The 225355-nt window shown below is 62.7% G+C and carries 223 protein-coding genes, 4 tRNA genes and 1 pseudogene (1 of these 228 running past the window's edge); 118 read left to right on the forward strand and 110 right to left on the reverse strand.

Annotated features, from left to right (window positions below):
* Both gap and G8E03_RS11130 read left to right on the forward strand, forming a co-directional pair.
* Positions 1 to 448, forward strand: the 3' end of a protein-coding gene (gene gap / locus G8E03_RS11125; protein WP_166191738.1) for a type I glyceraldehyde-3-phosphate dehydrogenase. It extends 548 nt beyond the left edge of the window; only the last 448 of its 996 coding nucleotides appear in the window; the start codon falls outside the window, past its left edge; the stop codon is at positions 446 to 448.
* Between the two features lie 354 nt (positions 449 to 802).
* Positions 803 to 1537, forward strand: a complete 735-nt coding sequence (locus G8E03_RS11130; RefSeq protein WP_166191741.1) for a helix-turn-helix transcriptional regulator — start codon at positions 803 to 805, stop codon at positions 1535 to 1537.
* Between the two features lie 174 nt (positions 1538 to 1711).
* On the opposite strand, the gene G8E03_RS11135 is transcribed toward G8E03_RS11130, so the two are convergent.
* Positions 1712 to 2815, reverse strand: a complete 1104-nt coding sequence (locus G8E03_RS11135) for an NAD(P)/FAD-dependent oxidoreductase (protein WP_166191744.1) — start codon at positions 2813 to 2815, stop codon at positions 1712 to 1714.
* A gap of 45 nt (positions 2816 to 2860) precedes the next feature.
* Between G8E03_RS11135 and mnmC2 the strand changes: the two genes are divergently transcribed.
* Both mnmC2 and G8E03_RS11145 read left to right on the forward strand, forming a co-directional pair.
* Positions 2861 to 3553 (forward strand): tRNA (5-methylaminomethyl-2-thiouridine)(34)-methyltransferase MnmC2, encoded by a 693-nt coding sequence (gene mnmC2 / locus G8E03_RS11140; protein ID WP_166191747.1) that lies wholly within the window; start codon positions 2861 to 2863, stop codon positions 3551 to 3553.
* 41 nt (positions 3554 to 3594) lie between these two features.
* Entirely contained in the window at positions 3595 to 4059 is a 465-nt protein-coding gene (locus G8E03_RS11145; protein WP_166191750.1) for a hypothetical protein, read from the forward strand.
* Between the two features lie 26 nt (positions 4060 to 4085).
* Here the strand turns inward: G8E03_RS11145 and fdhF are convergent, their stop codons facing one another.
* From fdhF to G8E03_RS11160, 3 genes are all read right to left on the reverse strand, one after another.
* Complete coding sequence (fdhF, locus tag G8E03_RS11150; RefSeq protein ID WP_166191753.1) at positions 4086 to 6845, reverse strand: formate dehydrogenase subunit alpha; 2760 nt, start codon at positions 6843 to 6845, stop codon at positions 4086 to 4088.
* Positions 6846 to 7022: 177 nt separating this feature from the next.
* Complete coding sequence (locus G8E03_RS11155; protein WP_166191757.1) at positions 7023 to 7631, reverse strand: glutathione S-transferase; 609 nt, start codon at positions 7629 to 7631, stop codon at positions 7023 to 7025.
* Between the two features lie 116 nt (positions 7632 to 7747).
* Entirely contained in the window at positions 7748 to 8359 is a 612-nt protein-coding gene (locus G8E03_RS11160; RefSeq protein ID WP_205793073.1) for a TetR/AcrR family transcriptional regulator, read from the reverse strand.
* Positions 8360 to 8540: 181 nt separating this feature from the next.
* Between G8E03_RS11160 and G8E03_RS11165 the strand changes: the two genes are divergently transcribed.
* The 3 genes from G8E03_RS11165 (at position 8541) to G8E03_RS11175 (ending at position 12382) form a co-directional block, all read left to right on the forward strand.
* Positions 8541 to 8990, forward strand: coding sequence for a (2Fe-2S)-binding protein (locus G8E03_RS11165; protein ID WP_166191763.1), 450 nt, complete (start codon positions 8541 to 8543; stop codon positions 8988 to 8990).
* A gap of 2 nt (positions 8991 to 8992) precedes the next feature.
* Positions 8993 to 11284, forward strand: a complete 2292-nt coding sequence (locus G8E03_RS11170) for a xanthine dehydrogenase family protein molybdopterin-binding subunit (protein ID WP_166191766.1) — start codon at positions 8993 to 8995, stop codon at positions 11282 to 11284.
* 126 nt (positions 11285 to 11410) lie between these two features.
* Complete coding sequence (locus G8E03_RS11175) at positions 11411 to 12382, forward strand: HWE histidine kinase domain-containing protein (protein ID WP_205793080.1); 972 nt, start codon at positions 11411 to 11413, stop codon at positions 12380 to 12382.
* A 22-nt stretch (positions 12383 to 12404) separates the two neighbouring features.
* Here G8E03_RS11175 and mtaB read toward each other — a convergent pair whose 3' ends face one another.
* Entirely contained in the window at positions 12405 to 13664 is a 1260-nt protein-coding gene (gene mtaB, locus G8E03_RS11180) for a tRNA (N(6)-L-threonylcarbamoyladenosine(37)-C(2))-methylthiotransferase MtaB (protein WP_166191772.1), read from the reverse strand.
* Positions 13661 to 14473 (reverse strand): diaminopimelate epimerase, encoded by an 813-nt coding sequence (gene dapF / locus G8E03_RS11185; RefSeq protein WP_166194144.1) that lies wholly within the window; start codon positions 14471 to 14473, stop codon positions 13661 to 13663. The genes mtaB and dapF overlap by 4 nt, the downstream gene beginning before the upstream one ends.
* 154 nt (positions 14474 to 14627) lie before the next feature.
* Between dapF and G8E03_RS11190 the strand changes: the two genes are divergently transcribed.
* The 11 genes from G8E03_RS11190 (at position 14628) to G8E03_RS11240 (ending at position 23382) form a co-directional block, all read left to right on the forward strand.
* A tRNA-Lys gene (locus G8E03_RS11190) sits at positions 14628 to 14703 on the forward strand.
* A 211-nt stretch (positions 14704 to 14914) separates the two neighbouring features.
* Positions 14915 to 15070 (forward strand): hypothetical protein, encoded by a 156-nt coding sequence (locus tag G8E03_RS11195; RefSeq protein ID WP_166191775.1) that lies wholly within the window; start codon positions 14915 to 14917, stop codon positions 15068 to 15070.
* Between the two features lie 133 nt (positions 15071 to 15203).
* The gene (locus G8E03_RS11200) at positions 15204 to 16190 is read left to right on the forward strand and encodes a peptidoglycan-binding domain-containing protein (protein ID WP_166191778.1); all 987 of its coding nucleotides are present in this window, start codon (positions 15204 to 15206) and stop codon (positions 16188 to 16190) included.
* 7 nt (positions 16191 to 16197) lie between these two features.
* The gene (locus G8E03_RS11205; protein WP_166191781.1) at positions 16198 to 17058 is read left to right on the forward strand and encodes a DMT family transporter; all 861 of its coding nucleotides are present in this window, start codon (positions 16198 to 16200) and stop codon (positions 17056 to 17058) included.
* Positions 17059 to 17121: 63 nt separating this feature from the next.
* The gene (gene ppa, locus G8E03_RS11210; RefSeq protein WP_166191784.1) at positions 17122 to 17658 is read left to right on the forward strand and encodes an inorganic diphosphatase; all 537 of its coding nucleotides are present in this window, start codon (positions 17122 to 17124) and stop codon (positions 17656 to 17658) included.
* Between the two features lie 266 nt (positions 17659 to 17924).
* Positions 17925 to 18947, forward strand: a complete 1023-nt coding sequence (locus G8E03_RS11215; RefSeq protein WP_240910334.1) for an OmpP1/FadL family transporter — start codon at positions 17925 to 17927, stop codon at positions 18945 to 18947.
* A 122-nt stretch (positions 18948 to 19069) separates the two neighbouring features.
* The gene (locus G8E03_RS11220; RefSeq protein WP_347340498.1) at positions 19070 to 19960 is read left to right on the forward strand and encodes a DMT family transporter; all 891 of its coding nucleotides are present in this window, start codon (positions 19070 to 19072) and stop codon (positions 19958 to 19960) included.
* A gap of 32 nt (positions 19961 to 19992) precedes the next feature.
* On the forward strand, positions 19993 to 20877 hold the full coding sequence (locus tag G8E03_RS11225; protein ID WP_166191793.1) for an ATPase: 885 nt from the start codon (positions 19993 to 19995) through the stop codon (positions 20875 to 20877).
* 30 nt (positions 20878 to 20907) lie between these two features.
* A complete protein-coding gene (gene metA, locus G8E03_RS11230; RefSeq protein ID WP_166191796.1) occupies positions 20908 to 21828 on the forward strand; it encodes a homoserine O-acetyltransferase MetA in 921 nt (306 codons plus the stop codon).
* Positions 21829 to 21899: 71 nt separating this feature from the next.
* A complete protein-coding gene (gene ppk2 / locus G8E03_RS11235; RefSeq protein ID WP_166191799.1) occupies positions 21900 to 22772 on the forward strand; it encodes a polyphosphate kinase 2 in 873 nt (290 codons plus the stop codon).
* The gene (locus G8E03_RS11240) at positions 22765 to 23382 is read left to right on the forward strand and encodes a TetR/AcrR family transcriptional regulator (RefSeq protein WP_166191802.1); all 618 of its coding nucleotides are present in this window, start codon (positions 22765 to 22767) and stop codon (positions 23380 to 23382) included. The genes ppk2 and G8E03_RS11240 overlap by 8 nt, the downstream gene beginning before the upstream one ends.
* On the opposite strand, the gene G8E03_RS11245 is transcribed toward G8E03_RS11240, so the two are convergent.
* The gene (locus G8E03_RS11245) at positions 23366 to 25138 is read right to left on the reverse strand and encodes a sensor domain-containing protein (protein WP_166191805.1); all 1773 of its coding nucleotides are present in this window, start codon (positions 25136 to 25138) and stop codon (positions 23366 to 23368) included. The two genes, G8E03_RS11240 and G8E03_RS11245, sit on opposite strands and share 17 nt — an antisense overlap.
* Before the next feature lie 154 nt (positions 25139 to 25292).
* Here G8E03_RS11245 and G8E03_RS11250 point away from each other — a divergent pair, with 154 nt between their 5' ends.
* The 4 genes from G8E03_RS11250 (at position 25293) to G8E03_RS11265 (ending at position 28035) form a co-directional block, all read left to right on the forward strand.
* Complete coding sequence (locus G8E03_RS11250) at positions 25293 to 25706, forward strand: DUF2852 domain-containing protein (RefSeq protein WP_166191808.1); 414 nt, start codon at positions 25293 to 25295, stop codon at positions 25704 to 25706.
* 85 nt (positions 25707 to 25791) lie between these two features.
* The gene (locus G8E03_RS11255; RefSeq protein WP_166191811.1) at positions 25792 to 26265 is read left to right on the forward strand and encodes an RDD family protein; all 474 of its coding nucleotides are present in this window, start codon (positions 25792 to 25794) and stop codon (positions 26263 to 26265) included.
* 96 nt (positions 26266 to 26361) lie between these two features.
* Positions 26362 to 27171 carry an arginyltransferase gene (locus tag G8E03_RS11260; RefSeq protein WP_166194147.1) on the forward strand — a complete coding sequence of 270 codons (810 nt, stop codon included), beginning with the start codon at positions 26362 to 26364 and terminating at the stop codon, positions 27169 to 27171.
* 240 nt (positions 27172 to 27411) lie between these two features.
* On the forward strand, positions 27412 to 28035 hold the full coding sequence (locus tag G8E03_RS11265; protein WP_205793082.1) for a hypothetical protein: 624 nt from the start codon (positions 27412 to 27414) through the stop codon (positions 28033 to 28035).
* Between the two features lie 80 nt (positions 28036 to 28115).
* On the opposite strand, the gene G8E03_RS11270 is transcribed toward G8E03_RS11265, so the two are convergent.
* From G8E03_RS11270 to G8E03_RS11280, 3 genes are all read right to left on the reverse strand, one after another.
* Complete coding sequence (locus G8E03_RS11270; protein ID WP_166191817.1) at positions 28116 to 30479, reverse strand: TRAP transporter large permease; 2364 nt, start codon at positions 30477 to 30479, stop codon at positions 28116 to 28118.
* 30 nt (positions 30480 to 30509) lie between these two features.
* On the reverse strand, positions 30510 to 31409 hold the full coding sequence (locus G8E03_RS11275) for a TRAP transporter small permease subunit (protein ID WP_166191820.1): 900 nt from the start codon (positions 31407 to 31409) through the stop codon (positions 30510 to 30512).
* A 92-nt stretch (positions 31410 to 31501) separates the two neighbouring features.
* Positions 31502 to 32584 (reverse strand): TRAP transporter substrate-binding protein, encoded by a 1083-nt coding sequence (locus G8E03_RS11280; RefSeq protein ID WP_166191823.1) that lies wholly within the window; start codon positions 32582 to 32584, stop codon positions 31502 to 31504.
* 207 nt (positions 32585 to 32791) lie between these two features.
* Here G8E03_RS11280 and G8E03_RS11285 point away from each other — a divergent pair, with 207 nt between their 5' ends.
* The 5 genes from G8E03_RS11285 (at position 32792) to G8E03_RS11305 (ending at position 38130) form a co-directional block, all read left to right on the forward strand.
* A complete protein-coding gene (locus G8E03_RS11285) occupies positions 32792 to 34204 on the forward strand; it encodes a cache domain-containing protein (protein ID WP_205793091.1) in 1413 nt (470 codons plus the stop codon).
* Complete coding sequence (locus tag G8E03_RS11290) at positions 34201 to 34833, forward strand: response regulator (RefSeq protein WP_185803315.1); 633 nt, start codon at positions 34201 to 34203, stop codon at positions 34831 to 34833. The genes G8E03_RS11285 and G8E03_RS11290 overlap by 4 nt, the downstream gene beginning before the upstream one ends.
* A gap of 335 nt (positions 34834 to 35168) precedes the next feature.
* The gene (locus tag G8E03_RS11295; protein WP_166191826.1) at positions 35169 to 36920 is read left to right on the forward strand and encodes an acetolactate synthase 3 large subunit; all 1752 of its coding nucleotides are present in this window, start codon (positions 35169 to 35171) and stop codon (positions 36918 to 36920) included.
* A 167-nt stretch (positions 36921 to 37087) separates the two neighbouring features.
* Entirely contained in the window at positions 37088 to 37651 is a 564-nt protein-coding gene (gene ilvN, locus G8E03_RS11300; RefSeq protein WP_166191829.1) for an acetolactate synthase small subunit, read from the forward strand.
* A 233-nt stretch (positions 37652 to 37884) separates the two neighbouring features.
* Complete coding sequence (locus G8E03_RS11305; protein ID WP_166191832.1) at positions 37885 to 38130, forward strand: GlsB/YeaQ/YmgE family stress response membrane protein; 246 nt, start codon at positions 37885 to 37887, stop codon at positions 38128 to 38130.
* Positions 38131 to 38271: 141 nt separating this feature from the next.
* Here the strand turns inward: G8E03_RS11305 and G8E03_RS17590 are convergent, their stop codons facing one another.
* The 3 genes from G8E03_RS17590 to G8E03_RS11315 are packed head-to-tail and all read right to left on the reverse strand — an operon-like array spanning position 38272 to position 39273.
* Entirely contained in the window at positions 38272 to 38394 is a 123-nt protein-coding gene (locus G8E03_RS17590) for a hypothetical protein (RefSeq protein WP_283811442.1), read from the reverse strand.
* Positions 38384 to 38821, reverse strand: a complete 438-nt coding sequence (locus tag G8E03_RS11310) for an Lrp/AsnC family transcriptional regulator (protein WP_166191834.1) — start codon at positions 38819 to 38821, stop codon at positions 38384 to 38386. Before G8E03_RS11310 ends, G8E03_RS17590 begins: the two co-directional genes overlap by 11 nt.
* Positions 38818 to 39273: an Lrp/AsnC family transcriptional regulator gene (locus tag G8E03_RS11315; protein WP_166191837.1), complete on the reverse strand. Its 456-nt coding sequence runs from the start codon at positions 39271 to 39273 to the stop codon at positions 38818 to 38820. The genes G8E03_RS11310 and G8E03_RS11315 overlap by 4 nt, the downstream gene beginning before the upstream one ends.
* A 134-nt stretch (positions 39274 to 39407) precedes the next feature.
* On the opposite strand from G8E03_RS11315, the gene ilvC reads away from it, so the two are divergent.
* The 6 genes from ilvC to G8E03_RS11345 all read left to right on the forward strand — a co-directional run bounded on the left by ilvC (position 39408) and on the right by G8E03_RS11345 (position 44324).
* Positions 39408 to 40430, forward strand: coding sequence for a ketol-acid reductoisomerase (gene ilvC / locus G8E03_RS11320; protein ID WP_166191840.1), 1023 nt, complete (start codon positions 39408 to 39410; stop codon positions 40428 to 40430).
* Positions 40431 to 40508: 78 nt separating this feature from the next.
* Complete coding sequence (locus G8E03_RS11325; protein WP_166191843.1) at positions 40509 to 40721, forward strand: DUF4760 domain-containing protein; 213 nt, start codon at positions 40509 to 40511, stop codon at positions 40719 to 40721.
* Positions 40722 to 40765: 44 nt separating this feature from the next.
* A complete protein-coding gene (locus G8E03_RS11330; RefSeq protein ID WP_166191846.1) occupies positions 40766 to 41332 on the forward strand; it encodes a hemerythrin domain-containing protein in 567 nt (188 codons plus the stop codon).
* A 108-nt stretch (positions 41333 to 41440) separates the two neighbouring features.
* Complete coding sequence (secG, locus tag G8E03_RS11335) at positions 41441 to 41806, forward strand: preprotein translocase subunit SecG (protein WP_166191849.1); 366 nt, start codon at positions 41441 to 41443, stop codon at positions 41804 to 41806.
* 161 nt (positions 41807 to 41967) lie between these two features.
* Entirely contained in the window at positions 41968 to 43611 is a 1644-nt protein-coding gene (gene pyrG / locus G8E03_RS11340) for a CTP synthase (RefSeq protein WP_166191852.1), read from the forward strand.
* Positions 43612 to 43646: 35 nt separating this feature from the next.
* Positions 43647 to 44324, forward strand: coding sequence for a fumarylacetoacetate hydrolase family protein (locus tag G8E03_RS11345; RefSeq protein WP_166191855.1), 678 nt, complete (start codon positions 43647 to 43649; stop codon positions 44322 to 44324).
* Between the two features lie 6 nt (positions 44325 to 44330).
* On the opposite strand, the gene G8E03_RS11350 is transcribed toward G8E03_RS11345, so the two are convergent.
* On the reverse strand, positions 44331 to 47744 hold the full coding sequence (locus G8E03_RS11350; protein WP_166191858.1) for an indolepyruvate ferredoxin oxidoreductase family protein: 3414 nt from the start codon (positions 47742 to 47744) through the stop codon (positions 44331 to 44333).
* Between the two features lie 565 nt (positions 47745 to 48309).
* Here G8E03_RS11350 and G8E03_RS11355 point away from each other — a divergent pair.
* Positions 48310 to 49221, forward strand: coding sequence for a LysR family transcriptional regulator (locus tag G8E03_RS11355; RefSeq protein ID WP_166191861.1), 912 nt, complete (start codon positions 48310 to 48312; stop codon positions 49219 to 49221).
* 233 nt (positions 49222 to 49454) lie between these two features.
* Here G8E03_RS11355 and G8E03_RS11360 read toward each other — a convergent pair whose 3' ends face one another.
* A complete protein-coding gene (locus G8E03_RS11360) occupies positions 49455 to 50327 on the reverse strand; it encodes a LysR family transcriptional regulator (RefSeq protein ID WP_166191864.1) in 873 nt (290 codons plus the stop codon).
* A gap of 279 nt (positions 50328 to 50606) precedes the next feature.
* Between G8E03_RS11360 and purL the strand changes: the two genes are divergently transcribed.
* The 4 genes from purL (at position 50607) to grxD (ending at position 53756) form a co-directional block, all read left to right on the forward strand.
* Entirely contained in the window at positions 50607 to 52784 is a 2178-nt protein-coding gene (gene purL / locus G8E03_RS11365; protein WP_166191867.1) for a phosphoribosylformylglycinamidine synthase subunit PurL, read from the forward strand.
* Between the two features lie 95 nt (positions 52785 to 52879).
* Positions 52880 to 53122 (forward strand): BolA/IbaG family iron-sulfur metabolism protein, encoded by a 243-nt coding sequence (locus G8E03_RS11370; RefSeq protein ID WP_166191870.1) that lies wholly within the window; start codon positions 52880 to 52882, stop codon positions 53120 to 53122.
* Between the two features lie 17 nt (positions 53123 to 53139).
* Complete coding sequence (locus tag G8E03_RS11375) at positions 53140 to 53388, forward strand: hypothetical protein (RefSeq protein ID WP_166191873.1); 249 nt, start codon at positions 53140 to 53142, stop codon at positions 53386 to 53388.
* Positions 53385 to 53756 carry a Grx4 family monothiol glutaredoxin gene (grxD, locus tag G8E03_RS11380; protein ID WP_166191876.1) on the forward strand — a complete coding sequence of 124 codons (372 nt, stop codon included), beginning with the start codon at positions 53385 to 53387 and terminating at the stop codon, positions 53754 to 53756. Before G8E03_RS11375 ends, grxD begins: the two co-directional genes overlap by 4 nt.
* A 118-nt stretch (positions 53757 to 53874) precedes the next feature.
* Here the strand turns inward: grxD and G8E03_RS11385 are convergent, their stop codons facing one another.
* From G8E03_RS11385 to G8E03_RS11400, 4 genes are read right to left on the reverse strand one after another with little or no spacing between them, the layout of a single operon-like run.
* A complete protein-coding gene (locus tag G8E03_RS11385; RefSeq protein ID WP_166191879.1) occupies positions 53875 to 54708 on the reverse strand; it encodes a patatin-like phospholipase family protein in 834 nt (277 codons plus the stop codon).
* Positions 54695 to 55045, reverse strand: coding sequence for an ArsC/Spx/MgsR family protein (locus G8E03_RS11390; RefSeq protein ID WP_166191882.1), 351 nt, complete (start codon positions 55043 to 55045; stop codon positions 54695 to 54697). Before G8E03_RS11390 ends, G8E03_RS11385 begins: the two co-directional genes overlap by 14 nt.
* Entirely contained in the window at positions 55042 to 55434 is a 393-nt protein-coding gene (locus G8E03_RS11395; RefSeq protein WP_166191885.1) for a cell division protein ZapA, read from the reverse strand. Before G8E03_RS11395 ends, G8E03_RS11390 begins: the two co-directional genes overlap by 4 nt.
* A complete protein-coding gene (locus G8E03_RS11400) occupies positions 55427 to 55681 on the reverse strand; it encodes a hypothetical protein (protein WP_166191888.1) in 255 nt (84 codons plus the stop codon). The genes G8E03_RS11395 and G8E03_RS11400 overlap by 8 nt, the downstream gene beginning before the upstream one ends.
* Before the next feature lie 257 nt (positions 55682 to 55938).
* On the opposite strand from G8E03_RS11400, the gene tkt reads away from it, so the two are divergent.
* From tkt to G8E03_RS11440, 8 genes are all read left to right on the forward strand, one after another.
* The gene (gene tkt, locus G8E03_RS11405; RefSeq protein ID WP_166191891.1) at positions 55939 to 57951 is read left to right on the forward strand and encodes a transketolase; all 2013 of its coding nucleotides are present in this window, start codon (positions 55939 to 55941) and stop codon (positions 57949 to 57951) included.
* 159 nt (positions 57952 to 58110) lie between these two features.
* Positions 58111 to 58254 (forward strand): hypothetical protein, encoded by a 144-nt coding sequence (locus G8E03_RS11410; protein ID WP_166191894.1) that lies wholly within the window; start codon positions 58111 to 58113, stop codon positions 58252 to 58254.
* A gap of 17 nt (positions 58255 to 58271) precedes the next feature.
* Positions 58272 to 59459 carry a phosphoglycerate kinase gene (locus G8E03_RS11415; RefSeq protein WP_166194157.1) on the forward strand — a complete coding sequence of 396 codons (1188 nt, stop codon included), beginning with the start codon at positions 58272 to 58274 and terminating at the stop codon, positions 59457 to 59459.
* A 172-nt stretch (positions 59460 to 59631) separates the two neighbouring features.
* Complete coding sequence (locus G8E03_RS11420) at positions 59632 to 60561, forward strand: class I fructose-bisphosphate aldolase (RefSeq protein ID WP_166191896.1); 930 nt, start codon at positions 59632 to 59634, stop codon at positions 60559 to 60561.
* Positions 60562 to 60724: 163 nt separating this feature from the next.
* Positions 60725 to 61033, forward strand: a complete 309-nt coding sequence (locus G8E03_RS17470) for an FtsB family cell division protein (protein ID WP_240910335.1) — start codon at positions 60725 to 60727, stop codon at positions 61031 to 61033.
* Positions 61034 to 61151: 118 nt separating this feature from the next.
* Positions 61152 to 62171 carry a pyruvate dehydrogenase (acetyl-transferring) E1 component subunit alpha gene (gene pdhA, locus G8E03_RS11430; RefSeq protein WP_166191899.1) on the forward strand — a complete coding sequence of 340 codons (1020 nt, stop codon included), beginning with the start codon at positions 61152 to 61154 and terminating at the stop codon, positions 62169 to 62171.
* On the forward strand, positions 62168 to 63556 hold the full coding sequence (locus G8E03_RS11435; protein WP_166191902.1) for a pyruvate dehydrogenase complex E1 component subunit beta: 1389 nt from the start codon (positions 62168 to 62170) through the stop codon (positions 63554 to 63556). Before pdhA ends, G8E03_RS11435 begins: the two co-directional genes overlap by 4 nt.
* 13 nt (positions 63557 to 63569) lie before the next feature.
* Entirely contained in the window at positions 63570 to 64928 is a 1359-nt protein-coding gene (locus G8E03_RS11440; RefSeq protein ID WP_166191905.1) for a pyruvate dehydrogenase complex dihydrolipoamide acetyltransferase, read from the forward strand.
* 81 nt (positions 64929 to 65009) lie between these two features.
* Here the strand turns inward: G8E03_RS11440 and G8E03_RS11445 are convergent, their stop codons facing one another.
* The 22 genes from G8E03_RS11445 to fabF form a co-directional block, all read right to left on the reverse strand.
* On the reverse strand, positions 65010 to 66500 hold the full coding sequence (locus tag G8E03_RS11445; RefSeq protein WP_166191908.1) for a DUF2125 domain-containing protein: 1491 nt from the start codon (positions 66498 to 66500) through the stop codon (positions 65010 to 65012).
* Positions 66501 to 66566: 66 nt separating this feature from the next.
* Complete coding sequence (gene cysE / locus G8E03_RS11450; RefSeq protein ID WP_166191911.1) at positions 66567 to 67382, reverse strand: serine O-acetyltransferase; 816 nt, start codon at positions 67380 to 67382, stop codon at positions 66567 to 66569.
* A gap of 73 nt (positions 67383 to 67455) precedes the next feature.
* Positions 67456 to 68172, reverse strand: a complete 717-nt coding sequence (locus tag G8E03_RS11455; RefSeq protein ID WP_166191914.1) for a DUF2793 domain-containing protein — start codon at positions 68170 to 68172, stop codon at positions 67456 to 67458.
* Entirely contained in the window at positions 68165 to 72004 is a 3840-nt protein-coding gene (locus G8E03_RS11460) for a baseplate multidomain protein megatron (RefSeq protein ID WP_166191916.1), read from the reverse strand. The genes G8E03_RS11455 and G8E03_RS11460 overlap by 8 nt, the downstream gene beginning before the upstream one ends.
* Complete coding sequence (locus tag G8E03_RS11465) at positions 72005 to 72460, reverse strand: NlpC/P60 family protein (RefSeq protein ID WP_166191919.1); 456 nt, start codon at positions 72458 to 72460, stop codon at positions 72005 to 72007.
* On the reverse strand, positions 72435 to 73328 hold the full coding sequence (locus G8E03_RS11470) for a DUF2163 domain-containing protein (protein ID WP_166191922.1): 894 nt from the start codon (positions 73326 to 73328) through the stop codon (positions 72435 to 72437). The genes G8E03_RS11465 and G8E03_RS11470 overlap by 26 nt, the downstream gene beginning before the upstream one ends.
* On the reverse strand, positions 73328 to 73954 hold the full coding sequence (locus tag G8E03_RS11475; protein WP_166191925.1) for a DUF2460 domain-containing protein: 627 nt from the start codon (positions 73952 to 73954) through the stop codon (positions 73328 to 73330). Before G8E03_RS11475 ends, G8E03_RS11470 begins: the two co-directional genes overlap by 1 nt.
* A gap of 74 nt (positions 73955 to 74028) precedes the next feature.
* Positions 74029 to 74682: a phage tail tape measure protein gene (locus G8E03_RS11480; RefSeq protein WP_166191928.1), complete on the reverse strand. Its 654-nt coding sequence runs from the start codon at positions 74680 to 74682 to the stop codon at positions 74029 to 74031.
* Positions 74679 to 74870, reverse strand: a complete 192-nt coding sequence (locus tag G8E03_RS11485; protein ID WP_166191931.1) for a rcc01693 family protein — start codon at positions 74868 to 74870, stop codon at positions 74679 to 74681. Before G8E03_RS11485 ends, G8E03_RS11480 begins: the two co-directional genes overlap by 4 nt.
* Positions 74867 to 75208 carry a gene transfer agent family protein gene (locus tag G8E03_RS11490; RefSeq protein WP_166191934.1) on the reverse strand — a complete coding sequence of 114 codons (342 nt, stop codon included), beginning with the start codon at positions 75206 to 75208 and terminating at the stop codon, positions 74867 to 74869. The genes G8E03_RS11485 and G8E03_RS11490 overlap by 4 nt, the downstream gene beginning before the upstream one ends.
* A complete protein-coding gene (locus G8E03_RS11495) occupies positions 75205 to 75618 on the reverse strand; it encodes a phage major tail protein, TP901-1 family (protein WP_166191939.1) in 414 nt (137 codons plus the stop codon). The genes G8E03_RS11490 and G8E03_RS11495 overlap by 4 nt, the downstream gene beginning before the upstream one ends.
* A gap of 36 nt (positions 75619 to 75654) precedes the next feature.
* On the reverse strand, positions 75655 to 76047 hold the full coding sequence (locus G8E03_RS11500; RefSeq protein ID WP_166191942.1) for a DUF3168 domain-containing protein: 393 nt from the start codon (positions 76045 to 76047) through the stop codon (positions 75655 to 75657).
* The gene (locus G8E03_RS11505) at positions 76044 to 76385 is read right to left on the reverse strand and encodes a head-tail adaptor protein (RefSeq protein ID WP_240910336.1); all 342 of its coding nucleotides are present in this window, start codon (positions 76383 to 76385) and stop codon (positions 76044 to 76046) included. The genes G8E03_RS11500 and G8E03_RS11505 overlap by 4 nt, the downstream gene beginning before the upstream one ends.
* Positions 76382 to 76933, reverse strand: coding sequence for a head-tail connector protein (locus G8E03_RS11510; protein ID WP_166191945.1), 552 nt, complete (start codon positions 76931 to 76933; stop codon positions 76382 to 76384). Before G8E03_RS11510 ends, G8E03_RS11505 begins: the two co-directional genes overlap by 4 nt.
* Before the next feature lie 80 nt (positions 76934 to 77013).
* Positions 77014 to 78180: a phage major capsid protein gene (locus G8E03_RS11515; RefSeq protein WP_166191948.1), complete on the reverse strand. Its 1167-nt coding sequence runs from the start codon at positions 78178 to 78180 to the stop codon at positions 77014 to 77016.
* A gap of 40 nt (positions 78181 to 78220) precedes the next feature.
* Positions 78221 to 78778: an HK97 family phage prohead protease gene (locus G8E03_RS11520; protein WP_430693141.1), complete on the reverse strand. Its 558-nt coding sequence runs from the start codon at positions 78776 to 78778 to the stop codon at positions 78221 to 78223.
* Between the two features lie 30 nt (positions 78779 to 78808).
* The gene (locus G8E03_RS11525; protein WP_166191951.1) at positions 78809 to 79054 is read right to left on the reverse strand and encodes a GTA head formation protein, RCAP_rcc01685 family; all 246 of its coding nucleotides are present in this window, start codon (positions 79052 to 79054) and stop codon (positions 78809 to 78811) included.
* Positions 79051 to 80187: a phage portal protein gene (locus tag G8E03_RS11530; protein ID WP_166191953.1), complete on the reverse strand. Its 1137-nt coding sequence runs from the start codon at positions 80185 to 80187 to the stop codon at positions 79051 to 79053. The genes G8E03_RS11525 and G8E03_RS11530 overlap by 4 nt, the downstream gene beginning before the upstream one ends.
* An 82-nt stretch (positions 80188 to 80269) precedes the next feature.
* Positions 80270 to 81610, reverse strand: a complete 1341-nt coding sequence (locus G8E03_RS11535) for a DNA-packaging protein (protein WP_166194169.1) — start codon at positions 81608 to 81610, stop codon at positions 80270 to 80272.
* Positions 81537 to 81887 (reverse strand): hypothetical protein, encoded by a 351-nt coding sequence (locus G8E03_RS17330; RefSeq protein ID WP_205793093.1) that lies wholly within the window; start codon positions 81885 to 81887, stop codon positions 81537 to 81539. Before G8E03_RS17330 ends, G8E03_RS11535 begins: the two co-directional genes overlap by 74 nt.
* 297 nt (positions 81888 to 82184) lie before the next feature.
* Positions 82185 to 83345 carry an endolytic transglycosylase MltG gene (gene mltG, locus G8E03_RS11540; RefSeq protein WP_166191956.1) on the reverse strand — a complete coding sequence of 387 codons (1161 nt, stop codon included), beginning with the start codon at positions 83343 to 83345 and terminating at the stop codon, positions 82185 to 82187.
* Between the two features lie 6 nt (positions 83346 to 83351).
* Positions 83352 to 84608 carry a beta-ketoacyl-ACP synthase II gene (gene fabF, locus G8E03_RS11545; protein ID WP_166191959.1) on the reverse strand — a complete coding sequence of 419 codons (1257 nt, stop codon included), beginning with the start codon at positions 84606 to 84608 and terminating at the stop codon, positions 83352 to 83354.
* Positions 84609 to 84811: 203 nt separating this feature from the next.
* Between fabF and G8E03_RS11550 the strand changes: the two genes are divergently transcribed.
* Positions 84812 to 85183 carry a hypothetical protein gene (locus tag G8E03_RS11550; protein WP_166191962.1) on the forward strand — a complete coding sequence of 124 codons (372 nt, stop codon included), beginning with the start codon at positions 84812 to 84814 and terminating at the stop codon, positions 85181 to 85183.
* A gap of 384 nt (positions 85184 to 85567) precedes the next feature.
* On the opposite strand, the gene G8E03_RS11555 is transcribed toward G8E03_RS11550, so the two are convergent.
* The 4 genes from G8E03_RS11555 to G8E03_RS11570 all read right to left on the reverse strand — a co-directional run bounded on the left by G8E03_RS11555 (position 85568) and on the right by G8E03_RS11570 (position 88892).
* The gene (locus G8E03_RS11555; RefSeq protein WP_166191965.1) at positions 85568 to 85801 is read right to left on the reverse strand and encodes an acyl carrier protein; all 234 of its coding nucleotides are present in this window, start codon (positions 85799 to 85801) and stop codon (positions 85568 to 85570) included.
* Between the two features lie 212 nt (positions 85802 to 86013).
* A complete protein-coding gene (gene fabG / locus G8E03_RS11560) occupies positions 86014 to 86751 on the reverse strand; it encodes a 3-oxoacyl-[acyl-carrier-protein] reductase (protein WP_166191968.1) in 738 nt (245 codons plus the stop codon).
* Positions 86752 to 86756: 5 nt separating this feature from the next.
* Complete coding sequence (gene fabD / locus G8E03_RS11565) at positions 86757 to 87683, reverse strand: ACP S-malonyltransferase (protein ID WP_166191971.1); 927 nt, start codon at positions 87681 to 87683, stop codon at positions 86757 to 86759.
* A gap of 63 nt (positions 87684 to 87746) precedes the next feature.
* Positions 87747 to 88892: an alpha-D-ribose 1-methylphosphonate 5-triphosphate diphosphatase gene (locus tag G8E03_RS11570; RefSeq protein WP_166191974.1), complete on the reverse strand. Its 1146-nt coding sequence runs from the start codon at positions 88890 to 88892 to the stop codon at positions 87747 to 87749.
* A gap of 62 nt (positions 88893 to 88954) precedes the next feature.
* Here G8E03_RS11570 and G8E03_RS11575 point away from each other — a divergent pair, with 62 nt between their 5' ends.
* The gene (locus G8E03_RS11575; protein WP_166191977.1) at positions 88955 to 89635 is read left to right on the forward strand and encodes a DUF1045 domain-containing protein; all 681 of its coding nucleotides are present in this window, start codon (positions 88955 to 88957) and stop codon (positions 89633 to 89635) included.
* Positions 89636 to 89664: 29 nt separating this feature from the next.
* Here the strand turns inward: G8E03_RS11575 and phnN are convergent, their stop codons facing one another.
* Positions 89665 to 90156 carry a phosphonate metabolism protein/1,5-bisphosphokinase (PRPP-forming) PhnN gene (gene phnN / locus G8E03_RS11580; protein WP_166191980.1) on the reverse strand — a complete coding sequence of 164 codons (492 nt, stop codon included), beginning with the start codon at positions 90154 to 90156 and terminating at the stop codon, positions 89665 to 89667.
* 345 nt (positions 90157 to 90501) lie between these two features.
* Between phnN and G8E03_RS11585 the strand changes: the two genes are divergently transcribed.
* Positions 90502 to 91368 carry a DMT family transporter gene (locus G8E03_RS11585; protein WP_166191983.1) on the forward strand — a complete coding sequence of 289 codons (867 nt, stop codon included), beginning with the start codon at positions 90502 to 90504 and terminating at the stop codon, positions 91366 to 91368.
* A 6-nt stretch (positions 91369 to 91374) separates the two neighbouring features.
* Here the strand turns inward: G8E03_RS11585 and G8E03_RS11590 are convergent, their stop codons facing one another.
* The gene (locus G8E03_RS11590; RefSeq protein ID WP_166191986.1) at positions 91375 to 91704 is read right to left on the reverse strand and encodes a DMT family transporter; all 330 of its coding nucleotides are present in this window, start codon (positions 91702 to 91704) and stop codon (positions 91375 to 91377) included.
* 236 nt (positions 91705 to 91940) lie between these two features.
* Here G8E03_RS11590 and rpsF point away from each other — a divergent pair, with 236 nt between their 5' ends.
* The 14 genes from rpsF (at position 91941) to G8E03_RS11660 (ending at position 103287) form a co-directional block, all read left to right on the forward strand.
* A complete protein-coding gene (gene rpsF / locus G8E03_RS11595; protein WP_166191989.1) occupies positions 91941 to 92339 on the forward strand; it encodes a 30S ribosomal protein S6 in 399 nt (132 codons plus the stop codon).
* 17 nt (positions 92340 to 92356) lie between these two features.
* On the forward strand, positions 92357 to 92584 hold the full coding sequence (gene rpsR, locus G8E03_RS11600; RefSeq protein WP_108781873.1) for a 30S ribosomal protein S18: 228 nt from the start codon (positions 92357 to 92359) through the stop codon (positions 92582 to 92584).
* A gap of 10 nt (positions 92585 to 92594) precedes the next feature.
* Positions 92595 to 93233: a 50S ribosomal protein L9 gene (gene rplI, locus G8E03_RS11605; protein WP_166191992.1), complete on the forward strand. Its 639-nt coding sequence runs from the start codon at positions 92595 to 92597 to the stop codon at positions 93231 to 93233.
* A 77-nt stretch (positions 93234 to 93310) separates the two neighbouring features.
* Positions 93311 to 94129: a putative phage abortive infection protein gene (locus G8E03_RS11610; protein ID WP_166191995.1), complete on the forward strand. Its 819-nt coding sequence runs from the start codon at positions 93311 to 93313 to the stop codon at positions 94127 to 94129.
* A gap of 146 nt (positions 94130 to 94275) precedes the next feature.
* Entirely contained in the window at positions 94276 to 95760 is a 1485-nt protein-coding gene (locus G8E03_RS11615) for a replicative DNA helicase (protein ID WP_166194172.1), read from the forward strand.
* On the forward strand, positions 95757 to 96776 hold the full coding sequence (gene alr / locus G8E03_RS11620) for an alanine racemase (RefSeq protein ID WP_166191998.1): 1020 nt from the start codon (positions 95757 to 95759) through the stop codon (positions 96774 to 96776). The genes G8E03_RS11615 and alr overlap by 4 nt, the downstream gene beginning before the upstream one ends.
* Before the next feature lie 171 nt (positions 96777 to 96947).
* Positions 96948 to 97742 (forward strand): MlaE family ABC transporter permease, encoded by a 795-nt coding sequence (locus tag G8E03_RS11625; protein WP_166192001.1) that lies wholly within the window; start codon positions 96948 to 96950, stop codon positions 97740 to 97742.
* Positions 97739 to 98491 carry an ABC transporter ATP-binding protein gene (locus tag G8E03_RS11630; protein ID WP_166192004.1) on the forward strand — a complete coding sequence of 251 codons (753 nt, stop codon included), beginning with the start codon at positions 97739 to 97741 and terminating at the stop codon, positions 98489 to 98491. The genes G8E03_RS11625 and G8E03_RS11630 overlap by 4 nt, the downstream gene beginning before the upstream one ends.
* Before the next feature lie 3 nt (positions 98492 to 98494).
* Positions 98495 to 98920 (forward strand): paraquat-inducible protein A, encoded by a 426-nt coding sequence (locus tag G8E03_RS11635; protein WP_347340499.1) that lies wholly within the window; start codon positions 98495 to 98497, stop codon positions 98918 to 98920.
* Positions 98917 to 99225, forward strand: coding sequence for a hypothetical protein (locus G8E03_RS11640; protein WP_166192007.1), 309 nt, complete (start codon positions 98917 to 98919; stop codon positions 99223 to 99225). Before G8E03_RS11635 ends, G8E03_RS11640 begins: the two co-directional genes overlap by 4 nt.
* Before the next feature lie 71 nt (positions 99226 to 99296).
* Positions 99297 to 100664 carry a DNA repair protein RadA gene (gene radA / locus G8E03_RS11645; protein WP_166192010.1) on the forward strand — a complete coding sequence of 456 codons (1368 nt, stop codon included), beginning with the start codon at positions 99297 to 99299 and terminating at the stop codon, positions 100662 to 100664.
* Positions 100665 to 100692: 28 nt separating this feature from the next.
* Complete coding sequence (locus G8E03_RS11650) at positions 100693 to 101250, forward strand: CvpA family protein (protein WP_166192013.1); 558 nt, start codon at positions 100693 to 100695, stop codon at positions 101248 to 101250.
* Between the two features lie 158 nt (positions 101251 to 101408).
* The gene (gene purF, locus G8E03_RS11655; RefSeq protein ID WP_166192016.1) at positions 101409 to 102884 is read left to right on the forward strand and encodes an amidophosphoribosyltransferase; all 1476 of its coding nucleotides are present in this window, start codon (positions 101409 to 101411) and stop codon (positions 102882 to 102884) included.
* Positions 102877 to 103287, forward strand: a complete 411-nt coding sequence (locus G8E03_RS11660) for a DUF1284 domain-containing protein (RefSeq protein ID WP_166192019.1) — start codon at positions 102877 to 102879, stop codon at positions 103285 to 103287. Before purF ends, G8E03_RS11660 begins: the two co-directional genes overlap by 8 nt.
* Positions 103288 to 103357: 70 nt before the next feature.
* Here the strand turns inward: G8E03_RS11660 and G8E03_RS11665 are convergent, their stop codons facing one another.
* A complete protein-coding gene (locus tag G8E03_RS11665; protein ID WP_240910337.1) occupies positions 103358 to 103921 on the reverse strand; it encodes a biotin transporter BioY in 564 nt (187 codons plus the stop codon).
* A gap of 111 nt (positions 103922 to 104032) precedes the next feature.
* Here G8E03_RS11665 and G8E03_RS11670 point away from each other — a divergent pair, with 111 nt between their 5' ends.
* Positions 104033 to 104704, forward strand: coding sequence for an SDR family NAD(P)-dependent oxidoreductase (locus tag G8E03_RS11670; protein WP_166192022.1), 672 nt, complete (start codon positions 104033 to 104035; stop codon positions 104702 to 104704).
* A gap of 6 nt (positions 104705 to 104710) precedes the next feature.
* On the opposite strand, the gene der is transcribed toward G8E03_RS11670, so the two are convergent.
* Positions 104711 to 106129: a ribosome biogenesis GTPase Der gene (gene der, locus G8E03_RS11675; protein WP_166192025.1), complete on the reverse strand. Its 1419-nt coding sequence runs from the start codon at positions 106127 to 106129 to the stop codon at positions 104711 to 104713.
* A 94-nt stretch (positions 106130 to 106223) separates the two neighbouring features.
* On the opposite strand from der, the gene G8E03_RS11680 reads away from it, so the two are divergent.
* Complete coding sequence (locus G8E03_RS11680) at positions 106224 to 106466, forward strand: hypothetical protein (protein WP_166192028.1); 243 nt, start codon at positions 106224 to 106226, stop codon at positions 106464 to 106466.
* Here the strand turns inward: G8E03_RS11680 and G8E03_RS11685 are convergent.
* Both G8E03_RS11685 and G8E03_RS11690 read right to left on the reverse strand, forming a co-directional pair.
* On the reverse strand, positions 106463 to 107746 hold the full coding sequence (locus G8E03_RS11685; protein ID WP_166192031.1) for a PQQ-like beta-propeller repeat protein: 1284 nt from the start codon (positions 107744 to 107746) through the stop codon (positions 106463 to 106465). The genes G8E03_RS11680 and G8E03_RS11685 overlap by 4 nt on opposite strands.
* Before the next feature lie 3 nt (positions 107747 to 107749).
* Positions 107750 to 108439: a tetratricopeptide repeat protein gene (locus tag G8E03_RS11690; RefSeq protein ID WP_166192034.1), complete on the reverse strand. Its 690-nt coding sequence runs from the start codon at positions 108437 to 108439 to the stop codon at positions 107750 to 107752.
* A gap of 132 nt (positions 108440 to 108571) precedes the next feature.
* On the opposite strand from G8E03_RS11690, the gene G8E03_RS11695 reads away from it, so the two are divergent.
* Positions 108572 to 108901 carry an arsenate reductase family protein gene (locus G8E03_RS11695; protein ID WP_166192037.1) on the forward strand — a complete coding sequence of 110 codons (330 nt, stop codon included), beginning with the start codon at positions 108572 to 108574 and terminating at the stop codon, positions 108899 to 108901.
* A 103-nt stretch (positions 108902 to 109004) separates the two neighbouring features.
* On the opposite strand, the gene G8E03_RS11700 is transcribed toward G8E03_RS11695, so the two are convergent.
* From G8E03_RS11700 to coaD, 4 genes are all read right to left on the reverse strand, one after another.
* Entirely contained in the window at positions 109005 to 109403 is a 399-nt protein-coding gene (locus G8E03_RS11700; protein ID WP_166192040.1) for an MAPEG family protein, read from the reverse strand.
* 110 nt (positions 109404 to 109513) lie between these two features.
* Positions 109514 to 110047, reverse strand: coding sequence for a peptidylprolyl isomerase (locus G8E03_RS11705; RefSeq protein ID WP_166192043.1), 534 nt, complete (start codon positions 110045 to 110047; stop codon positions 109514 to 109516).
* A complete protein-coding gene (locus G8E03_RS11710; RefSeq protein ID WP_166192046.1) occupies positions 110044 to 110553 on the reverse strand; it encodes a peptidylprolyl isomerase in 510 nt (169 codons plus the stop codon). The genes G8E03_RS11705 and G8E03_RS11710 overlap by 4 nt, the downstream gene beginning before the upstream one ends.
* A 102-nt stretch (positions 110554 to 110655) precedes the next feature.
* Positions 110656 to 111147: a pantetheine-phosphate adenylyltransferase gene (gene coaD, locus G8E03_RS11715; protein ID WP_166192049.1), complete on the reverse strand. Its 492-nt coding sequence runs from the start codon at positions 111145 to 111147 to the stop codon at positions 110656 to 110658.
* Positions 111148 to 111331: 184 nt separating this feature from the next.
* Between coaD and G8E03_RS11720 the strand changes: the two genes are divergently transcribed.
* Entirely contained in the window at positions 111332 to 111949 is a 618-nt protein-coding gene (locus G8E03_RS11720) for a methyltransferase family protein (RefSeq protein WP_166192052.1), read from the forward strand.
* Between the two features lie 34 nt (positions 111950 to 111983).
* Here the strand turns inward: G8E03_RS11720 and G8E03_RS11725 are convergent, their stop codons facing one another.
* Entirely contained in the window at positions 111984 to 112421 is a 438-nt protein-coding gene (locus G8E03_RS11725; RefSeq protein ID WP_166194181.1) for a CBS domain-containing protein, read from the reverse strand.
* 124 nt (positions 112422 to 112545) lie between these two features.
* On the opposite strand from G8E03_RS11725, the gene G8E03_RS11730 reads away from it, so the two are divergent.
* The gene (locus G8E03_RS11730; protein ID WP_166192055.1) at positions 112546 to 112869 is read left to right on the forward strand and encodes a hypothetical protein; all 324 of its coding nucleotides are present in this window, start codon (positions 112546 to 112548) and stop codon (positions 112867 to 112869) included.
* 34 nt (positions 112870 to 112903) lie between these two features.
* Here the strand turns inward: G8E03_RS11730 and uvrA are convergent, their stop codons facing one another.
* Entirely contained in the window at positions 112904 to 115765 is a 2862-nt protein-coding gene (gene uvrA / locus G8E03_RS11735) for an excinuclease ABC subunit UvrA (RefSeq protein ID WP_166192058.1), read from the reverse strand.
* Positions 115766 to 115986: 221 nt separating this feature from the next.
* Here uvrA and G8E03_RS11740 point away from each other — a divergent pair, with 221 nt between their 5' ends.
* The 7 genes from G8E03_RS11740 to gluQRS all read left to right on the forward strand — a co-directional run bounded on the left by G8E03_RS11740 (position 115987) and on the right by gluQRS (position 124194).
* Complete coding sequence (locus G8E03_RS11740) at positions 115987 to 116490, forward strand: single-stranded DNA-binding protein (protein WP_166192061.1); 504 nt, start codon at positions 115987 to 115989, stop codon at positions 116488 to 116490.
* Between the two features lie 313 nt (positions 116491 to 116803).
* Complete coding sequence (locus G8E03_RS11745; RefSeq protein WP_166192064.1) at positions 116804 to 117985, forward strand: AI-2E family transporter; 1182 nt, start codon at positions 116804 to 116806, stop codon at positions 117983 to 117985.
* 153 nt (positions 117986 to 118138) lie between these two features.
* On the forward strand, positions 118139 to 120925 hold the full coding sequence (gene gyrA, locus G8E03_RS11750) for a DNA gyrase subunit A (protein WP_166192067.1): 2787 nt from the start codon (positions 118139 to 118141) through the stop codon (positions 120923 to 120925).
* The gene (locus tag G8E03_RS11755) at positions 120915 to 121280 is read left to right on the forward strand and encodes a DoxX family protein (RefSeq protein ID WP_205793095.1); all 366 of its coding nucleotides are present in this window, start codon (positions 120915 to 120917) and stop codon (positions 121278 to 121280) included. Before gyrA ends, G8E03_RS11755 begins: the two co-directional genes overlap by 11 nt.
* Positions 121281 to 121348: 68 nt before the next feature.
* Entirely contained in the window at positions 121349 to 122719 is a 1371-nt protein-coding gene (gene trmFO / locus G8E03_RS11760) for a methylenetetrahydrofolate--tRNA-(uracil(54)-C(5))-methyltransferase (FADH(2)-oxidizing) TrmFO (RefSeq protein WP_166194187.1), read from the forward strand.
* Positions 122720 to 122762: 43 nt separating this feature from the next.
* Complete coding sequence (locus G8E03_RS11765; RefSeq protein WP_166192070.1) at positions 122763 to 123365, forward strand: class I SAM-dependent DNA methyltransferase; 603 nt, start codon at positions 122763 to 122765, stop codon at positions 123363 to 123365.
* Entirely contained in the window at positions 123346 to 124194 is an 849-nt protein-coding gene (gene gluQRS, locus G8E03_RS11770) for a tRNA glutamyl-Q(34) synthetase GluQRS (RefSeq protein ID WP_166192073.1), read from the forward strand. Before G8E03_RS11765 ends, gluQRS begins: the two co-directional genes overlap by 20 nt.
* Before the next feature lie 3 nt (positions 124195 to 124197).
* On the opposite strand, the gene hisI is transcribed toward gluQRS, so the two are convergent.
* On the reverse strand, positions 124198 to 124560 hold the full coding sequence (gene hisI / locus G8E03_RS11775) for a phosphoribosyl-AMP cyclohydrolase (RefSeq protein WP_430693149.1): 363 nt from the start codon (positions 124558 to 124560) through the stop codon (positions 124198 to 124200).
* A gap of 64 nt (positions 124561 to 124624) precedes the next feature.
* Here hisI and G8E03_RS11780 point away from each other — a divergent pair, with 64 nt between their 5' ends.
* Positions 124625 to 125089 (forward strand): iron-sulfur cluster assembly scaffold protein, encoded by a 465-nt coding sequence (locus G8E03_RS11780; protein WP_166192076.1) that lies wholly within the window; start codon positions 124625 to 124627, stop codon positions 125087 to 125089.
* A 327-nt stretch (positions 125090 to 125416) separates the two neighbouring features.
* Here the strand turns inward: G8E03_RS11780 and recG are convergent, their stop codons facing one another.
* From recG to sciP, 4 genes are all read right to left on the reverse strand, one after another.
* On the reverse strand, positions 125417 to 127507 hold the full coding sequence (gene recG / locus G8E03_RS11785) for an ATP-dependent DNA helicase RecG (protein ID WP_166192079.1): 2091 nt from the start codon (positions 127505 to 127507) through the stop codon (positions 125417 to 125419).
* A gap of 59 nt (positions 127508 to 127566) precedes the next feature.
* Positions 127567 to 129675: an NAD-dependent DNA ligase LigA gene (ligA, locus tag G8E03_RS11790; RefSeq protein WP_240910338.1), complete on the reverse strand. Its 2109-nt coding sequence runs from the start codon at positions 129673 to 129675 to the stop codon at positions 127567 to 127569.
* A gap of 65 nt (positions 129676 to 129740) precedes the next feature.
* Positions 129741 to 130451 carry a response regulator transcription factor CtrA gene (gene ctrA / locus G8E03_RS11795; RefSeq protein ID WP_166192085.1) on the reverse strand — a complete coding sequence of 237 codons (711 nt, stop codon included), beginning with the start codon at positions 130449 to 130451 and terminating at the stop codon, positions 129741 to 129743.
* A gap of 177 nt (positions 130452 to 130628) precedes the next feature.
* On the reverse strand, positions 130629 to 130871 hold the full coding sequence (gene sciP, locus G8E03_RS11800; protein ID WP_347340500.1) for a CtrA inhibitor SciP: 243 nt from the start codon (positions 130869 to 130871) through the stop codon (positions 130629 to 130631).
* A gap of 167 nt (positions 130872 to 131038) precedes the next feature.
* On the opposite strand from sciP, the gene mnmA reads away from it, so the two are divergent.
* Positions 131039 to 132166 (forward strand): tRNA 2-thiouridine(34) synthase MnmA, encoded by a 1128-nt coding sequence (gene mnmA / locus G8E03_RS11805; protein WP_166192091.1) that lies wholly within the window; start codon positions 131039 to 131041, stop codon positions 132164 to 132166.
* 151 nt (positions 132167 to 132317) lie between these two features.
* Here mnmA and G8E03_RS11810 read toward each other — a convergent pair whose 3' ends face one another.
* Together G8E03_RS11810 and G8E03_RS17650 are read right to left on the reverse strand one after the other, a co-directional pair.
* Complete coding sequence (locus G8E03_RS11810; protein ID WP_166187198.1) at positions 132318 to 132656, reverse strand: hypothetical protein; 339 nt, start codon at positions 132654 to 132656, stop codon at positions 132318 to 132320.
* A gap of 12 nt (positions 132657 to 132668) precedes the next feature.
* The gene (locus G8E03_RS17650; RefSeq protein WP_347340501.1) at positions 132669 to 132890 is read right to left on the reverse strand and encodes a hypothetical protein; all 222 of its coding nucleotides are present in this window, start codon (positions 132888 to 132890) and stop codon (positions 132669 to 132671) included.
* A gap of 195 nt (positions 132891 to 133085) precedes the next feature.
* On the opposite strand from G8E03_RS17650, the gene G8E03_RS11820 reads away from it, so the two are divergent.
* Positions 133086 to 134465 (forward strand): M20/M25/M40 family metallo-hydrolase, encoded by a 1380-nt coding sequence (locus tag G8E03_RS11820; protein ID WP_166192094.1) that lies wholly within the window; start codon positions 133086 to 133088, stop codon positions 134463 to 134465.
* 70 nt (positions 134466 to 134535) lie between these two features.
* Here the strand turns inward: G8E03_RS11820 and G8E03_RS11825 are convergent, their stop codons facing one another.
* From G8E03_RS11825 to queA, 7 genes are all read right to left on the reverse strand, one after another.
* A complete protein-coding gene (locus tag G8E03_RS11825; protein WP_166192097.1) occupies positions 134536 to 134856 on the reverse strand; it encodes a nitrile hydratase accessory protein in 321 nt (106 codons plus the stop codon).
* A complete protein-coding gene (gene nthB / locus G8E03_RS11830) occupies positions 134843 to 135496 on the reverse strand; it encodes a nitrile hydratase subunit beta (RefSeq protein ID WP_166192100.1) in 654 nt (217 codons plus the stop codon). Before nthB ends, G8E03_RS11825 begins: the two co-directional genes overlap by 14 nt.
* Positions 135493 to 136098, reverse strand: coding sequence for a nitrile hydratase subunit alpha (nthA, locus tag G8E03_RS11835; RefSeq protein ID WP_166192103.1), 606 nt, complete (start codon positions 136096 to 136098; stop codon positions 135493 to 135495). Before nthA ends, nthB begins: the two co-directional genes overlap by 4 nt.
* A gap of 66 nt (positions 136099 to 136164) precedes the next feature.
* The gene (locus G8E03_RS11840; protein WP_166192106.1) at positions 136165 to 136929 is read right to left on the reverse strand and encodes an SDR family NAD(P)-dependent oxidoreductase; all 765 of its coding nucleotides are present in this window, start codon (positions 136927 to 136929) and stop codon (positions 136165 to 136167) included.
* Positions 136926 to 137363 carry a VOC family protein gene (locus G8E03_RS11845; RefSeq protein ID WP_166192109.1) on the reverse strand — a complete coding sequence of 146 codons (438 nt, stop codon included), beginning with the start codon at positions 137361 to 137363 and terminating at the stop codon, positions 136926 to 136928. Before G8E03_RS11845 ends, G8E03_RS11840 begins: the two co-directional genes overlap by 4 nt.
* A gap of 29 nt (positions 137364 to 137392) precedes the next feature.
* Positions 137393 to 138664 (reverse strand): MFS transporter, encoded by a 1272-nt coding sequence (locus tag G8E03_RS11850; protein ID WP_166192112.1) that lies wholly within the window; start codon positions 138662 to 138664, stop codon positions 137393 to 137395.
* A gap of 152 nt (positions 138665 to 138816) precedes the next feature.
* A complete protein-coding gene (gene queA, locus G8E03_RS11855) occupies positions 138817 to 139863 on the reverse strand; it encodes a tRNA preQ1(34) S-adenosylmethionine ribosyltransferase-isomerase QueA (protein ID WP_166192115.1) in 1047 nt (348 codons plus the stop codon).
* A 112-nt stretch (positions 139864 to 139975) separates the two neighbouring features.
* Between queA and bcp the strand changes: the two genes are divergently transcribed.
* From bcp to G8E03_RS11880, 5 genes are all read left to right on the forward strand, one after another.
* Complete coding sequence (bcp, locus tag G8E03_RS11860) at positions 139976 to 140470, forward strand: thioredoxin-dependent thiol peroxidase (protein ID WP_166192118.1); 495 nt, start codon at positions 139976 to 139978, stop codon at positions 140468 to 140470.
* Positions 140470 to 141282, forward strand: a complete 813-nt coding sequence (locus G8E03_RS11865) for a ferritin-like domain-containing protein (protein ID WP_166192121.1) — start codon at positions 140470 to 140472, stop codon at positions 141280 to 141282. The genes bcp and G8E03_RS11865 overlap by 1 nt, the downstream gene beginning before the upstream one ends.
* 288 nt (positions 141283 to 141570) lie before the next feature.
* Entirely contained in the window at positions 141571 to 142881 is a 1311-nt protein-coding gene (locus tag G8E03_RS11870; protein WP_166192124.1) for a DUF5930 domain-containing protein, read from the forward strand.
* Positions 142871 to 143356 (forward strand): bactofilin family protein, encoded by a 486-nt coding sequence (locus tag G8E03_RS11875; RefSeq protein WP_166192127.1) that lies wholly within the window; start codon positions 142871 to 142873, stop codon positions 143354 to 143356. Before G8E03_RS11870 ends, G8E03_RS11875 begins: the two co-directional genes overlap by 11 nt.
* 140 nt (positions 143357 to 143496) lie before the next feature.
* The gene (locus G8E03_RS11880) at positions 143497 to 144477 is read left to right on the forward strand and encodes a DUF4365 domain-containing protein (RefSeq protein ID WP_166192132.1); all 981 of its coding nucleotides are present in this window, start codon (positions 143497 to 143499) and stop codon (positions 144475 to 144477) included.
* A gap of 234 nt (positions 144478 to 144711) precedes the next feature.
* On the opposite strand, the gene prfB is transcribed toward G8E03_RS11880, so the two are convergent.
* From prfB to G8E03_RS11895, 3 genes are all read right to left on the reverse strand, one after another.
* Positions 144712 to 145836, reverse strand: coding sequence for a peptide chain release factor 2 (prfB, locus tag G8E03_RS11885; protein ID WP_166192135.1), 1125 nt, complete (start codon positions 145834 to 145836; stop codon positions 144712 to 144714).
* Positions 145837 to 145959: 123 nt separating this feature from the next.
* On the reverse strand, positions 145960 to 148530 hold the full coding sequence (locus G8E03_RS11890; RefSeq protein ID WP_166192138.1) for a penicillin-binding protein 1A: 2571 nt from the start codon (positions 148528 to 148530) through the stop codon (positions 145960 to 145962).
* A 101-nt stretch (positions 148531 to 148631) separates the two neighbouring features.
* Complete coding sequence (locus G8E03_RS11895) at positions 148632 to 149816, reverse strand: N-acetylmuramoyl-L-alanine amidase family protein (protein ID WP_166192141.1); 1185 nt, start codon at positions 149814 to 149816, stop codon at positions 148632 to 148634.
* A 482-nt stretch (positions 149817 to 150298) separates the two neighbouring features.
* Between G8E03_RS11895 and G8E03_RS11900 the strand changes: the two genes are divergently transcribed.
* Positions 150299 to 153229 (forward strand): Rne/Rng family ribonuclease, encoded by a 2931-nt coding sequence (locus G8E03_RS11900; RefSeq protein WP_166192144.1) that lies wholly within the window; start codon positions 150299 to 150301, stop codon positions 153227 to 153229.
* 134 nt (positions 153230 to 153363) lie between these two features.
* Here G8E03_RS11900 and G8E03_RS11905 read toward each other — a convergent pair whose 3' ends face one another.
* Complete coding sequence (locus tag G8E03_RS11905) at positions 153364 to 153819, reverse strand: PRC-barrel domain-containing protein (protein ID WP_166192146.1); 456 nt, start codon at positions 153817 to 153819, stop codon at positions 153364 to 153366.
* Between the two features lie 114 nt (positions 153820 to 153933).
* The gene (locus tag G8E03_RS11910; protein WP_166192149.1) at positions 153934 to 155094 is read right to left on the reverse strand and encodes a pyridoxal phosphate-dependent aminotransferase; all 1161 of its coding nucleotides are present in this window, start codon (positions 155092 to 155094) and stop codon (positions 153934 to 153936) included.
* Positions 155095 to 155182: 88 nt separating this feature from the next.
* Between G8E03_RS11910 and G8E03_RS11915 the strand changes: the two genes are divergently transcribed.
* The 5 genes from G8E03_RS11915 to aat all read left to right on the forward strand — a co-directional run bounded on the left by G8E03_RS11915 (position 155183) and on the right by aat (position 159932).
* Positions 155183 to 156517 carry a M48 family metalloprotease gene (locus G8E03_RS11915; RefSeq protein WP_166192152.1) on the forward strand — a complete coding sequence of 445 codons (1335 nt, stop codon included), beginning with the start codon at positions 155183 to 155185 and terminating at the stop codon, positions 156515 to 156517.
* Positions 156514 to 157323: a DsbA family protein gene (locus G8E03_RS11920; protein WP_240910339.1), complete on the forward strand. Its 810-nt coding sequence runs from the start codon at positions 156514 to 156516 to the stop codon at positions 157321 to 157323. Before G8E03_RS11915 ends, G8E03_RS11920 begins: the two co-directional genes overlap by 4 nt.
* Before the next feature lie 104 nt (positions 157324 to 157427).
* Positions 157428 to 157919 (forward strand): acetyl-CoA carboxylase biotin carboxyl carrier protein, encoded by a 492-nt coding sequence (gene accB / locus G8E03_RS11925; protein ID WP_166192155.1) that lies wholly within the window; start codon positions 157428 to 157430, stop codon positions 157917 to 157919.
* Positions 157920 to 157926: 7 nt separating this feature from the next.
* Complete coding sequence (gene accC / locus G8E03_RS11930; RefSeq protein ID WP_166192158.1) at positions 157927 to 159276, forward strand: acetyl-CoA carboxylase biotin carboxylase subunit; 1350 nt, start codon at positions 157927 to 157929, stop codon at positions 159274 to 159276.
* Positions 159276 to 159932: a leucyl/phenylalanyl-tRNA--protein transferase gene (aat, locus tag G8E03_RS11935; protein ID WP_430693150.1), complete on the forward strand. Its 657-nt coding sequence runs from the start codon at positions 159276 to 159278 to the stop codon at positions 159930 to 159932. The genes accC and aat overlap by 1 nt, the downstream gene beginning before the upstream one ends.
* On the opposite strand, the gene G8E03_RS11940 is transcribed toward aat, so the two are convergent.
* The 6 genes from G8E03_RS11940 to G8E03_RS11965 form a co-directional block, all read right to left on the reverse strand.
* A complete protein-coding gene (locus tag G8E03_RS11940) occupies positions 159915 to 160427 on the reverse strand; it encodes a DUF2155 domain-containing protein (RefSeq protein ID WP_166192161.1) in 513 nt (170 codons plus the stop codon). The two genes, aat and G8E03_RS11940, sit on opposite strands and share 18 nt — an antisense overlap.
* Complete coding sequence (locus G8E03_RS11945; RefSeq protein ID WP_205793097.1) at positions 160412 to 161152, reverse strand: class I SAM-dependent methyltransferase; 741 nt, start codon at positions 161150 to 161152, stop codon at positions 160412 to 160414. Before G8E03_RS11945 ends, G8E03_RS11940 begins: the two co-directional genes overlap by 16 nt.
* On the reverse strand, positions 161145 to 161591 hold the full coding sequence (gene mlaD, locus G8E03_RS11950; RefSeq protein WP_166192167.1) for an outer membrane lipid asymmetry maintenance protein MlaD: 447 nt from the start codon (positions 161589 to 161591) through the stop codon (positions 161145 to 161147). Before mlaD ends, G8E03_RS11945 begins: the two co-directional genes overlap by 8 nt.
* A gap of 1 nt (position 161592) precedes the next feature.
* Positions 161593 to 161973 carry an NADH:ubiquinone oxidoreductase subunit NDUFA12 gene (locus G8E03_RS11955; RefSeq protein WP_166192170.1) on the reverse strand — a complete coding sequence of 127 codons (381 nt, stop codon included), beginning with the start codon at positions 161971 to 161973 and terminating at the stop codon, positions 161593 to 161595.
* 132 nt (positions 161974 to 162105) lie between these two features.
* The gene (gene clpX, locus G8E03_RS11960) at positions 162106 to 163371 is read right to left on the reverse strand and encodes an ATP-dependent Clp protease ATP-binding subunit ClpX (protein WP_166192173.1); all 1266 of its coding nucleotides are present in this window, start codon (positions 163369 to 163371) and stop codon (positions 162106 to 162108) included.
* A 135-nt stretch (positions 163372 to 163506) separates the two neighbouring features.
* A complete protein-coding gene (locus G8E03_RS11965; RefSeq protein WP_166192176.1) occupies positions 163507 to 164127 on the reverse strand; it encodes an ATP-dependent Clp protease proteolytic subunit in 621 nt (206 codons plus the stop codon).
* A 255-nt stretch (positions 164128 to 164382) separates the two neighbouring features.
* Between G8E03_RS11965 and G8E03_RS11970 the strand changes: the two genes are divergently transcribed.
* From G8E03_RS11970 to G8E03_RS11980, 3 genes are read left to right on the forward strand one after another with little or no spacing between them, the layout of a single operon-like run.
* The gene (locus G8E03_RS11970; RefSeq protein ID WP_166192179.1) at positions 164383 to 165153 is read left to right on the forward strand and encodes a carbon-nitrogen hydrolase family protein; all 771 of its coding nucleotides are present in this window, start codon (positions 164383 to 164385) and stop codon (positions 165151 to 165153) included.
* A complete protein-coding gene (locus tag G8E03_RS11975; protein ID WP_166192182.1) occupies positions 165150 to 166802 on the forward strand; it encodes a flavin monoamine oxidase family protein in 1653 nt (550 codons plus the stop codon). The genes G8E03_RS11970 and G8E03_RS11975 overlap by 4 nt, the downstream gene beginning before the upstream one ends.
* A 5-nt stretch (positions 166803 to 166807) precedes the next feature.
* Entirely contained in the window at positions 166808 to 167662 is an 855-nt protein-coding gene (locus G8E03_RS11980; RefSeq protein WP_166192185.1) for an NAD(P)-dependent oxidoreductase, read from the forward strand.
* A gap of 62 nt (positions 167663 to 167724) precedes the next feature.
* Here the strand turns inward: G8E03_RS11980 and tig are convergent, their stop codons facing one another.
* The 3 genes from tig to G8E03_RS11995 form a co-directional block, all read right to left on the reverse strand.
* Positions 167725 to 169056: a trigger factor gene (gene tig / locus G8E03_RS11985; protein WP_166192188.1), complete on the reverse strand. Its 1332-nt coding sequence runs from the start codon at positions 169054 to 169056 to the stop codon at positions 167725 to 167727.
* 57 nt (positions 169057 to 169113) lie between these two features.
* Positions 169114 to 169198 (reverse strand) — tRNA-Leu (locus G8E03_RS11990).
* Positions 169199 to 169268: 70 nt separating this feature from the next.
* Positions 169269 to 170849 (reverse strand): NAD(P)H-hydrate dehydratase, encoded by a 1581-nt coding sequence (locus G8E03_RS11995; protein ID WP_166192191.1) that lies wholly within the window; start codon positions 170847 to 170849, stop codon positions 169269 to 169271.
* A 166-nt stretch (positions 170850 to 171015) separates the two neighbouring features.
* On the opposite strand from G8E03_RS11995, the gene G8E03_RS12000 reads away from it, so the two are divergent.
* Both G8E03_RS12000 and glnA read left to right on the forward strand, forming a co-directional pair.
* Entirely contained in the window at positions 171016 to 171354 is a 339-nt protein-coding gene (locus G8E03_RS12000; RefSeq protein ID WP_166192194.1) for a P-II family nitrogen regulator, read from the forward strand.
* A 45-nt stretch (positions 171355 to 171399) separates the two neighbouring features.
* A complete protein-coding gene (glnA, locus tag G8E03_RS12005) occupies positions 171400 to 172809 on the forward strand; it encodes a type I glutamate--ammonia ligase (protein WP_166192197.1) in 1410 nt (469 codons plus the stop codon).
* Positions 172810 to 172852: 43 nt separating this feature from the next.
* Here the strand turns inward: glnA and G8E03_RS12010 are convergent, their stop codons facing one another.
* Both G8E03_RS12010 and G8E03_RS12015 read right to left on the reverse strand, forming a co-directional pair.
* Complete coding sequence (locus tag G8E03_RS12010; protein ID WP_205793099.1) at positions 172853 to 173614, reverse strand: heme-dependent oxidative N-demethylase family protein; 762 nt, start codon at positions 173612 to 173614, stop codon at positions 172853 to 172855.
* Positions 173615 to 173662: 48 nt separating this feature from the next.
* The gene (locus tag G8E03_RS12015) at positions 173663 to 173878 is read right to left on the reverse strand and encodes a hypothetical protein (protein WP_166192203.1); all 216 of its coding nucleotides are present in this window, start codon (positions 173876 to 173878) and stop codon (positions 173663 to 173665) included.
* A 213-nt stretch (positions 173879 to 174091) separates the two neighbouring features.
* Between G8E03_RS12015 and G8E03_RS12020 the strand changes: the two are divergent.
* The 3 genes and pseudogenes from G8E03_RS12020 to G8E03_RS12030 all read left to right on the forward strand — a co-directional run.
* A pseudogene (locus tag G8E03_RS12020) lies at positions 174092 to 174250 on the forward strand (osmotically inducible protein C); the annotation flags it as partial.
* 14 nt (positions 174251 to 174264) lie between these two features.
* Positions 174265 to 174465, forward strand: a complete 201-nt coding sequence (locus G8E03_RS12025; RefSeq protein WP_166192206.1) for an alpha/beta hydrolase — start codon at positions 174265 to 174267, stop codon at positions 174463 to 174465.
* Positions 174466 to 174622: 157 nt separating this feature from the next.
* On the forward strand, positions 174623 to 175912 hold the full coding sequence (locus G8E03_RS12030; RefSeq protein ID WP_166192209.1) for an HlyC/CorC family transporter: 1290 nt from the start codon (positions 174623 to 174625) through the stop codon (positions 175910 to 175912).
* Between the two features lie 135 nt (positions 175913 to 176047).
* Here G8E03_RS12030 and G8E03_RS12035 read toward each other — a convergent pair whose 3' ends face one another.
* The gene (locus G8E03_RS12035) at positions 176048 to 177607 is read right to left on the reverse strand and encodes a helicase HerA-like domain-containing protein (protein ID WP_166192211.1); all 1560 of its coding nucleotides are present in this window, start codon (positions 177605 to 177607) and stop codon (positions 176048 to 176050) included.
* Positions 177608 to 178007: 400 nt separating this feature from the next.
* Here G8E03_RS12035 and G8E03_RS12040 point away from each other — a divergent pair, with 400 nt between their 5' ends.
* Positions 178008 to 178619, forward strand: coding sequence for an invasion associated locus B family protein (locus tag G8E03_RS12040; protein WP_166192214.1), 612 nt, complete (start codon positions 178008 to 178010; stop codon positions 178617 to 178619).
* A 69-nt stretch (positions 178620 to 178688) separates the two neighbouring features.
* On the opposite strand, the gene G8E03_RS12045 is transcribed toward G8E03_RS12040, so the two are convergent.
* From G8E03_RS12045 to G8E03_RS12060, 4 genes are all read right to left on the reverse strand, one after another.
* Positions 178689 to 179897, reverse strand: a complete 1209-nt coding sequence (locus tag G8E03_RS12045) for a beta-ketoacyl-[acyl-carrier-protein] synthase family protein (protein WP_166192217.1) — start codon at positions 179895 to 179897, stop codon at positions 178689 to 178691.
* A gap of 1 nt (position 179898) precedes the next feature.
* Positions 179899 to 180165 (reverse strand): acyl carrier protein, encoded by a 267-nt coding sequence (locus G8E03_RS12050; RefSeq protein WP_166192220.1) that lies wholly within the window; start codon positions 180163 to 180165, stop codon positions 179899 to 179901.
* A gap of 30 nt (positions 180166 to 180195) precedes the next feature.
* A complete protein-coding gene (lpxD, locus tag G8E03_RS12055) occupies positions 180196 to 181284 on the reverse strand; it encodes a UDP-3-O-(3-hydroxymyristoyl)glucosamine N-acyltransferase (protein WP_166192223.1) in 1089 nt (362 codons plus the stop codon).
* Between the two features lie 111 nt (positions 181285 to 181395).
* Positions 181396 to 183105, reverse strand: a complete 1710-nt coding sequence (locus G8E03_RS12060; protein WP_166192226.1) for a L,D-transpeptidase family protein — start codon at positions 183103 to 183105, stop codon at positions 181396 to 181398.
* A gap of 351 nt (positions 183106 to 183456) precedes the next feature.
* Between G8E03_RS12060 and mepK the strand changes: the two genes are divergently transcribed.
* Positions 183457 to 184023, forward strand: a complete 567-nt coding sequence (mepK, locus tag G8E03_RS12065; RefSeq protein ID WP_166192229.1) for a peptidoglycan L,D-endopeptidase MepK — start codon at positions 183457 to 183459, stop codon at positions 184021 to 184023.
* 60 nt (positions 184024 to 184083) lie between these two features.
* On the opposite strand, the gene G8E03_RS12070 is transcribed toward mepK, so the two are convergent.
* The 8 genes from G8E03_RS12070 to rplU all read right to left on the reverse strand — a co-directional run bounded on the left by G8E03_RS12070 (position 184084) and on the right by rplU (position 189827).
* Positions 184084 to 184308: a VOC family protein gene (locus tag G8E03_RS12070; RefSeq protein WP_166192232.1), complete on the reverse strand. Its 225-nt coding sequence runs from the start codon at positions 184306 to 184308 to the stop codon at positions 184084 to 184086.
* A 1-nt stretch (position 184309) separates the two neighbouring features.
* Positions 184310 to 185569, reverse strand: coding sequence for a glutamate-5-semialdehyde dehydrogenase (locus tag G8E03_RS12075; RefSeq protein WP_166192235.1), 1260 nt, complete (start codon positions 185567 to 185569; stop codon positions 184310 to 184312).
* Between the two features lie 14 nt (positions 185570 to 185583).
* Positions 185584 to 186114, reverse strand: coding sequence for a hypothetical protein (locus G8E03_RS12080; RefSeq protein ID WP_166192238.1), 531 nt, complete (start codon positions 186112 to 186114; stop codon positions 185584 to 185586).
* A 160-nt stretch (positions 186115 to 186274) separates the two neighbouring features.
* The gene (proB, locus tag G8E03_RS12085) at positions 186275 to 187372 is read right to left on the reverse strand and encodes a glutamate 5-kinase (protein ID WP_430693246.1); all 1098 of its coding nucleotides are present in this window, start codon (positions 187370 to 187372) and stop codon (positions 186275 to 186277) included.
* Positions 187373 to 187386: 14 nt separating this feature from the next.
* Complete coding sequence (obgE, locus tag G8E03_RS12090) at positions 187387 to 188427, reverse strand: GTPase ObgE (protein ID WP_166192244.1); 1041 nt, start codon at positions 188425 to 188427, stop codon at positions 187387 to 187389.
* A 90-nt stretch (positions 188428 to 188517) separates the two neighbouring features.
* The gene (locus G8E03_RS12095; protein ID WP_166192247.1) at positions 188518 to 189027 is read right to left on the reverse strand and encodes a GNAT family N-acetyltransferase; all 510 of its coding nucleotides are present in this window, start codon (positions 189025 to 189027) and stop codon (positions 188518 to 188520) included.
* Between the two features lie 119 nt (positions 189028 to 189146).
* Complete coding sequence (rpmA, locus tag G8E03_RS12100; protein WP_166192250.1) at positions 189147 to 189416, reverse strand: 50S ribosomal protein L27; 270 nt, start codon at positions 189414 to 189416, stop codon at positions 189147 to 189149.
* A 24-nt stretch (positions 189417 to 189440) separates the two neighbouring features.
* On the reverse strand, positions 189441 to 189827 hold the full coding sequence (gene rplU / locus G8E03_RS12105) for a 50S ribosomal protein L21 (protein WP_166192254.1): 387 nt from the start codon (positions 189825 to 189827) through the stop codon (positions 189441 to 189443).
* A gap of 314 nt (positions 189828 to 190141) precedes the next feature.
* Here rplU and G8E03_RS12110 point away from each other — a divergent pair.
* Positions 190142 to 190231: transfer RNA gene (locus tag G8E03_RS12110), tRNA-Ser, on the forward strand.
* Between the two features lie 109 nt (positions 190232 to 190340).
* Here G8E03_RS12110 and G8E03_RS12115 read toward each other — a convergent pair.
* The 3 genes from G8E03_RS12115 to G8E03_RS12125 form a co-directional block, all read right to left on the reverse strand.
* Entirely contained in the window at positions 190341 to 190931 is a 591-nt protein-coding gene (locus G8E03_RS12115; RefSeq protein WP_166192257.1) for a hypothetical protein, read from the reverse strand.
* A gap of 251 nt (positions 190932 to 191182) precedes the next feature.
* A complete protein-coding gene (locus G8E03_RS12120) occupies positions 191183 to 191743 on the reverse strand; it encodes a DUF2383 domain-containing protein (protein WP_240910340.1) in 561 nt (186 codons plus the stop codon).
* A gap of 30 nt (positions 191744 to 191773) precedes the next feature.
* Complete coding sequence (locus tag G8E03_RS12125; RefSeq protein WP_166192260.1) at positions 191774 to 192598, reverse strand: manganese catalase family protein; 825 nt, start codon at positions 192596 to 192598, stop codon at positions 191774 to 191776.
* Positions 192599 to 192948: 350 nt separating this feature from the next.
* On the opposite strand from G8E03_RS12125, the gene G8E03_RS12130 reads away from it, so the two are divergent.
* Genes G8E03_RS12130 through arsC form a run of 3 tightly spaced genes read left to right on the forward strand, consistent with a single transcriptional unit; the run spans position 192949 to position 194778 of the window.
* Positions 192949 to 193284, forward strand: coding sequence for an ArsR/SmtB family transcription factor (locus G8E03_RS12130; protein WP_166192263.1), 336 nt, complete (start codon positions 192949 to 192951; stop codon positions 193282 to 193284).
* A 10-nt stretch (positions 193285 to 193294) separates the two neighbouring features.
* Positions 193295 to 194362, forward strand: a complete 1068-nt coding sequence (arsB, locus tag G8E03_RS12135) for an ACR3 family arsenite efflux transporter (protein ID WP_166192266.1) — start codon at positions 193295 to 193297, stop codon at positions 194360 to 194362.
* A complete protein-coding gene (arsC, locus tag G8E03_RS12140) occupies positions 194359 to 194778 on the forward strand; it encodes an arsenate reductase (glutaredoxin) (protein WP_166192269.1) in 420 nt (139 codons plus the stop codon). Before arsB ends, arsC begins: the two co-directional genes overlap by 4 nt.
* Positions 194779 to 194856: 78 nt before the next feature.
* On the opposite strand, the gene G8E03_RS12145 is transcribed toward arsC, so the two are convergent.
* The gene (locus tag G8E03_RS12145) at positions 194857 to 195651 is read right to left on the reverse strand and encodes a transferrin-binding protein-like solute binding protein (RefSeq protein ID WP_166192272.1); all 795 of its coding nucleotides are present in this window, start codon (positions 195649 to 195651) and stop codon (positions 194857 to 194859) included.
* A gap of 12 nt (positions 195652 to 195663) precedes the next feature.
* Positions 195664 to 203019, reverse strand: coding sequence for an Ig-like domain-containing protein (locus G8E03_RS12150; protein ID WP_166192274.1), 7356 nt, complete (start codon positions 203017 to 203019; stop codon positions 195664 to 195666).
* A 615-nt stretch (positions 203020 to 203634) separates the two neighbouring features.
* Between G8E03_RS12150 and G8E03_RS12155 the strand changes: the two genes are divergently transcribed.
* The 4 genes from G8E03_RS12155 (at position 203635) to G8E03_RS12170 (ending at position 207804) form a co-directional block, all read left to right on the forward strand.
* A complete protein-coding gene (locus tag G8E03_RS12155) occupies positions 203635 to 204417 on the forward strand; it encodes an SDR family NAD(P)-dependent oxidoreductase (protein ID WP_166192277.1) in 783 nt (260 codons plus the stop codon).
* Entirely contained in the window at positions 204417 to 205241 is an 825-nt protein-coding gene (locus G8E03_RS12160) for an alpha/beta hydrolase fold domain-containing protein (protein WP_166192280.1), read from the forward strand. The genes G8E03_RS12155 and G8E03_RS12160 overlap by 1 nt, the downstream gene beginning before the upstream one ends.
* Before the next feature lie 73 nt (positions 205242 to 205314).
* Complete coding sequence (locus G8E03_RS12165) at positions 205315 to 206169, forward strand: SDR family oxidoreductase (RefSeq protein ID WP_166192283.1); 855 nt, start codon at positions 205315 to 205317, stop codon at positions 206167 to 206169.
* An 84-nt stretch (positions 206170 to 206253) separates the two neighbouring features.
* Positions 206254 to 207804 carry an alpha-amylase family glycosyl hydrolase gene (locus tag G8E03_RS12170; protein WP_166192286.1) on the forward strand — a complete coding sequence of 517 codons (1551 nt, stop codon included), beginning with the start codon at positions 206254 to 206256 and terminating at the stop codon, positions 207802 to 207804.
* Here G8E03_RS12170 and G8E03_RS12175 read toward each other — a convergent pair.
* Together G8E03_RS12175 and G8E03_RS12180 are read right to left on the reverse strand one after the other, a co-directional pair.
* Positions 207792 to 208754 (reverse strand): YihY/virulence factor BrkB family protein, encoded by a 963-nt coding sequence (locus G8E03_RS12175; protein ID WP_166192289.1) that lies wholly within the window; start codon positions 208752 to 208754, stop codon positions 207792 to 207794. The two genes, G8E03_RS12170 and G8E03_RS12175, sit on opposite strands and share 13 nt — an antisense overlap.
* Positions 208755 to 208918: 164 nt before the next feature.
* Positions 208919 to 210019, reverse strand: coding sequence for a trypsin-like peptidase domain-containing protein (locus G8E03_RS12180; protein WP_166192292.1), 1101 nt, complete (start codon positions 210017 to 210019; stop codon positions 208919 to 208921).
* A gap of 163 nt (positions 210020 to 210182) precedes the next feature.
* Here G8E03_RS12180 and G8E03_RS12185 point away from each other — a divergent pair, with 163 nt between their 5' ends.
* The 5 genes from G8E03_RS12185 to G8E03_RS12205 all read left to right on the forward strand — a co-directional run bounded on the left by G8E03_RS12185 (position 210183) and on the right by G8E03_RS12205 (position 214149).
* Positions 210183 to 210854, forward strand: a complete 672-nt coding sequence (locus G8E03_RS12185) for a winged helix-turn-helix domain-containing protein (RefSeq protein WP_166192295.1) — start codon at positions 210183 to 210185, stop codon at positions 210852 to 210854.
* Positions 210851 to 212209, forward strand: a complete 1359-nt coding sequence (locus G8E03_RS12190; RefSeq protein WP_166192298.1) for a sensor histidine kinase — start codon at positions 210851 to 210853, stop codon at positions 212207 to 212209. Before G8E03_RS12185 ends, G8E03_RS12190 begins: the two co-directional genes overlap by 4 nt.
* A 36-nt stretch (positions 212210 to 212245) precedes the next feature.
* Positions 212246 to 212839: a DedA family protein gene (locus tag G8E03_RS12195; RefSeq protein ID WP_166192301.1), complete on the forward strand. Its 594-nt coding sequence runs from the start codon at positions 212246 to 212248 to the stop codon at positions 212837 to 212839.
* A 102-nt stretch (positions 212840 to 212941) separates the two neighbouring features.
* Entirely contained in the window at positions 212942 to 213655 is a 714-nt protein-coding gene (locus G8E03_RS12200; RefSeq protein ID WP_166192304.1) for a cytochrome c oxidase assembly protein, read from the forward strand.
* On the forward strand, positions 213637 to 214149 hold the full coding sequence (locus tag G8E03_RS12205) for a CopD family protein (protein WP_166192307.1): 513 nt from the start codon (positions 213637 to 213639) through the stop codon (positions 214147 to 214149). Before G8E03_RS12200 ends, G8E03_RS12205 begins: the two co-directional genes overlap by 19 nt.
* Here the strand turns inward: G8E03_RS12205 and G8E03_RS12210 are convergent.
* Positions 214119 to 214634, reverse strand: coding sequence for a DUF2231 domain-containing protein (locus G8E03_RS12210; RefSeq protein ID WP_166194199.1), 516 nt, complete (start codon positions 214632 to 214634; stop codon positions 214119 to 214121). The two genes, G8E03_RS12205 and G8E03_RS12210, sit on opposite strands and share 31 nt — an antisense overlap.
* A gap of 66 nt (positions 214635 to 214700) precedes the next feature.
* Here G8E03_RS12210 and G8E03_RS12215 point away from each other — a divergent pair, with 66 nt between their 5' ends.
* From G8E03_RS12215 to G8E03_RS12230, 4 genes are all read left to right on the forward strand, one after another.
* On the forward strand, positions 214701 to 215321 hold the full coding sequence (locus G8E03_RS12215; protein WP_240910341.1) for a cytochrome c oxidase subunit II: 621 nt from the start codon (positions 214701 to 214703) through the stop codon (positions 215319 to 215321).
* Complete coding sequence (gene ctaD / locus G8E03_RS12220; RefSeq protein WP_166192310.1) at positions 215318 to 217801, forward strand: cytochrome c oxidase subunit I; 2484 nt, start codon at positions 215318 to 215320, stop codon at positions 217799 to 217801. Before G8E03_RS12215 ends, ctaD begins: the two co-directional genes overlap by 4 nt.
* A complete protein-coding gene (locus G8E03_RS12225; protein ID WP_166192313.1) occupies positions 217798 to 218118 on the forward strand; it encodes a hypothetical protein in 321 nt (106 codons plus the stop codon). The genes ctaD and G8E03_RS12225 overlap by 4 nt, the downstream gene beginning before the upstream one ends.
* 104 nt (positions 218119 to 218222) lie before the next feature.
* A complete protein-coding gene (locus tag G8E03_RS12230) occupies positions 218223 to 220697 on the forward strand; it encodes a vitamin K epoxide reductase family protein (protein WP_166192316.1) in 2475 nt (824 codons plus the stop codon).
* A 97-nt stretch (positions 220698 to 220794) separates the two neighbouring features.
* On the opposite strand, the gene G8E03_RS12235 is transcribed toward G8E03_RS12230, so the two are convergent.
* Positions 220795 to 221607, reverse strand: coding sequence for an SHOCT domain-containing protein (locus G8E03_RS12235; RefSeq protein WP_166192319.1), 813 nt, complete (start codon positions 221605 to 221607; stop codon positions 220795 to 220797).
* 261 nt (positions 221608 to 221868) lie between these two features.
* Between G8E03_RS12235 and G8E03_RS12240 the strand changes: the two genes are divergently transcribed.
* Both G8E03_RS12240 and G8E03_RS12245 read left to right on the forward strand, forming a co-directional pair.
* Positions 221869 to 224430 carry a cation:proton antiporter gene (locus G8E03_RS12240; RefSeq protein WP_166192322.1) on the forward strand — a complete coding sequence of 854 codons (2562 nt, stop codon included), beginning with the start codon at positions 221869 to 221871 and terminating at the stop codon, positions 224428 to 224430.
* A 202-nt stretch (positions 224431 to 224632) separates the two neighbouring features.
* Positions 224633 to 224708 (forward strand) — tRNA-Thr (locus G8E03_RS12245).
* An 87-nt stretch (positions 224709 to 224795) separates the two neighbouring features.
* Here G8E03_RS12245 and G8E03_RS17705 read toward each other — a convergent pair.
* Complete coding sequence (locus G8E03_RS17705; RefSeq protein ID WP_430693157.1) at positions 224796 to 225221, reverse strand: tyrosine-type recombinase/integrase; 426 nt, start codon at positions 225219 to 225221, stop codon at positions 224796 to 224798.
* Positions 225222 to 225355: the final 134 nt, after the last annotated feature.

Raw genomic sequence — 225355 nt, forward strand, 5'->3', positions numbered from 1 at the left:
GCCGACGCTGGACACGATGCACAAGGATTTGTATCGCGCCCGCGCCGCCGCCCTCAGCATGATCCCGACCTCCACCGGAGCGGCGAAGGCCGTGGGTCTGGTTCTGCCGGAACTGGCGGGCAAGCTGGACGGCGTCGCGATCCGCGTGCCGACGCCCAACGTCTCCGTCGTCGATCTGACCTTCGAGGCGAGCCGCGCCACCACCATCGAGGAAGTGAACGCCGCCATCCGTGAGGCCGCCGATGGCCGTCTCAAGGGGGTACTGGGCTACACTGACGAAAGCCTGGTGTCCGTGGACTTCAACCACGATCCGCATTCCTCGATCTTCCACATGGATCAAACCAAGGTGCTGGAGGGGACCATGGTCCGCATCCTGACGTGGTATGACAACGAATGGGGTTTCTCGAACCGCATGGCCGACACGGCGGTCAAGATGGCGTCGCTGTAAGGGCACCCCATCCGAAAGTTCTCAGGGCGCACCCGACCGGTGCGCCCTTTTTCATGCCCGGCTTTTTTTCACCGGCTCACAGATGCCTGATTTGCAGCCGTCGGGCTTCACCCTCGTGCTCCTCAGGGACAATGCGGTGGCACTGCTATCAACGCTGCCCGTATCATCGGGTCGCAGGGCCGCCTTCGACCCGATGCGTCATTGCGTCACACAAACCACGGAATAAAATGGGTTTTTACACGTCCCGCGAATGCGTTACCAATACTACGCCGCAAAATCTGGGCAGAAAATGGAACGAAAGATGTAAATCAGGGATTGTTCCGTCATGCGACGATACGCATGGAGGAGCGAGAAATGAAACAGGTTACACTTGCTGCGGTTGAAGACTACATGCAGAAGCTGGCGGCCTGCGACACTTCGGATGATGTCTGGCAGGCCTGTATCGCCTTCTTTGACAGACATAACTTCGACAAGGCCAGCTATCATGTCATGCCATTTGCGTGGGAAACGTCGGACGATGCCCTGACGATCAGGACGAACGGCTATCCGGACTCTTGGGTGAACCACTATTTCGAGAACAAGTTGTGGCAAATCGACCCGATAGCGTCGACCGCCATGAACCGTTCATTGCCATTCTGTTGGTCGTCCCTGCGGGACATGCGCAAGCTGTCGGAGGTCGAGCAGAAATTCCTCGACGAACTGGACAGCCAAGTCGAAGGCGACGGCTACGCGGTGCAGGTTTTCGGTCCGAACGGTCGCAACGGCTATTTCGGTCTGGGTCTGCACATGGATTGCGACGACGGCAACCGGCGTGATCTGCGCGTGGTGCAGTGGGCGTGCCAGCTGACCCACCACCGCTATTGCGAGATGGAGGCCCAATCCGCCGCTCCCCTCTCTCGGCGTGAGCAGGAGGTTCTGTCCTGGGTCGCGCGTGGCAAGAGCAACAGCTCCATCGCGGATATCCTATCGATCTCCAGCTATACGGTGGATGCGTATATGCGCCGGATCTATCAGAAGCTGGGCGTCAATGACCGGGTCAGCGCGGCGATTCAGGGCTTGGGTTCAGGACTTATCAAGTCGGCCGCCTGAGATCGCCCGCCTCGGTACGCGCGACGGGCGCTGGCTGGTGCTACAGCCGCTTATGCGGTCGCGGATGCGATCATCCGCCGGATTTAGGCGCTGAGTCTATCTGCTTCAGGCGAACGGTTCCCGCGCGATCCCGAGCGGGCGTTCCCCTTCGATCTCAGGTACCGAAAATATGTGTCACCGCCCCAGATGCGCGGCAACGCGAAAACTGTCTGGCATGGCAATCCGACCTTCCATGATTTCGTCCACCAGAACCTGCCCGACCTTCTGTCCGATACCGAACCCAATCTTGAATGCGCCCAGTGCGGCATAAATGCCCCTGGTCCCGGGCACCGCCCCCAACATGGGGTCACGACCGTTGGCACGCGGGCGCAGACCTGCCCACCGGCGCACGACCCGCGCTTGCGCCAGATGTGGACTGATGGCGCAGGCCCGTGCGATCACATCGTCCAGCAGAGCGTCAGGACCGACACCTTCGAAATGCCGCTCACTGGTGGCCCCGATGGCGACGCCACCGCCCGCATGTCCGATCAGATACAATCCATCCGCATAGATCAGCGGCACGTCCTTCATATCCATGTCGAGCAAAGCGGCCTGACCTTTCTCCGCCCGGCCCGGAACCTCCCCAACCAAAGGTGACAGCAGATCGAAGCCCGCCACACCTGCGGCCAGAACGATTGCCTGCGCCTGGCGCGCCCCGTGATCCGTCTGTACGCTGCCCGAATGCACGGCGGTTACGGTGCACCCGGTCTCGATCACTGCGCCACCGCGACGGATCGCTTCCGCCAGTGCGAGGCACGTCAGATGGGGGTGCAAGCGTCCCGTCAGGTCGTCGTGCACGATGCCCGCCGGGGCTGCCTGAGGATGCAGCCAGTCGGGAAAGGCATCTGGTGGCAAGATCTGCATCCGCGCCGCCGTGCCCCAGTTTTCCTTCGCATCCGCGATCCGCGAAAGCGCCCGCTCCCGTCCGATTTCGTCCATCAGGGGCACCAGCCGGCCAACGCGGCCATAGCCGGTGGGCAGGCCGCTCTCATGTTCGACGGCCTTCAAGGCGTCGCCCAGAACGGTCAGGGCCTCGAACTGAAACTGTTTCTTGTCACCCCAGCGTTCGGGCATATGCGGTGCCAGGGCCCCCACGATGCCGCCGCTGGCCCCGTGGCCGACCTGAGGTCCGGCCTCCAGCACCAACACATTCAATCCCCGCGCCAGCGCCGCATATGCGGTCCACAAACCGAAGATTCCCGCCCCCACCACGATAATATCGGCCTTGTCGCGCGCCATTACACATGCCACCTGTCTGAAAGTTTCCGCAAACTAGGCCGCACGATGACCGAAAGCGACCCCCTTCGCCCCAGCCTGACCTGGCGGCAGGACGTACCCGTTTCCGAACGGTTCGACGACCCGTATTTTTCGCGAGAGAACGGGTTGGAGGAGACGCGCCACACCTTCCTGCGCGGCAACGATCTGCCCGAACGGCTGCGTCCGGGATTTCACGTCGCCGAGCTTGGCTTTGGCACCGGATTGAATCTGATGGCGCTGGCCGCCATTGCGCCCTGCCCGATCCAAATGACCTCCTTCGAGGCGTTTGCGATGGCGCCCGAGGATCTGGCCCGCGCCACGGCCCGCTGGCAGGATGATCTGGGACCGGTCCGTGCGGCGCTGCTGACGGCTTACGATCCGCGCGGCGGCACGTTCCAGATCGGCCCCGTCACATTGACCCTGCTGATCGGTGAGGCCGCGACGACCCTGCCCGACTGGACCGGCACCGCCGACGCATGGTTCCTCGACGGGTTCGCGCCTGCCCGCAATCCTGAACTCTGGTCCGATAATCTGATGCGACAGGTGGCACGCCACACCAGCGCGGGCGGCACATTCGCGACCTATACCAGTGCGGGGGCTGTGCGCCGCGCCCTGGGTGCCGCTGGCTTTACCGTTCGCAAGGTTCCGGGATTCGGTCGCAAGCGCGATATGAGCGTCGGTCGTCTGGACGCAACGCCAGGCTCAAAAACCGAACGATAGAGCGTCTGATGCGTTGCACTGCGAAACATAAGGGAACGTCCATGATCCGCACGATTACCAAAGCAATTGCCGCCACCGCGCTGCTCAGCGCCTGCACAACACCGGTGGCAGAGGTTGAAAGCGGGCCGCGCGTTTCCGGCACGCTGGGCTTCGTTTCGCAATGTACCGTACTGGAATCGCAGGCGGTCAAGGTCAGTGTTCCGGTAGATGGCAATGGCAAGGTGCTCGGCTCGCTGGGCGGCGGTCTGGCCGGAACGATTCTGGGACCGGTCGGCACTGCCGGTGGCGCCGCTGCCGGTGCGGCCGCCGGAACGGTCGCGGATCGCTATCTCGCCCGTGTCGATGGCGTGGAATATTTCGTGCGGCGCGATGATGCGGCCGAATTGTCCGTGACCCAGGACCTCGGCCCGGGGGAGAGTATCCTGCCCGCCGGATCCGAGTGCCGGATCCGCGCGGACCAGACCAGCGGCACGGCCCGCATCCTGCCACCCCTGCCCCAGCCGTGATTCCCACCCCGTCGGGCGGAACGTCGCTACTGCACCGCCTCGACCTCCACCGCTTCGACCTTGCAGGCTGAAAACTTGAACTCGGGGATCTTGCCGTATGGGTCCAGCGCCGGGTTGGTCAGCACGTTTGCCGCCGCCTCGACAAAGGCGAAGGGCAGGAACACCATGTCCGGCGCCACCGCGCGGTCCGCCCGCGCCATCAACTCGACAGATCCGCGCCGCGTCGTCAGCCGCACCATGCCCCCCGGCGCAGTTCCCAGCTTGCGCAAGGTGGACGGATGCAGCGAGCAATTTGCCTCCGGCTCCACACCGTCCAACACGGTTGAGCGGCGGGTCATGGAACCTGTGTGCCAATGCTCCAACTGTCGCCCGGTGGTCAGGATCATCGGGTAATCCGCATCCGGCACCTCATCAGGCGCGATGACACTGGCCGGGGTGAATTTCGCGCGGCCCTGCGGACGGGGAAATGCATCGCCGAAGACCACCGCCTCACCGGGCTGGTCGGGTCCGTGCACCGGATATGTCACGGCATTCTCATGCTCCAACCGCTCCCACGTGATGTTGTCCAGACTGCGCATGTTCCGCTTCATCTCACTGAAAATCTCGGACGGATGGGTGTAGGGCCAATCCAGCCCCAGGCGTCGCGCCAGTTCTGTGGTGATCCACCAATCCTCACGCGCGTCGCCGGGCATCGGCACGGCGGGGCGGCCCATCTGCACCTGTCGGTTCGTGTTGGTGACGGTGCCGGTCTTCTCCGCCCAGGCGCTTGCAGGCAGGATCACATCCGCGAAGTTCGCGGTTTCCGTCAGAAAGATATCCTGCACCACCAGATGATCCAGCCTGGCCAGCGCATCGCGGGCATGTTCGACATCGGGGTCTGACATCGCGGGGTTCTCGCCCAGAATATACATGCCGCGAATGTCGCCCGCATGAACCGCGTCCAGAATCTCGGTCACAGTCAGTCCGTCTTCCCCACTGAAATCGCCGGAATTCCACACCTGGGTAAAGGCGGAGCGGACGCCATCATCACCCACGCTCTGATAGTCGGGCAGGAACATCGGCACCAGTCCGGCATCCGAAGCGCCCTGCACGTTGTTCTGCCCGCGCAGCGGGTGCAGGCCGGTCCCCGGTCGCCCGATATGACCGCACATCAATGCGAGTGAGATCAGGCACCGCGAATTGTCCGTGCCATGGATGTGCTGGCTGATCCCCATGCCCCAGAAGATCATGCCCGCCTTGCCGCCTGCGAAATCCCGCGCGACGGCGCGTAGGGTCTGCGCGTCAATACCGCAGAGCGCGCTCATCTTCTCCGGCGTGAAGCCCTTCAGATGCGCGACCATCGCGTCGTAATCTTCGGTCATCGCCTCGATATATTGCCGGTCGGCCAGCCCCTCCTCGACGATCACGTGCATGATCGCGTTGAGCATGGAGACATCGGCACCGGGGAGGAATTGCAGCATGTGGGTCGCGTGGCGTTTCAGGGCCTGCCCGCGCGGATCCATCACGATCAGCTTGCCGCCACGCTTCGCGAACTGTTTGAAGTATGTGGCCGCAACCGGATGGTTTTCCACGGGATTCGCGCCGATCACGATGGCAACATCCGCGTTCTCGATCTCATTGAATGTGGCCGTTACGGCACCCGATCCGACATTCTCGATCAATGCCGTGACGGATGAGGCATGGCACAGCCGTGTGCAGTGATCGACATTGTTGTGGCCAAAGCCCTGCCGGATCAGCTTTTGAAACAGATAGGCTTCCTCGTTCGAGCACTTGGCCGAGCCGAAGCCCGCGATCTGCCGCCCGCGCCCCTTCATGCCATCGGCGGCGAAGGCCAGCGCCTCCTCCCACGTCGCCTCACGGAAGGTGTCCAGCGGCCGCGCCGGATCGACGTTCAGCCCCTTGGGCATCCCCTCGCGCCGGATCAGGGGTTTGGTCAGACGGTGATCGTGACTGATATAGTCGAAACCGAACCGCCCCTTGACGCAGAGGCGGTTTTCGTTCGCCGGGCCGCCCGCACCATCGACATAGACGATGCGGTCCTCCTTGATCTTGAACGATAGCTGGCAGCCGACGCCGCAATAGGGGCAGACGGATTGCACCTCCCGGTCGTAATCGGCGCTGTCGCCCACCTGACCGGCATCGACGATTGTGGCGGGCATAAGCGCCCCGGTCGGGCACGCCTGCACGCATTCGCCGCAGGCCACGCAAGTGCTGTCCCCCATCGGGTCATCGAAATCGAAGACGACCTGCGCGTCATGCCCCCGCCCCGCCATGCCGATCACGTCATTGACCTGAACCTCGCGGCATGCGCGGACACACAGGTTGCAATGGATGCAGGCATCCAGATTGACGCGCATCGCCACGTGACTGTCATCGAGCAGCGGGATCCGGTCCACCTCGATGGTGGGATAGCGGCTGTGCGCAATGCCCTGCGCGTCCGCCATGTCCCAGAACTGGCTGGAGCGATCATGCGCCGCCGCCCGATCCGGCTGATCGGCCATCAGCAACTCGATCACTCCCTTACGCGCCGCGATGGCACGGTCAGAGGCGGTTCGGACCTCCATCCCTTCCGTCGGCTCACGTATGCACGCGGCCGCCAGTACCCGTTCGCCCGCGATCTCAACCATACAGGCACGACAGTTCCCGTCGGGGCGATAGCCGGGTTCGGGGCGGTGGCACAGATGCGGGATCCGTAGGCCGCGACCGTTCGCGACTTCCCATATCGTGTCCCCGGCGGCGGCGGTCACAGTCTGCCCGTCCAGCGTGAAGGTGATGCGATCGGTCATGGGGTGCCTCCGGCAAATCAGTGGGCTGATTAAAGCACCGACGGCCCCCGGGGGGAATGCGCATCACGACCCCAATGCGGCCATTTGCGCCAACCGGCCAATCCGTTCAGGCGGGCTGCAACGTTTCAGACTGGTTTGTTTTGTCTGCGGAAGTGCACGCGGTGAACCGCGCCGGGATCACTCCACCGGCACCGTCGCCAGCATCGAGGGGCGCTGCGAAAACGTCTCGTACCACGCGGCGAGCGCGGGCCGCCCCTCACGCCACGCACCGACGGGTTGGCGAAAATCGAGATAGCCCAACGCGACGCCAATCGCGATCTGCCCCATATCGAGCGGACCATGCAGGTGAGCCAGCCAGCGGGCTTCCAGCGCATCCAGAGCGCGCACCACCTTCGCCACCTGCCCGTCGCGCCAGCCGTGATTCCACTGCGCCTCATCGCGCAGGCGCACCTCATAGACCCACAGCAGCGCCGCATCCAGCATTCCGTCCGCCGTCGCCTCCAACGTCAATGTCTCCCACCGGCGGGTGCCCGTGGGGTAGAGGTTCGTGCCCCACAGATCGTCGAGATAGGCGCAGATGACCCGGCTGTCATACAGCGCGGGGCCGTCGGGCCGAACCAGACACGGGATTTTTCCCAGCGGATTGACGGAAACCGGCAGCGTGCCGGGGCTCACAGCGGTTCCCGCCACGTAGTCGAGCGTCAGGGCATCGACCTGTCCGGCCTCATGCGCCAGAACCATTACCTTGCGGCAATAGGGGGATGTCTTGCTGTCGTAGAGTTTCATCGAATCGTCTTTCCGCTGGTTCGGGGGCTGCGATCATCGGTCAGGAACTACAATCGTCGGGTCACTGTGCGACGTCCTGATGCCTTCGGCGAGGATATTTGGAGAAAGTGAACTGGTCAGGTGCCATTCTGCCGTTGCAGCGCCATCGACTCGATGCCCCGGAACATTGCCCGCGCCGCGACCCGGACGGATGGCACGAATTCGGGCACGACATGTTGGAATTCCGGTTCGTTCATCACGGATTTCACGTGGGCCGGCGGGTGCGTCATCGGGTAGAGGCCCGCGACCAGCACGAAGATCATGCGCATACCGCGCCGGCTTTCCTCGGGCGTCCAGTGGGGGATCGCGCGTCGAATGGCCTGCGAGACTTCCTCGCTACAGGCGTTCAGGCGCCGCTTGACCGCGCGGATGGTGTCGCCGGTGATATTGTGTTCGAGCGTCGAGGCCATGCGGCTGGTCAGCAGGCACAATCGCGGGCGATCGGTGAACCCTTCCGAGATCAGATCCGAGACCTGATCGACATCCATCGGCCCCGTCACCACATCCGTCAGTGCCGCGCACATGACCTGCACGTCGGAGATCATCAACTCCAGCAGGATTTCCTCACGGCTTTCGAAATAGCGGTAGAGACCGGATTTGACGACGCCCGCCTCCTGCGCGATGGCGTTGAGCGAGGTGTCGTTGAACCCCTCACGATCCAGCACATTCGCCGCCGCATCGAGGATCATTCGACGGCGAAGCTCCTTGTGTTCGGGTGAACGGGCGCGTTGAAAGGACTGGCTCATGTTATCATACGTAATATGTCGGCCGTTGGTCGGCAAGGGAATTAAGGAACTGCGGTTCTCTTATTGACATTCGGCCCGCAGATGGCGTCTATCATTACATGACAGGTGATTGGAGGGTCAGGCAATGCGTTTGAACGTAAACGGACAGAATTACGAGATCGACGCGGACCCACAAATGCCTCTGCTCTGGGTCTTGCGGGATCTGATGAACATCAAGGGCCCCAAATTCGGGTGCGGCGTCGCCGCCTGTGGCGCGTGCACTGTGTTGATGGACGGACTGCCCATCCGCTCCTGCTCGTACCCGGTGGAACAGGCCTCGGGCCGCATCACCACCATCGAGGGGATTTCCGACGGCGCGACCCTGCATCGTGTGCAGGAAGCATGGATCGAACATAACGTGCCGCAATGCGGGTATTGCCAATCCGGACAGATCCTCGCCGCGGTGGCCCTGCTTGATGAAGTCCCACAACCCACGGATGCGGATATCGACACCGCGATGACCAACCTTTGCCGCTGCGGCACCTATCCGCGCATCAAGGCCGCGATCAAGGCCGCAGCCGGAATGGAGTCCTGAAGATGGCACGAAATCGCAGATCGACAGCAGGCAAGATCGTTCGCCGCACATTCCTCGGCCTGGGGGCGGCGGCCATAGGCGGGGTTGCCCTTGGCGTCTGGGCCGTCCGGCGCGAGGTGGACAATCCATTGAGCGCAGATGCGGGTGAGGCGGTCTTCAACCCCTATCTCAAGATCGCGGAGGATGGCACGATCACGGTCATCACCCCGCGCGCCGAAATGGGCCAGGGTGTGCACACGACCCTCGCCGCCATGGTGGCGGAAGAGCTGGACGTGGCGACGACGGACCTGACACTGGAAACGGGTCCGCCCTCGGCTGCCTATTACAACTCCGCCATGATGGCGGAGAGCGCATTCCCCCCGCATTTCGAACGCGGACTGGCGGCTGAGGCGCAGCGCACGATGATGGAAAGCATGGGCAAGGTGCTGGGGCTGCAGGTCACCGGCGGCTCCTCCTCGATCATCGACGGCTATGACAAGATGCGGGAGGCCGGTGCCACCGCCCGCGCCGCACTGGTATCCGCCGCCGCCGCCCGATGGGGCGTGGGTGCCGACACGTTGCAAACGGCGCAGGGCCGCGTCGTCCACCCGGCGTCCGACCGGTCGTTCAGCTATGGCGAGCTGGCCCTGGACGCCGCGACGGTCGAGGTGGACACACCCCGTTTGCGCGCGCGATCCGACTGGAAGGTTCTGGGCAAATCACAGCCCCGCGCCGAAATTGAGCGCAAGGTCACCGGCGCCCCCATCTTCGGCATCGACGTGGACCTGCCCTCCATGCTGTATGGCACCGTTGCGATCAGCCCCCGGTTCGGGGCGAAGGCGATCAGCGTGAACATGGACGCGGCGCGTGCCGTGCGCGGCGTGCAGGATGTGGTGGAAATCGACACCCAGACCGGCAGCGGGTTCGGCATCATTGCCGACAACACCTGGGCCGCGTTCGAGGGTGCGCGCGCGCTGGAGGTGGAGTGGGGACCGGCCACCTATCCCGCCGATGACGCCGCGATAGACGCCGCCTTGATTAGCGCCATAGAGGCGGAGCCGAGCCATGCGCTGATGGACAAGGGCGACGTCGATGCCGCCTTTGCCGATCCGCAGGGCACAGTGGTCGAGGCGGAATACGCCGTCCCCTATCTGGCCCATGCCACGATGGAGCCTATGAACGCGACGGCGCAATTCGCCGGCAACACCCTGACGATCTGGACCGGAACGCAGGCCCCCGGCATCGTCCAGTCCCGCTGCGCGCTTTTGGCGGGGATCGACAAGGAAAACGTTGTCGTCAATCAACTGTTTCTCGGCGGTGGTTTCGGCCGGAGGGGGGAGGTCGATTATTCCCTCTACGCCACGGCGCTGGCAATGCATGTGCAAGGCCGCCCGATCAAGGTGACCTGGACGCGTGAGGAAGACATGCGCCACGACACCTATCGCCCCGCCGCGCTCGGCCGGTTCCGTGCCGTGGTCCCGGCGAACGATGCGGCCACCGCCGTGGAAATGAAGATCGCGGCCCCCTCGATCATTGCCAGCGTGGTGGGCCGGACCTATCCCGACTTGCCGATGGGGGGACCGGACAAGTCGATTACCGATGGTGCCTACAATCAGCCCGTGATGATCGACAACCACCGCGTATCCGGACACGTTGCCGATATCGCTATTCCGACGGGTTTCTGGCGATCCGTGGGCAACAGCTACAACGGATTCTTCCATGAGGGGTTCATGGATGAAATGGCCGAGGCATCGGGGTTGGACCCCCTCGCCTTCCGCCTGGCCATGATGGGCGATGACGCGCGACTCGCCCCCGCTCGGCTGTGTCTGGAGAAGGTCTCGCAGATGTCTGGTTTCGCGCAGCCCCGCGCCGCAGGCAAGGGGATCGGCATCGCACATGTCCTCAGCTTCGGCAGTTGGGTCGCCATGGCGGTGCAGGTCGATACAACCGACGATATCCGGATCGAGAACGTCTGGATCGCCGCTGATCCGGGCACGGTGCTGGACCCGCGCAACTTCCGCGATCAGATGATCTCGGGCGCGATTTTCGGGTTCGGGCAGGCTCTTGGTCAGGAAATCAACTTTGCCGATGGGCGTGTGCAGCAGGAGAATTTCTGGGACTATCCCATGCTGTCCATGGGTCAGACCCCGAAGTTCGAGATCGAGATCCTGCAAAACGCCGACCATATCGGCGGCGCGGGTGAAATCGGCACGCCACCTGCGGCCCCGGCGCTGGCGGGTGCGATCTTCGATGCGACGGGCCAGCGTTTGCGCCGGATGCCATTCACTCGCGATGTGGCATTCCGGCAGGTATGACGCAATATTCCGCACCCCGGACCATCCGGGGGCGGCCTGATTTTTCCAACCTGGCGCACGGGGTCGCATCCCGGCACTTTTTCGCCAATATCGGACTGCGCGGACCCGGAAATGCCCGAAGCTCTATTGAACTACGAATCCCTGTTTCAGCAGATGTCGGTCCCCTTCGCAGTACTGGACCATGACCGCAGTTACCTTGCGGTCAACACCTGCTATACTGAGATGTTGATGCGCAGCGCCGAGGATTTGATCGGCAACAACATCTTCGATCTGTTTCCCGAAACGCTGGAGCGGCGCAGACGCGTCGACGCCGCCTTTCGCAAGGCCCTGGCCGGTCAAACGATCACCCTGAGCGAGGTCAGCTATCCGATCCCCGGCCTGACCGCTGATGCGGACACGCCCAGCCAGCTTTACTGGAATGTGCACTGCTCGCCGGTTCATGTCGCAGATGGCCGCGTGATCGGGTTCGGATTGCGGGTCGAGAACGTTTCGGAGGTCGTCCACGCCCGGCAGGTCAAGGACGCGATCGAGCATGAACTCAGGCACCGGGTCAGCAACCTTTTTGCCATGGTCAGCACCATTGCGCGGCGCACGGCCGCCAACCATCGCGATATCGACAGCTTTCTGCATGGTTTCCTGGCCCGCATTCAGGCTCTGGCTACCACGAACTCGCTTCTGACCGGCGACAATTGGGACGGCATGACCGTGCAGGCGCTGCTGGAACGGCAATTGGGCGGCTTCATGTCCGATGCCGGGCAGATCGAGATGCACGGACCGGAAATTCATCTGAGCGCCTCGGACGCTCAATTGCTGTCGATGGCGATTCATGAACTGGCGACGAATGCCGCGAAATACGGTGCGATAAGTGACACCGCCGGACACCTTACCGTCGATTGGCAGTTCACGCCGCAGGGAGGCTATTTCATCGACTGGCTGGAGGAAGACCTGAGCAATATCAGACCGGAAAAACGAGCCGGGTTCGGTACGTCCCTGCTGACCCGGATTTTGCCGAACCAGCTGAATGGCGAGGTTCAGCAGGATTTCGGCCCCGACTCGCATCATTTCCGTCTGACGGTCAGTGCTCCCCGCAAGGCCTGAGGCCGCGCCGCAAACCGCAGGTTCAGGCGATCAACTGACGGCCCGAAACGCCGGAAATTTCAACCTCGACGATCTCTCCGATGGGGTGCGGCGTCGTGAAGGCGACTTCGGTGAAGGCCTCCGTCCGGCCCATGTCCGCCGCCTCAGTCAGGACGCGGTGACGGCGGCCGATCTGCGCGTACAAGTGCCGCTGCACCATCCCGTCACCGATCGCCCGCAACCGGGCCGCGCGATCCTTGATCGCGGCCCGTGCTACCTGCGGCATCCGCGCGGCCGGGGTGCCCTGACGCGGTGAATAGGGAAAGACGTGCAGCCAGGTCAGACCGCATTCCTCAACCAGTTTCAACGAGTTATAGAACATGTCTTCCGTTTCGGTCGGGAAGCCTGCGATAATGTCCGCGCCATAGACAATATCCGGGCGGGCGCGGCGCATGTCCTCGCAAAACCGGATCGCATCATCGCGCAGGTGTCGACGCTTCATCCGCTTCAGGATCATGTCGTCCCCAGCCTGCAAGCTCAGATGCAGATGCGGCATAAGGCGCGTTTCGCTGGCGATCGCCTCGACCAAAGCGGGGTCGGCCTCGATGGAATCGATCGAACTGATCCGCAAGCGGTTGAGGTCAGGGCACAATTTCAGGATCCGCTGCACGAGGTTTCCCAACTGCGGCGCCCCCGGCAGGTCGGCGCCCCAGCTGGTCATATCGACCCCGGTCAGCACGACCTCGTTATAACCCTTGTCCACAAGTCTTTGAATTTGCTCCACGACCACACCGGCCGGAACCGATCGGGAATTGCCGCGTCCGAACGGGATGATGCAGAACGTGCAACGATGGTCGCAGCCATTTTGCACCTGGACGTAAGCGCGCGACCGCGTGCCGAATCCGTCGATCAGATGGCCCGCCGTTTCGGTTGCCGACATGATGTCATCGACAATGACCTTCTCGGTCTTCCCAATGAAGTCAGGCCCTTGCGCGATGTTTTTCCACGTGTCCGGCTGCATCTTCTCAAGGTTGCCGACGACTTTCGCGACCTCCTCCATTCCGGCGAAGGTTTCGGGTTCCGTCTGGGCGGCGCATCCCGTCACGATGACCTGCGCGCCGGGATTGTCACGCTTCAACCGTCGGATCGCCTGCTGCGACTTGCGCACAGCCTCCGCCGTGACGGCGCAGGTATTGACGACCACGGCATCGCGCAGCCCCGCCTCGGCGGCCAGCTCCTTCATCGCTTCGGTCTCGTAAGCGTTCAGCCTGCACCCGAAATTCGAAAACACCGGAGCGTTCATCCGCGCCACACCCCATCGAAGACATAGGCCACCGGCCCCGTCATCCACACACCGTCATCGCGCCAATCCAAATGCAGTTCCCCGCCATCCAACCGGATCGTGACCGCCCGTTCCGTCAATCCCCGCCGATGCGCGGCCACAGCAACCGCACAAGCGCCGGAACCGCAAGCGAGGGTTATCCCGGCCCCACGCTCCCATGTGCGCTGACGCAAGGTATTGCGGTCAAGCACCTGAACAAACTCGACATTCGTTCGTTCGGGATAGAGCGGATCATGCTCCAACCGGGGTCCGACCTCGGCAATGGGGGCGCTGTCCGCGTCCTCGACGAACAGCACGCAATGGGGGTTTCCCATGCCCACGGCGGACGGTGCGCCCGGCAATGGCAGCGCGTCGAGCGACACATCGCGCGACAGGGGAATCTGTGCCCAATCCTCGACCGGCTGTCCCATGTTCACACGGATCAGGTCACCTGACCGCTCACATGGCAGCGCACCCCGTTCCGTGCGCAGAACCAGAGAGGTCGCGTCAGCCTCGCGCATCAGCAGATCCGCGACGCAGCGGGTCGCGTTGCCGCAAGCTCCGGCCTCTGATCCGTCAGTGTTGTAGAATCGCACCTGGGCGTCCGTCGCATCATCATCGAGGATCAGTGCCAGCTGATCGAATCCAACGCCCCTGTGCCGGTCACCCATCGCACGGATGGTCGCGATATCCGGAACGGCCCGTGCGCCGCGTCCGTCGATCACGACGAAATCGTTGCCAAGGCCGTGCATCTTGAGAAACGGCAGGGATATGGAGGCGTCTTGTGTCATGTGCGCGATATACGCCGCGAACCGGCACAATGCCAGAGCCACGCCATGCACCGCGAACATGCCTGACATTTTCACGACATGTATTTTCCTTGCTGATGGCGCGGAACTGCCCTTGACCCCCCCGATGCACCTTTGTAGGTACACGCTCATTGGCGGGCCCTTAGCTCAGTTGGTAGAGCAACTGACTTTTAATCAGTGGGTCGCAGGTTCGAATCCTGCAGGGCTCACCAATCTTATCCTTTCGCAGGATAGCACGACCTCAGGCACATTCTTGATCTATTCAGGACAGCATTTACGCTGCTGCCGTGTGGCGAAGTGATCCATATGCAACATATATCTCCGCTCAGAATGTCATCTATGTAATGTTAACATTTTCCCCGGATGAAAAAGACAGTATGCATAAGTTAATCACCGATCACCGACACAAGGGATCCTATCAAGATGACACGGCTTTTCTGTGGATTATTCCTGACCCTGATTCTCTCGGCATGTAACGTCGATCTGGTTCTGCCGCTTGAGGATGAGGACGACGGCGTCGTCACCGTCATCGACCTGAACGCCCGGACGCAGAACCGCGCTGTCGTCAGCGATCAATGAGGGTCATGGGCTGTCGGCCCATGGTAGGCTTGTCGCATGGACGTGCTGACTCTATAGATTCTGCACCCTTTATGCAGGAACAGGATTTGCCTGACGTTTCGACGGTACGCTTCATAACGGACGGGCGGCACATATGAAGATCACGCGCATTACCTTGCTATTCGGCACCAGCCTTCTGGTCATGGCCTGCGACATGCCGCTGCCGCAGGCCGTCGCAGATCCAGGTGAGGCCCAGCCAGTCTCCCCCAATGCGGCCGCCGATCTGTCCGGCTTCGCGTCCACTGCGCCGCTGTCGACCAGCGGGCCGGAAAATGCGCTGCCCGGTCAGTGCTACACGCAGGTAACGCGCCCCGCCCGGTTTGAGACGGAAACCCGTCAGGTCCTCGAAACCCCGGCCAGCGCCGAGTTCGAGGTCATTCCCGCCACCTATCGCACCGAAACGGTGCCCGTCGTGGTTGAGGAAGCCTACACCCGGGTGGATCTCATTCCCGCCGTCTATGAAACGGTGATGGACACCGTGATCGTCGAGCCTTCGCGTGAGGTGACGTGCACCATACCGGCCGAATACACGACCGTTGCGGAACAGGTGCCCGTGCGCCCGTCCTATCGCAACTGGGTGGCCTCGAACCGGTTCTATCCCACGGGGACGTCCGCCCTGGGCGGCACGGTGATCGGCAACCGGACACTGGCCAGCGGCGCGGTGGAGACATTGGTGGAATTTCCGCCGGAATTTGAAACCGTCAGCCGCCGCGAACTCGTCCAGCCCGAACGGACGGTGGAGGTGGTGGTTCCCGCCGTCACCCGCCAAGTGGAGCGTGAGGTGGTCGCCACGAACGAACGTGTGATCCGCAAGGAAGTCCCCGCCACGTTCCGTGAGGTGTCCACCCCGGTTCAGGTGCTGTCCGCCTGGGCAAACGTGGTCTGCGACAGGGATTACAACCCCACGCTGGTGCGTGCGCTGCAACGCGCACTCGCGGAACAGGGTGAGTATCCCGGTGCGGTGGACGGGATCATGGGGCCGGGCACGCGACGGGAGCTCCGCGCCTATCAGCTCGACCTCGGCTACGATACGCCTGCCCTGAAGTTGGAGGCTGTCCGCGCCCTCCGGCTGACGGCCTGATCCTGACATGAACGCATTGTTGCAGGCTGTCTTCTGGGTGGCGGGGGCGACGTGCTCGTTCATAGCCATGGCTGTGGCGGGGCGTGAGGTGTCGCGTGAGCTCGATACATTCGAGCTGATGCTCTACCGCTCACTGATCGGGATCGTCATTGTTACTTCCGTCGCCGCGCTGACCGGCAATCTGCGAAACATCAACACGCAGCAGATGCCGCTGCATCTGACGCGCAATATCGGGCATTTCACCGGCCAGAATCTGTGGTTCTTCGCCGTCTCCACCATTCCGCTGGCACAGGTCGTAGCGTTGGAGTTCACGACGCCTCTCTGGGTGGCGCTGGCCGCACCCTTGATTCTGGGTGAGCGGATGACATGGTTGCGCGGGTTCGCGGTCTTCCTGGGTTTTCTGGGCGTTCTGATCGTCGCGCGCCCCGACGAACTGGTGCTGGAGCCGGGCGTTCTGGCGGCTGCCGGCTGTGCTGTCGGCTTCGCGATCACGTTCCTCGCGGCGAAGTCGCTGGCCCGTACGCAGACCGTGACCTGCATCCTGTTCTGGTTGTCGGTCATGCAGGCGGTCTTTGCCCTGATCCTCGCCGGGTTCGACGGCGACATCGCGCGCCCTTCTATCGGAGTGCTGCCCATTGTGGCCGCTGTTTCAGTCACGGGACTGCTGGCGCATTTCTGCCTGACGCGCGCGCTTCAGATCGCCCCGGCCAGCGTGGTTTCGCCGATGGAGTTTGCGCGCCTGCCCTTGATCGCGATCGTCGGCTACCTGCTCTATGACGAACCGTTCGCACTGGCCATCCTGATCGGTGGCGCCCTGATCCTGACCGGCAACACCATCAACATCGTTCAGAGCAGCCGTGGACATTGAGGCGATTGCGCCCTTGTTCGCCTCATGCTACCCGACCCGTAACCTGACCCGAAGGAGTGCATAATGAACCTCGACAAGATCCCCGCAGGCAAGAATCCCCCCAAGGACATCAACGTCGTGATCGAGATCACCGGCGGCGCCGCAGGTGGCGCGCCCGTGAAATACGAGATCGACAAGGAGTCCGGCGCGGTCTTCGTCGATCGGATCGTCAATACGCCGATGTTCTACCCGTGCAACTACGGCTTTGTGCCCAATACCCTGCACGCGGATGGTGATCCCACCGACGTTCTGGTTCTGACGGACTTTCCGTTGCAGCCCGGCACCGTGATCCGCTGCCGCCCTGTGGGCGTGCTCAAGATGGAGGACGATGGCGGCATGGATGACAAACTCATCGCCGTCCCGGTTGAGAAGGTCGATCCCTTCCAGGCGAACGTGCAGGATCTGGGCGATATCGTTCCCAAGACGCTGGACCGGATCAAGCATTTCTTCGAGCACTACAAAGATCTCGAAGAGGGCAAGTGGGTCAAGGTCATCGGCTGGGGTGACAAGGCCGAGGCGGAGGAGATTCTGCAAGGGTCCATCGACGCGATGTCGAAATAATCAACACAACCCCTGGATGAACGTGACGCCGCCCTGACACCGGGGCGGCGTTTTCGTTGTGATCGCGCAACATAATTTCAATCCCGCGCGCAGGTGACGTGGCGTTCAATATTGACCGCGTGCGGCGTGACCGATCACAGTAATTTTATCAATAACCAACGACTTGCATAAGCAGGCGTTCATTTTCCCTAGGGGGGATAGACATGACTTTCACAGCAAAATTGCTGGGTGCGACCGCGACCGCAGCGCTTTTCACCTCTGCCGCAATGGCAGGCGGGCTCGACCGCTCCGGCCAGCCGGTCAACGCGCTCTTCGAGGAAGGCCGCCACCTGGAATTCTCCACCGCCTTCGTTCGGCCGAGCCTGGATGGTGTCGCCACGGGCGGCCGTCCCACCGGTGAAGGCCCCGAAGATTACACCCTGCTTGGATTCGCCTATAAGGACGATATCAACGATCAGCTTTCCTATGCGATCATCTTCGATGAACCATATGGTTCGGATACCAAATACCCCGCAACCGGCACCACGGCATATAGCGGTATTACATCCGAACTTAATTCATATGCTCTGACAGGTCTTTTGCGCTACGAAATGCCCAGCGGGTTCTCCGTCTATGGTGGCCTCAAGATGCAGAGCCTGAATGCAGAGGCGGCAATTCCTGCAGCGGCCTACACCGTATCCACCGACACGGATTATGCGCTCGGATATGTCGCCGGTGTTGCATATGAACGCCCAGAGATCGCGCTCCGCGTGGCGCTGACCTATCATTCCGAAGTCGATCATGAAAACAGCACCACGGAGACCGGCCTATTTCCCACGGCCACAAACAATCTGAAGACCACAACACCCGATGCAATCAATCTGGACTTCCAGACTGGTGTCGCGCCTGGCACATTGGTGTTCGGTCGCATCCGGTGGGCGGATTACTCCGAATTCGAACTGGCACCAGAAATTTATACATCGGGATTCGGCTCGCCGCTTTCGTCCTATGAGGATGACTCGGTGTCCTACACGCTGGGCATCGGCCGCGCGATCACCGAGAATTTCTCCATGGCGTTTTCGGTGAACTACGAGGACAAGGGGCCGACGGAGGATTCCTCGGCGCTGTCTCCTCTGAACGGGCGGATCGGCTACACGCTCGGCGGAACGTACACGATGGACAATGTCAGCATCACCGGTGGCATCAGCTATACCGATCTGGGCGACACGACCGTCGACAGCCCTGAGACAGCTGAATACCGTGACAACGATGCGATCGCACTCGGCCTGAAAATCGCCTTCAAGCTCTGATCCATTTCAATACCCATTACGAAAGGCCCGCCCCACCGGCGGGCCTTTTTCGTATGCGCATGTTTCGGGTGGTGAGGCATCATCGCCGGGGGTAGCGTCTGCTGATGATGCAACAACGTTCCATGTCAAACGCCGCCTGGGGCCAGCTGATCCTGCTGGGTCTGATCTGGGGCGGCTCCTTCTTCTCCATCGCGCTGGCCCTGCGCGAGGTCGGCGTTCTGACCTCGGTCACGCATCGGGTCGGATGGGCGGCGCTGGTGTTATGGGGGCTCGTCATCTTGCGCGGCCACGCCCTGCCCCGGTCTGCGCGGGTCTGGATCGGGTTCGCGGGGATGGGGCTGCTGAACAACGTGATCCCCTTCACCCTGATGGCCTGGGGGCAAACGCAGATCGAGACGGGCCTCGTGTCGATTCTGAACGCCACAACCGCGATCTTCGGCGTGCTGGTCGCAGCCGCCTTCCTGCGCGACGAACGGGTGACCCGCAGCAAGGCGATGGGCGCGCTGCTGGGACTGGCCGGGGTGGCAACGATCATGGGCTGGCAGGCCCTGACCGGATTCGATCCGCGCAACCTGGCGCAACTGGCCGTGCTGGCGGGAACACTTTCCTACGCCTTTGCCGGGACATGGGCGCGGATCATGCTGAAGGGATTGCCCCCTGAACTGGCGGCGGCAGGCATGCTGGGCGCGTCGTTTCTGATAATGCTGCCACTGGGTTGGGCGATCGAGGGCTCACCCTTCGTCGCGGTCAGCTTCACCGCCGGGGCCGCGATCGCCTATTACGCCATTGTTGCGACGGCGGGGGCGTATCTGTTGTACTACCGCATTCTGGATATTGCAGGTTCCGGCAATCTGTTGCTGGTCACCCTGATCATTCCCGCAGTGGCCATCGTTCTGGGCGCGGTGTTTCTGGGCGAAAGCCTTCCTGCGCGGGCCTTTGCGGGTCTGGGATTGATCGCCCTGGGCCTCGCCGTGATCGACGGGCGGCTTTTCAAGCCGTTCGCCAACCGCTAATCGGAACCCGACACATGTGTAGGAGCCGCCAGATGTACTATCCCAACGCCGCCGCCTGGCAATCCGCCGAGCATAAGCGCGTCGCGCTGTTCGGCATGTCCGGCTTGGGCAAGACCCATGTGGCGGACATGTTGCGCGGCACCGGTGACTGGTTCCACTACTCCGTCGATTACCGGATCGGCACGCGCTACATGGGCGAACACATCGTCGATAATTTCAAGCTGCACGCGATGAAGGTGCCGTTTCTGGCGGAATTGCTGCGTTCGGACTCGATCTATATCGGCTCAAACATCACGTTCCAGAACCTCGATCCGCTGTCCACCTATCTGGGCAAGCCCGGCGACCCGACGCGCGGCGGCATCCCCATCGAGGATTACCGCACCCGCCAGCAGCAGCACCGCAAGGCGGAGATCGCCAGCCTGATCGACGCCGTGGATTTCGCCCAGCGGGCTCAGACGATCTATGGCTATCCGAATTTCGTCTGCGATACCGGCGGCTCGATCTGCGAGGTGGTGGACCCCGACGATCCGAACGATCCGGTGATGTCGGCGCTGACCTCCGCCATGCTGCCGGTCTGGATCGAGGGGTCCGAGGCGCATGTTGACGAACTGGTCCGACGCTTCGACCGTCAGCCCAAACCGATGTATTACCGCCCCGAGGAACTGGAACAGAACTGGGCCGCCTGGCTGGAACGGACCGGCGATGCCCCTGATGCCGTTGATCCCGATGCCTTCATCCGGTTTTCCTACCGCCGCGTCCTCGAAACCCGGCAGGACCGCTACGCCGCGATGGCCCGGCACGGGGTCACCGTCACCGCCGAGGAGATATACGCCCTGCGCTCCACCGACGATTTCGAAACCCTGATCGCGCAGGCCCTGCAACGCGCCCCGCTTGCGCAATCCAGCCGCAACACCTAGACCAATCCTCCCCGAACAGGAGCCTGTCCGATGCCCATAAGAATCCCCTCTGCCCTGCCCGCCCACGACGTGCTGCAGTCCGAGGGTGTCATGGTGATGTCGAATGAGGACGCCGAGCGGCAGGACATCCGCCCGCTGCAAATCGCGCTGCTGAACCTGATGCCGATGAAGATCGAGACGGAAACCCAGTTCGCGCGGCTGATCGGTGCGACGCCGCTGCAAATCGACCTGACCCTGATCCGGATGAGCGAGCATCAATCCCGCCACACCGCCCCCGAACATATGGAGGCGTTTTATCACCCGTTCGAGCAGATCGCCGAACGGCGGTTCGACGGCTTGATCATCACCGGCGCGCCTATCGAACGTCTGGACTTCGAGGAGGTCAGCTATTGGGACGAGCTGCGCCGCATCTTCGACTGGACCCAGACCAATGTGCATTCGACGATGGCCGTGTGCTGGTCCGCGCAGGCGATGCTGAACCACTTCCACGGGATTGCGAAACATGCGTTGCAGGCCAAGGCCTTCGGCGCGTTCCGGCATGTCGTGCACGATGCGACCTCGCCCTATCTGCGGGGCTTCTCGGACAATCTGGTCGTTCCCGTCAGCCGATGGACGGAGGTTCACCAGGCCGATGTCGATGCTGTCGCCAGCCTTAACACCCTGATCTCCTCACCCGAGGCCGGCCCCTGCCTGATCGAGGAATCCGGTCGCCGTGCGCTCTACATGTTCAACCATCTGGAATATGACAGCGAGACTCTCAAGGGTGAGTATGACCGCGACATCGCGGCAGGCAGGCCGATCAATGTGCCGATGAACTACTATCCCGGGGACGATCCGACGCAACCGCCCGAGAACCGCTGGCGCAGCCATGCCCACTTGCTTTACGGCAACTGGATCAACCAGATCTATCAGACCACACCGTTCGGGTGGACGGACAATGCTGCCGGGTGACTGGACTTGCGCCGTCAAAGCTGCACCTTTCGAGGGGCGGACAGACTTCACAAACAGACGGGGACATCACGATGAATGATCTGGTCGGACAAATCAGCGATTATTTCAACGATGAGGCGCCCCAACATGTGCGCGATCTGATCGAGGACTCCCGCAAGAAGGAAATGCTCGATCCGTCCTATCCATATGAACACCGGATGGACCGTGATGAATACGACGAAACGCTCGAAGCGCTCCAGATCGAACTGGTCAAGATGCAGGACTGGGTCATCCGCACCGGGGCCCGGGTCGTCGTCATATTCGAGGGGCGTGATGCCGCAGGCAAGGGCGGCACGATCTCCCGCGTTCGTGCGAACCTGAACCCGCGCGTTGTCAAGACCGTGGCATTGCCCAAGCCCAACCCAACCGAGGCGGGCGAATGGTATTTTCAGCGGTATATCAAGCATTTGCCAAGTTCGGGAAACATCACGCTGTTTGATCGCAGCTGGTATAATCGCGGCGTCGTCGAGCACGTGTTCGGCTTTTGCACGCCCGAGCAGCGCGAACACTGGTTCACTCAGGTTCCCAATCTGGAACGAATGCTGGTGAATGATGGCGTGCACCTTATCAAGATCTGGCTGAACGTCGGCCGGGCGGAACAGTTGCGCCGCTTTCTGGAGCGGGAGGAAGACCCGCTGAAGCACTGGAAACTGTCGGAAATCGACGTGAAGGGGCTGAGCAAGTGGGACGCCTACACAGACGCAATCACCGAGACGTTGACCCGCACCCATACCGATGTCGCGCCGTGGACCGTAGTACGCTCCGAGGACAAACGCCGTGCGAGGATCGGTGCGATCCGCCATATCCTGTCCCGTCTGCCCTGCGATCTGGCTGACAAGGCTGCCGTCGGAACCCCGGACGAACAGATCGTCGGGGGACCGGATTTGATCCTGCGCGATGCCTGAGCGCAAAGGCTATCATCACGGAAACCTGCGACAGGCTCTGGTCGAGGCGACCCTCACCCTGATCGAGGAAAAGGGCCCGACCGGGTTCACCCTGGCTGAGGCCGCGCGGCTCGCCGGGGTCAGCGCCGCCGCACCCTACCGCCACTTCAAGGGCCGCGAGGATCTGATCGCAGAGGTGGCGTTACAAGGCTACGAAATGTTCGCAGACCTGTTGGAGCACGCCTATGACGAGGGCAAGCCATCCGCCCTCGCCGCGTTCGAGACTGTGGGCCGGGCCTATCTGCATTTCGCGCGGGTTCAACCCGGGCACTACATCGCGATGTTCGAAAGCGGTGTGTCCGTCCTGGGCAACCCCGAACTTGCCCGCGTGTCGCAACGCGCAACCGACGTTCTGGACCGCGCGGCGGAGGCTATGATGCAACATCTGCCAAAGGGCCAGCGACCGCCTGCCAGCATGGTCAGTCACCATATCTGGGCGATGAGCCACGGCGTCGTCGAGTTGTTCTCACGCGGGGCGCCGGGGGCCCGCGCGCCCTTCTCGCCGGAGGAGCTGCTGGAATCGGGGATAGGCATCTATCTGCGCGGGCTCGGCATCATTCAGAAGGACTGAGGCACGAATTCAGGTCACGCAGCAATGTGTCGCGCGGGCGGCTGGCGAACGCGGCCAATGCCTCCACATCCATGGGTTTCGAGAACAGCCAACCCTGCAAGACGCTGCACCCCATTTCGCGCAGAATACGGGCCTGTTCCATCGTTTCCACCCCCTCGGCCACGATATCGACGTTCAATGTGCGCCCGATTTCGATCATGGCGGCAATCACCCGCCGGGCGTGGTCCGACCCGTCCAGCGCCGCCGTGAACTGCCGGTCGATCTTCATCCTGTCGGGGCTCAACCGCAGCAAGCTGACGATTGACGCATAACCGGTGCCGAAATCGTCAATCTCGATCTCGATTCCCAAGTCGCGAATGCGGTCGATCTGCCATTGCCAAGTGGCATCGGTTTCATCGAACAGGACCGTTTCAACCAGTTCGAAGCTGAGGCTACCCGGCGCGAGGTTCAGCGCCCGCAATTCGTCGATCAGCTCCGATCCGCCCAATCGCTGGGCGGAAACGTTGACCGACAGGCGCGGGATGTCGATGCCCCGCTCGCGCAGGTTCTTCATATCGACGCAGGCACTTTGCAGGATCATCGAATCTATGGCGCCCATCCTGTCGTCGCGTTCGGCAACAGCCGCAAACCGGCCCGGTGCCAGAATGCCATCCTGCGGATGGTGCCAGCGGGCCAACGCCTCGACCCCGCAGATCTCGAATGTATCCGCGCGCACCTGAACCTCGTAGACGGGGTGAAACTCCCCCCGTTCCAATCCGCGGATCATGTCGTCGGACAGCCGGTTTTCCAGCTTCATCTCCGCATCCATCGAGCGGGAGAAGATCTCGACCCGGCCGCGTCCGCCCGTCTTGGCACGGTAAAGTGCTACATCGGCGTTCAGCAGCAACTGCCGGGGTTCTATCGTGCCAAAATCCGGCAGCGCCACGCCGATCGACGCGCCGGTCCGGCATTCGACCCCCTTGCATCGCATCGGTTGCGACAGCCGGTCAACCAGACGTTGCGCCATTGCCAGAACGCGCGACGCTTCACCGGTATATCCGCACAGGATCGCGAATTCGTCGCCCCCGACACGTGCCACGAAATCACCAAGGCGCGATTCCTGTACCATTGTCGTCGACACCTGGCGCAGGACGTAATCGCCCATGAAGTGGCCGAACGTGTCGTTGATCTGCTTGAACCTGTCCAGGTCGATGTGCAGAACGGCCAGCCTTTCCCCCTTGCGCGCCGCTTCCTCCAGCCGTCGCTCCAGATATCTGCGGTTCGCCAGCCCGGTATGGGCATCGTGCAGGCTGACATATTCGATTTTTTCGTTCGCCTCCGCCAGCAGCAGGGCGCGCTGCTCCGCCTCCCGCTTGAGCAGACCCAGATCGTGGATCGCGCCCAATTGCTGATCGCGATATTCGGTTATGTCGAACAACAGCCCAGCGATTCCCGGCGTTCCATCCGGTAAGGTGATGATCACCTTCTCCACCAACCACAGGCGTCCGTCGGCCGTTGAGCGTTGCGATACGCTGCGCCCCGAATGCAGACACCTTCTGTCCTCCTCCTCCACCAATATGGCATCATATGTCTGGCACGATCTTCGGTCAGGTCGCTCCGAGGTGACGGTATTGGAAAACAGCCCTTCAAATGCTGGATTGGTATAGAGGTATTGCTGCTGCGGGGTCTTGATGAACACTGGCGATCCCAGCGTCCCGATCAGTTCACCGAGTATTTCCAGCGTGACAGGGTTTTCTACCCGTTCCAAAACCTGCATTCGTACCCCCGGTCCGATCTGTACGCACAGCATCGGGGCAAAGTCCTACCGTAAGGTTTACGCCGCACGAATTTCGCAGATGGTGCTTGAACGGAGACATCCGCTCCCCCAAATATGTTAATGTGAATAACATTTACATTTGGAAGGACCCCCGATGACAACCGCCACCGCCTACCTGCACAACGCCGAAAGCTGGCTCGACCAGCGGGGCAAGGGCGCCTGGATCGCTGCCATGGTGCTCGGCTTCATCCTGTTCTGGCCTCTCGGCCTCGCCCTGTTGTTCTATATGATCTGGAGTAAACGTATGACTTCGCCGAAATCCTGTGCGCCCTGGCGCGCCCGCAGCCACACCTCACGCTCATCCGGCAATTCCGCCTTCGATGCCTATCGTGACGATACGATCCGCCGGCTGGAGGAAGAGCAGGAAGCGTTCCAGGCCTTCATGGAGCGGCTGCGCAATGCACGTGACAAGGCCGAATTCGACCAGTTCATGAACGACCGGCGTGAGCGTGCCGACACGCAGGACACCACCGAGGCCGAGACGACGCCACGGCAGAATTTCGACTGAAACGTCCGCGCGACCCGAATGCCTCTTCGCGTTCGGGTCACGGCACCCCATATGACAAGCATAATCACTTAACGGAGCGGTATAGATGAACACCCGAGCCTACAATCCAAACTACCGCCCCGACCGGGCGAGCGGCCTGCCCGATCCGCAGACCGACCCGCAATTCTATGATGGCGTCCCGGCCAAGAGGCTGATTGCCTGGGTCTTCGACATCGTGCTGATCACGGTGCTGTGGTTCGTCTTCGGTCTGCTTACGCTGGGTCTGGGGTGGCTGCTGCTGCCATTCTGGGCGGTCATCAGCTTCGCCTATCGTACGTTCACCCTGACGGGGCGCTCGGCAACGTGGGGAATGCGGATGATGGGAATCGAGATGCGCGACGGCTTTGGCCAGCGGTTCGGTCTGGGTCAGGCGCTGGTGCATACCGGCCTTTACACCGTATCGCTGATGTTCATGATTTCGCAGATCGTCAGTGTCGTCCTGATGGCGGGCACCGCGCGTGGGCAGGGTCTGCATGACATCCCCCTCGGGTCCACCGCGATCAACAGCCCGATGGGCTGAACGCAATCGGGTCGGATACGTTGACACCCCGACATATTCGACCCACTCTTAACGGATCACGAAACGCGCCCGCTGGGCGGCTTACACTTGGGTCCGATGCGCTATACCCCGCCAAACCTGCCGCAGTTCTACGTGACGGCACCGCAGCCCTGCCCCTATCTGGATGGCCAGATCGAGCGCAAGCTGTTCACGGCCTTGCAGGGTGGCGATAGCCAGCGATTGAACGATGCCCTGTCCGCGCAGGGATTCCGCAGATCGCAAAACGTGCTCTACCGGCCCTCTTGCGTGGATTGCTCGGCCTGTCTGTCGGCACGAATTCGCGTGGCGGATTTTGCCCCCTCCCGCAGCCAGCGCCGGATCATTCGCAAGAACGGCGATCTGGACCGGGCCGGCACGTCCCCCTGGGCGACCGAGGATCAGTACATGCTGTTCCGCCGCTATCTGGACCGGCGGCACGCGGATGGTGGCATGGCGGACATGGATATGTTCGAGTTCGCGGCGATGATCGAGGAAACGCCGGTGCGCAGCCGCGTTATCGAGTACACCGATGCGGAGGGGGCGCTGACGGCCACCTGCCTGACAGACGTGCTGAGTGACGGCGTTTCGATGGTGTATTCGTTCTTCGACCCGGACGCGACCTCACGTTCGCTGGGAACCTATCTGATCCTCGACCACATCGAAATCGCGCGGGAGGCGGGCCTGCCCTATGTCTATCTGGGCTATTGGGTGCCGGGCTCACAGAAAATGGCCTATAAGGCACGGTTCCGGCCCTTGGAGATCTATCTTAAGGGACAGTGGCAGGATTTGACGGACCCGGCCAATGTCGCGACCGGTCCGCAACCGGTCCAGATGGATCGCATCCAGGATCAGGTCGCCGCCATCCAGTTGCCGGACGGAAACGTTTAGGCGCCACCGCTCTCTCTCTATAAAAAATGATTTCGCAGGTTTTCAGTCGGCTCTGACATGACCGACAGAAGGCCTGCGACCGCAGTGGCCCGTCACTGTCGAACATTCAAGATCTGTAACGATATCAAATCTGTGATCACCTCATGTGCAACGAAAGTGAGAGGCACACGTTATCGCACTGTCCCGTCAGATTCGAAGGGGCAGTTTGAAACAGATGAGAGGATATCTCAGATGACATTTATGAAAAAAACTTTGGCAGCATCGACCGCGCTCGCACTTGTCGCGGCACCCGCATTCTCGCAGACCACACCTACCGTGAACGCCGAAGCCAGCGCAGAAGCGCAAGTTCAGATTGAAAAAGACGGCGACAACGGCGTGAATTCCGTCGGTGACGCGCTCGGCGCGACCGGCGATTTCGCAACCGACACCGTCGGTGGAGCAGTCAATCTGGCCGGTGACGCCGTGACCGCGACTGGCGAGTTCGTGGCCGGAACCGGATCCGCGATCACGGGCCTGCTCGAAGGTCCGGGCGCTGACATGACGACCACTGCCACCGTCTATCGCTTTGTCCCGGCTGAGGAGCTGGACGCCCGCGTCGCCAAGGGTACGCCCGTCACCGGCTTGGATAATGCGTCCCTGATCGGCGAATACGTGACCACCCTCGACGGCACGCAGATCGGCCGTATTGGTGAGGTTGAGCGTACTGAGGCCGGCGCCCTGCAAACTCTGACGCTGGATACCAACGTCACGGATGCCGAATTCAAGCTGATGGCCAGTGCGACCACGAAAACGGATGATGGTATCATCCTTGCCCTGACAGATGCCGAATTCGTGGCAATCGTCGAGGCCACCGAAGCAGACTGATAGCTTCCTGCCTTTAACGAAAGGGCCCGCCCGGTCACTACACCGGGCGGGCCCTTTTGCGTTTGGAGTGTTCGTTCAGATCAGTTCGACAACAGATCCGGCACGATGGTCACGATGGACGGGAACAACCAAAGCAAGCCCAACCCAAGCATCTGGATCGCAACGAATGGCAGAACGCCGCGATAGATGTGACCGGTCGTGACGCTGACCGGCGCGACACCACGCAAATAGAACAGCGCGAACCCGAACGGAGGCGTCAGGAACGAGGTTTGCAAGTTCACCGCAATCATGATCGTCACCCATTTCGGATCCAGCGTCCCGCCATAGATCACCGGCCCGACGATTGGGATCACGATGTAGATGATCTCCAGGAAGTCGAGGACGAACCCCAGGATGAACAGCACCAGCATCACGATCAGGAAGACCTTGAGCTCACTGTCGAAGCTCTTGAGGAAATCCTGGATATAATGCTCCCCGCCGAAGGAAATCAGCACGAGGTTCAGCAACTGGGAGCCGATCAGGATCGCGAACACCATGCTGGTAACCTTCGCGGTCTCACGCACCACGGGGGTCAGAACGCCCGTGGTCCACAGGACCCAGCAACAATAGAGCAATGTCAGCATCGTGATGGCGTAGCAGATCAGCGCCACGACGAAGGCGATGTAGTTCTCGACCGATACCTGCTCGAGGGAGATACGCAGATCGAAGGTCGTGCCCAGGATCAGCATCAGAGCAATCGCGAGAGTGCCGATCAGAACCGGCAGCGCAGATCGCTCGGGGTCTTCCTCCAGCTTGCGATAGGCCGCCAGCAGCAACGCACCCGCAGCCCCCAACGCCGCCGCCGGTGTCGGGTTCGTGATTCCACCCAGGATCGACCCCAGCACGGCCACGATCAGAACCAGCGGCGGGAACACGACCCGTAGCAGATCGTTTTCACCCAGACGCGAGGCCACGTGGCGCATCGACCACAGCAAAGCCGCGAACGGAATGGCCAGGATCAGGAACGTCGTTCCGGGTGAAGTCAGCGGCCCGATAAACGCCGCGTCCAGTACGATGCCGGCTGCTATGGCGCCAACCCCAACAAAGATCGGCAGCATCGGCCGGTTGGGCGCGGTGCCGATGGACAGGGCCAATGCGATCCCCGCCATGACCCATACCAGCATCAGGTTGGACGAGAGCATCGGCGCATTCTGAATCGCGCTCGCCCGTGCCTCTGCCATCTGCTCAGGCGACAGCACACGGTCCTCCTGGGACAGCGCGCCGCCATCGGCGTCGATTTCGGCTTGCTGCGCGACGGCGAGGTCCCATTTGTCCTGGCCGTGCCGCTCGATCATCGAGGCCTGACAATCGGCGGAGACATTGGTGCGCAGCACCGCCTGCTGCCCCTGTGCGGCGATGGTCGAGACATTGACATTCTGCGACCCGGACAGTCCCACCGTGCTCAACCCGATGGCGAACAGAATGATTGCGACCGGAACACCCAGATACCAGGTAACGTTATGATAGGGGCCGACAATCTTGACCTCACCGGGTCCACCACGCACGGGCGGAGCCTTGTCGGGGAACACCATCGCGAAACAGAACGCATAGGCGGCGTAGAGGAACGCGAGGAAGATGCCGGGCAGCAGGGCCGCCTGAAACAAGGTGCCGACCGACAGGACCGCAGGTTGGCCCAGATACGTCAACGCGTCCGGGCACATGTTCGCCTGCGCGAATTCCTCCTGCGCGGTGGAGTACAGATCCCCCGCGAGAGTGCCCAGCAGAACGATCACGATGGAGGGCGGAATGATCTGTCCCAGCGTTCCCGACGCCGCGATCACGCCGGTGGACAGTTCGGGTGAATATCCGCTGCGCAACATGGTCGGCAGGGCCAGCAGGCCCATCGTCACCACCGTGGCACCGACGATACCTGTCGAGGCGGCGAGGAACGCGCCCACGACCACGATGGACACAGCCAGCCCGCCGGGCAGCGGTCCGAACACCCGCGCCATCGTCGTCAGCAAATCGTTCGCGATGCGGGACCGTTCCAGCGTGATCCCCATCAACACGAACATCGACACGGCCAGCAACGTCTCGATCGACGGGCCGGCAAAGACACGCTCGTTCATCCGGTTGGTAATCAACGCGATATTGCGATCAAAGGCGCGCTGCCACCCCTCCGCGAACAGAGGTTCCACATAGGTGGGCAAATCTGGATATCGAAACAGCGAAATCGTGTCCCGCGCCACACCGCTGGCGACCAGTTGCGCATATTCCGCGGACCGGTCATCGACCGCCTGATGCAGCAATATGCCCGCATCGCTGAGCAGCGCCAGTATGAAGAAGGCGATGATGCCCGCACCACCGATGGAAAACGCCACCGGGTAACCCGACATGATCGCCCCGAACAGGCAAGCGAAGGTGATAATCAGGCCAATCTCGACCCCGTCCATACCGAACAACATGTGATCCGTGCCCCTTGGTGTTTTGTGGCTTTAGTGGATTTCGGACGCGGTCTCGGCGATTTCATCGCCCAGCTGGTCCTTGTCGATATACTTACCGTCGCTTTCCGGCCCCTCGATGCATTCCAGCAGCGAACGGTAGAGGAAAGACCACGCCATCAGGAACATCAGACCGGCAAATGCCAGGATCAGAACCTTGAACAGGATATAGGCGTTAAAGCCGTTGGGACTGAAACCGATGGTTTCGATATCCCAGCGAACGACCTGCGCCCTGCTCAACATCTGATCGAGCGTATTGGTCACGGCGACGGGCGGGCGGATCATGTTGCGCCACATGAAGTACCAGGCGAACATCCAGATGACCACGGTCAACGGCATCAGCAACAGGGCCGATCCCAGCATATCCACGATCTTCTTCGTGCGATATTTCGCGCCAGCATAAAACAGATCGACCCGCACATGACCGCCCTGCACGAACGTGTATCCAACGCAGAGCGCCACGATCAAAGCGTTGTAGAGTTTCAGCTCCTCGGACCACCACGATATGTCCTGGGTAAAGCCGACATCCCCGATCCCGAAGGTGATCGCCCCCTCACGGAACAGACGTTGCAGAAAGATGATGACGACCTGTTGCAGCACCAGCAACAGCGCCGCATAGGCGAAGAACCGGCCAAGCGTGTTCTGGCCGTACTCGATCACCCGCACGACCCCCCATAGGAACGGTCGGTGAAACAATCCGGCAATCAGAACAGCGGTAAAGATCGCGAGCAGTGCGAAAAACAATTCCGTCGACGCACCGTAAAAGATGAACCGCATGAGGCTTTCACTGTCCTCGAACCAGTTCAGCCACGCGCCCGGATTTGCCAAAGCCACAAAGATGCCGGCCACCCCGGCCCACAGATTGCCAAAGAACCAGCTCAACGCATCAAGCATCGCACACCCGTCGGATTATTGAAGGAAGAGGTCCGGCCCACGAACCGGAGAAACGGGGCGCATATCGCTGCGCCCCGCCAATGGTTCGGCTATCAGCCCAGAATGCGCTGACGCTGCTTCATGAACACGCCCGAGGAATCGTTCACCCATTTCGAGCTGGATTCCTGCGAAGCCATCGCGGATTCATAGGTGCGGCGATACAGATCGTCGCCCATGCTCTCTTCGATGACCTCCTGCGAGGCGGCGTAGAACGCATCCCAGACATCATCGGGGAATTCGTGCAGTTCGACACCGGCGGACTGAAGACGCTCAAGCGCGGCCGCGTTCTCGGAGAGGAACATGGACAGCGTGTTCATGTTCGATGCCGCGCAGACGGTTTCGATGATCGTCTGATGCGACGCCGACAGTTCGTTGAACACGTCGAGGTTGGTGGTCAGGGTCAGGGCGGGGCCAGGCTCATGGAAACCGGCGGGGTAGTAGATCTTGGAGATTTCCTGGAAACCGGCCTTCTCATCCGCCCAGGGGCCGATCCACTCGGTTCCGTCGATCGCGCCGGATGCCAGCGCCTGATAGACCTCCGCACCGGGAAGGTTCTGAACGGATGCGCCCAGCTTGGACAGCACCTGACCGCCCTGCCCCGGCATCCGGAACTTGAGGCCGTTGAAATCCTCGGCGGACTCGATCCGGCGAGAGAACCAGCCACCCGCCTGTGCGCCGGTATTGCCTGAGAGGAACGGCTTGAGGTTGAACAGCGCGCCCAGTTCGTGGTTCAGTTCCATTCCGCCGTCGGAATAGTACCAGGTGTTCATCTCCTGCGGTGTCATGCCGAAGGGAATCTGCGAGAACAGGGCATAGGCAGGGTGCTGGTTAAGGAAATAGTAATCCACACCGTGATACATGTCTGCCTGACCGGAGGAGACGGCGTCGAACACTTCGAAGGCGCCAACCAGTTCGCCTGCGGCCTTCAGCTCGACCGTCAGCGCACCGTCGGTCGCGGCGGTGATCATGTCCGCACAGTATTGCGCGCTGTCATGCACACCGGCAAGACCGCGACCCCATGTCGTGACCAGCGTCAGCGTGCGGCGACCCTGCGCATAGGCGGGTGCGGCCAGCGTCGCTGCGGCGGCAGTGGAGCCACCGATAGCTGTGTTCTTCAGAAAAGAGCGACGATCCATTTTTTTCTCCCTATAACGCCCACCCTTGAATGGGCGGATCGATAAACAAGACCGATCCTAAACAAATGCCGCGCGGCGTGGAATACCCATTAGCCCGTAGATCCGGAATTAAATTGCGCCGCGCCCCCACGATCAGGCACGACGCGACCGTAACTGTTGACCTTGACCGCGCGACGGGGCTTGATACTCCATTGTCCGTGGACTTCCATGATTGATCGACAACGTTTCCAGCTCAACCTGACCTACGGCCAGAAGATCTTCTTTCTGGCGACGGTTCCGCTGGTTCTGGCGATGGGCAGCATTGCCGGGCTGGTCGCCTATCAGGCGCGCCAGCTGGCCGAGGATGAAATCGCCTTTCTGGAGGAAACCTTGCTGGAGGCAAAGCAAGGTGAGTTGCGCAACTACATGGCGCTGGCCCGCAACGCGATCTATCACATCTACGGCCCCGCCGGGCCCGACGATCAGGAGGCCAAGAACCGCGCCACGCAAATCCTCGCGGCGATGACCTACGGAAAAGACGGGTTTTTCTTCGTTTACGATTACGACGGCGTCAACCTGGTCAGCCCCAAGCAGACGGACCTGATCGGCCGCAACCTGATCGACCTGACGGACGGATCGGGCACGCCGGTGGTGGAGCCGCTGATCGCGCTGGCCCGCAACGGCGGCGGCTATCACGAATATGTCTGGCCCAAGCCATCCAGCGCCGAGGAAAGCCCCATCGTCAGCTACGTCATCGGGCTTCAGGACTGGCAATGGGCGATCGGCACCGGCATCTTTATCGACGACGTTCGCGCTCATGTCGCCGTCAAGCGAGCGGAGATGGAGGCCCGGATCAAGGACACATTTGTCTGGATCGCGGCGATCACCCTGATTTTTCTTATCGGCGTCTTTGCCTCGGGAATGCTGATTAATCTGCGCGAACGGCGTCTGGCGGATTCGAAACTGGCCGTTCTGACGCAGCGCATCGTTCACACGCAGGAGGAGGAGCGCGCCCGCGTCGCACGCGAATTGCACGATTCCATCTCGCAAATCCTCGTCAGCATCCGCTACGGGCTGGAACTGGCGAAGCGCAAGATCAAGACTGGTGCTGATGACCTGGAGTCGACGCTGCAAAAACCGTCCGAGGGGCTGACCCTCGCCATCAAGGAGGTGCGCCGCATCAGCCGCGACCTGCGCCCCGGCGCGCTGGACGATCTGGGCCTGTCCCCCGCCCTGAAATCGCTGGCCGAGGAATTTCAGGAACGCACCGGGATCGTGACACGGGTCGATACCGTCGCGGTGCGCAACTCCCTCTCGGTCGAGGGGAAGACGGCGCTGTTCCGTGTCGCGCAGGAGGCATTGACCAATGTCGAACGCCACTCCGCCGCGACCGAGGTCGTGCTGCGCGTCATCCTGCACCGCTCCGGCGCCTCGATGACGATCACCGATAACGGCTGCGGATTTACACCGTCGCGCCGGGGCGGTACGGGCATTGGTCAGCGCAACATGGCCGAACGGATGGAGCATCTGGGCGGCACCTTCCGCATCTCATCCTCGACTAGGGGGACGCGCATCGAGGCCAGCCTGCCAGCCTGCCACCTGATGTCCGGTGCCCCAACGGAGCAGAGAAAGTTCGCATGATCCCCATTCGCGTCATCCTTGCCGACGATCATCCCCTTGTTACCGAGGGGGTAAAGGCGGTGCTCGAAACCTTTGACCAGATCGACCTGATCGCCTCCGTCACGAACGGCCGCGATGCTGTCACCGCCATCGAACGGCTGGATCCCGATATCACTCTGATGGACCTGAACATGCCCGGCATGAACGGGCTGACGGCGACGGAACTGGTTCTGGAACGCGACCCCGCCGCCCGGATCATCATCCTGTCCATGCACGACAACCCCGAATATATCGCGACCGCCCTGCGTCATGGTGCAAAGGGCTACCTGCTCAAGGACGTTCCGACCGAGGAGATCGTCGAGGCGATCGAGAACGTTCATGCGGGGGAAACCTATCTGTGCACCGGAATCGATGGCGCGATGCAACCCACCTTGGACTGCGACCGCGAACCCCTGACCAGCCGCGAACAGATCGTCCTGCTGCGCCTCGCCCGCGGGTTGTCGAACAAGGAAGTCGGGCGCGAACTCGAAATCTCCGTACGCACGGTCGAAACCCACCGAAAGAACATCAAACGCAAGCTGGCGATCGAGACGACGGCAGGCCTGACCCGCTACGTTCTGGAAAGCGGCCTGCTGGGGCTGACGGACTGATCCGGGCGCGCCGCCCCCGGAATCGATTCGCACCCCTCCGCCCCGATATCTAAAGCTGCGCACACAGCGCCCGACACGACATTTAATTTCAGTAAATCCCCCTTTTGCGCCACTTTCCCCACAATCCGGTGTTGACCCCGCCTGCCAAGAGGGTAAAACAGGATCGTGCAAAGGAAAAAGCCATGACAACTCTCGTAGTAATTATCGGACAGCGCACCTGACGCGGGGATGATCCCCACGGCAGCAGGTGCGCTTGACCCCCAGCCGGGGGTTTTTTTATGCCTTATGCACATTTGAAACAGGGCCGCGTGCCCGTCAGGAAGAGAGACAGACCCATGACCCGTATGTCTGGAGCACAGATCGTCGTCAAAGCCTTGAAAGATCAAGGCGTCGATACCGTATTTGGCTATCCGGGCGGGGCCGTGCTTCCGATCTACGACGAGATTTTCAAGCAGAACGACATCCGCCACATTCTGGTGCGCCACGAACAGGCCGCGGCACACGCGGCGGAGGGGTACGCCCGCTCCACCGGCAAGCCGGGCGTTGTCCTCGTCACCTCCGGCCCCGGCGCGACGAATGCCGTCACCGGCATGACGGATGCGCTGATGGACAGCATTCCCATGGTCGTTCTGACCGGTCAGGTCCCGACCTTCATGATCGGCAACGATGCCTTTCAGGAGGCGGACACCGTCGGCATCACCCGCCCCTGCACCAAGCATAACTGGCTGGTGAAGGACACGGACAACCTGTCCAGCACCCTGCATCAGGCGTTCCACGTCGCCACCAGCGGCCGTCCCGGCCCGGTTCTGGTCGATATCCCCAAGGACGTGCAATTCGCCGACGGCACCTATGTCGCGCCGGAAAAGTCCGACAAGGGCCACTACGCCCCCCGGGTCAAGGGCGATGTTGAGGCGATCACGCAGGCGGTCGAGCTGCTGGAAACGGCGAAGCGTCCGATCTTCTATACCGGCGGCGGCGTCATCAATTCCGGCCCGGCGGCCAGCCAGCTGCTGCGCGAACTGGTTGAGGCGACCGGCTTCCCCATCACCTCCACCCTCATGGGGCTGGGCTGCTATCCTGCCAGCGGCAAGTCTTGGCTGGGCATGCTTGGAATGCATGGCATGTACGAGGCCAACATGGCGATGCACGATTGCGACGCGATGATCTGCATCGGCGCGCGCTTCGACGACCGGATCACCGGGCGCACCGATGCGTTCAGCCCGAAATCGCGGAAGGTGCACATCGACATCGACCCCTCTTCGATCAACAAGATCATCCGCGTGGACGTGCCCATCATCGGTGACATCGCCCACGTGCTGGAGGACATGCTGCGCATCTGGAAGTCCCGCGGCCGCAAGACCCGGTCCGAGGAGGTCGCAAAGTGGTGGAAGACGATCGACACCTGGCGTGAGACCAAGTGCCTCGCCTACGAGAAGTCGGACAAGGTCATCAAGCCGCAATACGCGCTGGAACGGCTGGAGGCGCTGACCAAGAAATATGACCGCTACGTCACGACCGAGGTCGGCCAGCATCAGATGTGGGCCGCGCAATATCTCGGCTTCGAGGAGCCGAACCGCTGGATGACCTCCGGGGGCCTCGGCACCATGGGCTACGGCTTTCCGGCCTCGGTCGGCGTGCAGATCGCGCATCCCGACAGCCTGGTCATCAACGTCGCGGGTGAGGCGTCATGGCTGATGAACATGCAGGAATTGGGCACGGCGATGCAGTTCCGCGCCCCGGTCAAGCAGTTCATCCTGAACAATGAGCGTCTTGGCATGGTCCGCCAGTGGCAGGAGCTGCTGCACGGTGAGAGGTATTCGGCCAGCTGGTCCGAAAGCCTGCCCGATTTCGTCAAGCTGGCGGAGGCGTTCGGCGCCAAGGGCATCCAGTGCCACGACCCCGACGGGCTGGACGATGCGATCATGGAAATGATCGAACATGACGGTCCCGTCGTCTTCGACTGTCTGGTGGAAAAGCATGAGAACTGCTTCCCGATGATCCCGTCGGGCAAGGCGCACAATGAAATGTTGCTGGGCAACACCTCGACCAAGGATGCGATCGAGGCCGGCGGCGCGGTGATGGTCTGAGCACCGGCTTGGCCTGCCCCCGATCCTGCCGGATCGGGCATGTCGCATTAACCTGGGGCGGCGATCCTGAACTGGGATCGCCCCGCCAAAACAAACGGTTGTAGAATGTTCTTCAACCAACTGCCATTAACCTGTTCCCCGCGGGGAACATCCTGGAGGAGCGTCAGATGAGCCCGCTAGACCTCAAGAAGGGCAGCTCGAAAAAGAGCGCCTACGACCTCAAGACCCCGTTCTCCGATGTGGATGAGCGTCACACCCTCGCCGTTCTGGTGGACAACGTCGATGGCGTGCTGGCGCGCGTCATCGGGCTGTTCTCGGGCCGGGGCTACAACATCGACAGCCTGACCGTAGCGGAGGTCGATCATACCGGCCACCGCTCGCGCATCACCGTCGTCACCACCGGCACGCCGCAGGTGATCGTGCAAATCAAGCACCAGCTGGAACGCATGGTCGTGGTGCATGAGGTCCACGACCTGACCGTCGAGGGGCCGAGCGTCGAGCGGGAACTGGCTCTGGTCAAGGTCGCCGGCACCGGCAACGAACGGGTCGAGGCACTGCGCACGGCCGAAATCTTCCGCGCCCGCGTCATGGACACCACGACCGAGAGCTTCGTTTTCGAGCTGACCGGCGTCCCGAACAAGATCGACGCCTTCGTCGATCTGATGGTGCCGCTGGGATTGGTTGAGGTCGCCCGCACCGGCGTCGCCGCGATGGCCCGCGGCCTGGAATGACCTGAAAACACGCGCCCCGATCCGCCGGGGCGCGTCCGGCTGCCGTTCGCATAGCACCAAGACTTTCCCGACAGGCTGGCATGCTCATTCGGCACGTCCCGCGCGTGGGGGCTTTCCGAAAAAACAGCCGGCTTTCCTGCTGAGCCATTGCGCGCATCATTGGCTCTGCATCCTTGACGTGCCGGCTGAAGGGATCATTCTCTCAATCACCATTCGCAATTGAGGAGCAAGATATGGGCTGGATCGTCGCAATCATCGTAGGTGCCATCGCCGGGTGGATCGCCGAGAAGATCATGAAGGCCGACCATGGGCTTTTGACCAACATCGTTCTGGGCATCATCGGCGCCATGATCTTCAACGGACTGCTCAGCCTTGTCGGCATCGCTGAACGCACGGGCTTTTTCGGCAGCCTGATCGCGGGCGTGATCGGCGCCTGCCTGCTGATCTGGATCTGGCGTATGATCAAGGGACGCAGCTAAGCGCACCCCATGGCCACGGCGCATTGCGCGTGGCCAGTCATCCCCCTTGCACAGGACCAACCATCGCGTAGGGACGGCCACCGCGCATTGCGCAAAGCCTTCATCGCGCAGGAATTAATCCGTGCTGATGCACACGATGCTTTACGTTTCGCGCAGTTCGACGTTGAACGGGCTGCCGTTCTCGCCGCGTCGCCACGCGCTGGACGTAAGCTTGCCTTCATATCCGGTGTTCTGATTGACACCGGAATATGTATTATTCGTCACCCAGCAGGACGTTTGATTCCACATCTCCCACCCCGGGCAGGGTCATGATGCGCCGGCGCAGGATACGCTCGAAATCGCTGAGGTCCTGCGCCACGACCCGCAAGCGGTAATCGTACAGCCCGATCACCTGCTGGACGAGTTGCACCTCGGGGATCGAGATCACGGTCCGCTCGAAATCCGCCATCGCGGTCCGGCCCCGCGCCGCCAGCTTGATGCCCAGAAAGACCGTCACGCCGTAGCCCAGTTTCGCCGCATCCACGACCAGCGCACGCCCGGTGATGACGCCGTCCGCCTCCAGCCGCCGGATCCGGCGATACGCCGCGGGCTGGCTCAACCCGACCGCATCGCCCACCTGCTTGGCATTCAACCCACCATCGCTGCGCAGCGCATCGAGGATCGCATGATCCGTCGCGTCCAGTTCCGTCATACGGGCACCGCCTGCGTGTTCTTCAGCTCCGAGACCAGCATCAGGCTTTCCAGGTCGAGGATATGCGGCAGGGCCATGATCCGGTCGCGGTAGATCTGCTGGTAATGCGCCAGATCGCGGGCGGTGACGTCCATGCGGATGTCCACCCGGCCCAGCAGGGTCTGGATCGCCGTGACCTCGGGGATGGTGCGGGCCTCCGCAATGAAGGCGTCGAAGGCATTGCGCGCGGTCTTGTCGAGCGTGATGCGTAGGAAGACCTGAACCTCCAGGCCCAGCTTGCGCTGGTCGATCAGGATCTGCCGCCCCTTGATGACTCCGTCCCGTTCCATGCGCGCGATCCGGCGCCAGCACGGCGCGTGGCTGAGGCCGGCGCGTTGCGCCACGGTGGCGACGGAGGCGGCGGGATCAGCCTGCATCTGACGCAGGATGCGCCTGTCAGTATCGTCGAGCATCAATTTTCCGCTTCACGGCAGTTTCACGCATTAGTATACGCCGAATGACGGCTTTTCGACAGAGAAAGAAATATCTCTCGCCGATTTTCGCGTAAATTGCCCCTCAACCGGGGAACACAACAAAGGATATACCCATGCGCGTTTATTACGATCGTGATTGCGACATCAACCTGATCAAGGACAAGAAGGTCGCAATTCTGGGCTACGGCTCGCAAGGTCACGCGCATGCGCTGAACCTGCGTGACAGCGGCGCGAAGAATCTGGTCGTCGCCCTGCGCGAAGGATCAGCCTCCGCCAAGAAGGCCGAGGGCGAGGGCCTCAAGGTCATGGGCATCGCCGAGGCAGCCGCATGGTGCGACGTCATCATGTTCACCATGCCCGACGAATTGCAGGCCGAGACCTACAAGAAATACGTGCACGACAACCTCAAGGACGGCGCGGCCATCGCCTTCGCCCACGGCCTGAACGTGCATTTCGGCCTGATCGAGCCGAAGCCCGGCGTCGATGTCATCATGATGGCGCCCAAGGGCCCCGGCCATACGGTTCGCGGTGAATACACCAAGGGCGGCGGCGTTCCCTGCCTGGTCGCCGTGGATCAGGACGCGTCGGGCAAGGCGCTGGAAATCGGCCTGTCCTATTGCGCGGCCATCGGTGGCGGTCGCTCCGGCATCATCGAGACGAACTTCCGCGAGGAATGCGAAACCGACCTGTTCGGTGAGCAGGCAGTGCTGTGCGGCGGTCTGGTCGAATTGATCCGCATGGGCTTCGAGACGCTGGTGGAGGCAGGCTACGCTCCCGAAATGGCGTATTTCGAGTGTCTGCACGAGGTCAAGCTGATCGTCGACCTGATCTACGAGGGCGGCATCGCCAACATGAACTACTCGATCTCGAACACGGCGGAGTATGGCGAGTATGTCTCCGGTCCGCGCATCCTGCCCTACGACGAGACGAAGGCCCGGATGAAGGCGGTTCTGCGCGACATCCAGACCGGCGCGTTCGTGCGCGACTTCATGCAGGAAAACCAGGCAGGTCAGCCGTTCTTCAAGGGCACGCGCCGTATGAACGACGAGCATCAGATCGAGCAGGTCGGCCAGAAGCTGCGTGAAATGATGCCCTGGATCTCCGCAGGCAAGATGGTGGACAAGTCCAAGAACTGATCCTGTGGGCGCCCGCAGTGAACCTGCGGGCGCCATCATCCGCCTACCCCTCATGAGGGGCTGAACTATCAAGTGTTCATGTGCCTGAGCATTCTGCGCGACGACCTGAATGAGCAGATTCTGCGCTATTCCCTCCGCTCCATCATGTGCAATTATGTGGAGGATTTTGCGGATGTGATCGAGCATACGCGCACGATCAACAGCAAGAGCTTCTCTCACCTGTGCCATGTCTACAATCGCTGGCGCAATCCGGGAAAACCGGCCATAGGGACGAAGCTGGGCAGCAGCTGATCCGCGAGGCCTGCCGCGCGCCCTCGACGAAAGGAATGTCGGCCATGGACCTGGACCTCAACACCCGCGAACGCCTGCCGGACGCCCTGCGTGTGCTGTTCGAATCCTATCCGCGTGAGACGTGGGAGGAGCATCGTAATTTCGGTGAACTGATCCGCTTCTGGCTGGACCGGCACCTTCAGTTCCGCCGGATGAACGCGATGTTGCTGGCCGGGGCCGAGGGGTATCTGGACGGCAGGCTGGATGCGGAGCGCTATGGCCGTGAAACCGGGCGCACCGGTCAGATGCTGCTGCACCATCTGCATGAGCATCACATGGTGGAGGATACCCACTATTTCCCCGTGCTGACCCGTCAGGACGCTCGGTTGGAGCGTGGCTTCACGATGCTGGACGCGGATCACCACGCGCTGGACGAACATCTTGCGGAATTCGCAAAAGATGCGAACGGCTTGCTGCGCGCATTGGGCGCCGGCAACGCACGGGATGAGGCCGGGCGTTTGCATGAGCGCCTGACAGGCTTCGGAGGCTTTCTCGACCGGCATCTGACGGATGAGGAGGAACTGATCGTGCCCGTCCTGCTGCATTACGACCCGCGTGAGTTCCGCACCTGACGCCACGGTCGGTGGACTGCGACGGGAATACGCCGTTTTCGCATCGACACCTCGGGATCCCTTTGTTAGATAGCCTCGCATCGCCATCAGTCAGCGCACGGACCCGTAATGCAAAACGTTCTTCTCGTCATTCTGCTTCTGCTCGCACTCGCGCTTATCATCGTGGTGCTGATGCAGCGCTCCGAAGGGGGCGGTCTCGGCATGGGTGGTGGCGGCGGCGGTGGCGGCATGATGTCCGGACGCGGGGCGGCATCCGCGCTGAGCAAGGTGACATGGATCATCGCGGCCGCCTTTCTGTCGCTGTGCGTGGCCCTTACCATCATCGCCGCGCGCGAGAGTGGAAACTCCAGCGTGCTGGACCGGCTGGGCACGGAGCAACCCGCAGGTGATGTCGATACGACGCTGCCCGGGGATCTGCAGGGCGATCTGCTGCCGCCGACAGGTGGCCTCGAACTGCCGCCAGCGGCTGAATAACAACTCAATACATCGCGTCACATACCCCCCCGACCACTAGATCGGGGGGTTGATCGCTTGCTGGAATCATCTTTTCCGGGTAAGGGATCAATCCCGTGGCGTGGTGACGATCCAGACTGACACCAGGCGGCAATTCAGGCCGACACGGGGGACCATTTCATATGGCACGATACGTATTCATTACCGGCGGGGTGGTATCCTCGCTTGGCAAGGGACTTGCCTCCGCCGCACTGGGTGCATTGCTGCAGGCGCGGGGCTATTCGGTACGGCTGCGTAAGCTCGACCCCTATCTGAACGTCGATCCCGGCACGATGTCGCCGTTCGAGCATGGTGAAGTCTTTGTTACCGATGACGGTGCGGAGACGGATCTGGATCTGGGTCACTATGAACGGTTCACCGGGGTTGCCGCGCGTTCGACGGATTCCGTATCCTCTGGCAGGATCTATTCCACCGTGTTGGAGAAGGAACGCCGGGGCGAGTATCTGGGCAAAACCATTCAGGTGATCCCGCACGTTACCAACCAGATCAAGGATTTCCTGGAAGTCGGCAGCGACGAGGTCGATTTCATGCTGTGTGAGATCGGCGGCACCGTCGGCGATATCGAGGGGCTGCCCTTCTTCGAGGCGATCCGACAGTTCGGGCAGGAGAAACCCTTCGGCCAGTGCCTGTTCATGCACCTGACCCTGCTGCCCTACATTGCCGCGTCGGGGGAGTTGAAGACGAAGCCTACGCAGCACTCGGTCAAGGAGCTGCGCTCCATCGGGATCGCGCCCGATATTCTGGTGTGCCGCGCCGATCAGCCGATTCCCAGCAAGGAGCGTGAGAAGCTCGCCCTGTTCTGCAACGTGCGGCCCGAACGGGTGATCGCTGCGCTGGACCTCAAGTCGATCTACGAGGCACCGCTGGCCTATCACCGCGAGGGGCTGGATCAGGCGGTTCTGGACGCGTTCGGCATCGCGCCAGCCCCTGCCCCCAAGCTGGACCGCTGGCGCGACGTGGCCGACCGTATCTACAACCCCGATGGCGAGGTTCGCATCGCCGTCGTCGGCAAGTACACGCAGCTTGAGGACGCCTATAAATCCATCAGCGAGGCACTGACCCATGGCGGAATGCACAACCGGGTCAAGGTGCGCACAGAATGGATCGACGCGGAGATTTTCGACAGTGACGATCCGGCACCCTATCTCGAAGGATTCCACGGCATTCTGGTGCCGGGAGGCTTCGGTGAGCGGGGAACCGAGGGCAAGATCAGAGCCGTGAAATACGCTCGTGAGCACGACATTCCCTATTTCGGAATCTGTCTGGGAATGCAGATGGCCGTGGTCGAGGCCGCGCGCAATCTGGCCGGTATCGGCAAGGCGGGCTCCGAGGAGTTCGACACCGAATCCGGCGGCGGGCGATTTGAGCACGTGATCTATCACATGAAGGAATGGAACGAGGGCAACCGCACCATCCAACGCTCGATCAACGACGACAAGGGCGGCACCATGCGACTGGGCGCCTATGACGCGACGCTGGCCGCGGGCAGCAGGATCGCGGATATCTATGGCGCCACCGATATTTCGGAACGGCACCGTCATCGGTTCGAAGTCGATATTACCTACAAGGAAAAGCTGGAGGAAGCGGGTCTGCGCTTCTCCGGCCTCAGCCCGGACGGGGAATTGCCCGAGATCGTCGAGATTCCGACGCATCCGTGGTTCGTCGGCGTGCAATTCCACCCGGAACTGAAATCGAAACCGTTCGAGCCGCACCCGCTGTTCGCCAGCTTCGTACGCGCGGCAATGGATCAGTCCCGACTGGTGTGAAGGGGCCTCCGGCGGGAATATTTGGAGAAAGTGAAATGAGCTTCGTACTGCCCGCCCCCGCCCAGCCCAGTGTCGCCGTCGAGGGCACGGAGGACCGGTTTCCCGTCCGGCGCGTGTTCTGCGTTGGGCGTAATTATGCCGCCCACGCGCGCGAGATGGGCAATGATGAGCGCGACCCGCCGTTCTTCTTTACCAAGCCTGCGGATGCGCTGGTCGGAGACAGACACACCATCCCCTACCCGCCGCAGACCAAAGACTTGCATCATGAGGTCGAACTGGTCGTCGCGATCGGGACCGGCGGCACGGATATCCGTGCCGAGGATGCGTTGAGCCATGTCTGGGGCTATGCCATCGGCAATGACCTGACACGGCGCGATCTGCAAGCGGTGGCCAAGAAGGCCGGGCGGCCGTGGGATTGGGGCAAGGCATTCGACAATTCGGCAATTTGCGGCCCGGTCCACCGTGGCCCGCATCCCCTGACCGGCGCGATCACCAGCCGGGTCAATGGGGAGGAGCGCCAGCGCGGCGATCTGTCAGAGATGATCTGGTCGGTACCGGAAATCATCGCCGCCTGCTCCGCCTCGGTCACGCTGCTGCCGGGGGATCTGATCTATACCGGCACGCCTGCGGGCGTCGGCGCATTGCAGCGGGGCGATAGCTGCACCTGCCAGATCGAGGGGCTGGGCGCGATAACCACGATCATCGCGCCCTGATTGCAGTTACTGCGCGGCGTGCAGGATCGGCGCACCGCCGGCCCTGAACCGGGCGAGGATTTCCTCGCGCCGCTTTGCAGCATCCTCGGCATTGGCCTGCTTCACATGACCGAATCCGCGAATTTGCAGCGGCAGCAGGGCCAATGCGACGGCCGCGTCGTGGGTGGAGGCATCGACCGATGACAGGACCTCATCCATATCCGCCTCGAACTGAGCGATCAGCGCCCGCTCCATCTTACGCTCGGCGGTATAGCCGAAGGGATCGAGCGGGGTGCCGCGCAGCGTCTTGCCATGCCGCAGGACCGAAAACGCCTTGAGCATCCACGGGCCGAATTCGGACTTCGCCGGGCGACCCTCGGCGTCCTTCTTGCCCAGGATCGGCGGGGCCATGTGAAAGCGCATGTTCGTGACGCCCTCGAATTTGGCCGCGATGGCTTGTTCCAGCGTTTCGGAATGCAGGCGGGCCACCTCGTACTCATCCTTGTAGGACAGCAACTTGTGATATCCCTGCGCCACGGCGAGGGCGAGCTCATCGCTGACCGTTCGGGCACGATCCACCAGCGCGGTGTATTTCTTCGCCAGCTTCGCGTTCTGATAGGCCGTCAACTGATCCGCGCGGAAGGCGACGCGTTCCTCCAGGCTGCGCTCCTCCACCGGGACTTCGGAGGTTGTCAGCGCCGCAGCCTCATCGGGCGCATGTATCGCCCAGCGGCCCAGTTCGAAGGCGCGTTTGTTGCCCTCGACCGCAGCACCGTTGAGTTCCAGCGCGCGCATCAGCGCCTCCAGCGACAGGGGAACCAGACCCGCCTGCCACGCGGCACCCAGCATCAGGACGTTCGCGTAGATCGCGTCGCCCAGGACCTTCTCCGCCAGCTTCGACGCATTCAGCATCGCCAGCGCCTCATCGCCGAGGCGGGCGCGCAGGGCGAGGCCCATGCGGTCGGTTGGCAGTTGGAATTCCTTGTTATGGGTGAATTCGCCTGTGATGATCTCATGACTGTTGCACACGGCGCGGGTGCGGCCACGGGTCATCAGGCCCAGAGTCTTGGAGCCGGCAGCGACGACCATGTCGCCCCCGATCACGCCGTCAGCCTCCCCCACTGCGACGCGCACCGCGCTGATGTCACCGGGTGTTTCGGCAATGCGGGCGTGGATGTGCACCGCGCCGCCCTTTTGCGCCAGACCGGCCATTTCCATGACGCCGGCGCCCTTGCCCTCCAGATGTGCGGCCATGGCAAGCACGGCGCCGACGGTAACGACCCCCGTGCCGCCAACGCCGGTGATGACGAGGTTATGCGTGCCGTTGATCGTCGGCAGGGCGGGCATGGGCAGGTCGTCGATGCGCACAGCGGTCGTTTCCGCCTTGCGGACCTTGGCCCCCTCAACCGTGACGAAGCTGGGGCAGAATCCCTTGAGGCACGAGAAATCCTTGTTGCAGCTCGACTGGTCGATCTGGCGTTTGCGGCCAAGCTCGGTTTCCAGCGGCAGGATCGAGACGCAGTTGGACTGTACGCCGCAATCGCCACAGCCCTCGCACACGGCGGGATTGATGAACACGCGCTTGTCGGGATCGGGGAAGGTGCCGCGCTTGCGCCGGCGGCGTTTTTCGGCAGCACAGGTCTGGATGTAGAGGATGACGGACACGCCCTCAATTTCCCGCAACTCACGCTGAACAGCGTCAAGTTCATCCCGTTCGCGCATTTCTATGGGGAAACTGGCGGGATCGACGTCCTCCTTCGGATCGTAGACGCCGACGATGCGTGAAACGCCCATCGCCTTGACCTCATGCGCGATGCGCAGCGCGTCCAGACCGCCCTCGTTGGATTGGCCGCCCGTCATGGCGACGGCATCGTTATAGAGGATCTTGTAGGTGATATTGGTGCCTGCGGCCAGCGCGGCGCGGATCGCCTGCACGCCGGAATGGTTATATGTGCCATCCCCCAGGTTCTGGAACACGTGCTGCGTTTTCGAGAAGGGTGCCTCACCTATCCAGTTCGCGCCCTCGCCGCCCATATGGGTGAAGCCGACGGTTTCGCGGTCCATCCATTGCACCATGTAGTGACAACCGATCCCGGCATATCCGCGAGAACCCTCAGGAACCTTGGTCGAGGAGTTGTGCGGACAGCCGGAGCAGAACCACGGCAGGCGGGCGGCGATTTCCTCGGCGTTGTCGGCCTTGGCGGCGGAATCCAGAACCTCCATCGCGGTGGTCAGACGTTCCGAGGTCACGCCCTCCTCCGCCAGCAGAGCGCCCAGCTTTCGTGCAATCAGAACGGGATCGAGCGCGCCCTTGACGGTGAACAGCAGGTCGCCGTCTTCCTTTTTCCAACCGACGACGCGACGGCCCTTGCGGTCATCGAAGATCGCCTCCTTGATCTGCACCTCGATCAGCTTTCGCTTCTCCTCGACGCAGATGATGATGTCCAGATCATCGGACCATTCGCGCATCGACTTCATGTCGAGCGGCCACGGCATGCCGACCTTGTAGGTGGTGATGCCCAGACGCTGCGCCTCCGCCTCGTCGATGCCCAACAGGTCGAGGGCGTGGATCGTGTCGAGCCAGCTCTTGCCGCTGGAAACGATGCCGATGCGCGCGCTGCGATCGCCGTGAACGCGGTAGTCCAGCTTGTTTGCGCGGGCAAATGCCTCGGCTGCGAAACGTTTGTAATCGTGCAGGCGGGCCTCCTGTTCCGCCGGGGAATCGCCCAGACGGATATTGATGCCGCCTGCGGGCATGTCGAAATCGGTGGGCTGGCGGACCTGCACGCGGTCGATGGAACCGTCCACGACCTCCGTCACCTCGATGGTGTCCTTGAGGCACTTGATCCCGACCCAGCAGCCGGAATAGCGGCTCAGCGCCCAGCCCAGAATGCCGTAATCAAGCACTTCCTGCACACCGGCGGGGGCCAGAATCGGCATCAAGGCATCGACCAGCGCGAATTCCGACTGGTGCAGCACTGTCGAGCTTTCGCCCGTATGGTCATCGCCCATCGCGACCAGAACCCCGCCAAGCGCGGACGTGCCCGCCATGTTCGCGTGGCGAAAGACATCGCCCGAACGGTCCACGCCCGGCCCCTTGCCATACCAAAGGCCGAACACGCCGTCATACTTGCCCTCGCCCCGCAATTCCGCCTGTTGTGCGCCCCACAGCGCGGTCGCGGCGAGGTCCTCGTTCAGGCCGGACTGGAACACGACGTTCGCCTCCGTCAACTGCTTCGCCGCGCGTTGCATCTGCTGATCCACGCCCCCCAGCGGCGATCCGCGATATCCGGTAACGAGGCCAGCCGTGTTGTGCCCCGCGGCGCGGTCGCGCGCGGCCTGCATCAATGGCAGGCGCACCAGCCCCTGAATGCCGCTGAGCAGGACGGTGTCCTTGCTCAGATCATAGCGGTCGGACAGGCTTACATCCTGTAGTGTCATATCATCATCTCCCACATGATGCCCATTCTGCGAAGGCTTCACGAATTGAGTTACGACCCTAGGTTAGGTAAGAAATATTGACCCTTCAAGTTGAATTTTCGAAGAATCACGCAGATGTGCGGCGCGGGGTTGATGTCGAACGATGGTATCGGGGTTAGTAGCGAAACCACACGTACGAGCCAAACCGTAACGAAATCTTCAGAATCGAAGGCACATACAATACTTGGCCGAAATGAACTGTAATTCGGCAGACAGGCCGATGCTATATTACCGATCCGTTCGAGCCCATTGGATCGCAAGGGCTTTCGTGTCTAGCCTACCGGGGGTGATTCACCATCCAGAACAGGGGGAAACCTTCGAAAGTATCTTTATAATTTACCCGAAATTATCTTTAGCGCCTTGGCCCACGACGCGAATTTGGTATCCTCGCAGCAAATCTCGTGCAAAAAAGCCGGGCGGTTGCGTGACAATCGCGCGATAGTCTTGAGCAAGTCGAAACGGTCCATATCTGCCGTGGCCAATCATCCAGCCGGGACACATCGGAGCTGAGGGGAGCGAAGACGGTATGGACTGGGACAAATTGCGGATTTTCCATGCTGTGGCGGATGTCGGCTCTCTTACCCATGCAGGGGACAGCCTGCATCTGAGCCAATCTGCCGTCAGCCGCCAGATTCGGGGGCTGGAGGAGGCGTTGAACGTCACCCTGTTCCATCGCCATGCGCGCGGGCTGATGCTGACCGAACAGGGCGAGCTGTTGTATTCCGCCACACGCGACATGGCCAAACGGCTGGCGGCGGCCACCGCGCGCATTCGCGACAGCGAGGATGAGGTTTTCGGCGAACTGCGCGTCACCACAACCACCGGATTCGGTACGCTGTGGCTGGCCCCTCGCCTGATCCGGCTTTACGAGAGGTATCCCAACCTCAAGATCAATCTGATGCTGGACGAACGGGTCGTCGATCTGCCGATGCGTGAGGCGGACGTGGCCATCCGGCTCAAGGAACCCAGTCAGGCCGATCTGATCCGCCGCAGGCTGATGGACGTGCGGATGCGGTTCTATGCCTCGGAGGACTATATCGGTCGTAATGGCCTGCCCGCCACGGCGGAGGAGTTGATGCGCCATCGCATCATCGGACATGCGCCCGATTCCCCGCAGGTTGCCGCCGGTCAGGCCTGGCTGCGCCCGTTCCTCGACGGAGATCATCCCAGCCATCTGACGGTAAACAACTATTTCGGCATTCTGCAATCGGTGATCCACGGCCTGGGCATCGGCGCCCTGCCCGATTACGTGACGAACAACCAGCCCGATCTGGTCAACGTCGTGCCCAGCCAGGCGAGCGGCGTGGTGCCGGTCTATCTCGCCTATCCCGAGGAATTGCGTCATTCCAAGCGGGTCGCGGCGTTTCGTGATTTCATTCTGGCCGAAATCGCCGCCTATAAACGCGCCCAGCGGGAGGCGGCGGAGGCGGCGAGCTGACCGCCATGGATCGCAGTGGCCCATAGCGATCAGATTGTGCTGCAACCGCAACACATGCACCCAGCGGGATACAGCTATGCGTATACAGTTGTGCACACTCACTTGCCATAAGCGGGCGGGCGTTCTAGATACCCTCTCAAGACAGGCGGATGTGCGGCTCCGGTTGCTTCCCGTCGGTCTTGATACCTCCCTGTTGGACTTGGGCCGAGCTTTATGCTCGGCCTTTTTTTTGCTTACTCAACCTGCTTTTTCAGCCACTTGAGCACGGCCTGGACCTGCGCGCGCTGGGGGCCCTTGCGGTAGAGCAGGTGATAGCCGCAGCCCGGGGTCTCATCCTCCCACAAGATGCGCAGGCGGCCTGCGTCCACATCCTCCTGAACGAACAGTTTTGTGGTCGCGGCAATGCCCTGCCCCTCACGCAGGGCGGCCAGCATCATGTAGCCGGGGATCTGCGTGATGTTTTTCACACGTTCCATAGGGATATTCATCGCGGTCAGCCAGATCGCCTGTTCGTGCCGGCCGGGCTCCTCGAACCATGGCAGGGCGAGCAGGTCTTCAGGGCAATCGGGCGACCAGGATTCGACCAGGGTGGGCGCGGCGCACACGACGAACGAGGTCGGAATGAACGGCTCATTGATGACGCCGGGCCACCCGCCCGGACCAAAGCGGATCGCCAGATCGTACTCACCCGCCCCCAGATCCACCAGTTCCGGGCCGGGATTCAGCGCCAGTTCGATGTCCGGATGCGCATCGCGCAGGGCCGCAAGGCGGGGCATGAACCAACTGACGGCAAAGCTGGGGGTCAGCGCGATACGCACGGGCAGAAGGCTTTTCTGATCGCGAATTCTGGAAATTCCCTGCCGGAAGCTGGCGAATCCCTCCGCCAGGTCATGTGCCAGGGCCTGCCCGTCCGTTGTCAGGGCCAGACCGCGCCCCGCGCGCTGCACCAGAATGACGTCCAGTTCACGCTCCAACCCGCGCACCTGCTGTGCAACGGCGGCATGTGTCACGTTCAACTCCCGCCCCGCGGCGGAAAAGCTGAGATGGCGGGCCGTCACCTCAAAGGCGCGAAGGGCGGCGAGAGGCGGGAGCAAGGGTTCGGGCATATGTAACTCAGTCTAACATTTCAGAAACCGTTATGGCTCGCATAAAGTCGAAATCAGGCTCATATTCAGTACATCGAAACACAGGAGGAGGAGAACGTCATGTTATTTCTGTTCGCGAATACATATTCGATTGCCAGCCGAACCGATCCGCTGCAACGTCAACTTCACCCGCCGCATCAGCCGGTCTATGAGCGACGCATAGATCAGCGGCAGAGGTGACTTGCCGACAGGGGCCTCCGCCCCCTAAAAGGCTGCAACGCAAGCCTGCCGGAGGCCCCGATGTCCAACGATCCCGCCATCACCCCTGACCTTATCGCCGCTCACGGCCTGAACGATGAGGAATACCAGCGCATCCTCGACCTGATCGGGCGTGAGCCGAGCTTCACCGAACTGGGCATCTTTTCCGCCATGTGGAACGAGCATTGTTCCTACAAGTCGTCGAAGAAGTGGTTGCGCACCCTGCCCACAACCGGCCCGCAAGTGATCTGCGGCCCAGGTGAAAATGCGGGCGTCGTCGATATCGGCGAAGGTCCCGACGGGCAGAAGATGGCCGTCGTCTTCAAGATGGAGAGCCACAACCACCCCTCCTATATTGAGCCGTATCAAGGGGCCGCCACCGGCGTCGGCGGCATTCTGCGCGACGTGTTCACCATGGGCGCGCGTCCGATCGCGGCGATGAACGCGCTCAGCTTCGGCCGGGTCGAGCATCCGCGCACCCGAACTCTCGTCAATGGTGTGGTTGAGGGGGTGGGCGGCTACGGCAATGCCTTTGGCGTGCCTACGGTGGGCGGGGAATTGCGGTTTCACGCGGCTTACGATGGCAACTGTTTGGTAAATGCCTTCGCAGCCGGTCTGGCGGATGCGGACAAGATTTTCTATTCGGCGGCGTCAGGCGTGGGAATGCCGGTGGTTTATCTGGGCGCGAAGACGGGCCGTGATGGCGTGGGCGGCGCGACCATGGCCTCCGCCGAGTTCGATGACACCATCGAGGACAAGCGCCCCACCGTGCAGGTCGGCGACCCCTTCACCGAAAAGCGCCTGATGGAGGCAACGCTGGAATTGATGGCGACGGGGGCCGTGATCTCGATTCAGGACATGGGGGCGGCGGGCCTGACCTGCTCCGCCGTGGAAATGGGCGACAAGGGCAATCTGGGCGTCCGGCTGGATCTGGAGCGGGTGCCAGTGCGTGAAGAAAACATGACCGCCTATGAGATGATGCTGTCGGAATCGCAGGAACGCATGTTGATGGTCCTGCTGCCCGCCAAGGAGGATGAGGCCAAGGCGGTGTTTGACAAATGGGATCTGGACTTCGCCATTGTGGGTGAGACGATTGCCGAGGATCGTTTTCTGATCGTGCACAATGGGGAGGTAAAGGCCGACCTGCCGTTGAAGGCGCTGTCGGGAACCGCCCCCGAATATGACCGCCCCTGGGTCGCCACCCCACCGGCAGGACCAGTCGGGGACGTGCCCGAGGTGGACCCGGCGGAGGCGCTGCTGGGACTGGCAGGCTCCGCCAATTATGGCTCACGCGCATGGGTCTGGCAGCAATACGACACCACCGTCATGGCCGATACCGTGCGCGCGCCCGGTGCCGATGCGGGCGTCGTGCGGGTGCACGGAACGGACAAGGCGCTGGCCTTCACCTCGGACGTGACGCCGCGCTATTGCCTGGCGAACCCGGTCGAGGGCGGCAAGCAGGCGGTGGCGGAGGCGTATCGCAACCTTTGTGCGACCGGGGCCACCCCCTTGGCCACGACCGACAACCTCAACTTCGGCAATCCGGAAAAGCCGCAGATCATGGGGCAGCTTGTAGGCTGTATCGAGGGGATCGGCGCGGCGGTCGCGGCGCTGGACATGCCGATCGTGTCGGGCAATGTCAGCTTGTATAACGAGACGGACGGCACCGGCATTCTGCCCACCCCGACCATCGGCGCAGTGGGCCTGCTTGCCTCGCTTGACGATATGATCCCCACGGCGCCCAGCGATGGCGATACGCTGGTCCTGCTGGGGGAAACACGCGGTCATCTGGGCCAGTCCGCCCTGCTGGCAGAACTGTATCAGCGCATCGAAGGCGACGCCCCGCCCGTCGATCTGACGGCGGAGCGGGCGCATGGCGAACTGGTGCGGGCCGCGTTCGCCGCCGGTCTGATCCGCGCGGCCCACGACCTGTCGGATGGCGGGCTTGCGCTGGCGGCCAGCGATATGGCGCTGGCGGGCGATGTCGGCATCACGTTGGAGGGCAGCGGAACCGGCTGGTGGTTCGGTGAGGATCAGGCGCGTTATCTGCTCGCCACCCGCGATGCGGAGGCACTGGTCGCCATGGCCCGGTCCAAGGGGCTGCCCGCGAAGGTCGTGGGCCAGGTCGGAGGGGGCGCGGTCGTGCTCGGCTCCGCCTCGGTTGCGCTGGCCGATCTGCGGGTGGCCAGCGATACCGCCCTGCCCCATCGCTTCGGCTGAGGTTGGTCGGGACCGAAACGCGATGCGGCGGCACACCTTGCCGCCCGCAGCGGGACGCAATACATTTTCATCAAACGAGAGAGGGAGATGACACGATGGCCATGCAGGCGCATGAGATCGAAGCCCTGATCCGCAAGAAATTCCCCGACGCCGAGATTCGGATCGACGATCTGGCCGGTGACGGCAATCACTACGCCGCCTTCGTCACGGCGGAGGAATTTCGCGGGCTGAGCCGGGTAAAACAACATCAGGCCGTTTATGCGGCATTGGGCGATCAGATGCAGGGCAGCAACGGGTTGCTGCACGCTCTGGCGTTGACGACCAAGGTTCCGGCGTGAGCGAGGGGACCATATGGATGGTCTATGTGATCGGCGGCATTATCGCCGCTGTCATCCTGCTGGCCATCATCGAATATGCCTTCAGATCGAAGCGCCCTGCCCGAACATTCGCAGAGAAATTCGACATTGACCCCACCAAACTGCGTGAGGTGCACACCACGTTCGGGAATCCGCTGGGACATGGTGACATCCAGAAGGCGAACGACTACATGCGCGATCAGGCCATCAAGGCACGTGCAGTGAAAACCAAGGAGCCCAGGCAATGACAAATCCCGCACATGACATCATCGACGCGGACGTAAAGGGCAACGATGTCGTCCTGTTCATGAAGGGCACGGCCTCCATGCCGCAATGCGGATTCTCATCCCGTGTGGCAGGTGTTCTGACCTACATGAATGTCCCCTTCAAGGATGTGAACGTTCTGGCGAACGAGGATATCCGGCAGGGAATCAAGGATTATTCGGAATGGCCGACGATCCCCCAGCTCTATGTAAAAGGTGAGTTCGTGGGCGGCTGCGACATCATCACCGAAATGGTCCTGTCGGGCGAGATGGATACCTTGCTCAAGGAAAACGGCGTTTCGTTCGATGAGGAAGCCGCCGCGCGCGTTCGTGAGGCGAACAAGCAGGAATGATCCTGCCACCTGTCGGGCGCAACCTATGTGCCCGACAGGATGATTGCCGTTCTGTATGCGCTCAATGCCTTGTACCGGCCAGCCTCACCGCCTTTGCCCACGCTAAACCCGGTGAAGACTATGCTGTCAGGGTTGCGCGGAACGCGGCCCCGTCATCCATCCCCTGTTTCCAGGCGGCCTCGATCCCGGCGCGGTCGGTGAAGTCCAGCTTGTTGGTCGCGATCTTGCGCGAGGGTTTCGCGTAGGTGCGCCCCTCGATCACGGGCAGTTTGGGATAGGGGCGCGTGACCATGATAAGCTGGTCCTCACCCTCCTCATGCGGGAAGGCATTGTCCACCACACCACCGTCGATCACCGCGACGCCGTCCCAGAACAGTTGGTCAAAGACCGGCGGGCTGGACGCGGCCGCCACGACCAGATCGACGAAGCGCCCCTCACGCGCGGCCTGACGCGCATCGACATAGACGGGAACCGCCCCCATGCGACGCGCCGCGCGGACATGCGGTGATCCTCGGGCCGGAACCTCCGCCGCGTAGGCGAGCACGGTGGCCAGCGCGCCGTAGCGGGAAGGCTTGGCCAGTTGGACGGTGAATTGCGGACCCTCCGCGATTGCCTCTACCGCGGCGGCGTTATCCATCATGATCGAAACGATCGTACGGTAGAGCACCTGATGAATGAACAGATCGCCGCCGCTGCGCCTTCGCGCCCAGCTCATGTTGCCGGGGCCACCTGCGGCAACGTCGAAATGACTGCCGGTAATGTCGAGCAGCCGCGCCTCCTGCTTCGTCACATAGGCGAGCGCGGACAGCGCCCCGCCCGAGACTGCGTTGATTTTCTGCGTCGGCGCCAGCAAATCGTAGATCGACCCGAGAAAACCGCCATGCCAGAAGCATCGCGTCCCCCCACCGCCAAAAACGAGATTTGGAAATCGCTGGATTTCAGATTGCTTCACGCCACTCCGCCTCATCGAACCCGGTCGCAACCGTGGTGCCGGCGACCAGCACGGGCCGCTTGATCAGTCGCGGATCGGCCACCATGCGGGCGATGGCGAAATCCACGTCCGATTTCATGCGCTCCTGCTCGGGCTGAGGCAAGGCGCGAAAGGTCGCGGCGCGCGCGTTCATTACCCGGTCCTGCCCCGCGCTGTCGATCCATGTGCGCAACGCCGCGGCCAGGTCCGGCACCTTCGCGAAGGGGGTGTACTCATAGGCCACATTGCGCGAGTCGAGCCATTTCAGGGACTTGCGAACCGTTGTGCAGGATGGAATGCCGTAGACATGAACGCTCATTCCGCCTTGGCCTCCAATGCGTCGGCCATTGCCTCCAGCGTTTCGGCGGTGCGGGTCAGTGCGGCGAGCGCCTCCGCCGGATCCTGCTGGAACAGACCGCCCGGCGCGGGCGCGGCGCTTTCGGCCTCCGCCCGTTCGGCACGCAGTTCGAGGGCGCGAATCCGGTCCTCCGCCGCGCGAAGCTGACCTTGCAAGGCGATGTGCCGGTCGCCCAGCATCAGCGAAGACATCAGCAGCATCCGGCTTTCCGGCAGTTGCCCGATGGCGGCGACGAGGTTCTGCGCCTCGGACGCGACGAGGGCCGCGGCGGATTGCAGTTGGCGTTCCTCCCCATCGGCGCAGGCGACGCGGAAGGTCTTTCCACCGATATCCAGATCGATCTCAGCCATTTTCTGCTTCCTCCACCAGGGGGCGCAATTCGGAGATCAGGCCGTCGAGCTGCGCCATGTCGGCCTCACGCTTCAACTCCATATCCTTGAGCTGCGCGCGCAGGGCGACGTTCACCCGCTCCAACCTGCGCAATGCGACGGGATCGCCGCCCGGTTCCGCCGCAACGTTCTGTTTTGCCGCGATGGCGGTGGCGATCCGGGTGGTGGCCGCCTGGATGCGGGCCTCCAATGCCTCGATATCGTTCATGTCATGCCTCTGCTGCCCTGGGGGGTTCGCCCTGTTTTGGCGTAACGTATCGCGTTCCTTCGACCTTCGCCAGTTTTGACACGCATTTTCACCGGTGAAATTGCTGCGAGTCCGCCCGGTGCCCCGCGATGCTTCCAAAATGACCCCAAACCGGCTGAAAGTCGCCTCGATTGCGGTATGCGGGCCCGATACGCTTGACCAAAGGGTGTGCAGTGGTATTGAGAGCGCGACTTTTCCCAGTGGATGAGAGATCACTCGTGAACATCGAAGACCTGCGCGCCCGCCACCCCGATCATTGGAACAAGGCCACCGCGATCCGTGTGCTGGCCCTCGACGCGGTCAAGGCCGCGAATTCCGGCCATTCCGGTATGCCCATGGGCATGGCGGACGTGGCGACGGTCCTGTTCGAGAAGCACCTGAAGTTCGACGCTTCGCAGCCCCGCTGGGCCGACCGCGACCGGTTCGTGCTGTCGGCGGGCCACGGCTCCATGCTGCTTTATGCGCTGATGTATCTGACCGGCTATTCCGACATCACGCTGGAGGAGATCAAGAATTTCCGCCAGTTGGGCGCGCGCACGGCGGGCCACCCGGAATACGGTCACGCGGACGGAATCGAGACGACGACCGGCCCGCTGGGTCAGGGCATCGCGAACTCCGTCGGCTTCGCCATCGCCGAGGCAGCCTTGCAGGCACGGTTCGGCAAGAAGATCGTGGATCACCACACCTACGTGATCGCGGGCGACGGCTGCCTGATGGAAGGGGTTTCGCAGGAGGCCATCGGCCTGGCGGGCAAGCAACAACTGGGCAAGCTGATCGTGTTGTGGGATGACAATGGCATCACCATCGACGGCAAGGTCTCTATTTCCGATGTGACCGATCAGATGGCGCGGTTCGAGGCGTCGGGCTGGTCCGTCTTCTCCTGCGATGGGCACGACCCCGAGAGCATTGACGAGGCGATCCGGCAGGCGAAGCAATCGCCCAAGCCCTCGATGATCGCGTGCAAGACGCATATCGCCATCGGTTCCTCGGCTCAGGATACGTCCAAGGGCCACGGCGCGCTGACCGACGACACGCTGATCGCGGACACGCGCAAGGCCTATGGCTGGACCCACGCGCCGTTCGACATTCCCGCCGACCTGCTGTCGGAGTGGCGCCAGATCGGTGCGCGCGGGGCAATCGCCCGTCAGGAATGGGAAACGCGCCTCGCAGGACTGTCCGGCACCAAGCAAGCCGAGTTCAAGCGCCAGATGTCCGGCGAGACACCCAAGAAGCTGTCCGCCGCGATCAAACGCTTCAAACAGGACGCATCCGAGGCGGGCAAGGCTGTCGCCACGCGCAAGGCATCGGAACTGGCGCTCGGCGTCATCAACTCCATCCTGCCCGAGACGATCGGCGGCTCCGCTGACCTGACCGGCTCCAACAACACGTTGACGCCGGATCTGGGCACGTTCGATGCGGACAACCGCAGTGGTCGGCACGTGTCCTATGGCATCCGCGAACATGGTATGGCCGCCGCGATGAACGGCATGGCGCTGCATGGCGGTGTCCTGCCCTATGGCGGCACGTTCATGGCCTTCACCGATTACGCCCGCCCGGCGATGCGCCTGTCCGCGCTGATGAACATCCGGGTGGCCTATGTGATGACCCACGATTCCATCGGTCTGGGTGAAGACGGCCCCACGCACCAGCCGGTCGAGCACATGGCCGCGATGCGCGCCATCCCGAACCTGACGGTCCTGCGTCCCGCCGATACCATCGAGACGGCGGAGGCCTGGGAACTGGCCGTGACGATGGAGGGGCCGTCGATGCTGGCCCTGACCCGTCAGAACCTGCCGGTGGTCCGGACCGAGCACAAGACGAAGAACCTGACGGCACAGGGCGCATACGTTCTGGCGGAATCGCAGGGCAAGCGCATGGCGATCCTGCTGGCCACCGGTTCGGAAGTCTCCGTCGCGCTGGAAGCACGGCGTCTGCTGGAAAACGAGGGCATCGGCGTGCGCGTCGTCTCCATGCCGTCATGGGAACTGTTCGAGCAGCAGGACGAGGCCTATCGCAAGCGGGTTCTGCCCGCAGGCCCCGTGCGCGTCGCGGTCGAGGCGGGCATCCGTCAGGGCTGGGACAAGTGGCTGTGCGGTGAGCGTGGCAACTGGAAGAAAGCCGATTTCGTCGGCATGGACAGCTTCGGCGCCTCCGCCCCGGCAGGTGAGTTGTTCGAGCATTTCGGCATCACCGCCGAGGCTGTCGCGCAAAAGGTCCGCGATCTGCTGTAATATCCTTTGCGGGGGGGGGGGTGACACCTCCCCCGCAATACGCATCTACGCTCTGTGTGGCACGCCCGATTTCCATTCCGACGGGTTGCCTGGCCCCGAACGGCGGGTGACATATCTGCGGACGTTGCGTAAACAGGATGCGACGGTCGGAGAGGATTCATGAACACGACATTCGCCCTTTGGCTTGGCGGTATCATCGTTGCCATCTTCCTCGCCGACACCCTCTTTTTTGGCTGGGACCTCTGGATCGACGCGATGAAGCTGTTGTGGCGCATCTCGACCTGGATGGCATTCTGGCGCTGACCTCAAAGGATCCCGACATGAGCTGGAAAACCCTCGACGATCTCGACCTCGCTGGAAAGGTCGTGCTGACGCGCGTCGATCTGAACGTGCCCATGCAGGATGGCGCGGTCAGCGACGCCACCCGGATCGAGCGGATCGTGCCGACCGTGCGCGATATTCTGGCCGCTGGCGGCACACCGGTGCTGCTGGCGCATTTCGGGCGGCCAAAGGGCAAGGTCGTTGCGGATATGAGCCTGGAGCAGATCGTTTCCACCGTTGAGGAACATCTCGGCGTGCCGGTCCGCTTCGCCAGCGATTGCATCGGCGTACCGGTGAAGGACGCGCTGGCCGATCTGCCCGACGGCGGCGTGGTTCTGGCGGAGAACACGCGCTTCCACCCCGGTGAGGAGCAGAACGACGCGGATTTCGCCAAGGCGCTGGCCCAAGGCGGCGACATCTATTGCAACGACGCATTCTCCGCCGCGCATCGGGCCCATGCCTCAACCGAGGGGCTGGCGCGGCTGCTTCCCAGCTGCGCGGGGCGTCTGATGGCGGAGGAACTGGGCGCGTTACAGGCGGTGCTGGGCGATCCGCCGCGCCCGGTCGTCGCCGTGGTGGGTGGGGCGAAGGTTTCGACCAAGCTGGACCTGCTGGGCAATCTGATCGACCGCATGGATCATATCGTGATCGGCGGCGGCATGGCGAACACGTTTCTGGCCGCGCAGGGCATCGACGTGGGCAAGTCGCTGTGTGAACACGACATGACCGACACCGCCCGCGCCATCATGGACAAGGCGAACGGGTCGGGCTGCACGTTGCATCTGCCGGTCGATGTGGTTGTCGCGCGGGAGTTCAAGGCCGGCGCCGAGTCGGAGACTGTGGCGGCGAATGCCTGCCCCGAGGATGCGATGATCCTCGACGCCGGGCCGGAAACTGTCCGCGCCGTTGCCGAACTGTTCGGTCAGGCCAAGGCCGTTGTGTGGAATGGTCCCTTGGGCGCGTTCGAGATCGAGCCGTTTCACGCCGCGACCAAGGCCGCGGCCCTGACGGTTGCGGAGCTGACACGAGAGGGACGCCTCGTTTCCGTCGCGGGCGGCGGCGATACTGTCGCCGCGCTGAACATTTCGGGGGCGGCGGATCATTTCACATACGTGTCCTCCGCTGGCGGCGCGTTTCTGGAGTGGCTGGAGGGCAAGACCCTGCCTGGCGTCGCGGCATTGGGCTAGGCGCCTGATTTTCCGGGCATCCGCTCATCGTTCAGGCATTTGCCTGGATTTTTGGAATATTTGTTGCACCGCACATGATTCAAAGCGGTTGGGGGCCGGTCACACAGTTGACCGGTCCGCGCCTGCTGGCTAGCAAACATCATGTTTCCCGAGGCTCCTGGAGGACCCCCTGATGAAAGCCACTCGCATCGTTCGCAACATCCTTGCCAATTATGAGGGCGAAACGCCCGGAGTGAAGGCGAACCTGTGCCGGATACTGATGCAGGGTAAACTGGGGGGATCGGGCAAACTGGTGATCCTGCCCGTCGATCAGGGGTTCGAACACGGCCCTGCCCGCAGCTTCGCGCCGAACCCCGCCGCCTATGATCCGCATTACCACTATCAACTGGCCATAGATGCGGGCCTGTCCGCCTATGCCGCGCCGCTGGGTATGATCGAGGCTGGAGCGGACACATTCGCCGGTCAAATCCCCACCATTCTGAAGGCCAACAGCGCGAACTCGCTGATCCCCGACGAAGCGCCGAAAGATCAGGCGATCACTGCCACCGTTGACGATGCCCTGCGTCTGGGCTGTTCTGCCATCGGTTTCACCATCTATCCCGGATCATCCGCCGGTCTGGACATGTTCGAGGAAATCTCGGCCATGCGGCAGGAGGCGGCGGCCAAGGGCATCGCGACCGTCATCTGGTCCTATCCCCGGGGTGAAGCCCTAGACAAGGACGGCGAGACGGCGATCGATATCGGTGCCTACGCCGCACAGATCGCCGCCCTGCTGGGCGCGCATATCATCAAGATCAAGCTGAGCAGCGATCACCTCAGCCTGTCTGAGGCCAAGAAGGTCTACGAGAACGAGGGCATCGACATCTCCGATCAGGCGGCACGGGTGCGCCACTGCATGCAGGCCAGCTTCGACGGACGCCGGATCGTCGTCTTCTCGGGCGGGTCCAAGAAGGGCGCGGACTCGGTCTACGACGATGCCCGCGCGATCCGCGACGGCGGCGGCAACGGCTCGATCATCGGACGCAACACGTTCCAGCGCGAGCGGGGTGAGGCGCTCGATATGCTCGGCAAGATCATCGACATCTACAAGGGCCGTGACTGATCCAACGGGGCGGCCGGTACAGGCCGCCCCACCCCAAGCTGCCCGCAAGTGTAGCGAAAATACCAGTCTGAGTGTTTTCACGCCGAAAGTGTTTCACAGACGATTCTGAATTTGCCATAGTCGCTATAAGAAAATTTAATCTTTGCAGTCGTCTGGTAATTCCGTGGTCAAACCATCCAGCATTCCGGCCCGAGCGTTGAGCGACGCGGCATTTTCGCTCGGTGCGCTGGGACTGATAATCTATTTCGCGTTCATCGCCCTGCAGGGCAATCACGGCATGACCCGCCTGGCCACGGTGCATGAGGACATCCGCGATCTGAACGTCACGCTGGCCAGTCTGCGGCAGGAGCGTGGTGAGTTGGAAAACCGCACGCACAGACTTTCCAGCGATTACCTTGACCTTGACCTGCTGGATGAGCGGGCGCGGCTGGTTCTGGGGCTGGTTCGACCTGACGAAATTTTGATCCGCTGACACCGAAATCCTTTGACGACCCTCGACATCGATCCACCTGAAATTTATGGGTGCTATTGATGTAACCCAACGTTAAGCTAGGGTAGTTTGATATCAAACGAGTCTGAGGAGACGTTTCATGGCGACACGAAAGGCGGCGGCCAAGCGCCCCAACGCGTCCAGGGAGGAATTGCTCGCCTATTATCGCGACATGCTCCTGATCCGGCGATTCGAAGAAAAGGCGGGCCAGCTTTACGGCATGGGCCTGATCGGCGGGTTCTGTCATCTTTATATCGGTCAGGAAGCGGTGGTCGTCGGGCTGGAGGCCGCAGCGAAGGAGGGCGACAGCCGCGTGACCTCCTATCGCGATCACGGTCACATGCTGGCCTGCGGCATGGACCCCAAGGGCGTGATGGCTGAGCTGACCGGCCGCGAGGGCGGCTATTCCCGTGGCAAGGGCGGCTCGATGCACATGTTCTCGGAGGAGAAGAAATTCTACGGCGGTCACGGCATCGTCGCGGCCCAGGTGCCGATCGGTGCCGGACTGGCTTTCGCCAACAAATACAAGGGCGAGGACACCGTTTCCTTCGCCTATTTCGGTGACGGGGCGGCGAACCAGGGTCAGGTCTACGAGACCTACAACATGGCCGCGCTTTGGGACTTGCCGGTGATTTTCGTCATCGAGAACAACCAGTATGCGATGGGCACCTCGGTGCAACGCTCCACCCACTCCCCTTCGTATTGGGAGCGGGGCGCAGCCTTCGGAATCGAGGGGCGTGAGGTGGACGGCATGGACGTTCTGGCGGTCAAGGAAGCCGGTGAAGCCGCCGTCGCCCACTGCCGCGCGGGCAAGGGACCGTATATCCTGGAAGTGAAGACATACCGCTATCGTGGTCACTCCATGTCCGATCCGGCAAAATACCGCACCCGTGAGGAAGTGCAGAAAATGCGCGAGGAGCGCGACCCGATCGAGGGCATCAAGGCGATGCTGCTGACCGGCAATCACGCAAGCGAGGATGAGCTGAAGGACGTGGACAAGGAGATCAAGGCGATCATCAACGAATCCGCCAAGTTCGCACAGGAAAGCCCGGAACCCGCGCTCGAAGAGCTGTGGACCGATATTTACGCCGACGAACTTCCGCAGGAGGCAGCAGTATGACCATCGAGATCCTGATGCCCGCGCTTTCCCCGACGATGGAGGAAGGCACCCTCGCGAAATGGGTCGTCAAGGAGGGGGACAGCGTCTCCTCCGGCGACGTGATCGCGGAGATCGAGACGGACAAGGCCACGATGGAGTTCGAGGCCGTGGACGAAGGCACGATCGGCAAGATCCTGATCGAGGAGGGCGCCGAGGGCGTCAAGGTAAACACCCCCATCGCCATCCTGCTGGAGGAAGGTGAGGATGCCTCCGCCGCGGATGCCGCCCCAGCGGCGGCCCCGGAGGAGAAGGCAGAACCGCAAGAGGACGCGTCTTCAGAAATCGAACATGAGAAAGCTCCCGCCGCCGCAAAACCTGCGGCGGATACGCCTGCCCCGACGCCGGACGTGCCCGAGGGAACCAGCTTCAAATCGCAAACCGTCCGTGAGGCCCTGCGCGATGCAATGGCCGAGGAAATGCGCCGGTCCGAGAATGTCTTCCTGATGGGGGAGGAGGTGGCCGAATATCAGGGCGCCTACAAGATCAGCCAGGGCCTGCTCGACGAATTCGGCGCAAAGCGTGTGATCGACACCCCGATCACCGAGCATGGCTTCACCGGCCTTGCCGTCGGTGCCGCGTTCGGCGGGTTGAACCCGATCGTGGAGTTCATGACCTTCAACTTCGCCATGCAGGCGATCGATCAGATCATCAACTCTGCCGCCAAGACGCTGTACATGTCCGGCGGTCAGATGGGCTGTCCCATCGTGTTCCGTGGCCCGAACGGTGCGGCCGCGCGGGTGGGTGCGCAACACTCGCAGGATTACGCTGCGTGGTATTCCAGCATTCCGGGTCTCAAGGTCGTTCAACCCTACTCCGCCTCCGACGCGAAGGGTCTGCTGAAAACGGCGATCCGCGATCCCAATCCGGTGATCTTCCTCGAAAACGAAATCCTCTATGGCAAAACGTTCGACGTGCCGGAGATCGACGATTTCACCATTCCGTTCGGCAAGGCGAAGATCTGGCGCGAGGGCACGGACGTGACCATCGTCAGCTGGGGCATCGGCATGACATACGCGCTGGAGGCAGCTGACGCGCTGACCGAAATGGGTATCTCGGCTGAGGTGATCGACCTGCGCACTCTGCGGCCCATCGACTACGCGACGGTCATCAACTCGGTGAAGAAGACCAATCGCTGCGTCACCGTTGAGGAGGGCTTTCCCGTCGCGTCGATGTCGAACCATCTGGCCGCCCATATCATGGCGGAGGCGTTCGACTACCTCGACGCGCCGGTCCTGTCATGCACGGGCAAGGACGTGCCGATGCCCTATGCCGCAAATCTCGAAAAGCACGCGCTGACCACCACTCAAGAGGTGATCGACGCAGTTCGTGCCGTGACCTACAAGTAAGGAAGGGGAAAACATGCCCATCAACATTCTGATGCCCGCGCTTTCCCCGACAATGGAGGAAGGCACACTCGCGAAATGGGTCGTCAAGCAGGGGGACAGCGTCTCCTCCGGCGACGTGATCGCGGAGATCGAGACGGACAAGGCCACGATGGAGTTCGAGGCCGTGGACGAGGGCACGATCGGCAAGATCGTGGTCGAGGAGGGCACGGAGGGTGTGAAGGTCAACGACCTGATCGCCGTCCTGCTGGAGGAAGGGGAAAGCGCTGACGACATCGACGATGCTTCGGCCCCTTCAGAAGAGGCCTCTTCGAACGCCGCTCCGGCTGAGGCGCCCAAGGAAGTCGAACCGGCGAAGGGATACGGCCGCGACGATGATGCCGCCAAGCCTGCCCCGACCCATGCACCGAAAACTGCACCCGCTAAATCGAAGGATGGTGAGCGCCTTTTCGCCACGCCGCTCGCAAGGCGGATCGCAGCGGATAAGGGTCTGGATCTGAGCGAGATCACCGGCTCCGGCCCCCATGGCCGCATAGTGAAATCCGACGTGGAAAACGCCACGGCGCAGCCGAAGAAGGCCGCGTCCGAGGACAAGGCAGCACCTGCTGAAAAGATGGCTCCGAAAGGGGGCGCGCCAGTTCAGGGCATGTCCGCCGAAACCGTGGCGAAGATGTACGCGGATCGCGACTACGAGGAAGTCAAACTCGACGGTATGCGCAAGACCATCGCCACCCGCCTGACAGAAGCGAAGCAGACGGTTCCGCATTTCTATCTGCGCCGCGACATCCATCTCGACGCGCTGATGAAATTCCGTAGCCAACTCAACAAGGGGTTGGAGGCCAAGGGCGTCAAACTGTCGGTCAACGACTTCATCATCAAGGCCTGTGCGAACGCGCTTCAGCAGGTCCCGGATTGCAACGCCGTCTGGGCAGGCGACCGGATTCTGAAGCTGAAGCCGTCGGACGTGGCCGTCGCCGTGGCCATCGAAGGGGGCCTGTTCACCCCGGTTCTGCGCGATGCCGACAGCAAGAGCCTCAGCTCCTTGTCGAAAGAAATGAAGGATCTGGCCGGTCGTGCGCGTGATCGCAAACTTGCACCTCACGAATATCAGGGTGGCACCTTCGCGATTTCGAATCTCGGCATGATGGGGGTGGAGAATTTCGACGCCGTCATCAACCCGCCGCACGCCTCGATCCTCGCCGTCGGGGCGGGAGTGAAGAAACCTGTCGTGGGCAAGGATGGGGAACTGACCACCGCCACGGTGATGAGCGTCACCCTCTCGGTCGATCACCGGGTCATCGATGGTGCGCTCGGGGCGGAATTCCTCGCCGCGGTCAAGGAGAACCTTGAGGATCCCATCACGATGCTTGCCTGATTGGGCGCCGAGCAAGATCTGGAAAGGCCGCTTTCCTTTGAGGAAGCGGCCTTTTCGTTCTGTAGCATTCGGGACGGGTATTTATTGCAGCGGCACACCGTTCGCACTGACTGTACCGTCAGGTGCTACATCAATGACCGAAGTATACGTATCCGGCCGGTCCCCCGGCACCAGCATCAACCCCATCATCATCCGTGCACTCATCATGATCTCAGGCGGCAGCACACCCATACCAGCCAAGGTTTCGATAACTCCGTCCAGACCTGACACCTCCGCGTTCATGCTGCCTTGCGGCACGGTTTCGCCTTGCGAGTTATCGAAGGTAAACGCACCGTCTGCCACCAGATCAACGCCGATCGCGGACAGCGAAACTTCGTCAACATCCAAACTCTCAAACTTGAGGCGACTGATGTCCTGCTCAATTTCGGACATCTGCGCGAACAATCCATCCTCGAATTGCCCGCCAAACGCCAGATCCAAGACGAGGTCGGCAGGGTCGCGAGACAGTTGTCCTTGCGGATCCACCATATTCCAGACGTTGTCCGAAACCGACAGCTGATCCAGGCGCAAGCTATACGCTCCGTTCGCGGTACCCTTCTCAACCATCACTGGTATAGACAGGGACGTATCGAGCCCCGCGAGAGAAACCGACGCCTTTGGAAAGGGCAATGCGGTGCCGGCAAGTGTCACAGCCAAGCCCTCACCGCTGATCTGCGCGGTCAACTGACCCTCTTTCAGCTCGGCATTGAAGGCGGAGGCACCCGTACTGGCATCCGTCAAAATCGTCGTCCCACCGCGATTCGTCATTTCCGAGGCAGATCGAGTCTGCCCGGACGTCCCGCTGACAGCAAAGGAATCCTGCTTGAGAACTGGCGGAATCTCCTCGGCGCGCAAACCGGCGAGACGCTCCGCCAGCGGCATGCCTGCCCACTCCGCCTGATAGATCGTGTCCTCGTAAACAGACAGCGCGCGGGTACTCACGCCGGCTTGTGCCTGGGAAGTCAAACTCTCAGTCGTCACCCGCTCGATCCGGGTGGACATGCTTCCCTCGCTCCGCGCGAAATTGCTCACCGTCTCCGAAGTGATGCCTTCGCCGATGAGCGATGCGGTAAAGGTCGGCATGCCGGCGACACCATCGTTGGACATGTCAACCGTTGCACGACTTACCATATAGACGCTCTCCACCAGTTCTGCCGAACCTCGCATCTGATAGGTGTAATCGTCGTGGGTGATCGACACCTCACTGATTTGAACGCCGTCCTCCATCAGATCGAAACTCAACGCTTCCAGCCCCTGAACATCGACTTCGAAATCGTCGTTCAAAATGGGCGCGAATACGATTTCCCCCTGCGTCTGGCGCAGCAGCGGTTCATCATCGGGGCCAAGGATCAGGATATCGCGCAGAACGACACTGCCATCTTCGCGCGTTTCCAGATCATACTGGATCGCACCGTCCGCCAGTGCCGCCATCGCTTCCAACCGATCGGTGACGTCCGCAGGCGTCAGTACGGCATAGGCAGGACTGGTGGCGAGCAAGGCAAGGCCGGAAACACCGGCGAACAAAAACTTCATCTCGACCCTTTCAAGAACAACATACCTGCCCGAATGCGACGTTTTCGCACGCTGGGAAATGCGAATTCACACAGTAGTGTTCAACAGATGGTTCATGGAGACGGCTGGCTGATCGCATCCCGCCTCTCCAACGACACGCGCTGGCACCCCTGCCACCGTCTTGCACGGTGCGACCGACTCCAACACGACGGAACCCGCAGCGATACGACTGCAATGTCCCACCGTGATGTTGCCGAGAATGGCCGCTCCGGCACCAATCAATACGCCGTTTGCGATCTTCGGATGGCGGTCGCCGTCTTCCTTGCCAGTGCCCCCCAGCGTGACGGAGTGCAACATGGACACGTTGTCGCCCACGACTGCGGTTTCCCCGATCACGATCGAATGGGCATGGTCTATCATCACGCCCTGACCGATCCGCGCACCGGGGTGAATATCGACGCCAAAGACTTCGGACGTTCGCATCTGGAAGAAATAGGCCATGTCCACGCGCCCCTGTATCCACAGATGCCGTGCGACGCGATGGGCCTGCACCGCCTGATAGCCCTTGAAGAACATCAGCGGCTGGATCAATCTGTGGCAGGCCGGATCGCGCTCCAGCACGGCGACGGCGTCGGTGCGTGCGATGCGTCCCAGTTCGGGATCGGCATCATGCGCCTCCGTCATGATCTCGCGAACCAGCCCTTCGGTCATTTCGCCCGAGGCCAGCTTTTGCCCCAGCCTGTAGCACAGCGCGTCCTCGAACGTACGACGGTTCAGAACACTGGCATGAACCAGTCCGGCCAACCTGGGCTCATCCGCGACCATGGCCGAAGCCTCATCACGGATGCGCGACCACACCGGATCGAGCGTTTGTGCAACTTCGCGTGTGTTTGACTGAGGCATGTCGCCCTCCCTGACTTCTCCTCTCAAATCGGCGCAATGGCTGCAAAAATCAAGCATGTCCGTATCACGATATTCACACGGCCCTTGGCGGTTCGATCCGGGACAGATGAATTGCCAGCCGCACGACACCCCCCTCGAACTCCGCCGCACCCTCGGGTGTCAGCACCAGGGACGTGTCGGAATAATAGGTCACCGGCTGCCCCGTCAGGCCCTGCGCCCAGGAATTGAGCGCTGTTCCCAGACCCGAGCCATAGCGGTTTTCCGACCCGGCGACCCCCAGTTGCCACCCAGTCAAACCAGAACCGGAAAGGGTTGAGATCACACGCGCCGAAACGCCCAGCACTTGCGTATTGGCCGGAATCGGCAAGTCACTGGACACCGCAGCACCCACAAGGGTCTGATCGAATTCGATCACCTCATCACGGGTATAGGCCCCGCCGGGGGAGGTCGTGGCGCCCACCTCGACCCAATTCGTGCCGTCGAAACGACGCGAAACACCGGATGCGATGTCCCAGGCCTGCCACCCGACAGCGGCGGAAACGTAGTGCCATAGCCCATCCAGCGACACGGCAATGCGTCCGCCCTGCCTGGCCCAGTCCCCTGTGGGTGCCGTGCCCAGCGCATAGGCCGCGCCCTCAGCCGCGACGGCTGGCGGCGTCACCGCATCGACCGCCATCAGGCGAAGCTGCACCATCGCGTCCAGACGGGTCAGCGCCTCGTTTACGGTCACGTGCTTTTGCGCCTGGGCGGCCTGCACCAGCGGCAGACCCAAATTCGTGGTCTCAGTCATGTCGTGTCATCCTTGCAATGGGTCCGATACCGAACCGGGCAGAGATCTGCCCGACCGTGATGTCATAGGGGGCCGCAGGCAGATCGGCGGCGTCCAGCAAAGCGTGTGGCTCTGTCGCCTCCTTACTGAAGACCACGGTGCCGGCCTTCTCGATCGTGACCAGATAGACCTCGCGCTCCTCGTTGAGGGGCACATCGCCGCCCGCCCACAGATCCCCGTCGATCCTGGTGCGGCGAATCCAGCTGACCTCCAGCCCCTCGGCGGTGCCCCGACCGCGCAGATGCACCGGCTGATATGGCCTGAGACCAACCCCGTCGAAGGCGTGAACCTCCGTAGTGTAGCTGGCATTGTCCACACTGCGCGAAGCCGGCCCGATCCGCAGATAGCGGTCCAGTCCACGTGCAGAATACGGCAGATCGATCTGCACCGGCGCGCCGTCCAGGGCGATGAATCGCGTGCCTTCGGGCCAGACTTCGGGCATGACGAACTCGGTGCCCGCCTGACCGCGCAGCAATCCGCTCAACTCATAGGTCATCGGACCCACCAGCCTGGCGTCGCGATACTGCACGACCTCCCAATCGCCGGAATCGCCGTATCGCAGCGCCGCGACGTTCGCCCCGTCCAGCACCGCCTCGGCGGTTCGACCCTCCAACGTACCGTGGCTCAACTCCACACGCAGCTTGCCACCGCTCCAAACCCCGGTGCGCGCCGCCGGCAAGGGTGCCCTCAGCACGCCGAGGGTTGCCTGTCGCACGATCTGTCCGGCCAGCTCATAGCCACTTTGCGATGGTGACAGGAACACGTTGACCGGACCCGGCCACGGGGTTGCGGCGGCGGCGGCATAGGGCGCGTGCTCCACCTCGTCCCCCCGCAACAACGGCAGGTCCAGCACTTCGCTCAACACCGGCCCGGCACCGACCAGACCCGGTGCATCGAACAACCGATCCGGGTGATAGGCGGAGGTATAGACGCCAGGTTCCACCCGGATTGCGTCGAGCTTGCGCGCCCCGCGTTCCTCGATCCGGTCGATCCGCCAGTTCAGACCGTCCAGTTCGATCACATCGCCCGGCTCCAGCGCCAGCAATGACGGTGGCACCGAAACCTGCATCCCATCGCGAGAAACGACGGCCTCCGCCAACCACCGCTCCGCGATAGACTTGGCCTGCCCCGCGCCCAGCGCGATGGGCAGTTCGGCGGTTTCCGCACGCAACGGCGCCCCGGCACGCAGCGCAGCTTCGACGGAGCCGCTCTGATAATCATGATCCGACTGAATGTAGCGCAACCGCACCCGGTCCGGCTGTTCGTCCAGCGGTCCGCGAACTTTCTGCGGCCCGCTGACCTCGACCGGATCCAGATCGCCCAGATCCACATCCACTAACCCGTCACGGCTAAAGAAGTGCAACACACCATCGCGTTCCCGACAGTCGAAGCCATAGGCCAGCATCAACGGTTGCAGACCGGCCCGCGCGGACTGTCCGTCGCGCATCTCCATCCCCGCGACACCGCCATACAGACGCCCCGTCTCCACCGCCGTCACGCCCGAGCGTACGCACACCTCACGCACCACATCCGCCAGCACGGCCATCTCCTGCCTGCCGGAGATCCAGTGACCCGTGCCGAAGTTCACCCCATCGGACCATAGGCCGACACGATTGGGAAAGTCCGGCCAGGGCCGTGCATCCCACGCCCAGACATGCGCACGGTCCATGCGCAGCATCGGCTCCTCGTATATCTCGGAGATTGGATTGTTCTCGGGCGCGTTCCAGTAATCCAGCACGGCGTTGATGTACTGGTGCTGGATGAAATCGTCCCGCGCCCCGGTTGAGAAATAGGGCACCGCATTCTCGCTCGACTTCAGATCGCGAAACACGTTGGGCTGGTTGGTCCCCTTGTCGATGGCGGGGCAGCCGAATTCGGTGAACCAGATCGGCTTGGAGCGTGGAACCCACGCCGTCTCCAGGGTCGAGCGGACCCCGCCGGGCCGGTCGAAATGCGGCCGAGCCCACCAGTTGCGGATGTCCTTGTAGCGAAACACGTGATCGTCGCCATAGGCTTCGTCCACGATCGGCGTGCGCAGCTGTGCCACCCGATCGGCCTGCGTGGCGTAATACCAGTCGTAGCCCTCGCCCCCCTCGATATTGGACTTGAGGTATGCAGGATCGTGGATCGCCTCCCACCCGTCCTGTGCGTCCAGATGGGTATCGCCCGCCCTCCAGTCGCTGAGAGGCATATAATTGTCGATCCCGACGAAATCGACATTCGCATCTGCCCACAACGGGTCCAGGTGATAGATCACGTCATCACCGTCATGATGTCCGTAATACTCGGACCAGTCGGCAGCATAGCTCAGCTTCACATCGGGGCCGAGCACGGCGCGCACCTCCGCCAGCAATGCGATCATCCGGGCCACGGCAGGATAGGCACCCGTGTCAGCACGGGTGCGCAGCAGATCCCGCATCTCGGATCCGACGCAGAACGCCGCCACCCCGCCCGCCGCCTTGCACAGATGCGCGTAGTGCAGGATCATCCGGGCGAAGCCGAAATCGCTGCCCGCATAACGCACCGTATCGCCCACGATTGTGAAGTCCTGCGCCGTCGCAGGGCCGAAGAACGCCGCGATCTCACCCTCGGCCGCCGCGGTTCCGTTCGCCTCGACCGCGATACGCCCACGCCAGGGAAACGCCCCCTGTTCCGCGGCCCCCGCCGGATCAGGCAAGCCGTTGCCCTGCGGAATATCCATCAGGATGAAGGGGTAAAAGGTCACCTCCACCCCCCGGTCGCGCAGCGTGCCGATTGCCTCGATGATTGCGGCATCGGCAGGCGTGCCACCGTAATTGACACGATCCCCGGTCTTGCTGATCTGGTGGCCCTCGGCGCGGTCCAGCCCGCTGACCTGCCACGCCATCCTGTCGCCTTCGGACAGCACCTGTTCCACCCCCGGCGTGATCTCGCACTGCCCGGCGCGCAGATCGCTGCCGAACCAGCTGGCCACCAGCAATGTCGAGGCGACATTCGGCAGTTGCCCCTGCAAATGATCCAGCGACAGCGTGATGTCAGCAGCGCCTGTATCGTTGTTGACGTTGACCGTCTCATAGATGCCGGGCCCGTGAACCAGGCTTACCGGCTCCGTCGCGAGGGCATATTCGCCCGTGCCGGGGATCAGCGCGACCGCCTGAACCCTGTCGCGCAGGGTCGGCGCGTCGCTTTCTGGCTGACGATAAACTTCGACGTTGATCTGCGGGATCCGGTTGCCGTATTTCGCCAGCTCCAACCCCTCGAAGACGACATAGGCCGTGCCGCGATAGGCAGGCGCTACGTCCACACCCTCGACCGCGGCGATGACCGGATCGGGCATCTGCGTGTCCGATCCGTCATGGAAGCGCACTTCGACCTCGGACTGGTCCACCAGCTTGCCATCCGCCCAGATGCGACCGATGCGCGTTGCGCGTCCCTCGCACAGGGCCAGCGCGAAGCTGACCGAATAACTGTACGAGTTTTGGGTGACCTTGGGCTTGGACCCCTTGCCACCCCCGCCGGAGGATTTGCTGACCGTTTCCAGAAACCGGCTGGACCAGATCATCTGACCGGGCAGCCGCATCCGGCCCGCGATATAGGGCAGCGCCGTGCCCTCCTGCGCACCCTGCACGCGCCAGGTGTCCAGCCGCCCCGTTTCGACGGTGGAGGCACCGGCCCCCATGATGCGCTGATCGATCATCGAGCCGATGGTCGCCCCCACCGCCTGCCCGATCGCCGCGCCGGTCAATCCCATGACCGTGCCGCCCACAGCCCCACCAATGGCGGAGCCTGCGGCAGCCAATAATAGCGTCGCCATTCAAATTCTCCCTGCCGGAAAGCGGAACCCCGCCACGATCCGCCGTGCCCACGCGGGGCCCAGCGGGCTTTCGACGACCCCATGCCCCGAATAGGCATGGATGATCCGCTGCGCGCCGGGTACGGCATCGCTCAGGATCGCCAAGTGTTTGGCCACCGCCTGCCCCTTCATGCGAAACAGCAGCACGTCGCCAGCGTGATAGGGCGGCTGCACCCGGATCAGATGCCGCGCCGCACCTTCGTGCAGACGCTCGACCCGATCGACCTCGGACCAGTCGGGGGTGTAGCCGGGCAGTTCCTCCGGCTCGCCCCCGATGATCTCACGCCAGATGCCACGGATCAGGCCGAGGCAATCCGCCCCGCCCCCCCGCACACTGGCCTGATGCTGATAGGGCGTGCCCAGCCAGGTCCGCGCCTCGGCCACGACCTGCTCAGCCCTTGCGCAACGATCCGCCATCATGCACCTCCCCCTGATTTGGATAGGATGTCATCCAGTCCTCCCCCGGAATGTGGGGAAAACCGCGATAGTTGAGGAAGTTGTCGAACTTCGTGCGGCACGTCTCCGCCCGCCGGTCGCAACCGGCCAGCACGCTGAACGTATCGCCCGCCGCCACCGCAAAGGCCGTTCCGGTTCGCAAGCCCAGCAGACGCACGCCGTTGCGCGTGGTGTCGTGCCGGATCGCGGACTTGGCCCCGGCATTCGCGCCGCTGATCCAGGTCACCACACCCCCCGCAAACCAGTCAGGGGCGTAGCCGGCCAGCCCATCCACGATCAACGCACCGTCGCCCTCGATCGCATCGACGGTGCCATCGGTGCACCACGCAGGGTCCGTCACATCGACGCCGCAGCGCGCATCGCCCAGCGTCGCGTCGCAATCGTGGTTCAGCGCGCGACCGACTGGCCGGTTCAGGTCATCGACCAACGAGCGCAGCTCCGCCTCGAACGCGCCCTGCCTGCGCCTGATTTCTCCGATCCGGCCGGTGAACAGCGCGATCCGCAGATCCGGCCTCTGCCAATCCACCAGCCACTGCCGCACCTCGGCGCCGTCATACAACCCCGCCGCGATATCCACCTCGCGGATGGCATTCGCACTCAACGCGCCCAGAACCTCGCCATTGTCCGCGCTCAGACCCGTTGCCTGATCCAGCGCACCCGCGCTCAGGCCGCTGTCTGCCTCATAGCGGACGCCATCCACCAGCAAGGCGCGGTCGTGATCGGTAAAGCCCAGCGCCACGCCATCCTTGCGCGTGACCAGCCAGCACCGGCACATCGTCGTGGCACCGCTGTCCAGCCGTGCCTGCATTTCCTGAGGAATATCGCGCATCAGACCCGTACCTCCACGATAGGAACGGAGGGGATTTCCCCCGCCTCGAAACCGCCCATGGACACCTCGATCACATCCGTGTCGAATCGGACCGGAACGTCGAACTCGAACCCGGCGGTAATGACGGCCCCGTCCTGCGGTGGCGTGTCGAAGCTGACGATGCCCGTCGCGGTATCCAGCGCGTACCCGTCAAAGACCTGCACGCCCCCCACGCCCAGACGCAGCGTTCCCTCCACCGGCTTCTCGATGGGCCGCACATAGCTCGTCGGCCCCGACAGATAGGTCTTGCTCAACTGGAACGCCGCGCTGACACCGTCACCAACGCCGATCTCCTCGTCGAACGGCTCGATGGCCCGGTCCGAGGGGGCGGTGCGCCAATCCGACCAGTCGCGCCAGCGAAAGCCATGCAGCCGCCCGGCCCGCGCCTCGAAAAAGCCGATCACGACCTCCAGATCATCGCGCGACCGCATCCCCAACCCCGCATCGTAGCGGCGGCGCGAATGAGCCCAGGGGCTGTTGCGCTCCTCATGCCCGCTGGCCAGCGTCACGATCTCCGTGCGCCGCTCAGGGCCGCCGGTCGATCCGAAACTGACGCTGACCGGAAACCGTACCTCGTGAAAGCTCATGGGCTCACTCCATTCAATATTCAATTCTGGGGGGCACGCGCCCTGCGGCACGTTTTCGACGCGCGGGCGCGACCTCACATATTGCGTTTGCCGCGTGACAGGGCGCGCGACATCTCCGCCGCGACCTGCGTACGCGAGCGGCGGAATCCTTCGACATCGGGGGTGGAGATATTCATCGTCACGTTGACCGAACCGCCGCCGTCCGCCGCCTTGACGCCCAACGCGCCGTCGGCACCACGGGTCAGGGGCATGATCGCCTCGGGTCCGGCCTCCCCCATCAGGCCCATGCCGCCGCGCATGGGAAAGGTCGTAGCCCCGCTGACCACCCCCCCCTTGGCAAAGGCCGTGGGCCGCCCGCCCGACATGACCCCGGCCTCCGCGAACGGCATCATCGCGCCGAGGCCCCTTTGCACCAGCCCGCTCAGCGATGATCCGACCGCGTTCTGTACCGGCTTCAGCGCCTGATCCAGGATCGAGGACGAGATGCTCGCCCCCAACTGCCGCAGCGCGTCCGAGGCTCGCGCCCCGTCGAAGATCAGCGCGTCAAACGCTCCGCGCAGTCCCTTGCCCATCGCCCGGTCCAGCCCCGCCACCCCGGCCGAGGCGCTTTCCAGCGACCGCCCGGTGGAATCCAGCTCACGACGGAACGTCTCCACCACCGCCTCGGTTGAGGCGATGGAGGCGTCCACCTCCGCGAACAATTCCTGCACTTCGTTGATTTCACTCATTCGGATCGCCTTTCATCAGGGTATAATGCGCTCAGCTCCGCCAGCCGGTCGCGTGCCATCGCAGGTGCGGCCTGCGGGTCCAGCCCCGCCATCAGCGCCAGCTCGGCAGGTGTCAGCGCCCAGAACTGGTCGGGAGTCAGCCGCAACCCGTGAAGGCCCAGCCGCAGCAACGCGCTCCAGTCGATCATTCGGGGTGCACACCGGCAAAGGTCAGCCGCAGCAGACGCGCGGCAACCCTTGCGGCCTCCAGCGGCCCGCCCTCGACCGTGGCGGTGGCCACCTTGCCCGCCGGTGCGCCACCCGCCTCCAGCAAGGCGACCAGATCGGCGGCGCGAAACGTGCCGCTCTCGAACCGGGCGACCAGATCTGTCAGGCTGTCCGCGCCCAGGCGTGCCTCCAGCCGCGCCAGGGCACCCAGGCTCAGCCGCAGCACATGCACCTTGTCGTCGAGGGTCAGGGCCACCTCCCCCCGATGCGGGTTCGGGCGTGCCTTGCCCGAACCGCGTTTCTTGGCGCCTCCGCTCATAGCGCGACGAAGCTCAGCGCCCCGGCGCTGGCCATCGACATCTCATAGACCGCCTCGCCGTCATACTCCCCCGAATACTCGATCGCGGTCAGCTGGAACGGCCCTTCGATGATGCCGAAATCGGGGATGACGACCTGAAAGTCCGGGACCTCCCCGTCAAAGAACATCTGCCGCGCCCGCGCATCCGTGTCCGCATCGCGAAACACACCGGAGCCCGACAGCGCGGCGGAGCGGACGCCAGCGCCCCCCAGCAATTCGCGCCAGCCGCCCGTGCTGTCCAGCGTGGTGGTATCGACGGTTTCCGCGTTGAACGAGATGCGGCTGGCCCGCAGTCCCGCCACCGTCTCGAATCCGCCCGATCCCGTCATGTCGATCTTGATCAGCAGATCTCTGCCCATCTGAGTGGCCATATTAAAAATTCCTTATAAAACAGTTTCTTGAAAGGATCAGTTCGCGTCCAGAAGAACCCGGAACGTCAGGGTAATCAGCCGCCGTTCGGTGCCGCGCGACCGCCGCGCCCGCGCCTTGAGGAACCGCAGATCCGTCACCGTGGCACCGGTCACCGCCGGCGGCGTGTGCAGCAGAATGCGCCCCACCTCCGCCGCGACCAGCTTCGCGCGGGAAAAGCCCTGCGCCGCCGAATGCACCTCGATCACGATGTCATGCTGGGTCAGATCCGGCCCGCGTTCCCGAACCTTTTCCTCCCCGATCGAGACATATTCGTTCGAGGTCGGAACCGCGGTCGCATCCAGCACCTCGGCCAGATCGGTGATCTCGGGCGCGGCACTCAACGCCCAGTACAGGCCCTGTTGCAGCGGCCATGAAAATGCGTAGCTCATGCGCCACCTTCCTCTGCCCAAAGTTGCAGGTAATGCGCCGCGCGGTCGTATTCCGCGACGCCCAGAATGCGGAACACCCGGTCCCCCATGCGCAACCGCTGGCCTGCAATTGGCCTGCGGGAACGTCCCTCGGGCGCGGCGCGCAGGATGATCCGCACCTTGATGGTGGACACCTCCAGCGCCCCCTCCCGCACCAGCCGGGCCGAGGGACGCTCAATCGCGGCCCACAGCGTGCCAAGCGCCTGCCACCCCTCCATCAACCCGCCGCCGCCGTCGGGCGTCATCGCGCGGGCCTCCAGCACCATTTCCCGGTCCAGCACCGGGGCCGACCCGCTCACAGCCGCACCGGGCGATGGGCGTCCAGCAATGCCAGCACGCCGAACGGCCAATGGTCCTGCCCGCCGGAGCGGTTTTCGTAATAGCTCGCCGCCAACAGCATCACGGCATGGCGCAGATCGGGCGGCACATCCGCAGGGTCGGGGCCGTACCCAGCAGTGAAGTCCACCTCGACCTGACCGCCCTCCGGCACCGAAACCGACCCCAGCAGCACGGGCCGATGCGCATCGACGCGCAGCGTGACGTTCGGAACCGTGCGCGCATTGCCCGCCGCATCGACGACGCGAACCTCCTCCAGCGCCACCACCGGCGCGACCGGCACGCCCTGGGCACCGTCACGCCAGTTGGTCAGGATCAGGCGCAGGCCGCGCGTGATCAGCGCCTTGCCGATGCGCGCCTCCACGGCGCTGGTTGCCGCGCGCAAATACATCTCCAGCATCGCATCCTGCGCGCCGTCATCCTCGAACCCGGTGCCCAGATGCAGGTGGTCCGCGAAATCGCGGATCTCCACCGGCACCCGCGCCGGTCCGTTGCGTTCCGTCATCATCATCGGCTGTTCTCCCGCCCCGTCGGATACAAAAAGGGCCCGCGCGAACGCAGGCCCCTCCAATTCACTCAGTCAGTCGCGTTTCAGCTGGCCGCGAACTTCAGCAGCTTGATCGCGGCGAAGTCGCTGACATCGCCACCCACGCGCTTGGTCGCGAAGAACTGCACGTTCGGCTTGGCCGAGAACGGGTCGCGCAGGATGCGCATATCGGGACGTTCCGCGATGGTGTAGCCATTGGCGAAGTCACCAAAGGCAATCGCCGTCGCGTCCAGCGCGATGTCGGGCATGTCCTCGCAGATCAGCACCGGATACCCCATCAGGCGCGCAGGCTCACCCGCCGCCAGCGTGTCGGACCACAGGAAACGACCGTCCGCGTCCTTCATCTTGCGCACGGCACCGGCAGTCTTGGAGTTCATCACGAAGCTGGCATTCGCGCGGTACTGCGCGCCCAGCGAATAGACCAGGTCGACAATGGCATCCGCCGGATCGGCAATCGAGAAATCACCATCGGTGCCGGTGGCGACATAGCCCAGCGATCCCCACGCCCAGACATCGTTGGCCACATTGGCATAGCTCATGATGCCGCGCGGCTTGCCCACGCCGTCGCCCGCGATGAACGACACGCTCTCGGCGCGCGCGAACTTGTCCGCGATGCGGCCCGCCAGCCAACCCTCGACGTCGAACGCGCTGTCATCCAGCAGACGCTGCGATGCCTTGGGCATGGCGGACAATTCGTGCAGCGGGATCGAGATACGCTCCAACTGCGGCGCGCCCGTCTCGCTCGCATTCGCCGTCTCGTCCGACCAGCCCGCGCCGGTGTCGTTGTGATCGACCAGCACGTCGAAGGCGGACGCCTCGACATTCACCACATTCGCGATGGAGCGCAGCGAAGCCGCACCCAGCAGCACGCTCTGCACCGTGGCCGAGGTCTGCGGATCGACCAGATAGCCACCCTCAGCGCTGACCTGGGTGGACATGCCCTTCTCCTCGACCCCCAGCGCGCGCAGGCCGTCATCATCGCCCGAGCGCAGATAGGCCGCGAACGCCTTCTGATGGGGCACCTCGACCTCGGCGGCGGCGGACAGGGCGGGGCGGGCGGATTTGGTCTGCATCATGGTCAAACGGCTCTCTTGTTCCATAAGTTTGGTCTGAATGTCGGTTTGGAAATTCTTGAATTCGCTCAGAAAGCCTGTCATGGCCGCCTTCACGTCGGTGGTCTTCGCCGCCGATTTGCAGTCGATGTCGTGCATCAATCCATCCTTGAAATTACTTGGGTAAAAAGACGGCCAATCAGGCCAGCAGTGCCGCCGCGTCATCAAAAAAGGACGCGAGGTCGTTCGCCAGCGCATCGGTTTCCGTATCGTCGGATTTCGATTGCGCCCGCGCCTCGGGAAGCATCGGAAAGGTCACGAGGGACACTTCCCAAAGCTCGATCTCATGCAGCAACCGCCCGACGCCGGATTTCTCCGCGCGGATGGTGCGATATCCGATGGACAGCCCGTCGATGGCCCCGGCCTTGAGCAGCGCCAGCGCTTCTCGCCCGGCGCGAACCTCGGTCAGGATGCGACCGCGAACATGCAGCCCGGTGCCGTCCTCCTCGACCGCCTCCCACACGCCGATCGGGGTGGCAGGGTCGTGCTGCCACAGCATCTTGACGGTGCGCCCCTTGGCGAACAGACGTTCCAGCGCGCGGCCATAGGCGCCCTTCTGCACGATGTCACCGCCCTGATCGGCGATCCCGTACAGGGACGCATAGCCCGCAATCGTCGTATCCCCGTCCAGCGCGGGCGCATCGCCCAGACCGCAGAATTTCGTTTCCAGCATTCCCGCCGGATCATATCCCGTCATCCGCACTCTCCTTTGTAAAACAATTGGTTGTCAGGCGATGCTCAGCTCACCCGTGACCACCAGAAACAGACCCTGCGCCGCCACCGTGCCGGCCACGCCATAGACGGCCATCCACATGCGCCGTTCCATCCGGTCCAGCAGCGCCTCGATCCCGCCCAGCCGCCGCTCCAGCGCCAGCCAGCGTTCCTCGCTCACACGTTCCAGCGTTTCGACCCGCGCGCTCGTCGCGTCGAACGGTTCATACAGATAGCGCGAGCCTGCCGCGCGCGCCGTCAAACCGCACGCGGCGGCAGTCCGAGCAGAGCACGCTTTTCGTCCTCGCTCAGAAAGTCCGCCTCCGCGACTCTGCGCCACTGTGCTTCACGCTCCAACGCCAGCGCCGGCACGCCGTCCAGGTCGGGCTTCAACCGCGTACCGCCCATGCCGGGCAACCACTGGCTCAACGCGCCCGTGACCTTGCCCACCAGCGGCAGAACCGTCAGGCGATAGAACGCCCGGTTCGCCTCGGCATAGTTCGCATAGGTCGCGTCACCGGGCAGGCCCAGCAGCATCGGCGGCACCCCGAAGGCCAGCGCGATCTCCCGCGCCGCTGCTTCCTTGGTCTTCTGGAATTCCATGTCGGAGGGGGAGAATCCCATCGGCTTCCAATCCAGCCCTCCCTCCAGCAACATCGGCCGTCCGGCGTTGGCCGCGCCCTGATGCTGCCCCTCCAGCTCACTCTTCAGTCGGTCGTACTGATCCGCGCCCAACACCCCGGCCCCCTCGGCCGAGCGATAGACGATCGCGCCCGAGGGCCGCGCCGCGTTGTCCAGCAAAGCCTTCGACCATTTCGAGGCCGCATTGTGCACATCCACCGCCGTCGCCGCCGCCTGCATCGGGCTCAGGCCATAATGGTCGTCCGTCGGATGCCAGCCCCGCACGTGACAGATTGCCTCCGCCGCGAACCGGTGTTTCTTGGCCCCAACGGTGTAATCATACCCAACCGGCCACCCGTCGCGCCCCGGCACGACCCGCATCCGGTCGGACCGCACGACATGCAGCTCCATCGGCACGTCCGCGCCTGCCACCGCCTCCATGTATCCGTTGCCGCTGAGCAGAAGCTGGCCGTAGAACGCCTCGAACAGTTCCCCCGAGCCCTGCCCGCCATTGGGTCGCGCCAACAGGTCGAGCACGGGATGCACGTCATAACGCCGCTCCGCATCGGACAGCACCATGGGCACAGCGGCAGCCGCCTCCGCGATCAGCTTCACACAGCGAAACCCGACCGGGTTGGAGGTGAACCCGACCCGTGTCATCGTCGCCCCGTCGCGCCCGCTCCACATCGCGCGGCCCGCGCCGTGAAACGCCACCATGGGGCCGGCGGCACTCGCCTTGACCTCGGGGGCTTCCCTCTTGAACAAACCCAGCATCGCTTTCTCCCGTAAAATTCCGGTAAACGAAAAGGGAGCCCGCAGGCCCCCTTTTCTTCTGTCTTCAAATATCCAAGAAACCCTACAACCCGCGCACCTGCGGGTGGTTCACGACCGCCTCCGCATCCTGCATCAGGTCCGTCACGGCCCAGACCAGCGCGTCCAGCCGGTCCGGCGATCCACGCCCCGAATAGCCCGAGCGCAGCATCGCCGCCATCTCGTCCTCCAGCGCGGGAAAGCTGCCCGCATGCAGCACCCGCCCTTGTTCATAGAGCGCGGCCACCGGCTCCGCCCGCGCCTGTTTGGACCGGCTGGCATGGACACCGCGATAGCTGACGTTCCGATCCACCTGCCGCAGCAGGTTTTCGACCAGATCGCCGCCCTGGTTGACCTCCGCGACCACCCGGTCGGCGCTCCAGTCGTCACGCGCCGCAATCGCCGCCTTCGCCCAGGTCAGGGGCGAGGCCGCCTCCACACTCAGATCCGCAAGGATGACCGCCTTCCAGCTGTCCCCCTCACGGTGCAGACCCGCGACGACGATGCCGCAAGCGTCCGAATCCTCGCGCCCCGTGACCGGCGGGTCCACCGCGACGACGATCCGCTCCAACTCGGGCGCTTCGGAAACCCGCGCTGCCTCGATCCGGTCGCGGGGCCACAAAGCACCGGGCAGATCCTTGATCAGCTCCCCGTCCAGCTCCTGCCGTCCCAGCGCGGTGCCGCCGTACCGCTTCGTCACCGCCTTCAGAAATCCCGGCGCCAAATTCGCCGTGTTGGCCGAGGTCGCGGCCTGCGTGACCACGGTTCCTTCTTCGCCCAAAACCTCCTCGAACAAGGCCCCCGGCGCGGGCGTCGTCGTCACCACGCAGCGCGGATCGTCGCCCAATCGCAGCGCGAATTGCAGCATGTCCCAGGCGTGTTGACCCTTTTTCCACTTGGCCAGCTCGTCGCACCAGGCCCCGTCGAATTGCGGGCCGCGCATCGCCTCGGGGTCCGAGGCGGAGAACACCTGCGCCTCCGCTCCGTTCGGCCAGACCAGAACCCGGCGTGACGCGATCCAGCGGGGCTTGCGGTCGGGGGGGCAGCAGGCGATCAGCCCGCTGTCGCCCAGAACCATCACATCGCGCGCCTGGTCGTAAGTCTCACCGATCAGCGCGATCCGGCGGCACGCACCCGGCGCCTCCGGTGTTGGCCCCTCGACCAGTCCGCGCACCCACTCGGCCCCGGCGCGGGTTTTTCCCGCCCCACGTCCGCCCATGATCATCCAGGTGTTCCAGTCCCCTTCAGGGGCGACCTGATGGCCCTCGATGGCCCAAAGCTCGAACAGATAGCTGATCGAGCGCAAGGCGTTTTCACTCAGCCCGTCCAGAAGCTCCTCGATCTCCGCGTCGCTGGCGCAGCTTAGAAATTCGCGCACGAAGCTCATCTCTAGCGGCGTCGAGGTCGAGCGGTGCGGCCGCTCCGGTTCCGTCTGTCGAATAGCGTTCATCGAATTCAGCCTCATATTCCATGAGTTGCAAGAGGGCCTTACGGTGCGTGCGCACCTCGTCGGCAATCACCTTGGCCGCTTTATCGTCGGGCTCGGACCCTTCGAGTTGCAGAATGCGGCACTTCAAAGCGCGCCCGACGGATTGATATACGATCCGGGCGCACTCGACCTTCCACCCGGGCCCGCCCGGCTGGTCTTCGATTTCAAATGTCATGAATAAAATTACCGCTGCTATTGGCGAAAATAAAAAGCGGCCCCGGTTGCCCGTGCCGCTTACCCACTTATTTCAGCTTGAAACAAGTTATGCCTGAGACCGTTCGATAGGTCAACCACAAAATGAATTTTTACTTACTGTTAACCTTTACGTTAACGTTCTGATCTGGAAATTTCATGTATATATAGGACTTCATCCTCGGGAGCGTTAACCTTTTTCCCTTCTCGCAAAGAAAAGGGGCGCGCCCCATATGGCCCGCACCCCGAATCCTCAACGAATCTGCCTGCTGGAATCTGCCTACTGGTTGCGCTGCGCCTCGATCTCACGCCACCTGGCGACATTCGCGTTGTGCTCTTCCAACGTTTCGGCAAAGGCATGGCCGCCGGTTCCATCCGCGACGAAGTAGATATACGGCGTCTCGTCCGGCTGTGCCGCCGCCATGATCGCCTCACGCCCCGGATTCGCGATGGGCGTCGGCGGCAGGGCGTCGATGACGTAGGTGTTGTACGGTGTCGAGGCATCCAGCTCACTGCGCCGCAGCCCGCGACCCAGCACCCCCTCACCATTCGTAATGCCGTAGATCACCGTCGGATCGGTCTGCAAGCGCATGCCCTGACGCAGCCGGTTGACGAAGACCGACGCGACCTGCGCCCGCTCCGCCGCGACGCCGGTTTCCTTTTCGATCAGCGATGCGAGGATCAACAGCTCCTCCGGGCTCTCGACCGGCACGTCTTCGTCCCGCTCCGCCCAGGCGGCGGCCAGAATGTCCTCCTGCGCCTGCTGCATCCGCTCGATCACTGATGCGCGCGTGTCCCCGGGGCTGACCTCATAGCTGTTGGGGTTCAGCGAGCCTTCAGCCGGAACCTCCGCGATCTCACCGGACAGGATATCGACCCGTTGCAGCGCATCGCGAACCTGCCAGCTGGTCACACCCTCGGCCAGGGTAATGCGGTAGCGCGGCACGGCGTCACCCTCGACCAGGGCGGTGAATTCTTCAGGAATGACCACATCCTCGGCGGTGGGGTCGTATTCCGCGACCTCCTCGTAGCGGCCGGTGGTGGGGTTCAGCTCCCGCGCGACAACGCTGATCGACGTCACGCCGACGCGAAAGTTGACCTCAGCCCCGCACGTGCTGGCCCCGCCCTGAGTCACGGTGTCGAGGATTTCATCCATCGTGGCCCCTGCGGGCACCAGATAGTTGCCGAATTTCAGGTCCTCCGTCCGGCCGGTGTAGTTCGAGCCGATGCGAAACAGCGCGGGGCTGACGATCGCGTCCTCGTCCTCCAGCCGCTGCGCGACCACGGCCACCGAATCGCCGGGCGCCACACGCAGGCAGATCGCCTGCTCCAGCGGCCCCTGCGCGACAAATGTCCGCTGCCCCCAGAAGATCGCGCCCGCCATAATGACGAGCGCCACGATCAGGAAAGTAAGCAGGTTCGAGACGACGGAACGCATCATGATCCTTCAGACCTTGCGAAACAGGACGGAGGCATTGGTGCCGCCGAACCCGAAGGAGTTGCTCAGGGCCACATCGATCTTGCGCTCCCGCTTCGTGTTCGGCGCGAGGTCCAGCGCTGTTTCCACCGCCGGATTGTCCAAATTGATCGTCGGCGGCGCCACCTGATCGCGGATCGCGAGGATCGCGAATATCGCCTCGATCGCGCCCGCCGCGCCCAACAGATGCCCGGTCGCGGATTTCGTCGAGGACATGGTCGCCTCTGCTGCCGCATCGCCCAGCAAACGCTCCACCGCGCCCAATTCGATCGTGTCCGCCATGGTCGAGGTGCCGTGCGCGTTGATATAGTCCACATCGGCAGGCGTCAGGCCCGCCCGCTCGATCGCCGCACTCATCGAGCGGAACGCCCCGTCACCATCGTCAGCCGGCGCAGTGATATGATACGCGTCGCCCGACAGGCCGTATCCCACCACCTCGGCGTAGATCTTGGCCCCCCGCGCCACCGCGTGCTCGTATTCCTCCAACACGACGACGCCAGCGCCCTCGCCCATCACGAAACCGTCGCGGTCCTTGTCATAGGGGCGCGAGGCCTTCTCGGGTGTATCGTTGTAACCTGTGCTCAGCGCCTTGCAGGCATTGAAACCGGCGATCCCCAACTCGCAGATCGCACTTTCCGCGCCGCCCGCGACCATCACGTCCGCATCCCCGAACTGGATCAGCCGCGATGCATCGCCAATGGCGTGCGCACCCGTCGAACACGCGGTCACAACGGCGTGGTTCGGCCCCTTGAAGCCGTATTTGATGCTGACCTGGCCGGAGCACAGGTTGATCAGACTGCCGGGGATGAAGAACGGAGAAACCCGTCGCGGGCCCTTTTCCTTAAGCAACAGCGTGGTCTGCGCAATGCTCTCTAACCCGCCGATGCCCGAACCGATCATCACGCCGGTGCGGTTCTGCCCTTCGGCGTCTTCCGGCTTCCAGCCCGAATCCTCGACCGCCTGCGTGGCGGCGGCCATCGCGAACAGGATGAAAGTATCGACCTTGCGCGCATCCTTGGGCGACATCCAGTCATCGGGGTTGAACGAGCCCTCGCTGCCATCGCCCTTAGGCACTTCGCACGCGATCTTCGTCGCCAGATTTTCCGCGTCGAACTTGGTGATCGGACCGGCGCCCGACTGACCGTCCAACAGACGGCTCCACGTTTCCTCGACCCCGCAGGCCAAGGGCGTCACCATTCCCAGCCCGGTCACAACCACTCGCCGCATGCCCGCTCTCCTCATCGTTTTGTTGAGGGAGGATATAGCGTTCAAAGGGGGGGTGCGACAAGGGACGGATACGCGCGACAGCGACATGCGCCTCCGGCGGGGATATTTCGGGACAGAAGATCAGGCGCAGCGCCGCGATCTGGACGGCCCCGGCACCGCCAGCTGCCATCGACATAGTCCGAGAGCGATATCGAGGCCCAGCCATGCGCAGACGTCCCCTGATCCTGAGCGTGGTGATCCTTGGCGCTTTCGCACTTGGTGCCACGCTGAACGGTCAGAAAGACCACCGGGACGGTCCGGTATTGGTGGCGCTCGATCTGCTCCACGAAATCTGCCTTCCTGTCAGCTACGGCGCGCGTCCGCCCTTCCTTCAATACAGGTTCGACTTCACGATTTCCGAACTGGGACCGACGTGGATCGACAGGCCAACCGGCATGTCAGCAACCGTTTCTGATCTCGGATGCAGCATAAGCGATGTGCTCAACCAACTTTCGATTGCGAACCGCGACAGATTCGTGACCACTGCTGCGGCGCATACCATCGAGATATTCCCCCAGCGGCCCATCAGGCCGTGAACGCACTCAAGGGCTGGAAACTGTATCGCGCCTGGATGAGCCATCCATCGGGCGATCCCCGCCGTTGGGGGATCCTCCTGTACCGTGGCGCACCAGCGGTCGGCAGGTCTGAGACCTTTCTCTCGATCTCCCGCAATCCGGCGTACCACGAACGGCGGCAACGTCCCGCCCGGCGCACACCGTAGCCCCGGCCAGACGGAACGTCGTCTCCTGTCACGGCCATCTGCGTCCCCGCCTGTACCGCCCGCCCTGACTAGCGCTCAAACCTTTCTTCTGTCTTAAAATATCCCCGCCGGAGGCTCTGAAACGAAAAGGCGCGCAACGAAAAAAGCGCGCGCCCCTTTCGGGGAACGCGCCTTTCAAAAGCCATCAGGCGGTCGCGGGTTACTGCGCGCCCTTGATGAAGCTGACAGCGTCGCCGAACGTCTGGATCGTCTCGGCGGCGTCGTCGGGGATTTCAATTCCGAACTCTTCCTCGAAGGCCATGACCAGCTCGACTGTGTCGAGGCTGTCCGCGCCGAGGTCGTCGATGAACGACGCGTTCTCGGTCACTTTTTCCTCTTCGACGCTCAGGTGCTCGACGACGATCTTCTTCACGCGATCTGCAATGTCGCTCATATGTCTCTTCCTCGTTTCGGGTCGGCGGGCTGGGCCCGTCCGCTCTGATACCCGTTCACTATGTGACCGGGCGATGGTTCCGCCGTAACGGAAAATGGCCCACATGACAATCCGGCACGATGATGTGCGCGGCTGGCGTCGGCCCGTGTGCGGCGCGCTATAGCACACCCGTTGGGTTGCGCAAACGCTTTCGCACGGCTTGCGAAATCGGCCTAGATCATTGCCATGCCGCCATTGACGTGCAGCGTCTGTCCGGTGACGTAGGCCGCCTCCTGACTGGCAAGATAGAGGACCGCCGACGCGATTTCATCCCCCGTGCCCATGCGACCTGCGGGAATCGCGGTCAGGATGCCGTCCTTCTGCTTTTCGTTGAGCGCGTCGGTCATCGCCGTCTCGATGAAACCGGGGGCGACGCAGTTCGCGGTGATCCCGCGTGAGGCGACTTCCTGCGCGATGGATTTGGTCATACCGATCATTCCGGCCTTGGACGCGGCATAGTTTACCTGCCCGCCATTGCCGGTCACGCCGACGACGGAGGTGATGTTGATGATCCGCCCCCAGCGCGATTTCATCATCGGGCGCATCACGCCCCGGCACAGCCGCATGGTGGAGGTCAGGTTCACCTCGAGCACCCGCGACCATTCGTAATCGGACATGCGCATGAAGATGTTGTCGGCGGTGATGCCTGCATTGTTCACCAGGATATCGAGCGACCCCATCGCCGCGATGGCCTGCTTTGGCAGGGCCTCCACCTCCACCGCTTCGGACAGGTTGCAGGGCAGGACGTGGGCCCGATCGCCCAGCGTGGTTGCCAGTGCCTGCAACGGTGCCTCGCGCGTGCCGCTCAGCCCAACGGTCGCACCGGCGCTGTGCAGGGCCGTGGCGATGGCGCCGCCGATGCCACCCGATGCCCCCGTGACGAGGGCGGTCTTGCCGGTCAGATCGAACATGATGATTACTCCTTGAGTGCGGCGATGTCGTCGGGGGTGCCGACGGCCTTGCACGCGATGGATTTATCTATGCGGCGGATCATGCCCGACAGCGCCTTGCCCGCGCCGATCTCCCAAACCTCCGTCACGCCCTGCGCGGCCATGAAGCTCACACTCTCGCGCCAGCGCACGGCCCCTGTCACCTGATCGACCAGCAAGGCCCGGATCAGCGTCGGATCATCGACGGCGGTGGCGGTCACGTTGGCGATCAGCGGCACGCCGGGCTGGGCGATATCCACATCGTCCAGCGCCTCGGCCATGACATGAGCCGCAGGCTCCATCAAGGCGCAGTGGAAGGGGGCGGAGACGGGCAGGATCACGGCCCGCTTCGCCCCGCGCGCCTTGGCGATTTCGCAGGCCCGTTCGACCGCGCCCCTATGGCCCGAAACGACGACCTGTGCGGGGTCGTTGTCGTTCGCGGCCTGACAGATTTCACCCTGGGCGGCCTCCTGCGCGACCTCCTTGACCGTGGCCAGATCCAGCCCCAGCAGCGCCGCCATCGCGCCGACACCCACCGGAACAGCCTCCTGCATCGCCGTGCCACGGCGGCGCAACAGGCGTGCGGTGTCGGCAAGGCTCAACGCACCCGCGGCGCACAGCGCGGAATATTCACCCAGCGAGTGTCCCGCCACGAAGGATGCCCCCTGCAGGTCGAACCCCTCGGCAGCGAGCGCGCGCATGGCCGCGATGGACGTGGCCATCAATGCAGGCTGCGCGTTCGCGGTCAGGGTCAGGGCGTCTGCGTCCCCCTCCCAGATGAGGGTGGAGAGCTTTTCGCCCAGCGCGTCATCCACTTCCTGAAAGACCTGAGCGGCCTGCGGATAGGCATCGGCAAGCGCCTTGCCCATCCCGATGGTCTGGGCGCCCTGCCCTGGAAATACGAATGCCCGCATGTCGGCCTCCCCTGAATGTCTTCGCGTCATGTTTTACGCACCGTAACACGGGGGGGCAAGCGCTCAGGACACTTGCACGCCCGCCGACCACGTGCCGCGCAGCACGGGCGTGTCGTCGATCACGGCAAAGCGGATCACGTCGGCGCGCAGCCCAACCGCCAGAACCCCGCGATCCGTCAGCCCCACCGCCCGCGCGGGTGCCGCGCTGACCGTCGCCATGCCGCGCGGATAATCGCCCCACATCTGCGCCAGCCGCACCGCCCCCATCAACAGGGACGCCGGCACGTAATCCGATGACAGGATGTCGAGCCGGTCGCGCCCGGCCAGTTCCGCCGCCGCGACATTGCCCGAATGTGAGCCGCCCCGCACCAGGTTCGGGGCCCCCATGATGGTCAGGAGGCCGAGCTGCCGACAGGCATTCGCCGCCTCGATCGTGGTTGGAAACTCCGCCAGCGTGACGCCATGGGTGTGGCTGGCGGCGACCTGGGTCGCGGTGGTGTCGTCATGGCTGGCCAGCGTCGCGCCCAGCTTGCGCGCGGCGGCGACGGTCGCGGCCTCATGCTTCGCCCCGTATTCCGCGTGAATCCCGCGCAGGAACGCAACGTAGCCCTCGAACTCATCGGCGGGCAGACCGTGCTTGCCGCAGACGTAATCCTTGTATTTGCCCATATCCGAGAATTGCCGCTGTCCCGGCGTGTGATCCATCATCGACACGATGCCGATCCGGTCGCGGGGGCCGAACTCCGCCAGTTCCTCGACCAGGGTTTCCGAACAGGTCTCCGCCCTGAGATGAATGTGGTGGCTGATGCGCAAGGCCCCGGCGGCGCGCATCGCGATGATCTCATCCGCCATGCGGCGCGCATACTTGCCGTAGCGCCGCTGCCCGCCCGATACGATGGAACCGACGCGGATCGCATCGAACACCGTGGTGATGCCCGCGCCGGCCAGTTCGCGATCATGTGCGACGATGGCGGCGCCGTGGGGCCAGTCCACCTTGGGGCGCGGCGACAGGTGGCGCTCCAGATTGTCGGTATGCAGCTCCACCAGACCGGGGGCCAGCATGTCGCCCTGACAATCCACGGCACCCTCAGGCACCCCGCCGCCGCGCGTGATACCGGCGATCAAACCTTCCCGCAGGTGTAAAGTTCCCATGATAACCTCGTCTTTCAGGATCAGACTTGCATTTGAAAGCAGAATATCTTGAGTCATTTGAGCGTCACGCTGAGTTGGCAGTCTCGGCGGACTGCGTGAGTATGTTGGGAAGTATGGTCATGTACGCACGATACGCGATTTTCTACACCCCTGCACCCGGCAGCGATCTGGCCGTTTTCGGCGCGCGCTGGCTGGGATGGGACAGTGCGAAGGGCCGCACGGTGGCGCATCCTTTCGCCCACGGGCTGGACGTTCAGGCCATCACGAAAACGCCACGCAGATACGGCTTTCACGCCACGCTGAAGGCACCGTTCCACCCGGCCGCGGGCCTGATCGAAAGCGATCTGATCGCCTGCGTGACCGATTTCGCTGCGGCGGCGCGCGTCGCCCCGCTGAATGGTCTGGTGCAGTGTTATCGGAGCGGCTTCGTCGCGCTTCGCCCGGCGGGCGATACCAGCGAAATCAATACATTGGCCGAAACCATCGTGCGCGAACTGGACATGCTGCGCGCCCCGTTGAGCGAAGCGGACGTCGCGCGACGGCGCAGGGCCGGCCTGACCGCAAAGCAGGACGCACGGATGCTCGACTGGGGTTATCCCTACATCTTCGACGATTTCCAGTTCCACATGACGCTGAGCGGCCCGCTGGACGAGGAGACCGCCAACCGCGTGATCGATTCCATCGCTCCGCAGGCCGCCCGCGCCATTCCCGATCCGCTCTGCATGGATGCGATCACCTTGATGGGAGAGGACGCAGCAGGCCAGTTCCATCAGATCCGCCGCTGCTCGCTGACCGGGTAGAGCCGCGCGCGCACCGCCTTTACGCAATCTTACAGGGTGCCCTCGTTGACGATGTGGTGCACCTTGACCCCGCACGGAAAGTCGAAGGACGGTCGGTCCAGCCGGCGGGCGATATCGGCCGCATCCTCCCGCGCGCGCACGCTCAGGCGCTGCGCCAGCGACGTGCGCGATGCGGTAAGGGATATCACCTCGAACCGCGCGAACCGGGCGGCGGCCTCGGCGATCATCCCGCGTGAAATATTGCCCAGTACGTCCCGACCGGCGGCTATATCGCGATCGACGCTACGCGGGATCGCATAGCGCAATCCATGCGCGGACCAGTGCAGCGCGAACGCATCCGCCTGGCGCAGCAGATCAAACGCGGTGTCGCTGACGCCTTCGAAATCCTCCGCACCCCCAACGGCTGGGCGGGTGATGATGCGCCGGGCCAGAACAACGTTCGGCTCCAGGACGAAGGCCTGCTTGACGCTGTCCTTGCCCACCCCCGACGGGCCGACCACAGCCACGAAACGTCCGATCATGATCCGGCCTTCCGCATGAGGGGAGATGCTGGTTCAATCTGCCGAGTCTGGCGCAGGTAAAACGGCGCGCTGCCCTGTCGATCTGTCTGTGCTGAGCCCACGCTCTGCCCGTCCTTATGTAATGAATGAAGCATTGTCCGGCAGTAGAATGTCGTCCATCTGATGCGCCGCGCTATCATGCCCGCGATAGGATTAGCGCACGAACCGGGAAATGTCGAAAACAACCCATCGGACTGTCCCTGAACGGCGCTGACACCGGCCTCTGCACCTCGATCACGATTGCCTGAATGGTGCGGACATGACAGGTCTGCCGCGTGAGGCAGGCACGCTGGAGCGGAGGGCGTTATGGATCAAAAGCGACACGGCGCAGCCATAGCGGCGATGTGCCTTGGGGTGTTCAGCCTAGTGCTCAGCGATACGGCAGCCAAGGATCTGGCCCAACGCTACGAGGCGTTGCAGATCATGTTCCTGCGCTCATGCATCGCCCTGCCCATCGTCACCGCCATCGTCGTGCAGGCCGAGGGGTGGGGCGCTTTGCGCTCAAAACGGCCCGGCGTGCATCTGCTGCGCGCGCTGCTGACGCTGGGCGCGGCCTATACCTTCTTTACCTCGCTGCGCACATTGCCGCTGGCCGGGGCCACGGCGCTGGCCCTGACCGCACCGCTATTCGTCACCGCCCTGTCGGTGCCCTTGCTGGGCGAGAAAGTCGGCAGGTTGCGTTGGGGTGCGTTGATCGTCGGTTTCGGCGGCGCGATGGTGATCGTGCAACCGGGGGCGGAGACCTTGCAACCCGCCGCTCTGCTGGCGTTGGGAACCGCGCTTTGCTACGCGCTGGTGATGATCGCGGCCCGCTGGATCGACGGGGATGACAGCGTGCGCACGGTGATGTTCTACCTGACCGCGCTGCCGGTGCTGCTGACCTCATGGACCCTGCTGCTGGACTGGCCTGCAATCACCGCCGTGGACCTGAGCGTCTTTGCGGCGATGGCCATTTGCGGCACGATCGGCATCACCTTCATCACGCAGGGGTTTCGCATGGCCCCCGCCGCCATCGTGGCACCATTCGATTATACCGCGCTGGTCTGGGCCTCCATCACGGGCTGGCTGTTTTTTGGGGAGTTGCCGCAGATCGCCACCTATATCGGGGCCGCGATCATCGTGGCGGCGGGCCTGTTCGTGATCTGGCGTGAGGCGCAACTGGCAAAACGTTGAGCGGCCTCAATGCCCCGATGTGCCCGACATCGTGTTGAGCACGACGACACCCGCCACGATCAGCGTGATGCCAATGATCGCGGCCGGTTCCAGCTTTTGCCCGAACATCACCAGCCCGATAAGGGCCATCGCCGCCACCCCGACGCCGGACCAGACCGCATAGGCCACGCCGATGGGAATCGTGCGCAGCACCATCGCCAGAAAGTAGAATGCCACCGCGTAGCCGATGATTGCGACGATCCCCGGCAAGGGTCTGGTGAACCCCTCCGACAGCTTCAGCGCCGTGGTGCCCACAATTTCGCCGATTATGGCCAGCGTCAGCAGGAACCACGGCATAAACATCTCCTCTTTCCCGGTATACGCGATCCTATGTCACGATCCCGTCCGGCGGCGCACTTTGCCCGGTCGGTGACACTGGGGCAATCGGGCAATGCCGCCAGCCCCCTTGCCACGGGCGATCACCTATGTATAACGCCCCATCCGGTGCAATTCGTTGAATCGCGACGCCCCTCGTATGTGCCTGCCCGGTGATCTCCGGCACGTTTTGAAGCGCGCAAGCAAATGGTGAACTCATGGCTCTGTACGAGCATACCTTCATCGCGCGGCAGGATCTGTCCACCGCGCAGGCCGAAGGCCTTATCGAGCATTTCTCCCAGGTCCTGACCGACAATGGCGGTTCCGTGGCTGAGAGCGAATACTGGGGCCTCAAGACGATGGCCTACAAGATCAACAAGAACCGCAAGGGCCACTACGCCTACCTGCGGTCCGACGCCCCCTCCGCCGCCGTGCAGGAGATGGAGCGTCTGATGGGCCTGCACGAGGACGTCATGCGCGTTCTGACCGTGCGCGTCGAGAAGCACGAGGAAGGCCCCTCCGCAGTGGTTCAGGCAAAGAACTCGCGCGATGAGCGTGGCCCCCGCCGTGACCGCGGCGACCGTCCGGACCGGGGCGACCGCCCCCGTCGCGATTGATCAGGAGTATTTGACACATGGCACGTAAACCATTCTTCCGCCGTCGGAAATCCTGCCCGTTCTCGGGTGAGGGCGCTCCCACGATCGACTACAAGGACGTGAAACTGCTTCAGCGCTATATCTCCGAGCGCGGCAAGATCGTTCCTTCCCGTATCACCGCAGTGTCGGCCAAGAAGCAGCGCGAACTGGCGAAAGCCATCAAGCGCGCCCGTTTCCTCGCCCTGCTGCCCTACGCCGTGAAGTGAGGGTCTGAACATGGACGTTATTCTTCTTGAGCGCGTGGCCAAGCTCGGCCAGATGGGCGAAGTGGTCACGGTGAAATCCGGCTACGCCCGCAACTTCCTGCTGCCGCAGGGCAAGGCGCTGCGCGCGAACGATGCCAACAAGGCACGGTTCGAGGCACAGAAGGCACAGCTCGAAGCCACCAACCTTGAGACGAAGAAGGAAGCCGAATCGCTCGCAGCGAAACTCGACGGCCAGACCTTCGTCGTCATCCGTTCGGCCTCGGACGCGGGCGGGCTCTACGGCTCCGTCACCACGCGCGACGCGGCCGATGCGGCGACCGAAAACGGCTTCACGGTCGAGCGTCGCCAGATCGTGCTCGACCAGCCGATTAAGGAACTGGGCCTGCACGACATGGAGGTGGTGCTGCACCCCGAAGTGTCCGCGACCATCACCGTGAACGTCGCCCGTTCGGTTGAAGAGGCCGAGATTCAGGCCTCCGGCAAATCCATCGCGGACATCCGCGCCGAGGAAGACGCCGAAGCCGAGTTCGACATCGCCGAGCTGTTCGACGATGTCGGCGGTGCCGCGAACGACTTCGACGACGACGAAGACGAGCGCGCGCCCATCGAGGACGCCCCCGCCGAGGACGACGACCAGCCCGAGGTCTGATTGTTCGTTACTGTTGAGTTATGGCCCCGTCCGGTGAAAACCGGGCGGGGTTTTATTTTGATTGCGAGGTAAGCTAAATGAAAAACGTCTCGAATATTTCTAAACTGATAGGCGTTGTTTCGTTAGGCTTTTTAATCGGAGCTTTGGCGTTAGGATTTAGAAATCCTGCAGAATTCATAATTATGGGCGCATGGGGCGACTTAATCGGCGGTGTTTTGAACCCCATATTTTCGTTTCTAGCACTATTAGCAGTTCTAACTACAATACATTTGCAACTTGAAGAGCTGAAAGAAACCCGAGCAGAACTAAGGAAATCATCTCTAGCCCTAGAGTCTCAAATAAAAGTTAACGAATCAATAAAATTTGAAAATACATTTTTTGAACTCGTAAAATTATATAATGTTGTGACCAATGCAATTGAAGAGGAGCCCAATAGTAACGGTCGACCCGTTAGAAGGAGCAGGGATCAAATTTCTCAAATTTATAACTCTATGTACTATTGCGCTAGCGAACCAAGCTACGAAATTTCCGAGACACTTGAAAAATTTGAAGAAAAATATAAGCAAAACGAGGGGGATTTAGGTCAATACTTTAGAGTAGTCTACAATATATTGAGGTTTATTGATGATTCCCCTCAGAAATCAGATCACCATATTCGTATTTTTAGAGCTCAATTCTCGAACCACGAACTTTGTATAATCTTCTATAATAGCCTTACCAAAAGAGGCGAAAAGATGTTGCCATATTTAGAAAAATTTCAATTCTTAGACAATTTACCCCTCAGTGAGCTTAAAAATCCCAACCATGCCCGGCTCGTTGATCCAAAAGCGTTCGGAATTGAAGATTTCAAACTGATAGAAGAAGATGATGATCCCTTGAGTGGTCTATCAAACTGAGGGATATCCCCACTGCCCCTACCCCGTCGAATTCGCTACACTGCTTTCAAAACACGACTCCCTGACTTATCCCCGTTCTTCACATCGTGGGGATCAAGGTAATCCAGGGTATAAGATCGGCAAATCAGGCGTAGCGGGTGAGCAGTATGGCGGATGGTGGTTATCAGGCGGCGGACAAGGCGGATGAGATCGCCCTGCCCCACAATATCGAAGCGGAGCAGGCCCTGCTGGGCGCGCTGCTGGTCAACAACGAGATCTACGACAAGGTCGCCGCGATCGTCGAGCCGGTGCATTTCTACGATCCCGTGCACCGGCGCATCTATGACGTGGCCGCGCAGCGCATCCAGAAGAACGCCCTCGCCTCACCGGTAACGCTGAAGGCGTTTCTGGCGGATGATCCGGGTCTGGCGGAACTGGGCGGTCCGGCCTATCTGGCACGGCTCGCGGGGGCGGCGATCTCGATCTTTGCGGCGCGCGACTATGCGCAGATGATCTATGACCTCGCCATCCGGCGTGCCCTGATCGAAATCGGAGAGGAGATCGCAGGCACCGCGAAATCCATCACCGTGGATAACGAGCCGAAGGCCCAGATCGTCGAGGCCGAGGCGCGGCTTTATCAGTTGGCCGAGCAAGGCCGCGTCGAGGGCGGTTTCCAGTCGTTCCTGCGATCGCTGACCACCGCCGTGAATGTCGCCAACTCCGCCTATCAGCGTGAGGGAAAGCTCGCCGGCGTCTCCACCGGATTGCGCGATCTGGACAGCAAGCTGGGCGGTCTGCACAAATCCGACCTTCTGATCCTCGCCGGGCGGCCCTCGATGGGAAAGACGGCGTTGGCCACGAACCTCGCCTTCAACGTCGCCAATGCCTACAAGAAGGGCATGCGCTCCGACGGGGTGGAGGGCACCATCGACGGCGGCGTCGTCGGCTTCTTCTCGCTGGAGATGAGCGCGGATCAGCTTGCCTCACGTATCCTGGCCGAGCAGGCGGAGGTGGACAGCCACAAGATTCGCGACGGTTCGCTGGATGCCGATGAATTTCGCCGGTTTATCGAGGCGTCCAAGACGCTGGAGCGGATCCCGCTTTATATCGACGACACCCCAGCGCTGAAAATCTCGACCGTGGCGGCGCGGGCAAGGCGGCTGAAACGCCAGCACGGGCTGGACCTGCTGGTCATCGACTATCTTCAGTTGCTCAAGGGCACGAACGCCAAATCCGATAACCGGGTGAACGAGGTTTCGGAGATTACCCAAGGTCTGAAAGCCATCGCAAAGGAGCTGGAAATCCCCGTGATCGCCCTGTCGCAGCTGTCGCGTCAGGTCGAAAACCGCGAGGACAAGCGCCCGCAACTCAGCGATCTGCGCGAATCCGGCTCCATCGAGCAGGACGCCGACGCCGTGATGTTCGTCTACCGCGAGGAATATTATAAAGAGCGTGAAATGCCCTCCGAAACCGATCTGGAGGCCACCGCCCGCTGGCAGGAACTGATGGAACAGGTCACGGGCAAGGCCGAGGTCATCATCGGCAAGCAGCGCCACGGCCCGATCGGATCAGTCCAGCTGGCGTTCGAGGGACGCTTCACCCGCTTCTCCGACCTCGCGCAAAGCTGGCAGCAGCGTCCCGACGATTATTGATGCAGGCCGGGCTACACATCGACCTGAACGCGATCCGCGCGAATTGGCGGGCGCTCGACCTGGCGCCCGAAACCGGCGCGGTGGTCAAGGCGGATGCCTACGGGCTGGGGCTGAACCGGGTGGCACGGGCCTTGGCGCAGGTCGGTGTGCGCAGCTTCTTCGTGGCACAGGTTGAGGAGGGCGTGGCGCTGCGTGAGGCCTTGGGCAATGGGCCGGAGATCTACGTCTTTTCCGGACTGATGTGCGCCTCGGACGCGGTGCATTTTCGGTCAAACGCGCTGATACCGTGCCTTAACTCCCTGCCGCAAGCCGCTGATTACAGGGCCAATATAGCGGGGCATCCCTTCGCCCTGCAATACGACACCGGCATGAACCGTCTGGGGTTGGAGGCAGCAGATCTGGCGCATCTGCCCGATCTGGGGACCCCCCGTTTGATCCTGTCGCATCTGGCCTGCGCGGATATGCCGGACCATCCGCAAACCCTGCGGCAACTGTCCGCGTTCACCGCCATGGCACCGCAGGGCCGCCGATCCCTGTCGGCGACCGGCGGGATCGGGCTTGGCCCCGATTATCATTTCGACATCACGCGCCCCGGTATCGGCCTGTATGGCGGTGCGCCGTTCGATGCCGCCCGTCCCGTGGTGACGCTGCGCCTGCCGGTCATCCAGACGCGCGATGTCGCCATCGGGGAAAGTGTCGGCTACGGCGCCACGTGGATCGCCGAGCGGCCCTCGCGCATTGCCACGATCTCCTCCGGCTATGCGGACGGGCTGATCCGCGCCATCGGTGGTGGCGGGGCAAGCCTGTGGTCCGGCGACACGCCCTGCCCCCTCGCCGGTCGCGTATCGATGGACCTGATCGGCGTGGACGTGACGGATCTGGATCACGACCCGCAATCGCTCGACATCCTGGGGCCGCATCAGGGCATTGACGCATTGGGCAAGGCCGCGGGAACCATAGGCTATGAAATACTGACTTCGCTCGGTGCGCGCTATCAGCGGCATTATATCGGGTGAGGTTATATCGGGCCATGTTCGACGTGTAAGATGTGCTTTCGCGCCGCGCCGCCTACATAAGACAGGTTCGCCCCGCGCGATGATCGCCGGTCGCATTTGCACGGCAATGCGTAACAACTCTTGGCCTGCACGTCCGGTCAGGGTAGGTCTGCGCGAACGATGGAGGCTTGAATGGTCGTTTTAAGGTATGCGCAGGAGATTCTGGCCAGCATCGGCGCGGCCGTTCTGGCCCTGTGCGCGGCAACCGGCGCGCTGCTGATCTTCGCCGCAACCGCTATCAGTCATCTGGTGCGGCCGCCGTTCTATCCGGTGGAGATCGGGCGGCAATTGCTGCGGATCGGCTGGTTCTCGCTGCCGGTGGTGGGCCTGACGACGCTGTTCACCGGGGGGGCGCTGGCGCTGCAGATTTTCGCAGGCGGCGCGCGCTTCAACGCGGAATCGGTGGTGCCGTCGATCGTGGCGATCGGCATGGTGCGCGAACTGGGGCCCGTTCTGGGCGGGCTGATGGTGGCGGGGCGAGTCTCTGCCTCCATCGCGGCGGAAATCGGCACGATGCGCGTGACGGAGCAGATCGACGCGCTCAGCACGCTTAGCACCAACCCGATGAAGTATCTGGTCGTCCCGCGCCTGATCGCGGCCGTTATCGCCCTGCCCCTGCTGGTGCTGATCGGGGATATCATCGGTGTGATGGGCGGATTTATGGTCGGCGTCGGGCGGCTCGACTTCAACGCCGCGACCTATATCAAAACGACCGCGGATTTCCTGACGACGGCGGATGTCGTCTCCGGTCTGGTCAAGGCGGCGGTGTTCGGCTTCATCCTGGCGTTGATGGGCTGCTATCAGGGCTATCATTCGCAGCGCGGCGCACAGGGCGTCGGGCGGGCGACCACGAACGCGGTCGTGTCCGCATCGGTGCTGATTTTCGCGGCGAACTACATCCTGACGGAGGTTTTCTTTACCTCATGAGCACGCAAATCACTCTCAAGAACCTGACCAAATCCTTCGGTCGCAAGCATGTTCTGCGCGGCGTCGATCTGATCGCGCCGGCGGGACAGAACACGGTCATCATCGGTGAGTCGGGTTCGGGCAAGTCCGTGCTGCTGAAATGCATCCTGGGGCTGGTGAAGCCCGACGCGGGCGAGGTTCTGCTGGACGGGCAACCAGCCGATCGGGATCGCGATGCGTTCCTCGCGCGGTTCGGAATGCTGTTTCAGGGCGCGGCGCTGTTCGACAGCCTGACGGTCTGGGAAAATGTCGGCTTTCGTCTGGTACGGGGCAAAAACAAGCTCAGCCGCAGCGACGCGCGCGATGTCGCGGTCGAAAAACTGCGTCGTGTCGGGCTGAGCGCGGACGTGGCGGACCAGTTTCCCGCTGAACTGTCAGGCGGAATGCAAAAACGTGTCGGTCTGGCGCGGGCCATCGCGGCGGACCCGCAGATCATCTTTTTCGATGAGCCGACGACCGGGCTCGACCCGATCATGGCCGGTGTCATCAACGACCTGATACGCGAGATCACGGCTGAGATCGGCGCCACCGGCATGACCATCACCCATGACATGACCAGCGTTCGCGCCATCGCGGATCAGGTCGCGATGCTGCACGATGGCAAGATCCGCTGGATCGGTCCGGCGGATCAGATGGACACTTGCGGCGATCCCTATGTCGAACAGTTCGTCACCGGGTCTGCCGATGGCCCGATCGAGGCGGTCCGATAGGCGGTGCGGCTGGCGCGGGGCATCAACCTGGCACTGTTGGTCGCGTATCCAATCGCCTGGCTGGCCCCTCTGATGCAGGCGCGGGTGCTGTGGTTTCTGGGCGGGGACCGTGTTTCGATGCTGGGCGGTTTGCGCGCTTTGTGGGGGTCTGACGCCGTTCTGGCCACGCTGGTGGCCCTGCTCGCCATCGTCATGCCCTACGCCAAGGTCATCGCGACGGAACTGCACTTCGCCGGTCGCCTGCCCGCGCGTCTGGCCCCCGCGCTGCCCTATATCGCGCGGTTGTCGATGGCCGATATCTTTCTGATCGCGCTCTACGTCGTGCTGGCCAAGGGCATCGCGGGCGCGAACGTGACGCCGCTATGGGGTCTGTGGCTGTTCACGGGCTGCGTGGTGACCTCCCTGGGATTGAGCATGGTGAAGAGATGACGATATTCGAATTGATGGGGGGCATCCTGATCGGCTTCGGCGCGTTCGGCGCGATGGGGTGGAGCGCATGGCGCGCGATATCCGCGCAGCCCATCCGGCGCGCATTGTATATCGGCACGGTGGTGTTCACGCTGCTGGGCATGGCGTCGATCTCCCTCCTGTCGCCGCCGCTGGCACTCTTTGCGGGCGGCGCGCTGGCGTTCTGCGCCGCGAGCCTGTTTTGGGCGGAGCGTGGGGCGGAGCGTGTGCTGCCCCTGTTCCAGATCGCCTTCGGCGTGATCCTGATCACCGGCGCGCCTTTCTGAAATCCTCACTGAAATGGCGCGCATTCCGCACAAATGTTGCGGTTTCGTTCCGGTCGCGATAGACCCGTCCCATGGCAAGACAGACGAACAATTTCAGATGCACGGAATGCGGCGCAACCCATAAGAAGTGGGCCGGGCGCTGCGATGCCTGTTCCGCGTGGAATTCAATTGTCGAGGATGCAGGCACCGGATCCTCCGCCCCCAAGGCGCTGGGAAAGGCGCGGGGGCGCACCGTCGCGCTGAGCGATCTGAGCGTCGAGGATACCGCCCTGCCGCGCGAATTGTCGGGTATTGCGGAGCTGGACCGCGTGACCGGCGGCGGGCTGGTTCCCGCCTCCGCCACTTTGGTGGGCGGTGATCCGGGCATCGGCAAATCCACCCTGCTATTGCAGGCGGCGGCGGCCTATGCCCGCAACGGCGCGAAGGTCGTCTATGTCTCGGGTGAGGAAGCGGCGGCGCAGATCAGGATGCGGGCCAAGCGGCTGGGCCTCGCCGATGCGCCGGTCAAGCTGGCGGCGGAGACGAACCTGCGCGACATCCTGACCACGCTGGAGGCGGAGCAGCCGCGCCTGGCCATCATCGATTCAATCCAGACCATGTGGTCCGATCACGTGGACAGCGCCCCCGGTTCCGTCTCGCAGGTGCGCGCGGCGGCACATGAGCTGGTGACCTTTGCCAAGCGCAAGGGGATCAGCGTCATCCTCGTCGGGCATGTGACCAAGGACGGGCAGATCGCCGGGCCGCGCGTCGTGGAACACATGGTCGATACCGTTCTGTATTTCGAGGGGGAGCGCGGCCACCAGTTCCGCATCCTGCGCGCGGTCAAGAACCGGTTCGGCCCGGCGGATGAAATCGGCGTGTTCGAGATGACCGGCGCCGGGCTGGCGGAGGTATCCAACCCGTCCGCCCTGTTCCTGAGCGAGCGCGGCAAACCGGCCAGCGGCTCGGTTGTGTTTGCGGGAATCGAGGGGACGCGCCCGTTGCTGTGTGAAATTCAGGCGCTGGTCGCGGCCTCCCCGCTGGCCACGCCACGGCGCACGGTCGTGGGCTGGGATTCGCAACGGTTGGGCATGATCCTCGCCGTATTGGAGGCGCGGGCCGGGATCGGCTTTGGCGGGATGGATGTCTTTCTGAACGTGGCGGGCGGGCTGCGCGTGAGCGAACCCGCCGCCGATCTGGCAGTTGCCGCCGCCCTGATCAGCGCACGGCAGGATCACGCCCTGCCGCCCGAGACGATCCTGTTCGGAGAAATCAGCCTGTCCGGTGCCCTGCGCCCCGTGCCCCAGCCCGAGGCCCGCCTGCGCGAGGCGGCGAAGCTGGGCTTTACCCGCGCCATCGCACCCGCCGGGATGCGGCGCACCGGAAGCGACCCGATCCAAGTGGAAACCCTTGACGATTTGCCCGGCTTTGTGGAAAGCGTATTTGGTCAACTCGACTAAAACTCAATAACCAACGGGACCGCGTCGCATGGATCAATTCACTCTGGTGGACGCCGGTGTCGCGGGCATCGTCATCATTTCGGCCCTGCTGGCCTATTCGCGCGGTTTCGTGCGGGAGATTCTGTCCATCGCGGGCTGGGTGGCGGCAGCGATCGTCGCCTTCCTCGTGGCCCCCTCGGTCGAGCCGATCATCTCGGAACTGCCGGTCATTTCCGACATTATCGGCGGATCGTGCCAGATCGCGATCATCGCGGCATTCGGCATCGTGTTCGTCCTGGCGCTGGTGGTCATTTCGCTGTTCAGCCCGCTGATCTCCAGCTCGGTTCAGAAATCGGCGCTCAGCCCGATCGACAGCGGTCTGGGGCTGCTGTTCGGCGCGGCGCGCGGTCTGCTGTTGGTGGCGATCGCCTTCGTGATCTACGATCAGGCACCGGTCAGCGACAGTGCCGTCGCGATGGTGGACAATGCAGCCAGCCGCGATCTGCTCGCCGCGCTCAAGGATTGGGTGATCGACCTGCTGCCGACCGAGGTGCCGCCCCAGATCGTCGAGAGCTACGATCAGTTGATGGGCCGCTGCTCCAGCTGAATTGACCGAAGACCAGCCTGCCGGGGCGCGAACCCGCGCTGCCCCGGATATCGTTCATATTGAGGTGCGGCGCGACACAGTCAGGTGGTGACAAGCAGGTGACGCGCCGCTACAAGGCGCGAAAGTCATCGCAAAGCGCGCCTGTGGGAGACTTCGCCATGTCCACGATCCCTGATTTTCCAGCTCACCCATTCGACGCACGGGGTGATGACAAGCCGCGTGAGGAATGTGGCATCTTCGGTGCGACCGGCGTTTCGGACGCGGCGAATTTCGTCGCCCTCGGCCTGCACGCCCTGCAACATCGGGGACAGGAGGCTGGCGGCATCGTCAGCTTCGCACCCGGTATCGGGTTCTCCTCCGTCCGGCGGTTCGGCTATGTGCGCGACAACTTCACCTCCGCCAAGGTGATGGAGCAGTTGCCCGGTCAGATCGCCTGCGGGCATGTGCGCTACTCCACCGCCGGGTCCAAGGGAGCCGCGATCCGCGACGTGCAGCCGCTGTTCGCGGAATTCGCCATGGGCGGCTGTGCCATCGCGCATAACGGCAACCTGACCAATGCCGAGGCGCTGCGCGCGGAACTGATCGACCGTGGTTCGATCTTCCAGTCGTCCAGCGATACCGAATGCATCATCCACCTGATGGCGCGGTCCATCCAACGTTCCATCCCCGAGCGGATGAAGGACGCGCTTCGCCGGGTCGAGGGTGCGTTCAGCGTCATCGCCATGACCCGAACCAAGCTGATCGGCGTGCGCGACGCGCGCGGCGTGCGCCCGCTGATGCTGGGCCGCTTGACCGGCGGCGGCTGGTGCCTGGCGTCCGAGACCTGCGCGCTCGACATCATCGGTGCGGAATTCGTGCGTGAGGTTCAGCCGGGTGAGATGGTGATCTGCACCCCCGATGGCATCGAATCGTCCTTCCCGTTCGAGGCGAAGCCCAAGAAGTTCTGCATTTTCGAATATGTCTACTTCTCCCGCCCCGACAGCGTGATCGGCGGGCATTCCGTGTACGAAACCCGGCGTCGCATCGGCGTGGAACTGGCACGAGAGGCCCCGGTCGAGGCCGATCTGGTCTGCCCCGTGCCAGATTCGGGCACGCCTGCGGCCATCGGTTATTCGCAGGAAAGCGGGATTCCCTACGCGATGGGCATCATCCGCAACCAGTATATGGGCCGGACCTTCATCGAGCCGACAGCGGAGATCCGCAACATGGGCGTGCGGCTGAAGCTGAACGTCAACCGCGCCCTGATCAAGGGCAAGCGGGTCATTCTGGTCGACGACTCGGTCGTGCGCGGCACCACCAGCCAGAAGATCAAAGATATGGTCCTGGACGCGGGCGCGGCGGAGGTGCATTTCCGTATCGCCTCCCCCCCCACTCAATGGCCATGCTTTTACGGCGTGGATACCCCGGATCGGGAAAACCTGCTGGCCGCGCAGATGACGGTGGAGCAGATGCGCGATCACCTTGGCGTGGCCAGCCTCAGCTTCGTCTCGATGGACGGGCTTTACCGCGCCTGTGGTGAGAAGAAGCGCGCGGCGGAACCGCAATTCTGCGACGCCTGCTTCTCGGGCGATTATCCCGTGCGCCCTAGCGACGTGGTCGATTCCGGCCGCGTGAAGCTGAAGGCGGATGCCTGATCCCGTCCTCTTTCGCGCACATCATTTCCTGTGCGCGTTGGGGTTCGAGGGTAAGGGCTATTCCAGCGGCTTCGTCGCCAATATGGCGCAAATCGTCCAGCGACTGCGTGACGCGCCCGACACGATGATCGAGGTGATCGCGCAGACCGACGACATCTGCGCCCCCTGCCCCAAGCGCCGCGATACCTCCTGCCTCAGCCAGACCCGCATCATGACGCTGGACCAACGGCATGGTGCGGCATTGGGATTGCAGGCTGGTGATCGGTTGAGCTGGGCTGAGGCGCAACAGAGGATGCGGGACAGGATCACCCCAGATACGCTGGAGCGGATCTGTGCTGGCTGTGCCTGGCTGGATCAGGGCATGTGTCGCAACGCCGTCGCGCGACTTCACGAACCGGACTGAGCGAGCGGAAGCCCCAAACGCAAAACGCCGCCCCGGTTGGGACGGCGTCTGAAATCGTTATGGGGTCGGATCAGCGGCGGGCGATTTTGAAGCCTGCCGTGACGATCAGCGCCGCAATCACCAGCTTGACCAGATCGCCGATGATGAAGGGCGTCATGCCCGCAGCGACCGCACCGTTAAAGTCGAGCCCGGTGGCCGCGTTGAGATACAGCACGCCCGGCACATACAGCGCCACATTCGCCACGAAACCCGCGATCAGCAGGCCGACGAGGGTCTGACCGGACACACGCTCCGCCATGAAGCCTGCAATGCCTGCCATCGCAACGAAGCCGTAGAGGAAACCAGCGGTCGGGCCGAACAGGGCCGCACCATTCATTCCATTGGCGAAGACCGGCAGGCCCATCGCGCCCTCGGCCAGGTACAGCGCCAGAGCGGCCGCGCCGCGCCATGCGCCCAGGCTCAAGCCCACGAACAGGATCGCCAGCGTTTGCAATGTCATCGGCACCGGGAACATCGGCACGGAGATTTGCGCGGCCATCGCCACGATCATCGAGCCGCCGACGATCAGTGCAGCGTCACGCAGCATGGAGTTCGACTGCCACAGCGTTGCGGCCATAGGGGTTTGACGGGTCATAGAGAAAATCCTCGGCTGAATTATGTTGCCACAGGTCTGCCGTTCCTGCGGCACAATGTCAACGTGCAGGGTGACTTGCGCCGGTCGAAGAAGCGGGGCAGAAAGCCGCCCATGACACAGGAAACCACACAGAATCTGGCCGGGCGCATCGTGCTGGTCACCGGGGCCTCACGCGGGTTGGGGCGCGGTGTAGCGATCGCCGCCGCGGCGAGCGGGGCGCATGTCGTGGCGCTGGCACGCACCGTCGGCGCGCTTGAGGAACTGGCGGACGAGATCGACGCCCTGCCCGGCGGCGTGACGCTGGTCCCGCTCGACATTACGGACGATGCGGGTTTGCAGCGCATGTGCCTCGCCCTGCATGAGCGTTGGGGCCGGGTCGATGCCTGGGTTCATACCGCGATCTATGCCGCGCCGCTGTCGCCTGCCGCGCATGTCGCGGTCAAGGAACTGGACAAGTCCATCGCGACCAATGTGCGCGCCGCGCAACGTCTTGTAACGATGGTGGAACCTCTGCTGAAGGCCTCCGATAGCGGGCACGCGATCCTGGCCGACGATCCGGCGGCGGGAACAGCTTACCATGGCGGCTATGGCGCGTCGAAGGCGGCACAGCGCGCACTGTGGCAAAGCTGGCAGGCCGAGACGCAGAAGCTGGGGCCGAAGGTCACGCTGCACGTGCCCGCCCCGATGGCCACTGCGGTACGGGCGCGGTTTCATCCCGGCGAAAACCGGGACGTGCTGGCGGATGTTCGCGCCGAGGGGGAGAAGCTGGTCGCGCTTTTGTAGCCGCGATCAGTACTCGTTATCCTTGAACCCGGAGCGTTTGCGCAGTTTCGTGGCGCGGTGCACCTTGCGATCGGCATAGGGGTTGTCACGCTTGCGCAATTCCAGCCGGATCGGCACGCCCTGCATGTCAAAGTCGCGACGCAATCCATTGACCAGAAAGCGTTTATAGGCCGTCGGCAGGTCCTCTGGCAACGAACAGAACGCGATGAAGGTCGGCGGGCGCGATTTGGCCTGCGTCATGTAGCGCAAGCGGATGCGGCGGCCGCCCGGTGCAGGGGGCGGATGGCTGGCGACCATGTCGATCAGCCACTGGTTCAGCTTGCCGGTCGAAATCCGCTTGTTCCAGATCTCATGTTGCTTCTCGATCGCCTCACGCAGGCGGTCGAGCCCGCGTCCCGTCAGGGCGGAGACGGTAATCAGCGGCGTGCCGGACAGTTGCGGCAGCAAGCGGTCGAGCTGTTCCTTCATGCTGGCCAGCTTTTCGGAGCGGTTGTCCTCGGCGTCCCACTTGTTCGCCGCAAAGACGACGGCGCGGCCCTCACGCTCGGCCAGATCCGCGATGCGCAGGTCCTGGCTCTCGAACGGAATCGAAGTATCGAGCACGACCACCACGACCTCCGCGAATTTCACCGCGCGCAGACCGTCGGAGACGGAGAGTTTTTCGAGCTTCTCCTGCACCTTCGCCTTGCGCCGCATTCCGGCGGTATCGAAAATGCGGAATTCGCGCTGGCCCCAGGTGGTGGATACGGCGATGGAATCGCGGGTGATCCCGGCCTCGGGCCCGGTCAGCAGGCGATCCTGGCCCAGGATCTTGTTGATCAGGGTGGACTTACCGGCATTCGGGCGCCCGACGACGGCGATTTGCAGGGGGCGGTCGCTGGGATCCTCGCCCTCCTCCAGATCGGTTTCGGCGACTTCTTTCTCGAACTTCTTGGCCCATGGTTCCAGCATGGAGCGCAGTTCGTCCATCCCTTCCCCATGTTCGGCGGAGATGGCGATCGGCTCTCCCAATCCCAGGGTGTAGGCCTCGTAAAAACCGGCATCGCCCGCGCTGCCCTCGGCCTTGTTCGCGGCGAGGATGACGCGGCCATTGGCGCGCTTGCGCAGGATATCGGCAAAGACGAGATCCTGACGGGTGATTCCGGTGCGGGCATCGACGATGAACAGGCACAAATCGGCCTCGGATACGGCGCGTTCGGTCAGCGCACGCATCCGGCCGGGAAGGCTCTCATCATCCGCCTCCTCCAACCCGGCGGTATCCATCGCGGTAAAGCGGAGGTTGCCGAGCCGCGCCGCACCCTCTCTCAGGTCACGGGTCACGCCGGGCTGGTCGTCCACCAGCGCGAGGCGTTTGCCCACGAGCCGGTTGAACAGCGTGGATTTGCCGACATTCGGACGACCGACGATGGCGAGGGTAAAGGACATGAGCTCACTCGAATGATGCGAAGCGTGGGCTTTAACGCCTTTGCGACCCGATGGAAAGGGGGCGGCGTTAACGGGGCGGTAGGGAATCGGGCAGATGGTCGTGACGAAGGAGAACGCCATGCTGATCTATCTGGCAATCGCGATTTCAGCAAACTCGGTCGTGACGGGCGGATATGTACCGTTACCGCCCGAAAGGTCCGTGCGCGACGATCTTGCCGCCGGATCGTGGGGTCCGGGGCAGGGAAACCGCGCGTCCCCGATGGCTCAGGTTGCCTTGGCGCACCGGATCGGCACAGGTCCGCCGGAACGGACCTGCTTCATTGCGCCGGGTCTCTAGCGAAAGGCGTGCAACGTGCCGCTGTTCGACAGCACGTAAAGCGTGTTGTTGATCACAGCAGGCGCACCCGCGACACCATCCGCCACGTCCAGGCGGCCAAGGGAGCTGCCATCGGTGGGGGAGAAGACCTGTACCCCGTTGTGACCATTCGCAACATAGACTTGCCCGCCTGCAACGACCGGCCCGCGATAGCGTGCGGCGAGGTCGTCATCGCGCGGGTTGAGCAGGTCCAGCTGCGTGCGCCACACCACCGCGCCCGTCGAGCGGTCGAGTCGGATCAGTTCCGCCTGATCGGTCACGAAGAAGACGCCCTGTCCGACCACGGCGGCGGCATCCTGCGCCCCGTCCGGGTGCGTCCAGTTGCGGCGACCGGTGCGCGCGTCAATAGATACAAGGCTGCCGGACTGGTTGCCGGCGATGACATCCACGTCACCGAACACCGGATCGCCGGTCACATCCCCGATGGACGACCGGGCAAGCCCGCGACGCCCTGCCGTGATCGCGGCGGCCCATGCCCGACGTCCGTTCCGGGCGAAGGCCGCGACCAGCTCACCTGAGGAGAAAGGCAATACCACCAGCGCACCGTTGCTGGCCGCCTGTGCGCCACCCAGCACACCCGCGTCGCCGCGCGCACCTGTCAAGCGCCACAGGATTTGCCCGGTCTGTACGTCATAGGCGGTGGCGACATCGTTGCGCGCAACCGCGATGACCCGGCGACCGGCGACGGTCGGGGGCGCGCGGAACGGGGCGTCAGCCTGCTGTTGCCACTGCACGGCACCGGTCGTGGCGTCGAGGGCATAGATCTCACCAAACCCGGTGGTGACGAAGACGGAGCCCTGCCCCAACGACACGCCCCCGCCGAAACCATCGGATTCGGGCTGTCCCTGCGCGACCAGAGAACGGCTCCACAATCGTGCCCCGCTGGGTGAGGTCGCGGTGATCTGCGCCCTCGCATCCAAGGTGTAGATCGCCGTGGCGTTTCCTACGGGACCGGACGTGATGCGGGCATCGGTTCCGCCGCCCTGCCCCACGGATACGGCGAAGACGCGGCTCGGCGCAGGTGCCAAGGCGGGGTGGGGCACGAGATGGCTCTCACTGCCGCCCTCATGCGTCCAGGCCGCATTGGGTGACGCGGGAGGCAGCGCGCCGGGCGTCGCGCCAGTGCTGACGACATCGTGGGGGCGCACGGCGATGCGTTCACCTTGCAGGATCTCCTCGTCATCGCCGCAGGCGGTCAGAAGCAGCGCGCCGAGCGCAAGAAGCGATGCACGAAGGATCATGGTTCAGTTCCCGTCAATCTGGCCTTGCGGCGTGGTCAGTTCGGCTGCACCCGGAGTGCCACCCGTCGCGATAATCATCTGCGTCACCCGGTCCCGCAGCGCCGCCGTGGCGAGCGGATCACCCAGAATGAACCGGAAATCATCATGCGCGGATTTTATGTTACCGGCCTCGACATGGGCCAACCCACGTTGTTCCAGTGCAAGCAGGCTCATCTGGCTGCCCTCGTCGATCACGGCGGTCAACGCATCGATTCGCGCCTCCACCGGTGGCAGCGCGCCGGGAACAACGGCCCATTTTAACGTGGCCAGCGCGGTATAGAGCGGCGGCAGATCGGGGGCGTTGCGCAAATCGTCCAGCAGGGCCGACGCCTGGGCAGGCTCACCCGCCTCGACAAGAGCCTGCGCGCGGGCAAAGTCCACCAGCGCCGCGGCATCGCCATCGGCCTCGATGGTTTCGAACGCCTCGGCACGCAGTTCCGGATCGGATTGCAGACGCGCTTCGTCCAGCGTCAGACCGAAGGATTCCGCGCCCGTCCGGGTGGAGGCTTCGCGATACTCGTTATACGCGGCCCCCCCGACGATCCCCAGAACCACCACGACCGCGATCCAGCCGTAGCGGCGCGCGTAGGTATAGAGCTGGTCGCGGCGGACCTCTTCGCTCACTTCGTCGATAAATGAATCGGTATTGCTCACCGGAAGCCTCACTCTGTTTTCCGCGCGACACTAGCCGACAGGGGCGAAGGGTGCAAAGCGGTTTCCCCCGCCGCTTGCCTTCACCCCGCCGATGAACGAGATTGCCGCATGGCCTGACGGGAGATTTTCGCCGTGATCATCTATGGACTGAACACCTGTACGGTAAGCCAGCGCGCGCGCAAGACGCTGGAGGCCGCAGGGCATGAGGTGACCTTTCGCGATATCCGCGAGGAACCGATGAGCGAGGCCGAATGGGCGGAACTGATCTCTGAATTCGGTGACGCGCTGGTGGATCGAAAGTCGAACGACTGGCGAATGCTCAGCGACTGGCTCAAGCATTCCGAGGTGGAGGATCAGCTGGCCGCGAAGCCGAAGCTGATGCTGCGCCCGGTGATCCGCGATGGCGATTCCCTGTATCTGGGCTGGAGCGAGGATGTGGAGCGAGCGCTGGTCGCAAGCTGACCCGCCCCTTTCTTCGTGTCTCTTTTCTTTTGTTGTGGGGGACGCGCGCGCGGCTGATGCAGTACTGATACCGTTCAAACCGCGCGTGCAGGGCGTTCGCCCCTCAGAACAGGGCGTGGCCGATCAGCCCCAGCGCGCTGAGCACCAGGACCGCCAGGGTCGCGAGGGTGCCGTACATCCGCTGCCAACCCGGCGCATCCTCGGAAATGAAGTGCATCGCGTGGATCAGACGGCCCAGCGTCAGCACGATACCCGCGATGTGAACCGCCACCACAGGCGCACCTTGCAAAGCCATGATCGTCAGCATTATCAGCGCCATCGGCACATATTCGACGAAGTTCGACTGACCACGCTGCGCCCGGATAAGCGGCATATAGCCCCCGTCCCCGATGGAGATTTTCCCCTCGCTGCGTTTCTTGCCGACGTTCACGGCAAGCCACAGGAGGATGAACGTGTTGAATGCGGCATAGAGCGCCACGGCGTTCAGGGCGTTGTCTGTCATGGGATATCCTGTCCAGGCTGAAGTTCAGCACACAGTGACAGGAACGAGATCATACGCAAGCCCCGGCAGGGGCATGGCAGCGCGCCGTGGGGTCGGCGCGCTGCGAGGCGTCATTCAGCGATGCGTGCCGAAATGATCCGGTCGGGATCGGCCACGGAGCCACCACGGCCCGAGCCGCGCGTGATGCCGTTCACCACATCCATACCTTCGGTCACTTCACCCACGACGGTGTACTGGCCGTTCAGGTGCGGCGCAGGGGCGAACATGATGAAGAACTGCGAGTTCGCGGAATCAGGATTCTGCGAGCGTGCCATGCCCACGACGCCCGACACGAAACTGCGGTCGGAAAACTCCGCCGGCAGATCGCTCATGTCGGAGCCGCCGGTGCCCGCGGGGCAGGATGCGCCCTCGACACCGCATTCCACATCGCCGGTCTGGGCCATGAAACCCTCGATCACCCGGTGGAAGGCGACGCCGTCATAGGCCCCGGTTTGCGTCAGCTCGACAATGCGTTCGACATGCTGGGGTGCCGCCTCGGCGTCGAGAGCGATGGTGATCTCGCCGCTTTCCATTTCGAGGACCAGATCCTGTGCAGCCAACGGCGTGGCCAGCACAGCCGCCAGAAATGTGAGGCGCGCGATCATACCGTATCCCCCATGCGCACGGTGATCATGCGGTCAGGATCGGTCACGGCACCGGAGCCGCCTGCCCCGCGCTTGATCTTGTCAACATGCTCCATGCCTTTGATGACCTGGCCAAACACGGTGTACTGACCGTTCAGGAAGGCACCCTGATCGAACATGATGAAAAATTGCGAGTTCGCGGAATCAGGGTTCTGCGACCGCGCCATTCCGGCGGTTCCACGCTCGAACGGCACCTTGGAGAATTCGGCAGGCAGATCGGGCAGGTCGGACCCGCCGGTGCCCGCACGGCGGGGATCGCCGCCTTCCTTGCCATGCTCCACATCGCCGGTCTGGGCCATGAAGCCGTCGATGACGCGGTGGAACGCAACGCCGTCATAGGCCTTTTGCGCGACGAGGTTCTTCATCCGCTCGACATGCTTGGGCGCAACATCCGGCATCAGTGCGATATGCACCTCGCCTGCGGGCAGCGTGATGATCATGGTGTTTTCGGGCGTAGCGTCGGCCATGCGGGTCTCCTCGCGTTTTCGGTTCGCGCCTTATGTAGGGGCGCGGGCGCGGTTAGGCCACCCTTGCGCGGCGGGGATCTGGTGCAAAGCGGGTGGGCGGTGCTATCCGAGCCGTTCGCGCAGGGCATCCTCGACCGCCTGCGGAACGAAGGAGCTGATATCGCCGCCCAGACGGCAGATTTCCTTGACCAGACGCGACGCGATCGCCTGATGCTGCGCATCCGCCATCAGGAAAACCGTTTCGATGTCGTTGTCCATCGCCCGGTTCATGCCGACCATCTGGAACTCGTACTCAAAATCGGAAACCGCGCGCAGCCCGCGTATGATCATGTTGGCGCTGACATCCTGCGCGCAATGGATCAGCAGGTTTTCGAACGGATGCACGACCAGTTCGCATCCCGCGGCCTTGGCCAGGGGGGTGACTTCGGCCTCGATCATCGCGACGCGTTCCTCCAGCGTGAACAGCGGGCCCTTGTCGCGGTTGATCGCGACGCCGATCACCAGCCTGTCCGTCAGCTTCATCGCGCGACGGATCACATCGAGGTGTCCAAGGGTGACCGGATCGAAGGTTCCGGGGTAAAGGGCAATACGCATGTCAGCTCCCATCGGGCTTGTTTTCGTGACGCAACAATATTGCGTAGCGCAGGTCAAGCGGGGAAGCGCGAAATGTCGCACAAGGGAATTCCGGTTGACGTAGCACTATTTTGGGAACAGACACCTTTTTGCAACATCTCCGCGTGGAGCGAAGCATCCTCGCATGAATATGAAAGGGATCGTGATGAGCGACACCTACTCCCCCCCGGCAAGACAACGTGTGCGGATCATAACCTTGCGGATCGCGCTGCTGATGGCGGTTCCGCTCATCATTTTCAGCACGCCCGCCTGGGGGAATGAGACGCTGACGCTGGAAATCTTCGAGAATATCGGCATTCTGCTGCTGATCGGCGGGGTGATCGGACGGTTGTGGTCGATCCTCTATGCCGGTGGGCGCAAGAACGAGATGATCGTGCAGGTCGGGCCATATTCGATCAGCCGCCACCCGCTTTACCTGTTTTCGACCATCGCGATGCTGGGTCTGGGCATGATGCTGGGCAGCATCGTGTTGACGGTGCTGCTGACGGGTACGGTCTTCGTTGTTTTGAGTGCAACCGCGCGTCGTGAGGAAAAGCACCTGCGGGCGAAATTCGGGGCCGCCTATGACGAATATGCCTCGCGCGTGCCGCGGATATTCCCCAGCCCCTTCGCCTATGTCTCGCCACGCGAAGTGACGGTAAACCTTAGCGCATTTCACAGCACCATGCTCGACGCAGTCGGTTTTCTGATGCTGATCCCGTTTGCGGAATTCGTGGAATTGCTGCGCGAAGTCCAGTCAGTCCCGCATTTCGTGATCTGGTAACGGCGGATGAAACGAAGGTCGCGCCGGGCGTCTCTCAATAACCGCGGATCATGTCGGACAGGGCGGAATTCTCGTTCTCGACCTCACCCAGGCGCGCCTTGACCACATCCCCGATCGAGATGATTCCAACGACCGCGCCGTCATTTCCACGCACAGGCATGTGGCGGAACCGTCCGCCTGTCATGCGGGTCAGCACGGCGACGGCCTCATCCGAGGGGGTGCAGAACTGGACCTTGGCCGTCATGATATCCATCACGGAATCGGACAGGGCCGCGGCCCCGCGTGCCCCAACCTCACGCACGATATCGCGTTCAGACAGGATTCCCCGGATCGTGGCCCCATTATCGTCGGAGACGATCAGCGCGCCGATTTTCTGCGTGGAAAGCTGCTGCGTGGCCTCGGAAACAGACGCACTCGCAGGGATGGTCTGGACCCCAGCCGCCTTGGACGTCAAAATGTGCTGTACGAGCATCATGGTTCCTCCTGCTTTGCTCAACTGTGACGCAGGTGTCACGGAGCCGTCAAGCAAGCCGTCACGTCCTCGTGAAAATTGATGCTTTACGGATCTGACGCAACGTGATGAACGTTACATATCCATGAAACGTATTCGCCCACTAATGTCTGCTCTGCTTGCCACGGCGATCCTGCTGTCGCTGACGCCTGCCGTGGCGCAGGTGGATTGCATCCCGCCGCAGCTGGACACGCAGAGAGGATGCATCTGGCCCGAGCAGTTGGGCCTGGCGGTCATTCTGGGGCAGCCCCTGCGGGGGGCGGCTATCCTCACCGTGCTGTCGGCCGATCTTGTCGGACCGAAATACGAGGAGGAATTCACCTATTACCGCGTGGCGGAATCAAGCCTGGTTCTGGCCCTCGAAGGGGAAAATCTGGTGGTGCGGGACATGTTCTACATACCCCGCTGACCAATCCCCCCGCTGATCCCGTCCGGTCAGGCGCTCATTCCGCTGCAATCTTTCGCTTTGACAGCACCTCACGCAGGTAGTGGCCGGTATAGCTGCCCTCGGTTCTGGCGACCTTTTCCGGCGTTCCGACGGCAACCAGTTCACCGCCGCCATCGCCGCCCTCAGGCCCGATGTCGATGATCCAGTCCGCACATTTGATGACATCGAGATTGTGTTCGATAATCACCACGGAATTGCCCTGGTCCACCAGTTCCTGAATCACTTCGAGCAGCTTTTTCGTATCCTCGAAATGCAGACCCGTCGTCGGTTCGTCGAGGATATAGAGCGTGCGGCCCGTCGCGCGCTTGCTCAGCTCCTTGGCCAGCTTGACGCGCTGCGCCTCACCACCTGACAGCGTGGTCGAGGATTGGCCCACCTTGATATAGCCCAGACCGACTCGCTTGAGCGTCTCCATCTTGTCGCGGATCGCGGGGACGGCCTGAAAAAGGTCCGCCGCATCCTCGATCGTCATGTCGAGCACGTCGGCGATGGAGTTGCCCTTGAACTTCACCTCCAGCGTTTCGCGGTTATAGCGTTTGCCGTCGCAGGTTTCGCAGGTGACATAGACGTCGGGCAGAAAGTGCATCTCGATCTTGATGAGGCCGTCGCCCTGGCACGCCTCGCACCGTCCGCCCTTGACGTTGAAGCTGAACCGGCCCGCCTTGTAACCACGGGTCTTTGCCTCGGGCATTCCGGCGAACCAGTCGCGGATCGGGGTGAAGGCGCCGGTATAGGTGGCGGGGTTGGAGCGTGGCGTGCGGCCGATGGGCGACTGGTCGATGTCGATGACCTTGTCCAGATGCTCCAAACCCTTGATCTGCTCACACGGGGCGGGGGTTTGGCGGGCACCGTTCAGGCGCATGGAGGCTGTCTTGAACAACGTCTCGATGGTCAGCGTGGACTTGCCGCCGCCTGATACGCCGGTGACGCAGCAGAGCAGGCCGAGGGGGAATTCCGCGGTCACGGTCTTGAGGTTGTTGCCGGTCGCCTTGACCACCTTGACCTTCTTGCCGGAACCCTTGCGCCGCTTGGCAGGGACAGCGATTTCGCGCACGCCGGTCAGGTACTGCCCGGTAATGGACTCAGGCGTGGCGGCGATTTCCGCCGGCGTGCCGGAGGCGATGACCTGGCCACCATGCACACCCGCGCCCGGTCCGATGTCGAGCACGTAATCCGCCTCACGGATCGCCTCCTCGTCATGTTCGACCACGATCACGGTGTTGCCCGCGTCGCGCAGATTCTTCAGCGTGGTCAGCAGGCGATCGTTGTCGCGTTGGTGCAGGCCAATGGACGGCTCATCCAGAACGTAGAGCACACCCGTCAGGCCGCTTCCGATCTGCGAGGCGAGCCGGATCCGTTGGCTTTCCCCCCCAGACAGGGTGCCAGAATTGCGGCTGAGCGTCAGGTAATCCAGACCCACATTCACCAGAAAGCCCAGCCGTTCGCGGATTTCCTTGAAGATCGCGCGGGCGATTTCCTGTCGCTGTTTCGTCAGGGTTTCGGGGGCCTTCTCGATCCAGTCGAGCGCGTCGCGGATGGACAATTGCACCACCTGCCCCGCGTGCACGCCGTCGATCTTGACCGCCAGCGCCTCGGGCTTGAGCCGGTAGCCATCGCAGGCCCCGCAGGCGCGGTTGTTCTGATAGCGCTCCATTTCCTCACGGCTCCACGACGAATCCGTCTCGCGGTAGCGGCGTTCGAGGTTGGGCACGACCCCTTCGAACACGCGTGAGATCTCATAGACGCGCCCGCCCTCATCATAGCGGAACTTGATCTTTTCCGTGCCCGTCCCGTGCAGGATCAGCTGTTTCACATGCGGCGGCAGGCTGTGCCACGGCGCGTTCTTGTCGAACTCGTAATGATTGGCCAGCGCGTCGATGGTCTGGCGGAAATAGGGGGATTTGGATTTCGACCACGGTACGATCGCGCCCTTGTAAAGGCTCAGCGATTCGTCCGGCACGATCAGGCGTTCGTCAAAGAACAGCTCCACCCCCAGCCCGTCACAGACCGGGCACGCGCCGAACGGGGCGTTGAACGAGAACAGGCGCGGCTCGATCTCGGGGATCGTGAAGCCACTGACGGGACAGGCGAAGTTTTCGGAGAAGGTCGTGCGCTGCGGCTCCTCATCCCCGGTAACGGCGGTTTCCAGAACGGCGATGCCGTCCGCAAGGTCGAGCGCGGTGCGGAAGCTGTCGGCCAGCCGCGTCTCCAACCCTTCCTTCACCACCAGGCGATCGACCACCACGTCGATATTGTGGCGGAACTTCTTGTCGAGGGTGGGCGGTTCATCCAGCTCGTAGAACGCGCCGTTCACCTTGACCCGTTGGAAGCCCTGCTTTTTCAGCTCGGCGAATTCCTTGCGGTACTCCCCCTTGCGATCGCGGATGATCGGGGCGAGCAGATAGGCGCGGGTGCCCTCCTCCATCGCCATCACTCTGTCCACCATCTCGGACACTTGCTGCGCCTCGATGGGCAGGCCGGTGGCGGGGGAATAGGGCACGCCGACGCGGGCGAATAGCAGGCGCAGGTAATCGTAGATCTCCGTCACCGTGCCGACGGTGGAGCGCGGATTCTTCGACGTCGTCTTCTGCTCGATGGAAATCGCGGGGCTGAGGCCGGTGATGTGATCCACATCCGGCTTTTGCATCATGTCGAGGAACTGCCGTGCATAGGCGCTGAGCGATTCAACGTAGCGTCGCTGCCCCTCGGCATAGATGGTGTCGAAGGCAAGCGAGGACTTGCCCGATCCCGACAGACCCGTGATGACGATCAGCGTGTCGCGCGGCAAATCCACATCAATGGATTTCAGGTTATGCTCCCGCGCACCCCGGATCGAAATCGTCTTCAGCTCGGCCATGCCACACTCCGTTTATGTCCAGCCGCTTCATGTAGGGTCCGCAGCCGCGTTTACCATAGAACAAAAATGGAACACTTGGAAGCGTGTCATAACGTTCCGTTAACCTGTGGCGGTCTTGATGGAGACATGGAATTTGGGCAAAACGCCAAATTGCGGGGTGCATCGGGTCGCAGGCGGCCATATCGTCGGTCCTCAAACAGAATCATGAGCGGAGAAGCCCCATGGCAGGCAGCGTCAACAAGGTCATCCTGATCGGCAATCTGGGCCGCGACCCCGAGGTCCGGTCCTTCGCCAATGGCGGCAAGGTGTGCAACCTGCGCATCGCCACATCCGAAACCTGGCGCGACAAGCAGTCGGGCGAGCGGCGTGAAAAGACGGAGTGGCATTCCGTCGCCATTTTTCAGGAGGGGCTGGTCCGCATCGCGGAGCAGTACCTCAAGAAGGGTTCGAAGGTCTATATCGAGGGCAAGCTGCAAACGCGCAAGTATCAAGATCAATCCGGCGCGGACAGGTACTCGACCGAGGTTGTCCTGCAAGGTTTCGACGGCACCCTGACCATGCTGGATGGGCGCGACGGCGGCGGGTCCGGCGGTGGCGGCGGTGATTACGGCGGTGGCGGGGGGCGCAGCGGCGGTGGCGGCTCCTATGGCGGCGGGTCTTCCTCGGGCGGGGGTGCGTCGGGCGGCAATTACGGCTCCGACATGGATGACGACATTCCGTTCTGATACCGAAATTCAGCGGGTCTGACCCTCTTGCCACCGCGGTGGCAAGGGAGGTTCGGCTCGCCCGGGGGACCTGCTGCGGCGAACGCGGCAGGCCTCAGCATATCATACAAGCGACGCAAGATTCCTTTGTTTAGAAGAGCCGGCCGGCCGGTGCGCAAGTCAGGTTCCTGACTGCGCATTCCAGTCGGGCTTCGTAAGCCCTGACGTTGTCCGGTCCGATCCCGTCCCGTGCACGCGCCACGCAGGCAGATGTGCCATTGAAGGGTGCGACAATGCGTCTAGGTTCACCCTCAGGCACAGGGGGCGGAACTACATGACGCAGTTGGATCGAGGGATCGAAGGACGGGTGATCGCCTGGGCCGTCACCATTATCGCGATCATCATGCTTACGGGGGCCATGGCCTCCGCGCGTGACTTCCTGATGCCGGTGCTGGCCGCGATCCTGCTGGCGCTGGTCTTTCGCCCGGTTCGCAGGGGCATGAACCGGATCGGGTTTTCCGATGGGATCGCTGCCTTGGTAATCACGCTGACGCTGGTCAGCGGCCTGGCCGCTCTGGTCACGGCGCTGGCCCAGCCCGCCAGCGAGTGGATCGACGACGCCCCCAACATCGCCTACCGCATAGAACGCAAGCTGGCGAGCCTGCAAGGAACCGTCGAGGCCGTGAACGAGGCCGCCCAGAAGATCGACGAATTGGCGGAGACAGGCGGCGCCAGCGCCAGCACCGAAGTCGCGTCCCAGGACCCCGATGGGATGCAATCCGTGCAGGTCGAGGTCAGCGATCGCGACGGCAACATCGCCGCACAGATCGCCGCCACCGCCCCGCTGGTGCTGGGCCAGATCGTCTTTACGCTCGTGTTGCTGTTCTTCATCCTCGCGTCGGGCGACCTGTTTCGCAAACGCGTGGTCGAGGTCATCCCGAAGCTGCGCGACAAGAAGCGCGCGATGGCAATTGCAGACGACATAGAACGGCGTCTGGGCCGCTATCTGTTCACGATCACGGTTATCAACGCCGGACTTGGCGTTGTGGTCGGCCTTGCCATGTGGGCACTGGGCATGCCGGATCCGCTGTTGTTCGGGGTGTCGGCCTTCATCCTGAATTACATGCCCTATGTCGGCGCGATCATCGGCACGGCCGGGGCGCTGATCATCGGGCTAATCGCGCTGCCCGACATCTGGATGGCGGCCCTGACCGCTGCTGTCTATTTCGGCTGCACCTCGGTGGAGGGACAGCTCGTGACGCCCTATTTTGTCGGTCGATCGTTGAAGCTGAACCCGGTGGTGGTGTTCCTATCAGTCGCATTCTGGGCCTGGCTGTGGTCAGTCGTGGGAATGGTCGTCGCCGTGCCCATGCTGGTGGTGATCCGGGTGTTCAGCGAACATATGCCGGTCCTGTCGAAGTTGGGGCGCTTTCTGGCGTCGGAGACGGATGGCGCGCACGCTGACGATAGGCAGGACGCGCCTGCCGCTGTCCCCCCCTCCCCCGACACGCGGTAGCCCGAAATCGCGCGCAGCGCCTACTGTTTGTGAAACCGGGGTGCCGAGCGTTTATTTACAGGGTGTTTTTGCCCCAGATAGATTGCCTTCCCCGCCCCGTTGTCGCATAAGAGACACACAATATATAGCGGCACGGGATAGGCAGGACCACGAGTGAGCGATACGCCAGACACACCCGAAAACAACGACGATCATCCGCAACGCCCCGTCTATGACGGGCCCAGCATCACGATCGAGGAGGAGATGAAACGCTCCTTCCTCGATTATTCCATGAGCGTCATCATCTCCCGCGCGATCCCTGATGTGCGCGACGGCTTGAAGCCGGTGCACCGGCGCATCCTCTACGCGATGCATGAGACGGGAAACACTGCCGACAAGGGCTATCGCAAATCCGCGCGGCCCGTCGGCGACGTGATCGGTAAATATCACCCGCACGGCGATACCGCGATCTATGATGCACTGGTGCGGATGGCGCAGGACTTCTCCATGCGGTTGCCGCTGTTGGACGGTCAGGGCAATTTCGGCTCGATGGACGGTGATAGCCCCGCCGCGATGCGATATACCGAGGTGCGCATGGCGCCCCCCGCCGATGCAATGCTGGCCGATATCGACAAGGATACCGTCGATTTTCAGGCGAACTATGACGGCAAGGACATCGAGCCCACGGTCCTGCCCGCCCGCTATCCCAACCTGCTGGTCAACGGGGCGGAGGGGATTGCCGTCGGCATGGCCACACGCATTCCGCCGCACAATCTGGGTGAGGTGCTGGACGCCGCATCCGCTTTGATCGACAATCCAGATCTGACCTCCGAGGATCTGATCGAATACGTCCCTGCCCCGGATTTTCCGACCGGCGGTATCATCATCGGGCGTCAGGGCGCGCGCAAGGCGTATACCGAGGGGCGCGGCTCCGTCGTGATCCGGGCCAAGACCGAGGTCGAGGAAATCCGCAAGGATCGCTATGCCATCGTCGTGCGCGAAATTCCCTATCAGGTGAACAAGTCCACCATGATCGAGCGGATCGCGGAACTGGCCCGTGACAAGAAGATCGAGGGCATCGCCCACGTTCAGGACGAATCCGACCGGTTCGGCGTGCGGGTGGTGATCGAGCTGAAGCGCGACGCGACGGCGGATGTGGTGCTGAACCAGCTTTACCGTTTCACGCCGCTGCAAACCAGCTTCGCCGCGAACATGCTGGCCCTGAACAATGGCCGGCCCGAGCAGTTGACCCTGCGCGGTTTCCTCACCGCCTTCGTGGCATTCCGTGAGGAGGTCGTCGCCCGCCGCACCGCGTTCGAGTTGAACAAGGCCCGCGAACGCGCCCACATCCTGTCCGGTCTGGCCGTCGCCGTCGAAAACGTCGATGAAGTGGTCGCGACCATCCGGTCCTCCGCCGATCGGGGCGAGGCGCGTGAGAAACTGATGACCCGCCGCTGGCCGGCGGAGAAGATCGCCGAATACATCCAGTTGATCGACGATCCCAGCCACACGATGAACGAGGACGGCACCTATAACCTGTCGCTGGAGCAGGCGAACGCGATCCTCGAATTGCGTCTGCAACGCCTGACCGCGCTGGGTGTCAAGGAAATCACCGATGAGTTGGAGGTGCTGGCGGTCAAGATCGCGGATTACCTCGATATCCTGCGCTCCCGCGATCGGATCATGACGATTATCCGCGATGAAATTGCGGAAGTGCGCGAGAAATACGCGACGCCGCGCCGCTCCGAAATCGTCGATTACGCTGGTGATATGGACGACGAGGATCTGATCGAACCGGCGGAGATGGTCGTGACCATCACCAATGGCGGCTATATCAAGCGCACCCCCCTCGACGAATTCCGCGCGCAACGGCGCGGTGGCAAGGGGATCGGCGGCATGAACATGAAGGACGAGGATTTCGTTACCACGCTGTTCGTCGCCAACACGCATACCGCGATCCTGTTCTTTACGACGACCGGGATGGTCTATCAGCTCAAGACCTGGCGCCTGCCGCAGGGCGGTCGCAATGCACGGGGCAAGGCGCTGGTGAATATCCTGCCGATTCAACCCGGTACGGGGATTGCCGCAACCATGCCCGTTGACCGGGATGAGTCCGATTGGGGCGATTTGCAGGTCGTCTTCGCCACTTCGGCGGGTGACGTGCGCCGCAACCGGCTCAGCGATTTCACCAATATCATGCGCAACGGCAAGATCGCGATGCGTCTGGCCGATGACGGCACCCGTCTGGTCAATGCCCGCATCTGCGGCGAGGATGACGACGTGATGCTGGTCACGGCAATGGGCCGGGCGATCCGCTTCCCGTCCACGGCGGTGCGTGTCTTCAACTCCCGTACCTCGACCGGGGTGCGCGGCATCCGCCTGGCCGAGGGGGACGCGGTCGTGTCCATGTCGGTGATCCGCCACTTCGAGGCCGATCCGGCGGAGAGAACCGCTTATCTGAAACGGCGTCGCGCGACCGAAGGTCTGGTCGATGAAGATGAGGTCGATACAGATGAAGAGACCGTTGCAGAGGCTGGGCCTTTGTCGAACGAACGCTATGCCGAGATGTCCGCATCCGAGGATCTGATCCTGACGCTGACCGAAAACGGCGCGGGCAAGCTCAGCTCGTCGCACGATTATCCAGTGCGCGGGCGCGGGGGCCAGGGCGTGATGGCGATGGACAAGGCGCTGCGCGGTGGGCGGTTGGTCGCCAGCTTCCCGGTGGATATCCACGATCAGATCATGCTGGCAACCGATGCGGGGCAGTCGATCCGCACCCCGGTTGCGGACATCTCGTTCCGGTCCCGCTCCGCCGGGGGTGTGCGCGTGTTCAACACCCGCGAGGGGGAAAAGGTCGTCAGCGTCGCCTGGATCGCCGAGGCGGAGGAGGCGGACATCCTGCCCGATGTCGGACCCGACACGACGCAGGACACCGGCCCCGATACGCCGAATGCCGAATGATGCGCTGATGCTGGCGGGCCGGGTTCTGCTCGGCCTGCTGTTTCTGGCCGGGGCGGTGCAAAAGGGGCTGGCCCCCGCGCCCGCCGCCGACCTGCTGATCGAACGCGGCCTGCCCGGTGCGCTGATCTGGCCTGCTTTGGCGTTCAACGCACTTGGCGCCCTATGCCTGTTTCTGGGCCTGTGGACACGCCCAATGGCACTTGCACTGGCGGCGTACTGCATGATGACCAGCATCTTTCACCTGATCCCGTCCGATCCGTGGCAGATGAGCATCTTCGTCAAGAACTGGGCCATTGCGGGCGGGTTGCTGATCCTCGCCGCGCAGGGGCCGGGGCGGTTCGCGCTGCATCGGTGAAAGCGCCCGGCGCGTAAAATTCACATGCGCCGCTTTTCAATTCGCATCGGGGGGCGTACATGGCGCACATGAAAACACCCATCCATATCATCGGCGGCGGCATGGCCGGTTGCGAGGCTGCCTGGCAGGCCGCGACCCTCGGCGTGCCGGTCGTGCTGCACGAAATGCGACCCATGGTCGAGACGTTCGCCCACCAGACGCAGGGCCTGGCGGAGCTGGTGTGTTCCAACTCCTTCCGCTCGGACGATGATGAGAGCAACGCGGTCGGTCTGCTGCATTGGGAAATGCGTCAGGCGGGCGGGCTGATCATCTCCACCGGCGACCGGCACAAGCTGCCCGCAGGTGGCGCACTGGCCGTGGACCGCGATGCGTTCTCGGATGAGGTGACGGCGAAGATCGAGGCGCATCCGCTGATCGAGATCGCGCGCGGTGAAGTCGCCGGTCTGCCGCCCGAGGATTGGGGCAGCACGATCATCGCCACCGGGCCGCTGACCTCACCCGCCATGGCGGAGGCGTTGCGCGCGCAGACGGGTGAGGAAAGCCTCGCCTTCTTCGACGCGATTGCGCCCATCGTCCACGCCGACAGCATCGACCTGAGCAAGGCGTGGTTCCAGTCCCGCTATGACAAGGGCGAGACGGAGGAGGAGCGCACCGCCTACCTCAATTGCCCGATGGACCGCGACCAGTACGAGGCCTTCATCGACGCGCTGTTGGCCGCCGACAAGACCGAGTTCAAGGATTGGGAGCGCGACACCCCCTATTTCGACGCCTGCCTTCCCATCGAGGTGATGGCAGAACGCGGGCGCGAAACCCTGCGCTGGGGCCCGATGAAGCCGGTCGGCCTGACCAATCCGCACCAGCCGGACATCAAGGCCCATGCCATCGTCCAGTTGCGCCGGGAAAACGCGCTCGGCACGCTCTACAACATTGTCGGCTTTCAGACCAAGATGAAGTACGGCGCGCAAACAGATGTTTTTAAAAGCATTCCGGGGTTGGAGAATGCTGAGTTCGCGCGGCTGGGCGGCATTCATCGCAATACGTTCCTGAACTCCCCCCGGTTGCTCGATGGTCAGATGCGGTTGAAATCCCGGCCCGATCTGCGTTTTGCCGGGCAGGTCACCGGGGTCGAGGGATACGTGGAATCCGCCGCGATGGGCCTGCTGGCCGGGCGTCTGGCGGCCTATGAAAAGCTGGGTGTCGATGTGCCGACACCGCCCCAGACCACGGCCATCGGTGCCCTGCTCGGCCACATTACCGGCGGCGCGGAGGCTGAGACCTTTCAGCCGATGAACGTCAATTTCGGCCTGTTCCCGCCACTCGATGCGCCAAAGAAGGGGCGTCGTGGCAAGAAGGACCGCAAGATCGCCTATACCGACCGCGCCAAGGTCGCCTGGGCGGAGTGGTTGAACAGCCTTCCATCTGAGATCGCTGCACAATAGCCCTCGCCGTCGAACCTCGCTAGGATGGGGGAAGGAGGTGACGATGGCCAAGAAGTTTTTCGAAGAGGTCTACACGCTGGAGGGCGACGCGCGGGATTTGTACGCGCAATGGGCGACCAGCTATGACGAGGAAGTGACGCAGAACGGCTATGTCACACCGGAACGCTGCGCGGTGGCCCTGCGTGAGGCCGGGGCGGATCCGGCGCAACCGGTTCTGGATCTGGGCTGCGGCACCGGGCTGGGGGGTCTGGCGCTGAAGCTGGCCGGGTTCGAGACTGTGGACGGCGTCGATCTGACCCCGCAGATGGTGGATCAGGCGCGCGAACGTGGCATCTATCGTAATCTGAGCGTTGGGGATGCGGACGATGCGATGCAGGGGCAGAGCTATCACAGCGTGTCAGCCATCGGATTGTTCAGCCCGGGTCACGCGCCTGCCAGCCTGATTGATACGGTTTTGCAAGCGTTGCCCCACGATGGCCTGTTCGTTTTTTCCCTGAACGATCATGCGCTTGCGGATAAGAGTTATATCGGTCGCATCATGGCTTGGGTCGATGCCGGCGCGGCGCGCTGTCTGCTGCGTGAGCATGGTGAGCATATGCCGGGACAGAATGTCGGGGCCACGATCTATGTCCTGCAAAAAAGTTGAGCGGTTCGCGCCCTCTCCGACCGGGCCGTTGCATCTGGGACATGCCTTTTCCGCGCTAACCGCCGCACGGCATGCCGACCGGTTCCTGCTGCGGATGGAGGATATCGACACCGCCCGCTGCCGGCCTGAATGGGAGGCTGCGATCCTCGATGATCTGCGCTGGCTGGGCCTGACCTGGCAGCAGCCGGTGCTGCGGCAGTCGGAGCGTTTGCATCTGTATCGCGATGCTGTCGGGCGGTTGACCGAAGCGGGCCTTACCTATCGCTGCACCTGCACCCGCGCCGATATCAAGGCCGCGTTGAGCGCTCCGCAGGAGGGGGCCCCGATGCATGGGCCGGACGGTCTGATCTATCCCGGAACCTGCCGGAACGCCGAACACGTGGCGACGGATGCCGCGATCCGGCTGAACATGGCCGCCGCAATCGCCGCCATTGGCGACGTTTCGCGGATCGGTTTCACGGAACTCGACTTTGAGCCGGGGCGGCACGCGCTGGATGCCGAGGCGCTGTTGCGAAATGTAGGCGATATCGTTCTGGCCCGGCGGGATATCGGCACGTCATACCATATCGCCGTGGTGATCGACGATGCCGCCCAGGGGGTTACGCATGTGACACGCGGGCGCGACCTGTTCGCCGCTACGCCCCTGCACCGACTGTTGCAAGTGCTGCTGGACCTGCCCGAACCGCTATATCGCCATCACCGTCTGATCCGCGACGAAAACGGCAAGCGGTTGGCGAAGCGAGATGATGCGCGCGCGCTGGCCACGCTGCGCGCCGAAGGGTGGAGCCGCGAGGACGTGCTGCACGCGATCGGCTTTCAAGCCGGGTGAGGGTCAGGCCTCGGGGGCCATCAACTCCACCTCCGCCCCGTCGCGAATCGCGGTGTAAAAGCAGGAGCGGCGGTTGGTGTGGCAGGCCGGGCCCGCCTGATCGACGATCATCAGCAGGCAATCGCGGTCACAATCCACGCGCATCTCGATCAAGGTCTGAACGTGGCCCGAGCTTTCGCCCTTGCGCCAGATCGCCTGCCGGGAGCGGGACCAATAGGTGACCTGCCCGGTGGCCAGCGTTTCCTCCACCGTTTCGCGGGTCATCCATGCCATCATCAAAACGGCACCCCCGGTATCCTGAGCGATGGCGGGGATGAGACCTTCGGCGGTATAGCGCAGGGTGGCGGGGTCGAATATCACGGTCATGGCGGGTCTTTCCGTAAGCGGTGTCCGGACCTATCTAAGGGGCAGAACAGCGAAAGGCGAGAGCATGAGCGAGCGCGACGACGAGATGATGAAGCTCTATTCCCAGCGGATCCTCGCGCTGGCCTCCGCCATTCCGCATCAGGAACGGCTGGACAGCCCGGATGCGACGGTGACCAAGCGGTCGCCGCTGTGCGGATCGACGGTAACGGTCGATCTGGACATTGCCGACGGAAAAATCGTCCGGTTCGGCCAGGATGTGAAGGCCTGTGCGTTGGGCCAAGCCTCGGCTGCGGTGTTCGGGGAACAGGCCGTCGGGCTGAGCCTGGAGGAGGCCCGAGCCGGCCGCGACGCCCTGCGCGCCATGCTGCGTGAGGACGGCCCGGTGCCGGATGCGCCCTTCGACGGCTACGCTGCGCTGGAACCAGCCCGCGCCTATCGCAACCGCCACGCCTCGATCCTGCTGGTGCCGGACGCGACGGTCGCGGCATTCGAATCCATCGCAGACAAAAAAATCGCCGCAACGTCCTGAGACGTGCGGCGAGTTGGGTTGCATCGGGTCGCGGCCAGAATGACGCGGAAATCCGCATCGTGAGGGACAACTGGACCGCGCGGCATCCCGATTGCGGCAGAAACTTCGTTACGGGCTCAGATCACCAACGCGCCGACGATCATCACGCAGATCGCGGCGAGGCCGATGGCATCCCCCAACATTTCCGATCCATGGTGGCGGGCGGTGTTCAGCATATGCGGAATCATCGTGGCAACCTCCTGTTCCGTGTTGCCTTAATGTTCCGTTAACTCCGCCCTCAGGTCAAGACAAAATGAGAACATTTGTGAACTTTTGGGGATAACTGCGTTAACCTACTGATAGCAAACGGATCGCGCGGTCCTGCTCCATCAGGTACAGAAGCGTTCGCGCTGCCCTGCCCCGATCCGATGTCAGATCAGGATCCCGGCCCAGCAACAGGCGCGCATCCTTGTGCGCAAGGGCCAGAAGGGCGGTCTGACGCTCCAAATCCGCGATTCGGAACCTCGGCAGCCCGGATTGCGCCGTTCCCAGAACATCCCCCGCCCCGCGCAGGCGCAAATCCTCATCCGCGATGCGAAAGCCGTCCTCGGTTTCTCGCATGATCTCCATCCGGGCGCGGGCGGCCTCACCCAGGGGCGGTTGATACATCAGCAGGCAGGTGGATTTTTCGGAGCCGCGTCCGACACGCCCGCGCAGCTGGTGCAGCTGGGCCAGCCCGAAACGCTCCGCCTGTTCGATCACCATGATCGTCGCGGCGGGCACGTTCACGCCAACCTCGATCACTGTCGTGGCGACCAGAACGCGGGTGCGCCCGGCGATGAAATCAGCCATTGCGGCGTCTTTCTCAGCCGGGGGCAGTCGCCCGTGCACCAGCCCGACATTCTGATCCCCCAGGGCGACACGCAGCGCGCGGTGGCGTTCCTCCGCCGCTGTCGCCTCGACCACCTCGCTTTCCTCGACCAGCGGGCAGACCCAATAGGCCTGCCGCCCGGCGTCCAGCGCGGATCGCAAGCGCGCGACCACCTGATCCATCCGTTCGGCCGAGACGAGCGCCGTCTCGATCGGCTGGCGGCCGGGCGGCTTTTCGTCCAGCACGCTGAGGTCCATATCCCCGTATTGCGCAAGGCTGAGCGAGCGGGGAATCGGTGTCGCCGTCATCACGAGGATGTCCACCGCCCGCCCCTTCGCCCCCAGGGTCATCCGCTCCCGCACACCGAAGCGGTGCTGCTCATCTATGATGGCGAGGCGCAGATCGGCGAAATCCACGTCCGATTGGAACAAAGCGTGCGTTCCCAGCAGTATGTGGATCTGACCATTGGCGAGGGCTGACAGCTTCTCCTGCCGGGTGGTCCCCTTGTCGCGCCCGGTCAAAAGCGCGATCCGCAGCCCAAGTGGCGCGATCAGGGGGGCGAGCGCCTCCATATGCTGCCGTGCGAGGATTTCCGTCGGGGCCATCAACGCCGCCTGCCCGCCAGCCTCAACCACAGCCAGCATGGCAAGCAGGGCGACCAGCGTCTTGCCCGAGCCGACATCGCCCTGCAACAACCGGTTCATGCGGACAGGGGCGGCGAGATCCTCGACGATCTGCTGCACCGCGCGGGTTTGCGCGCCCGTGGGCCGATACGGCAGGGCCGCCAGCGCCCGTTCGCGCAGATGCCCGTCGCCCGGTGAGGCACGGCCCGGCTTGCGTCGCGCCCGTGCCCGCGCCAGGGTCAGTGTGACCTGATGCGCGAACAACTCGTCATAGGCGAGCCGTTGACGCGCCGGTGTCGTATCCGCCAGATCGGCACTGGAATCGGGCGCATGCGCGGATTTGAGCGCTGCGCTCCATCCCGGCCAGCCGCGATCCGCAACGATCTGCGGGGCGATCCATTCCGGCAGGTCCATCACCCGGTCGAGCGCGCCGCGCTGCGCCTTGACCACCGTTTTCAACGTGAGGCCAGCCGTCAGGGGATAGGTCGGCTCGAACGGCGGCAACGCCTCGGCCTGCGCCCGATGCAGGACATGGTCCGGGTGCACCATCTGCGCGACACCATCGAAAAGCTCCACCCGGCCCGAGACGACCCGCCGCTCACCGGGGGGAAGATGACGCTCCATCCAGTCGTCGCGAGCGTGGAAATAGACGATCTGGAAGTCGGTCTTCGCGTCGCGCACGCTGACGCGATAGGGGCGCCCCTTGGCCGGGGCCGGTGCGTGACGTCCGATCTCGACCTCCACCGTTACGGTCGCGGGCAGCGGCACGTCGAGGATCGAGGGCTTCAACCGCCGGTCGGTTCCGCCGGTCGGCAAGGTCATCAGCAGGTCGCGCGGGCTCTCCACCCCGATCCGGGCGAATAACGGCGCGGTTTTCGGGCCGATGCCGGGCAAACCGGTCAAATCGGCGAACAGGGGAAACAACACTTCGGGACGACCGGCCATGCCCTATCTGGCGCAAGTATGGAACGCGGTGCAAGGCGGACTTATGCGAGTTCGGTATGTCAGCCGATCAACTCCAGCCATTCCGCCTCGCTCAGCACGGTCAGGCCCAGATCGCGGGCCTTCTTCTCCTTCGATCCGGCGCCGGGACCCGCGATGACGATATCGGTCCTGGAGGAGACGGAGCCGGAGACCTTCGCTCCCATCTCCTCCGCCCGGGCCTTTGCTTCGGCGCGGGTCATCTGCTCCAACGTGCCGGTGAACACCACGGTCTTGCCCGCGACGGGCGATCCGTCGGTGGCGGGGGCGGCGACATCCTCGATGGTCAGCCACTCGGTCAGGGCATCCAGTTGCGCGCGGGCGGTGTCGGAGGCAAAGAAATCGGCGATCGCCTCAGCCATCACATCCCCGATGCCGTTGATCGCGACCAGTTCGGCCCGTTCGGTGCTGCCGGGGGTTGCTGCCTCCATCGCGCGGCGGAACGTCTGCCAACTGTTGTAGTGGCGGGCCAGCAGCATGGCGGAGCTTTCCCCGACATGGCGAATGCCCAGCCCGAAGATCAGCCGGTTGAGCGGGATCGTGCGGCGGTCGCGGATCGCCGCGAACAGCGCATCGGCCGATTTTTGGCCCCACCCCTCACGATTTTTCAGTTGCTTGAGGCCGGAACCGTAGCGGTCCTCCAACGCGAAGATATCGGCCGGAGAGGCGATCCAGCCGTCGGCGTGGAAAGCCTCCACCTGCTTGGCGCCCAGACCGTCGATATCGAATGCCATGCGCGACACGAAATGCTTGAGCTTTTCGACAGCCTGCGCCGGGCATGTCAAAGCGCCGGTGCACCGGTGCACCGCCTCACCGGGTTCGCGCAGGGCCGGGCTGCCGCAAACCGGACAATGCGTGGGAAAAACATAGGGTTCCGCGTCATCGGGTCGGCGGTCCAGCAGCACGCCGCGCACCTTGGGAATTACATCGCCGGCGCGGTAAATCTCGACCATGTCACCGATGCGGATGTCGATGCCGTCCCGAATTTCCGCCCCCTTGGAATCGCGCCCGGCGATATAATCGGCGTTGTGCAACGTCGCGTTTGAAACGACGACGCCGCCCACGGTCACAGGCTCCAACCGAGCGACGGGGCTGAGCGCGCCGGTGCGTCCCACCTGAATTTCGATGTCGCGCAGACGGGTCGCCGCGATTTCGGCCGGGAATTTATGGGCGGTGGCCCAGCGTGGATTGTTCGACCGGAACCCGAGCCGTTTCTGCAAGGCCAGATCATCGACCTTGTAGACGACACCGTCGATATCGTAGCCCAAATCAGGCCGCGCGATGCCGATCCGGTGATAATGCGCGATCATCTCCTCGGCCGAATGACACAGTTTCGTCAGAGGGTTGGTGCGAAATCCCAGCTCCGCCAGCTTCGCGATGGCGTCCGCTTGCGTTTCAGCCAGAGGGGCGGAAAGCGCGCCCCAGGCATAGGCGAAAAAGCGCAGCGGGCGGGATCTGGTAATCTCCGCATCCAGTTGGCGCAAGGATCCGGCGGCGGCATTGCGCGGATTCGCGAAGGGCTTGGCACCCGCTTCGATCTGACGGGCGTTCAGGGACTGGAAATCGGCGTGGTCCATATAGACCTCACCCCGGACCTCCAGCACATCGGGTGCATCGGTGAGGGTTTCGGGGATATCGTCGATTGTGCGGGCGTTGGCGGTCACATTCTCACCCGTTTCGCCGTCGCCGCGTGTGGCGGCCTGCACCAGAACACCGCCCTCATATCGCAAGGACAGCGACAGCCCGTCGATCTTGGGTTCCGCAGTATAGTCGATCGCATGTTCGACGCCGAGAAACCGCCGCACGCGGGCATCGAATTCCGTCACGTCCTCATCCGAGAAGACGTTGGAAAGCGAGAGCATCGCGACCGTGTGCGCAACCTTGCCGAACCCCTCCGCCACCGGTGCGCCGACCTTGCGTGAGGGGCTGTCCTCGCGGATCAGTTCGGGGAACCGTTCCTCCACCGCCAGGGCAAGCGCCTTGATCCGGTCGTACTCCGCGTCGGACATGATCGGATCGTCGTCCTGATGATAGGCCGTATCGGCAGCCCCCAGTCGATCCGCGAGCCGTTCGAGAAGTTCGGCGGCCTGCGAACCGTCCAGTGCGGTCACATCAATGTTCAAGTCGTCCATCATCGTCCCCTGCACCCGATAGCAGGAGAGTTAGGCCCGCTATGCCTGCTGGTCCAGCAGGTTTTTCAGGCGCGGCGGGCCGGTTGTTCGATGGTTTGCGGGACGGGATCGCGCAGGACATAGCCCCGGCCCCAGACGGTTTCGATATAGGTCTCACCCCCGGTTGCCTGGCTGAGCTTCTTGCGCAGCTTGCAAATGAAGACGTCGATGATCTTCAGCTCCGGCTCATCCATGCCGCCATACAGATGGTTGAGGAACATTTCCTTCGTCAGGGTGGTGCCCTTTCGCAGGCTGAGCAGTTCGAGCATCTGGTATTCCTTGCCGGTCAGATGCACCGTCTTGCCCTCAACCTCCACCGTTTTGGCATCCAGATTGACGCAGACGAGCCCGGTTTCGATGATAGACTGCGCGTGCCCCTTGGACCGGCGCACAATCGCGTGGATGCGTGCGACCAGTTCCTCCCGATGGAAAGGCTTGGTCAGGTAATCATCGGCACCGTATCCGAAGCCGCGGATTTTCGTGTCCGCGTCATCCATCCCCGAGAGGATCAGGATCGGTGTGTCGATCTTTGCCAGGCGCAGTTGCTTGAGCACCTCATGCCCGTGCATGTCCGGCAGATTAAGATCGAGGATGATGAGGTCGTAGTCGTAGAGCCGGGCGAGATCGACGCCCTCCTCCCCCAAATCCGTCGCGTAGACGTTGAAATTGGCGTTCGCCAGCATCAGTTCGATATTCCGGGCTGTCGCCGGATCGTCCTCGACGAGAAGTATGCGCATTACAGGACCTCCGGGTCACGTCGAGCGTTCTGCTCAACTCATGATCCACCATCAGGTCATAAAGGTTAATGTCTGGTAAACTTACCAGAAGATATTAGGAACACCGGAATTTTTCACGGTGCGGAATTTTCGCAATTCTAGTTTTCATGGCGTGGAATTTGCTGCCCACGCGATAGCTCACTTGCGGTATCGCTGAATGGAGGTCACGCGCAACGCGTTCAGACCGTGCTTTCCCAGCGCCTCACGCCACTGGTCCAACTCCTCCTCAGTCAGGTCGTACATCTCGTATGCCTCCTCATGTGTCAACATTCCGCCATCGACCGCCGCCACCACCACAGCCTTGCGCCGGGCGACCCAGCGCTTGATATCGGGGGGGGGCAGATCGGTGCGGGCGATGCTTCGCCCCAGATGATCCTTCACGAAGATTGGCCTGTCAGTCCGTTTTAGGTACATTGGTCCGCCTCAGTTGCTTTTTGTGCAGAGACATTCGACGCACCGGATGAACTGAGGGTTAAGCCGCAGGTTGTCTAAACGCGCAATTTGATTATATACCGCGCGACTTCCGTAATGTTCTGGCAGGCAATGACATGACCGCACTCAACAGCCTCGGCTTCGCGAAAGCCCCCAAGGACACCCGCGTCGTGGTGGCCATGTCCGGCGGTGTGGACAGCTCCGTCGTCGCGGCGGAGCTTGCAGCCGAGGGATATGACGTCGTCGGCGTCACCTTGCAGCTATACGATCACGGCGCGGCGCTGGCCAAGAAGGGCGCGTGCTGTGCAGGCCGCGACATTCACGACGCGCGCCGCGTGGCGGAGGTCATGGGATTTCCGCATTACGTCCTCGATTATGAGAACAAGTTTAAGGAAAGCGTGATCGACGAGTTCGCGGACGCCTATCTGGCCGGGGCCACCCCGATCCCGTGCATCCGCTGCAATGAGCGGGTGAAGTTCCGCGATCTGCTGGAAACCGCCAAGGATCTGGACGCCGATTGCATGGCCACCGGCCATTACATCCAGCGCAAGCAAGGCGACAAGGCCGAGCTGCACCGCGCCGCCGACCCGGATCGCGACCAAAGCTATTTTCTGTTTTCGACGACCCAGGATCAACTGGACTATCTGCGCTTCCCCCTCGGCCATCTGAAATCGAAGGCCGAGACACGGGCGTTGGCGGTCAAGCACGGGCTGAGCGTCGCGGACAAGCCGGACAGTCAGGACATTTGTTTCGTGCCCAACGGCTCCTACGCTGCGGTAATCGAAAAATTGCGCCCCGGTTCGGTCGAGCCGGGTGAGATCGTGCATCTGGACGGTCGCGTTCTGGGAACGCATCGCGGTGTGATCCACTACACCATCGGACAGCGCCGTGGCCTCGGCATCGGGGGGGGTGAGCCGCTCTATGTCGTCAAGCTGGACGCCGATGCGCACAAGGTCGTGGTCGGCCCCAAGAAGGCGCTGGCCGTGCGCCGTGTCCCCCTGAAGGAAACGAACTGGATCGGTGAGGGCGCGATCTCCGATCTGCCCGAGGAAGGGATCGAGGTTCTGGTCAAGGTCCGCTCCACCCGTCCCCCGCGTGAGGCGGTCCTGCGCCCCCTGCCCGACGGGCGGGCCGAGGTTGAACTGGCACTGGCCGAGGAAGGCATCGCACCGGGGCAGGCCTGCGTGTTCTACGCGACCGAAGGGTCCCGTGTATTGGGCGGCGGCTGGATCGCCACCGCTTGACCTGCGCTGTCTACGACGGGGCGCATTTGGCGGATGTGGAAAACTCCAATTCAGTGGCCGCCGCTCGACGAACCGCCAACCGTCAGGGCATGGCCCCTTCGCAGCATGGAGGGGCCGAAGCGTAGCCTCGGCCACCCCACTCAATCCCCGCTCAGTTCGCGTTGCGGATCAGGCGTTGCGAGCTGCCGATTTGTTCACCTGCGGTGACGTTGGGCCCGTCGCAGCGCGGTGTTCCATCAGGATTCAGGCGGTTTGACAGATAGCCCTCAAGGCCATCGTCGATCAGCCAATGCTGACAGCCCAGCGGATCGACCCAGATTGTGGCGCGCATGTCCGACAGGCGGTGCGCATCCAGACCGCGATCCACGTCGGGATCGTTGGCATCGAAACGGGTGGCGGTCGAACCGCCAACGCCGACGGAACCGCCCGACTGACATGCCGCGAGCGGAATCAGAACGGCGAGGAACAGGCCCTTGTACAGAATGCTCATATACTCATCCCCCTATTGCGTTGCCGCGCTGCTGCGCCCACAGATCGGGCGGCCGTCGGGCTGAAGCTTGGGGGTCATGTACCCTTCCGCGCCCGTGTCGAAGACCCAATGTTCACATCCGTCAGGATCGACCCAGGTTGCAGACCTGACAACGGCGAAGGCCTCACCCTCCGTCCGGCTGGCAGCGGAGGAAAAGTCCCCCTGATTACAGGCCGCCAGGGTAATTGCAGTCATACAAAGACCCAAACCCCTGATGCCTGAACTGATAGAAATCGCCATGCGCGCCCCCATTCCAGTTTGCGTTACAATATCGTCCTATTACATCACATGTATCGTAGGCGTACCAGAAAGTACGCACTTTCGAATTATGTAATAAACAAAAGTGAATGAATTTTGACCAAACGCGCAATCCGCGCAAGCGAGGCAACCATGAGTTCGATCGAATCCGTCCTTGAAACCGCCGATAGCAACACTGATGCCGCGCTGGAGCGGCTGTTCGCGCTGCTGCGGATGCCCTCCATCTCGACCGATCCGGCCTATCACTCCGATTGCGTGGCGACCGCGGACTGGTTGGTGGCGGAACTGTCGAGCCTCGGCTTCGATGCCTCGCGCCGCGATACGCCGGGCAAGCCGATGGTGGTGGCGCATGGCGGGCCGCAGGACGGGCCGCACGTGCTGTTCTACGGCCATTACGACGTTCAGCCCGCCGATCCGCTGAACCTGTGGAAATCCGATCCCTTCGACCCCCAGATCGAGGAGCGCGACGGGGCCAAGGTGATCCGCGCCCGCGGTGCGGCGGACGACAAGGGGCAGTTGATGACCTTCGTCGAGGCGTGCCGCGCCTGGATCGAGACTTCGGGCGCTCTGCCCCTGCGCGTCACCATCCTGTTTGAGGGTGAGGAGGAGAGCCATTCGCCGTCGCTCGTCCCGTTCCTGAAGGAAAATGCGGAGGAGTTGACCGCGGATATCGCCCTGATCTGCGATACCGGTATGTGGGACACGCAAACGCCGTCGATCTGCACGATGCTGCGCGGCATGGTGGCGGAGGAGATCATCATCCGCGCCGCCGACCGGGATCTGCATTCGGGCGGTTACGGCGGACCTGCCGCAAACCCGATCCGGGTGCTCAGCCATATCCTCGCCAGTCTGCACGACGATCAGGGGCGCGTGACCCTTGAGGGGTTCTATGACGGCGTGCGCGAGGTTCCGGGCGAGCTTGCCCAACAATGGGAGAGCCTCGGCTTCGATGCGGAAGAATTCCTCGGCAAGGTCGGCCTGAGCGTACCCGCAGGCGAACAGGGCATTCCGGCGCTGCACCAGATCTGGGCGCGCCCGACCTGTGAGTTCAACGGTATCCTCGGCGGCTATACCGGCGACGGGTTCAAGACGGTTTTGCCGGCGGAGGCGAGGGCGAAGATCTCATGCCGGCTGGTCTGGGATCAGGACCCGCTGGCCATCCGTGAGGCGCTCCGTGCCCGGGTCCACCATTTGCTGCCCGCCGATTGCGAGGTCGAATTCATCCCCCACGGCGCGGATCGTGCCAGCGTCATGGCCATCGACAATCCCGCATTCGAGGCCGCACGTCAGGCGCTGGCCGACGAATGGCCCAAGGAGGCGGTCTATACCGGCGGCGGCGGCTCGATCCCCATCGCGGGCCATTTCAAGCAGGTGCTCGGCCTCGATTCGATGCTGATCGGGTTTGGGCAGGATGACGACGCGATCCATTCGCCGAACGAGAAATACGATCTGAACAGCTTCACCGGCGGCACGCGGTCCTGGGTCCGGGTGATGGCGGCGCTGGCAAAGTAGGGTTGCTTGGAATCCAAGTTTTGCAAGTCAGGCATCCCGTCCGACACCGAAAACGGTCGGGCGGGATTATTCAGGCCGTCGGATCATTCTCCAGCGTCACCGCCTGACCATGCGGTGTTGCGTGGGCGGCCCGTTGCCAGGCCAGCGCAAGGGCGGCGATCTCCTCCGCCCCGGCGATGTCGCGGCGGCTGACCTCATCGGCCAGGGTTCGCGCCCAGTGCAGCCAGTAATCCGAGGCGTCTTCGACCCCCCCGACCCGCCGCGCGCCGAAGGCTTGCGACCAGTCCGTCCAGGGCAGATGGCCCGCCTCGTTCAGGGCCACGGTCAGGGCGAAAAGCTGTGCCTGCCAGGGTTCGCTAAAAGCGGGGGCGTTCAGGTCAGACAGCTTCAAGGTAGCTCTCCCACAAATCGGCACGGATGCTGACGCCCTCCCCCTGCCCCCAGACCTGCGCGCCGTCAAAGGCCACGGTATAGAGGTGCTGCGGCTGCTCGCCCTGGTGCACGGCGTTGCTGTCGGGAAAGACATGGGCGCCGCACTGGCTCTCGATCACGCCGACATGGCCGCGCAGATAACCCGGCACCCGGATATGCCCGGTCGGTTGCAGATTGCGCACCCGGACACGGGCGCCGATGCCGAGGCGAGGCGCGACCTCAACCGTGCGGCAGGTGGGGGAGCCTTTGGACAGAACGCCCACGACACCCTGCGCGTGCAGGCACTTCTCGGGCCGCTTGCCGGGGGTCAGGGCGTGGCCGTCCACCAGTTCGCGCGCGGTCAGTTCCCCGTGCCGCTGCAACAATTCGATCAGAGCGGTCAGCCAGATGCGATAGTAGGGAAACCGCAGGTAGTCGGCGGGGGCGATACTCTCGCGCGCATGGCGGCTTTCGTCGATGGTCCAGTATCCCAGCGCGCCGCAACACAGCACGATGCCCAGGGCGCGGGCCTCCCACTCCGCATGAAACAGCGGCTCGTCCGCCTCCGGCGCGATGGGGCCGAAGCCCATGCGCCCGCCCAGATCATGCGGCCCGTTCATGGCACATCCGCCAGCGCGGTGCCGATCATCGCGTCACGACTGACGAGGGCGGCAAGCCGTTCCGCGTCCCATCCTTCGGTTCCGGCAGGGCGTTCGGGGATCACCAGATAGCGCAGCTCAGCCGTGGAATCCCAGACGCGGATTTCCGTATCATCCGGCAGGATGGTGCCGAACTCCGCCAGTACACCGCGCGGATCGCGGACCGAGCGGGAGCGGTAGGGCGGCGACTTGTACCAGACCGGCGGCAGGCCCAGAACGGTCCACGGATAGCAGGAGCATAGTGTGCACACGACGAGGTTGTGCACGCCTGCCCCGTTGAACAGCGCGCGCATATGTTCCCCCTGCCGCCCGGTGAATCCCATCGAGGCGATGGCGGCCGTAGCATCGGTGGCCAGAAAATCCGCGAAGACCGGATCGGTCCAGGCCCGCGCCACGACCGAGGCCCCGTTGCGCGGCCCGACATCGTTCGAATAGGTCTCGATGATTGCATCGACGGCGGCGGGATCGACCAGACCCTTTTCCACCAGAACCGTTTCCAGCGCACGGGTCAGGGCGGTCATCTCATCCAGATCATTATCGTGATGGTCGTGGTCGTGGGGCATCGGGCGCTCGCTCCTCTTTTTGCCATCATGACGCCGGGGGCGGGCTGGGGGCAAGGGCCGACCTCCTCAATCGGCGGTCCAGCCCCCGTCGATCAGCAGGCTGGTACCCGTGATCATCGCCGCCGCGTCGGATGCGAGGAAGGTTGCGGCGCCCATGATATCCTCGACCTCACCGACGCGCGGCAGCTTGATCATGCGGTCGATCCAGGCGCGCCGTTGCGGATCGGCAAAGGTCGGCTGCGTCAGCGGCGTGCGGATAAAGGTCGGGCAGATCGTGTTGACCCTGATGCCGTGCGGCCCCCATTCGATCGCCATCGCCTTGGTCATCCCCTCCACCGCGTGCTTGGTCGCGGCATAGACCGCCCGGTCGATACCACCGACATGCCCCATCTGGCTGGAGATTTGCAGGATCACGCCGGGTTTTTCCGCCGCAATCAGCGGACGCGCGACCGCCTGCGCCAGAAAATATGCCGCCCTGATGTTCAGATCGGCCACGGCGTCGAAATCCTGTTCGGTGGTCTGCGTGGCGGGCATGTTGCGGGCCAGCCCGGCGGAGTTGAGCAGGATCTCGAACGGCGCGTCCCGGTCGCACAGGGTCTGAACCGCCGCGATGTCTGTCACGTCCAGCACCGCGGCTTCGGCCATCAGACCGCGTTCGTGCAGGGCCGTGACGGCCTGTTGCAAGGGGCCCTCGCGCCGGGCGGCCAGCGTAACCATCGCGCCTGCTTCGGCCAATGCCACGGCGCAGGCCAGACCGATGCCCGAGGACGCGCCCGTCACCAGCGCCTGCCTGCCATCCAGACGGAAGCTCGGGGTCGTGGGTAATATCATTGGACGCCGTTCCACTGAAATGCACCGTCAGGCCCGAGGGGGGAGGCTGGATTCACCGCCACCTCCCACACATGCCCGTCAGGATCGGCGAAATGCCCGTGATAGCCGCCCCATGCCGTGTCCTGAGGGGGCTTCACGATGCGCGCCCCGGCGCATTTCGCCCTTTCCATCAGCTGGGCAACCTCGGAGCGTTCACGCAGGTTGTGGCTGAGGATAATGCCGGAGAACTGCTTCTCATTCAGCGGGGCCGGAGCCAGTCCGATCTCCTCGGGCAAGCTGGACACCGGGAACAGGCCCAGCGTCTGACCGATCAGATCGAACGCCACGATGCCTGGCGGCGTTTCCACGGGTTGCCAGCCCAGCGCCTCGTAAAAGGCCTGTGCCCGCCCCAGATCCGCCACGGTCAAGGTGATCAGCGATATGCGTTGCTCCATTCTCAACCTCCGACCCATTGTAATCCGTGTCAGGTGGACGCGGATTCCTTTTCCTGCTCCTCATGTTCCGCAAGGTCGATCGCGTATTCCTGCGCAACCTCGACCGCGACGGGCGAGGCCTGCGGAGCGACATAGGCGTAGGCCGAGGTATCCTCGACCGACGGTGCCGCACGGCGGGTCATCCGGTAGAAGCCATAGCCAGCAATGATAGCGAAATTCACGCCCATGAACACAAAATAGAAATCAGCCCCCAGCGCCGTCATCATCGTACCCACGATGAACGGGCCCAGAACCGCGCCGGCGCCATTGATGAACATCAGTCCGCCCGATGCGGCGGCCATGTCCTCGGGCTGTAGATAATCCGCGGTATAGGCGATCAGCAGGGAGTAGAGCGGATTGCTCAACCCGCCCAGCGCCAGCGCCCCGATCAGCAGTATGACGTAGCTGTCCGCAAACAGGGCCGAGGGGATCATCGCAGCCGCCGCCGCAAGGCAGATGAAGGTGATCAGGCGGCGGCGGTCCATGCGGTCGCTCAGCCAGCCGATGGGGTATTGCGCCACCATTCCCCCGATATAGATCATCGCCACGAAGGTCGTGATGTCCGCGACGCTCAGCCCCTTTTCCGAGCCATAGACCGCCGCCATGCCGAACATGCCCGCGAAAACCGCCCCGATGAAAAACATGCCGATGCAGCCCAAGGGCGAGGTTTCGTACAACCGGCGCAGGGTCATGGGCTTTGCCCCCTGAAACACCGGCGCGGGGGTCGCGCTCAACAGGATCGGAGCGAAGCTGACCGAAACCAGAACCGACATGACCACGAACAGGATATAGCTGCCCGCATCCGCGAAGTTCACGATCCCCTGCGCCGAAACGATGCCCACCATCTGCACGATCATGTAAAGCGAGAGGGTCTTGCCCCGCGTTTCGTTCGTCGAGGTGTCGTTCAGCCAGCTTTCGCAAACCACATACACGCCCGAGAAGCAGAACCCCACGACGAAGCGCATCGCGGCCCAGGCGATCGGGTCAGGCACCGCGGCATACAGAATGAACCCGGCGGAGATCATCGAGGCCAGCGCCGCGAAGACCCGCACATGCCCCACGCGCTGGATCATGCCCGGCGCCATGCGCGATCCGAACATGAAGCCCGCGAAATAGGCGGACATGACCCACGCCATGACAGCGGCGTCGAATCCCTCCAACGCGCCGCGCAGACCCAGCAACGTCCCTTGCAGGCCATTGCCGATCATCAACAGCAGCAGACCGAGAAACAGTGCCCACGAGCTTGTAAAGACCTTGATCATGATGCGCCGCTCCTACTGCCAGCCTCCACGATAAATCGTGAACCGCCCGTACCAGTGATGCTGGCCCCTGTCTAAGCCCAAATCACCATCTGTCGTCGCGGCAGGGGGGGCGGCAGGGTGGGAGGCAGGGGGAATTGTCGCTCTTCGCAGGCTTAGGGCAGCAGCAGCGAGCTGTCCCCGTAGGAGTAGAACCGGTATTTGTTGGCAATGGCGTGGGCATAGACCTGCCGCATCCGCTCCACCCCCATCAGGGCGGAGACCAGCATCATCAACGTCGAGCGGGGCAGATGGAAATTGGTCATCAGGCCGTCGGCGGTGCGAAAACGATAACCCGGCGTGATGAAGATATCCGTCTCGCCGGTCCACGGCGCGATGATGCCGCTGGCGCTGGCCGCCTCGATCAGGCGCAGGGCGGTGGTGCCGACGGGGATCACGCGGCGGCCTTCGGATTTCGCGCGGGCGATGGTTTCGGCGGCCTGGCTGCTGACCTCACCCCATTCGGCGTGCATCTTATGCTCCGATACATCGTCCACCGTGACCGGCAGGAAGGTTCCGGCCCCCACATGCAGGGTCACGCGGGCGTTTTCGATCCCGTTCGCATCCAGCCGCGCCAGCAGATCATCGTCGAAATGCAACGAGGCCGTCGGGGCCGCCACCGCGCCCAGCGTTTTGGCGAACACGGTCTGGTAATCCTCGCGGTCAGCCTCATCCGCCGGGCGGCGCGCGGCGATGTAGGGGGGCAAGGGCATTTGCCCCGCCAGCGCGATGCCCGCGTCCAGATCCGCGCCCGCGCGGTCGAATCGCAGGGTGACGCGCCCATCCGCGCCCTTCGCCAGCAACTCCGCCGCCAGGCCGTCGAACTGCATGACGTCACCGACCGCCAGCTTGCGGCCCGGGCGGGCCAGTGCGGACCATGTGTCGGGGGACAAACGCTCCAGCAACGTGGCCTCCACCTTGGCCAGACCGGAGCCGTGCGTGGTCGCGCGCGCGCGGGTGCCGAACAGGCGGGCCGGAATCACTTTGGTGTCGTTGAAGACCATCAGATCGCCGGGGCGCAGGATGTCGGGCAGATCGCGCACATGCCGATCCTCGGTCGCGGGACCTTGCGCCAGCAGCAGGCGTGAGGCCGGGCGCGGGCGCAGGGGGCGCAGCGCGATCAACTCTTCGGGCAGGTCAAAATCGAAATCGCTCAGTTTCATGGCGTCCTCGCGTAGGTTGGGGCGACGGGTGCCAGCGCCGTGCGACGATGTAAAGGGGTGCGGGCCGCGCGGCCACCCTGTAAGAAGGCGCAAACACAGCGAGGAGCATTCCATGACCGTGCCCGCAAACAAGGCCGCAACTCTATCCGTCGGCGACACCGCCCCTGAATTCAGCCTGCCGGCCTCGGGCGGTCAGACCGTATGCCTGTCCAGACTGAAGGGCGTGCCGGTGGTGCTGTTCTTCTACCCCAGGGACGACACCTCGGGCTGCACGAAGGAGGCGGTCGGCTTCACCACCGCTTTGCCGGAATTCGAGGCGGCGGGCGTCACGGTGCTGGGCTGCTCGAAGGATACCGTCGCCAAGCATGACAAGTTCGTGGCAAAGCACGACCTGCGCGTGCCCCTGCTGTCCGACGCGGACGGCAGCACATGCGAGGATTACGGCGTCTGGGCGGAAAAGCAGATGTACGGCAAAACCCATATGGGCATCGTGCGCACAACTTTCCTGATCGACGCCGAGGGGCGCATCGCGCAGGTCTGGCGCAAGGTGAAGGTACCCGGCCATGTCGATACGGTTCTGGACGCGGTCAGGCAGTTGGGCGCGTGATGGATATTCCCGCGACCCTGGCCGAATGTGCGGATGCGGTTCTGCGCATGCCCGATGCGCGCGGCAAAACGGCGTTTTCGCGCGCCTGCGCCGCCGAATGGCAGCGGCGCTGGGAGGGCGACCGAATGCCCGTCGGCAGCGCATCGCCGCCGATGCAGCCCGCCCGACCGGACAGGCCGGAATTGCTCAGCCCGCGCGACGTGCCGCGCCGCCGTCCCGGCACGCCCGAGGGGCGCATCGCCATCCTGCATGCCATCGCCCATATCGAACTGAACGCGGTCGATCTGCATTGGGACATCATCGCGCGGTTCACGCATGTGAAGATGCCGCCCGGCTTCTACGATGACTGGGTGCGCGCGGCGGACGAGGAATCGAAACACTTCAATCTGCTGGCCGATCGGTTGGAGGCGATGGGCAGCCATTACGGCGCCCTGCCCGCCCATGCCGGCATGTGGCGCGCGGCGGAGGATACGGCCGAGGATCTGGAGGCCCGGCTCGCCGTGGTTCCCATGGTGCTGGAGGCCCGGGGCCTGGACGTGACCCCCGGCATGATCGCCCTGTTCGAAAAGGCCAAGGACGCGGACACGGTCGCCGCGCTCAACACCATCTATGCCGAGGAAGTCGGGCATGTCGCCTACGGCTCGAAATGGTTTCACTACCTGTGCGGCCGGCATGAACGCGATCCGCGCGATGCCTTTCATGATCTGGTGACACGCTATTTCCACGGGCCGCTGAAACCACCGTTCAACGATGAGAAGCGGGCGGAGGCGGGCCTACCGCTCGATTTTTATTGGCCACTTGCGGAGTCCTGAGCACTTGAGGATTCGGAGATTTTTTTGCAGCGTAAAGCCACGTATGCGGATTGACTTTTCAGGAAATAAATTTCCCAAACAGGGAATCGGCAGGTTTCCGCCGAATTTCCCCTCAAATCCCGCTAATCTGCCCCTCTAAACGCGCGGAGCCCATAAGAGGTTCCAGTAAAAGTTGATGTGTGACCCGTCCTTGGGGTAATCACATGGCCACGATCTGGTGCGGGGGCGCTCGGGATCGGTGCCAGCCGACCCGGTCGGACGCACACACCAAGGACAAGGGACTGGTATATGGGTTTGAACGGTATTCTGGGGCGGATCGTATCAGAGCGACGCGTCTACGTTGCCACCGGCGATCAGACGGCACATGCCCGCCTGACCCCCACACGCCAGATCGGACTGGGACTTCTGTGTACCGCTCTGGTCGGATGGACAGCGTTCGCGACGATTCTGGTCGCGACGGACGCCATGGCCCCCCGAACCGCAGATTCCGCGATTCTGGTGCAGGGTGTACAGCAAAACCGCATCGACAATCTGCTGGAGGAACGCGCGAACTACGCCGCGCAGGCCGAGGCCGCGCGCGTCCGCTACGAACGCGCCGCACAGATCATGTCCGCCCAGCAGGCGCAGATCGTGGGCCTGCAAACCGATATTGCCGAGGCGACCCGCATCACGATGGAGCAGCGTGACACGCTGGACCGTCGCCAGATGGCGCTGGTCGCGCGTGAGGATGCGTTGAAGGTCGCATTGGATCAGGTCGAAACCCTGGCCGAGGATCTGACGCTGCGCTCCGATCAGGCGGAGGATCTGGGCCGCACCGTGAACGTCCTGCTCGACGGGTTGAGCCGCACGGCTCAGGATCGTAACGGCATGGCGGCGGAACTGGCGGGCTTCGCCTCGGAACGCGCCGCTCTGGAGGCACGCGCCACTCTGGCCGAACAGCGGCAGGAACGTGTGGTCGATCGTCTGGAACGTGCTGTCGAAGGGTCCATTGCCGAACTGGAACTGGTCTTCACCGCGGCGGGCGCGAACATTCAGTCCATGTTCCCGACGGGCGCGGGATATACCGGTCAGGGTGGCCCCGATGTCCTGATCCACGACCACGACGCGCATGGCGACCCCTCGCTGGACCGGGTGGGTCTGCTGCTCAACCGCATCGCCGACCTGAATGCACGGCGCAACGCGCTGGAGCAGATGCCCTTCGCCGGACCGGTTCATGCCGCCTATCGCCAGACCAGCAGCTTCGGCACCCGGCGCGATCCGATCAACGGCCGCACGCGCAACCATAACGGGCTGGATTTCGCCGCCCCGGTGGGCACGCCGCTCTACGCCACCGGCGCGGGTGAGGTCGTGACGGCGGGGCGCAGCGGTGCTTTCGGCAATCTGGTCAGAATCCGGCATGCGTTCGGCTACGAAACGCTTTATGCTCACATGAGCCGGATTCGCGTTGCGGTTGGTGATCGTGTCGAAGCTGGGGATCGGATCGGGGATATGGGCTCAACAGGCCGCTCCACGGGTTCCCACCTGCATTACGAAGTTCACCGCGACGGACGGCCCGTGGACCCGATGACTTATTTGAAGGCAGCCGAAGATGTTCTCTAAGAGCAAGATCAACGACCCCATTGATGCGCCCAAGGCGGACGACGTGAAGCCGACCGTTCCCACAGCGCCGAAAAGCTCTGCTCCCGCAGCGGCCCCCAAGCCGAAGCCCTCCCCCTCGGTTCTGGCTTCGGATCTGACGATCAAGGGCAACCTGGAAACGACAGGCGACATCCAGATCGAAGGCACGGTCGAGGGCGACATCCGCGCGCACCTGCTGACCGTAGGTGAGGGCGCCACCGTGCGCGGTGAGGTCATCGCAGACGATCTGGTCGTGAACGGCCGCGTCGTGGGCCGGGTCCGTGGCCTGAAGGTCCGCCTGACATCCACCGCCCGGGTCGAGGGCGACATCATCCACAAGACCATCGCGATCGAAAGCGGCGCGCATTTCGAAGGCTCGGTTCAGCGCAACGACGATCCGCTGAGCACCGGCAACTCCGCCCCGCCGCAACTGCCCCCGATGATGGACGGCAACTGATCCACGCAAGATACTTTTTCAGGAAACCCGGCCATCGAGCCGGGTTTTTTGCATTCAGCAACCGGGTTTCTGATTGTTGCGATCAGGATACTAAATGCACACTTCCCTATGGAAGGGTGAAAGCGGAGATAGTGGCAATCATGAGCGATACCGACCACGTAAATAGACAAGGCATCAACCTTCTTGAAAGTCGGGTCCTGGAATGCGGGCATATCTTCCGTGAACAAGCGATATCAGACTTCGGAATCGACGCTCAGATCGAGATTAAGCAGGACGACACTCCCACCGGGCGGCTGATCGCGGTTCAGGTCAAGACGGGGCCGAGCTATCTAGGTGAAGAGAAAGATAGCGGGTTTTGGTATCGTCCTTCGGATGAGCACTACAATCTATGGATTAACCACTCGCTGCCCGTCATCATTGTTCTGTGTGATCTGGAAAGCCGTACCTGCTATTATCAAATCGTGACCATCGAAAACTGCGTAACGACTGGAAAGAACTGGAAGATACTGGTTCCCAAATCGCAGACCATAACATCCGAAACGACAGACACCTTGGCTGACATGGCATCGCCAATCGCCGCCGCGAGCGATTTTTCCATCGTTCGAGAGGATGATGTGAGCCACGGTACGGCGCGGAGGATAAGCCTGTATATCGTCGCCCATGCAGGTCTGAAACCAATGTCCAAACCACATTTGGGGGCAATCGTAAGAGCGGCATTGAACCATGGTCGTGAAACGACCTACGCGCGCGATGATATATCTGCCGCGGCTCACTACGGACGAACAGCAGATGTCGTTTGGGGTAATATCTACCTACGCGAAGCCGACATTAATAGTGCGGGATGGATTTGTCGGTTCCAATGGATTTCCCCTGAGTTGGACACGCGCTGGCGACCATTCGCGCTTTCGGGTGAGGATCACGGGAACGGTCTCATCATAGATTGGCCCCAGAATACACATATTGCAAATTTGTCGGACGCTGCGCGGGTCGGCAAGGCCGGGTATTTGGCTAAGGCCGACGCGCTTTTGAACAAATTACCAACTATGCGCGATGCGTTGGACAGTTTGATAAAGGCAGGCACACCGTCCGCAAAATGCGCCGAATTCTCACGCGATGCTTAGACTTTCGAAAACTTCTGGAGGGATAGCCCATCAGGTCCATCGGAATGCACACGATTGCATCAAGCGATCAACGACGCCGTTGCGCTTGTTGGAAATGCCGGAATGATATCGGAGCGGATCATTTCTGAAAACGATAGACGGCAAATCGGACTTCTCAAACGATATTCGAGGGATCTTCATACCAAGCAGTCTGACATCGACTTTCTACGACGCGACGTCAGATAGCCCCTCCAATCAATCCTCGGCATTCGCCTCCGCGCGGCTCTTGCCGGTTGCGCCCTGCGCCAGGGTGGCGGCCATGAAGGCGTCCAGGTTGCCGTCCAGCACGCCCTGACTGTCGGAGGTTTCAACTCCCGTGCGCAAATCCTTGACCATCTGATAGGGTTGCAGGACGTAGCTGCGGATCTGGTTGCCCCAGCCTGCATCGCCCTTCGCCTCATGCGCCTCGTTGATGGCAGCGTTCCGGCGGTCCAGCTCCATCTGGTAAAGACGCGATTTCAGCGCCTTCATGGCGATGTCGCGGTTCTGGTGCTGGGATTTCTCGGAACTCGTCACCACGATATTGGTGGGTATGTGGGTGATGCGCACCGCGGAATCTGTGGTGTTGACGTGCTGCCCGCCCGCGCCGGAGGACCGGTAGGTGTCGATGCGGATGTCGGAGGGGTTCACCTCGATCTCGATCGCGTCGTCCACCACCGGATAGACCCAGACCGAGCTGAAGGAGGTGTGCCGCCGCGCCGCGCTGTCATAGGGTGAGATGCGGACCAGACGGTGCACACCGCTTTCCCCCTTGAGCCAGCCATAGGCATTGGGGCCGCTGATCTTGTAGGAGGCGGATTTGATGCCCGCTTCCTCGCCCGCGCTTTCGGATTGCAGCTCGACCTTGTAGCCGCGCTTCTCCGCCCAGCGGACATACATGCGCGCCAGCATGGACGCCCAGTCGCAGCTTTCCGTGCCGCCCGCGCCGGAGTTGATCTCGATAAAGGTATCGTTGCCGTCCGCTTCCCCGTCGAGCAGCGCCTCCAGCTCCTTCTCGGCGGCGATGTCGCGCAGTTTGCGGATGGCGCTCTCGGCCTCGGTCACGACGTCTGCGTCGCCCTCGGCCTCACCCATTTCGATCAGTTCGAGGTTGTCGGCAAGCTCCTGCGCCAGCCCGTCACGGGTGTCGATGGAATCGGAGAGCAACTGACGCTCTCGCATCAGCTTCTGCGCCTTGGCCGGGTCGTTCCACAAATCGGGATCCTCGGACATGGCGTTGAGTTCTTCGAGCCGGTAGGCCGCCGTTTCCCCCAGACGCTGGCTGAGCAAGGCGACGCTCTTCTCGATTTCGGAGGCGAGGGTTGCGATTTCGGCGCGCATGGGTCCGGTCCTGTCAATCAAAGCATCGGCGAAGGGCCAATGCGGCATTCGTGGTGGCGGATAGATAACGAGGCTGCGCGGTGAGGTCAAAGGGGCTGCCCCCGGACCCCACCCCGCGATGGATCAGTACAGTCCGCCGCCGCCCAGATCGCCAAGGTCCGCAGGCGGTGTGGGAACAGCGACCGGGGCCCCGCCCCCGTTATTTATGGTCACGCTGGGCGCGGGCTCGATCCGGTCCGGCAGATCGGACAGGTCGTAGGCCGTCATTCCGATCGTCGCGGCGGCTGCACCGATGGAGGGGGCCTGCCCCTCAACGAACAGCTCGTAAACCGCATTTTCCGAATTCGGATCGGTGATCCGCTGACCCGTCGTTCGGTCGATCAGCACGAATTCCGTGCCCTCTGGCGGTTGGAATTTGCCCGGGCTGGCCGGACGCAGACGCAGATATTCCTCCATGAACTGACCGAAGACCGGGGCGCATAGACCACCCCCGGTGCCGCCGCGCCCAAGGCTGCGTGGATTGTCGAAGCCGATATAGCAGCCCGCGACGATGTTCGGGGTAAAGCCCACGAACCACGCATCCTTGCTGTCATTGGTCGTTCCGGTCTTGCCCGCCAGGGGCACCGGCAGATAGCTCAGAGAGCGGGCGGTGCCGCGATCCACTACGCCTTCGAGCATCGAGATCAGGCGGAAGGCCGTGACCCGGCTCATCGTGCGTTCGGCGGTGGAATAAAGGTACGGCTCCGGCTGATCGTTATACTCGGTCTGGTCGCATCCGATGCAGCCGCGCTGATCGTGGCGATAGATCGTATTGCCGCGACGATCCTGAATCCGGTCCACCAGGGTCGGCTCCACCCGCTGCCCGCCATTGGCGAACATCGAATAGGCGGAGATCAGGCGGAACAGAGTGGTTTCCTGCGCCCCCAGACTGATCGGCAGATATTCCTGCATGTCGTCATAGATGCCGAAACTCTCGGCATAATCGGCCACCACGTCCATTCCGATCGTGTCCGCGATGCGCACCGTCATCAGGTTCAGCGATCGCTCAAGCCCGACCCGCATCAGGGTCGGACCGTTGAACGTGCCCTCCCCGGAATAGTTTTTTGGTTTCCAGGGCGCTTGCCCCGGAATGTCGAGAACGAACGGAGCATCCAGAATGATCGAGTTCGGCGTGTATCCCTGATCGAGTGCGGCGGCATAGACGAATGGCTTGAACGCCGAACCCGGCTGCCGGGTCGCCTGTGTCGCCCGGTTGAAGCTGGAGGCGTCGTAGGAGAAGCCGCCCTGAAGCGCCAGCGTGCGTCCCGTGCGGTGATCCATCACCATGAAGCCGCCCTGAACCTCCGGCACCTGGCGCAGGTTCCAGTTCGTGAAGGTGCCCGCCTCGTCCCGGCCCGGTGTCACCAGGATGATGTCGCCCACCTCGAACAGATCCGAGGGCGCGCTGGGCGCAGCCCCCACGCGGGTGCCCGAAAGACGCGGACGCGCCCATTGAAAATCGCTGACATATAGCGTCTGCGCCGACACGTCATCAGGCAAATCGGAGGGGGGATCCTCCACACCGATAAGCGCGCCCTGCGCGTCCATGTCCAGCACGACGGCCATGTGGAAGTCGGGTACGTCGCGCACACCGCGCGTGCGGCGCAAAGCCTCACGCCATGCGGCCTCATCCGTCAGATCGACCTCATCGGGGTCGAGCGCACCCAGCGGGCCGCGATAGCCGCCCCGCTCCATATCGTAGGCGATCAATGCGGTGCGCAAAGCTTCAGCGGCTGCGGCCTGAAGCTCAGGCTCGATGGTGGCGCGAATGGTCAGGCCGCCGGTCAGAACCCGTTCGGAGCCAAGCTGCTGCGACACGCGACGGCGGATTTCCTCGGTGAAGTAGTCGCGACCGGGCAAATGCTGGGTCAGCGGAATGTAATCGCCATTCTGGACCGACAGCAGTGGCGCGTTCTGGGCCTGCGTCACCTGCTCCGGCGTCAGATAGCCGTTCTCCCCCATTTCGCGCAGCGTATTATTGCGCCAGAAGGTCGCGATTTCCGCATCGTTCACCGGATGGCGGTCGGACGGAGCCTTGGGCAAGGCGGCCAGATATGCGGCCTCCTGCGGGGTCAGCTCCTCCAACGTCTTGCCGAAATAGTTGTTGGCCGCAGCCACGATGCCGTAGCTGTTCTGACCCAGATAGATCTCGTTCAGATAGAGTTCGAGGATCTGATCCTTGGTCAGCACCCGTTCCAGCCGGGTTGCCAGGATAACCTCACGAATCTTGCGCTCTATCTCACGCTCACCATCCAGCAGGAAGTTCTTCACCACTTGCTGCGTAATGGTCGAGGCCCCGCGCAAGCGGCCCCCCTGCGCCGCGTCCAGCACGGCGGAGATGATGCCCCGCACGTCGAAACCCGGGTGAGAGTAGAAGGTCCGATCCTCGGCGGAAATGAACGCCTGAATCACCAGCGGCGGCACCTCGTCGATAGGCACGAACACCCGGCGTTCGCGCAGGAATTCGTCGATCAGCGCGCCTTCCTGACTGTAGACGCGCGTCAGGGTCGTCGGTTCGTACTGGGCCAGTTCCTCAGGGTCGGGCAAACCGGCGGAATAGGACCAGACCACAGCACCCACGATCAGAACGCCGAAGACGAGACCGATGACCAACGCGCTGAAAATCCAGCCGAAAAAACGCAAAATATAGATCATACCCTGATCCTCGATCCCTTACCTGCAGCGCGGTTCGGATGCCCGCGCGGCCCACTCGTCGTCTCATAGCACTCGATTCCGGGAAAGTCAGGGCCGATCGTTCAGTCCCCGTTCGCGCCTGCGACACGTGCCGGGGCGGGCCGGACCTGCGCCGACAATACCCCGTCCCGCTCCACCCAATCATCGAGTGCCGCCAGGATACCCTGCGCGGCATGGGCCCGCCAGCGGGGTGAGATCATGTTTGCGCGATCCGTCGCATCCGACAGAAAACCCAGCTCGATCAGCATGGAGGGAATGTCCGGCGCCTTGAGCACGCGAAACCCGGCGGAGCGGTGCGGGTTGGAGCGGATAACCCCGACAGCGTGGCGCATCGCCTCGACCGTGGCGCGGGCCAGCATGGCGGACCTCGCGTTCGTCTCACGCTGGGCCATGTCGGTCAGAAGCAGGGCCAGATCGTCATCCTCCACCCCCAGATCGACCCCGCCCAGCGTGTCGGCGCGGTTCTCCAACTCCGCCAGGGCGGCGGCCTCGGCGGAACTGGCACCCTCGGACAGCGTATATATAGCCGAGCCGGAGGCATTGCCCCGTGTGACCGTATTGGCGTGAAGTGAGATGAACACCGCCGCGCCGGATTCACGCGCAAAGCGAACGCGGTCGCGCAGCGTTACGAACACATCGGTATCGCGGGTCATGCGCACGTCGAACCTGCCGCTGTCCTGCAAAACGGCGCGCAATTCCCGACCGAAGGCCAGCGCGATATCCTTTTCAGCAATGTCCAGGCGCACCGCACCGGGATCAATGCCACCATGCCCCGGATCCAGCACCACCAGCGGCAGCGCGGTCGCACCCCGCGTCGGCGTATCGTGGGGGGACCTGGAAAGCCGCGATCCAGCGGCGAAGGTCAGGATCAGCCGCGCCGCGCCGCCCGAATTGGTCATAGACGCAGTTTGCAACGTCAACATGCGCTGCGCCTCCAGCGAGATGACAGCGCCCTCCTGTGCACCTGACAGATTATAGCGGTTGATGACGGTGTCGGGATGAAATGCCGGCTGGCTGTGAGGGTCCGCACCGTTCAGGGTGACGGCAACCCGCCCGTCCTGCGGGGTGGACACGCGAAAGGGAATCGCCCCATCCAATGCTATCGTTACGGTTGTGGTGCGGTTCAGCCAACCCTCCGTCTGACTGTCGATGGAGAGAACGGCCACATCGCTGAGCGCGGCCTGCCCCCACAGACAGATCGCCACGACCGCGGCAAAGCGACGTGAAACCCACATTAACATCTGCATCATATTGCCCCGAAGCCCCGCGTGGATCGCGGGCGTATTGCCCTGCAAGCTATCACCCTGCGCGGTACGCGCGCAAAAACAAATTGTACTTCCCGCCAATCTGTTCCTATATCGTGCTATGCGATTGCGGGACATCCGCCCTCGCCGAGATAGAATTCGTCGCAGAACGACACCCGCCCGCATGGACCGCTTTGTAAACGAAGCGAAGGGTTCAGGGCCCGTGGAACGCTCGCGACTGGCGCTTGCGCCGCCCCGAAGTATGCCGGACACCCGGCCACAACAGGGCCACTTCGCCAAGGCGAGGGGGCTCAGGACGTAAAAACCGCGATGAAACGCGTACAGGCAACAGCTACGATCAGATTGCACGGTGAGATTCCGCGTCTGCCCGCATGTCTGGACCGCATCGCCCTTCATACAGAAAGTGCGCCTGCGCGCCTCCCGACTGACACTCGGCGTGGCCCCAGGCGTGTTGCAGATGCTCAATGCCCAAGAAAATGCTTATCGATGCCACCCACTCAGAGGAGACACGGGTTGTCGTCGTTGATGGAAACAAGGTCGAAGAATTCGATTTTGAAAGCCTGAACAAGCGCCAGATTTCAGGCAATATCTACCTGGCCAAGATTACACGGGTCGAACCCTCGCTTCAGGCGGCGTTCGTGGATTACGGCGGGAACCGTCACGGTTTCCTGGCCTTTTCGGAAATTCATCCTGACTATTACCAGATCCCCGTTGCGGACCGTGAGGCCTTGATTGCCGAGCAGGAAGCCGAGGAAGAGGCGCGTCGCGTCGAGGAAGAGGAAGAGGCCCAGCCAAAGCCTCGCCGTGGCCGCTCGCGCAGCCGTTCACGCTCCGTCGCATCAAGGGACGGCGCCCCCACGGATGAGACGACGACCGCACCCGTCGATCTGCCCGAAACCACCGCCGAGGTCAGCGAAACCGCCGCCCCGGTCAGCGCGGATCCCGCAGACAACCCGGTTGAGGGCAGCGGCGCGGACGCCGCCATCGCCGAGGCTACGACCGACCCCACTGCCGACGTGACCGCCCCGCTGGATGCCGTCATCTCTGACGAGACGCCGGCCGCCGCCACCGATCAGGCCCTGCCTGAGGAAGCCGTGCGCGGCGATCTGGAGCAACCCATGCTGGAGGGCGACGGCCCCGATGTCAGCTCCGGGCTGGGTGAGTCTGCCGATCTGGTGGACACGCCCGAGGGGCAGACCCCGGTCAAGGGTGAGAACCCCGACACCAGCGCCGATCCGTCGGACGCGGATGCCACAGCCGATCCCGAAACCACGCTTGAGGCGGACGCCGAGGATGAGGCCGAGGAGGTGCGCGCCGAACAGCGCCGTCGCCGCCCCAAGATGCGCCGCTACAAGATTCAGGAGGTCGTCAAGGTTCGGCAGATCATGCTGATCCAGGTCGTGAAGGAGGAGCGGGGCAACAAGGGCGCCGCGTTGACCACCTACCTGTCGCTGGCCGGCCGCTATTGCGTCCTGATGCCCAACACTGCACGCGGCGGCGGCATCAGCCGCAAGATCACCAACGCCGTGGATCGCAAGAAGCTCAAGGATATCGCGGGTGAGATCGAGGTGCCCAAGGGCGCCGGTCTGATCATCCGCACCGCAGGTGCCAAGCGCACCCGGACGGAGATCAAGCGCGACTACGAATATCTGATCCGCCAGTGGCAGCAAATCCGCGACCTGACGATGAAGTCGATCGCACCGACCCCGATCTACGAGGAGGGATCGCTGATCAAGCGGTCGATCCGCGACCTGTATTCGCGCGACATCGACGAGATTTTCGTCGAGGGGGCCGAGGGCTACCGCGAGGCCAAGGAATACATGCGGATGCTGATGCCCAGCCATGCCCGCAACGTGAAGCTGTATCAGGACCCCGTCAGCCTGTTCGGCCGCTATCAGGTCGAAAGCTATCTGGGCCAGATGTTCAATCCGACCGTGCAGCTGAAATCCGGCGGCTATCTGGTAATCGGCGTGACCGAAGCTTTGATCGCGGTGGACGTGAACTCCGGCCGCTCGACGAAGGAAAACTCGATCGAGGATACCGCGCTCAAGACCAATCTGGAGGCCGCCGACGAGGTGGCCCGCCAATTGCGGTTGCGCGACCTTGCCGGTCTGATCGTCATCGACTTCATCGACATGGATGAACGGCGCAACAACTCCGCCGTTGAAAAGCGGATGAAGGACGCACTGAAACCGGACCGCGCGCGTATTCAGGTGGGGCGGATCTCGTCCTTCGGCCTGATGGAGATGTCGCGCCAGCGTCTGCGCCCCGGTATGCTGGAGGCGTCAACGCAGGCCTGCCCGCATTGCCACGGAACCGGCCTTGTCCGCTCGACCGACAGTCTGGGTCTGTCGATCATCCGCGAGCTTGAGGAAGAGGGCGTGCGCCAGCGCTGCAAGGAAATCGTGCTGACCGCGCCGGTCGATGTCGCGAACTACCTGCTGAACTCCAAGCGTGAGCATATCGCCCTGATCGAGACCCGCTATGGCATCGCCATTCAGGTCAACGGAGACGCGCATCTGATCAGCCCGGAATACAAGGTGGAGCGGTTCAAGACGGCCAGCCGCGTCGTCACCGCAGATCCGACCGCGGGTGTGATCCAGATGGACAGTCTGGATCTGGCGGAAGATTATATTGATGAGGCCGAGGAGATCGAGGAGGAAACTCCCAAGCCCGAGGTCAGTGAGGACGATCAGCCCAAAAAGAAGAAGCGCCGTCGGCGGCGGCGGGGCGGTCGTGGTCGCGACAATGAGAACGATACGGAAAATGGTACTGATGAGGAGGATTCCTCCAACGACGCATCCGACGCGCAGGACAAATCCGCATCCGGCAAGGATGATGGCGAGGAGGCGAAGCCTTCGCGGTCGCGGTCGCGGTCCCGCACACGCAGCCGCAAATCGGCCGAACCCAAGGAAGACAAGGAAGACAAGGAAGACAAGGATGCTTCCGCCACGACCGAGGAGCCGAAGGAGGAGGTAGAGGCCGCCGAAAAGCCCGCCAAACCCGCCCCCAAACCGCGTGCGTCGCGTGCTCGGAAAAAGCCTGCGGAACCCGAAGCGGTCGAAACCACCCCGGTGGCGGAGGTTGCAACCACCGAAGAGGTCGCGCCAGCGATCAGCGAACAGCCGCCCGTTGATGCAGTCGTTGCGCAGGATACTCCTGCAGCGGCAACCGATGCCATTCCCGACGCTCAACCCACAGACGACACCGGCCCGGCGCCGGAGGTAATGCCGGACATGGCAACACCGGAAGAGGTCGCAACCTCCCCGGAGGAGCCGAAGCCCGCAGAACTGCCTGATGCAGCGGCGGAGGACGGCCCGAAGGAAGGCGATTCTAAGGAAGACGAGGATCAGCCGAAACGACGCGGCTGGTGGGCACGCACCATCGGCAGTTGATCGAACAGCCCCCCGATCGCCTGGGAAACAGGCGATCGGGGGACTTGCAGATGAGCGCCTTTACCAAAATGCGGACACAAAAAATGCGAGTAGGTTTCCCTACCCGCATTCCTTAGTTCAATCGCTGGGCTGTATCAGTCCCAGAAGCCCTCATCCACGTCGGGAAGTTGCTCGAGCTGCTCTTCGCTCAGACGCGTCACATAGGCGTAGGATTTGTCATCCACGGCGACCAAGCTGACGTCGGAGATCGAGATCATGACATGCTTGTCACCGATGTCGAGGAAGCCACCCACTTCAGCAACGATGCCGATCATCTGACCGTCACGGGACAGCACGATATCTTCGATTTCACCGATGTCGTTCCAGTCGGTGTCAACGTCATCGTAGACATTCGCTGAATCCCACTCGGAATAACCTTCGGAGACGGAATAGACCTCACCACCGGTGATGTCGCGCGAACGGATCAAATCGCCCTGACGCTCGCTCAGGTCCATGCTGCCCATTGCGGTGTGTGCTTCGGCGTGTGCGGCGGTCGCGCCCAGACCAAATGCGAGGGCGGCGGCGGAAACGGATGTGATAATGCGGTTCATAAAAAACTCCTTATTCAGCTTATTGCTGCATTACCAACGATGCGAACAAACCAACGTTCCATAATCGAGCATTTTTCTTTCCATCCCCCCGGGGCCTATCGCCGGATGGATCGGTCACTCCTTCTGCGCGCTATCCGACAGCGACGCCATGAAGCGGGCGATGCGAACAGCGCCCTCGGCGATTGCGGCGCTGGGTCCAGCATAGGAGAATCGGACGGTTTCGTGCCCCCGGACAGGGTCGAAATCCAATCCCGGCGTCGCGGCGACGCCCTCCTCCGCCAGCAGGCGCGCGGTGAAGCTCCGGCTGTCCAGCCCGGTATGGGCAATATTGGCGTAGATATAGAACGCGCCGTCAGGCGGCGCGATGTCACGCAGGCCGGCCTTGGGCAAGGCATCGAGCAGAACCGCGCGGTTGCGGGCATAAACCTTGGCGTTCTCGTCCAGCTCCTGCCCGGCATCCATCGCGTGCAGGGCGGCGATCTGGCTGGCATGGGGCGGGCAGATGAACAGGTTCTGGGCAAGACGTTCGAGCACACGCACATGACTGTCAGGCACGACCATCCAGCCGATGCGCCACCCCGTCATGGAGAAGTACTTGGAAAAGGAGTTGATGACGAAAACGTCGTCGGTCAGTTCCAGCGCGGTGACGGCGCGGCCTTCGTATTCGATACCGTGATAGATCTCGTCCGAGATCAGCGCCACGTCCGCCGCTTCGCAAGCCTGCACCAGTGCACCCAGCGCGGCGCGATCCAGCATGGAGCCGGTGGGGTTCGCGGGGCTGGCCACCAACAAACCGTCCAGATCGGGGGTGATGTCCGCCACCGTCGGCTGAAACCGATTGGCCACGGTCCCCTCGATGCGCACGGCCTGCAAATCCAGCGCGCCCAGAATGTTGCGATAGCTGGGATAGCCGGGATCCGCGATGCCAACCCGCTGCCCCGCATCGAACAGCGACAGAAAGCTGAGGATGAACCCTGCCGACGATCCCGAGGTCACCACGATCCGCGAGGGTGCCACGTCCACGCCGTAAACCTCACCGTAATGACGTGCGATCCGTTCGCGCAGCGCGGGCAGGCCGAGGGCAACCGTATAGCCCAGGGGCCCGGCCTCCATGGCGCGGTTCAGACCGTCGCGGGCCAGTTTGGGTGCCGGAGTGCCGGGCTGACCGACCTCCATGTGGATCACGTCCTGGCCGGTCGCCTCCGCTGCGCGGGCGGCCTCCATCACGTCCATCACAATGAAACTATCGACGGCGCTTCTTCTTGATGTCCGCATCGGTGGCCCCTACCCTTTTTCATGAATGGCCCGCCGGTTGTCGCGGGCGCGGACGGGGGCGTCAAGCCTTCGACCGCAAGGGGGGAGTATGTTTTCAAGACGTATATTGTTGACCGTCGCGGCAATGGTGATCGCGACAGTACCGGTAAACGCCCAGGGTCTGATCCGCGATGCGCAGATCGAGCGGACGCTGGACAGCATGGTCGCGCCGCTGGTCAGCGCGGCGGGTCTGCCGCCCGGCAGCGTGGAGATCTATATCGTCGATAACCGCGAAATGAACGCGTTCGTCATACCGGGCGGGCGCATGTTCATCCATTCGGGGCTGATCCAACGGTTGGAGCGTCCCGATATGCTGCAAGCGGTCATGGCGCACGAAATCGGGCATGTGGTGTCAGGGCATATCGCGCAACGCTCGGTCGAGGCGGAGCTGAACTCACGTGCCTCGCTGGCCGGTATTCTGCTTGGCGTCCTGGCCGGTGCCGCCGGAACGCCCGAGGCGGGCATCTTCATCGCGCGGGGCGCGGCGGGGGCGGCTGTCTCAGGCATGCTGGCCTATTCGCGGGATCAGGAATCGAGTGCGGATCAAAGCTCGATCCGCTTGCTGGAAAGGGCGGGAATCGATCCAACGGCGGCTCTGGACACTCAGAACCTGTTTCGCGGGCAGGAATTGCTGTCCTCGGCGCGAATCGATCCCTATGCGCGATCCCACCCGCTTAGCTCCGACCGCTTGGATTTGATGCGACGCAGCGCGGAAAACTCCCCGATGCGCGGGGCGCGCGTGTCGCCGGCGTTGCAGGATGAATATGACAGGATGCGGGCCAAGTTCGACGGGTTCACATTGTCGCCCCGCACCGCGCTGGACCGGGTCGAGGGCCGCACGGACATGGCGGCGCGCATCCAGCGGGCGGTCGCCCTGCACCGCCTGCCCGCCCCCGCCGCAGCAATAGATGAGATAGACGCGGCCATCGCGATTGAGCCGCGAAACCCTTGGCTGCATGAGTTGAAGGGGCAGTTCCTGATCGAGAACGGCGATGCGCAGGCCGCGATTGGCCCGTATCGACAGGCCGTCGCCCTGGCACCCGATGCGGCCCTGCTGCGCGCGGGTCTGGGTCAGGCGCTGCTCTCGCTCAACACCGATGCCGCGAACCGCGAGGCGTTGCAACTGCTGTCGCAGGCCCGCGAAACTGTGGTCGGCACCCCCGTTTCACTGCGTGCCCTGGCGGAGGCATATGCCCGCACCGGCGATCAACCTCGCGCGGCGCTCTACACTGCGGAACGCTACGCGCTGGGCGGGGCGGTCACGGATGCGCTGCGCTTCGCCAGAATTGCCCGCGACGGGTTGCCCAACGGCTCCCCCGGCTGGATAAGGGCCACGGAATTGATGAGCACACTCGAACGAATTCAGGAGCGCAGAGGCGAATGACCGGAACCAACTGGATGACGGGCGCGATCGGCGTCGTGGCTATCGCCGCCCTTGGGCTAGGTCTATACGGCTTGCGCGATACCGATACGCCTGCCCCCGCCGCCCCGGTGGAGGGAGCGTCCGATCCTGTAAGCGACCTCGACCGCGAGATCCTTCAGGCGGAGATGCGCCGCTATTTGCTGGAAAACCCCGAAATCATCATGGAACTGGTCAGCGTACTGGAATCGCGCCAGACCGCCGATGCACAGGCGGTGGAGCAGCAGATGCTGCGTGAGAACGCGGATCAACTGCTCGACGATGGCTATTCGTTCGTTGGTGGCAATCCCGAAGGCGATGTCACCTTGGTCGAATTCCTCGACTATCAGTGCAGCTTTTGCAAACGCGCCCACCCCGAGGTCGCCAGCCTGCTGGCGCAGGACGGCAATATCCGCCTGATCGTCAAGGAGTTCCCGATTCTGGGACCGGTCAGCGAAACGGCGTCACGCGCGGCGATGGCGGTGCTTCTCGAACAGGGACCCGACCTTTACGAAACCTTCAACGACGCGATGATGATGTTTCCCGGGCGTCTGGACGATGCGATGATCGACCGGCTGGCCGAACGCTCCGGCGTGGATGTCGCGGCGATGCGCGCGCGGATGGACGATTCCGACATCACGCGCCAGATCGCGCAGAACAAGCAGTTGGCCGAACAGTTGCAGATCACCGGCACACCCACCTTCGTTCTGGGCGATACGATGATCCGTGGCTACCTGCCGGCGGAGCAGATGGCCGATGCGGTACGCTTGACCCGCAGCGCGATGCGTTGAACGCTCTTTCACGCTACGTCACTTAGACGTATAGATCATTTAGGAATGAGCACGATCCACAAATGCACCCCACCTGCGGGTCGGGCAAAAAGATGCGAGGATGCATGGGCACGAAACATGACGCGGACACCGCCTTCATCAAGGCACTGGCAGATCTTCTGAAGGACAGCGATCTGACCGAAATCGAAGTTTCCCGCCGGTTCGGTGAGGATGACAAGCTGGAGGTCCGCGTTTCGCGTCAGACCATCCAGCAGGTCATGACCAGCCAGCCCGCCGCGCCGGTTGCGCACAGCCCCGCACCGCAGGCGGCCAGCGCCCCGGCGGCAGCGGCGGAGCCTGCTTCGAACGATCCGGTCGATCATCCGGGGGCCGTAAACTCCCCCATGGTGGGCACGGTTTATCTGCAGGCGGAACCGGGCGCGCCCGCGTTCATCTCCGTCGGGGATACCGTGTCCGAGGGGCAGACCCTGCTGATCATCGAGGCGATGAAGACCATGAACCAGATCCCTTCTCCGCGTGCGGGAAAGGTGACACGGATCGTCGTGGGCGATTCGGAGCCTGTGGAATTCGGCGCTCCCCTCGTCGTGATCGAGTGAGGCCAGCATGTTCAAGAAGGTCCTGATCGCCAACCGGGGTGAGATCGCCCTGCGTATTCACCGCGCGTGCAAGGAGATGGGCATTCAGACCGTCGCCGTGCACTCCACCGCTGACAGCGACGCGATGCATGTGCGCATGGCCGATGAAAGCGTCTGCATCGGTCCGCCGCCGGGTGGGCAAAGCTATCTGTCGATCCCCAACATCATCAGCGCGTGTGAGATTACGGGCGCGGATGCGGTGCATCCCGGATATGGCTTCCTCAGCGAAAACGCCAATTTCTCGCAGATCGTGCACGACCACGGCATCACCTTTATCGGCCCCTCGGCCGAGCATATCAACGTGATGGGTGACAAGATCGCGGCCAAGGACACGATGAAGCGGCTTGGCGTGCCCTGCGTTCCCGGCTCCGACGGTGGTGTGGACACTGTTGAGGACGCGCGGCGCATCGCGGCGGACATGGGCTATCCCGTCATCATCAAGGCAGCCTCTGGCGGAGGCGGTCGCGGCATGAAGGTCGCCACATCAGCCGAGAATATCGACGTCGCCTTCCAATCCGCCCGGTCCGAGGCGAAGGCCGCCTTCGGTGACGATGTCGTCTACATGGAGAAATACCTGCAACTGCCCCGCCATATCGAGATTCAGGTCTTCGGTGACGGCAAAGGCAATGCGGTCCATCTGGGGGAGCGGGACTGCTCGCTGCAACGCCGCCACCAGAAGGTGTTCGAGGAGGCCCCCTCGCCCGTCATCACGGCGGAACAGCGCGCGCGCATCGGCAAGACCTGCGCGGACGCGGTCGCGGCAATCGACTATATCGGCGCGGGAACCATCGAGTTTCTGTATGAAAACGGTGAGTTCTACTTCATCGAAATGAACACCCGCCTGCAAGTCGAGCATCCCGTGACGGAGGCTGTCTATAACGTCGATCTGGTGCAGGAACAGATTCGCGTTGCAGCGGGCCTGCCGATGAGCTTCACCCAGGATGAGCTCAAGCCACTGGGCCATGCCATCGAATGCCGGATCAACGCGGAGAAACTGCCTGCCTTCCGCCCCTCGCCCGGCACGATCAAGACCTTTCATGCACCTGGCGGGCTGGGCGTTCGGATGGACAGTGCGATCTATGCCGGCTACCGGATTCCGCCCTATTACGACAGCCTGATCGGCAAGCTGATCGTTCACGGGCGCAATCGGGATGAGGCGCTCGCGCGGCTTCACCGTGCGTTGAGCGAGTTCGTGGTCGAGGGGATCGACACCACCCTGCCCCTGTTCGACCATCTGCTGGCGGCCCGGGATGTGCAGACCGGCGATTACGACATCCACTGGCTCGAAAAATGGCTTGAGGCGGAATTCGATACCTGATGCATCAGGATGATATGGAAATCACGCCCGCGCTGTTGCTGAATGCGTATGCTGCGGGCGTTTTTCCCATGGCGGAACATCGGGATGGGCAGACCCGCTGGGTCGATCCGCATCGGCGGGGGATCATCCCCCTCGACGGATTGCACGTTTCGCGATCGCTGCGAAAACGGATCCGTCAGGGCGGGTTCGAGGTGCGCGTCGATACCGCCTTCGACACCGTGGTCGATGCCTGTGCCAGCCGGTCCGAGACTTGGATCAACGATGAGATTCGCGGACTCTACACCGAATTGCACGACATGCGGCAGGCCCACTCCATCGAATTCTGGCATGAGGGTCGTCTGACCGGGGGGCTGTACGGCGTGCGCCTGGGAGCCGCGTTCTTTGGCGAAAGCATGTTCAGCACACAGACCGATGCATCGAAGATCGCGCTGGTCTGGCTGGTGGCGCGCCTGCGGGCGGGCGAATTTCACCTGCTCGACACGCAATTCGTCACGGACCATCTGTTGAGCATGGGGGGCGTCGAAATCGGTCGCAGTGCCTATCGTCGGCGTCTGGCCTATGCGACGCACCGCATCGCGGACTGGAATGCCCTGCCCGAGGACCTGTCCCCGCAGCATGTACTGGACATCGCCACCGGCTCAACCGTCGTCAGGTAACGTTTCCTCATCAAGAGGTTCGGGCGCCAGATCTTCGACAGGTTCGGAACCGGCGGTGTTCTCCGGCATCGCATCAATGCAATCGGTGACCCAGATATCGTAGCGCGGATGATCCATCGCGTTGAGCGCCGGGCTGGACGCGATCATCCAGCCGGCAAAGCGGGGGTCTTCCTCACGCGCGTCCTGAATTTCGACGAATGCGTAGGCGTCCTGCGTCTCACCCTCCGCCGGGATGCGGCATGCGTCCAGCAGAATGGACAGACGCTCATAAGTGACCGTCTCCCCCGCCATGACGGGGATGTCCACGGCACGACCTGTCATCTTGTCCAGACCGCGCAGCATCGCGCCGGCCTGCAATCGGGAGGTGACCGGGCCACGCTCCGGCACGCCACCGACGCCGCCGAAATCGCGCTGGAGATCTTCGAGAATTCCCTGCTCCACCTGTGCGGACGCGGCGGTCGCACTCAGCAAGATTGCAATCAGGATTTTACGCATGAAAACCGTATCCTTACATAATCCGCCGTCCAGTTACCCCGTCCGTCGCACAGGGCCGGGGCCAGCAGGTCCGTCACACGATCCAGGAAAGCCGCCCGATCTCCCTCAACCTTCCCCAGAACCGGGACGGCCAGGGTTTCGATCCAGGCGCGCATTCCTGCCGCAACCGGGGTCGGGCGCGGGATCAGCTCGCATGTCTGAACGTCAAAGCCACCCTGCCGCAACAGGTCGCTATATTCCGCGGCGGAGGGGAAATACCAGATATCCTTCAGGTCAGCCGCGACCCCGGCTTCGGCCAATGTCGCGATAAGGGCGGTGCGGATCGCGGCGACGTTGCCCATGCCGCCGAACTCCCCCACGAAACGCCCGCCCGGTTTCAAGGCGCGGGCGACTCCCGCGATCACGTCGGCAGGGCGCACCATCCAGTGCAGGGCGGCATTGCTGAAAACGGCGTCGAACGCAGCGTCAAAATCCAGCGCATGTCCATCGACGACTTGCGCATCCAATCCCAGCGCACGCGCGGCGGCGACCATATCCGGGGAACCATCGACGCCGAGCACATCCGCCCCGGCATCACGTAGCTTGACCGTCAGCGCACCGTCACCGCATCCCAGATCGAGAATCCGTTCGCCCGGCATCGGCGCCAGCAATTGCACGACAGGCATTCCAAGGTCGGAGACGAACCGCGCGTTCGAATCGTAGTCGCGGGCCGACCAATCACTCACTTGCACCGGTTCCGAAGCTGATGAGCAGGTCGAGCAGGCTGACCGATCCTTGCGTGTTGAGGATTTCATCCCCCGGTTCTAGCATGAATTCCGAACCGCCGGGGGTGAGCGAGACATAGTTGCCGCCCAGCAGGCCGTCGGCGGAAATCTTCGCGTCCGAATCCTCGGGCACCTGAACGTCGCTGCGCAATGCCAGTGTGGTGACCGCCTGATAGGTCTGCGGGTCGAGTGCCATGCTCGACACCGTGCCGATCTTTACGCCGGACATGCGCACATCGGTTCCCGTACCGATACCCGAGGCGGACCGGAACGCCGCGTCGAGTGTATAGGTGTCACCCCCGGCACGCATATCCGTCGTCTGCGCCGCATAGGCGAGGAAGCCGCCCGCAGTGACCAGCACGACTGCGCCGATGATCGTTTCCGCTAGATTACTGGCCATTTTATTCCGGGCTCCATGCCTCGTAATCGCCGCGTGCGAGCGGGCGGGTTTCCGGCGTCAGGATCGAGCCGGGGGGGTGGTAGGCAAGGGCGCTGCCGGTCAGGTTCGGCAGATGCGGCTTTTCCCAAACCTTGCGGATCAGCGGCGCCTCGGACGGGGTTTCATCCCATGTGTGATGCAGCCACCCGTGCCATTCGGGCGATACGCGCGTCGCCTCCACATCACCCTTGTAGATCACCCAGCGGCGCTTTCCGCCGTCCTTTTGGTAATAGACATTGCCGTCGGCATCCTCTCCGACCTTCTCACCGAACCGGGCGGTGAAGATCTGGGTGCCGATGGTGGACCCATGATACCAGGTCAAAAGGCGCAGGATGAAGTTCATGGTGTCGCTCCGCTGGATCGTTGGCAGCATATGTACGTAAACGATGCGGCAACGTCCAGTGGTCAGGCCGATACCGACATGTCTAGCGGGAATGGCCCCCGATGCAGGGGCCATTCCGATAGAGTTGCCGCATTATCCTGCGGTTGCAGGCTCGGCCTTGTCCTTGTCGGAATAGACATAGATCGGCTTGCCATCGCCGTCGATCGCGTCCGGCTTCACGACGACTTCCTCCACCCCTTCCAGGGCGGGCAGGTCGAACATCGTATCCAGCAGGACGCCTTCGAGGATCGAGCGCAGGCCGCGCGCGCCGGTCTTGCGTTCGATTGCCTTCTTGGCGATGGATTTCAACGCCTCGTCGGTGAAGGTGAGCTTGGCGCTCTCCATCTCGAACAGGCGCTGGTATTGCTTGACCAAGGCGTTCTTCGGCTCGGACAGGATCGTGACCAGCGCCTCCTCATCCAGATCGCGCAAGGTTGCGATGACCGGCAGACGGCCGACGAATTCCGGGATCAGGCCGAATTTCAACAGATCCTCGGGCTCCAGCTCCATGAACAGGTCGCCGATGCCCTTCTCGTCCTTGTCACGCACATCCGCGCCGAAGCCCATGGCGGACCCGCGCCCGCGCTGCGCGATGATCTTGTCCAGCCCGGCGAAGGCGCCGCCGCAGATGAACAGGATGTTGGTGGTGTCCACTTGCAGGAATTCCTGCTGCGGATGCTTGCGACCGCCCTGCGGCGGGACGGAGGCGACGGTGCCCTCCATGATCTTGAGCAGGGCCTGCTGCACGCCCTCCCCCGACACGTCGCGGGTGATGGAGGGGTTGTCGGACTTGCGGCTGATTTTGTCCACTTCGTCGATATAGACGATGCCGCGCTGTGCACGCTCGACATTGTATTCGGCCGATTGCAGCAGCTTGAGGATGATGTTCTCGACATCCTCACCGACATAACCCGCCTCGGTCAGCGTCGTGGCATCCGCCATCGTGAACGGCACGTCGAGGATGCGCGCCAGCGTCTGCGCCAGCAACGTCTTGCCGCAGCCGGTCGGGCCGATCAGCATGATGTTGGACTTCGCCAGTTCCACGTCGGTGTTCTTGGACGCATGGTCCAGCCGTTTGTAGTGGTTGTGCACCGCGACGGACAGAACCCGCTTCGCCTGTTCCTGCCCGATGACGTAATCGTCGAGCACCTGACAGATTTCCTGCGGGGTCGGAACACCGTCCGAGGATTTCACGAGGCCGGATTTCGTTTCCTCGCGAATTATATCCGTGCACAGGCCGACGCATTCATCACAGATGAAAACGGTCGGACCCGCGATCAGTTTGCGGACCTCATGCTGGCTCTTTCCGCAGAAGGAGCAATAGAGGGTGTTCTTCGATTCGCCGCCTGATTTGCTCATCGTATTCTCCTCTCACCGGGCTTGGCCTAAGCCGGTGGTCCGTACATTGGAACCTTACCGTTCCGAAATGACAAGGTGTCGGGGCGATTTCGCCCCGGTCCTGTCACATTTTCGTGCCGTCACTTGCGCGAAGGATCACTCCTCCTCCTGCCCGCGCGGCTTGAGAACCTTGTCGATCAGGCCCCATTCCCTGGCATCCTCGGGCATCATGAAGTTGTCACGCTCCAGCGCCAGTTCCACCGTGTCGTAATCCTGCCCGGTATGTTCGACATAGATTTCGTTGAGCCGTTTCTTGAGCTTCTCGGTGTTGCGAGCATGGATCATGATATCCGTTGCCTGCCCTTGATACCCGCCAGAAGGTTGATGAACCATTATCTGGCTGTTGGGCAGCGAGAAGCGCATATCCTTCGCGCCCGCGGTCAGCAGCAGCGACCCCATCGAGGCCGCCTGACCCACGCACAGGGTTGAGACCTTGGGCTTGATATATTGCATCGTGTCATAGATCGAGAGGCCCGACGTCACCACGCCACCGGGCGAATTGATGTACATCTGGATCTCGGTCTTGGGGTTTTCCGCCTCAAGCCACAGCAGCTGTGCGACAACAAGAGACGCCATACCGTCATGGACCGGTCCGTTCACGAAAACGATCCGCTCCTTGAGCAGTCGAGAGAAAATGTCGAACGCGCGTTCACCGCGGGCCGACTGTTCCACGACCATAGGCACGAGGTTCATGTAGGTATCGATCGGGTCTTTCATGGCCTGTGCCTCATCCTTCGGCTGCGCGGATTGCAACCTTGTCCTTGGGAAAGTTCCGATAGGTGTAATGACGCGCCGGGGGGTCTGCAAGGGCACCTCGGACATGTTGGTCAAAGGCACGTAGGGTAGCATCCCTGCGGTGGGCAGATATTTGGCCCGGCGATGCCTTGCAGATGCCCTGAGAGAAATCCTTCGTTGACCTTGCCGCCGTGCGGGCGAAACTCGTGACAAGTGCAAATCAGCCAAGGAAAGCCCATGCGCCTCGCCCTGATGCAAGCCCCGCCCACCGTCACACCCGCGCGCGCGGTCAAACGCCTGTCCGACGCCGCGGCGGAGGCAAAGGCAAGCGGCGCGGACCTGCTGATGACGCCCGAGATGTATCTGAGCGGCTATACGGTCGGCCGCGCGGCCCTGGATGAACGGCAGAGTACGCTGGACGCCGGCCTGTGGGCGCAGGCTGCCGGGATCGCGCGAAAGCACGGCATCGCGATACTGGTCGGCGGGCCGGAGGCCGGAGGTTTCAACACCGTCGCACTGTTCGACGCCACCGGCAGGTTGATCACATCCTATCGCAAGACGCATCTTTACGGCGATGTGGACCGCGCGCAATTCGTCGCAGGGGATGCCTTGTCCGAGGTCTTCGACTTTTGCGGACTGCGCTGCGCGCTGGCGATCTGTTTCGACATCGAGTTTCCCGAACTGGCCCGTAGCCTGGCCCGGCGCGGGGCGGAGGTGTTGCTGGTTCCGACCGCAAACATGCATCCCTATACCGGCGTTGCCACGCGGCTGGTGCCTGCGCGGGCCCACGAAAACGGTCTGGCCATCGGCTACGCCAATTTCACCGGCCCCGACGGCATGTTCGACTATTGCGGGCTGAGCTGTATCGTGGGACCGGATGGTGAGGATCTGGCTCGCGCGGGGGATGCGACGGGCCTGGTGCTCGGCAATATAGACCGGGACGATGTGACGCGGGTCCGCGGCGATCTCGATTATCTCTCCCAGACCCGGACGGAGCTCTACGAATGAGCCCAGATACCGTAACCGCATTCGGTCCCGATTTCCCGTTTTCCTACGACAAGTGGCTGGGCCACCCTGCCGGGCTGGGGGCCGTACCGGCGAAAATGCACGGGGCGAAGGTCGCCGTGATCGGCGCGGGCATGGCGGGCATTACCGCGGCTTACGAATTGATGCGCATGGGTCTGCATCCCGTCATCTATGAACCGGGCCAGATCGGGGGGCGTCTGCGCTCACAGCCCTTCGTCGGGCAGACGGATATCGTGGCGGAACTGGGCGGGATGCGGTTCCCGAAATCGTCGCGGGCCTTTTACCACTACGTCAACAAACTGGGGTTGAAGACGCGGCCCTTTCCAAACCCGCTGACACCAGCCGCAGGTTCGACGGTGATCGAGATCGAGGGGCGCAGGCACTATGCCGAAACGCTGGAGGATCTGCCCGACCTTTACCGTGAAGTGGCGGAGGCCTACGATTCCGCGTTGGAGGAAGGGGCAAGGTTCTCGGACCTGAAGGCGGCAATCGCGGCCCGCGACCCGGCGCGGATCAAGGCGATCTGGGACCCGTTGGTCGCCGCGTGGGATGAGCGGACCTTCTACGATTTCGTCGTGTCCTCGGATGCGTTTCAAAAGCTGTCCTTCCACCATCGGGAGGTCTTCGGACAGGTCGGATTCGGCACCGGCGGCTGGGACAGCGACTTTCCGAACTCGATGCTGGAGATTCTGCGCGTAAACCTGACCGAACTGGACGAGAATCAGCACATGATCGCGGGCGGTGCGGCGCAGGTGCCGCAAGGCCTCTTCGCCCACTCCCCCGTACGCCCCGTACACTGGCCCCACGGCACGTCCCTGAAATCATTGCACAATGGTGCCCCCCGCCCCGGCGCGGCGAAGATCTTCCGCGACGATGCTGGCAAGCTGTCCGTCACGGATATCTGGGGCAGCACGCAGACATTCGAGGCGATGATCGTCACCTGTCAAAGCTGGCTGATGACCACCGCCATCGACACGCAGGAGGAGCTGTTCTCACCCAAATTGTGGATGGCGCTGGACCGGACCCGCTACATGCAAAGCTCCAAGACCTTCGTGATGACGGACCGGGCGTTCTGGCGGGATCGGGACGCGGACGGGCGCGAAGTCATGTCCATGACCCTGACCGACCGGCTGACGCGCGGCACCTATCTGCTGGATCAGGGTGAGGGGCGGCCCGGCGTGATGTGCCTCAGCTATGCCTGGATGACCGACGCGCTGAAGATGTTGCCCCTGCCGACCGAAAAGCGCGTCGCACTGGCCCTGGGCGCGTTGGAGAAGATCTATCCCGATGTGGACATTCGCGGCCACATCATCGGCGATCCCATCACCGTCAGTTGGGAGGCGGACCCCAATTTCCTCGGCGCGTTCAAGGGCGCCCTGCCCGGCCATTACCGATACAACCACCGGATGTATTCACACTTCATGCAAGACCACCATGCCCGCGCCGAAAAGGGCGTCTTCCTGGCGGGGGACGATGTCAGCTGGACACCCGGCTGGGTCGAGGGGGCAGTATCCACCGCCCTCAACGCCGTGTGGGGTGTGATGCATCATCTGGGCGGCCGGACGGAACGCAACAATCCCGGTCCCGGCGACTGTTGGAAGGATCTGGGGCCGGTCGAATTGGGGGAGTAAGTCAAATGGAACGCATCGGGATAATCGGGCTGGGCCGTATGGGCGCAGCAATGGCTCAGCGGTTTGCCGCGCAGGGGCGTGAGGTTGTCGGGTGGACCAGATCGGGCCGCACGGTTCAGGGCGTGGCGGCGGCAGCGTCGATAGATGAGGTCGTCGCGCGGTCCGATGTCGTAATCCTGAGCCTGTATGACGACGCCGCCGTCGCGGAGGTGCTCAACAAGGTGCTGACACTCGACCTAACGGGACGGCTGATCGTCGAGACGAGCACCGTCGTTCCTGATTTGCTCAAGGATCGGATCGCGCATATCGAAGCCTTGGGTGCCGATGCCGTTGACGCCCCGATCTCAGGCGGACCCGAAATGGTGGCGGAGGGGCGTTGCGGTATCTTTATCGGAGGGCGTGCCGAGGCCGCCGCCCGGGCACAGGGCGTGCTGGATGCCATTTCGGATCGTATCTTCCATGTGGGACCATTGGGCGCCGGGCTGGTGATGAAGGTGGTGAACAACGCGATGTTCCAGCATTATTTCAACGGTTTGGCTGAAATGCTGCCCCTCGCGCGCAAGGCAGGTCTGACCCTGGAGACGGCGCTCGGGATCGTGTCGGGCGGGCCGGCGGGAATTCCCATGGTCGCGGATCGTCTGCCGAGAGTTCTGGGTGACGATGACAGCGTCGGTTTCGCCCTGACGGGAGTGGCCAAGGACAATGACGTGTTCAGACGGGTCGTGCAGGCCCATGATCTGCCCACGGACAAGCTGGACGTCTTCGCCCGCCACCTCGACGATGCGATCGCAGCGGGCTACGGCACGCGCGATATCGCGGCCTTCATCAACTACGCCTATGAGGATATCGGCAGGGACTGAACGAAAAGGGCGCCCCCCGGATTATCTGGAGGACGCCCTTTCCTATTTCGAAACGGAGAGGATTACTCCTCGTCCATGTCCTCGATCGCCTTTTGAAGCTCGTCCTTGGTGACGGTCTTCTCCTCGATCTTGGCCTGCTCCAGGATGTGATCCACAACCTTGTCCTCGAACAGGGGTGCGCGGATTTGCTGCAGCGCCTGCTGGTTGGACTGGATGAAGTCGAAGAACGCCTTTTCCTGACCGGGATATTGCTGCGCCTGACGGAACACCGCCTGTTGCAGTTCCTGATCGGAGACCTGGATTTCCTGCTTCTGACCGACTTCGGCCAGCAGCAGGCCGAGGCGGACGCGGCGGGTGGCCAGCGTGATGTGCTCCTCGGTCGGCTCGATCTTCTCGTGGTTGTGGCCCTCGACCTCGGGGTTTTCCTCATGCCAGAGTTGATGCGCGATCTGTTGCGCCTCAGAGTCCAGCATCGAGGGCGGCAGGTCGAAGTCCACGGCCTTGTCCAGCGCATCCAGCAGATTGCGCTTGGTCACGGTGCGCGCGGCATTGGCATATTCGGCGGCCAGACGTTCGCGCAACTGGCCCTTCAGCGCCTCAAGGTCCTCGGCACCGTATTTCGTCGCCAGCTCGTCATTGACCTCGGCCGGCTTCGGCTCGGACACAGCCTTGATGGTCACGTCGAACACGGCGGCCTTTCCGGCCAGGTTCGGGGCCTGATAGTCCTCGGGGAAGGAAACCTCGACGGCTTTCTCCTCACCTTCCTTCGCACCCACCAGCTGCTCCTCGAAGCCGGGGATGAACTGGCCGGAGCCGAGCACCAGCGGGAAATCCTCGGCGGAGCCGCCCTCGAATGCCTCACCGTCGATCTTGCCCACGAAATCCATCGTGACCTGATCGCCGTCCTTCGCCTTGGAGCCCTTGCGCCGCTTCTCGAAGTTCTGGGCAGTGGCGGCGAGGTTGTTCAGCGCGTCGTCCACGGCCTCATCATCGACGGTGGCGGTCATCTTCTCGACCGTCAGGGACGCAAAATCGACCTCGGGGATCTCGGGCAGTTTTTCGTAGGACACATCGACGACGACATCGTCGCCCTCTTTCCAGTCCTCGTTCTTCATCGTGACGTTGGGCTGCATGGCGGGACGATCGCCGGTGGAGTCGAAATGCGACTTCAGCGCCTCGTCGATCCCCTCCTGCATCGCCTCGCCCAGCACGGACTTGCCGAACTGCTTTTTCAGCAGCGCCTTGGGGACCTTGCCCTTGCGAAAGCCCTTCATCTGTACTTCGGGACGTGCCGCTTCGAGCTTTTCGTCCACCTTGGCTTCCAGCTCGGACGCCGACATCGTGATCTCGTAGCCCCGCTTCAGGCCTTCGTTCTGGGTCTCGTTGACCTGCATTCGTCTCACCTCAGTCTATGCCCACAGGGGGCGTCACATCTTGTTCCGTCGGCCCGTTGGTGCGGGCGAAGGGACTCGAACCCCCACGCCTTGCGGCACCAGAACCTAAATCTGGCGTGTCTACCAATTCCACCACGCCCGCATCGGGCCGTAATCCGCTGAAGTTTCCTTCGCGAAATCCGGCCTCGGATAGCAGAGCGCCGGGGGGGACGCTAGGGGGAATTGGCGCTGAGCCGCCGCAGAACCGCCGGGATCTGCTCCGGCAGGTCCTCCGCGATCAGTCCGGGGCCGAATTCCAGGGCACATTCCGTATGCAGCCAGGCCGCCGTGGCAGCGGCCTCATGCGGGGTGTCGCCCCGGGCGAGCAGCCCCGCGATCATGCCCGAAAGCACGTCCCCCGAACCCGCAGTGGCCAGCCACGGCGCCGCGCGGGCGTAAACGGCGGGGTTGAGGCTGATGCGCCCGTCCGGATCCGCGACAACGGTGTCCGGTCCCTTCAACAAGACGGTACATCCCGCGCGTGCGGCGGCGGCGCGCGCCGCATCCATTCTGGAAAAGGCCGGGCCGCGCGCCGGCATCGCATCGAGCCGGTCGGCGATGTCGGGAAACAGACGCGCAAACTCACCCCCATGGGGTGTCAGGACGCATCTGTCGTGCAGCATCGCGAACAATTCCTGCGGATCGTCGGCAAAGGCGGACAGGGCGTCAGCGTCCAGCACCGTGCCACGCGAAGCGGCCAGCGCCACCGGGACCAGATCACGCGCGCGATCCCCGCCAAGACCGGGGCCGAGGCACAGGGCCTTGATCCGCTCATCCGTCAGCATCTCCTCCAACCCACGGGCATCGCGGATGGCATGCAGCATGATCGCGTCGAGATGCGCGGCATTCTCGATCAACGCGGCGGGCGGAGGGGCGACCGTGACCAGCCCCGCCCCGATCCGAAGCGCGGCCCGCGCCGACAGCCGGGCCGCGCCCCCCTTTCCGACGGAGCCTGCGGCGACCACGGCATGACCGTGCGAAAACTTGTGCCCTCCAGCCCTCTTGCCCAGACAGGGAACCTGCCCCCGCTTGAGTGTTTCCTCACCGATCAGGGTCGCGGAAACGGTTTCATGCGGGTAGGTCGGCTCGCGGTCCAGACCGAGCGGCTGGACGCTCAGCCGTCCGCAATGCGCCGGTCCGTCCGAAAGGTAGTGCCCCGGTTTGGCCCGGTGGAACGTGACCGTCAGATCGGCCCGCACCGCACTGCCGAGCGGACGCCCACTGTCCGAGCACAGACCCGTCGGCAGATCCACGGAAACGATTCGGCAGCGGTCGCGGGGCTTGCGTTCGCCGGGCTTATATTCATTGAGGAATTTCACCGTAGCCTCGATTGCGCCCTGCAAGGGACGGGTGGCACCGATTCCCAGAATCGCATCGACGATAAGATCGCATTCCTCGCGCAGGTCAGTGAACAAGGATGCGGGCTGAACGGGCGCCGTCTCCGTCCAACCTTGCGCGTTGATCGCGGCATCCGGGGGCAGTTTCGCAACCTCGCCATATGCGAACACCGTCACGTCCCAGCCCCGGTCGCGCAGCAGCCGCGCCACGACGAACCCGTCCCCGCCATTGTTACCGGGTCCGCACAGCACGGCGGCCCTGCCCGGGGTCACTGCGAAATGCGGCCAGTGTTCCAGCATCGCCGCGATCACGCCGCGTCCGGCCCGTTCCATCAGATCAAGTCCAGTGACGCGGCCATTGTCGATTGCTGCCCGCTCCACGGCGCGCATCTGATCGGCGGTCAGGAGTTCGGGCATGGTGCTTCCTTCTCAAATCGCCCGGATTTCAGGCACATTGCACAAACTTTGTGCAGAAACTCGGGAATCGACAAATGGACGTGTCGCCTCATTTATCACAGGATTGAAATGCCAGACGCCCGGTGTTTGGTATCCGTTCAAAGAACCGTCGTAGAGGACCCTACCCATGAAGAAGATCGAAGCGATCATCAAACCCTTCAAACTCGACGAGGTGAAAGAGGCGCTTCAGGAGGTCGGCATTCAAGGCCTCTCCGTGATCGAGGCAAAGGGTTTCGGTCGGCAGAAGGGTCACACCGAACTGTATCGCGGCGCGGAATACGTCGTGGATTTCCTGCCCAAGGTTAAGATCGAGGTCGTGATCGACGACGCGATGGTAGACCCCGCGATCGAGGCGATCGTGAATGCAGCCAAGACCGGCAAGATCGGTGACGGCAAGATTTTCGTGATGGACGTAACCCACGCCATTCGTATTCGGACCGGAGAAGAGGGCGCAGACGCGCTCTGATCTCCGACGCAACCCCCCCTAAGAATAAAGCTGAGAGGAAAACCGATGAGTGCAAACTCCGATCTAGTGAAGATGATCAAGGATGAGGATATCGCCTATGTCGATATTCGTTTCACCGACCCGCGCGGCAAATTGCAGCACGTGACCGTGGTCAGCGATCTGGTCGATGAGGACTTCCTCGAAGAAGGCTTCATGTTCGACGGCTCGTCCATTGCGGGCTGGAAGGCGATCAACAATTCCGACATGAAACTGATGGCGGACGTGTCCAGCGCATATCTCGACCCGTTTTATGCCGAGAAGACGCTGTGCGTGCACTGCACCGTGGTTGAGCCGGACACCGGCGAGATCTATGACCGCGACCCCCGCGGCACCGCGGAGCGGGCCGAGGCATACCTGAAATCCTCCGGCATGGGCGACGTATTCTATTGCGGCCCCGAGGCGGAATTCTTCATCTTCGACGACGTGCGTTACTCCGTCGCGATGAACAAGGTGTCCTTTGAGGTCGATGCGGTCGACGGCGCATGGAACACCGATGCCCAGTACGAAATGGGCAATACCGGCCACCGTCCGGGCATCAAGGGCGGCTACTTCCCCGTGAACCCGGTCGATCCCGCACAGGATCTGCGCTCGGAAATGCTGTCCACCATGAAGCGGATGGGCATCAAGGTCGACAAGCACCACCACGAGGTCGCGTCGAACCAGCACGAACTGGGCATGATCTTCGACTCGCTGACCAAGCAGGCCGACAACCTTCAGAAATACAAATACGTCATCCACAACGTGGCAGACGCCTATGGCAAGACGGCGACCTTCATGCCCAAGCCGATGGCAGGCGACAACGGCACCGGGATGCACGTGAACATGTCGATCTGGAAGGACGGCAAGCCGCTGTTCGCAGGCGACAAATACGCGGACTTGTCGGATGAGGCGCTGTATTTCATCGGCGGTATCCTCAAGCACGCGAAGGCGCTGAACGCCTTCACGAACCCGTCCACCAACTCCTACAAGCGTCTGATCCCCGGCTTCGAGGCGCCGGTTCTGCGTGCGTATTCCGCGTCCAACCGTTCGGGCTGCGTGCGTATTCCGTGGACGGAAAGCCCCAAGGCAAAGCGTGTCGAGGCCCGCTTCCCCGATCCGTCCGCCAACCCGTATCTGTGCTTCGCGGCCCTGCTGATGGCCGGCCTGGACGGCATCGCAAACAAGATCGATCCCGGCGAGGCGAACGACAAGGATCTCTACGACCTGCCCCCCGAGGAACTGGCCGAGATCCCGACCGTCTGCGCCAGCCTGCGTGAGGCGCTCGACGAACTTCAGAAGGACTATGAATTCCTGACGGCGGGCAACGTCTTCAGCAAGGAACAGATCGACGCCTATTGCGATCTGAAATGGGAAGAGGTCTATGCCTACGAGCACACGCCGCACCCCATTGAGTACAAGTTGTACTACTCCTGCTAATTCATTGAAATTGAAACTAAAGGGCGTCCCACGGGGCGCCCTTTTACGTTAACAGCGCCCGAACCCGATCCCCGCCCTTGTATGCGCGCTGTACGGGCGGCAGATCGTCGAACGCGGCGAGCAGCCCGGTGCGCTGCGCCGTGCTCAACCCGCCCAGCGGGCAGATATCCGTCTTGATGCTGAAAACGATCGCGCCGGTTTGCGGCAGCTTGACCAGGCTCTGCCGTTCGACACGGATGTAGAGTTCACCAGACCAGTCCGCGCGCTTTTCCTCATATTCCCGACGGGGATGGAACAGGTCCGCATCCGGGTAGATCAGCCAGTTCGCCCGCCACAGCGGCTGTTCCACGCGGATCGCATCGAACAGCCGCTGTACCCGCCGGGCCAGATCGCCGGCATAAAACGGCACCGGTTCGTGGATCGCGTCCAGCGGTCGGCCCAGCTTTTGCGACAGCGTCCAATGGGACGGAAAGCACAGAACGCCGTCGGTCAGCACCCAGTCCTTGCCCTGACGTTCCTTGCCCTGGCGTTGCAGGATCAGCAAATCTTCCTGAACCTGTTGCGCGGCACGGATCAAGGGATGATCGCCGTCCGGCGGTATGTCTACGCCCAGCGTCCGCCCAACCAGTTCGCACACCTCGACCGAGGGCGCCATGTCATCGCCACAGCCGAAAACCTGCTCGCGCCTTGTGTCGATCAGGTGGTTTCGCAATGCCATCTGATCCGCATGACACGCATCGCGCTGTAACCAGTCATGCGGATCGAGCGGTTGCACACCGGGATTGCGGCGTGTGGCAGGCTTCATCCACGGGGTTTGCTCGGGATGTTGCAAGATCAATGGCATGGCGCGGGTTCAGCCCCTCGGCGCGTCGTCGAATCGGACCGGCAAGAACGCAGAATCCTGCTCAACCTCCAGCATTTCGACCGCCAGTTGCAGCGCCTGTGCCGTTGCGAGACAGCCGTTCCGATTGGCCCGTTCGCGCGCGCACAGCAAGTCATTCCGCAACTTTTCCAGAACGGGTACATGCGTCGGCTGAGGCAAAGCGTTCGGGTGCCGTGACTGTTCCAAGGTTGATCCTTCGCAGGTTTCACGAAGAAGCGTAGCCGATTACGTCAGTCTGACAACGAATTTGTGATATGGGCCCACCTTACGCTGATTTCATCGTGCAGGCGCACTGCCTTCTGCATTAACGCGACTTGGGCGTTGGCGGATACGATCTGTCCAACGGATCGGGGCCGTGCCTAAGTAGAGCCCGATGAATCAGCAATGAACGGGGATGTCATGGCGACGGAAAAACTGACGTTAGAGGGGCATGCGGGACAAATGCTGGCCGCACGACTGGATCGCCCCGAGGGGCCGCATCTGGCGACGGCGACCTTTGTCCACAGCTTCACCTGCTCCAAGGACATTCCCGCAACGCGCCGAATCGCGGCCCGACTTCACCGGCCAACCTGTTGGCGGTGATCGAGCATACCGGGCAGGACCGGATCACGATGGGCGGGCATGACTGGGGGCCGCTGTCCCTATGCCGCCGCATTCGCCACGCGAACAGGATCGAGGCGCTGATCGTGATGAACGGGGTGCATCCGATCTGCTTTCAACGCGCGCTCAGCGCGGGAGGCCCGCAATTCGCCGCCAGCGCCTATATCGACTAGATGTACAGAGGTTGAGCCAGCCGTTTTCGCCAAGCCACGCTGGCTGCCGGGCGGTTTTTTGCGCCGCTCGCATATCGCGCAGCCGCTTGTCGTGTTCCGCCTGACGCACCATAAGAAGGGGGCACGCAACGACCAGTCACATTCGGGAGAATGAAGCATGGAAGACACCTTGAGCATCACGGACGCCGCGATCTGGCTGCCGGCGCTGGCGATCCTGGTCCTGCTATTCGTATCCGCCTTCTTTTCCGGTTCCGAAACCGCTCTGACAGCGGCGAACCGTGCCAAGCTGCACGGGATGGAGGGGGAAGGATCCGCGCGCGCGCTGCATCTGAAGGAAGATTCCGAGCGCCTGATCGGGGGCATCCTGCTGGGCAACAACCTCGCCAACATTCTGGCAACCTCGCTGGCGACCGCTTTGTTCACGACGTTGCTTGGCGAAAACGGGGTGGCGGCGGCGACGCTGATAATGACTGCGCTGGTCCTGATCTTTGCCGAGGTTCTGCCCAAGACCTATGCCATCATCAATCCTGAAAGGATGGCCGCCTTCGTCGCGCTGCCTATCGGGCTGATCGTCAAGATTCTGGCCCCCGTCGTCAATTTCGTGCGCTTCATCGTGCGGGTGACGTTGCGGATCTTCGGCGTGCCGACCGATCCGGAGGCGCAGATCATGGCCCATGAGGAAATCGCGGAGGCGATCACCCTTCACGCATCCGAAGGGACCGTGGAAAAGGACGACCGCGACCGCCTACTCGCCGCGCTCGACCTGAAGCTGCGCACCGTGGAGGAGATCATGATCCACCGGCGCAATATCGAGATGATCGACGCCGAATTGCCGCCGGAGAAGATCCTCGACACCTGCCTTCGCTCCCCCCACACCCGCATTCCGGTGTTCCGCGGCGAACCGGAAAACATTGTCGGCGTGATCCATGCAAAGGACTTGCTGCGCGCGGTGGACAAACTGATCCGTGGTGAGGGTGGCCTGAGCGCGCTGGCCAATTTCGATGTGATGGACGTGGTGATGGAACCGTGGTTCGTCCCCGACGCCACCACACTGGATGACCAGATGCGCGCGTTCCTGCACCGCCACAGCCATTTCGCACTGGTGGTCGATGAATACGGCGCCCTGCAAGGATTGGTGACGCTGGAGGATATTCTGGAGGAGATCGTCGGTGACATCACCGATGAGACCGATGTGGAGGTCGAGGGCATCGAGCGTTTCGCAGACGGAACCGTGCTGGTCGAGGGCACGATGAGCATCCGCGACCTGAACCGCGCAACCGACTGGTCCCTGCCCGATGAGGAGGCGAACACCATCGCCGGGCTGGTCATCCACGAGGCGCAGACGATCCCCACCACGGGTCAGGTCTTCTCGTTCGGCGGGTTTCGCATCGAAGTGGTGGAGCGGGAACGCAATCGCCTGCACAAACTGCGCATTCGCCCGCTGTAACCTTCGCCAGCATTCACAACGCGCGATTGGGATGCCTTGCGCGACTGTTAAACCGGTGTCGGGGGCTAGGTGAGGCCGCCTGCCCGGCCCTAAAGACATAGCCGAACGCTCCACCGGCCAGCATCGCGCGCCTCACTAGCGCCCGCGGAACAGGCCACCCAGGATGCCCCGCGTGATCTGACGCCCCATTTGGGTGCCGAGCTGACGGGCGAGGGATTTTCCGAACGTTTTCGCAACACTGTCCGAGCGGGAGCGGCTGCCGCCGGTCTTCACCGATCCGGGGCTGTAGCGACGCCCGCTGTTATATTCACGAGAGGTCGGCGCGCTGCGACTGCCCCGATAGGATCGGTCGGGCGCGGGTGCCTCGACCGGGTCATCCTCCGCCTCGACAGCGGACTCGGCGCGTTTTCTCAGGATCTCGAACGCGCTTTCCCGGTCGAGCGCCACATCGTATTTCGCGCCTAACGCCGAGGCCGCCATAACGCCGCCGCGTTCCGCATCGGTGATCGGTCCCATGCGTGAGGATGGTGGCCGGATCAGCGTGCGTTCGGCAATGCCGGGCACGCCCTTCTTTTGCAGATAGCTGGTGACAGCCTCACCTATCCCAACCTCGCGGATGGCATCCTCCGTATCGAAGCGGGGATTGGGGCGGAACGTTTCGGCGGCGGCGCGCAGGCCCTTTTGATCGCGCGGCGTGTAGGCGCGCAGGGCGTGCTGCACGCGGTTGCCCAGCTGGCCCAGGATGTCAGGCGGTATGTCATCGGGGTTCTGCGTGACGAACCAGACACCAACCCCCTTGGACCGGATTAGACGGGCCACCTGCTCAACCTTGTCTATCAACGCGTCCGGCGCATCGTCGAACAGCAGGTGCGCCTCGTCGAAAAAGAATACGAAACGCGGCTTGTCGGGATCTCCGACCTCGGGCAACTGCTCGAACAGCTCACTGAGCAGCCACAGAAGGAAGGTCGCGTAAAGCCCCGGCGCCTGCATCAATCTGTCTGCGGCCAGCACGTTGATCCGCCCGCGACCGTCCGCGTCGAGCGCGATCATGTCATCGAGGTTTAGCGCGGGTTCCCCGAACAGCAACGCGCCGCCCTGATTTTCCAGCACCAGCAAACGGCGCTGAATGGTCCCGACCGAGGCGCGCGAGACATTGCCGTAGCGCAGGCTAAGCTCGGACCCATTCTCCCCCACCCACACCAGAAGCGCCTGTAAATCCTTCAGATCCAGCAGAGCCAGCCCCTGTTCATCCGCGACGCGAAACGCGATGTTGAGGACCCCCTCCTGCGCCTCGCTCAGCTCCAGCAGGCGGGCCAGCAGCAACGGCCCCATCTCCGCGACGGTGGTTCGCACGGGATGGCCCTTCTCACCGAACATGTCCCAGAACGTGACCGGAAAGGCCGCATACTCGTATGGGTCGAGGCCGATGGTGCCTGCGCGTTCCATCAGATTGGCGTGCATTGGCGACGATGCCGATCCGGGCTGGCACAAACCGGCCAGATCGCCCTTCACGTCGGACAGGAAGACCGGCACGCCCGCAGCCGAAAACCCCTCGGCCAGGATCTGCAACGTCACCGTCTTTCCCGTACCCGTGGCCCCCGCGATCAGGCCATGGCGGTTGGCGTATTTCAGTTTCAGCAGTTGCGCCTGATCCTGTGCCGGACCACCGCCGCCGGTAAAAATACTGTCGTTCATCATGCTCTCCTGCCGCTGCGGTGTCAGGGCAGATTACAGGTTCGGGCCGCTCAGGCCATTGCCAAATCGCGTCGCACAGCTTCGTTACAGGGTTTGCGTACACGGCCTATTGACGGGTTCGCATTCATTACGTAGCGTTCATTCATGGCAACGGTACGCCCGGTCTGACAGGGATATAACCGCGAAACGCGGATGTGGAAAAGGGCACCCGATCGGGTGTCCTTTTCTCGTTCTGGACTAGGTGTATCCTACGGCAATGGCATCGCGTTGACAGCGCATGGCTTAGCTGACAGGTCTTTGCGGCGACAGCCTGTCCGGTGGGCGCACGCAGCGTATATCGGTCGGCACGATTGGCCATAGGCCTGAGTGATAATTGGTTTGACATAAAACGGGGTCCGACATGACTTTTCGCGCCATCGCTATAACAGCACTTCTGTGCTCCCTGGGCACAGGCACCTTCGCCCAGGACGGCCCGACCACCGGCTTTTCCGCACCAGCGCCTGCGCCTGCGCCCGCTCCGGCCCCCGCGCCAGAGCCGGAACCGGAAGCCCCGGCGACCCCCGCGGTGGAGCGGACGGGCGGCGTTCCCGATACGGTGGTGAACCAGTTCAACGATTGGGAACTGCGCTGCGTGGGCGATACGGATGAATGCATCCTGTTCCAGATCGCGAACAACGATCTGGGTCGGCCCGCCGCCGAATTCTCGCTGCTCAAGCTGGCAGCCGGCTCCCCCGCTGCTGCCGGGATTACGGCGGTGTTCCCGCTGGGCGTCATCCTGCCCGAGGGTGTGGTGTTTCGCGTCGATCAGGGCCGTGCCCAGCAATTCCAGTACAGCTTTTGCGTCGAAAGCGGCTGCGTCGCACGCTTTGGACTGAACCAGGGTCAGGTGGACGCGATGAAGGCGGGCAACAACCTGACGCTGACCGTATCCGCGATCAACGTACAGGAAAACCCGATCGAGCTGACGATCAGTCTGGCAGGCTTCACCGCCGCCTACGAGGCACTGCAATAGAAACCGGAAACCATCATTCGAGGGAAAGGGGCGCTGCGGCGTCCCTTTTCGTTAGACCCGCTGCTAGGCTCAAACCCGCTGCAAGGCCAGAACCGCGTTCAATCCGCCAAAGGCAAAGGCGTTGCTCAACACCAGTGAGACATCGGCATCGCGCGCCTCGTTCGGCACCACGTCCAAGTCGCAATCCGGGTCCGGCAGCTCGTATCCGATGGTCGGCGCGATGACCCCCTCGCGCAGGGCCATGATGCAGGCCAACAGCTCCACCGCGCCAGTGCCGCCGATCAGATGACCGTGCATCGACTTGGTGGCGGAGATCATCAATTCATCCGCATGAGCGCCGAAAACTTCACGCACCGCCGCACATTCGGAACGGTCATTCGCAGCCGTTCCTGTGCCGTGCGCGTTGATATAGCCCACCTGCGAAGCATCCGCCCCCGCCGAGCGCAGGGCGCCGCGCATGGCGCGGACGGCCCCTTCACGGCTGGGCATCACGATGTCGGAGGCGTCCGAGCTCATCGCGAAGCCCGTGACCTCGGCCAAGATCTCGGCCCCGCGCGCGCGGGCATGCTCGTATTCCTCGAACACGAAGACCGCCGCTCCCTCACCCTGCACCATGCCGTTGCGGTTCTTCGAGAAGGGGCGGCAGGCGTCACGCGACATGACGCGCAGCCCCTCCCACGCCTTGATCCCGCCGAAGACCAACATGGATTCCGATCCACCCGTCAACATCGCGTCGGCATTGCCCAGCTTGATCGTCTCGAACGCCTGTCCCATCGCATGATTGGACGACGCGCAGGCGGTGGACACGGTATAGGTCGGTCCCTTCAACCCGTAGGTCATCGAGATATGAGAGGCAGCGGCATTGTTCATTAACCGGGGAATGACGAAGGGATGAACGCGGTTCTTCCCCTCCTCATACACCGTCCGGTAATTCTCATCTATGGTTTGAAGCCCGCCACCGGAATTGCCCATAACGACACCGGTTCGCGGGGCCAGCGCCTCGTCGATCTCAAGCCCTGACTGGGCCATGGCCTCCGCCGCTGCGATAAGGGCGAACTGGGTGTTGGGATCGTAGAGCGAGAGCTGCTGACGGCTGAACCGTGTGGCCGGATCGTAATCGCGCACCTGTCCGCCGATCTGGATCGACAGACGTTCCACGTCGCGGAAATGCAAGCGGCCGATGCCGTTGCGCCCCTCGCGCATTGCGGCGCAGGTTTCCCCCGCACTGTGGCCGAGCGCGTTGATCGCACCCTGCCCTGTTATGACGACACGGCGCATCCTAGGCCGGCTTTGCCGCGACCAGTTGCTTGACCGCGTTCACCATGCTCTGCACGTTCGAGATGTCGAACTGCGAGTCCTGCGGATCATTCGCGTTGAACGGAACCTGTACGTCGAATTCCTCTTCGATCGCGAACACCGCCTCCACCAGTCCCAGACTGTCGATCCCCAGATCGTCCAGCGTTGCATCCATGCTGACCTCCGAAGGGTCCAGAACGGCTTGCTCCGCGATGATCGCGCGCATCTTTTCGGTAACTTCATCGGACATCGGTCGGCCCTCGTTGCGTCGGTTCGGGTCTTAGCTTTTGTTTTCGGTGTTTGAAACCAATTTGTGAAGCGCGTTCAGTTTCTCGGACATCATCGGCAGTCGGCGCATAGCCTTGAACATCTTTATGAACGTTTCCTGCTTCAACGCGGGATAGCCCATGACGACGGTGCGTTCGGGAACCCGCGTGGCCACGCCCGAGCCTGCCAGCGCGATGGAATCGTCCCCGATGCTGATATGATCCGCGACACCGACACGCCCGCCCAGAACGACCCGTTTGCCGATCTTCGTCGAACCGGCGATGCCGACCTGCGCGCACAACAGCGTCGTATCATCCACCTGCACGTTGTGACCGATCATCACATGCGCATCGACCTTGACCCCGTCGCCGATGCGCGTGTCCGAGACGGTGCCCTTGTCGATGACCGAGCAGGAGCCAACCTCCACATCGTCACCGATCACGACCGACCCGAGGGAGTTGATCCTTTCGTGCCGATCCGGTTTCATCGAGGCGCTGATCGTGCCGGCGGCCATGTAATCCTCGACCGCGCTGGGCTGGGCCGTGACGAAGGAAAAACCGTCGCCGCCGATCACCGCGTTCATCTGGCCGATGAAACGATCCCCGATGCGGACCTCGCTGCCGATGCGGCAACCCGCCATCAGACAGGCGTCCTCGCCTATCGTTACATCGTCACCGACGGTAACCTGCGGATCAATGCGCCCCCCGGCGCCGATGCGCGTCCGGGCCCCGATCACGGCCAGCGCACCGACTGTCACGTCCGGGGCGAGCTGGGCGGTCGGATCGACGATGGCGCTGGGATGTATGCCGTCCCGCGTGGGTTTGCGGTCGAACAGACGTGAGAGACCGGCCATCGCGTAGCGCGGTCTGCTGACCAGAACGGCCGCAGTCAGGCCTAGGGCCTGCCAGTCGGTGCCCTCACGCAGAACCGCCATGCGCACGGGACTGTCGGCAAGCTGCGCCACGAACGCATCGTCCATCGCCAGCGCCAGATCATCGGCTCCGGCCTCATCCGGCTGACGCGGGCGAGCCGGTCGCAGGGTGATATCCCCAACGGCCTCTGCGCCGATCTGTTCGGCAATCTTTTCTATCGTAAGGTCCATCGTCCGCACTCCATTTCAGCACCGATATAAAGTGCGAACGATGATGATGAAAGGCATGGCTGGCCTGCGTCCGGCCAGTCGCGGCGGCCGGACGCAGGGTCAGCGGGGAAATCAGCCCTGTGCCATACCCACGCTGACACCCAGTTCCTGCAAGGCATCCAGGACCAGTGCATCGCGACCATAGATATCGTCGCGATACTGAACCTGCCCGCTGTCGTCGATCCAGACCGTGCGGTAGTCGATATGTACTGCGGGGCGGCTGTTCAGGTTGACCGTCGTTTCCCGACCCGTCGCGCGATGACGCTCAAACTCCGCCAAGGGATCGCTGGCCTGCGGGCTCAGCAACATTTCAGCCAGACCTGTGGGGTCCGCGACGCGAACGCAGCCGTGGCTAAAGGCCCGCGCATCCCGAGCGAACAGGCTGCGGGAAGGCGTATCGTGCAGGTAGATCGCGAACTGGTTGGGGAACATGAACTTCACATTGCCCAACGAGTTGCCCGGCCCGGGCTGCTGGCGCACCCACCACGGAAAATAGCTCTGCGAGAAGTTATCCCAGTTGATGAGCGAGGTATCCGGCGGGGTCCACACACCGGTTCCGTCATCAATCAGCGTCATGTTGTTGTCGTTCAGATAGTTCGGGTTGCGCCGCAGCGCCGGCAGGATCTCCTCCGTCGCAATGGAGCGCGGAACCGTCCAGGTCGGATTGACCACCATATGTGTCATGGTGTCCGAGAATTCGACGGTCTGGTGCTTGGGCAGTCCGATGACGACGCGGGTGGTGAACAATTCCTCGCCACCTTCCCGCAGGAACATGCGGTAGTCGGGCAGATTGACGTAGATCTGCTTTTCCTCCAGATCCCAGTTGGTCCAGCGGATGCGTTCCAGATTGACCATGACCTGTCGCAAGCGATCACCCGCAGTCGTGTTGAGCGCGGCGAGCGTTTTCGGGCCCACGACACCATCGTCGTTCAGGCCGTGGCGGATCTGAAATGCCTTCAGCGCGGCGACCGTCGCCTCATCCATCAGGGTAGATGACTGGGCAGAGCCGGAAACAGGCTCAGCCCCTGCGGGCAATGGCTGCGCATCCAACGGTGTATCGTCGAACGCATATGGATCAGCGGCGCGGGCGGTGACCCGCCCTTCTTCTATATCCCCCAGCGCCGCAAGCCTGGCACGGATCGCCGGAACGCGGCTGTCCGTCTCACCCGGACCGACGGACGGGCCGGATGGTATGTCGGCGGCACCCCAGCCCCCGTTCGCGACGACCTGCTCCAGATCGGCCCGCAGTTCCAGCAAGGGGGCATAATCGGGGTGGTCAGGTGACAGGTTGACGATATGACGTATCGGATCGGCGGATGTGGCCAGATCGGACAGCAGATCGCGCGTCTCGATTTCCGGGGGAAACACATGCATGTCCGCGCTCAAACGTGTCGGCACGACCACACCGGCGAGCCGGGATTTGCCCAGAGCGACGAATGCATTCGCAAAGGCAAGCTCCCCCGCCGCCGTCAACTGACCGTCCAGGGCAGCCGCGACGTGGCGGCTCAACGGTTGCATCCGCTCTGTCCATTCAGGCAGCGCATGGGCCCGCTGCTGATCCAGCGCGTCGATCACGCCGCGCGCCAATTCGGCGTCATTCGCCATGAACAGCGGCTGATAGTCCCGCCCGGCATAGAACGCGGCCACATCCTGCGGCGCCTCGGCCTGCATCAGATCGGCCAGTTCCTGCCAAGCCGGCGCGGCGGAAACAGCCGCGTCCAGAGGGTCACTTTCCAGATTCGATTGCGCGAAGACGCCGCCTCCCGCCAGGAGTGCAAGCATGGAAACCGCGCCGAAAATCGATGAGTTGCTAAATTGGTACACTGCATATGTCCTTTGACACAGTTTTCGGTCACCACATTTCCGGCGGAACTTTGCCGATCAATACGTCGTGACCATCCTCAACTGGCGAATTACCGCCGAAACTTTGCCGAGCCCCCCGCACACCCCGCAAAATGCGGAACAAAAGCGAACGAACTGCGGCGCCTGTGACTCTTTATAACGCAGAACTTCCAAATCCGTTGCTGCACAACTGCCACTTGGTCGAAAAAAAGCCCTGTGGCATAACATTCTCAAGCGGCCACGGGCACCACCGAAGGTCGCAACCACTGGGACAGACTAAGGATTTTGATTATGACCGAGACGAGTATCGTTTCCCGACGTAATGTACTGGGTGGTCTTGTCGGCCTGAGTGCAATTGCCGCAGCTCCCTCCTTCGCCGGTACTCCCGGTGTTTTGACCGGCGCTGGCGACATCCGCAGCATCAAGATTTACAACCCCCGCACGGGTGAGCGTCTCGACAGCGTTTACTGGGTTGAGGGTGAGTACATTCCGCAGGTTCTGGACGAAATCAACTTCCTGTTCCGCGACTGGCGCCGCAATGAATTGCGTGCCGTTGATGTGCGGACCATCGACATCATGGCCGCCGCCTCGCGCATGATGGACACGACGGAGCCTTACCAGCTGATGTCCGGCTATCGCAGCCCTGAGACGAACAACGCCCTGCGCGCCACGACACGCGGTGTCGCGCGCAACTCCTACCACATGCGGGCCATGGCGGCGGATCTTCGCCTTTCCACCCGGTCGGTTCAGAACATGTATCAGGCCGGTGTTGCCTGTAATGCCGGTGGCGTCGGGCGCTATTCCCGCTCCAACTTCGTACATTTCGATTGCGGCCCCGTCAGAACCTGGCGCGGCTAATACCAGCAAATTTACTGCACTTGAAAAGGGCCTTGCCACCACGGCGAGGCCTTTTCGTATTCAGTCCCGTTCAATGTGGGTCAGCACGTTCAGCAGATAGCCCGCCGGATCGCGCAGGAAGAAGCGGCGCACGCCCCAATCCTCGACCACCGGCCCGTAGGTGATCTCCGCTCCCACAGATCGGGCCCGCGCCAATGTGGCATCCAGATCGAAGACGGCCCTGTAGAAATCGGACAGCGCCGCGGGATCGCCATGGATATGGGGAACGATCCGCAGCACCGCCATGTCAGGACCGGATCGTTCCGTCGCCGGTCACGAGGTATTTGAAGCTGGTCAGCTGCTCCGTTCCGACCGGGCCACGTGCGTGAAGCTTGCCTGTCGCGATGCCGATCTCCGCCCCCATGCCGAACTCGCCCCCATCCGCGAACTGCGTCGAGGCGTTCCGCATCAGAATGGCACTGTCCAGCCGTTGGAAGAACCGCTCCGCCACGGCGTCATCCTCGGTTATCACCGCATCCGTGTGGTTCGAGCCGTAGGTGCGGATATGCGCGATTGCGCCATCCACCCCGTCCACCACCTTCGCCGCAATGATCATGTCCAGGAATTCGGTGCCGAAATCGCTGTCCTGCGCGGGCGTGACGCCGGAAATCTTCGCGATGTCCGCATCGCCCCTGACCTCCACCCCGGCATTCAACAGATCACGGATGATCACCTCGTGCCGGTCCAGGAACGCGCGATCGACCAGCAACGTCTCGGCCGAGCCGCAGATGCCGGTGCGTCGGGTCTTGGCGTTCAGCACGACGACACGGGCCTTTTCCAGATCGGCGGCGGCATCGACGTAAACGTGGCATATGCCTTCGAGATGGGCAAAAACGGGGACCCGCGCATCCGTCTGCACACGCGCGACCAGCCCCTTGCCACCGCGCGGAACGATCACATCGATATGGTCGGTCATCGTCAGCATCTGCCCCACCGCCGCGCGGTCGCGGGTGGGGACCAGTTGTATCGCCGCCTCGGGCAAGCCTGCGGCCCGCAACCCCGCGATCAGGCAGCCGTGGATCGCGGTGGAGGAATGGAAGCTCTCGGACCCGCCGCGCAAAATCACCGCGTTGCCGGCCTTCAGGCACAAGGCCCCTGCATCCGCTGTCACGTTGGGGCGGCTTTCGTAGATGACGCCGATCACGCCGATCGGTGTGCGCACTCTGCGGATGTTCAGACCGGAGGGCATGTCCCATTCCGCGATCACCGCGCCCACGGGATCATCCTGCGCCGCGATGGCACGCAAACCGGCAGAAATGCCCGCGATCCGCGCCGCGTTCAGTTCCAAGCGGTCCAGCATCGCGGCAGACAGGCCCTTGTCGCGCCCGAACGCCATATCCTCGGCATTGGCGGCGATGATTGCCTCGACCGACGCGTCCACGGACTCGGCGGCGGCGTTGAGCGCATGGCGTTTGCTTTCGGCTGGCGCAAAGGCCAGTTCCGCCGCTGCCATTCGTGCCGCCTCGCCTATCGCGGCCATCATGCCGCGCACATCCATGTCGTTCATCGCCCTATCCGCGCTCAGTTTCGACGCGCCGTGAAATACGGCTCGTATACCGTTCCTTCTATGAGGCGCGAAAATTCGTAGCGCAAGACCCGTACCGCCCGCACGGCGGCGGCGTTCGTCGCAAACCGGTCGGGAACGAAGGCGATCCACACCTGATCGAAGTCATGCGCACTGGCCAGCCCGCCACGATACATAGCGACCAGATCCGCGCTGGGTGCGATCCCCAACAGCTCACATCTACGGATTTCGCTCATCTCGGGTGAGCGGGTCAGCAGGACGATATCCGGCGCTTCCTGCGAAACCGCGCAAAGGTCGTGCATGGCGGCGCGTTCCCCCCTGCTCTGAACCACCACATGCGCATCCCTCGCCCGATCCGCGAGGAGATCCGGCATCGTCTGCGGTTGCGCGAACATCGAGTTTTCCAGCGGGACCAGAACATCGCTTCCCGCAACGACGATCTGCCCCCGACCGGGCCGAGCCACAGCGACCCCAAGGGCGCTACAGCCTGTCAGGACGAACAGAAAGAGTAGCGGGAGCAGGCGCATGGGCGGAACCGGGGTGAATACGTGGTGTGTATTCGTATCATGCGAGGACGCGAAACCGCGTTTCGAAATCCAGTAACTGGTTGTAAATCAATCCACAATACAGCCCGTGGGTGAGCGGCCAGACACGCCCACAGCCGGTGCTTGCACCATCGCGCCGATGCTAGATCGCCATGTCGTCGCGATGCACGACATATGCCCGCCCCGGATAGCCCAGAACCGATTCGATTTCAGCGCTTTGCCGCCCGACGATGCGTTTGAGCTCGACGCTGTCATATCCGGCCAGCGCCCGGGCCACGGTTTCCCCGCGCGGGCCGGTGATGTCCACCGGATCGCCCCGGCTGAAGCTGCCCTCGACGCGAACCACACCGGCTGGCAACAGGGACCGCCCCTGCACCAGCGCGGTTGCCGCGCCGGTATCTATGCGCACCGTGCCGCGCGGACGCATCGCCGCGATCCACAGCTTTCGCGCCTTTGCGGGGTCATCCGTCGGAACGAACCAGCTGGCCCGCGCCCCATGAAGCAGGGCCGAGATCGGACGCATGGCGTCACCCCGGCAGATCGCCAGAGTACAGCCCGCCTGCATCGCGGTTTCGGCGGCCAGAACCTTGGTGCGCATTCCGCCCTTGGCCCCGTCGGTTCCCGCCCCGCCGGCCATTGCCATGATCTCAGGCGTGATCCGCTCGATCAGCGGAATGTGTTGAGCGGTCTCGTCCTGTCGTGGGTTCGCGGTATACAGCCCGTCCACATCCGACAGCAGGATCAGCGTATCCGCCCCGGCCAGCGACGCGACCTGAGCGGCCAGTCGGTCATTGTCGCCGTAGCGGATTTCATCGGTGGCGACCGTGTCATTCTCGTTCACGATGGGCACGACACCTAACCCCAGCAAGGTGCGCAACGTCGCGCGGCTGTTGAGGTATCGGCGCCGATCCTCACTGTCCTCCAGCGTCATCAGAACCTGTGCGGTGGTGACGCCGTAAGGGCGCAGACCCTCCTCATAGGCGCGCGCCAGACGGATCTGCCCGACCGCGGCTGCGGCCTGCGACTGCTCCAAAGGCAAAGCGCCCGATGACAGCTTCAGCACCCGCCGCCCCAGCGCGATCGAGCCGGAGGAGACGAGCAGCACCGATTTGCCCTGCCCCCGCAGCATCGCCACGTCTTCGAGCAAGCCTGACAGCCATTCCTGACGCAAGGCACCCGTCGTGGCATCGACCAGCAGCGCGGAGCCGATCTTGATGACGACCGTGCGCGCCGTGTCGATCCGTTCCGAGGCGTTCAGACCGGTCGCCAAGGTCCGTCCTCCTCACCCTCGGCAGCTTCGGCATTCGCCCTTGCAACGATCTGCGCACGCAACGCGCGAAGAACCTCGGTCGTGCCCGATTGTGCAGCGCCGGACATGGTCAGAACCGGACCGTCGCAAACCTTGCGCAGCTCGGCCAGTTGCATCTCCACCAATTCGTCGTCCAGCGCGTCGATCTTGTTCAGCACGGTGACGCGCGGCGTATCGGCCAGCCCGCCGCCATATTGCTCCAACTCGTTGATGATGGTGTGATAGGCCTCGGCCACATCGTCCTGCGTGCCGTCGATCAGGTGCAGCAGCACGGCGCAGCGTTCGACGTGGCCCAGAAACCGATCTCCGATCCCCTTGCCCTCATGCGCGCCGGCGATCAGGCCGGGAATATCCGCAATGACGAACTCCGCCCCGTCCACGGCGACAACCCCCAGGTTCGGGTGCAGCGTAGTGAATGGATAGTCCGCAATCTTGGGCCGCGCGTTCGAGGTCGCGGCAAGGAACGTCGATTTGCCCGCATTGGGCAGACCCAGCAGACCGACATCCGCGATCAGCTTCAACCGCAGCCACAGCACACGCTCGATCTCATCCTGGCCTGGATTGGCACGGCGGGGCGCCTGATTGGTCGAGGATTTGAAATGCAGGTTGCCGAACCCGCCATTGCCGCCCTTGGCCAGCAGAACCCGTTGGCCCACTTCGGTCAGATCGGCGATCACTGTCTCCTGATCGTCGTCGAGGATCTCTGTGCCGACGGGAACCCGCAGCACGATGTCGTCCCCATCCGCGCCGGTTTTCTGACGCCCCTCGCCGGGCCGCCCGTTCTGAGCAAAGAAATGCTGCTGATAGCGATAGTCGATCAGGGTGTTCAGACCCTCGACCGCCACTGCAATAACGTCACCGCCGCGCCCGCCATTGCCGCCGTCAGGGCCGCCATACTCGATATATTTTTCACGCCGGAACGAGATACACCCACGCCCCCCCGCGCCGGAACGCACGGTAACCTTGGCAAAATCGAGAAACTTCATGGGCGCACCCTCCGTCGAACAAGCCGTGCTGATACGCTAAGGTGCGCTGCGCCTCAAGGGGCAGCGCACGGCCTCATGCCCCGGTCCAGATTATCGGTCCAGGTTATAGGTCCAGACCGGATGTGTCGCGGCGCGGGCGACGGAATAGGCCTCCCCCTCACCCAGATAGTGAAAGCCAGCCGCCGTCAGAACCGCCGCTGAGGCATCGTTGTCCTGAAAGACCTGCGCCTTCAAGGCCCCGCCGCCATGGGCGAAGTGGTGCGCGACGACAGCGGCCAAAGCCTCGCTGGCGAAACCGGTGCGCCAGAAGGGCGGGCCGATCCAGTATCCGACCTCCCCGGTGTCGCTGAGGGATATGACGCCCAGAAACTCCTCACCGTCGATCTTGGTCGCGTCCAGCGCCCACGCCTGCTCACCATTGTCGTCGCGTTGCGCGCGCTCGATGAACCCCTCGGCTGCGCCGGGCGGATATGGATGGGGAATACGGGTCGTCATCGTTGCCACCCGCGCATCCCCCGCATGAAGAGAGATCAGCCCAGCATCCGACGCGCGCAGCGGGCGCAGGGTCAGACGTTCTGTCTCGATCACGGGTACGGGCATCTGAAATCCTCGGACTGTGGGGCGAATGGTGTGCATGGTCTGGGCACGTGATGTAAAACGAGATCGGGGACCGGCGTTTCCGCCGATCCCCGTCATGTAAATTCGATAGGAAGGGCGGCTTATTCAGCGGCCTCCTGCGCGGGAAGCACGCTGATGAACGTACGACCCTTGAGACCCTTGTGGAAGGTCACGTTGCCTTCCTCGGTCGCGAACAACGTGTGATCGCGGCCCATGCCGACGTTCTGACCCGGCCACCACTTGGTACCGCGCTGACGCACGATGATGTTGCCGGGGATGACCAGCTCGCCACCGAATTTCTTCACGCCGAGGCGGCGACCAGCGGAGTCGCGACCGTTACGCGAGGAACCGCCTGCTTTTTTATGTGCCATGCTATTGTCTCCTGCGTCCTGAAATTATTCGGCTGCCGCTTCGGCCGTCTCGGCCTCGGCTTTCTTGGGGGCTGCTTTCTTCTTCGCAGGCTTCTTGCCGTCTGCGAGGATGTCCACGATCCGGACCTTCGTCAGGTGCTGACGATGGCCGCGACGGCGCTGGGAGGAGTGCTTCCGCCGGCGCTTGACGAAGGAGATGACCTTGTCACCCCGGGTCTGCTCGACCACTTCCGCCATCACGGCTGCGCCGTCGATCATGGGTGCGCCGACTGTGACGGTATCACCACCGATCATGAGCACTTCTGCGAAGCGAATCTCGTCGCCCGCCTCACCGTCGAGCTTCTCGACCGTGAAAACATCGTCCTTGGCAACGCGGTACTGCTTGCCACCTGTCTTGATGACCGCGAACATGCTGGTCTTCCTTTTTCATCTTCGCGCCCTGCGGTCCCCTGAACGGGAGTTGCGCGGAATTCCGCACCTCGGGCAGCGGCCCCTGGCGGAGCTCTCTACAAATATCGCGCAGGCATGGTGTGCCCGCGAATGGCTCGTATGCTGCGAAGCCCCTGAAGTGTCAAGGCCGAATGAACATCAGCCAGATCGGAATTCAGACCCGGCACGTTCAGTCTCTCGACCATCGCTCCGTCAGCCGCGAAGCAGGAAAGTTGTCTTTCCCGCCCTACTATCCCTTGCAGCGGAGTTTCCAAACCGCTAAGTCGTCGCCTCACGGAGAGGTGCCAGAGTGGTCGAATGGGGCGGTCTCGAAAACCGTTGAGCCTTCACGGGTTCCCAGGGTTCGAATCCCTGTCTCTCCGCCATTGACCATGATTTCATTGAGTTTTATTGTGAAGTGCTAACTCAACCCATGCTTGGGAGTTGGGTTCATACATACGAATGACGGGTTTACACACACGAAGACGTGAAGACCTAGGCCGTTCGTGACAGCATGAGTTCGACCACAGCCGCGAACTTCGGGTCAGGGGAAGCAACTTGATAGGTGCGCGGCGGGCCGCTGCGCTTGGAAATCGTGAAGCCGTCAATCAACAACTCTACGTCTGCCACTTGCGTCCATGTGATACGTTCGTTCTTTTCGCTGCCTTCAAAGACCACAGCTTTATCTGTGACCATTAGCCGTCCGCGTGCGGTTGCCTGCCAAGACTTTTCAGTGCGAATGCTGCCAGAACCGACGCGATAGCGAACCCCTTTCACAATTGGTATAGACACTGACGTTCCGCCGGTCTTGTAACGGCCTGTGCTTTTCATTTCCATTCGGGTTGCGCCGTCTTGCACCGCAAGCAAGTTCTCTTTTGCGACAGGGCGATACCCGTAGTCGGCTGCGCTTAATACTGGCATAGATGCGGTTTCAGAACTGGTCAGAAGGCTTTGCTTAGCGGCTTCAATATCTGCCGAATATGCATTGCCTTGCTCTACTTTGATTTTGTTCTTCTTGTTCTCTGCTTTGACGCTAAAAATAACCAATACGATGAAAACCACACCAATGATGAAAACCCATTCCATGTAAATTCTCCGACTGTCCCGGCGATACCTTACCCGCTACGTCATAGATTGCGATGGTTTGCGTCCCGACGCTAGCTGCGATGAACGGCTATGAACGAAAAATGCCCCGGCTGCGTCGGTGAACGCAAACCGGGGTCAGTTGCCCTTGGCACTGAGGATGGGTTGTCAGGGATGTTCGCACAGGGCCGCAACCGTTGACCACTGATCGGAGGGAAGTCACCACAGCGGCACCGCCAAGACTGCCACGCCGTCTATGGGCGACGGCAGGCAGTCAAGGACCATTGAACGCGGTCACCAAATGGGGCGTTAATCCCAAGGTTCGACGCATTAAAAAAGGCCGATGCGGACTGCGCATCGGCCTTTTCATGGGTGCCGCGTCGGATATCAACTGGTCGTTTCCATCCAGGCGCGATGGCGGCGTTCGTCCGACAGGCCTTTTCCAACACCGGGCGCAAATCAGCACTCGCCACGGTGTTTTTCAAGGCTTGCTCATACGCCATTACCGTGTCGTCCTCATTGGTTTTCATGGCCTTGAGGATGGCGTCATCCCCGACCAGACCGGCGAGTGCGACCTTGCCCGTGGTGAGCCATTGCTTCATGTCGCCCTCCCGAGGGGGAACGACGCCCATGCCGCTCGCGATGCGGCTCAGATCTGCCACATGCGTCTCGTGATCGCGACGGAAAGTTCCGATCTGCTCCCGGTAATCCGAGGTCTCAAGCCGTTCGATCGCACTGTCATAGGCTGCGATCGCATCGTGCTCCAGCGTCAGAAGATTGCGGATGAGGTCCTCGACGGTATCCTTTGTTCCCACTGTTGTAGGCATAGCTGATCCTCCGTGCGATTACTGCTGTTCCGTCTGCGTGCCTGAATGCGGACGGGCCTTGCCCAGGCTGGGCTTCTGGCCCAGGGGCTCGGGCTTGTCGCGCTTGCTGAATTCGCCGCGACCGTCCAGCGATGGGCCCGATGTCCAGCGGCCCTCGGGTGTCGGCTCATCAAGCGAGGTGTTCAGGAAGTAGTACGAATGCTCGGTCGCTTCATGCTCCTTGGGGGTCGAGTTGGGGATCGGCAACTGAGACTCCATTCCGCCCAGTTCTTCGATGACCGCCATCCACTGCTGCTGGTGCATGGTGTCGCGTGCGATGAGGAACGACAGCATGTCCTTCATGCCCGTATCCTCAGTCATGTTGTAAAGCCGCGAGGCCAGCACGCGGCCACCACTCTCAGCGGTCGCATTGGCCAGCATATCGGCGGCGAGGTTCCCCGTGGCGTAAACATGGCTCATGTCGAAGGGCACACCGTTGGAATTCACCGGCATCGCGGACAGGCCCGAGGACAGGATGTGGCGCGGGTTGGCACCCCCCATGATCGCGTTGACGATCGGATCCTTCGCTGCCTCCTCCTGAACGGTGAGGGGCGCACCTTCGAGGTTGAGCGCGACCGCATGGCCGAGGAATTCGATATGCGACAGTTCCTCCGTTGCGGTCATCATCAGCATATCACGATATTTGTCATCGCCACGCGCGCCCATGGCCTGAAAGAAATACTGCATCGCAACGCGAATTTCGCCTTCGACGCCGCCGATGGCCTGCTGAAGAAATTTGGCGAACTGGGGATCGGGTGTATCAACGCGCACCTGGTATTGCAGCTTGCTGGAATGGTGAAACATCATTGGCTCCATGAGTTGTCATATTGAAAATACTGAAAAATTGCCTGACAGTGGGGAAACCCTTGACGCTTGGATTCGTTCCGCTCTCCGATTCGTGATGAGCAATGCTTCAGACTGCTGACCTGCTTTAGGGCGCAAGATGCGTCTGCCCCCCTATGGTGCGAAGGACGCTGAAAATGCGGAGTCGTACCTCCGGGAATGCCAATGAAAATCACAATCATGAGCTGACCGGGCGTGATCAGCTTTTCGCCGCAGTTATCAATAGATAGGTGTCTTGCGCGGGCGATGAACAGTCGCGGCCTGACGCTGCCCGCTTGACGCCGGCCAATCATATCTATAATTCTCGATATATGGATAGCCAAAACGCCCTCGACGCCTTCGCCGCGCTTAGCCAGTCAACACGACTGGATGTGTTTCGGCTGCTCATCAAGGCGGGCGAAACCGGCATGTCCGCTGGTGAGGTTGGCGATACCCTTGGCGTTCGTCAGAACACCATGTCCGCCAACCTTTCGATCCTGGCGCGATCCGGCTTGATCCGGAGCGTGCGGCAGGGCCGCAGCATCCGTTATTTCGCGGATATGGACGGCGTGCGCGGTCTGCTGGCGTTCCTGATGGAGGATTGCTGCGCCGGGCGTCCTGAGCTTTGCCAACCTGTCATCGACCTGATCGCCTGTCCCCAAACATAGGAAGACTGCCATGAACGACTCCTCGCTTCCCGCCGCGGCCGGGCTGGGCACTTTCGAACGCTGGCTGTCCGTCTGGGTCGCGCTCGCCATCGGGGCGGGGCTGCTGTTGGGCAATCTCTTTCCAGGTCTCTTCGGCGCCCTGGCCGCGCTGGAGATCGCCTCCGTCAACCTGCCTGTGGCGATCCTGATCTGGGCGATGGTCTATCCGATGATGGTCGGGGTGGATTTCAGCTCCCTCTCCCATGTCGGAGACAAGCCGAAGGGGCTGGTGGTGACGCTGGTGGTGAACTGGCTTATCAAGCCCTTCACGATGGCGGCCCTGGGCGTGCTGTTCTTCAACCATGTTTTCGCCGGATTGATCCCGCCGGATGATGCGCAGGCCTATCTGGCGGGCGTGATCTTGCTGGGGGCGGCGCCCTGCACCGCGATGGTGTTCGTCTGGTCGAACCTGACCCGCGGCGATGCGACCTACACGCTGGTGCAGGTCAGCGTGAACGATGTGATCATGGTCTTCGCCTTCGCGCCGATCGTGGCGTTACTGCTGGGCGTGACGGATATCGTCGTGCCGTGGGATACGCTGCTGTTGTCGGTCGGCCTCTACGTTTTGCTGCCGCTGATCGCCGGGTATCTGACCCGCAGGCACCTTGTTGCGAAGGATGGAGAGGCTGCGGTCGATGCCTTCAAATCGCGGGTGCAGCCGTTCTCGATCATCGGCCTTCTGATGACGGTGGTGCTGCTCTTCGGGTTTCAGGGGGAGGTCATTCTCGACCGTCCGCTTGTCATCGCGATGATTGCTGTGCCGCTGTTGATCCAGTCCTACGGCATCTTTTTCGTGGCCTATGGCGCGGCGCGGGCGTGGGGGATCCCGTTCAACGTGGCCGCGCCCTGCGCGCTGATCGGCACGTCCAACTTCTTCGAACTGGCCGTGGCGGTGGCGATCAGCCTGTTCGGCCTCGGCTCGGGGGCGGCGCTGGCGACGGTGGTTGGCGTCCTCGTGGAGGTGCCGGTCATGCTGTCACTCGTCGCCTTCGCCAACCGGACGCAGCACTGGTTTCCAAAGGCTGGGGGCACGTCATGAGCATCGTCATTCATCACAACCCCGATTGCGGAACCTCGCGCAACGTGCTGGCAATCATCGAGGCCTCGGGCGAGGTACCCGTGATCATAGAATATTTGAGGACGGGCTGGACGCGGCCGCAGCTTCTGGCGCTGTTTGCTGCCGCCGATCTGACGCCCCGCACGGCCCTGCGGACCACGAAATCTCCGGCGGAGGATCTGGGGCTGCTCGATCCTTCGGTCAGTGATGAAGCGATCCTGACCGCGATGATCGACCATCCGATTCTGGTCAACCGCCCGATCGTCTGCTCCCCCAAAGGCGTGCGGCTGTGTCGTCCAAGCGAGACTGTGTTGGAGCTTCTGGACAACCCGCCATTGGATCCACTGGTGAAAAAGAACGCCCCACCCGCCGCAGCCGCGCGCAACAACCCTGACTGAGGAGTCGCGTCTAATACGAATACGGCGCCCTGCGCGATACCCGCCAGGACGCCGCCAAGATGGTTGCAGACTGAAAGGTCAGTCGCCCAGATACTGACCGAAGACCTGAACAGACGTGTCATCGATATAGAGCACACCGCCGACTTCATCGGCACGCGGGCCATAAAAGCCTGCCTCGTGACTGGTGGTCTGGGTTCCGCTGAAACCACCGCCGCCATTGATCGTCGCGCTTGTCAGGGTTGAGGTGCCGCCCGATACCGTATTGTCCGAGATCATGGCGTCGCTGATGGTAATGGTCGCCACGTCCGTCACGTTGCTGGTTCCCAAGATGAAATCTTGCCGTTGCCCCCCCAAATTGTCGAAGGTCACATCAAGCGTTCCGGCACTGAAATCAGCCGTCGCCTCCATGGTGCCGTTCAGATCGTAGAGCGCCAACCCGTCCTGAATTGCAACCTCCGAAACACCGCTATACGTGGCCGTGCCGCCGCCCGGCACATCCCCCACAATGGTGGGAACGCCGACAACGCCGGTCGTGGTATCGCCACCGCTTGGCTGTGATTCGAAGAAACGGGCGAATTCAGTGGTTCCGGTCAGATCGATGGTGCCGCCACCATTGAGCGTCACCGTGGTACGCGACACGTCGATGGTGCCGCTTTCGGCGTCCAGATCGAAAGTATCCGCCTGCCGGTCCAGCTCACCTGTGATCTGACCGGTCGTGCGCGCACTCACATTCAGACTTTGCGCGTTCAGCGCATCGACACGGTTGGAGGTGAGCGAGGCAAATTCGACATAGCGCGGGCCGCTGCCATCGAAACAGGCGCTCAGCCCGCCGAGGGACAGGACAGCCAGCGCGAATACGGGACGGATCGTCATGGTCAATATCCTTTAGGTAAGAAAGAAGTCATCTGCGAAGTCATCCACGCTGAGGTCGGCCGCAGTCAGCCCTGCGAAGGTGATCGTCGTGCCCTGATCGTCGAAGGTTGCGACGCCGTCCACGTCGAAGACGTGACTGAACGCCTCCGCCGCATCTACGTAGCCGAATCCGATGAGGAGAATCTGGTCCACTCCGCTGTCGAAATCGGCACCGCTCACAATCGCGGTACGGGCGGCGGTATCAATATCCAGCATGCCGATCGTGTCGTTGCCGTCGCCCGTGGTGAAGATGAACTGATCGGAACCGCCACCGCCCTCCAGCAGGTCGCCGCCTTCACCCCCGCGCAAGGTGTCGTTGCCGGACAGGAAGGTCGAGATATCGCCGCGCAGCACATCATTGCCGGCACCGCCCTGCATGTTGTCTGTGTCGTAGCCACCGATCAGCAGATCGTCACCCTCACCGCCGTACAGTTCGTTGTCGCCGCTGACCATGTACAGAAAGTCGTCCCCGGCTCCGCCATCCATCGTATCGTTGCCGAAGGCATCGCCGAGAGCATCGTTCCCCTCACCGCCATTGATGGAGTCATTACCGGTGCCGCCGACGATGGTGTCGTCACCTGCCCCACCGAAGATGGTATCGTCGCCATCGCCTGCATTGATCGTGTTGTCGCCGGCATCGCCATAGATCAACTCGGGTCCAGCTTCGCCGCCGAATGTCTCCTCGATATCATTGAGCTGCACCGTCAGCGTGGTGACGGTCACGTTGCCTGCCTGATCGGTGGCCTGCACGGTAACGTCGCGGCTGACCTGCTCCTCGTAATCGAGCGTGGCCCCCTCCACGACAAGCAGATCGGACCCGCTCAGAACGAAGCGCCCGTCGGCATCGTCGGTCAGTGTCAGCTCGACCGTTTCGCTGGTCTGCACCGTGCCGACCAGCGTACCGCCTTCGGCATTCTCATCAACGCTGGAGTTGTCGAACGTCAGCGCAGCGGCTGCTTGCGTATCCACGGTGATGGCGGTCCCGTCGGACACGGTCGAGATATTGCCGGCCGCATCGGTCGCCGTCGCGGTGAAGGTATAATCGCCATCCGCCAGCGCGACGGAGGTGAAGGTCCACTGCCCCGCAACGCTGGCAACCGTGCCGACAACCACGCCATTGCGCAGGATCGTCACCACCTCCCCTTCCAGGGCGGTGCCGCTCAGGGTGGGTGTGTCATCACTGGTGATCCCGTCACCGTCAAGACCCGTATCCTCGGAAAGGAACATGATGCTCGGTGCGTCGGGCGCAGTCAGGTCCACGGTATAGCTGAAGGTATCCGCGCTCACGCTGAGATTGCCGGCCAGATCGACCTCATATGCCGTGATATCGAAGGTGCCTTCGCCCAGCGAATGCTCAAAGGACCATTCGCCCGTTTGCGAAACCGCGATGTCGAAGGGCTGCCCCTCTCCGATCTGGACCCGAACGAAGGAACCTGCCGTGGCGGTCCCCGCGATAACCGGGGTGGAATCGTTGGTAATGCCGTCGGCAACCCCGGAGTCCGTCGCTGCGGTAAGCCCGCCGATCACCGGCGGTGCAACCGGGGCCGCCGTGTCGATGGTGACGTTCAGGCTCGACTGCTCCGACAAGTTGCCGGCAATATCCTGCGCGAAGACATTTATCGTATTCAGCCCCTCCTCCAACTGTGGTGAGAAGAAGCTCCATGTGCCGGCCTCGGACGCGACCACTGTGCCCAGTACCGTTTCCCCCGCGCGCAGGATGATGGTGGCGCCTGCCTCGCCCGTACCTTCGATCGTGGGGGCCGCGATATTGGTCACGTTGTCCGTATTCGATGCGCCCGAGTCCGATGCGGTGGCAAGGTCGATTTCCGGCGCGGCCGGTGCAACGGTATCCACCAGCACGCTCAGTGTTCCGGCCTCGGACACATTGCCCGCAACGTCGGTCACGATGGCTGACAGTTCGTTTACGCCCTCATGCAGATTCAGGCCGGTGAACTGAGTCAGACCCGTCTGCATCGCCGCGAAACTATCGACCAACACACCGTCAGCGAAGATCTCGATGGTTGTGCCGAATTCCGCCGCGACGAAAACAACAGGTGTCGTCACGACGGTGATGTTATCGTCGAGGCCGGTATCCGAATAACTGGCAAGCTCCAGCACCGGGGTGACAGGTGCCATGGTATCCACGGTGACTGCGAAGGCATCGGAAGCGACCGAGACTTCGCCACCTTCCGGTATGGCCGTGGCGGTCAGCAGGTAATCGCCGTCGGCCAGTTGCGCCTCGTAGTCCAGGCTCCACTGACCTTCCGCATCGACCGTGGTGCTGCCAATTGGCACGCCGTCGAGCAGGACGGTGACCTGTTCATCGGCCACGCCGGTGCCGCGAACAGTCAGCGTGGTGTCGCTGGTTACCCCATCGATGGTGGAGATGCCGGTGTCCTCCGTAATGCCAACGATGGTGGGAACACCGCCCACAGAAGGCACGATTTCCAACGGATAACTGGCGACGGTAGCGGACGGGTTTCCGGCCATGTCCACCGCGCTGGCGGTAAACAGGTACGTGCCGATGGCGAGAGGGTCGCTGGTAAAGGTCCAATTGCCGCTTGCATCGACGGGAACTGTATCGACCTCCATGCCATCGCGCGAAATCACGATGGAACCGCCCGGCTCTGCCGTACCTTCAAGGGTTGGCGTGTTGTCGTTGGTGATCCCGTCGCCCGCAGGTCCGCTATCGTCCGACAGCGACGTGATAAGCGGGGCATTCGGTGCAGACAAGTCGATTTCCATGGCGATGGAATCGCCGAACACGGTATTGCCCGCGATATCGGTCGACGTGACGGAAATGTCGTAGGGTCCGCTGACAAGATCCTCGTCAACGCTGACGGACCAGGTGCCGTCCCCTCCGACGACAACCGGCTCCAGTTCGATAGCGGTCTTCGACATCAGGTTGGTCACGGTAACGACGACGGTCGTTCCCGCCTCGGCCGTGCCGGAGAATGTCGGTGTCGCATCGTTGGTCAGGTTGTCGGAATTGTCGGCACCGCTGTCGCTTTGCGCATCCAGACGCAGGGTCGGCACCGTCGGAGGTGTGAGGTCCACCGTGACCGTCAATTCGCTGGACGTCGCGCTGTTGCCTGCCACATCCACGGCCCGTGCGGTCAGAACACGGGATCCTTCCTCGACCTCGGAATACGCAAAGGTCCAGGTGCCCGACACACCGACCGGAACGGAGCCGACCTGAACGTCGCCGTCTAAGATCAGCACGGTCGTGTTCGGGTCGCTGGTCCCGCTCAGCCCCAGAACGGTTTCGCTGGTGATATTATCGTCGGAGAACGCGCCCGTATCGGCAACCGGGTTCAGATCGATCGTCGGCGCGGTCGGCGCGACCGTGTCAATCGTCACCGAAACCTCTTCACTGGATATGGCGTTGCCCGCCAGATCGGTGGAAACGGCAAAGATCGTGTAATCGCCATCCGGCAAGTCGGAGGAGGTGATGCTCCACTCACCTGAACCGTCAGCCTCGACCTCACCAAGTTCCAGCATCGGCAAAGGCGCCCGTGGCTGGATCTCGCCTTCCCCGCCGGACCGCGCCAGCAGAGTGACAACGCTGCCAGCCTCCGCCGTGCCGCTGAATGTCGGGGTGGCGTCCGAGGTGATGTTGTCGTCCTCTCCGGTGTCGCTGCCCGCGTCCAATACGATGGTCGGCATGTCAGGGCGCGCGGTGTCGATGGTGACTTCCACGGGCGCGGATGTCACCAAATTCGCCGCGACATCGCTCGATTCCGCAGTGATGGAGTATACGCCATCGGCCAGCGCGTCCGTGGTCAGGGTCCACACGCCTGCCGGACCCTCGACGCCGAAGCCCAGCTCAGCCTCACCAGCGAGGAACCTTACATTCTGCGCACCCTCAACCGTGGCTGTCAGAGTGATCTGGTTCTCATTGGTGACGTTGTCGGATGTGGAGGCCCCAGTATCGGAATTCACGTTCAGATCGAGGAGCGGAACCTGCGTCCCGGTGGTGTCGATCTCGATTTCCAAAACAGCCGTGGTGGAAGTGTTTCCAGCAAGATCCACCGCCACGACGTCAAAGCTGTGGGTGCCGGAGGACAGTTCGGAGGTCCTGAACGCCCAAGCACCGCTCTCATCCGCCTCGACGAAACCCAGCAGGGCCTCACCCTGACGGATTTCGATGAGGGCGCCAGCGTCCGCTTCACCTTGCAAAAGCGGGGTCGTGTTGTTGGTGATCAGATCCTGCGAAGAGCCGCTGTTGCTGGCACTATCCAGCGCAACGGTGGGGGCATTCGGGGGCGTGGCATCGCGCGTAACGGTGAAAGTCTCGGAAATGGAGGAGTTGCCCGCCAGGTCGAAACTGGTGACGTCGATCTGGGTAAGCCCTTCGTCAATCACCAGAACTTCACCTTCGAGCATCGTGCTGGAAAAGTCATGGGACCAGTCTCCAGACGCATCCGCCGTGGTGACGCCCCAGAAAGAACCGCTCGGCGTAGACATGACCACTCTGATTTCGGTCAGCGGATCGGCCGTACCGAATACGACCAATACCCCGTCCGACGTCACGCCATCCCCGTCAATTCCGGTATCATCGGATATGCCGGTCACGACCGGGTTTGCCGGCGGTGTCACGTCGATTTCGACCGACAACACGGCAGAGGCCGCGCTGACATTGCCCGCCGTGTCGGTGGCGACGGCGGTAAAGCTCTTCGTCCCCTCGCTCAGCGCATCGAGGGGCGTGAAGGACCAAATGCCGTTCGGCGCAACCACGCTCGTTCCCAGCGAGGTCGTCCCGTCGAAGATTTCGATGGTGTCGCCTGCATTGCCCGCGCCGGATAGAGTGGGGGTGGCATCGTTGGTAAGATTGTCGGTGCCATCGCCGCTGTCGGATGCCGTGACCAGGTCGATGGTCGGGGGCACGGGCGCAGTCGTGTCCACCGTAACGTCGAAAGGATCGGAGACCTCGGACACCAGTTCATCGGAATCCCGCGCTGTGGCGGTGAAGACATAATCGTCATCGCTCAACGTGGTGCCGGTATAGTCGAAGGACCATGCCCCCGCCTCGTCCGCCACGACGGTTCCGAGGGAGACCCCGCCGAGGAAGACCTCGACCGTGGCGTTTGCAGTTGCCGTACCGGACACGATCAGCGTGTTGTCGCTGGTCACGCCATCCGCCCCGTTCGTGTCCTGCGCAATTCCGGTGATGATCGGTGAATTCGTCTGATCGAGCCGCAGCGTTACGCTCGTTGCATCCCCAAGTTCGGAAATGTTTCCGGCCAGATCCTCGGCACGGGCGCTGAACAGATACGTATCGTCTGCCAAATCCCCACCAGTGGCGGACCAGTTGCCCTCGGAATCGGCTATGGCCTGAGCGTATACGATGTTGTCCCCATCCACGACGCTCACCAAAGCGTCCGGTTCGGATGTGCCGGTGAGTGTGACGGAACGGGACGCGACCGCGCCAGACTCACCGATGATGGTATTGTCCGTGTACCCTTCGATCACGGGCGCGTTGGGTGCCGTTCGATCAATGGTGACAGTCAGCCCTTCGCTAATGGTCACGTTTCCGGCCGCATCCGTTGATCGGATGGAATATGTAGCCGTGCCCTCGGGATATTGCGCCGTTAAAACCGCTTCACCGGTCGGACCAGGCGACAACACAAATGGGTCCCCACCATTCTTGAGGAATTCCATAGTGGAATTGGGTTCGCCAGTGATATCGAACTGAATTAAAGAGCCGTTGGTAATCTCGTCTGCGGTATTCCGCCCGGTATCGGAGGTCGTCCGAAGGTCGAGAGTGGGGATCTGGGGGGCGACCGTGTCCACCTCAACGTCGAATACAGCGGATTCAGCCGAAGGGTTCAGCCCCGAACTTTGGGCAATGGCGGTGATCTCGTAGCTTCCATCCGCCAGGGCCGATGGCAGAACGGCCGACCAGTTACCGGAAGCGTTCGCAGAAACCGTCTGGACGACCGTGCCGTCCAACAGAATCTGCACGGATGAATTCGCAGCCGCCGTTCCATTGACCGTCAGCGTGGGATCGTTGGTGATGCCGTCACCATCCGTACCACTGTCGTTGCTGATACCGGTGACGACGGGCGTTTCGGTTACCGAAGGAATAATGCTTATGTCATATCCGCTCGACAACGTGGACACGTTGCCGGCGATATCGGTCGCCCGCACGGTTACGACATAGTCGTCAGCCGCAAGCGTACCTGATTGGAAGAACCACTGTCCGGAATTGTTTGCACTCACCGTTCCGGCCGACACGCCATCGACGAAGATCTCGACCGTGGAACCAGCCTCCGCCGTGCCGAAGAATCGCGGCGTGGCATCCGTCGTGATCTGATCCGCCGCGCCGGTATCGTTGGTGAACCCGCTGACACTGGGGGTCGCGGTCGTCGTGTCGATGGTAAATCCTGCCGAATTCGACTGGAAAGAATTGCCGGCAAGATCTTGAGCGCGGATCGATAGCGGATATGTTCCATCGCCCAGCGCACTGGGCAACTGCACCTCGTAGGTTCCATCCCCGTTGACAACGGTGCTGGCCAACGCCGGGCCGGAACCATTGGTCAATCGGATCTCGATCGTTGCGCCAGCCTCCGCCGTGCCGATGATGGTGGGCTGCGCGACACGCGTGATCCCATCATTGTTGGAATTGCCGCTGTCGGAATCAGTCGCCAGCTGCCAGGTGGGGCGACTCGTCTCCCGATCAAGGGTGATTTCGATCTGCTCGGTCGTGCTGACGCCTTCCTTGGTTGCACGGACCTGAATGGTCTTCTCCGTCTTGGGGGAACTGACAGGATACGCCTGATCGATGGTTACCGTCTGCGATGCGCCTGTGCCGGTTCCCGCCGCCACGAAACCGCGCCCGTCATCCCAGTCGATTTCCAGCGTGTCACCCAGGCCGGCGGTGAATTCTACGGTCGGGGTGCTGTCGGCGGTGTAATTGTCGCTCGAGCTGCTTCCGGTATCGGAGCCCGCCGTCAGATCAACCGCAGACATTTCCGGGCCATCCACGGTCAGGACGAGCGCCGGTCCGCGGGATGAGGCATCCAGCCCATCCCGCGACCCGGCTTGTACGTAATATGTACCATCGACCAGCACGCCATCGGACCCCTGAGGATAGTCGCCCCCCTGCCCGACGGTAACGCTCCATTGTCCGTTGGCCGGGATCGATCCGATATACCCAAGGGTTCCCACACCACTTCTTCCGTCCGGACCAGAATCCATAATCTCAAGGGATGCGCCAGGCGTTCCCGTTCCGTAGAACGTCAACGTCCGCGAGGCGGTAACGTTATCGCCACTAGTCCCCGTGTCGGAGAAGAAACCCAGGATTACCGGTTCAGCGGGTGTGGCCATGACAAATTCTCCGTAGACTCATTACTGCGACGTGTTCGCGTGGCAAGCTGCCAAAACCCGTCTGTTTCTGCGCGCAAGATACCGAAAATTTGATCTTTTGGGCAAGCTGCATTTTCTCTACCCTTCGGAATTCACAAAAAATTCCATCTTTTGTCTGCAAATTCAGAAACCTGCCCGGGCAGGCAAAATAACCAGCACACCCATTCGATGATCGGTATTTGTGAAAGCGCCTAACGCCGAAAACTCCGTAGCTATTCAAGAAATTTCAGACCGTTAACAACGGTGTATTCTGGAGGGGGACTGTCGCTCTGCGCTTGACCGCGCGTCTGCATTTCACATTTCAAATCCCTGGTCTGACAGCAGGCTGAATCGCCGCCCATTTCAACTTTGCCTACCTTGGAAATGGCCCTGAGCGCGGGGGCGCAGCGACCTGCACGTCGCTTTCCAGACGGTCATATCGCAGGCGTGGTTGTCACCCGGAATGAGGGGGCCGCGCTTGTGCTCTTCATCTGTATTCATCGCCCCGCGACATCACGGCACGGAACCGTCAGGTGTCTGAGTGATTGTTCTGTACGTTTTTGCGCAACAGATTTCAGTGACTTGAGGATTGCAAACATGGATTTGAAGATCGACGGACGCCACGCCCTTATTACCGGTGCGACCGGTGGGATCGGGCATGAGACCGCGAAAGTTCTGGCGGCAGAGGGTGTCGATCTGACGCTGACCGATCTGGACGCGGACAAGCTTCGCGACATAGCCGCCCCGCTGGGCGCCCGCGCCGTGGCCGCCGATCTGTCGAGCAGAGCCGGGGCGGACGATTTCATCGCGGAGGTCGGAACCGATTTCGACATTTTCGTGCATGCCGCCGGTGTTACAGGGGCCAAGGGCGATCCGATGACCATGTCGGACGATGACTGGGACGAGGCCTGGAACATAGATTTCATGTCCGCCGTGCGTCTGGTTCGACATGTAGGCCCGGCCATGCGGTCGCGCGGATGGGGGCGCATGGTTTTCGTGACGTCCGAGAATGTCGCCCAACCCTATGCTGACGAGACTGTTTACAATGTCGCGAAATCGGGGCTGCTCAGCTTTTCCAAATCCATCAGCCTCGCCCATTCCGGTGAAGGCGTTCTGGTCAACTGCGTCGCCCCCGCCTTTATCAAGACACCTATGACCGACGGAATGATGGAAAAGCGGGCCGAGGATTTGGGCGTCAGCGTTGATGAGGCGATCGAGAGTTTCTTGGAGGAAGAGCGCCCGCATCTGAACTTGAAACGCCGTGGCCGCACCGAGGAAGTCGCCCCCGTCATTGCCTTGCTATGTTCGGAACGCGCCAGCTTCGTCACCGGTGCGAACTGGCGGGTGGACGGTGGCTCCGTCGGGTCGATCGAAACCTGATGCGCCCCCATGATGAGGCGTCGCTGCGTGCGCATATCGACGCATGTCCGATGGGCGATACCCTGTCCGAGCAGCGTGAGGGCTTCATCGCCCGCGCGGGCGTTCAACCGTCAACAGGCACCTGGACGACGATCGGCGGGATCGACACATTGCGCGTCGGTGCCGCCAGCGCTCCGGCATTGGTGTGGTTTCATGGCGGTGGTTACGTTCTGGGCAGCCCGGACACCCACCGCGTCATGGCGGCGCATCTAGCATCGCGGGACGTGCAGGTGCTGTTGCCCGCGTACCCTTGCGCGCCTGAGTGCACATGGCCCGCCCCGCTGAACGCCGCGCTCGCGGTTCTGGATGACCTCGACAATTCCGTGGCGCTGGGCGGTGACAGTGCCGGGGGACATCTGGCGCTGAATGCCGCGCTGGCACGGCCGGGGCGGGCGAGGGCCTTGGCGCTGATCTCTCCGAACACGGACCGGACGGGAAGCTGCCTTACCCGTGATCGTGACGGGGATGCGATGAATGACGGGGCCAAGGATGCCGCTCTATGGGCGATGGTCGCACCGGAACTGGGCGATGACGATCCGCAAGCCTCACCACATTTGGCGGATTTGCGGGGGCTATCGCCCTTGCATGTGGAGGCGGTCGGCACGGAGATCCTGCTGGACGACACGCTGATCCTGACGCGGGCGGCAGCGGCGGCGGGGGTGCAGGTATCGGCACATATCGCACCGGGTCTGATGCATATGCACGCCCTGTGGCCGGACGCGTTGCCCCAGGGCGCGGAGGCGCTGGACCGGATCGCCCGCCACATTCATGCCGCGTCACCCTGACGCGCGGCGTGAACAGCGGGAACCACTCCCCACCCAGACCGTTGACCAAGGCATTTAACGAACGAGGATTTTCATGACCGACGCCCCGAACATTCCCCCCCAGTCGCAGGATCACATGCCCGCGGATGAGCACAAGATGAAGCCCGCCCCGGACTATGCCCCCCGCCATCCCGGCGTGGGCAAGCTGAAGGACAAGGTCGCGCTGATTACCGGCGGCGACAGTGGCATCGGCCGCGCGGTCGCCGTGCTTTTCGCGCGCGAGGGCGCAAAAATCGCGATTGCCTATCTCGATGAGCATCAGGACGCGGAGAAAACCAAGGAATTGGTTGAGGCTGAGGGATCAGAGGCAATCCTGATCCCCGGTGATCTGGGCCGGAAATCCCACGCGACCCAAGCTGTCGAAAAGACCGTGCAGGCATTCGGAAAGCTCAACGTCCTTATCAACAACTGTGCCCAGCAATGGTTGGACGAGGACCTGACCGATCTGGATGAGGAAACCCTGCGCCGCACGATGGACAGCAACGTGATGTCGTATTTCTTCACCACTCAGGCCGCCCTGCCGCATCTGGGTAAGGGGGACGCCATCGTCAACACGTCGTCGGTGAACGCGTTTGCGGGCATGGGATCTCTGATTGCCTATTCGACATCGCGCGGCGCATCGCTGGCGTTCACCCGCTCGCTGGCGGCCAATCTGGCGGATAAGGGGATCAGGGTGAACTCCGTCGCGCCGGGCCCGATCTGGACACCGTTCATTCCCGGCACGATGCCGGCGGAGCAGGTCGAGGATTTCGGCTCCGGCACGCCGCTGGGCCGCCCGGGCCAGCCGTGGGAGGTCGCGACCGCGTTCCTGTTCCTCGCATCCTCGGATGGCAGCTACTTCACCGGGCAGACATTGCACCCGAATGGTGGAATGGTCGTCGGGGCCTGAGGCCGAGTCCAATCGAATACCTGCACGAAGGGGCCGCGACACCGGCCCCTTCTTCTTGCGCGATCGGCGTGAAGGAGACCTTGCATGACACCCCGCGCCAACTGGCCCCTGCATCCCAGCATCTACGAGATATACCCCCGGTCGTTCCGGGACAGCACAGGCACCGGCGAGGGCGACTTGCGCGGTGTCGTTCAGGGGTTGGAGGCGATCGCGCAGCTGGGCGTCGATGCCATCTGGCTGGCTCCGTTCTATACCAGCCCGATGGTCGATGGCGGATATGATGTCATGAACCATTGCGAGGTTGATCCGCGATACGGAACCCTCGACGATTTCGATGCTGTGGTGGCGCGCGCCCACGAACTGAACCTGCGGGTCATGGTCGATCTGGTGTTCAACCACACGTCCGACCAGCACCCTTGGTTTCAGGCCAGCATAGCCCGTGATGAGGATATGCACGATTGGTACGTCTGGCGCGATGCAAAGCCTGACGGCAGCCCGCCGAACAACTGGTTGAGCTTCTTTGGCGAACCCGCCTGGACGTGGAATCCGGTACGGCGGCAATTCTATCTGCGCCAGTTCCTGTCCTGCCAGCCCAGCCTGAACCTGCGTCACCCCTCGGTTCAGGACGCATTGCAGGCCATCGTGGCGTTCTGGCGCGGGCGCGGCGTGGACGGATTTCGCTTCGACGCGGTGAACTCCTACCTGTTCGACCTGTCGATGAAGGACAATCCCCCGGCCAGTGAGGAGGTTCAGGATCGCAACGCCACCGGGCCCGAGAATCTCTACAGTTTTCAGGATCACCTCTACGACATATTGCCCGGCGACGGTGCCGCCTTCGCGGAGAGTTTGCGCAAGTGGGCCGGCCCGGATGCCTGGTTGCTGGGGGAGGTGAACTCCGGCAACCGCTCGGTCGAGTTGTCGGGCGCATTTACCGCCCCGGACCGGCTGGATGCGAGCTATACTGTGGATTTGATGGTCAATCCGGTAACGGCGCAAACGGTTTGCGATCTGATCACGCGGCATCGGCGCGAAGGATGCGGACTGACCTATTGCCTGTCCTGCCACGATCAGCCGAGGGCCGTCAGCCGAACCGGCGACGGCTCCGCACGCGATGCGAAATTGCTGGCACTGCTGTCCGCCGCCCTGCCCGGCCCGCTGATAATCTGGCAGGGGGAGGAACTGGGCCAACCGCAGGCCGCTTTGAAACTGAACGAGATCTCAGATCCGTTCGACCGGCTGTTCTGGCCGGTACCGCCAGATCGGGAGGGCGCGCGAATACCCTATCCGTGGTCAGCGGACGCGCCGAATTACGGCTTCACCACCGGGACACCCTGGTTGCCGATGCAAGGGCTGGACGACATCGCACTGTCCGAACAGGGACCGGACGGCACCCGTGCGTTCTGGATCGAAGCACTGCGCCTGCGCCGCAGCCTCGACCCCGAGGGTCCGGTGGACACTGCCATCGTCAATGACGTGCTGCACATCCAGCGCGGCGATTTCACCTTTGCGTTGAACCTGACGGACAGCGCACGGCCCTGCGGCCATGCGCACCCTGCTCTGAGCACTGAACCACTGACGCCCGGCGCCCTGCCCCGCCGCAGCGGTGTGGTGTGGCGCAAAGGTTATTCGGGATAGGCCTCACCCAGATTGTCGGCCTTGACCGCGCCACGCTCACCCATCGCCTCGGCTTTGCCGACGGTGGTGTCGCGGCGGGTCTGGGCCTCGATCTCGGCGTTCAGTTCGGCCCCCATGAGCACGATGTAGGCCGATAGCCACAACCATGTCAGCAGCACGATAACACCGCCCAGCGAGCCGAATGTCTCATTATAGCTGCCGAAATTCGCAGCATAGAACGCGAATGCGATGGAGCCGGCCAGCCAGATCAGAACCGCCACTATGGCCCCCCCACTCAACCAGCGCCAATGCGCCGGATCGCGCGACGGACCATAGCTGTAGACCACGCCCAGTCCGACGATCATCAGGCAGATCAATATGACCCAGCCGATCCCCGCGATCAGCCATTCGGTGATCGCCCCGAAATCGACGAAGGACAGCACGGCCGGCACACCCATCATCGCGACGACTGCGTAGATCGCGCCCAGGATCAGGCCCAGGGTCAACAGCAGCGTTTGCAGTTTCAATTTGATGAAACCGCGTTTTTCCTCTTCACCATATGCGACATTCAGCCCTTCGATCAGGCTGGCCACCCCCTTGGACGCGGACCACAGCGCTAGGGCGATACCCAGGATCGTGGCCAGCCCCAGACCGGCCTGTTCCGAGCCTGCGACCTGTTGCGCCTGCGCGATGATGATCTCCGCGACCTGCCGGGGCATCACCGCGGACAGGTCGTCGATCAGGTCGATGACCTGCGCTGGCTCCACGATCAGGCCGGACACAGCCAACAGGGCCGTGAGCGCGGGAAACAGCGCCAGCAAGGCGTAGAACGCCACCCCGGCAGCGATCAGGCCGACATGATCCGACTTGACCCTGTCCTTCACGCGAAGGGCGATATCCTTCCAGCCCTTCAGAGGGATAGCGGTGGGAGCTTTGGCCTGGCGGCCGCGATTCTCGGTTCCGGTGGTCATTTGCGGTCTGGCCCTTCCCATACGTTTCCGTATTGATCTGGGTCGCGGGACGGGACCGTCCAGTCCGAGGTGCAAATAGGCACGGCCCCGGCGGATCGCTCCACCAGGGCCGGTTTGCCAGGTCAGTTTGCCAAGTCAATTGCAAGGCAGATTACAGGGTCCGTTTACGCCTCTTCTGCGTCCAGGGTTCCGATCGTGACCTCGTAGGTTTTTTCCGATCCCTTGTGCAGGACCGTCATCTGCGAATCCGCATCCGGCGCGGTTTCGGCCACCGCGCGGGTCAGGTCGCGCAGCTCCTCGATATCCGTACCGTCAAAGGACAGGATGATGTCACCGTCCACCAGACCTGCCTTGGCTGCGGGGCTGTCGGGCATCACGGCCTCGACCACCGCGCCGCGCGGCGCGTCATAGCCCAGGACCGAGGCGACCTCCTCGGTCATCGGGCGGATCTGCACGCCCAGCCAACCGCGCGTGACGGTGCCGTCATCCTCCAGATCCGCGACAATGGTCTGCACCAGATCGGACGGCACCGCGAACCCGATACCGACGGAGCCACCATCAGGCGAATAAATCGCGGTGTTCACGCCGACGACCTGCCCTGCATCGTTGAACAGCGGTCCCCCGGAATTGCCCCGGTTGATTGCCGCGTCGGTCTGGATGAAATCGTCGAACGGGCCACTGTTGATATTACGCGAGGTCGCGGACACGATGCCCGACGTGACCGTCCCGCCCAGTCCGAACGGATTGCCGACGGCGAACACCTCATCCCCCGCGCGCATCTGCGCCGAGCTGCCGAAGTCGATGAAGGGCAAATCGGCCTCCGCCTCGATCTGCAACAGCGCGATATCGGTCAGGGGATCGCTGCCGATGACGGTGGCGTCCAGCTCCCGCCCGTCGCTCAGCGTCACGCTTACGCGTTGTGCGCCGTCGATCACGTGGTGATTGGTCACGATCTGCCCGTCATTCGAGATGATGAACCCGGATCCCAGACCACTGCGCGGGCCTTGCTCGCCGCCCTTGGGCACCAGTTCCTCGAACCGGCGGCGCAGCTCGTCCGGCATCCCCTCGGGCAGGGCCTGACTGTAATCGACGGGAGTGGCGGTGCCGGTCACCTCGATGAACACCACACTGGGGGACACCTGCTCGACCAGATCGGCATAGCCGCCGGCCGGCACCGCGAGGGCCACCGACGGCACCAGCGCGGTCGAGGATACGATGGCCGCCGCAAAGGCGAGCGAGACTGAATTGCGTGCAATAGGTTTCATGTCATACTCCTGACTGAATGCGATGAAACCAAATTCGGCATTCCGCCTGACAGGAACATGCGCACGCCTATACAGATTTGTAAGATTGCCCGCGCTGCCGTCCATACCCTTGCCATTGTGCCCCGACGGGCAAATCTATGGCGCAACCGAAGGGGATCTGCCCATGAAACTGCTGGTGGTCGAAGATGACGAGACTACGGGCACCTACATCGCCCGCGGTCTGCGTGAGGAAGGCCATACCGTTGATCTGGTCACGAACGGCCGCGATGCGCTGATCCAGGCGACCAGCGTCGGATACGATGTGCTGATCGTCGATCGCATGGTGCCGCAGATCGACGGCATGACGCTGGTCAAGACCCTGCGCGGGGCTGGAAACCGGACACCGGTGCTGTTCCTGACCTCACTGGGCAGTGTGGAGGATCGGATCGAAGGGCTGACGGCGGGTGGCGACGATTACCTCGTGAAGCCGTTCGCCTTTGGTGAGCTGTCCGCCCGCGTCGCGGCCCTTGCCCGCCGTGCCCCGACGGTGGCGCAGGAAACGACATTGCATGCGGGCGATCTGACGATGGACCTGCTGAGCCGCCGCGTGATCCGGGCGGGCCATGAAATATCCTTGCTGCCGCGTGAATTCGCCATTCTCGAACATCTGTTGCGTCGCAAGGGCCGGGTACAGACCCGCACCATGTTGCTTGAGGCGATCTGGGACATCAGCTTCGACCCGATGACGAATGTGGTGGAGACGCATATCAGCCGCCTCAGGGCAAAGGTGGACCGCCCCTTCGACACCGACTTGATCCAGACCGTGCGCGGCGCGGGCTACCGGATCGACGCATGAACCGGCGCCTGCCCGCGATATTTCGCTCGATGCCGATCCACCTCGCGCTGGTTCTGGTGGCGGTGTTTACCATCGTCAGCCTGCTCAGCCTGGGGGCGACCTATCTGGTGACGCAACGCTCCTTCGATCAGACGATACGCGCCGACCTGCGACAGGACATAGCCGGTTTTCGCGCAGCCCCCGGCCCCTCGGCCCTGTCCCAGCTGGTGGAGGCGGAGGCCCGCGTTACCGATCCGGCGCGCATGGTGCTCAGCTATATCGGCCCGGACCGCCGCCATTACGGCAACGCCGTCATCGCACGTGACGACGAAGGCTATCATATCGTGACCGATATTTCCGGCGACCCGCAGATCGAGGGACAGTACATGGCATTGACCACCTCGCTTCGCGGCGGGCAGCTGACCATCGCCCGTTCCCTGGCGGAGATCGACGCCCTGCGAGAGGCATTCCTGCGGGTTCTCGGCCTCAGCCTGATCCCGACGATCCTGATCGCACTGGGCATCGGCCTGACCCTGGCCCGACGCAGTGCGCGGCACGTCTCGACCATCGCGCGGACTCTGGACAAGCTGACGGGCGGCGAATTGGAGGCTCGTGTCTGCCCTGCCCCGGACTGGCCGCAGGATCTGGCGACCATCGGCACGCGGATCGACAAGATGGCCAGCGCGCAGGAATCGTCGATCGCGGCGATCCGGCAGGTCTCCTCGGACATTGCGCACGACCTCAAGACGCCGATCCAGCGGGTCGCGGTCCACCTGTCCGAACTGTCAGAGCACGGGCCCCTCGACGCCACCGCGCGTGACCTGCTGGACAAGGCGAACGCCGAACTGGACGGCATCGTCGCGACCTTTCACGCCCTGCTGCAAATCGCCCGGATCGAGACGGGATCGCCCAAGGCAGGCTTTGAGACGGTCGATCTGGACCGGGTCTGCGCGACCATTGTCGAACTCTACGAACCTGCCGCAACCGATGCGGGACATAGGCTGCACTACACCCCGGCCAGCGGCATGACGATCACCGGCGACCGGCACCTGCTGGCGCAGACCCTCGCCAATCTGATCGAGAACGCCCTGCGCCACACGCCTGCGGGCACGGATGTTCGGGTTGAACTGAACCGCAGCTGGGACCGGATCGTGCTGAGCGTCACGGATAACGGCCCCGGCGTGCCCGAGGCGGAGCGTGAACTGGTCCTGCGGCGTCTCTACCGCATGGATCGCAGTCGAACCTCGCCGGGGGCGGGTCTGGGGCTGAACCTTGTCGCCAGCATCGCCACCCTTCACGGCGCGACAGTGCATCTGCACGATGCCATGCCGGGTTTGCGCGTCGAACTGGCCTTCCCCCCGACCCGGACTAGCTGAGCGGAGTAGTCGAAGGAAACTACTTATAGAGGCCGCATGTTTGATTGGATCGTATCGCTGTTGGGGCGGGCTGGATATGTCGGTGTCGCTGGATTGATGTTCGCGGAGAACGTCTTTCCTCCCATCCCGTCCGAGCTGGTCATGCCCCTTTCCGGGTATCTGGCAGCGCAGGAGACACTGGCGCTGATCCCTGTGATCCTGGCCGGAACGCTGGGATCCGTGGCGGGCGCGGTGCTGTGGTACTGGATCGGCCTGCGCATCGGCGAGGAGCGGCTCAAGAGATTCGCTCGCGATCACGGCAAGTGGTTGACCCTTTCGCCCGAGGACGTGGACGGCGCGTCGCGCTGGTTTCGCGATTACGGCTGGCGTGCCGTGTTTTTCGGCAGGATGGTGCCGGGGGTGCGGACCTTCATTTCCGTGCCCGCCGGGGTTGCGCGGATGCCGATCGTGCCGTTCCTGGCCTTTACCACCCTGGGCAGCGCGATCTGGACGACCTTGCTGGCCTACGCGGGCTATCTGCTGGAATCGCAATATGAGAAGGTGGCGGATTGGCTGAACCCGATCTCCACCATGATCGTTGTGGGTATTGTCGGCTACTATATCTTTCGGGTGATCCGGCAATCGCGTTAGGCTTCTCGCGGGGAATGCGCGGGTTCGGACAACGCGCAGGGTATAATGTGGAGGCTGTCCAGAACGGTGCGGCCCTGAGCGGCAGCAAGGGAGTATGTCGAGATGAACGCGATCTACTGTGGGCCTGCGCCACTGCCGCAGGAGATCTGGGGCAGCTGGAACTTCGACCCGGTCCTGCTCCTCGCACTGGTCGGGCTGGGCGTCACCCTTCGCCGCGAACCTGCCGGGATCGCAGCGGTGGCGCTGCTGTTCCTGGCATTCGTCTCGCCGCTCTGCGCCCTGTCCTCGGCACTGTTTTCCGCCCGGGTGGTGCACCATGTCATCCTGATCGTCGGGGCCGCGCCGCTGCTGGCGCTGGTATCGCAGCACCGGGTCCGGAGTGGCGTTGCCCTGCCCTTCGCCGTGTCGACAATCATCCTGTGGCTCTGGCATCACCCGGTCGCCTATGATCTGGCCCTGTCCAACGTAGCAGTCTACTGGCTGATGCAGCTCAGCCTGCTGGGCAGCGCGATCTGGTTCTGGAAAGCCGTCTATACCGCCGAAGTCTCACCGGTCGAACGTTTCCTCTTCGTCCTGTTCAGCTTCGCCCAAATGGGCATGTTGGGCGCCGTGCTGACATTCGCCCCCACTGCGCTGTATGCCGCGCATTCCATCGCCCCATTCGACTGGGGCCTGACGCCGCTGCGCGATCAGCAACTGGGGGGGCTGATCATGTGGGTGCCGGCGGGGGTTCCCTACGCCGCGATTGCCGCACTGCTGGCGCGTCGCAGTTGGGGTCGGCTGAAGGAGGATATGGCGTGCCGGACTGGATCGTAGCAACGATACCGATCTTCAAGATCGTGCACATCGCCGCCCTGACCCTGTGGTGCGGCGGTTTGCTGGCAATGCCGTTGATGCTGGCCCGCAGCGATCGGTCCGTGATGATGGACGATTATCGGCTGATCCGCCGCGCCACCCACCTGACCTATACGTTATGCGTCACGCCTGCCGCCGTCATCGCGGTGATCGCCGGGACATGGCTGATCTTCCTGCGAGAGGCCTTTGTGCCATGGATGTTCGCAAAGCTGGTTTTCGTAAGCCTTCTGGTCGTGGCCCATGTCTGGACCGGCAATTTGCTGGTCAGAACGGCCGAGGAACCCGCTCGCTATGATCCGCCCCGCGCGGTGCTGCCGCTGGCGGCGGTTCTGGTGCCTGTGATCGTCATCCTGGGCCTCGTGCTGGCCAAGCCGGGATTTCACTGGATCGACTTTCCCCAATGGATGCTCGAACCGCGCGGCGGTCAACTTCCCTTCGACGTGCCCAGCCGATAATCGAAAACGAGCTTACCGCCATGCCAACCCGTGAAACTGACCACCAACACGCACAGCCCCGACAGCATCAGTCCATAGGGCAGGACGGCCTGTTCGTAACCGTAGAGCCTGTATCCCCAGTTCGCCCCCAGCAGCGCCAGAAGCGTCACCGCGATGATGAAATGTGTCCATGCCGGCGCCCGCGCCCGGATGCCGGAGACGAGCAACAGCTCCGCCGTGCCGGACAAACCGGCGAGCATTCCGAACAGGAATCCGGTTCCCGCGGCCCACAGCGCGGCGCGCGCCCAGAACGCATCCCCCGTCCACCAATAGAGCATATCGGCCCCCAGCACACAGAAGGTCAGCGCCACCGGAAAGGCGACCGACATCGCGTGAATGGGGTGCCCCAGAACGGCGATGCGCGATTCCGTCTCCTCGAATCCCGGCAATTCACTGATCGGGTCGATCAGGTCATCCACTTCCTTGTCATCCTGTTCCGTCGCCATGTCGCCCCGCATTTTCGGCTTATCCTCGGTCTGACAACGCTTACCGCGCTTTGCGGTTGCGGGGGAGTGCTTTCTACCGTCGATCCGGCGGGACCGGCGGCGCGCACCATCGCGACGCTGTGGTGGGTGATGCTGTCAGGCGCGGGGGTGATCTTCGCGCTGGTGATGGTGCTGCTGGTTCTGCCGTATCGCGCGCAAAACGGGCCAAGGGGCGAGGCGCGGCAGATTCGCGTCTGGATCGTGGGTCTGGGCCTGGCCTTTCCGATGACCGTCCTCGCCGCGTTGCTGGGATATGGCCTGTTCGTGGGGGAACAGTTGCTGCCCCGCGACCTGCCCGACGTGGTGCGGGTCGGGGCCGAGGGGCGTCAATGGGCGTGGACCTTCACCTATGAGGACGCGCCGGGCACCACCACGCAGGACGTGCTGCATATCCCCGCCGGTCGGCCCGTCGATGTGGCGATCACGACGGCGGACGTGATCCACAGTTTCTGGGTGCCGCGTCTGGCCGGTAAGCTGGATGCGGTGCCGGGACGCGCCAACATCCTGCGGATCGAGGCAGACACCCCGGGCGTCTATCAAGGGTTGAGCGCCGAGTTCAGCGGCGCGGGCTACGATCGGTTCACGTTCTCCGTCACGGCGCATGACGCCGCCGGATGGCAAGCGTTCCTGAGGGGGGATGAGCGATGAAGGCACTTGAGCGTCACCGCAAGCTGACCACGATCTGGGCATCCGAACCGGGATTTCGCGGATGGTTTTCGACCGTGAACCACACCGATCTGGGGCGCATGTTCCTGACCACGGCGTTTTTCTTCTTCATCGTCGGCGGATTGCTGGCGATGCTGATCCGCGCGCAACTGGCCACGCCGCATTCCGCCTTCGCGGGACCCGAGATCTACAACCAGATCTTCACCATGCACGGGACCATCATGATGTTCCTGTTTGCGATTCCGACATTCGAGGGGCTGGCGATCTATCTGCTGCCGAAAATCCTCGGGTCGCGCGACCTCGCCTTTCCCCGTCTGACGGCCTACGGCTATTGGTGCTATGTGTTTGGCGGGTCGATGTTGCTGGTCGCGATGGTGCTGGGCATCGCGCCTGACGGCGGCTGGTTCATGTACCCGCCCCTGTCCGGGCCGATTCATTCGCCGGGGATCAACACGGATTTCTGGCTGATCGGCATCACCTTCGTTGAGATCTCGGCCATCGCCGCCGCGGTCGAGATCACGGTATCCGTTCTGAAGTATCGCGCGCCGGGCATGTCGCTGGACAAGATGCCGATCTTCGCATGGTACGCGCTGATTACCGCGTTGATGATCCTGACCGGATTTCCGCCATTGATTCTCGGGTCCGTCTTGCTGGAACTGGAACGAGCCTTCGGATTGCCGTTCTTTCAGGTGGATCTGGGGGGCGACAGTTTGCTGTGGCAGCACCTGTTCTGGCTGTTCGGCCATCCGGAGGTCTATATCATCTTCCTGCCTGCGGCGGGCGTCATCTCAACCGTTTTGCCGGTGATGTGCCGCACGCCGCTGCTGGGCTATGGCTGGGTCGTCGCGGCGGCAGTCTCGCTCGCATTTCTGTCTTTCGGATTGTGGGTGCATCACATGTTCACCACCGGCATTCCGCATATGGGGCTGGCGTTCTTCTCCGCCGCGTCCACGCTGGTTGCGGTGCCGACGGGGATTCAGATCTTCGCGTGGATCGGCACGATGTGGAAGGGCAGCCCGGACCTGCGCCTGCCGATGCTACATATCCTGGGATTTTTCTGCACTTTCGTGATTGGCGGGCTGACCGGGGTGATGGTCGCCGTCGTGCCGTTCGACTGGCAGGCGCACGACACCGCGTTCATCACGGCACACCTGCATTACGTGCTGTTCGGCGGGTTCGTCTTTCCGATATTCGCGGGGCTGTATTACTGGCTGCCGCATTTCACGGGGCGGCAGAGATTTTTCCGGCTGGGGGAGTTCGCCTTCGCGCTGATCTTCGTTGGATTTCATGTGACGTTCCTCGCCATGCACTGGGTCGGCCTGCTGGGGCAGCGGCGGCGCATTCCGACCTACGCGCCCGAGGATGGCTGGACCACGATCAACCTGATTTCCTCCGTTGGCAGCTTCGTTCTGGCCATCGGGATCGCCATGGTGTTGCTGGATGTGATCCTGCATGGGCTGACCTTTTATCGCGGGCCGCGCAATCCGTGGAATGCGGGCACGCTGGAATGGGCGATGACGACACCGGCCCCGGCCTATAACTTCGCCAGCCTGCCGCATGTCACCGGGCGGGAGCCGCTGCATGACGACCCCGACCTGCCCGCACGGTTGGCGCGGGGTGAGGGATACCTCGGCACGCCAAAGCATGACTGGCGCGAAACGCTGACCGTCGATATCGCCAGCGGCCAACCGGACATGCACGTCATCTATCCGGGCAACACGCGCCTTCCGATCGTCATGTCGGCGGTGACGGGCCTGTTCTTCTTGTCATTGCTGCTGAAATTCTACTGGACTGTGCCGGTCGCCGTGGCTGGCGTTATCTGCCTTGCGTGGCGATGGGTGTGGAAGCAGGGCCGGAAGGACGATCTGGAACCGATGTCGCTGGGCCGCGGCCTAAAGGTGGCGAATGCCGCGATGTCGCGCCGATCGCCGGGCTGGTGGGGATCCGCGTTTCTGTTGACGGCGAACGCGACGTTCTTCGGCTCTCTGCTGTTTGGCTTCGCGTTTCTGTGGACGGTCGCACCCGGCTGGCCGCCCCCCGCATGGCTGACCGCTTCACCCTTCGAACTGGGGGCGGGCTTGGCCGGCGCGGTTCTGTCCTCGGGGGCGATGCGGCATACGATGCGGACAAATGGCAAGGGCGGCAAGCCGGTACTCGGCCTGATCCTGACGCTGGCGGGCGCACTGGCGATTGCCTTCGCATGTGCGGCGCTGATGACCCGCGCCCCTGCCCCGGTGGAGCATGCCTATGGTGCCACGCTTCTGGTTCTGGGCGGATACGGCCTGTTCCATGCCTGCCTTGCCGCGCTGATGGTGGTCTTTCTGATTGCGCGCGTGGGCGGCGGCTATACCTCCAGCGGACGACAGGCGGAATTTTCGATTGTGACCCTGTGGGTGGATTACGCCGCTGTGATCGGTGTGCTGATCCTGCTCGTCGCCCATGCATCCGGTTTTTCGTCATGAGGGATATTCTGCGGATCCTCATCGCGCCGCTGACATGGCTTGCCGCTTTCAGCGCGATCTACGGATTGCACGGCGTGTTATGTGCGTCTGGCATCAGTGGCCAGACCCTTGGCATATCCTGGGTGAGGTTGATCCTGATGGGCGCCTACATCCTAGTCATACTGGTACAAATCGCGCTGGTTGCGGTGCTGTACCATCCGAAATTCGCCTCACGCTCCAGCTTCGTGCGGTTTGTCAGCCATGCGACCGGATGGGTCGGACTTGTCGCGGCGATCTGGTCTTTGGCCCCCGTCGTGATGACCAGCCATTGCGGGTGAACGGGGCCTCGGACCGGCGCGGCGCACAAACGGAACCGCGCTATTAAGATTGAACTCAAACCGTCCCCGCTCGTTGGTTTCCATACGCCAAAAAGGGGGTGTTCATGTCAGATCAAAGCGAAGCGATCATCGTAATCACCGGTGCGGCTGGAAAAATCGGAAGCGAGCTGTCCCGAAAGTTGAGCGCATCATACCGGGTGATCGGGCTGGACTTGCCCGATGCGGTCGGGGACGGACAGGACGATCTGATCGGGTGTGACATCACGGACCCCTCCTCCGTCTCACAGGCCATGGATACCTTGCGCGACAAGGCCGGAGGACGCCCCGTTGCATCGGTGATCCATCTCGCGGCCTATTTCGATTTCAGCGGTGAACAGCGCCCCCAATACGAGATCGTGAACGAGAACGGCACCCGCAACCTCTTGCGCGGATTACAGGAACTGGAGGTCGAGCAGTTCGTCTATTCAGGCACGATGCTGGTTCATCGCCCCGGTGTGCCGGGGGAACGGATAACCGAGGATACCCCGATCGAACCGGGCTGGGCCTATCCCCAGTCCAAGGCCCGCACGGAGGAGATCATCCGCGAGGAAGCCGGTGAGATTCCCGTCGTGTTTCTGCACCTCGCCGGGCTTTACGACGCTGAAACCGCGGTCCCCACCCTCAGCCATCAAATCGTGCGCATCTATGAGCGCACGTTCAAAAGTCACGTTTTCTCCGGCGATCCGCATGCGGGACAGGCCTTCATTCACAAGAGCGACATGCTCACCGTGTTCGAACGGGTGGTGGAACGGCGCGAGGTGCTAGAGTCCGGTGAGGTGATCCTCGCCGGGGAACCCGACACGATGAGCTATGAGGCGCTGCAGGACCGCATCGGAAAGCTGATCCATGGTGAGGAAACGTGGCCCACGCTGGTGGTTCCCGCCCCCATCGCGAAACTGGGCGCGAAGGTGCAGACCGATACCGAGCCCGTGGTGCCCGATCCGCTGGACGAGGGGGAAAAGCCGTTCATCAGGCCGTTCATGATCGACATGTCGTCGGATCATTACGCGCTGGATATCTCCAAGGCGCGAACCCTGCTCGACTGGCAGCCGGAGCACGATATCTCGCAGGATCTGCCCGCCTTGATCGACACGCTCAAATCCGATCCGCTGGGCTGGTACGAGGCGAACGGCATCACGCCCCCGCCCTGGCTGAAGTCGGTGGATGCGCGCGGCGCCGACGCGGAGCAATTGCGCCAGGACCATGAAACCGAGTTTCGCACCCTCCACCGTAACAACCTGTGGGCGGCATGGGCAAATGCGGGGCTGGGCGTGTGGTTGCTGACCTCGCCCCCCTTGCTGAACCATGACCATGTGGGGCTGGTGATCAGTGACGTGGTCGCAGGCGTGCTGCTAGCCATTGCTGGGCTGCTGTCGCTGTCGTGGCGCATGTCCTGGGCGCGGTACTGCGCGGCGGCCATCGGCTGCTGGGTGATGTTCGCGCCGCTGGTGTTCTGGACGGATAGCGGTGCGGCCTATCTGAATAGCACGATCACCGGCATGTTGGCTGTGGCATTCGCCCTGTGCCTGCCGCCGACGCCCGGAATCTCACCCGCTGCGGCCCGCACAGGCCCGACCATACCCAAGGGGTGGAGCTATTCGCCATCGGACTGGTTCCAACGGCTGCCGGTCATCCTGCTGGCTGTGGTCGGCTTGTTGGTCTCACGATATCTGGCCGGGTATCAACTGGGGACCATCGACCATGTCTGGGAGCCCTTCTTCGCCGGGACCGTGGACGGCAAGAACGGGACGGAGCAGATCATCACCTCGGACGTCTCGAAAAGCTGGCCCGTCCCCGATGCCGGACTCGGGGCGTTGACCTACTCGCTGGAGATCCTGGTGGGCATCATCGGTTCATCCCGGCGGTGGCGCACCATGCCCTGGCTTGTCGTGGTGTTCGGCATCATGATCGTGCCGCTGGGCGCAGTCTCGATCTTCTTCATCGCGATCCAGCCGATCCTTATCGGGACCTATTCCACACTTGCCCTGATCGCCGCGGCGGCGATGGTCTGGCAGATCCCGTTCTCGCTGGACGAACTGGTCGCGACGTTTCAGTTCCTGCGCCGCAGGCACCGTGCGGGGCAGCCGTGGATGCGCGTGTTCTTTACCGGCGATACGGATGAGGGACCCGATGACACGCCTGTCGATGATTTCGAGCGGTCGCCCAAGGAGATCGTGGTCGACATGCTCAGCGGTGGCCTGACATTTCCTTGGACGCTGATGGCCTCCATAGGGATCGGCATCCTTCTGATGTTGTCGCCGCTGGTGTTTCCATGGGGCAGCGGTGTGGCGGCGACCAACCATATCATCGGCGTGCTGGTGATAACCGTTTCAGTGACGGCACTGGCCCCGGTGGCGCGGGTCGGACGTTTTCTGAACGCGCTGATGGGTGTGGTCCTGCTGTTCGCGCCGCTGGTGGCCGCAGCAGGCTGGACGGCCCTGGGATTTTCAGTGGTGGTCGGTCTGGCCTTGATCGTGCTGAGCATTCCGCGCGGGCCGGTTCACAGCAGTTTCGGAACATGGGACCGGTTCATCTGGTGACTGCCGGGTGATAGCAGTACAGGACGAAACATTATCGGAAGGCGGCGTGTAGTGAACGCCGCCTTCCGGGAGGGTCTGTCGGGACGTCCGGGCGCAGTTACAGTCGGGCCAGCAGCTCCGATTTCTTGGTTGCGAACTCTTCCTCCGACAGGGCACCTGCATCGCGCAACTGCGCCAATCGCGCGATCGTGCCGAGGATATCGTCCGTGTTCTGCGGGGGCTGTGCCGGGGCCTGATTTGAGGCCGTGTCCTGACCCTGCGTATCAAACGGCATGTTCGTCGGCTCCGGGCTGAAGTCAGGGTTCCCCGTCTGTGCGGGGGGCGCGGACATCGTCGGTTCCCCCTGCGAATTCTGATCCACAACCGGAAAGGACGACAGCGCGAACTGCCCGAACTGGCTGGAAACGGAAACGCCGCCGAACGGATCGCTCAGCCCTGATTGCTGCTGGCTGAACCCGCTGATCTGGTGATCGCCGGTATCCAGCAGCACCAGCGCCCCGCCATTGCCATGATCAAAGGCCAGACGGCGGGCCTGCGGAAAATAGGCGTATCGCGCCTGGTTCTGCCCACCGGATGCCGCAGGCTGGCCCAGCCATTCGGGCCAGCTGCCACCCCCCATCGTCGTTTTGGGTTGCTCGAAGAACAGGGTCGAGGCCATGGCGTTCGACAATTCACCGCACAGGTTCGAAACCGTGTTCTGCAAACCGGAGTTGAACATGTCGCCGACCATTGTCATGCCGCCGGCCATCCACTGACCCGACCCGCCAAGCTCGGGTACGTTGAACTGCGCCATCGTACCACCACCGTTCGAGACGGCGCGCGCCATATGCTCCACCGCGCCCGAGGAAAGACCATAGCGTCGCGCGATCTCCTCGATCGTATTGCGGCCATTCGCTGTCAGGTTCGACATTGGAATTCCTCTCAAACTCTCCACCATGGGTGGGTTGATGCCTCATCCGGGACCGCTGGGGATAAGTCAACTCCAGCGAGCGGAGATTCCCGTGATAGGGCCACCTTGCACCATTTCATCGTCCCTGCGACCGGAACGGATCGTCGCAAACCCCTTTTGAAACGACTACACCCCCCCGACACCTGCAAAAAATCTGCCTGAACGTTGCCGCAACGCACAAATCGGGGGTACGCCGGGGCCGGGTTCTGCTATCTCAAGCATATGGACATCGTACTTATCACCACAATAATCGCATGTTTTTTCGTTGTCATCGGCGCAGCGGAACCGCTCGCCGCGCGGGTACGCCTTCCATACAGTGTGATCCTGGCCGTGATCGGCGTGCTGATCGGTATGGGAGCGACCTTTCTGCTGCGCACGGAGCTGACGGATGCCCTGAATCCCATGGCAGAGGCGATTCTGGGTCTGCCGATCCGATCCAACGTCTTTCTGTACGTCTTTCTGCCCACATTGCTGTTTCAGGCCACGCTGGGGATGAATCTGCGGCGTATGGTCGATGACTGGGTGCCGATCATGGTGATGGCCGTGGTGGCTGTCGTCGTGGCCACGCTCAGCGTCGGGTACGCCCTGTCATGGGTCAGTTCTCTGCCACTGGCGGCTTGTTTGCTGGTCGGGGCGATCGTGTCCACCACGGATCCTTCGGCGGTGGTCTCCATCTTCCGGTCGATGTCAGCCCCGCGTCGCCTTGCCAGGATCATCGAGGGCGAGAGCCTTCTCAACGATGCCGCCGCCATCGCCCTGTTCGGCCTGTTCATGGGATTCGTCATGCTGGGAATGCCGGACCCCAGCTTGACCGATGCGCTGACGCAATTCCCGGTCCTGATCGCGGGCGGTGCGCTGACAGGCTGGCTGGCCGCGCGCATCGCGGTGTGGATCATGGCGATGTTCAGCAATCACGAACTGGCGCAGATCACGATCTCCGTCGCGCTTCCCTACCTTGCCTATATCGTGGCCGAACAAAGCATCGGCGCATCCGGCGTGATCGCCGTCGTCGTGGCGGGGTTGACCCTGAACCTGACGGCGCCGGGCCGGTTGCCCCCGCAGGCCTGGACCAACCTGCGCGAGTTGTGGGACGTGCTGGCACATTGGGCCGGGGCGTTGATCTTTATCCTTGCTGCATTGCTGATCCCCCGCCTGCTGGAGGAAGCCAGGGTCGAGGATTTCGCGCTGGTCGCGGTCGTGATCCTGGCCGCGATCATGGCGCGGGCGTTGATCCTGTTCGGGCTGTTGCCGCTGCTGACGAAACTGCGAATGTCGCCGGCGGTGGATCGCCCCTACAGGGTGGCGATCCTCTGGGGGGGATTGCGGGGTGCTGTGACGCTGGCGCTTGCACTGGCCGTGACCGAGAGTTTTCGCGTACCGGACGGCATCCAGCGGGTTGTCGGCATCCTTGCCACGGGCTTCACCTTGTTCACGCTGATCGTGCAGGGCACGACGCTGCGCTGGATCATCGGGCGTCTGGGCCTTGATCGGCTCGCCCCGCTGGATGAGGCCCTGTCCCGGCAGGTCGTCGCGGTCGCCCTTCAGACCGTGCGCGAGGACGTGGCCCGTACGACTGAAAACTACGATCTAAGCCATGACATCGTCCGTTCTGAAGCCAAGCGTTTCGGGGAGCGGCTGGACGATGCGGTCAAGATGGCCGAAGAAGGCGCCGATATTCTGGATCGGGACCGGATCGCGCTGGGTTTGATCGTGCTCGCAGGTCACGAACGTGACACCATTCTGGTACGGGTTCGGGAGCGGACGATCTCGGCCCGTATGGCCGAAAAGGTCATTTCCGACGCCGATCGGCTTATCGAAGGGGCGCGGACCCAGGGGCGAAACGGATATCAGCGCGCCGCCCGGCGAAGCGTGGCATATGGCAAGACGTTCCGCACCGCCGTCGCCCTGAACAGCAGATTTTCGATCTCCGCCCCGCTCGCCCAGATGACCGCCGACCGGTTTGAGCTTTTCCTATCGCAACGCCTGATCCTTCGCGATCTGGATGGGTTCATCGACGGCCGTATCCGCCGGATCCACGGCCGCCGGGTGGCGGAATTGCTGCACGAACTGCTGTCGAGACGCATCGAAATGGTCGAAACGGCGCTGGAGGGTTTGCGCCTGCAATATCCCGGCTACGCCGAAGAGCTGGAACGACGGTTCATCCGCCGCACGGCCCTGCGGCTGGAGGAACGCGAATACGTCATGATGCGAGAGGACGGTCTGATCGGAGCGGAAGTCTACACCGCGCTGATGCAGGATCTCATCGCACGTCGCGCCGCCGCCGAAAATCGCCCGCGACTCGACATTGCACTGCAAAGGACCGCTCTCGTCCGTCAGTTCCCCCTGTTCGCCGAATTCGACGAGGGGGCGCTGAAACTTTTGGGCCGCGCACTCGAAGCGCGCTACATCAACGCGGGTGAGGTCATCATCCGCAAGGACAGCGCCGCGAAGAGCGTGTTTTTCATCGCGTCGGGCGCGGTGGAACTGGAAACCGCCGGTCAGACATGGCGTCTGGGCCGGGGTGAGATGTTCGGGCAGATGGCCATCCTGATGAAAAGATCCGTACGAACCGAGGCCCACGCCATCGCCCCCACCACCGTTCTGGTCCTGGACGAAGATCGCTTCAGACGTATGCTCAATCGCAGCAAGGCCCTTCGCGAGGCAGTTCTGGCCAGCGCCCGAAAACGTGGCATCGAGTGGTCCGAAGACGCCTTGCGGCAAGACCCCGCTGACCCTCAAGCTGGCGCGGCAACAGATAAGGCGGCTAAGCGCCGATCCAACTAAGGTCCGGGCGGATTTGGTGACGGCTACCCGGCATGGGTTGTGGCTGGTCCAAGGTTACCAGTGATCCCTCCGCAAGCGCGGCGAACACGGCCAATTCCCGCGTAAGAGCTATGGACAATGCGCCCCAGCGCATTTAAACGACGTCTCGCGCACCGGCATTGATGAGCCGGTGTTCCAATGGGCGCAAATACCCCCATTGAAAGCCCCTATAGCTCAGCTGGTAGAGCAACTGATTTGTAATCAGTAGGTCCGCGGTTCGAGTCCGTGTGGGGGCACCATAACTTCATGATTTAGCTGAGAAATTTTACCTTATAGTTGGTCGAAAATTTCTCTTGTTGGGCAACGTGACTAAAACGTGACTAACGCTATCGGTCCAGAATCTGCCGAGCTTCGTCTGCTACCCTGTCTTGATCAATGTGGGCATATTTCTGGGTCATGACGACAGATGCATGTCCAAGAAGCTTTGAGAGTTTGTAGATCGAAAGCCCTTGCATGATCATCCGGGACGCAAAAGTGTCCCTGCACGTGTGAACTGTAGCTGTACCGCGCTGGGCTACCAATCGAGGGTTGGTGTTGCACGTTGAGGCTATAGCTTTGCGAAGCACTCGGACAGGACGGTCCATCTCACCAAAGGGTCGCTGAAAGCACATTCTCCTTTCGAGCACGTTTGCGACACGTTCGCTGATTGGAAGGGTGGAAACGATCTTTGTTTTCTGGCGATAAACCTCAATTGACCTCTGCCCCAGTCGGATGTCTGACCACTCTAGCGACAGGGCCTCTCCAAGCCTCATCCCAGTGTCTAGAAGGGTTACAAATAGGTCGTATGCCCTTTGGTTGATATCGTTGCCCTGCCCCCCTTGTAGAGCCTCTAAGATGCATCGTGAAGTGGTCCCAGAAAACTGGACAGTTGGCTAAGGTGTATCCC

This window comes from Pontivivens nitratireducens (assembly GCF_011290545.1).
GTDB lineage: Bacteria > Pseudomonadota > Alphaproteobacteria > Rhodobacterales > Rhodobacteraceae > Pontivivens > Pontivivens nitratireducens.

What these genes read in the sequence shown, in the direction of transcription:
- G8E03_RS11435 (WP_166191902.1), top strand. Translation starts at nt 62,168, where the DNA reads ATGACCATCGAGATCCTGATGCCCGCGCTTTCCCCGACGATGGAGGAA.
- G8E03_RS11780 (WP_166192076.1), top strand. Translation starts at nt 124,625, where the DNA reads ATGAGCGAGCGCGACGACGAGATGATGAAGCTCTATTCCCAGCGGATC.
- G8E03_RS11720 (WP_166192052.1), top strand. Translation starts at nt 111,332, where the DNA reads ATGAGCGACACCTACTCCCCCCCGGCAAGACAACGTGTGCGGATCATA.
- G8E03_RS11630 (WP_166192004.1), top strand. Translation starts at nt 97,739, where the DNA reads ATGAGCACGCAAATCACTCTCAAGAACCTGACCAAATCCTTCGGTCGC.
- arsB (WP_166192266.1), top strand. Translation starts at nt 193,295, where the DNA reads ATGAACGACTCCTCGCTTCCCGCCGCGGCCGGGCTGGGCACTTTCGAA.
- G8E03_RS11665 (WP_240910337.1), bottom strand. Translation starts at nt 103,921, where the DNA reads ATGACCCGTCAAACCCCTATGGCCGCAACGCTGTGGCAGTCGAACTCC.
- G8E03_RS11400 (WP_166191888.1), bottom strand. Translation starts at nt 55,681, where the DNA reads ATGAACGATATCGAGGCATTGGAGGCCCGCATCCAGGCGGCCACCACC.
- G8E03_RS12050 (WP_166192220.1), bottom strand. Translation starts at nt 180,165, where the DNA reads ATGTCCGATGAAGTTACCGAAAAGATGCGCGCGATCATCGCGGAGCAA.
- G8E03_RS12210 (WP_166194199.1), bottom strand. Translation starts at nt 214,634, where the DNA reads ATGGCGACGGAACAGGATGACAAGGAAGTGGATGACCTGATCGACCCG.
- G8E03_RS11370 (WP_166191870.1), top strand. Translation starts at nt 52,880, where the DNA reads ATGGCCATGCAGGCGCATGAGATCGAAGCCCTGATCCGCAAGAAATTC.
- ppa (WP_166191784.1), top strand. Translation starts at nt 17,122, where the DNA reads ATGAACCTCGACAAGATCCCCGCAGGCAAGAATCCCCCCAAGGACATC.
- G8E03_RS11495 (WP_166191939.1), bottom strand. Translation starts at nt 75,618, where the DNA reads ATGGCCACTCAGATGGGCAGAGATCTGCTGATCAAGATCGACATGACG.
- G8E03_RS17330 (WP_205793093.1), bottom strand. Translation starts at nt 81,887, where the DNA reads ATGACATTTGAAATCGAAGACCAGCCGGGCGGGCCCGGGTGGAAGGTC.
- grxD (WP_166191876.1), top strand. Translation starts at nt 53,385, where the DNA reads ATGACAAATCCCGCACATGACATCATCGACGCGGACGTAAAGGGCAAC.
- G8E03_RS11710 (WP_166192046.1), bottom strand. Translation starts at nt 110,553, where the DNA reads ATGGCCGACGCTACGCCCGAAAACACCATGATCATCACGCTGCCCGCA.
- G8E03_RS11725 (WP_166194181.1), bottom strand. Translation starts at nt 112,421, where the DNA reads ATGCTCGTACAGCACATTTTGACGTCCAAGGCGGCTGGGGTCCAGACC.
- clpX (WP_166192173.1), bottom strand. Translation starts at nt 163,371, where the DNA reads ATGAGCAAATCAGGCGGCGAATCGAAGAACACCCTCTATTGCTCCTTC.
- G8E03_RS11345 (WP_166191855.1), top strand. Translation starts at nt 43,647, where the DNA reads ATGAGCTTCGTACTGCCCGCCCCCGCCCAGCCCAGTGTCGCCGTCGAG.
- G8E03_RS11900 (WP_166192144.1), top strand. Translation starts at nt 150,299, where the DNA reads ATGCCCAAGAAAATGCTTATCGATGCCACCCACTCAGAGGAGACACGG.
- dapF (WP_166194144.1), bottom strand. Translation starts at nt 14,473, where the DNA reads ATGACACAAGACGCCTCCATATCCCTGCCGTTTCTCAAGATGCACGGC.
- G8E03_RS11980 (WP_166192185.1), top strand. Translation starts at nt 166,808, where the DNA reads ATGGAACGCATCGGGATAATCGGGCTGGGCCGTATGGGCGCAGCAATG.
- G8E03_RS17705 (WP_430693157.1), bottom strand. Translation starts at nt 225,221, where the DNA reads ATGAGGCTTGGAGAGGCCCTGTCGCTAGAGTGGTCAGACATCCGACTG.
- G8E03_RS11415 (WP_166194157.1), top strand. Translation starts at nt 58,272, where the DNA reads ATGAGCTGGAAAACCCTCGACGATCTCGACCTCGCTGGAAAGGTCGTG.
- G8E03_RS11360 (WP_166191864.1), bottom strand. Translation starts at nt 50,327, where the DNA reads ATGCCCGAACCCTTGCTCCCGCCTCTCGCCGCCCTTCGCGCCTTTGAG.
- G8E03_RS12190 (WP_166192298.1), top strand. Translation starts at nt 210,851, where the DNA reads ATGAACCGGCGCCTGCCCGCGATATTTCGCTCGATGCCGATCCACCTC.
- G8E03_RS12230 (WP_166192316.1), top strand. Translation starts at nt 218,223, where the DNA reads ATGTCAGATCAAAGCGAAGCGATCATCGTAATCACCGGTGCGGCTGGA.
- G8E03_RS11585 (WP_166191983.1), top strand. Translation starts at nt 90,502, where the DNA reads ATGGATCAAAAGCGACACGGCGCAGCCATAGCGGCGATGTGCCTTGGG.
- G8E03_RS11550 (WP_166191962.1), top strand. Translation starts at nt 84,812, where the DNA reads ATGCGCAGACGTCCCCTGATCCTGAGCGTGGTGATCCTTGGCGCTTTC.
- G8E03_RS11920 (WP_240910339.1), top strand. Translation starts at nt 156,514, where the DNA reads ATGACCGGAACCAACTGGATGACGGGCGCGATCGGCGTCGTGGCTATC.
- G8E03_RS11850 (WP_166192112.1), bottom strand. Translation starts at nt 138,664, where the DNA reads ATGATCAAGGTCTTTACAAGCTCGTGGGCACTGTTTCTCGGTCTGCTG.
- G8E03_RS12080 (WP_166192238.1), bottom strand. Translation starts at nt 186,114, where the DNA reads ATGCGCCTGCTCCCGCTACTCTTTCTGTTCGTCCTGACAGGCTGTAGC.
- mtaB (WP_166191772.1), bottom strand. Translation starts at nt 13,664, where the DNA reads ATGAACGCTCCGGTGTTTTCGAATTTCGGGTGCAGGCTGAACGCTTAC.
- purF (WP_166192016.1), top strand. Translation starts at nt 101,409, where the DNA reads ATGTCCACGATCCCTGATTTTCCAGCTCACCCATTCGACGCACGGGGT.
- G8E03_RS11145 (WP_166191750.1), top strand. Translation starts at nt 3,595, where the DNA reads ATGATCCGCACGATTACCAAAGCAATTGCCGCCACCGCGCTGCTCAGC.
- cysE (WP_166191911.1), bottom strand. Translation starts at nt 67,382, where the DNA reads ATGCCTCAGTCAAACACACGCGAAGTTGCACAAACGCTCGATCCGGTG.
- G8E03_RS12235 (WP_166192319.1), bottom strand. Translation starts at nt 221,607, where the DNA reads ATGTCGAACCTGACAGCGAATGGCCGCAATACGATCGAGGAGATCGCG.
- G8E03_RS11515 (WP_166191948.1), bottom strand. Translation starts at nt 78,180, where the DNA reads ATGCACGACATCGACTGCAAATCGGCGGCGAAGACCACCGACGTGAAG.
- G8E03_RS11755 (WP_205793095.1), top strand. Translation starts at nt 120,915, where the DNA reads ATGCCGAATGATGCGCTGATGCTGGCGGGCCGGGTTCTGCTCGGCCTG.
- G8E03_RS11975 (WP_166192182.1), top strand. Translation starts at nt 165,150, where the DNA reads ATGAGCCCAGATACCGTAACCGCATTCGGTCCCGATTTCCCGTTTTCC.
- G8E03_RS11520 (WP_430693141.1), bottom strand. Translation starts at nt 78,778, where the DNA reads ATGACGGGATATGATCCGGCGGGAATGCTGGAAACGAAATTCTGCGGT.
- G8E03_RS11470 (WP_166191922.1), bottom strand. Translation starts at nt 73,328, where the DNA reads ATGCGCGATATTCCTCAGGAAATGCAGGCACGGCTGGACAGCGGTGCC.
- G8E03_RS12060 (WP_166192226.1), bottom strand. Translation starts at nt 183,105, where the DNA reads ATGCTTGCACTCCTGGCGGGAGGCGGCGTCTTCGCGCAATCGAATCTG.
- G8E03_RS11390 (WP_166191882.1), bottom strand. Translation starts at nt 55,045, where the DNA reads ATGAGCGTTCATGTCTACGGCATTCCATCCTGCACAACGGTTCGCAAG.
- G8E03_RS11910 (WP_166192149.1), bottom strand. Translation starts at nt 155,094, where the DNA reads ATGCGGACATCAAGAAGAAGCGCCGTCGATAGTTTCATTGTGATGGAC.
- G8E03_RS11355 (WP_166191861.1), top strand. Translation starts at nt 48,310, where the DNA reads ATGGACTGGGACAAATTGCGGATTTTCCATGCTGTGGCGGATGTCGGC.
- G8E03_RS11890 (WP_166192138.1), bottom strand. Translation starts at nt 148,530, where the DNA reads ATGATCTATATTTTGCGTTTTTTCGGCTGGATTTTCAGCGCGTTGGTC.
- G8E03_RS11250 (WP_166191808.1), top strand. Translation starts at nt 25,293, where the DNA reads ATGACAACCGCCACCGCCTACCTGCACAACGCCGAAAGCTGGCTCGAC.
- G8E03_RS12155 (WP_166192277.1), top strand. Translation starts at nt 203,635, where the DNA reads ATGGATTTGAAGATCGACGGACGCCACGCCCTTATTACCGGTGCGACC.
- glnA (WP_166192197.1), top strand. Translation starts at nt 171,400, where the DNA reads ATGAGTGCAAACTCCGATCTAGTGAAGATGATCAAGGATGAGGATATC.
- G8E03_RS11575 (WP_166191977.1), top strand. Translation starts at nt 88,955, where the DNA reads ATGTACGCACGATACGCGATTTTCTACACCCCTGCACCCGGCAGCGAT.
- trmFO (WP_166194187.1), top strand. Translation starts at nt 121,349, where the DNA reads ATGAAAACACCCATCCATATCATCGGCGGCGGCATGGCCGGTTGCGAG.
- G8E03_RS11130 (WP_166191741.1), top strand. Translation starts at nt 803, where the DNA reads ATGAAACAGGTTACACTTGCTGCGGTTGAAGACTACATGCAGAAGCTG.
- G8E03_RS11670 (WP_166192022.1), top strand. Translation starts at nt 104,033, where the DNA reads ATGACACAGGAAACCACACAGAATCTGGCCGGGCGCATCGTGCTGGTC.
- coaD (WP_166192049.1), bottom strand. Translation starts at nt 111,147, where the DNA reads ATGCGTATTGCCCTTTACCCCGGAACCTTCGATCCGGTCACCCTTGGA.
- G8E03_RS12130 (WP_166192263.1), top strand. Translation starts at nt 192,949, where the DNA reads ATGGATAGCCAAAACGCCCTCGACGCCTTCGCCGCGCTTAGCCAGTCA.
- G8E03_RS11295 (WP_166191826.1), top strand. Translation starts at nt 35,169, where the DNA reads ATGACCCGTATGTCTGGAGCACAGATCGTCGTCAAAGCCTTGAAAGAT.
- G8E03_RS11955 (WP_166192170.1), bottom strand. Translation starts at nt 161,973, where the DNA reads ATGAACTTCATCCTGCGCCTTTTGACCTGGTATCATGGGTCCACCATC.
- nthA (WP_166192103.1), bottom strand. Translation starts at nt 136,098, where the DNA reads ATGCCCCACGACCACGACCATCACGATAATGATCTGGATGAGATGACC.
- hisI (WP_430693149.1), bottom strand. Translation starts at nt 124,560, where the DNA reads ATGACCGTGATATTCGACCCCGCCACCCTGCGCTATACCGCCGAAGGT.
- G8E03_RS11680 (WP_166192028.1), top strand. Translation starts at nt 106,224, where the DNA reads ATGGTCGTGACGAAGGAGAACGCCATGCTGATCTATCTGGCAATCGCG.
- G8E03_RS12185 (WP_166192295.1), top strand. Translation starts at nt 210,183, where the DNA reads ATGAAACTGCTGGTGGTCGAAGATGACGAGACTACGGGCACCTACATC.
- G8E03_RS11330 (WP_166191846.1), top strand. Translation starts at nt 40,766, where the DNA reads ATGGACCTGGACCTCAACACCCGCGAACGCCTGCCGGACGCCCTGCGT.
- G8E03_RS11865 (WP_166192121.1), top strand. Translation starts at nt 140,470, where the DNA reads ATGGATATTCCCGCGACCCTGGCCGAATGTGCGGATGCGGTTCTGCGC.
- G8E03_RS11625 (WP_166192001.1), top strand. Translation starts at nt 96,948, where the DNA reads ATGGTCGTTTTAAGGTATGCGCAGGAGATTCTGGCCAGCATCGGCGCG.
- purL (WP_166191867.1), top strand. Translation starts at nt 50,607, where the DNA reads ATGTCCAACGATCCCGCCATCACCCCTGACCTTATCGCCGCTCACGGC.
- G8E03_RS11880 (WP_166192132.1), top strand. Translation starts at nt 143,497, where the DNA reads ATGAGCGATACCGACCACGTAAATAGACAAGGCATCAACCTTCTTGAA.
- G8E03_RS11460 (WP_166191916.1), bottom strand. Translation starts at nt 72,004, where the DNA reads ATGGCGACGCTATTATTGGCTGCCGCAGGCTCCGCCATTGGTGGGGCT.
- rplI (WP_166191992.1), top strand. Translation starts at nt 92,595, where the DNA reads ATGGACGTTATTCTTCTTGAGCGCGTGGCCAAGCTCGGCCAGATGGGC.
- gluQRS (WP_166192073.1), top strand. Translation starts at nt 123,346, where the DNA reads ATGTCCTGCAAAAAAGTTGAGCGGTTCGCGCCCTCTCCGACCGGGCCG.
- G8E03_RS11475 (WP_166191925.1), bottom strand. Translation starts at nt 73,954, where the DNA reads ATGAGCTTTCACGAGGTACGGTTTCCGGTCAGCGTCAGTTTCGGATCG.
- G8E03_RS12035 (WP_166192211.1), bottom strand. Translation starts at nt 177,607, where the DNA reads ATGAACGACAGTATTTTTACCGGCGGCGGTGGTCCGGCACAGGATCAG.
- G8E03_RS12225 (WP_166192313.1), top strand. Translation starts at nt 217,798, where the DNA reads ATGAGGGATATTCTGCGGATCCTCATCGCGCCGCTGACATGGCTTGCC.
- ligA (WP_240910338.1), bottom strand. Translation starts at nt 129,675, where the DNA reads ATGGACGACTTGAACATTGATGTGACCGCACTGGACGGTTCGCAGGCC.
- G8E03_RS12045 (WP_166192217.1), bottom strand. Translation starts at nt 179,897, where the DNA reads ATGCGCCGTGTCGTCATAACAGGGCAGGGTGCGATCAACGCGCTCGGC.
- fdhF (WP_166191753.1), bottom strand. Translation starts at nt 6,845, where the DNA reads ATGACCGATCGCATCACCTTCACGCTGGACGGGCAGACTGTGACCGCC.
- bcp (WP_166192118.1), top strand. Translation starts at nt 139,976, where the DNA reads ATGACCGTGCCCGCAAACAAGGCCGCAACTCTATCCGTCGGCGACACC.
- G8E03_RS11915 (WP_166192152.1), top strand. Translation starts at nt 155,183, where the DNA reads ATGTTTTCAAGACGTATATTGTTGACCGTCGCGGCAATGGTGATCGCG.
- prfB (WP_166192135.1), bottom strand. Translation starts at nt 145,836, where the DNA reads ATGCGCGCCGAAATCGCAACCCTCGCCTCCGAAATCGAGAAGAGCGTC.
- G8E03_RS11700 (WP_166192040.1), bottom strand. Translation starts at nt 109,403, where the DNA reads ATGACAGACAACGCCCTGAACGCCGTGGCGCTCTATGCCGCATTCAAC.
- G8E03_RS11245 (WP_166191805.1), bottom strand. Translation starts at nt 25,138, where the DNA reads ATGCAGGTTTTGGAACGGGTAGAAAACCCTGTCACGCTGGAAATACTC.
- G8E03_RS11765 (WP_166192070.1), top strand. Translation starts at nt 122,763, where the DNA reads ATGGCCAAGAAGTTTTTCGAAGAGGTCTACACGCTGGAGGGCGACGCG.
- pyrG (WP_166191852.1), top strand. Translation starts at nt 41,968, where the DNA reads ATGGCACGATACGTATTCATTACCGGCGGGGTGGTATCCTCGCTTGGC.
- G8E03_RS11160 (WP_205793073.1), bottom strand. Translation starts at nt 8,359, where the DNA reads ATGATCCTCGATGCGGCGGCGAATGTGCTGGATCGTGAGGGGTTCAAC.
- G8E03_RS11485 (WP_166191931.1), bottom strand. Translation starts at nt 74,870, where the DNA reads ATGATCGACTGGAGCGCGTTGCTGCGGCTGGGCCTTCACGGGTTGCGG.
- G8E03_RS12160 (WP_166192280.1), top strand. Translation starts at nt 204,417, where the DNA reads ATGCGCCCCCATGATGAGGCGTCGCTGCGTGCGCATATCGACGCATGT.
- tig (WP_166192188.1), bottom strand. Translation starts at nt 169,056, where the DNA reads ATGCAGGTCAACGAGACCCAGAACGAAGGCCTGAAGCGGGGCTACGAG.
- G8E03_RS11570 (WP_166191974.1), bottom strand. Translation starts at nt 88,892, where the DNA reads ATGACTCAAGATATTCTGCTTTCAAATGCAAGTCTGATCCTGAAAGAC.
- G8E03_RS11420 (WP_166191896.1), top strand. Translation starts at nt 59,632, where the DNA reads ATGAAAGCCACTCGCATCGTTCGCAACATCCTTGCCAATTATGAGGGC.
- G8E03_RS11905 (WP_166192146.1), bottom strand. Translation starts at nt 153,819, where the DNA reads ATGAACCGCATTATCACATCCGTTTCCGCCGCCGCCCTCGCATTTGGT.
- rpmA (WP_166192250.1), bottom strand. Translation starts at nt 189,416, where the DNA reads ATGGCACATAAAAAAGCAGGCGGTTCCTCGCGTAACGGTCGCGACTCC.
- G8E03_RS11660 (WP_166192019.1), top strand. Translation starts at nt 102,877, where the DNA reads ATGCCTGATCCCGTCCTCTTTCGCGCACATCATTTCCTGTGCGCGTTG.
- G8E03_RS11530 (WP_166191953.1), bottom strand. Translation starts at nt 80,187, where the DNA reads ATGCTGGGTTTGTTCAAGAGGGAAGCCCCCGAGGTCAAGGCGAGTGCC.
- accC (WP_166192158.1), top strand. Translation starts at nt 157,927, where the DNA reads ATGTTCAAGAAGGTCCTGATCGCCAACCGGGGTGAGATCGCCCTGCGT.
- G8E03_RS11265 (WP_205793082.1), top strand. Translation starts at nt 27,412, where the DNA reads ATGAAAAAAACTTTGGCAGCATCGACCGCGCTCGCACTTGTCGCGGCA.
- G8E03_RS11610 (WP_166191995.1), top strand. Translation starts at nt 93,311, where the DNA reads ATGAAAAACGTCTCGAATATTTCTAAACTGATAGGCGTTGTTTCGTTA.
- G8E03_RS11615 (WP_166194172.1), top strand. Translation starts at nt 94,276, where the DNA reads ATGGCGGATGGTGGTTATCAGGCGGCGGACAAGGCGGATGAGATCGCC.
- der (WP_166192025.1), bottom strand. Translation starts at nt 106,129, where the DNA reads ATGTCCTTTACCCTCGCCATCGTCGGTCGTCCGAATGTCGGCAAATCC.
- G8E03_RS17650 (WP_347340501.1), bottom strand. Translation starts at nt 132,890, where the DNA reads ATGACTGCAATTACCCTGGCGGCCTGTAATCAGGGGGACTTTTCCTCC.
- G8E03_RS12070 (WP_166192232.1), bottom strand. Translation starts at nt 184,308, where the DNA reads ATGGCGGTGCTGCGGATCGTTCCCCATATCCATGGCGATCCCGCGGCG.
- G8E03_RS11965 (WP_166192176.1), bottom strand. Translation starts at nt 164,127, where the DNA reads ATGAAAGACCCGATCGATACCTACATGAACCTCGTGCCTATGGTCGTG.
- mepK (WP_166192229.1), top strand. Translation starts at nt 183,457, where the DNA reads ATGACCGAGACGAGTATCGTTTCCCGACGTAATGTACTGGGTGGTCTT.
- G8E03_RS11220 (WP_347340498.1), top strand. Translation starts at nt 19,070, where the DNA reads ATGTCAAACGCCGCCTGGGGCCAGCTGATCCTGCTGGGTCTGATCTGG.
- G8E03_RS12170 (WP_166192286.1), top strand. Translation starts at nt 206,254, where the DNA reads ATGACACCCCGCGCCAACTGGCCCCTGCATCCCAGCATCTACGAGATA.
- G8E03_RS12125 (WP_166192260.1), bottom strand. Translation starts at nt 192,598, where the DNA reads ATGTTTCACCATTCCAGCAAGCTGCAATACCAGGTGCGCGTTGATACA.
- G8E03_RS11510 (WP_166191945.1), bottom strand. Translation starts at nt 76,933, where the DNA reads ATGATGATGACGGAACGCAACGGACCGGCGCGGGTGCCGGTGGAGATC.
- G8E03_RS11740 (WP_166192061.1), top strand. Translation starts at nt 115,987, where the DNA reads ATGGCAGGCAGCGTCAACAAGGTCATCCTGATCGGCAATCTGGGCCGC.
- G8E03_RS12145 (WP_166192272.1), bottom strand. Translation starts at nt 195,651, where the DNA reads ATGACGATCCGTCCCGTATTCGCGCTGGCTGTCCTGTCCCTCGGCGGG.
- G8E03_RS11875 (WP_166192127.1), top strand. Translation starts at nt 142,871, where the DNA reads ATGTTCTCTAAGAGCAAGATCAACGACCCCATTGATGCGCCCAAGGCG.
- G8E03_RS12115 (WP_166192257.1), bottom strand. Translation starts at nt 190,931, where the DNA reads ATGGAATGGGTTTTCATCATTGGTGTGGTTTTCATCGTATTGGTTATT.
- arsC (WP_166192269.1), top strand. Translation starts at nt 194,359, where the DNA reads ATGAGCATCGTCATTCATCACAACCCCGATTGCGGAACCTCGCGCAAC.
- queA (WP_166192115.1), bottom strand. Translation starts at nt 139,863, where the DNA reads ATGAAACTGAGCGATTTCGATTTTGACCTGCCCGAAGAGTTGATCGCG.
- ppk2 (WP_166191799.1), top strand. Translation starts at nt 21,900, where the DNA reads ATGAATGATCTGGTCGGACAAATCAGCGATTATTTCAACGATGAGGCG.
- rpsR (WP_108781873.1), top strand. Translation starts at nt 92,357, where the DNA reads ATGGCACGTAAACCATTCTTCCGCCGTCGGAAATCCTGCCCGTTCTCG.
- G8E03_RS11285 (WP_205793091.1), top strand. Translation starts at nt 32,792, where the DNA reads ATGATTGATCGACAACGTTTCCAGCTCAACCTGACCTACGGCCAGAAG.
- G8E03_RS11325 (WP_166191843.1), top strand. Translation starts at nt 40,509, where the DNA reads ATGTGCCTGAGCATTCTGCGCGACGACCTGAATGAGCAGATTCTGCGC.
- ctaD (WP_166192310.1), top strand. Translation starts at nt 215,318, where the DNA reads ATGAAGGCACTTGAGCGTCACCGCAAGCTGACCACGATCTGGGCATCC.
- G8E03_RS11200 (WP_166191778.1), top strand. Translation starts at nt 15,204, where the DNA reads ATGAAGATCACGCGCATTACCTTGCTATTCGGCACCAGCCTTCTGGTC.
- radA (WP_166192010.1), top strand. Translation starts at nt 99,297, where the DNA reads ATGGCAAGACAGACGAACAATTTCAGATGCACGGAATGCGGCGCAACC.
- G8E03_RS11640 (WP_166192007.1), top strand. Translation starts at nt 98,917, where the DNA reads ATGACGATATTCGAATTGATGGGGGGCATCCTGATCGGCTTCGGCGCG.
- uvrA (WP_166192058.1), bottom strand. Translation starts at nt 115,765, where the DNA reads ATGGCCGAGCTGAAGACGATTTCGATCCGGGGTGCGCGGGAGCATAAC.
- G8E03_RS11290 (WP_185803315.1), top strand. Translation starts at nt 34,201, where the DNA reads ATGATCCCCATTCGCGTCATCCTTGCCGACGATCATCCCCTTGTTACC.
- G8E03_RS11500 (WP_166191942.1), bottom strand. Translation starts at nt 76,047, where the DNA reads ATGAGCTACGCATTTTCATGGCCGCTGCAACAGGGCCTGTACTGGGCG.
- obgE (WP_166192244.1), bottom strand. Translation starts at nt 188,427, where the DNA reads ATGAAGTTTCTCGATTTTGCCAAGGTTACCGTGCGTTCCGGCGCGGGG.
- G8E03_RS11480 (WP_166191928.1), bottom strand. Translation starts at nt 74,682, where the DNA reads ATGAGTGAAATCAACGAAGTGCAGGAATTGTTCGCGGAGGTGGACGCC.
- G8E03_RS11590 (WP_166191986.1), bottom strand. Translation starts at nt 91,704, where the DNA reads ATGCCGTGGTTCCTGCTGACGCTGGCCATAATCGGCGAAATTGTGGGC.
- G8E03_RS11840 (WP_166192106.1), bottom strand. Translation starts at nt 136,929, where the DNA reads ATGATATTACCCACGACCCCGAGCTTCCGTCTGGATGGCAGGCAGGCG.
- G8E03_RS11845 (WP_166192109.1), bottom strand. Translation starts at nt 137,363, where the DNA reads ATGGAGCAACGCATATCGCTGATCACCTTGACCGTGGCGGATCTGGGG.
- secG (WP_166191849.1), top strand. Translation starts at nt 41,441, where the DNA reads ATGCAAAACGTTCTTCTCGTCATTCTGCTTCTGCTCGCACTCGCGCTT.
- fabD (WP_166191971.1), bottom strand. Translation starts at nt 87,683, where the DNA reads ATGCGGGCATTCGTATTTCCAGGGCAGGGCGCCCAGACCATCGGGATG.
- G8E03_RS11490 (WP_166191934.1), bottom strand. Translation starts at nt 75,208, where the DNA reads ATGAGCGGAGGCGCCAAGAAACGCGGTTCGGGCAAGGCACGCCCGAAC.
- G8E03_RS12240 (WP_166192322.1), top strand. Translation starts at nt 221,869, where the DNA reads ATGGACATCGTACTTATCACCACAATAATCGCATGTTTTTTCGTTGTC.
- G8E03_RS11305 (WP_166191832.1), top strand. Translation starts at nt 37,885, where the DNA reads ATGGGCTGGATCGTCGCAATCATCGTAGGTGCCATCGCCGGGTGGATC.
- rplU (WP_166192254.1), bottom strand. Translation starts at nt 189,827, where the DNA reads ATGTTCGCGGTCATCAAGACAGGTGGCAAGCAGTACCGCGTTGCCAAG.
- G8E03_RS11315 (WP_166191837.1), bottom strand. Translation starts at nt 39,273, where the DNA reads ATGCTCGACGATACTGACAGGCGCATCCTGCGTCAGATGCAGGCTGAT.
- G8E03_RS11455 (WP_166191914.1), bottom strand. Translation starts at nt 68,172, where the DNA reads ATGACTGAGACCACGAATTTGGGTCTGCCGCTGGTGCAGGCCGCCCAG.
- G8E03_RS11280 (WP_166191823.1), bottom strand. Translation starts at nt 32,584, where the DNA reads ATGGATCGTCGCTCTTTTCTGAAGAACACAGCTATCGGTGGCTCCACT.
- G8E03_RS12195 (WP_166192301.1), top strand. Translation starts at nt 212,246, where the DNA reads ATGTTTGATTGGATCGTATCGCTGTTGGGGCGGGCTGGATATGTCGGT.
- G8E03_RS11895 (WP_166192141.1), bottom strand. Translation starts at nt 149,816, where the DNA reads ATGCAGATGTTAATGTGGGTTTCACGTCGCTTTGCCGCGGTCGTGGCG.
- G8E03_RS11445 (WP_166191908.1), bottom strand. Translation starts at nt 66,500, where the DNA reads ATGAAGTTTTTGTTCGCCGGTGTTTCCGGCCTTGCCTTGCTCGCCACC.
- fabG (WP_166191968.1), bottom strand. Translation starts at nt 86,751, where the DNA reads ATGTTCGATCTGACCGGCAAGACCGCCCTCGTCACGGGGGCATCGGGT.
- mlaD (WP_166192167.1), bottom strand. Translation starts at nt 161,591, where the DNA reads ATGGCCAGTAATCTAGCGGAAACGATCATCGGCGCAGTCGTGCTGGTC.
- G8E03_RS12150 (WP_166192274.1), bottom strand. Translation starts at nt 203,019, where the DNA reads ATGGCCACACCCGCTGAACCGGTAATCCTGGGTTTCTTCTCCGACACG.
- G8E03_RS11375 (WP_166191873.1), top strand. Translation starts at nt 53,140, where the DNA reads ATGGTCTATGTGATCGGCGGCATTATCGCCGCTGTCATCCTGCTGGCC.
- G8E03_RS11940 (WP_166192161.1), bottom strand. Translation starts at nt 160,427, where the DNA reads ATGCGTAAAATCCTGATTGCAATCTTGCTGAGTGCGACCGCCGCGTCC.
- G8E03_RS11745 (WP_166192064.1), top strand. Translation starts at nt 116,804, where the DNA reads ATGACGCAGTTGGATCGAGGGATCGAAGGACGGGTGATCGCCTGGGCC.
- phnN (WP_166191980.1), bottom strand. Translation starts at nt 90,156, where the DNA reads ATGATCGGACGTTTCGTGGCTGTGGTCGGCCCGTCGGGGGTGGGCAAG.
- G8E03_RS11275 (WP_166191820.1), bottom strand. Translation starts at nt 31,409, where the DNA reads ATGCTTGATGCGTTGAGCTGGTTCTTTGGCAATCTGTGGGCCGGGGTG.
- G8E03_RS11870 (WP_166192124.1), top strand. Translation starts at nt 141,571, where the DNA reads ATGGGTTTGAACGGTATTCTGGGGCGGATCGTATCAGAGCGACGCGTC.
- G8E03_RS11170 (WP_166191766.1), top strand. Translation starts at nt 8,993, where the DNA reads ATGGCACGAAATCGCAGATCGACAGCAGGCAAGATCGTTCGCCGCACA.
- G8E03_RS11685 (WP_166192031.1), bottom strand. Translation starts at nt 107,746, where the DNA reads ATGATCCTTCGTGCATCGCTTCTTGCGCTCGGCGCGCTGCTTCTGACC.
- lpxD (WP_166192223.1), bottom strand. Translation starts at nt 181,284, where the DNA reads ATGGACCTTACGATAGAAAAGATTGCCGAACAGATCGGCGCAGAGGCC.
- G8E03_RS11395 (WP_166191885.1), bottom strand. Translation starts at nt 55,434, where the DNA reads ATGGCTGAGATCGATCTGGATATCGGTGGAAAGACCTTCCGCGTCGCC.
- ilvC (WP_166191840.1), top strand. Translation starts at nt 39,408, where the DNA reads ATGCGCGTTTATTACGATCGTGATTGCGACATCAACCTGATCAAGGAC.
- G8E03_RS11350 (WP_166191858.1), bottom strand. Translation starts at nt 47,744, where the DNA reads ATGACACTACAGGATGTAAGCCTGTCCGACCGCTATGATCTGAGCAAG.
- G8E03_RS12165 (WP_166192283.1), top strand. Translation starts at nt 205,315, where the DNA reads ATGACCGACGCCCCGAACATTCCCCCCCAGTCGCAGGATCACATGCCC.
- G8E03_RS11195 (WP_166191775.1), top strand. Translation starts at nt 14,915, where the DNA reads ATGACACGGCTTTTCTGTGGATTATTCCTGACCCTGATTCTCTCGGCA.
- G8E03_RS11730 (WP_166192055.1), top strand. Translation starts at nt 112,546, where the DNA reads ATGAAACGTATTCGCCCACTAATGTCTGCTCTGCTTGCCACGGCGATC.
- nthB (WP_166192100.1), bottom strand. Translation starts at nt 135,496, where the DNA reads ATGAACGGGCCGCATGATCTGGGCGGGCGCATGGGCTTCGGCCCCATC.
- rpsF (WP_166191989.1), top strand. Translation starts at nt 91,941, where the DNA reads ATGGCTCTGTACGAGCATACCTTCATCGCGCGGCAGGATCTGTCCACC.
- metA (WP_166191796.1), top strand. Translation starts at nt 20,908, where the DNA reads ATGCCCATAAGAATCCCCTCTGCCCTGCCCGCCCACGACGTGCTGCAG.
- G8E03_RS12075 (WP_166192235.1), bottom strand. Translation starts at nt 185,569, where the DNA reads ATGAACGACATGGATGTGCGCGGCATGATGGCCGCGATAGGCGAGGCG.
- G8E03_RS11970 (WP_166192179.1), top strand. Translation starts at nt 164,383, where the DNA reads ATGCGCCTCGCCCTGATGCAAGCCCCGCCCACCGTCACACCCGCGCGC.
- mnmC2 (WP_166191747.1), top strand. Translation starts at nt 2,861, where the DNA reads ATGACCGAAAGCGACCCCCTTCGCCCCAGCCTGACCTGGCGGCAGGAC.
- G8E03_RS12095 (WP_166192247.1), bottom strand. Translation starts at nt 189,027, where the DNA reads ATGCCCGTACCCGTGATCGAGACAGAACGTCTGACCCTGCGCCCGCTG.
- G8E03_RS11555 (WP_166191965.1), bottom strand. Translation starts at nt 85,801, where the DNA reads ATGAGCGACATTGCAGATCGCGTGAAGAAGATCGTCGTCGAGCACCTG.
- mltG (WP_166191956.1), bottom strand. Translation starts at nt 83,345, where the DNA reads ATGATGCGTTCCGTCGTCTCGAACCTGCTTACTTTCCTGATCGTGGCG.
- G8E03_RS12010 (WP_205793099.1), bottom strand. Translation starts at nt 173,614, where the DNA reads ATGAAGCCTGCCACACGCCGCAATCCCGGTGTGCAACCGCTCGATCCG.
- G8E03_RS11155 (WP_166191757.1), bottom strand. Translation starts at nt 7,631, where the DNA reads ATGAAACTCTACGACAGCAAGACATCCCCCTATTGCCGCAAGGTAATG.
- pdhA (WP_166191899.1), top strand. Translation starts at nt 61,152, where the DNA reads ATGGCGACACGAAAGGCGGCGGCCAAGCGCCCCAACGCGTCCAGGGAG.
- mnmA (WP_166192091.1), top strand. Translation starts at nt 131,039, where the DNA reads ATGACCGCACTCAACAGCCTCGGCTTCGCGAAAGCCCCCAAGGACACC.
- G8E03_RS12180 (WP_166192292.1), bottom strand. Translation starts at nt 210,019, where the DNA reads ATGAAACCTATTGCACGCAATTCAGTCTCGCTCGCCTTTGCGGCGGCC.
- G8E03_RS11465 (WP_166191919.1), bottom strand. Translation starts at nt 72,460, where the DNA reads ATGGCGGATCGTTGCGCAAGGGCTGAGCAGGTCGTGGCCGAGGCGCGG.
- G8E03_RS11165 (WP_166191763.1), top strand. Translation starts at nt 8,541, where the DNA reads ATGCGTTTGAACGTAAACGGACAGAATTACGAGATCGACGCGGACCCA.
- G8E03_RS11650 (WP_166192013.1), top strand. Translation starts at nt 100,693, where the DNA reads ATGGATCAATTCACTCTGGTGGACGCCGGTGTCGCGGGCATCGTCATC.
- ilvN (WP_166191829.1), top strand. Translation starts at nt 37,088, where the DNA reads ATGAGCCCGCTAGACCTCAAGAAGGGCAGCTCGAAAAAGAGCGCCTAC.
- ctrA (WP_166192085.1), bottom strand. Translation starts at nt 130,451, where the DNA reads ATGCGCATACTTCTCGTCGAGGACGATCCGGCGACAGCCCGGAATATC.
- G8E03_RS11820 (WP_166192094.1), top strand. Translation starts at nt 133,086, where the DNA reads ATGAGTTCGATCGAATCCGTCCTTGAAACCGCCGATAGCAACACTGAT.
- G8E03_RS11255 (WP_166191811.1), top strand. Translation starts at nt 25,792, where the DNA reads ATGAACACCCGAGCCTACAATCCAAACTACCGCCCCGACCGGGCGAGC.
- G8E03_RS12175 (WP_166192289.1), bottom strand. Translation starts at nt 208,754, where the DNA reads ATGACCACCGGAACCGAGAATCGCGGCCGCCAGGCCAAAGCTCCCACC.
- G8E03_RS11215 (WP_240910334.1), top strand. Translation starts at nt 17,925, where the DNA reads ATGGCAGGCGGGCTCGACCGCTCCGGCCAGCCGGTCAACGCGCTCTTC.
- G8E03_RS11705 (WP_166192043.1), bottom strand. Translation starts at nt 110,047, where the DNA reads ATGATCGCGCGCCTCACATTTCTGGCGGCTGTGCTGGCCACGCCGTTG.
- recG (WP_166192079.1), bottom strand. Translation starts at nt 127,507, where the DNA reads ATGGCCGGTCGTCCCGAAGTGTTGTTTCCCCTGTTCGCCGATTTGACC.
- G8E03_RS11205 (WP_166191781.1), top strand. Translation starts at nt 16,198, where the DNA reads ATGAACGCATTGTTGCAGGCTGTCTTCTGGGTGGCGGGGGCGACGTGC.
- aat (WP_430693150.1), top strand. Translation starts at nt 159,276, where the DNA reads ATGCATCAGGATGATATGGAAATCACGCCCGCGCTGTTGCTGAATGCG.
- G8E03_RS11225 (WP_166191793.1), top strand. Translation starts at nt 19,993, where the DNA reads ATGTACTATCCCAACGCCGCCGCCTGGCAATCCGCCGAGCATAAGCGC.
- G8E03_RS11810 (WP_166187198.1), bottom strand. Translation starts at nt 132,656, where the DNA reads ATGAGCATTCTGTACAAGGGCCTGTTCCTCGCCGTTCTGATTCCGCTC.
- G8E03_RS12030 (WP_166192209.1), top strand. Translation starts at nt 174,623, where the DNA reads ATGGAAGACACCTTGAGCATCACGGACGCCGCGATCTGGCTGCCGGCG.
- G8E03_RS11535 (WP_166194169.1), bottom strand. Translation starts at nt 81,610, where the DNA reads ATGAGCTTCGTGCGCGAATTTCTAAGCTGCGCCAGCGACGCGGAGATC.
- G8E03_RS11135 (WP_166191744.1), bottom strand. Translation starts at nt 2,815, where the DNA reads ATGGCGCGCGACAAGGCCGATATTATCGTGGTGGGGGCGGGAATCTTC.
- fabF (WP_166191959.1), bottom strand. Translation starts at nt 84,608, where the DNA reads ATGCGGCGAGTGGTTGTGACCGGGCTGGGAATGGTGACGCCCTTGGCC.
- G8E03_RS11410 (WP_166191894.1), top strand. Translation starts at nt 58,111, where the DNA reads ATGAACACGACATTCGCCCTTTGGCTTGGCGGTATCATCGTTGCCATC.
- G8E03_RS11240 (WP_166191802.1), top strand. Translation starts at nt 22,765, where the DNA reads ATGCCTGAGCGCAAAGGCTATCATCACGGAAACCTGCGACAGGCTCTG.
- G8E03_RS11270 (WP_166191817.1), bottom strand. Translation starts at nt 30,479, where the DNA reads ATGTTGTTCGGTATGGACGGGGTCGAGATTGGCCTGATTATCACCTTC.
- accB (WP_166192155.1), top strand. Translation starts at nt 157,428, where the DNA reads ATGGGCACGAAACATGACGCGGACACCGCCTTCATCAAGGCACTGGCA.
- G8E03_RS12000 (WP_166192194.1), top strand. Translation starts at nt 171,016, where the DNA reads ATGAAGAAGATCGAAGCGATCATCAAACCCTTCAAACTCGACGAGGTG.
- G8E03_RS12040 (WP_166192214.1), top strand. Translation starts at nt 178,008, where the DNA reads ATGACTTTTCGCGCCATCGCTATAACAGCACTTCTGTGCTCCCTGGGC.
- G8E03_RS11440 (WP_166191905.1), top strand. Translation starts at nt 63,570, where the DNA reads ATGCCCATCAACATTCTGATGCCCGCGCTTTCCCCGACAATGGAGGAA.
- G8E03_RS11310 (WP_166191834.1), bottom strand. Translation starts at nt 38,821, where the DNA reads ATGACGGAACTGGACGCGACGGATCATGCGATCCTCGATGCGCTGCGC.
- G8E03_RS11995 (WP_166192191.1), bottom strand. Translation starts at nt 170,849, where the DNA reads ATGCCCGAACTCCTGACCGCCGATCAGATGCGCGCCGTGGAGCGGGCA.
- G8E03_RS11260 (WP_166194147.1), top strand. Translation starts at nt 26,362, where the DNA reads ATGCGCTATACCCCGCCAAACCTGCCGCAGTTCTACGTGACGGCACCG.
- G8E03_RS12200 (WP_166192304.1), top strand. Translation starts at nt 212,942, where the DNA reads ATGAACGCGATCTACTGTGGGCCTGCGCCACTGCCGCAGGAGATCTGG.